This is a genomic window from Roseiconus nitratireducens, from assembly GCF_008629675.1.
Taxonomy (GTDB): Bacteria; Planctomycetota; Planctomycetia; order Pirellulales; family Pirellulaceae; genus Stieleria; species Stieleria nitratireducens.
This window is the reverse complement of record NZ_VWOX01000005.1, coordinates 125001-355686: the sequence shown is the minus strand read 5'-3', so window position 1 is coordinate 355686 and position 230686 is coordinate 125001. Positions and strand designations below refer to the sequence as shown.

Genomic DNA, 230686 nt, shown 5'->3' with positions numbered 1-230686 from the left:
GACTGCTGGGTGCGGAACGCTTCGCGGATCAAACGCTTCCAGCGGTTGCGCACCACCGCGTTGCCGGTCTTTTTGGGGATCGTCACGCCCAAGCGACGCTGCGGGCCGGACGACGACGCGGCGGGACGCGGCATCACGAACACGACCAGGCAGTCGTCGGCGGCGCAACCGCCGCCGCGAAGGACCCGCGTGATGGTCTGTCCGCTGGTGATTCGTTTCTGTTTCGAGAAGCCGTGGTCGCTGCGTGGCATGACGGTCGATCGCAAGGTCGGGAACCAAGTGGAACTGGGACCAGATAGAACTGAGACCAAGGGGGAATCCGACACGGGCGACACGGCGGTGTCAAAACACCAAGCCGGTGCGGAGCGTCTGCGGATTCTTCTCCGCGAACTCTTTCAAGAGTTCACGCGACGCTTCGTCGATCGCCTTTGGGACTTCGATCTGAAGTTGAACGATCAGGTCGCCGGCCGGGCCAGATTTGGATGGCACTCCCTGGCCTTTGAGACGCAACTTCTTTCCGCCGCTGCTGCCCGCGGGGATGGTCAGCGTGACGGTCCCGTTGGGCGTGGGGATGTCGACGGAGGCTCCCAGGGCAGCTTCCGAGATGGAGACGGGAAGGGTCAGTTCCAGGTTCTGTCCGTTTCGACGGAAAAAGGGATGGGGCGAGGTTTTGATAACCAGGATCAGATCGCCGCGTTCCCCGCCCGTCGGTGACGGGGCGCCCTGGTTCCGCAACCGCATTTTGGTGCCGTCGCTGACCCCGGGCGGAATGGTCACCGCCAACTTTTCCTGGTTGACATAAAATTCGGTCTTGCCGCCGCGGATGGCAAGCTCGAATGGCAATTCCAACTCGTGACGGATGTTGCCACCTTTTTGGGGGCCACGCGGGGCGGCGCGTCCGCCAGCGTGTCCACCCGTGTGGGAGCGCGTTCGCGCAGAGCCCGGGCGGGGGCCGCCGCGACCGCCGCCGCCCATCAACTGTTCAAAGAACTCTCCAAAGCCGCCTTCAAATTGGTAGCCGCCGCCGCCTCCCGCGCCGCGAGCACCAAAAATCTGTTCCAGGTCCAGCCCGTCGAATCCTTCCGGCGGCGCTCCGTGGAATCCACCCCCACGGATCTTTTCGAAATCAGCACCGTAGCGGTCGTAAGCGGCACGCTTCTCGTCATCGCTTAAGACGTCGTAAGCTTCCTGGATCCGTTTGAAGCGTTCCTGAGAATCTTTCCCGGGGTTTTTGTCCGGGTGATACTTCAAGGCCAGCTTTCGGTGCGCTTTCTTGATTTCGTCCTTGGTCGCGGTTTTCGCCACTCCCAACGTTTGGTACAGGTCTTCGGCCACAGCAGCAATGGTCTGGAGGGATCGTTCGTCTATCCCGGGTGTCTCCCGGTGAAGTGATAAACCTTGAAGTGGTAAACTTGGCAGAGTGAAAGCGAATTGGCCAGACGTAGCAAACGTCGGACCAGAACCGTGTACGACCAAAAGATCCTATGCCCAGCCCGAATTATCGACTGCTTTGGTCCGCGGCGCTCCTGTGCCTGCCCGGAGGCGGAGCGTCGGCTTGGGCTGCGGGAGGTTCCCTGACGCTGAAGTTGCAGGAGGAATCCGACGGCAAACCGGCGATCTCGCGGGTGGAGATCTTTCGCGGCGCCGCTGCCCCCGCTGGCGCGGACTCCGGCCCGGCCCGCAGCGAGAAATCGATGCCGATTCGGCAGACCGTTCCGGCGGGGATGGGCATTGTCGTCGATCGACAGGTCGTTTTGGAACTGCCCGATGGGCCCTACCGATTTCGGATCGTTCGGGGGCCGGAATATCGGATCATCGGCGGCAACTTCCTGTTGGAGAGGACCAGCCTGGATGAGAAAACGATCGACCTTCCCAGGATGGTGGACATGGCGGCCGAAGGCTGGCTAGCCGGCGACTGTTTCGTCCTGCCCTCCGACAGCAGTCTGCCGTTGCGGATGGCCGCGGAAGACTTGCACGTCGCCGCCGTCGCAGGCAAGCAGGTGGCCAAACCGATTCCGCATCGCGACGACGATGAACCGATCCAACACTCGCCGCTTTGGGTCCGCACGGACGTTTCCCACGTCGATGGGCTGGCGGTGTACGGCACCGGCGGCGAATCCGCGCCCGCGGTGTCGAACGCTGGGACCACGTCGAGTGGGGCAATCACCACGTCATTGCAACAGCTGGCTCGGGTTGCCCGCTCGGAGACCGATCAGCTTCGGGTCGCGATCGAGAATCCTTTCGCCTGGGAGCTTCCGGTGTGGTTGGCCAGCGGCAGGATTGACGGCATGTTTGTGCTGGGCGACTGGCTGCGTCTGGACAAGTCCGTTCTTTCGGTGCCCGGCGGAAGAATTGGGGAATCTTTCACTCTTGGCGAATCGACTCAGGTCGGTCGTTACGCCGAAACGGTGTACCGACACGCGATCAACGCCGGGTTGGAGCTCGCGCCGCTGGCAGGCGGTGGAAACCAGTCGGGTCGGACGCCGGTGGGCTACAACCGGTTGTACGTCACCGCGGCGGAGTCGACGTCGTCGGATGATTCATTGGAAACGCCCCACTGCCCCACCGATGCCGACGCCTGGTGGGAAGCGGTCTGGCGTGGCAGCAGCGTCGCCACCAACGGTCCACTGCTGCGGCCATTGCTCGGTGGAAAGCTTCCCGGACACGTGTTCCGAGGAAAAACGGGTCAGTCCCTGCAGTTGCAGCCGGAGTTGAATTTGACCGTTCGAGATCCGGTGGACTACCTGGAGGTCCTTCACAACAACCAGATTCACTACAGCGCGCGGCTAGACGAATTTGCTCGCCAAGGTGGGAAGATTCCTCCGATCACGGCAGAAGGCAGTGGTTGGGTGATGATCCGCGTGTTGACGCTGTACGAGGGACACTATCGGGCCGCCGTCTCGGCGCCGTGGTGGATCGAGTGGGACGGGCGTCGCCACGTCGATCCCGACAGCGTTCAATTCTTTCAGCAATGGTTGGCCGACTACGAAGATCGATTGAAACGGCTTCCCGCCGACCAACTGCAAGCCTATGTCCCGTTCGTCCAGGCGGCGCGCCGGTTCTGGGAGCACCGCGCGTCGCTGGCTCGGTCTGGCGACCAGACGTCCGGCAACGCGACCGGCACCGGACAGCCGTAGCGATCTGACGCAAGGTTCTTTTTTTTTCGAGTTGGTTCGGGGCAGCGAACACCGTCAATTCGATGCCGCTACCGTTGTCCGATCATCGCGAGCGAGACTGCGGCGACACGCTCTCCACGCTCTGGCGAGTGTGGCTACGAGCGAAGCTGGTCGCTTCGGGAATCTGGCGAGCGTGGCTACTGTTGAAAGTGGTCGCTTCGGGAACGCTTGTGCGTCCGCACGGCAACTTTTGCGACGTTACAGCGTCACGATCTTGCCGGTGCGGGCACTTTCGTAGATCCCGCAGATCACTTCGACGCTGCGGCGACCTTCGTGACCGTCCAAGATCGAAGGTCGTCCTTCATTGATTGCCGAAACGGCTTCTTCGAATAGCAAGGTGTGCCCATGATGGCCAATTGCCGAAGGGTCGGCGGCGCCGCCCCCGGTTTCGGTCTTGCCGGCCATTTCCGCGCGGACCTTCGCGTCGTCGGGATGTTCCTCGGAAAACTGCCAAGCCTTGATGTCTTCCTCTTCCAAGACCGCGCTGCCTTGGTTGCCGCTGATCTCGATGCGTTTCAGGGCGCCCGGATACGCCGTGGTCGTAGCTTCGATGACACCGAGGGCGCCGTTCTTGAATTTCAACGTTGCTACGGCGACGTCCTCCACTTCGATTCGTTCGTGAGTCATGGTGGCGGTCATCGCGCTGATCTGCTGGACGTCTCCCATCAGCCACAGCAGCAGGTCGACACTGTGGATTGCCTGGTTCATCAGGGCACCGCCGCCGTCCAGTTCCCACGTTCCCCGCCAGGCACCGCTGTCATAGTATTCCTGGCTGCGATACCACTTCACGTACGCGTCGCCCAAAGTGATCTTGCCGAAGCGTCCTTCGTCGACGGCTTTTTTCATCAGTCGGCTGGACTCGTGAAATCGACTTTGGAAGGTGACCGTCAATCGGACGCCGGCTTGATCGCATGCATCGATAATCTTGTCGCACCGTTCGGTGGTGATCTCGAGTGGCTTTTCGACGATCACATGCTTGCCGGCTTTGGCCGCGGCAACGGCCGGATCCAAGTGCGCGCCGCTGGGCGTGCAGATGGAAACCGCTCCGATGGAATCGTCCGCCAACATGGCCTCCAGCGTTGGGAACGCGGTGCATCCATGTTCGGCGGCAAACTTTTCGGTCCCCTCCATGCGGCGGCTGGTCGCCCCGACCAGGTGGGCGCCCTTGGCGTCTGCGATTGCCCGAGCGTGAAAGTTCGCAATCATTCCGCAGCCGACGATTCCAATTCCGATGCTCATGGCAGATGCACAACCAGGGGTAAAAGTAGGGGAAGAAACCGGCTCGAATTGTGGGGGGATTTTCTCCGCCTGTGAACCGCCCCGACTCGATCTTTCCGGTCTCGTACGGTCAACTATCAACTCCAAGCACTGCCCCACGCCTCCGTCCGATCCTTGAACGTGTCCGCAGCCGTCCCCCTCCAATCGGAACGCCTCCACGGAATCGTCGAGTTGCTGGACGAGCATGCTGGGGTTTCTCAGGTGATCGCCGACCAGGTCCCGGGCCAGCCGCTGGCTTTCTCCGGCGTCTGGGGGTCCCTGCGCGGGGCGTTAGCCGCGGCTGCAGCCAGGCGTTGCTCGAACATTCTGATGCTGTTGCCCCAGGCGGCCGATGCGGACATTGTCGCCGGCGATGCGGCGGCATTCGGGCTGGCCGAATCGATCGCACTACCGCTGAGCATCGGTCGATCACGCCAGACTTCGGCGGCCGATCCCGATTTGGCAGAGCGGCTGCAAGTTCTGCAGACCTTGCGCAACCGACGGGTCGACGCGGAAGAGCCGCTGTTGGTCACGGCCTACATCGGCGGGGCGTTGCAACTGGTGCCGACGCCGGAGCAGATGGCGGCGGCCACCAAGAAGCTGGCGGTCGGTGATCAAGTCGACATGGATGGCGTCCGGCAATGGCTATTGGACAGCGGATTCGCCGCAACCACGGCGGTGCAGTTCCCCGGCGAAATCGCGACCCGCGGCGGCTTGTTGGATGTGTATTCCGTCGACCAGACGGACCCCATCCGGATCGAATGGTTCGGCGACGAAATTGAATCGATCCGCAAGTTCGATCTGGGAAGCCAACGGAGCATCGAGTCGGTCCGCGAGATCGAGATCACAGCGATCGGCGCCGAACAGGAACAGGGCGAGGCGGACGACGGGGCTTCGTTGGGACCGATCACCGATTACCTGCCCGAGGATACGCTGGTCGTCGTCTGCGAGCCGCACGACTGCAAACTTTCCGCCGAATCGTTGCTGGAGCGAACCGAAGACCAATCGGGGTTCACCGACTTTCCCTCCCTGATGGCATCCATGGGCGACCTTCGTGTCGTCACGGCTGCTCTGCTGAACGAGGGCGCCGCGGTCACCGTGGACTTGCAATCGACCAGCGCCGAAGGCTTCGCGCTGGCGTTGGAAGAAACACAGCGGCGGATCGACACCGTTGCATCGGACCATCAAATCCTGGTCGTCGGAGACACGCCATCGGACAGCGAACGGCTGATGGAGTTGCTGGCCGATACCGATGCGGCGCGGCAGGGACGGGTCAAATCGGCGGTCGCTCAGATCAGCGGCGGGTTTCGGTTGACGGCGGCGAAGTCGCTGGTCTTGACCGGTGCCGAACTTTTTCACCGCAGCCCGGTTCGCCGGGGGAAGAGTCGGGCGAAGGGAAAGCCGATCACCAGTTCGTTGCAGTTGGAGCCCGGCGATCTGGTGGTGCATCTTTCTCACGGTATTGGTCTGTACCGGGGATTGGACCACATCGAGAAGAACGGCCAACACATCGAACACCTGGTGCTCGAGTACGACGGCGGTTCCAAGATCTACGTGCCCGCGTCCCGAATCGGGCTGATCCAGCGTTACGTGGGCGGGACCAAGAATCGACCCAAGCTGGCCAAAATCGGTGGCCAGTCCTGGGTTCGCCAGAAGAAAGCTGCGGAGTCCGCGGTAACCGACATGGCGTCGGAACTGTTGGAGTTGCAGGCCAAGCGGACCAGCCGCAAGGGGATCGCGTTCGACCCCGATCACGTCTGGCAACAACAGTTTGACGCCAGCTTTCCCTACCAGGAAACGCCGGATCAGGCGACGGCGATCGTGGCCTGCAAGAATGACATGGAATTGATCAAACCGATGGACCGCCTGATTTGCGGCGACGTCGGATTTGGCAAAACGGAGGTCGCCATGCGGGCGGCCTTCAAAGCGGTTACCAGCGGTTATCAGGTCGCCGTCCTGGTGCCGACGACGGTGTTGGCGGAGCAACACTACCACAACTTCTGCGATCGGATGGCCGAGTTTCCTGTCCGCATCGAGAAGCTCAGCCGTTTCTGCACAGCCGCCCAGCAACGACAAACCGTGAAGGACTTGAAAGCGGGGAAGGTGGACATCGTCGTCGGCACTCACCGCATTGCCGGTAAGGAAATCGCGTTTCCCAATCTGGGACTTGTGATTATCGACGAAGAACAGCGGTTCGGCGTCGGGATCAAGGAACGACTGAAGAACCGCTATCCGAACATCGACGTGCTGACGCTTTCGGCGACTCCGATTCCCCGCACGTTGCACATGGCCTTGGTCGGTGTCCGTGACATCAGCAACTTGGAAACGCCGCCGGCGGAGCGACGAAGTATCGAAACGGTCGTCACCCGTTGGGATGACAAACTGATTCGGTCGGCTATTGTTCGCGAACTCAACCGCGGCGGCCAGATCTTCATGGTGCACAACCGGATCGGCGACATGGAAGCCATCGCTGAAAAGGTCCGTCGGATCGCGCCGGAACTTCGCATCGCCATCGGTCACGGCCAGATGGAGGAGGGGCGGTTGGAGCAGGTCATGGTCGATTTCATCGAACACAAGTACGACATGTTGCTGGCGACCACCATCATTGAAAGCGGATTGGATATTCCCAATGCCAACACCATCTTTGTCGATGACGCCGACCATTACGGTTTGAGCGATCTGCACCAGTTGCGAGGACGCGTGGGACGCTACAAGCACCAAGCGTTCTGCTACCTGATGGTGGCGCCGCACAAACATCTGTCACCGGAGGCGAGCAAACGGTTGCGAGCGATCGAAGAGTTCAGCCAAATGGGAGCCGGATTTGCGATCTCCATGCGGGATTTGGAAATCCGGGGCGCCGGCAACTTGCTGGGAAGCCAACAAAGCGGACACATCGCTGCGGTCGGATACGAGATGTATTGTCACCTGTTGGAAGAGGCGGTTCGGCAGATCCAAAACCTGCCCCCGGCGTTGACCGCCGAGGTCGACATCGATCTTCCGGTAGAGGCCTACCTGGCACCGGAATACGTTCCGGACTTGCGGCACAAAATCGATCTGTATCGGCGGATCGCCAAGATCGAGAGCCCGGCGGAAATCGAGGCGATCCGCGAAGAGCTGGTCGATCGTTTCGGCCCACCGCCTCCGGCGGCCCTGCGGATGTTGGAATTGGCCGAACTGCGGTTGGATGCAGCCGCCTGGCAAATTGGCTCGATTACCAGTGATGCTCGATTCCTCGTTCTGAATTACACCCAGCGACGGCGGATTGAGCTATTGGCCCGCCAGGCCAAGTACCCGGTTCGGATTGTTGACCAACGTCGGGCCTACGTTCCTTTGCGGCCCCAACGAAAACCGGGAACGAAAGAACAACCGCCGAAAAACCATCCGGGCGTGGACATGGATGATCCGACCGGGGCCGGTTATTTGGCGTTGGCCCGCGGGGTGCTGGAATGACCGGCGGAGCGAGTCTGTCGACATCGCCTACAGGTACATGCCGACGAACCCCTCGCTGAGTTCATTCTGTTCGGCCAGCTTCTTCATCCGTTCTTCCGTCTTGGACAGATCGCCGGCTTCGATGTAGCGATCAAATTCGACCAGGATCGCATGCTGCACCGATTCGGCAAAGAATTGGACGATCGGTTCGGACAGCCAGCCGCAGGTTTCGCGTCGCAGAGTGACGGAAAGATCGACCGACCGCGTGCGACGATCGTTGGATCCCGTCAGCGCCGTTCCTTCGAATGCGAAGGCAATCTCGCCACGGTCCGGGGCGTTGGTCAGATGGTAAGTACAGCTGCCACGGTGGAGATAGTAGCTGTTGTGAGAACCGTGTTTGGTCATCGCCGCTTTGACACGCTGGACGAATTGCTCGTACTTGGGCGAAGCATCCAACGGCACGTCCAAGCGTGAGACGCTCCGCAGTGGCAAGCAATCAAATTCGATTTCGACCCATTGCCCTTTCATGATCTTCCCCTTGGGTTGTGAAAACAATCACATGGAACGCCACGCCGCCGATCGTTGCGACGATTCATAGCAAATCTTTGGGGAAAACCTAGCGATGCAGCGAGAATTATGCGAGCCAGCCGGCTTGGGCGGCCCTGCGCCGCATGGCGAGCACCCCCGTGAACAGGGTTCCGGCGGAACGAATTTTCTTGACTTGTCATGCGGATTCGCAAACAACGGGGACCGGCCGTGACGGGTTCCCGTCGCGGCAGACTTATCGTCATTGCTCATCCCGGCATTGCTTTTCCCGGCCTTGCTAACTTGTTCCCACGATTCTGGAGGTGCGTCCTCGATGATGCCCAACATCGCTGCACGTGACATGATGGTTTCCAACTTGACGACGCTTTCACCAGAAATGGATGTGCTGGACGCGTTGGATGTTCTGCTCCGCCACCGCATTTCCGGAGCTCCAGTGGTCGACCGCAACGACCGGTTTCTGGGGATCTTTTCGGAGAAGTCGTGCATCCGGTTTGTGGTCGACGCGGCCTACGAACAGATGCCCAGCACGAATCTGATGTCCTTCGTCGACTCCGATCCGCCCACGATCGATGTCAACACGGACTTGCTGACCATCGCCCAAACGTTCTTGGATGCCGCCTGTCGTCGCTTGCCCGTGTTGGACTCCGGCGGCCGACTGCTCGGTCAGATTTCGCGGCGGGATGTGATGCGAGAGGTACGGGAGCATCTTCGCAAGAACGACCGCGTCCCGACGGGAGCGGGGTTGTACCTCAGCGCGGTGTTCCAGGGACCGGCGCGGCCGTTTTAGCCGGTCGAGCGTTGTCGGCGATCGATTGACTGTACCGCCGAACTCTGAAGCGGAAAGCTCGATATTCGCGAAACGGATTTCGCCAGACGATAGCGAGCTGTCTGGCCTCCGTCGCTGCGGTCGCCAGACGGCGGAAGGCCAGGCCTGGGCGAGCGACGCGGTTCAGGTGTCGGTCAGCTGCGTTTCACCGAGCGACAGCTGTTGGATTTGCCGTAGCAGTTCAAAGTTGCTGCGGTACAGGCTGGATGCGGCTTCATTCATCTGCCGCAGCTGTTCTCGGATATCCGAGTGGTAACTTTGCAGGGCCGAGTTTTCCACTTGGTACTGCGCCAGATCCTGTTCCAGTTTCAGCTTTTCGATCTGGCGTTTTTCCAGCATCGCGACCGTTGCGGCCGTCGCCGTCTCCAATACTTTCTTCTCGTACTCCATTTCCGCGATGCGGATATCCAGCTCCTTGATTTGCAGCCGGATTCGACGCAGGGCGTATCGATAGTCGTTCAGCGGACGCAGGTAGTAGGTGTCCACCAGCGAAGCCACTTTCTCCTGGTCGACCAGTTGTTTGGCCGCCTCTTCCTTGACGACCAGGACGTCACCGGGCGAGAAGGAGATCGAACCGCCGTCGGCGCGTTGCAAACGGCTATCGACGGCCCGTCCGTTGTTGTCGAAGAAACCGCCTTCCAGGGCGCCCAATTCGTCGGGGCTGTCGACGTCAATCGTGTACTTCTTGGTGAATTCGATTTTGACCCAGCGGGCGGCCGGATCTTCGGGAGATCCACGTTTGCCGTCGTTCAGGTAACTCTGCAACGTCTGCGGTGAGGCGTTTTTCAGCAGGTTTTTGACCAGTTGATCGTCGACGCGTCCGAGCACGTTGTCGTCGTCGGCTTTGCTGCCCTCGGCGATGAACGCTTCGTGGCCGTCCAGCGGCAGCAGTTCGTAAAGCGACCACATCTTTGCGCGTCCGCTGGCAATGGCGTCGGCCTGATTGCGCTCCAACTGGATGGTCGGAACGACGGTGACCGATTCGGGGGCACTGGCGGTGACGCGAAACTCGCCCAGGTAGACCGTGGGAACGGGGCGGTCGGCACCGGGAAAATTGGTTTCGGCAAAGCCGTAGACGACCAGCCCGACGGGCACCAACGGCGTTTCCACTTCGGGGGCATTTGCTTCGGGGTCGACGCCGGGAACCGTGCCTTCGGCGGCTTGCGTTACCTTTCGCAAGGTGACTTGTCCGTTGGCGTCCACATTGACGACGCCCAGGTTTCGCCACCGGCGGCCGGCTTCCGTCCCGATCTTGGACAACTCCAGCGACAGGTCTTTGACGCCCTGGTTCCCTTCGGCGTCGTCCGCATCGCCGTACTGCAGGGTTTGCCGCTCCTGCTTGACCCGTTCAAGTTGTACTTCCAGGTCTTCTTTCAGCTTGTGCCAGGCCTGACGGCTCTTCAGGACTCCGGCGGTCGGAAACAGCAGAATCATTGCCATCAACATGGCGATGACGGCACTGGTGATGTGGTACCAGCGCCACTCCTTTGCTGCCTTGACCACCATCACAACGAAGGCAATGAAGACAACGATCAGGAGAGCGAGGATGGCAAATTTCATGATCGTTGGGTGGTGACGGCTTGTCAGACGGCGAGCGCTTCACGATCGGCGAGCGGGCGGAGCAGCGATCGGAGCGAGAAAAGGGGCGAAATTTCGACCAGTGGATACTAAGTTGGGCAAGATAGAGCGTCAAGCATTTCTGCTCTATCGGCATCTCTTGCCTGACAGGATTACCTGTCCCCCCCGGGCTTAGACGAAATATCCGACCGCACGGGCGGTTTTGACGGCGATGGCGGCCCTCCCACCCGGCCTGGGAGCGGTTCGCCAAGCCGATCGCGGCTCGCAGCCCGGCTCCCCCGTGTCCGCAGCGGTCCGGGAAATGTGCCGCCGGCGGGGAAACGCGACGGCTGACTCCGTCAATCGGCAACGCCAGCATTCGGTGCTGCCCGGACGGCCAGGCCCTGCCAAATCCCGACAGACAGCCCCTGCCGGTGGCAGGATCGTCACAGCCGGAATAACCGGACCCCCGGCAACCCCAAAACCTGCCCGCAACGGCGGCAAGGTGTCATGGCGCGGGACGTAGTGATCCGAATCGATGGTTGGGTTGTTCCGGCATTACGCATTGAACGCCTTTTGTTGTTCGCAGCGAATTGCTCATTCGCAGCGATTCCCACCGTCGTGACCAATCGTTCGGAAACGCAATCACCGTGACACGTCCAGCCATGAACAGCAGCACGCGGACCACCACCGAAAAACGCAATCGTTTGAAGACGGCCGTCCTCGGGTTGGTGCTGCCGGCCCTGGCAGGCTTCTCCACGCTCGGCTGCCATCGCCAGTTCTACCGCCGCCAGGCGGACCAGGAAGTCAATTGCTTGCTGCAGGAAAAGTCTGCCCACGTTGCGCGTCCCCCCAACACCGACTTGGGAATCGCCGTCGATCCCCGCAGCCGGATGTACAACCCGTTCGATTTGGACTTTCAACCGATGCCGGTCGACGATCCGGCATCGCAGCGCTACATGCAATGCGTCGACGGACGACGCGGCTACCCGATGTGGGGCGCCGCCGGGTACACCAACGCGGTCGAGAATCCCGGCTGGTGGGATTTCCTACCCTTGGACGAGAACGGGGTGCTGGTGCTCAATGCCGACACGGCCGTCCAGATCGCGTTGCTGCACTCGCCCGACTACCAGCGACAATTGGAGCAGTTGTACCTGTCGGCGTTGGACGTCAGCAGCGAACGGTTCCGGTTTGACACACAGTTCTTTGGCGGTCTGGGAACTTCGTTCGCCGTCGACGGGCCGGCCGGCGGCCAGAGCTCGCGTTACGCGCTGGACAACAATTTCCTGACGATGCGCCGTGCGTTTGCGACCGGCGGTGACCTGGTCGTGAACTTGGCCAACCAGATCGTTTGGGAACTCAGTGGTCCCAATTCGCAAAGCGCCAGCACGGTGCTCGATTTCACCCTGGTGCAACCGCTGCTTCGCAACGCCGGTCGCGACAAGGTGTTGGAACGGCTGACGCTGTCTGAACGCCGCTTGCTGGCCAACGTGCGGGCGTTCGAACGCTATCGCCGCAGCTTCTACCTGAACATCACCGTGGGACGCGGGACCGAGAGCCAGGTGTCGCGTAGCGGGGGTGTGTTCGGTGTCGGTCTGCAGGGGTTCACCGGTCTGGGCGGCGGTTTTGCCGGCTTGGGCGGTGGCGGCGGATTCGGCGGCGGCGGCGGCGGTGTGGCCCAGGCGGGAGGATTCGTCGGTTTGCTGCAGGACAAGTTGCAGATCCAGAACTTGGAGGAGAACATCGCGCGGCTGAGCGAAAACCTGTTGCTGTTGGAAGACACGTTGATCGAGCTGTTGACCACCATTCCGGACGATCCGCAAGAGATCGTGAGTCAGCGATTGCAGGTGGCCCAGGCACGCAGCGCCCTGCTGAACGCACAAAGTCAGCTGGTCAATCGCCAGGCCTCCTTCCAGGCGTCGTTAGACAACTTCCTGGGTGATCTGGGCTTGCCGCCGTACATTTGTGTCCGCTTGGATGACCCGCTGCTGGAGCGGTTTGAGCTGATCGACCGGGATCTGCGGTCGCGGCGTGAGGAACTGAGCGCAGTGCGGAGTGCGGTTGGCGAATTGAACGTCACCCTGCTGGGTGAATCGCGATTGGAGACGGATGCCAACACCGGACTGCCGGTTTCCAGCGTGACCTGGTCGCCCAAGGTCGAGGAGATCCTGCAGCGATTGCAAGCGGAACTGGAACCGTTGGAAGAGTTCTTGGATCAGCTCCGCACCGAAGATGCACCGCGGGTGAAGGAAGACATCGAAAACCTGGTGGAGATGCTGCCCGAGCGAATCAACCAAAACGACAACTTGATCGAACTGTATGAGGAAGAACGGGAGAATATTTGCACCCTGTTGGAAGTCGACAAGATCGACGAATCCGTGTTCGACGTCAGCGAGCTGTCGACGCTCCGCGAAGAACTGGGCGAATCCTACGACAAGTTGACCGACAACCTGCAAACGTTCTCGCAGCGGTTGAAAACGATCACCGATGAATTGGATCGCTACCTGACCGAAGGGCCGACCGAATCCACGCCGCAGGAGTTGGCCGCCGGGCTGCGAGACAACCTGGTTCTGGCCACCCAGGATTTGTTGACCGATCTCGGCGACAACGTCCTGACGCTGCAGCTGATCCAGGCGCGGGCACGCACCGAAAGCGCGTTGTTGCCCGAAGTGGACATCGATCCGGCGACGGCCTTTGAGATCGCGCGTCGAAACCGCCGAGACTGGGCCAACGCTCGGGCGTCGTTGGTCGACTCGTGGCGACTGATCGAGTTCAATGCCGACGACCTGGAGAGCTCGTTGGACGTGGTGGTCAGCGGCGGCGTCAACAACGACGGGAACAACCCGTTTGACCTTCGCGGAGATACGGCACGACTGCGTGTCGGTCTGGCCTGGGACGCGCCGATCACGCGGTTGCAGGAACGCAATACGTACCGCCAATCGTTGATCGAATATGAGCAAGCCAAACGGAGCTACTACGCTTACGAGGATGGCATCTGGCGTCTGATGCGGGGGCAGATTCGACAGTTGCAGGCTAACCGGGTGACCTTTGAATTTGGTCGCCAGGCCGTGCGGATTGCGGCCCAGCAGATCGAGTTGAACGAAGACATCCGCGAACTCCGCGACGCCCGCGGATTGAGCAGCGGTCCGACCGCCGCGCGGGATGCGATTTCCGCTCTGAGCGATCTGTTGGACGCACAGAACGCGTTGTTGAACATCTTTGTCAACTACGAGGTCATCCGCCGCGGGCTGAATTTCGATCTGGGAGTCATGGAATTGTCGCCAGAGGGATTGTGGATCGATCCGGGTGCGATCACGCCTGAGTACCTGCTGACGCTGCCCGGGACCACGGCCGCCGGCCTGCGAGGCGGGACCTGCACCGATTGTGGATTCCATTATCGTCTGCCGCCGCAGGAACCCACGTTCGATTCGATGATGATCTGTGAACCGTGTGGCGCCGTGCCGTATGTGGGAGGTGACCTGGAACTCGTACCGGGGACCGAGCTGATGATGGCGGAGCCGGAAATGGTCGAGCCGGGAACCGAGTTGGAGATTGACGCCTCCGAAGAGATGAACGGCGACGCAGTACTGCAACCCGCCGGCGTCCCGCAGGAACCGGGCGTGCAGCAGTTGGAGCCGGTCGTGATCGAACCGGAACCGATTTGATCGATCGGTGTCGGTGACGATCCCGCAGCGGAGCAACTCGCCACTGGTTCCAAGGCCGCCTTTCGCCACTGGTTCCAAGGCTCCCGCCTTGGAACCGGCTGTTCTTCAGGCTCTGCCTGGCAACCTCGATGACAGCGACGGGGCCGATCGATGCTGCGAAAATGCCGGGATCACATCACCTTCCTCCGGCGCGCTCTCGCAGCGGGGCAACTTGCCCCTGGTTCCAAGGCTCCCGCCTTGGAACCGGCTGCCAATCAGGTGCAACCCGGCGGACCTCGACGATCCCGTCAGATGTCAAATGCTTCCGCGATCAAGCCGGCCGCACGTTCCACCTGTTCCCTGCTGGTCGTCCAGCCCAAGGACACACGCATTGTTCGACCGATTTGTGATTCGCTGCAGCCAATCGCTCTCAACGAGCGGGTGAATTCGTCGGGAGGACAGGCCGATTGAGCGGTCGCGACGGCCAGTTCCCGTGCCGTCTCGTGAATGCGACGGGCTTCGCCGGGCAGTTCCAACGCGACGGTGTTGGGCAACCGCGGAGACTCTTCACAGAGCACCCGGGGCGGACGTTTCATTTGGCATCGCAGGTGTTCGACGAACCGGTCGCGCAATTCGGAAAGCTGGTTGTTCGCCTCGACACAGTAGCGTTCGGCAAGGCTGGCCGCCGTGCCCAGGCCGATGCAGCCCGGAATGTTTTCCGCTCCCGGACGCAGCCCCATTTCGCGCGGTTCTCCGAAGGTGATCGGGTCCAGCTTCAGACCACGCCGGACGTAGATGGCTCCCGAGCCCTTGGGGCCATAGAACTTGTGGCCGCTGATAGCCACGGTGTCGGCCCGCAGGTGTTTGACGTTGACCGGGACCTTTCCGAACATCTGCGTGGCGTCGCAGTGCAACACGACGCCACGGTTGTGGCAACGGTCGGCGACTTCGCGCACCGGTTGCAGCGTTCCCAGGATGGGGTTGGCCCCCTGCAGACAGACCAGCCGAGTTTGGGGCCGCAACATGGCTTCGACCTTGGCGGGATCGATCATCCCGGTCGGCTCGCAGGGGACGGTTTCAATTTGCCAACGCGAATCCTTGGCCGGCAGGTCGCTCAGGGGGCCAAGGACTGATTCGTGTTCCAGTTCGCTGACCAGCACGTGCCCCGGCTCGGCCGCCGCCAACAATCCCAGGATTCCCAAATTGTTTGCTTCGGTCCCGCCGCTGGTGAACACGACTTCGAACGATTCGCACCCGGCCATCGCCGCAATGTTCTCCCGCGCATTTTCTAACGCTTCGCCAACGGCGTGCGCGTGAGCGTGCTCCTGGCCCGGCAACATGTAGTGCGTCGCCCAATACGGCTGCATCGCTTCCAGCACGGAGGGTGCCAGCGGCGTGGTTCGGTTGTAGTCGAGGTAGAGAAGAGACACGCGGAGCGGGCGGAGGATGAAGGAGAGGCTACGAGGGGTGAAACGTCAAACGAAGCCTGAGGGGCGAAAATCCGTAACCGCGACACAATAGTTGGAGCGGGGCGGCAATGCATCCAAAGCGTGTGTCATTGGTCGAAACGGCCGTTGACGCGGCTCGGTGGCTTCGACCTGCCCCGACGAGTCAAACGAGCCAACTTGGCCCGACGGACGTGACGGCCATTGACTTCGTACTGGACCGATTGCTTCGAAGTGGACCGACTGCAAATTCGATCTTTCCGGCTACCAGGGCAAGCCAAAACCGAACACTCGTGGTGTCGGGATTCCGCCGATATCTGCCACACGAGGTGCATCGCAGCGATGGCCACGGCATCTCAGCGGTCGTTGCCCGTTCAGCGGTCATTGGCCGTCGGGCACCGCGGCCGCCAGACGCGCAGATTGGAAAGGCGGGCACTTCGTCCCCGTCGTCACCCTCCATCGCTGGGCAATTGGAATCGTCCGCGACCGTCCGAGGCGGGGCTAAAGTAATTCTGCGGGCCCGATCGCGGGAAGGGGACATGTCGGATTCTTTTCGCCCTGGCACCGGGCGTTGGCACTGACACCATTGCAAAAACTCGAGAACAGCTTTCACCCTCGCGCTGGGAGGTCGTGCAGCTTTCCGAGCCAGGAAAAGACGTGCTTTTCTGACTTTTCTGAAATTCACCCTTCCTCCGGGAGGGTCAAAGACGAGGCACGAGCCTTTGGGGAGGGTGTCTTCAAGAACCCGCTAAATTCAATCGCGCCGGACCTGCCCTCCCCGCGTCGTCGCAAACTCCTCCGCGACCCTCCCGGAGGGAGGGTGAAGCAAGGCTGCACGACCTTCTCGCGGAATGTTGCGAATTGGCAGCCCCGACGTTGGGTTCCAAACCGGCACTTTTGCCACCCGTCGGTGGGGAATCGGTAAAACTTCGCCGTGACCGCATTTGCACTATCGGGCATTTACGGCGATAATAGTGAACGGTATCGAGCGCGTGCCGATATCAAACTACTGGCCGACCAGACGTGTTTTTGAACGCCACATTCCGGCATTGGATCACTGGTCTCTTCTCTTCTTTTCGTCGGGAGCGCGAATCAATGAAACGTCAAAGAGTCGGTTTTACGCTGGTGGAACTGTTGGTGGTCATCGCCATCATCGGAATCTTGGTCGGATTGCTGCTGCCCGCGGTCAACGCGGCACGGGAAGCGATGCGAAACGCTTCCTGCAAGAACAACCTGCGACAGCTCGGGTTGGCCGTCCACAATTTTCACAGCCAGAAGAGTCGTCTGCCGACCTACACGACCAAGTATGGGGTGTACGCAGGCGGCGGCAGTCCCGAGGATCCCTCGATCCCCGGCAACACGTCGGTGCCTCGCCACGTGAAAATTGGTGGTTACGGCGTTCCGTTGCTTCCCCATTTGGACCAGCAACCGGTCTTCGATCATTGGTCCACCAACCGCTACCCGGTCTATGAAGCGAACTCGGGATCGTTCGGCGGTTCCGGCCAACAATGGCATTCAATTGCCGGGGCGACTTTGCCAGTCTTCCAGTGCCCCAGCAACATTGTCTTCAACGGCAATCAAGGCTTGAACAATTACGTTCCCAACACAGGGCGGGCCGCACTGCAGATCGACAACAGCGACCTGTCGGTTGCTTCGACCGACTTCAACAATTCTGAAAGTGAAGCCAACGGGCTTTTCAAAATCGGTTACGTGGGAACGCCGCCAAACGGCTTTGACCCCGGATCGAAGATGACGATGGAAGACATCGAGGACGGTGCCAGTCAGACCGCGATGTTTGGCGAAAACGTGCAAGCGTTTTCCTGGTATCGGCCCGGCTTCTTGAACGGCGACGATCTGGTGCTCGGCGCCACCGACACGGACCTGCAATGGGACAACCCCTATTCGGCCAATGCCTCGGTGTCGATCCGGCAAGCCTTCTTGCGAGCCAAGTACACCACGGGGATGGTGTGGCACTTCGAAGACCCTGAAGCGTTCAATTCCGCACCGGGGGTGAATCCCGAACACACGATCAACGGTGCTGGAACCGAAGACCTGAGCGTTCAAAACCGCAAGATGGCTTTTGGCGACTGTGCTGACCTGGCACGTCCTTCGTCGTCGCATCCGGGGACGGTCAACATGTGTTTTGCGGACGGTTCGGTGCAGTCGATTACCGATACCATCAACTATCGCGTCTATCAGGCAGTGCTGACGCCGCATGGCAAAAAGAGCCAAGTTCCGTTCAGCGAATTCGTTCTGACCGACCAACTGCAACAGTAGTCACCGACGAGACGATTGCGGTTTGAATGTCCAGGACGGGCTGCCACCATCGTAGCGTGGAAAAACGGTTCGGCTCACGTCCATTAGCTGTCGTCACGCTCTGGCGAGCGTGTCTACAAATGTTTGGACTGAGTCCCAAAGGGGCATCGCGGTGGCCGGTGCCATGCCTCGGTTTCAAGTTGCAGAATCGACAGCCATCATCGTAGCCACGCTCGCCAGAGCGTGGAGGATCGGCTTGGCAAGCACGTGTTGATGGATCGGGGCGGTTCAAACGCTGTCCGTCACGCCCGGATCGGCCGCCAGCAGCGTGGAGTCGCCGTCTTGCAGCGTGACGTTGCAGGACGGCATCGCGGCAGGAAGCAACACCGACTCTCCCCGACGCAGCGATAGCGTTTGAGACGGCCAACGCAGCGTGGCGCCGCCGCGAGGGCACGTCAGCAAGTGGAATTGGTCGTCCCCGGCGATTTCCGCTTCGCCCCGCTCAAGCGACCGAAGAACGAATTTGTCGCAGCGAACCAGGGATTGCCATCCAGTCTTGGAACGGTCGGCGTGTCGGGGCGCGATCGGGCCGGCGACGTAATCCGAAACGTCCAGGGAGCGTTCGATGTGCAGCGGGCGGGGTTGGCCGTCGTCCCCAACGCGGTTCCAATCGAACAGGCGGAAGGTGGTGTCGCTGGATTGTTGGATTTCCGCGATCACCAAGCCCTCACCCAGGGCGTGCACGGTCCCGGCGGGGATGAACACGCAGTCGCCTGCAGCGGGGTGAAACGAGTGCAAGACGGAATCGGTCTGACCCTCGGCAACGGCTTTGGCCAGCTCCTGACGTCCGACGCCGCGTTTCAGTCCCGCGTAGATCAAGCTGTCCGGTTCGGCGGCGACCACATACCAGGCTTCCGTTTTGCCAAGATCGGGCGGATCCATTCGGGCGGCGTAGGTGTCGTCCGGGTGCACCTGAACGGAAAGCACGCGGTTGCAGTCCAAATACTTCAAAAGCAAAGGAAACGCCGCACCGGTCGCCTCTTTTCCAAGCAGCCACGTGGCGTGCTGACGCACCAGATCGGCCAATGCCTTGCCTGCCAGCGGCCCATTCTGGACAATGCTCTGGTCGTCGCCGTGATCGACCACCTCCCAGCTTTCGGCGTCGCTGTTCTGCTCCGTTGCCGGTTTTCCCAGCAGCGTCCTCAGCCGGTTTCCTCCCCAGATTCGCTGTTTGATCAGCGGACGAAAACGAAGCGGATACGGTGGCAAGGTCGTCATGATGGTGGGGTCTCACGGACGGGAACAGGTCTCACGGACGAAACCGAGGTGGTCGGCTTCAGTCCATTGTGCCGATCTTGAAAGCGCTTGCGTCGCCGATCGCGGTGAAACGGTGAGTGCTCCCGGAGGGCCGAATGACCGCACGCTGCCTTTTGCTTAAACTGTAGGTGATGATCTGGAATCTTTCACCGGGTGACGCCCGGGGCGGACCGGATTGCCCAGCCGCGCGACGGAGTGCTCGCTGTGTCGGAATTCTCACCTTCACAGCACTCGCCTTTCCCAATCTCCCCTCAAAGATAGACCTTCACCGTGGACGCATTGGCTCGCTCCAAACCGCTCTCTCGCCCCAAGGACGATCTGTTCGACAATTCGACGATGACGTTCGGCGAACACCTGGACGAACTTCGTCAGTGTTTGATCAAAGCAATCATCTGGCTGGGCATCGGCTTGGCGGTGGGGCTGACCGTCGCCAACGAGGTCGTGCGGTACGTGGCCGAGCCGCTGAAGGATGCCATTCAAGACTTCAACGCCCAGCGGGATCTTGCGCTGCTGGGGTACGAAGACTTGGACGATCCGGATGTCCAAGCCCTGCGACCCTTCCTGACCGAACAGTCGTTGAAGTGGCAGGTCGTGTACGAGATTCCGGAGGAACTGCAGAATTTGGATCTGCAATCGGTCCAAGCGAATGACCCGGCGGGGCCGGGCGAGGCCACGCAGCGCGTCGAGCCTCGTAAGATGGCCGAGATCCTGAAAGCGTTGCCCAACCCCGAGTCCTTGCAGCCGAAGGTGCAATTGATTCGGGACAACAAAGGATTGAGCACCCTGAAGGTCGAAGAGTCCTTCATGATTTGGGTCAAGGCGGGACTGATCGTAGGTGCGGTGTTGTCCTCACCGATGGTGTTCTATCACCTTTGGCAGTTTGTGGCCGCCGGTTTGCATCGGCATGAACGCAAGTACGTTTACATCTACCTTCCGGTCAGCGTGTTACTGTTCGTCTCGGGTGTCGTGTTGGCCTTCTTCCTGGTACTTCACTATGTCCTGAACTTCCTGTTGGCCTTTAACGGCAGCATGGATGTGGCGGTTGAGCCGCGGCTGACGTACTACATCAATTTTGTGTTGTTGCTTCCGTTGGGATTCGGCATAGCGTTTCAGTTGCCGCTGGTGATGTTGTTCCTGCAACGCATCGGATTGATCGAAACGGAGATGTACATCGGAAGCTGGCGGGTTGCCGTGTTGGTGATCTTCTTTCTGTCGATGATTTTGACACCGGCCGACGTAACCAGCATGATCGCCTTGGCGGTTCCGCTGATGATCCTGTATTTCCTGGGTATCTTGATGTGCCACTTCATCCCTCGCGGACCGGGATTGGGGAGCGGCGCCTATGATCCGGCGTAACAGGCATCCCTGCCCGCGCCGTTGCGGATCACCGCCTGCTTCAGCCCAAGCGACCGCGAAGCAGGTCCGATAGCAGGTTCGCGTCCAGCGGCGAATCGCCACCGAACACCAAGTCGTCGCCGCTTTCGCCGAAGATCCAGTCGTCACCCGAGCCGCCAAAGATCACGTCGTTGTCGGACTCCGGCTCGGTTTCCTCGGCGGAGTCCGCGACCGGCTGCGAATCCGTGGCGTCGGTGGGCATGTTCTCGTCCGCCTGCGAGCCGTCGATTGTATCGGCGTCATCGTTGATCACCTCGCCGGAAGTCGAATCAGCGACCGGATCGGAATCCGTCGCCGCGACGGGAGTTTCCAGCGAATCGGAGGTGACTTCCTGGACAACCTCGGAACCCTGGCCGGTGGTCTCCAGCGGCGATTCGATGTCCAATTCCGATGCGGTCGATTGATCGTCGGCGGATTCGCCTGTTGCTTCCTCGCTGACTTCGGATTCCATCACTTCGGTCGGGACGTCGGTCGGGACGTCGGTCGGGACGTCGGTCGGGACATCGGTCGGGACATCGGTCGGGACATCGGTCGGTTGCATGTCGGCGGGAGCGTCCTCACCGGTCGCTTCCGGCAAGGATGTGTCAACGGTCTGCTCCGGCACCTCTTCGCTGCTCGAACCCTCGTCGGACGCTGCGTCGACATTCGTTTCGCTGATTGGGTCGATCAAGTCGTCGCCAGCCGGAGCCGTTCCTTCCTCCAGTCCCTCTTGCGAGTTCGTCGCGTCGGCATCACCCGCTGCGTCGAGTTCGTCGCTCGGCTCAACAACCGCATCGGTGGGCTCGGTTTCGCTGACGGGTTGCGTTTCAGCATCAGCCTGGAGCGCAGGATCGGCATCACTTTCTGATGCTTCCGGACTGTCCACGGCGTCTTCCGAAGCGGTGTCGCTGCCTTCGCCGCTGCTGTCGATCATCGCATCGGTCGGCTCGCCCGCATCGATATCGCTGTCGTCCTGGATGGGTTCGGTCACCTCCGTCATCTCAGGAGCATCGTCGTCGGTGGCGTCAGCGGTGTCGGCCGGCTGAGTCGTGTCGGTTTCATCCTCCGCGTTCAGCAGACCGCCACAGTGGTCGGGGGCATCATGATCGTCGTCGGCCGAATCCGTCGAATCGCCCGCGGAGACCACGGCCGAGTCTTCAGCGTTCTCGCCGGCGGATTGATCTTCAGCCGCCGCATCCGATTGATCGGCGGCGTCGGTTACGTCACCGTCGCCGGATTCGCTGTCGCCTTCCTGATCGAGGTTTACTTCGTCCGCAGCAGACGGAGATTCGGTCTCGTCGTCAGTTGGTTGTTCAGCGGACGTGTCAGGACCGCTATCGCTTGGCGATTCGATGATCACGTTGTCGCCCGGGCCACCCAGGATCACGTCGTTTCCGCCACCGCCCAGAACCACATCGGCGCCGGGGCCGGCGACCAGAATGTCATTTCCCGCTCCGCCCATCACGACGTCATTGCCGCCGCCGGCACGCATGATGGAATCCAGCGAGGTTTCATTGACCAGCAAGTCGTCGCCGGCGAACGCTTCGAAAATGATGCCGTCGACCAGGTCGGCGTCAAAACGCTTTTCCATGGTGTCGACGACCTGGTTGTCGCTGTCACGTGACTCCAGCTTGACGACGACTTCGTTTTCGACCGTGTAAACCTCGGCAATGTCGTTGCCGGTGGTGCCCTCGATGTGCACGGTGGATTCGACCATGCCGATGTCCCCGGCCAACAGTCGACGACTTTCCAGCGCTTGAAGCTTCAGACGTTTCATACCCTTGTTCCTTCGTATCAGGTGTGATTCCCCGGATCGTTGCCCGCCGTTGCGAGCACCACGAGTACCGAGACGATTCACGTCGCATTCGGGAAGGATTCCGCGAACAACCGACGCGAAAGCGATCAGGAAGCATCGACCGGACCAATGATGGTTTTCTCACGGACGATGTTTCGCCGACCGCAGAAAACACGGTGTGAAATCAATTGGAAGGCGTCCGTTGCGGGAACGGCGAGCGCAAACGGGACGGAAAAGTTTTCCATCGACGTTGTAAAAACGTCCGAATCAAACGTTTTGATTCAAGTCCGTCGCGATCAAGTAACGCGGATGTCGTGAAACACCTCGAAAGAATTGCGGTGTCCGGAAAAGTTCTGAAAAGAATTGCGTCGATTCCGGACGCCGCATTGAGAAACGGGGCTTTGGCATGCCCCGACAAGAGTTCGCTTGGTGCGGCAACGGGTGGCGTTGCCGCTGGGGGCAGGACCTACCGAGCGTCGGCGTCGGCACGGCGGTAAGCTTCGATCACTTTCTTCTCGCCCTCGACGCCCTTCTGGCTGTTGCCGTGTTCCATTCCGATCACTCCCTGGAATCCTTTTTGACGCAGGTGATCGAACACATTTCGATAGTTGATCTCGCCCGTGTAGGGTTCTTTCCGTCCGGGGTTATCGCCGGTCTGGAAATACCCGATCTCGCTCCAGCAGGCATCGATATTTTCGATCAGATTGCCTTCGGTGATCTGCTGGTGATAGATGTCAAACAGGATCTTGCAGGCGGGGCTGTCGACGGCTCGACAAATGGCGTAGGCCTGGTCGCTTTGCTGCAGAAACACGCCACCGTGATTGGCGTACCAATTCAACGGCTCCAGAACCATGACCAGATCGTGTGGTTCGATGACATCGACGCAGCGGCGGAGCATGTCGATCACATTGGCGGTTTGATAACCGCTGGCCAATCGTCGGCCGCCGTACCGGTTCCACTGGCCGTCGGCATGCTGCTGGTCGACGCTGCCAGGAACGACGGTGAACCATTTCGCACCCACACGCTGTGCGACGGTGACGGCCTCCTTCATGGCCGCCAGGATCTCGGCGGTGGTGTCGTCGCTCGGACGGGCAAAAACCGGCTTGTCGAAGCTGGCGTAGGCGACGAAGACGCCCATTTGCATTCCCAGATCGCTGAGAAGTTTTCCGATCTTTTCCTGCATCTCCGGCGATTCTCCGGGCAGCCCGTTGTATTCAAACGCCGTGAATCCCTGGTCGGCGCAGAACCGGATTTGATCCAGGATGTCATCCCCGGCGGAATGTTTGAACATGCCCGGATGAGGTGCGTAGCCGAGTGAAAACCGGTTTTCAATTGGATTTTGGGCTCGGGATTGGCGCGGGAGCAGAGACGTTGCACCTGTCAGCAGGGCGGTCGCCAGAAGGGTTCTGCGGTCATGCATGGGGCGATTCTGGGGGTTGGGGAAGCGATGCGGTGTCAAGGCAAGAGGATAGCCGACCCGACGTTGATCCACTACGATTCGGCCGGCGCAAGCCACCGGAAAATGATCCGTGCCTTTTGAACCACCAGGTTGCAACCCGACAGACCATGACCCACCGTTTTTCCGTCGTTCAAACCGCCCCGCCGGACTCGATTTTGGGGCTGACCGAAGCTTTCAATGCCGACCCGAATCCGGACAAAATGAACCTTTCGGTTGGCGTCTACAAAGACGAATCCGGGAAGACTCCGGTGCTGAAATCGGTCAAGGAGGCGGAAAAACGCCTGATCGATAGCGAAACGAGCAAGGGATATCTGTCGATCGATGGGATGGTGGAATACCGTGAGGACGTGCGCCGGATGGTGTTTGGCGATGCGATCGCGGGTGAACGGGTGGCCGTGCTGCAGGCGCCCGGGGGGACCGGCGCGCTCCGCGTGGCTGCCGACTTCATGCGCACCCAACTACCCGACTTGCGGATTTGGATTCCAACACCGACTTGGGCCAACCATCCGGCGATCTTTTCCGCCGCGGAACTTCCCACGTCGACTTATCGCTACCTGGGCGCCGATCGGACTTCGCTGGATCTGCCGGGCATGTTGGAAGATCTGCGTGAGAACGCGGCGACAGGGGATGCGGTGCTGCTGCACGGGTGCTGCCACAATCCGACGGGGATCGATCCCAGCGAGGATGATTGGAAGCAGATCGCCAAGGTGATCGCGGACAAGCAACTGCTGCCATTGATTGATTTCGCCTACCAGGGTTTTGGGGACGGCTTGGAGCAGGACGCCGTGGGACTGCGAACGGTGCTTGAACAAGTCGACGAAGCCATCGTGTGCACTTCGTTCTCCAAAAACTTCGGTCTGTACAGCGAACGTGTCGGCGCGATTTCACTGGTCGCGGCGGATGCGGGCGAGTGTGAGGCGGCGCGCAGCCAACTCAAACGCATCGTTCGGACCAACTACAGCAATCCGCCGCGACATGGCGGCGCGATCGTCGCCACGATTCTGGCCGACGAATCATTGACCGCCTTGTGGAAAGAAGAATTGGAGGCGATGCGGACCCGGATCACCGCATTGCGGGAAAGCTTCGTCCAGACCATGGAATCAACCGGCAAGGGTTACGACTTTTCGTTCCTATTGCGGCAAAAGGGCATGTTCTCCTTCAGCGGGCTCACCCCAATGCAGGTTGACGAGTTGAAGAGTCGGCACAGCATCTATATCGTCGGCAGTGGCCGGATCAACGTTGCCGGCATGAGTGAATCCCGAATGCAAACGCTTTGTGACGCCGTCGCGTCAGTCATGTCATGAGTCAGAATGTTCAACCATCGGTGTGCATCGATGCGGTTTTTGAAGGAGTTCCCGTGGTGGAGGCGATCGATCGGGTCGCCCGTTGTGGGATCGGTGCGTTTGAGTTCTGGGGATGGTGGGACAAGGACCTTGCCGAACTGGAGGATGCGGCGGCGCGAAACTCCATGCGCATCGCGGCCTGTTGCACGCGTTTTGTCAGCCTGACTGATCCCTCTCTGCGAAATGCGTACCTGGAAGGCCTGGGGGAATCCATCGAAGCGGCAAAACGATTGAAGTGCCCGACATTGATTTCACAGGTCGGGGACTTCCGGCCGGGGATCGACCGCCAAGAGCAGCATGACTGTCTTGTCGAGGGACTGCGGCAGGCAGCGCCGCTGCTGGAGCAGGCCGGCGTGACGCTGGTGATCGAACCGCTGAACGAGTTAATCGACCATGTCGGCTATTATCTCGTTCGCAGCCAGGAAGCGTTCGAGATCATCGACCAGGTCGGTAGCGAACGGGTCAAGGTGGTCTTCGATATTTATCACCAGCAGATCAGTGAAGGCAACGTGGTCCGCAACGCGACGGAGAACATTGCCCGGATTGGGCATTTTCATGCGGCCGGAAATCCGGGACGAAACGAATTGACGCGCGGCGAACTTCATTACCCCCAGATCATCGATGCGATCCGCCAGACGGACTACCGGGGGTATGTCGGTTTGGAATACTGGCCTTTGGGCGAGATCGAAGACGGTTTGAAGGAAGCGGCCGCGATGTTCGCCTGATAGGTGGTCACCGCCGGGTGATTTTTCGCCGCTCTTTTGCCAACGGGTCAGTTGTCTCCCGTTGATTCGCCCGCGTCGGAGGCGATGTCCAACAGCGCCGGATCACGAAAGGCGTCAATCGGTAGGCGGCAGTCCTCACGTTTGACGGCAATGTATTTGGGGTCGCGTTCCCTGGTGATCAAGACCAGGATTTCATCGACCGACCCATAGAAATTGGCCACGCTCCAGCGGCTGTATTTTGGGTAGCAAATCAATTGCTGTCGCTGCAGCGGCTGGTCGGGTGCGATGCGGTCGCCGGTCAGCGAAATGTCAAAGCTGCTTCTGTACTTTTCCAGCACCGTGACACTTTTTTCCAGGTCCGGGTCAAGCTGTTTGACCAGCTGGACACCGGTGTAGGAAGGATTGTAGGTCTGCAGCAGCGATTCATAGATGGCCCAGGCGAGTTCGGGATCGGGATCCCCGTCGTCGTTTCGCAATTTCGTTGCCAGCAGGTCCTGTTGTTCGCGGGTGCCATTCCGGAAGGTTTCCAAAATGGCTTCTCGCTCATCCAAGTCGGGCAATTGATTCTCCATCGCCTGACGTTCTTTCTTCAGCTTGTTGGCTCGGTCGATGGCCGCCTGGCGGGACTCTTGGTAGGCGGTCAGATCATCACCGGTCAATCGTTCCAGGCTGAACCGGATCGGAACCGTCATCGTTCGGTTGGGTTTGCTGACCGTGATCCGAAAAGAATAGGAAAGTGAGTCGACGGATCGCTCCCGCGGCGAATAAGTGATCTTTCCTTCGCCCTGCACGTCCACCGAAGGATCGAACTGGTGGGCGTCGATCGACCAATCGGATTCAAATATCCAGGTGCGGTCATTGGACTCCACCCTGCGATAATCGACGTTTGCCATGACGACCGATTCGGGCGATTGTTCGGCGCCGGGCCGGCCGTACGGATTCCGATTGGGTTGTTCCGTCGTGGACACCGGGATGATCTGAAGAAAGTTCGCGTACTGAATTCGGTATCCAACGGTCACCGGCATCTGCACTTTCCAGCGCGTCTGGGTGCGGAGTTCGGGAAACGGGATCCGACCGAGATCAATCGGCAGCCCGCACAGCCAGGAGGAATAAGGTGCCTTGATCGTCTTGCCATTTGCCGTGATGGTCGAGCGCGCCATTCGTCTGATCGGCAACTGCAGGGGACCGATCCGGAAGAACTCGTCGCGGTGCAGGTAACCCAGGGATCGGGAATTCTTATTCGGCAGCGTCGAACCTTCGCAGCTGATTTGCAGCGTTTCCGGATCGGTCTGTTCAACCTGATAGGCGAACACCCGGGATTGGTCGACGTTCTGCTGGGGATCTCCCAGATCGACTTTCAGGTTTGCGCGATACAGAAGCGGCGACTTTGACGCTTCGTAAAGATTTGAGTCGGATTCTGAAGAGGGAACCGTTGCGGAGCCCGCATCCGGCGATTGGCACCATCCGGACGATGCCAACAAACCCACCGACAAGGCGAGGCAGAGTGCGCTGACAAGTGAAGGCTTCATGGTTCTGCGGAGGCTGGTGTCGATTGGGGTGAATCGGACTTCGGGGAATCGTCCGGTTCAGAGGTTCCGGCCAATTGTAAACGGATGGTTGACCACCGTTGGGCGGTTGGAAGGAACGCGAGATGAAACGTCAGACGACTGGAACCGTGCCCAGTTCTCTGGCGTTATGATAATGTCGCTCGCTGGGGCGTCGGTGTTGATGGAAGTCGCGTCCTGTGGTGGACGTGAACTGTCCATCGCGATGGCGGTTGCCGTCGTGCGCCAGAGCACGTCTGGTGTTCAGCAACCCGGCAACCCATCGTCCCGGCGATCCCGCGAACGACGGAGCGCAGTTGCTTCGACTGACACGATACGGAGGCCCGAATATGCCCTGCGACCATTTGAAAGAACTGTATCAGCTTTGCGAAGAGCACGACTTGAAAATCGCCAGCACGGACATGGTTCGAATTGTTTGCCGCCAATGCGGCGAACAAGACGTCTGCCCGACGGCGCTCACCGATGGAGACAAAGTCTTGGAGCTGGGAGAGACGTCGGAGCAAGACCGTCCGCCGAGCGGCGACGCGGCGGGAGAGAATCCTTCGGACCCGTAATCGCCGCCCGCGTGCGGATCCTTCGCCGACGTTTCGCTTCCCGCCATTGTCCCCCGCCTGCCCGTCCCCCGCCTCCCGCACCACGGTCTTCAACATGCAGTGGATCGACTACGCCGTTCTGGTCACTTACTTCATCGTCATGATCGGGATCGGCCTGTGGGCCATGCGTCGCGTCAAAGACCAGGAAGATTACTTTCTGGGCGGGCGAGGCTTCGGGAAGTTGTTGCAGACGTTCGCCGCGTTTGGGGCCGGTACCGGGTCGCAGGAGCCGATCCAGGTCGGGCGCACGGTTTGGACCAGCGGTCTGAGTGGCGCCTGGTCGGCATTGATGTGGCTGTTTGTGACTCCGATTTATTGGATCACGGCGGTTTGGTATCGCCGCATGCGGCACATGACGCTGGGAGACTGGTTTGTGGAGCGGTATGAGTCCCCGGCACTGGGGGCGGCGTACACGTTGTTCGCGATCTCGTTTTACATGGCCTACCTGTCGACCATGTTTTCCGCCGTCGCAAAGTTTGCGGTCCCACTGATGGGCGTCGATTCCCTGTTCGGTTGGGAGCTGCAATACGTGTTGGTGCCGCTGATCGGCGGGGTCGTCATCCTGTACGGCGTCTTGGGCGGACTGACGGCTGCCTACTGGACCGACCTGATCCAGGGTTTCTTCATCATGTTGCTTTCGCTGCTGTTGATTCCCTTCGGCTTGTGGGCGTTGGTGGAGCAATTCGGCACCGCCGACCAGCAGAGTTGGATGGACGGGTTTCGCATCATGCATCAGAGGATTCCGGACGACTACTTCTTTTTGTTCTCCGGGCCCAGCAGCGGTGAGTTCCCGATCCACTACATCCTCTCTCTGTCTCTGTTGGGGATGGTCGGAATCGTCGTCCAACCCCACTTCATTGCCACCGGGGGTGGATCGGCCAAGACGGAGGACGAGGCGCGGATCGGATTGGTGACCGGCAACTTTCTGAAACGGTTGTGCACCGTGGGTTGGGCGCTGACCGGTTTGATTGCTTTGGCGCTACTGGCCGGCAGCCCCGAGATTGCGGCGGACCCGGATCGTGTCTGGGGCGCTGCCTCGCGAGAAATCTTGGGTCCGTTGAACCTGGGCCTGGTGGGGCTGATGCTGGCCTGTCTGTTGGCCGCGCTGATGAGTTCGGCCGACACGTACATGATCGTCACGTCGGCTCTGGTCGTTCGCAACCTGTACGCTCCCTACATCAATCCGGCAGCCGACGAAAAGACCTACGTGCGCGTCGGGCGGATGACGGGGCTGGTGATCATCGTGGGAGCCACTGTCATTGCGTTGCGGTATGCTGACGTGTTCGGCCAGTTCAAGATGGCGCTCGAACTGCCGATCCTGTTTGCGGCCCCGTTCTGGGTTGGGATGTATTGGCGGCGTGCGAACCGCACCGCGGTTTGGGGCACCATGCTGTTCTCGTTAGTTGTTTTCTTCATTCTGCCGCCGCTGTTGCCGGCCGTGATTCCCTCGCTGCGGACCAACCCGGCACTTTCGGCGACCACCCAACTGGTGACCACGCAGATTCGTCGGGAGGCGACGGAATCCGACGTCGCACGCCGCCAAGCCTGGCTGGATGCGGTCGCGGAGGCGGAGGAGTCGGGCGCCGAAGATGCTCAAACTCGTTTCGGGCCGTCACCTCCGGAAGCCGTTGTCGGCGAGCCGATCGTGATCACCCGAACCACCGGGGGTGAATCCATCTTCTGGCGCGGTGGCGTTGCGACCGAGGGAGAGCCCCGGCGGGCATTGGTGCGGACGGAGGCGAAGGGCAACACCGAAACACGCTATGAACGTTTGCTTGGAGCAAAAGTCGGGCAGGGATCATTGAACATCGATTTCGTCCTCTACTCGGCCCTTGGCTTCGACCTGTCCTGGGCGACCAAGGCTTCGTTGGAAACGCTCCGCCTGCCTGCCAGACTGTTCACGCCGTTCCTGGTGTTCATCCTGCTCAGCTGGATCACACCGCGAGGCAGTGAGGAGACGTTGAAACGGTACTATGCCAAGATGCGAACGCCCGTGCTGGCAGATCCGGAGCAGGATCGTCAGGCCGTGCGGCATGCCTATGAAAAGCCGGTCGCAACGTTCCAACGCAAAATCTTTCCCGGGTCAGATTTGGAATTCTATTGGCCATCCGCCAAAGACGTGATTGGGTTTGTCGTGTCGGTTGTCATCTGCGTCGTCATCATCGGTCTGCTCGTCTGGATCACCAGCATTGGTGCCTAACTGGACAGCATTTGCAGTGCCATGAGCGCCACGCAGCTCACCCGAAGTGCCGCTGTCCAGCTGATCTTTCGACATCTCCAGTCCGCATTGTCGGCTTTCGCTCCGCGAAAGTTGCCGTGAGCTTTGCGGATACCCGCCCCCATATTGCCGCCGCCGCGAGACGGTGGCTGAGAGGCATCTTTCACGCACTGGCGAGCATGACTACTCCAAAGCAACACGGTCCCGCTAATTCTTCTGGGACTCTTTGGCCTTCTGATTCAAATACTCATACATGTTGAAACGCTCGGGGAACTTGACGCCGGTTTCGGTTGCCCAAGTTCGCCAGAGGTGATCGAGCTGTTTGACTTTTTCGGGGTGTTGCTGCGCGAGGTCATTTAGCTCGCTGCGGTCGGTTTGGATGTCGTAGAGTTCCCAGGGCTGTTGGTATTCTCGGACCAGCTTCCACTTGCCCCAGCGGACCGCGGCGTTGCCCTCGTGTTCCCAGAACACAGGATCGGTGTGAATCGGCTCGGAGCTGCCCTGCAGGAGCGGCAACAGCGAACGGCCGGCAGGGTCCGGAAGGTCTTGCGGATATTTGCCGCCGGAAAGCTCAATGCAGGTGGCCATGAAATCGGGGAGGTAGGCGAGTTGTCGCACAAAACTGCCACGTCGCTCGGGTGCGATCCCGGCCGGCCAATGAGCAATCATCGGCGTGCACATGCCACCTTCGTGGACGAAGTGTTTGTATTTGCGGAAGGGCACGTTGCAGGCATTGGCCCAGCACAAACCGAGCCGAACGCCGGCGGTCCCGCCGGGAGGATTGCGAACCATTGCTTCGCTGCCGCGGCCAAAGTTTCCGCCTTCCTGGCAGGCTCCGTTGTCGCTGAGAAAGAACATCAGCGTGTTGTCCAATTGGCCGTTGGCTTGCAGGTGGTTGGTCAGCTTGCCGATATTCTGGTCGATGGAATCGATGCAGCCGGCGTAGGCGGCCATGATGGCATCCAGATCGTCGCGGCGTTTCTCGGGAAGTGAATCCCATTTCGGCCCCACATGCGGGGCGTATTCGACCGGTTGTTCGAACAACCCGATCTTGTCCTGTTTCTCTTTGCGAGTCTGCATCAGGGCTTCCCAGCCGTCGCGGTATTGGCCGCGGTATTTCTCGAACTCTTTGATCTTCGAATTCAATGGCCAGTGCGGTGCATTGTAGGCCAGGTACAAAAAGAACGGCTCGTCGTCCGCGGCGGTTGCCTGATCGATGTAGCGAATGGCGTAATCGGTCAATGTGTCGGTGGCGTAAAAGTCCTCGTCCGGTTCGACCGGTTGGTTGCCTTCGGTCAGTCCGCGATCGCCTTCGGGGTGGAAATAATTGAAGGCGCCGCTGAGCCCTCCGAAGTAGCGATCGAATCCGCGTTGCAATGGCCAGCATTCTTTGCGGTCCGCACCCAGGTGCCATTTGCCGGTCATTAAGGTGTGGTATCCCGCCGAGCCGAGCACCTGGGCCAGGGTCGCGCACCGGTCGTTCAGATAACCCTGGTACGGACCCTCAAATCCGAGCGGCTTTCCGGGGGGCGCCGTCATGTGTCCGATTCCGACTTGATGAGGGTGCAAACCTGTCATCAAGCTGGCACGCGTCGGGCAACATCGACCGGAATTACAAAACTGCGTGAAACGCAGACCGCCGGCAGCCAATTGATCCAAGTTGGGCGTGTCGATCTCGCCTCCATAGCACCCGATATCCGAAAAGCCCATGTCGTCGACCAGGACGATCACAATGTTGGGGCGGTCAGCCGCCGTGCCGCCGGGCGGTGTCGGCTGGTTCGTCGGCGATGCGGGCGGCTGGGCAAACGCCGTTCCGGTGAACAGCAACAGGAAACAAATCGAAAATCGACTCATGATGCCTTGGTGGGGAAGGAGGAAATCGGCACGATCGGCGGGGGCAAGTCGCGGTGAGCAGGCAGGGGAGAGGCGGGCCGTTTGGCGTCGAGGGACCACTGCGGGACACTTCAATTTAGTCGACGCCGGTTGGTGCGCGATGGCGGCCCGGGAAAGAATCGCAGTCGTTTCACGTCGAATCTAAGGGCAGCACCACGTAGCCACGCTCGCCAGAGCGTGGACGGCGCCGGCCAGGGTGCCTTGCCACCGTCTGGCGACGGTAGCTACCTCGAAGTTTGCGCCAATTGCTTGTCTTCGATTTTTCGGGCGGAGCTTTCACGTAGCCACGCTCGCCAGAGCGTGGACGGCGCAAGCCGGCCAGGGTGCTTTGCCACCGTCTGGCGACGGTAGCTACGTCGAAGCGAGCTTCAATTGCTTGTGATCGGGTTTTTGGGCGGAGCTTTCAGGTAGCCACGCTCGCCAGAGCGTGGTCGGCGCAAGCCGGCCACAGTGCTTTGCCAACGCCTAGCGACGGTAGCTACCTCGAAGCGAGACAACGTTGCCCCGATGACCCCGGCTAGTTCCAGGTTGGGTCGTCCTTTCCGGCCAGGTGATGCTGCAGGAAGCTGGCTCGCCGGGCGTGGCGTTCGGCGGTTCCCAGGACCCGTCCTTGCAGCTTCTGCAGGTGCGCCGACTGCGATTGCAGGAACAATTGGTTGACGACCTTGACGTCCAATTCGCTGATCAAACCCAGGCTGATTCCGAGACGGATTTTGGAGAGATGGTGCATGGTTTCTTCGCTGCTGATCTTGCGAGCAGTGCTCAAGATGCCCATCGCACGGCTGACTTCGTCGTGCAAGTCGTCTCGATTGTTTTTCAGCAACGCCGCGCGAGCTTTGCGTTCGTACTCAATGATCCGCGGCGCCACTTCTTCGCCCACCAGCGCCAGCAGTTCGGCTTCCGTGTATCCGAGGGTGACCTGATTGCTGACCTGATAGAAATCGCCGGTGTATTGTGAGCCTTCCCCGTACAGTCCGCGGACGGTGACGTTGATGCGTTGCATGCTGCGAAACACGCGGTCCATCTGTTCGGTGATCACCAGAGCGGGAAGGTGCAGCATCACGCTGACGCGAAGGCCGGTGCCGACGTTGGTCGGGCATGCCGTCAGGTAGCCGTAGCGGGGATGGAAAGCGTAAAGGATGACCTCCTCCAGCATGTCATCGATTCGATTGACCTGCTCCCAAGCGTTTTGGACGTCCAATCCGCTCTTCATGACCTGGATCCGCAGGTGGTCCTCTTCGTTGATCATCACGCTGTAGCCCTCGGTGACGTCGAAGGCGACGGCGCGTGAGCCATCCGATTCGGCGATTTCGCGGCTGATCAACTGGCGTTCGACCAGCAATTGGCGGTCGATTTCCGAGAGCGGTTCCAGGTCGACGTAGTGGGCGGACTTCCAGCGTTGGTCGGTCAGGCTGTCCATCCTGGCGCGAACGGTGCGTTCGATGCTCAAACGATCTTCATCGCTGCATCGCCGGATGAACGGGAAATCGGCCAGGTTACGAGCCAACCGGATCCGCGTGCTGATGACGATGTCCGATTCGGGACCTTCGCCACGCATCCACTCGCCGGGGTATCGTGCCAGTTCGTCAAAGTCAGCGTCGCGTTTCACGTGGTTTCATCCGGATCACTGGGGGGCGTTCTGATCGGATCTTCCATCGCCTTCAGTTCGTCACGAATCTCCGAGGCCCGCTCGTAATCTTCGCGTTCGATCGCTTCCTCCATTTCCCGCCGCAATCCGATCATCCGTGCGAACGAGTCAGCGGTGCCGGCTGAGCGGGTCGGTCGTTTGCCGACGTGCTTGGTTTTGTCGTGAACGTTGACCAGCAGGGGCCGCAAATCGGATTCAAAGTGCGTGTAGTCGTACGGGCAACCCAGTCGGCCGCTGTTGCGAAATTCGAAGAAACTGATCCCGCAGACCGGACACTCCTTTTGATCAAGTTCTTCCAGATCGTCGCCCACCTGTCCGATCTGTTTGGCCAGGGCCCCGGCGATCGCCGAAACCGGCGGTGTGGCGCCCTTCTGCAGGAATCCTTTCGCGTGTTCTTCACACAGGTGCATGACCTGCGGGCCGGCCGGTTCGGTCAGCTCGGTGATGTGAAAGGTGGCCGGTTTCTCGCAGAATTGGCACTTCATAAACGATCCGGTTGGCGATGGGGCAAGCCATCCTGGGCGCGGAAAATGGGGACTCGGTGGGGCGGTTAAGACGGGGAAGAATCGCCATCGCCGGTGCACCTGAATTCTATCGCCGGCCTAACCTAAAACCAACCCGGTCCCCTACACGGCGAACGTCCTGGCGGGGACACTGACGCAACCGGGGGACTGACACCGCGTGGGGAGGGCGCGGGCGTGTCCGCGAGCTTCGCCCACCCGATCAGCTCGATCAGCCCCATCAATCCGATCAGCCCCATCAATCTGATCAGCCCGACCAGGCAGGGGGCCGCTCGGTTTTCCCATGCTCCGGGCCCCCGGTGCCGGTTCTCGAACGCCGGCGGACCTGCGGCAAATGATTTCCGGCAACTTTGCTCCACCCCCTCTATTGATTGCTTCTTTGGCGATGCACCATCCGACTTCCGACGAATTCGAATCACTGGCCGTCGACCACGATTTTGTTCCGGTTTATCGACGCTTGTTGAGCGATGCGCTGACACCGGTGACCGCGTTTCGGTTGCTGGACCGCCAAGCTCCCGTCGACCCATCGGATGGTGGTCCGCAGGACGGCACCGCCGGTGGGCGCTCAGCCGGTGGGGCCTGTCTGTTTGAAAGCGTGATTGGGGGCGAAAAGGTCGGCCGCTACAGCTTCCTGGCCGCCGGGCCGTCGCTCCGATTTTGCGCCACCGGGAATGACGTGACGGTCACGGATCTGAATGGTCGAAAACCGACCGAACGATTTCAGGATCCCGATCCTTTAAACGCCTTTCGCAAGTACTTTCAATATTCGGTGGCGCAATTGGATGAGTTGCCGCCGTTCATCGGCGGCGCGATCGGCTACGCCGCGTACGATGTGGTGCGGTACGTCGAAAACCTGCCCGACGCGCCAGAAGATGATCGTCAGCTGCCCGATTTGGATTTTGCCTTTTACCACACCCTGTGTGTTTTCGATCACGTCGACAAAACCATTTCGGTGGTTTCCCTGGCCGATTGTCGCAAGGTCAGCAACGCGGACGAAGCTGCGGCGGCGTATGAGCAAGCGACCGGGAACGTCGAGGCGACGATCGAAAAGCTTTCCCACACCGCTCCCACCGACGCGGGAATCACGCCGGACGTGTGGGACGAAGCGGTTTGGCGAGAGTCGTCGAAGGAACACCCGTTGGAGATCACATCCAACTTCACCCGCGAATCGTTTTGCCAAGCGGTGCGCGATTGCGTGGAATACATCCGCGCCGGCGATATTTTCCAAGTCGTCCCCAGTCAACGGCTGGCGGTCAAGACCGATGTCGATCCGCTGGAGATTTATCGATCGCTCCGCGTCGTCAATCCCAGCCCGTTCATGTTTTATCTGCGCACGCCCGACTGCGTCTTGGTGGGTTGCTCGCCAGAGATCATGTGCCGCGTGCAGGACAACGTTGTGACGGTACGTCCGTTGGCGGGCACACGGCGTCGAGGCCAAACGGCCAAGGAGGACAAGGCCCTCGAAAAGGAGCTGTTGGCCGATCCCAAGGAACGCGCCGAACACGTGATGCTGGTTGATTTGGGACGCAACGACGTCGGCCGCGTGGCCCGATTCGGAAGCATCGAATTGACGGAGGTCATGGTGGTGGAACGTTACAGCCACGTGATGCACATCAGCAGCGAGGTTCAGGGCACCCTGCGAGAGGGGCTCGACGCTTTTGATGCTCTCAAGGCGGTGCTGCCGGCGGGAACGGTCTCCGGAGCCCCGAAAGTTCGCGCGATGGAGGTCATCGATTCGATCGAACCCCATCGGCGAGGACCCTATGCCGGTGCGGTGGGTTGGATCGACTACCGCGGCAACATGGACACCTGCATCGCGCTGCGGACCATGGTCATCAAGGACTCCACCGTTTACGTTCAGGCCGGTTGCGGCGTGGTCGCCGACAGCGATCCCGACGCGGAGTACGAAGAAACGTTGAATAAGGCCAGGGCACTGATCTCCGCGATCGAATTGACCGTTCAGCGGCTCGGCGGCTGAACTCGCCCCTTCTGATTCGCCGAGTGCCCGCCAATAACCTTCAACCGTTGCAGGGCGGCCGACAGCGGATCGGGAGTTGCTTTGCTGGACGCCTCCGATTTAAGCCGCCGCGGCGGGTGTGCGACGATTTTCACGCTGCGGCGGGGATCGCGACCGCAATGCGGATCGAACCGTGCGAAGGTCATCCGGTATCATGGGAGTTGTCCCTGTTTCACCGCTCACCTCGTTGTCTCTGATCGCCCCTCAGATCGCCCGCCCCTCAGATCGCCCGCCCATCGATGCAGATCGAATGTCCCCACTGTTCGGCAAAGCTCCAGCTGGGGGCGGTCAAGCCCGGTCGATTTCGGCTGACTTGCAAACGCTGTGGCAAGCGGTTCGTGATCGACTTGTCGGATCAATCGAAACCGCGATTGCACATTGAATCGCCGAAGCAGCCGACCGTGACCGGACGCAGCGAAGATGCCGCGATGAAAACCCGTGCGGCAACGGTCGGCGATCCGTCCGGTGTGGCCGCGTCACGACCGTCCGAAGTGGATGGGGCGCCGGACGGGCAGCTGCGACCGCGATCGGTGTCCGATCGCGACGGCGAAGAGGACGGTTCGTCTGACCTGGCACCGATTCCGGCGAAGTTGGGAGGTTACCGCATCATTCGAATGCTCGGCCGCGGCGCGATGGGCGCCGTGTACCAGGCCAAGCAGATTTCGTTGGATCGCGATGTTGCGCTGAAGACCATCCGGGGGCGGTTGGCCGAGAACCCGGCGTCGTTGGCTCGCTTCACCCGGGAGGCCTATGCGGCGGCGCAACTTTCGCACCACAACGTGGTTCAGATCTACGACTTTGGAGAAGACAGCGGTCAACACTACTTCAGCATGGAGTGGGTGCGGGGCGGTTCTCTGGCCGATCTGGTGCGTGACAAAGGGCGGCTGGATCCGAAGCTGGCGGCAACGTACATCCTGCAGGCCGCTCGGGGGTTGCAGTTTGCCCATCGCAACGGGATGGTTCATCGTGACATCAAGCCGGGGAACCTGCTGCTAAGCGAAGATGGCGTCGTCAAAGTCGCGGACTTGGGATTGGTCAAGGTCCCAGACATGGCGGACCCGCAATTCGTCGTCGGACCGGATCCACGCCACGGGATCGAGAGCGGAACGCAGGTCACCATTCAGGGAACCGCGGTCGGCACGCCGGCCTACATGGCGCCCGAGCAGACCGCCGACGCATCGACCGTCGATCATCGCGCCGACATCTATTCGCTGGGTTGCAGTTTGTTTTTCCTGCTGACCGGACGCCCACCCTACGAAGGCAGTGATCTTTCCCAGGTCGCTCGCCAGCACGCCAAGGCTCCGTTGCCGAAATTGTCGCAAGCCGACGCAAAGATTCCGGAGGAGCTTAGCGCGATCGTCGCGCGGGCCATGGAAAAACGACCGGCCGATCGATACGCGGCGCTGGCGGAGATGATCGATGACCTGCAAGACTACCTGGGCGTGGAAGCGCTCACCGGGTTCACTCCCACGCGGGAGCAGGCCGATCGATGGGAGAAACTTTCGTCCGCCTACGCCAAGACGCAGCAGGCCAAACGGGCCACGGACGTGTTGGTGTACGCGTTAGCGTCCGCCGCCGTGGTGCTGATGGTGCTATGTCCTCTGTTTTCAGTGCGCTGGATTCTGTTCGGACCGTCCATCTTCGTCGCGGCTTGCACAACGGCTTTGGTCTGGACGCTTGCTGCGCATGCCAGCCCAACGGTCGAGCACTTGCGTCGATGGATCGGATTGCTGGGGTGGTTCGAGTTGGCGGTCGGTGCGTTCGGATTGATCGTCGCAGTGGCGGTCATACTGGTCAGCGGTTTGACGCTGGGGACTTTGGCCGGTGTGGTGATCGGCTTCGTGCTCGGTACCGCCTACCACTTCGGCATTTCGGTTGCTTCCGAGCAGGCCGGCCGAGCGGATCTGGAGGGAGTCAAGAAGTTTGTTCGAGACCTTCGCATCGATGGGGCCGAGGAGAGCGGGTTGAGAGATTTTCTGGCACGCTACGCCGGCGGCGATTGGCGGCCCACGTACGAGGCGCTGTTCGGGTATTCGGCCATGGCGGAAATGCGGCGTCGACTGACGCTGGACAACACGTTCACCGGGCCGACCCAGGCGAGCACCTTGCGAGATCGCATTTGCCGAAAGTTGGCCACCAAGATCGAACGAAAGCGAAAGGCAAAGACACAGCGCGAATTGGCAAAGATTGAGCAACGTTCGTTGGTCAGCCAGGGGATCAGTCAAGCCGAAGCACGCCAGCAGGCATGGCAGATGGCTTCGGCGTTGATGGAATCGGCTCGCTACGTGACCGACACGTCCGGTCGAGACGATCGCGTTGCAGCCGACGCCAAACGACAGCGGATCAAGGCGATGCTGGCCGACGCTCGGAGCGGCAAATACGTGCGACCTCGCGACCGCTACGCTGCGGTCAAGTTTGCGTTCTCCGGCTACACGCGGATGCTGGTCGGTTCGCTGCTTCTGCTGACGTTTTCGCTGGCCGCCCAGTCGACCGGATTGCTCAGCCAGGAAGTCGTGTCACGGGTGCATCAGGGCGACTTGGATTTGCAAACGCTTTCCACCGATGCCCAGGCCGATGCCTTCGGCGGAACAACCAATGTCTGGTCGATTGGAATTGCGGGCGTGTTGTTGTGTTTTTCCGCCTTCGTTTCCGGATGGCGGATGACTCCCTTTGCGGTGGTCGCCACGCTGGTGATTTTGTTTGGACCGGCTTTGGGAGTTCCCGCAGTGGGACCCGTCGCTGCCTGGATGGTTGCGGCGCTGATCGGACTGGTGATCTACTTGCCGGGCGTCATTTTTGGTGAAGAACGCGAGTTCCGCTGACCGGCGTGATGGGATTGACGCGGTCGCCTGGTTGATCGCAGTGCACCCGATCTAGCAGTGCATCAGATCCAATGACCATGACAGAGAGAGTTCGACTGAGTGGATGAAGGGATCGATCGGACGGTTTGTTCCCAAGCACCGCTGCTGGCGCTGCCCTCCGGCTGGCAGTTTTTGCGAGCGGTGGTTTCAGCGATCGGCTTGCTGGCGTTGTTCCTGGTCGTGTACGGAGGCGCCGATTACTTGACGTCGCTGCACCGCAGACGGGTTCGTGTCGACCTGCCGTGCGAACAGTCACTCCCCTTCATTCCCGAGCTCACCCTGGGATACTCCTCCATCTATGTCATGTTTGCCGTGATTCCGTTCCTGCTGCGCAGCAAGCGCTCGCTGGATCGGTTCGTGGTCCAAATGATCTGGACCACGGTGGTGGCGGGCTTGTGCTTTTTGGCGGTGCCCAGCCAATTGGCGTTTGAAGTCCCAAACGTCTCTGGCTGGTATGCCGGGGCATTTCAGTGGGCGGATCACGTCAACTTGACCTACAACCTGTTGCCTTCGCTGCACGTGGCGTACGCGGTGCTTTGCGCCACGGCGGTGTATCGCTGCGATCGCAAAGTCGGCGTGTTTTTCCACCTGTGGGCGGCCGGAATCGCCCTTTCCGCCTGGCTGACTTATCAGCACCACCTGGCCGATTTGATCGCCGGTTACACTCTAGCGTTTGCGGTTTCGCGGTACGTCAAGCTGGCGCCAAAGCAGCACGCCGCGGACGGTAGTGGAAATGGACCGCCATTTGCATCGCGGGGCGGCTGAAGGGGTGCGGTTGGGACCGGCCCGAGCGACCTTGAAATCGACGCAGGACGCGGGGGTGGAGATGGCAAGTGTCTCTGCCGGTTTGAATCCGCCGCGGTTGGTGCGCCCCGGTCCTTTGGCCCTCCCGACGCACCGCTTCGTTGCCTCGCTTTGTTTCTCGCCGAAATCAACTCCATGAGCCACGTCCCCGAGCCCGCACCGACGATTGACAGTTCGCACGGTCGCGGGGCGGCAAATCCAGTGTCGGCGAACTCGCGCGGGGATGGGGCGGTTCAGGCATCGCCGCAGATCGGATTCGAATTGTCCGGCGTCAGTGGCTTCACCACTGAAACGGCACGGCTGTTGCGACGACGCCTGACGGCCTACACCGCAATCAGTTTGGTGTTGGTAGTGTTGGGGCTGTTGTCAACGATCCACGGCGGATTGTCGATGACGCCCATGCGGGTTTCCGTCTTGGCGGTCCTGTTGACGGCGTTTCTCTTGCTGCGCAGCGGTCGCAAGCTTTCAATCCGCCCGCTGCGATGGATCGAACTGACTTGCTTCCTGGCAATCATCGTGCAGATTTCGATCCTGTCGTGGATCCGAATCGAAAGTTCCGCCGCGGCGGGCGATGTCGGAGAGTCCCTGATCGCTTCCCAGTTCTCATTGACTCTGTTTTGTCTGGCGATCCTGACGTACGGGTTGTTCATTCCCAACACTTGGCGGCGGGCCTGCATCGTCCTGCTGCCCGTTTCTCTAGTGCCCCTCGCGTTGCGTCTGGTTTTGCAGTCGTTCAATCCAGATGTGGCAGCGATCAGCCAATCGGTCCAGTGGAACAAGCCAATCCCAGAGACCCTGGTCGCAGCCGGCATTGCGATCTACGGAAGCCACGTGATCCATGGTGTGCGTCAAGAAGCATTCCAGGCAAAGCAATTGGGGCAGTACGTGTTGAAAGAATTGTTGGGCACGGGCGGAATGGGCGCCGTGTACCTTGCCGAGCACCGGATGCTCAAACGCCCGTGCGCCATCAAATTGGTGCAAGCGGGTTCTGGTGTCAGCGAATCGGTGATCGAACGGTTTGAGCAAGAGGTGCAATCGACGGCGCTGCTGTCCCATTGGAACTCGATCGAGGTTTACGACTACGGGCGAACCGAAGACGGCACCTTTTTTTACGTGATGGAGCTGTTGCCCGGTGCGGATCTGCAAAAGATCGTGCAGCGTTTCGGCACGCTTCCCCCGTCACGCTGCGTGCATTTTCTGATGCAAATGTGCGATGCGTTGCAGGAGGCTCACGGCCGGGGATTGGTTCACCGCGACATCAAGCCCGGAAACATCTTCGCCGCCGAGCGGGGCGGCGTGTTTGACGTGGGAAAGCTGCTGGATTTTGGACTGGTTCGCCAAACCGCCTCGGGCAGCGGCTCCGGCAACGGGTTTGCAGGAACACCGGCCTACATGTCACCCGAGCAGGCGCTGTCCTATGATGGCGTTGATTGTCGGGTGGACATCTATTCGTTGGGCGCGGTGGGCTTCTTTTTATTGACTGGTCGACCGCCGTTTGTCGACGATTCGATTTCCAAGGTCTTGTTGCAGCATCGGACCGCGCCGGTGCCGGCAATGAAGGATTGGAATGATGATGTTCCCAGCGACTTGGAGGCGGTGCTCCGACGGTGCTTGGAAAAAAAGCCGGAGTCACGTTATTCCGACGTGACGCAACTGCGGGATGCTCTGGCCAACTGTGCGGATGCGGGACGGTGGACGCCGGAAGACGCGCGGCAATGGTGGCTGCAACACAATCCCCAGTCGCTGACCTTTGACAGTGAAATCACGCGTGGCGAGTCTCAGAAGCAGCAGCCGACGATTGCGAAAACCATGGATTTGCCGGCCCCGGATGCCGACCTGACGGCGACCCGGCCGTGACGGACCGGTGGCGTCCCAATCAGCGGCTGCGCTCTCCAAATCCGCCAGATTCTTCACCGCGTTGCAGCGGACTCCCTCGGGGTGTCAAAAATCTGTCAAAATCAAGAGAAAGGTAGATAAGTTCGGGCGTCAGCGGGCTCCCTAGCAAATGGGGCGGCACAAGAAGTGGCCGAAGTCAGCCAGAACGTCCGATTTTTTGGTTCATTGGCCGGGATGCAATCGTGAATCATTCTGAACCAACGTCCGTTTCGCACGGAATCCAAATCCAGACGGCATTGCTGGAACAATTGCAGACGCACACCAACCAGTCTGCGACGCGCGCGACCGTCTTTGTCGTGACGTACGTTCTCAGCGGCGCCGCCATCCTGTGGATCCAGCAGGCGGTTGCATGGCTCCCGGGGCGAATGGTGGCCGCGTTGCCCTTCTACGTGTTGGCGGCCGCATCGCTGCACGGAATCAGCCTGTTGACACACGAAGCGGTGCATGGGGTGCTGTCACCGAATCGGAGCCTGAACCGCTGGCTGGGAATTCTGTGTGCGATTCCGGTACTACAGAATTATTCCGCTTACAAGGTGTTGCACCTGCAGCATCACAAGCACCTGGGGGACGCGGGCGATCCGGATCACTACGAAAACTACAGCCGATGGTCGTGGTTGGTATTCGCGATGCACTGGCTACGTCTGCTGATCGGATACCCGATTTATGTGACGATGATCCCCATTTTGGGATATCGGCAGGGAAACCCAAGTGATCGGCGTTGGATTGTCTTCGAGGTGTTTCTGGTGCTGGCGGTGGCGGTCGCTGCGGTCCTGTTGATCGCGCCGACGGCGCTATTGCACGTCTGGCTGATTCCCATGCTGTTTATCAACACGATGGTCAATATTCGCGGGATGAGTCAGCACACGTTTTTGGAGCAACCGGACGACCCGGTCCGCGGGACGCGTTCCATTTTGACGAACCGCCTGACAGAGTTTTTCATGTGCAACGAGAATTACCACTTGGAGCACCACCTGTTCCCGCGTGTGCCTTGGTACAACCTGCGACGACTGCACTTGGCGGTCGAGGATCAGCTGGTCGACCGCCACGCGCCGATGATCGATTCCTACTTTCAATTCGTTGTCGAATTCACTCGCAAGAGCTTGCAACGCAGTCCCTTCGGAAGTCGTGATTGAGGATATTCAACATTGAGAATGCCTGACGCGACAAGGTGCAAAGGTGAAGCTGTGCTTTGGAAACCGAATCAAAAAACCGATGGGGGCACCTGGGTTGAGGACACGTCGAAGCTGAAACTGGCGTTCGCGCAAGTCCGCGAAGATCCGCTGGTCGATCAATCCTTGTTGGAGATGGTGCTGTCACACCGTCGCCGACGGCCCAGCGGACGCGTTCTGATGATCGCATCCGGCGGAGAGACCGCCGCCCTGTTGTCAAAGTTTCCACTGGAGGAATTGCATCTGGTGGATCTGAATCCGGCTCAGTTGGATCTGTGCAAGCTGAAATTGCATTTGCTCAACGTGGCAACGCCCGCCGGTCGGCTTGCGCTGCTGGGACATCGGCCGATGCCGGTCCGTCAACGGGCGGAACGTTTGAAAAGCTGTTTTCAGTCACTGGGCCTGGCACCGGATGCCTTGGGCCCGTTTGACTTGATGGCAGAATGGGGGCCCGACTTTTGCGGCCGCTACGAGTGGCTGTTTGCCAGATTGCGATACCTGTTGGCCGAACACGCCGACGAGCTGGAGTTGCTGATGTCCCTGGGGGATGTCGATCGCCAGACGGCGATGGTGGCGCCGGAAACGCCGCTGGGGACCGCGCTGGACCGCGCGATGCGTTCGGTGATGGATCTGGAGACGTTGGTCAAGCTGTTCGGGGCGGAAGCAACCTCCAACCGTCGTCAGCCGTTCGCCGAACATTTTTTGGAGCAAACGCGAGCGGCACTTGCCAGCGGACCTGCCTGCGAGAACCCGTATCTGCACCAAATTTTCCTGGGCCGCTTTCGCGTCGTCCGCTGGCCCTGGCTGGAACAGCCGCGAACCCGGTCGATTTGTCCGATTCGCTACAGTTGCGGTGCAATGAACGACGTGTTGTGGGGACAGCCGGATTCTTATTTCGATCTCATCCACCTGTCGAACATTCTCGATTGGATTTCGCCATCGCAAGCCGAAGCCTTGTTGCTGGACGCGGCACGTTGTCTGATGCCGGGCGGTCGAATTGTGATCCGTCAATTGAATTCCTGCCTGGACATTCCTTCGCTTCCCACCGACATCCGCTGGGATCGCAGGTTATCGGCTGATCTACATCAACTGGATCGAAGTTTCTTCTACCGTTCGCTACACGTGGGCACGTTGGCGTGAACGTTCAAATCTTGGCGGGGCATCCCGATCCGGCGTTGGGCATCGCGTTGGAAAACTTCGAGTCCGAGTTCCGCTACCCGTTGGGCGGTGCGGCCTGGTTTCGCATCTCTCACGGTAGCGACTACACCCGCTTCTTTCGGGCGATCGGTGACGCGCGGTGCTTCGTGGCAACGACCGATGAACGAATCGCCGGAGTCCTCAGCGTTTCTCTGAGCCCGTTGCATGTGCCCGGGCAGGGAGTCGTTCTGGCCGCGTATCTGTCCGACTTGAAGATCCGTGCGACCGGATTGCGCCCGGGGCGCGTCCTGCTGTCGCTTTTCCGCGCCGCAGAACAGTGGGTCGGGGGACGGGCGGCGGTCGCGTTTTCGGTGGTCATGGAGGGAACCTCTCGATTGCCATCGGACTACACCGGTCGGCAAAACATTGTTCCCTTTCGCCGCGTCGCCGAGCTGATGGTGATGAGGATTGCCTATGACCAAACGTCCGTCGCGCATCGATGTGGGACCACGGTGACCATTGATTCCGTCGAAGCGGCGCGAGCATCGATGGCTTCGAACCAACACTATCTCCGCGGCGGTGAATCGAACTTGCGCAGCCAGATGCGTCCCGTTGGCCTGACGAACGCAGAGGGTTCGGCCGTTGCGGTCTTGGAAGACACCCGCAAAGCCAAACGGCTGTTTCGCGAGGACGGCAGCGAAATGGTGTCGGCGCACCTGACATCGTTCGGGTATCGGAACATCGCGGCAGCAAGCGAATTGATCCGCGTCGCTTGTGGTCGCTGCTCGGATGCGGCGGTGCCGGCTTTGTTCGTAGCGGTTCCGCGAGACCAGACGGCGGAATTCATGGACGCTTTGCCACCGCTGAAGATTACCCAGGCCCCCGCCACGGTTTTCGCAGCAGACCTTTCCGGAACGACGCCCTTGCTTGACGCCTGGTCGATCGATACTGCCCAGATTTAATGAGAACCCAGACGTATGCATCCACCCACCCGCCGCCGTACCCTGCCGATCGTTCAGACGGCCGACCAAGTAATTCAGGACGTGGGATTGTTGGAGAACGCCTACTTCCAAGATTTGGCTTCCGGAGAACTATCGCGGTCCGAGTTTTTGATGTCTCAGCGGCAATTCTATTTCGCCGTAGCATACTTCTCGCGCCCGATGATGGCGCTGGCGGCGCGCTTGGAGTTGCCCGAGCAGCGGCTGGGGCTGCTGGAAAACATCGTCGAGGAACACGGGGGATTTCATCCGGACGCATTTCACGAAGCCACCTTCCGTCAGTTTCTTGGCACCATTGGCGGCAGCGGTGAACGACCAGCGGCCGAGGAAGCGGGACCGTCCGTGCTGGCGTTCAATGCAACCTTGATGGGGGTGTGTCAAACGCGAAGCGTGGCGACGGCCGCCTGCTGCCTGGGAATCATCGAATACGCATTTGCCGACCTTTCGGCGTTGATCGGTCGTTGCGTGGTGCAGCACGGTTGGGTCGCCGAGGATGATTTGGTGCATTACAAGCTGCACGCGGAGATCGACAAACAGCACGCCGCCGACCTGTTTGAGATTGCGGTCGGCCAGTGGGAAGACCCGCGGCAGCGACCGTTGCTCGTGCAGGGGTTGCGATTAGGTGCGGATGCGTTCGATCGGCTGTACCGTGGTTTGCGGGCACACCCACCCAATCATTGATCGACGAAGTCGACGGAGCTGCCGTCGCCAGGCGGTGGCAAGTCGGCACGCTGTGCTGTTGTTGTCCAGTTAAGAGACCGTTTCCGATCGTTGAGCGGTCTGGGGAATGGCGTCGGAGAAGATCTCAATTCCTTCCGGCGCTGGATGCTCCCAGGGCTTTCCACAGTGCTCACAGTTTTCCAGGTCCACCCGTCGCGGTTGATTGCAACGCGGGCAGGCGACTCGAACCGGCTTGGGAAACGTGGCGATCATGGCGAGCAACGTTCCAAAACCCAACAGCAAGGCCAGCAGGGTCCATCCGACGCGTCCCGTCCGTCCCAGCCCCCGCGACGATGCCAACCAGTATGCCACCAAGGCCGCCAGGATCGCGTGAAGCGAGATGTAGAGGATCAACTTGGTGGAGTCCAAATCAGACGTTTGGTCCCATCGACGGAAGTGGGCCAATGCTGCCGTCACGGAGGACAGTGCCGGTGGAATGCCCCAGGCGACGGCAGCGTCTTCTGGATTTCCGTATTCGTTCGCGGGCAGTTGAACCGCGTCAAGTTCCGTCACGGCACTTGGTTCCAGCGTCCGGTATCGCACCGCATTGGTGCGCAGGTTCAGCCTCGCCACGGCGTGAGTGCCGTCGGGCGATTGCATCACCTGGATCTGTTCCTCGGGAAGCACCGGGGAAATGGGGTAGGACGCCACCAGGTCGAGCGTCATGACCGGCAGCTGATACAAACTGGGGTCGTCAAGCATGGGCGGTTGCGGCTCTCCGGAAAGTGCGGAGACCCGATATTGGTTCAGGGTGTCGCCCGTCCGCGTCCACAAAGAGACCGACGCAGAATCTTTGGAAAACAGCAAGCCGAGTCCGTCGATCGGTGTGTCCAGGATCTGTCGGATGCTCCAGCCGTTGACGTCTAGTTGATAGACCCCATCGGCGTCAGCGATCAACGGGTTCGTTCGCTGGGCATACTGTTCCACCAGATCGCCACCGAAACTGGTCGGGAAAACCACCTTGCGGAATCGGCCCGTCGCATCCGCTGCAGTATCAAAGACCCCATCGGGAGTCACGACCTTGCTTAACCCCATTCCGGACACATAGGCAAGCACTCGGTCGTGATGGATCACCATTGCATTGGCAGAGCCGTCGCTACCTGACGCAAAGGTGCCCGCGTAAACGAATGGTGAGACGGCGATCCCCTCGGGCAACGTGACGTCCGCGAGCGCGGTCATTGGAGCGCCCCGCCAGTCGTCGTCGAGGGGTTCAAATTCGGTGCTGCCCTGTGGTGACCGCAGCGCATAGTCGACCGAATTCCAATTCGAACGCGATCGGTCCAGTTGCAATTGCTGCCAGTTTCCCTCGCGATCCATCGCGAATCGATATTGGCGGAAATCCTGGACGGGAACCGGAAAAGATTGCACGACGGTTACGACCACCACGCCGACCAACACGAGCGACGAGAGCAGGAGTAGGGAGGTCAGCGAAAAACGATATCGGCGTCGTGCGGAGGCTGGCGGCAAGAAAGATTCCACCGCGAACGTGTGGCGGCTGGCGTCCAATACCAACCAGATCAAACCGACGTAAACAAGCAGCAGCACGCCCACATCGTTCCAACGAAATCGCGACTGGATCGCCACCGCGACCGAGAAGAGTGCGGCAACCAACAACACCATCGGCAGAACCCGGGTGCCCAGCCAGCGGGCGTCTCGATTGGCGATGCAAATGGCCATCGGGTGGAGCAAGAACACTAGCAGGCTGTAGCACAGGAAGGGGACCAGCTGTTCGGCGCTGGTCGGCAGCGTCTCCAGACCTTTGGATTCCAGATAAACCGCCGCCAGGGCAACCGGGATGATCAACGAAGCTGCATAGGCGACCAGTCCGGCGCCCACCTTCGCCCAGAAGATGTTGGCCGGAGTCAGTGTTCGATGCAGCAGATAACCCCGCGATTCGGTTCTGGTGTCGGGCAGGGACTGAAGAAGTCCCAGAGCAAACGCGATCAATGCCGCCGCCAACCCCAGTTGGGTCACGAAGGTTTGGTCCGCACCGGCCGCCGTGTACAACTGTGTCGGCAGATTGATCCACACCAGCACCGCGGCCGCGATGGCACCCAGGGGAACCCAACGCAACGCGTCAAAGAATTCTTTTCGGAAAAGAGTCATCATGGTCAGACACCTCAGTCCGCGTGGTTCGCAGCAAGCGGAGTGGAAAAGAAAGAGCCGTCGGCACGTTCCCGGGTCAGGTAGGAAAGCACCGCATCGGAGAAATTCAGGTCAACCGGTTCGATTTCCTCGGCACCCAATCTTGCCAGGGCGGCGTCGGATTCCGAGTCTCGGTCGGCAAGTGTCAAAGTCATGCGATCGCCCCAGCGACGGGCCTCCACCAGGCCCGGGACCGCGGCGATGCGTGCCGGATCGAATGAGTCCGCCCGCACCACGAAGGCGCTGACGCGCGATCGGAATTCGTCCATCGACGCATCGACCTTCAATCGGCCGCCGACCATCACTGCGACCCGATCCGCGATCCGCTCCACGTCGTCCAACAGATGGCTGCTGAGCAAGACCGTGCGGCCGCCGGAACCGGCGAACTCGATCAACGTTTCGTTGAGAGCCCGTCGGCTGACCGGATCCAGTCCCAGGGCCGGGTCGTCCAAGACGAGCAGGTCGGGGTTGGGCGCCAGTACCAAAGCCAGGGAAACCCCGGCACGCTGGCCCCGGGAAAGCGTGGCGACGCGGGCCGACGGATCGATCGCAAAGTGCTGGACAATGTCGTTGAACAGCCGATCGTCCCAGGAGGCGTGGCCGGACCGTTGAAAGTCGCGGCACTGTTGGACCCGCATCGACGGGTACAAGAAATGGCCTTCGACCGCGTACCCGATTCTGGCCCGCGTTTCGATGGGCAAGTTCATCGCCGGCTCGCCAAGCGTGATCGCCTGGCCACGCGTCGGCGCCAGCAGTCCCATGAGAATGCGAATCGTCGTGGTCTTGCCGGCACCGTTGAGTCCCAGCAGTGCAGTGACACGGCCGGTTGGCACCACAAAGTCGAGGTCGCGGATGACCGCTCGACCAGAAAAGTAACGCGTCAGACGGCGAAGTTCGATGGCGTTGTCGCTCATGCCTTGGTCAGCCTATGAAAGTGTTTGCTGGTTTGCGCCAACAGTTCCTGTTCGTCGAAACCCAATGAAAGGGCTTCCGCAATCGCCGGTCGCAGCGCTTCTTCCAACCGTCGAAGTCGTTCCGCCTTGGTGTAGATGTTCCGTTGCTCGGCGACGAAGAACCCACGGCCCTGATGACTTTCGACCGCGCCCTCACTCACCAGGATCGAATAGGCCTTGGCGATCGTGTTGGGGTTGACGACCAGCTCCGCAGCCAGGCCGCGGACCGAGGGCAACGGATCGCCCACGGTCAGTTTGCCCGCGGCGATCCCCGAGCGGACCTGATCGACCACCTGGCGGTAGATGGGCGACTTGCCTCCGGTGACGATCTGAATGCGAAACACGCGACAACCTCACAACTGTACTAGGTGATGTAGTACAGTAAGCGGTTGGCGAAGAGGTGTCAAGCTTTTTTTTCGGGGCCGGTTTGGGCAGGCGGAGCCTGCGTGGCATCCGGTTCCAAGGCGGGAGCCTTGGAACCAGGAGTTGCGCGTTCTCGTTCCCAGGCTCCCGCCTGGGAACGCACTGCGGGCCGGCTCCGCCGGCGCCGCGGACTCGGCAGGCGGAGCCTGCGATGCAGCCGGTACCAAGGCCGGAGCCTTGGCACCAGGAGTTGGGAGTTCTCGTTCCAGGCTCCCGCCTGGGAACGCACTGTGAGCCGGCTCCGCCGGTGCCGCGGACTCGGCAGGCAGAGCCTGCGATGCATCCGGTTCCAGGGCGGGAGCCCTGGAACCAGGGGCGCAAAAGAAAACGGCACGCAGTCGATGACCGCGTGCCGTTGTTTGGTTCAGGCGTGTTCTGGGCGCGTCGGCGCTCAGATCATTTCCTTCAGTCCCTTCAGGGGACGGATGACGACCTTCTTGCTGGCCGGCTTCGGCTTCAACCAGATCTCGCTGCCGTCGGACGGGTTTCGGCCTTTCCGCTTGGGTTTGGCTTCAACATCCTTGCGTTGGATCTTGCAGAGCCCCGGGATGGTGAATTGACCCGAGCCGGTGCGGCCCATCTCGCTGGCGATTTCATCGGTCAGAGCGTCGAAGACGGCGGCGACGTCCTTTTTCGACAATTCGGTCGACTCAGCGATGTTGGCGATGATCTGAGTCTTGGTGGGAGCTTTCGGCGGAGCTTTAGCCATTTGCGGGAACCTTTTCTGATTACTTCTGCAGGAAGAGTTAGACGGGAATGCGTGATTCCCCATGTATCTGACGGGGCCAAGTGTTATGCGGCGCCTCGCGTTGTTGCAACCCGGCTAGGGCAAAAAACCCGGTAATTTGCGGGCTCAAAGGCGACTTGCCGGCATTCCGGCGGGGATTCGGCAGCTCGGCCGTGGGAGCACAGATCACGAAAAAACCGCCAAAACAGGGGCTTTTTGCCTGTTTTGGCGGTCTCATGCTCGGTCAGCGGCGATGCCGGTCCCGCCAACAGCCAACTCGCCATCGGCAATTCAGCCGGCAAATGACGGGAGTTTTTCCCAGAAAACTTGTCTCAGCGGCCCCTACAGCCCACGTCGGAACACCCGATCGACCACGTCGGCGGACAAGGCCGACGGCGTGGAGGAGTCGTCAGAATCCGCCCCAGCGGCCTCTCCGGAAGCCTGGTCACTCTGGGACCAGCGACCGCTGCCGGGGGCGGACGAAGCGGCGCGGCCTGAAGCGAGCAGGCGGCGTCGTCCCAATCGGGGCGTGGATTCGGCGTCGGACGCCGATTCAGCCGCTTTATCCGTGTCGGAGGAAAACTCTCCTTCGCCGCTGCCGGCGGCGGCCAACAGCGAGCTGGACAGGAGCGGCGCGGAGACATCGGTGGAGGTCGACGCCCGCGAGGCAGCTTCGCTCTCGCCATCTCCCGCGGCGGCCAATCCTGAAGTCGGTTGGACGTAAGCTTCGGTGACAGCGGCCTCAGCGACGGCATCTGACGGCTCGGCGGACGCTGCCGACCCGGTCGTCCTCTCGCCCTCGGCCGATGACGCCGGCGGAAGCTGATCGGACGCGGCGTCGTTCGCGGTTTCGGATTCGGACGAGCCTGCCAATTGCGTGGCCGCCGATTGCGTGCTGCTTGAGGAAACTGGGTTGTACGTCAGCGCGTCCGAGGCGACGTTGATTCGAAACAAACGCAGGTCACCGACCTGGCCGCGGTCGCTGACGACGTCACCGTCGTTACTGAGCACGGTCGCCGTGACGTCGGCATCGGAATCGTCTTTGCCGTTAATGGTCAGGGACGTCCCCGCGTCATTCATCGACACCACCGGATCGGAGATGGAATCGGAGGCGGTCGAAGTCGGTACCGCATAGGTAGCTGATTGTCCGGGGGCAACGGCAGCCAGCACCGCCTGGGCGGGTGTGGATCCGAGCCAATCCTGGATCGACAAGAATTCAGGTCGCAGCCGTCCCATGGCAGCGTCGATGACCGCGTCTCCGGAATCGGCGGTGCTATTGATCGCGTAGGTTTGTGCTTGCTCCGCTCCGCTGAAGAATGGAATCGCAGGAATTTCCACCTGGTACTGTCCCGGCAGCAGGTCGGCAAACACGATCGACAGGTCGTCGTTCAGCTCGCCGGTCATATCGATCGGATTGCCGACCGCATTGGTACCGGTCAGCCGGACGGCGTTCGAAATCGATGCCGCCTGGTTGCTGCTGAATCGGACGGTCACGTCTCGTTCGGTGAACTCCTGGATCTCAATGGTCAGGGTTCCGTTGCTGTTGGTGCCGGATCCATCCGAGACCTCAAAGGTCACGGTGTCGGTGCCGGTGAACGTGGCGCTGGGGGGGGTGTAACGGATGTCACCGTTGGAATCGACGGAGACCGTTCCGCCAGCGGACGGGGTGCCCAGATTGACGAAGGACAAGGATTCCGAATCGCCGTCAACGTTCTCGGGCAAGTCATCCAACGCGAGCACGACGGTTTCACCGCTTCCCCGCACCAGCGGGATGGTGGGGCTGGAAACCGGAGGCGCGTCATTGACCGCCGCAACGGTGAAGGTGACCGTGCCGACCGACAGGCCGCCACCGGTATCGCGGATCGTGTAGGTGACCGTTTCGGTGCCGAAGAAGTTCTCGGCCGGTTCGTAGAAGAACGTCGTGCCGTCGCTGCTGATTCGCACCGCACCGTTGGCCGACGGCGTCCCGACACTGTCGATCACGAACGCCTGGTTGTCGGTATCGCGTTGATCATTTTGCAGGATGTCGTAATCGTCTTCGGCGGCGTCTTCGTTGATGGCGAACGCGTCATCGACCGCCGTGGGCGGCGCGTCGGCGGGTGCCACCGTGACCGTCACGGAAACCACGCTGGTTGCCTGGCCGTCGCTCACGGTGTAGGTGAAGGTGTCGGTCCCCGAGAACCCGGTCGGCGGCGTGTAGTCGACCGCCCCGTCGTCGGAGCTGACCACGACGGTGGCACCGGCGGTGGAACTGCTGACGGCGGTGACCGACAACGTTTCGCCACTGTCGGGATCGATCGAATCGTTGGCAAGAACGTCCAGCCGGTTGGCACCGGAATCTTCCACGACGTTGAAGGTGTCGTCGGTTCCGGTGGGCGGGTCGTTCACGGGGGTGACCGTCACGGTCACACTGGCCGAATCCTGGGCACCGCTGCCATCACCGGCTCGATAGCTGAACGTCGCGGTGCCGTTGAAGTCGGCATCCGGCGTGAACCGGACGACGCCCGAATTGACCGTGACCGTTCCGCCGCTGGCCGGTTGGGTGACCGAAATCACCGACAGTGACGACGAACCGCTGGTCGTGTCGTTGCCCAGGACATCAATCGTGGTGGCGCCGGAATCTTCGGCAACGGTGATCGTGTCGTCGTTGAGCGTGAAGTTCAGTCCGACGGTCAGGCTGAGCGTGCCGAAGAATATTTCGTCGCTGGGCACCTGGTCGTCCTCACCAAACAGCAACACTTCGCTGGCACTGTTGTCGGCCGGTTCGCTGCGAATGTTCACGCTGCCGCTGGCAATCGCTTCCATCGGGACGCGAGCGATCACGGATTCCGCCTCGTTGGACGCGGTGGTGCGAGTCGAGGCCGCGCCCAGTTCGTCGATCAATCCGGTGGCAAACGTGCCCGAGGGGGCCAGACCAAAATCGCCGACGTACTCGATCGACGCGTCGCTTTGGGGACGGACGATGGACGAATTGAACAGGATGTCCGCGTACAAGGAGTAGACGCCGTCGCGTGTGAAGCCGCTGCGTGCGTCAACCCCGACGAACTCCAGGAAGAAGTCGTCGCCGACGTTCAGGCTGGTGATCTCATTTCCGTCGCTGTCGCGGGCAACCAGCTTGACCTCGATCTTTGGTTCGTCGGCCACGCTCACCGTGAACGATTCGGTTCGCGTATTGCCGGCGATGTCGGTGGTCGAAACCGTGAACACGTTGTCGCCCAGATCGCTCGCCTGGGGCGACCATTGGATCAATCCGGAACCGCTGTTGATCGTGGCACCCGACGGCGCACTGTCGAACGCGTAGACGATCGTGCCTTCTTCGCTGCTGATCAGGTCGGTTTCGTAGTCACGTCCGACGTTGGCGCGCCGGTTGGCACCGCCGATGACCGAGGCGGGAGCGGTTGAATCGTAGGTGATGACGATCGAACCCGATTGGGCACTGACTTCACCACCCAGGGTTTGCCGCGCCGCGACGCGGTAGTTGCCATTTCCCAGGCCGGCGATGTTGTTGGTCGTCACCGTGACGCTGCTGCCGGTCGCGGTGGCTTCTCCCAGCACGGCGGAGGTGGCAACGTTGATCAATTGGACCTTGGCCCCGCTGGTCACCCCGTCGACGGTGAACGCCAACGTGCCGGCGTTGGTGATGTTGTCGGTGCTGCTGGCACCGGTGTCGCTGCCGGCTTGCAAGTCCAGGTTGCTGGGCGCCGGCAGGGCTTGTTCGCCTTCGAAGTTGAACTGCAATCGTTGGGAATCGAAGTCGTTGTCGCCGTTGCCGGTCACTCCCGGCCCAGGACGAACGCTCACGAAGACATCGACCACCCCGGTGAAACCGGCGGCCGGCGTGACCGTCACCAAACCGCTCTGGCTGACCGTTGCCGTCGCCCCGGTACCGCTGCTGGCGACCTGGGCGGCATAGGTCACCGCATCCCCCTCGATGTCCGTGTGAGACAATTGCAACGTGGCCGGCGACCCGGGGGCGAACTTGTCGGGCACCGTGATCTCGTTCAAGTACGGCTGGCTATTGGCAGTGTCGTTGTTGACGTCCACCTGAAAGGTCTCGTCGTACGAGTTCCCATCGCTGTCGGTCACGGTGATGGTGACGTTGGTGGTGCCGACGCCGCTGCCGGTCGCCTTCAGCATCACCAATGAGTTCTCGGTGTCGTTGAAGACTTCGATCGTGTTGATTGCGATATCGGTGGTCGGGCGATCGTCGTCGTCCACGGCATGTTCGCTGATTGCCTCGCGAACGTCGTCACCCTCGATCAACTGGCCAAACACGCTATGGTTGAAATCCAAGAAACGCGTGGGCACTTCGGTGACAAAGAATTGTGAGTCGTTGGTGTCGTCGGACGATTTGGCAAACGACAACACGCCGCTGCGGTTGTGCTGCAGCTCGGGATGGAAATCGTCGTCAAAGTCTCCCAGCGTGGATCCGCCGGCGCCCGTTCCGGTGGGGTCGCCGCCTTGAATCACAAAGTTGTCGATGACTCGGTGAAAGATGATGCCGTCGTAGAAGTCGTCCTCGGCCAGCTCGATGATCCGTCCGGTCGCGGTCGGAGCCCGCTGTTCGAACAGTTCAAAGATCATGTCGCCGTAGGTTTCCATGTCGATGCGGATCGAACGGTTGCCCGTGACCACGCTGGCTTCCAGCAGCGACGGGTTGTCCACGCTGACCGTCACGGTCAGCGGCCCGCCGTTGGGGTCGTAAGCGTCGACCGGGATGTGCAGTGGTGATCCGATCAAGACGGTTTGGTCCCCAATCGCTTCGAAGGTCGGGTCTTCGCTCTGCGGGATCGCCACGCCGCTAAGCGTGCTCAATTCCTGCAACGTCAGCAGTCCGGTTTGACGGGAGTCGTCAGGAAAGACCCAGGTCGGGTATTGCTGAATGTTGTTGTCGATCCCGGTCTGATTGGGAGTACGGTCCGGTCCGGTCACCTCGACGAAGGGCAAGTCGTCGCCGCCGTCACCAAACAACTGCTTTTGCTGGGTGCAGACGGGGCACCAGTTGGCACCGTAGAAAATCACGCCGGCTTCGTCCAAATCTTTGGCGAATTGGACCAAGTCGGGCGCCGCTTCCCCTTCGGCGGCCGTTTGGGTCGTCAATCCGGTGGAAGCGGCGGAGCTGGTTGCCACCAGTTCGGCGCGGGCGTCAATCGGTCCCATCGCGAGCGCCGCGGTGCCCGTGAAGTCGCCCGCCAACAGCTGTCTGGTTTCCAAGCATTGCAGCCGCAATCGCTCGCCCGCCGCGCGTCCGGGCCGTGTGGGGGTCGATCCTGCGGAGGTCAAGCGGCGAAGAAGCTCGCTCAACCGACGGCGGCGGGAATGGCACGGACGACCTACTGACATCGACTTACTCAATATTCGACGGATGGAAAGACTGGAGTTCCGATGGGAAATCGGGGTTTCCCGTCACTCTTCAGCCCAATCGGACAGGCCGCCACCGCGGGATCGGAGGGGCCATTACGGGAAGTTCGGCATCACGACCGGCAGGACTGAGAAAATTCGTCACGACCGGCACGTTTTCACATTGCGTTTGAGACGCCGCGGGGGCGGGTTTGGTTCCCGCAGTGACGAACGCTCGGAAAGCCAAAACCAGCACCGCCGAGGGACCTGCGCGGCCGAGAGCAACTGAAACGCGGAAAGCGGTCAAGGGAACCGCACATCAACACCGGACTGCCGCCTCTGTCCCGGCCTGTCTGTGTCCTGGCCTCAGCCTGCCCGAAGCGTTGAAATTCACCCTCCCTCCGGGAGGGTCGCGAAGGAGCTTGCGACGACGCGGGGAGGGCTGTCCAGCGTCATTGACTACAGTAGGTGCTTTAAGTCACCCTCCCCAAAGGCTCGTGCCTCGCCTTTGACCCTCCCGGAGGGAGGGTGGATTTCAGAAAAGCACGTCTTTTTCAGGCTCGGAAAGCTGCACGACCTCGGAGCGGGAGGGGGCAGCCTGCCGTCGCTATCCTGGCGGGCAGATCAGCGCGCCGGAGGGGGCGGATCATCGCCACCGGGGTGAAACGGGTGGCATTTCAGCAGACGGATCACCGCCCGAAACAGCCCTTCCACGGGGCCGCGATTGCGGATCACCTCCACCGCGTATTGGCTGCAGCTGGGGGTGAAACGGCAGCGCGGTGGGAACAGAGGGCTGATCCGCGTCTGGTACTGGCGGATCAGCCAGATCATTGAACGAGAGACGATTCCCAAAGTGGGGGGTTACGCCTGGAAGGAGCTTCCACAGCCGCAGGTTTTCACGGCGTTGGGATTTTCGAACGTGAACCCCTGTTTTTCCAGACTTTCGTACCAGTCAACGGTGGTGCCATCGAGGTACAGGGCGCTTTTCTTGTCGACAACGACTTCGACTCCGTGGCATTCGTACTTCGAATCCACCTTTTCGTCAAAACTGTCGTCGAAATTCAGCGTGTAGTTGAATCCGCTGCAACCACCACCGGCGACGCCGATCCGCAGGACCATGTTGTCGCCAAAGTTGTGTTCGGTACGAAACCGCTGGACTTCTTGAGCCGCACGTTCGCTTAATTTGACTGCCATTTTCAGCTTCACCTCGAGGTGCAGTTGAGTTGTTTTGGAAGGAGAGAGAGCGGCCGGAGACGCCGTCATTGCGATTCCGGTGTCCAATGCTCCGCCGACCGACAAGGTGCTCGGAAGAATCGATTTCGGTCGTCCGGACGCCCCGGTCGCCGCGTAGCGGCGATTTGGAGTACTCGTCATAGTATTCAACAGGGACCCCCGGCGGCAAGTCTTGCCGTCCCGAGGGCGGCGTCAAACGACCCCGCGTGCTCGGTATCGGTCGCTTTCTCCCCACAAACCAACGAATTTTGGAATGCGCCGCATTGGCACGTTGAACGACCCCAGCCTGGCCAAACGTTTCTCGGACTACCTGACCACCCGGTCGATCGAGTGCACCACGGATATCGAATCCCACCCGGAAGACAACGGCACGGTTCGGCACGAGTGCAACTTGTGGATCCGCGACGAAGCCCAGGTGGATTCGGCCCGAACGGAGTTGGAGGCATTCTTGCAATCGCCGGACGACGCCAAGTACCAGGTCGGCTCTGACGCCGATCGGATCCGTCGGGAGAAACACGAGGAAGAAAAACGGTTGCGAAATTTGCGGCGGAAAGCTCCCATGCGGAGTGGGCCCGCTGGCGGCCCGCTGATGGGCGTGCCCGTTCGCCAGCAGTCCATCCCGGTGGTCATCGGCACCATCATTCTGTCGGTGATCGCCAGCTTTGCCACCAATTTCGGGCGTCCCAACCCGTCCCCCGTTCCCGGCGAACCTTCCACCGAAGAAACGGTCTTCTTTGCATTGTCGTTTGTGGATGCTCGCGAATACATCGTTCACGAAGATCCCTTTGAGTCGATCAAGCAGGGGCAGGTGTGGCGTCTGATCACGCCGATGTTTTTGCACGGGGACACGTTTCATTTGGCGTTCAACATGATCGCCCTGTTCATCCTGGGGTCGGCGATCGAACGGTTGCACGGATCCATGTTCATGTTAGCGCTCCTATTGATCTCGCAAGTCGCCGGCGGTTTCTTTCAAGTCTTTCTGCCGCCGGCGGACACCCTGCCGCCGTTCCTGTCGGGGCTGGCGGGCACGCCGTTTTCGATCGGTGCCTCCGGAGCGGTCTACGGATTGTTCGGCTATCTGTGGGTGCGGCCGATCATGACACCGACGTATCCGATTCGGATGGTTCCGGCCAACGTGACGATCATGTTGGGCTGGTTGGTGTTCTGCATCTTTTTCGTCCGCGGCATCGCCAACGGGGCGCACATCGGTGGCCTGATTGCGGGCGTGGTGATTGCCGCCATCGTGGCGCGGACCCCGTTGGGACGTGACTGGTGACCGGAGCGACGCGAAGGCTGGTCGGTGCACCGTATCCGGTTCCGAGGGGGCTGAGCGCTGCGGCCTGGGAAGTGATGCGTGTCGCGCTGCCGCTGATGGTCAGCGCCGGAATGTTGTCGATCGTCCTGTTCGCCGATCGGACCCTGTTGATGCTGTACGACGGGACGTCGATGAGCGCTTCGATGGCCGGCGGAAACCTCTTCTGGGTGATCGTCTGCGTCCCGATCGGAACGGCGTCCATGACCGGGGCAACGATCGGTCAATTGATCGGCAACGGAGAACCGCACAAGGTGGGCAGGTTGTTGTGGCAGTCGGTCTGGCTGTCGCTGATGACCATCCCCTTTTTTGTGGCGGCGGCCTGGGGGGCCGAGTCCTTGTTTCGGCTGACCGGCCAACCGCCGGCACTGGTTCCCGTCGAGGCGACGTATGTTCGTTGGTTGATGCTGGGCGGTGTCGGCTTGGTGATCGAATCGGCGCTCAGTGGATTTTTCAGCGGCACCGAGCGGACGTCGGTGATCATGTGGGTGTCGGTCGCCAGCGGGACGTTGAATGTCGTCTTGGACTTGGTTTTGATTTTCGGTTGGCTGGGGCTGCCCGAGTTGGGGATCGCCGGGGCTGCGATCGGCAGCGTGATCGCATTCTGGTTCAAGGGAGTCTGCTACGCCTGGCTGTTGGCCCGGCCGGCTTTGGAGCCGGTGTACCGTTTTCGCGCTGGCATCGGAGTCGACGTGAAAATGATGCGCAATTTTTTGTACTTCAGCATTCCCAGCGGTCTGATGTACCTGACCGAAGCCGGTGCGTTCACGGTGATCATTTTGAAAATCGGCCAATTGGGCGACGTGCCGTTGCGGGCGACCACGATGGCGATCAATTTCAACATGGTCGCTTTCATTCCGTTGGTCGGGATCGCCATCGCGGCGTCGGTGTTGGTGGGCCGGCATCTGTTGCAGAACGGGCCCGACTTTGCCGTCCGCACGACGATCGCCTCGTTGGTTCTGGCGCTGGCGTACTCGGGCGTTTGGGCCATCGCGTACCTGGTTGCCGGCGACTGGATGTTGTCGCTGTATCGTTTGGGCTCGCCGGACGCCGATTCGCTGTCCGCCGTGGATCAGGCCAGCGGACTGCTGGGGTTTGTGGCCTTGTACGTCCTGTTGGACGCGACGCAGTTGATTCTGGGGGCCGCATTGAAAGGTGCCGGCGATACCTGGTTCGTACTCGCCGCCGGTGCCGTCACCAGCGCGGTTGCGGTGGGGACCGGAATATTATTTGACCCCGGGAGCGGCGCACTGAATTGGTGGTGGTGGGTGGTGACAGGTTGGATTTGGGCGTTGGCTCTGGTGATGTCCGTCCGCTTTCTCGGTGGACGATGGAAAACGATGCGGATGGTGTGATGCAGCAAACAATACGCGTCGACCTGGTGCCGGACTTTCGATCCGCTCGGAACGTCGAAGCCGGCTGCGCGGTGGTGATCGATGTGTTGCGGGCGACGTCGGTCATGGTCACGGCTTGCCATCATGGCGCCACGCGAATCTGGACCTGTGGCGAAGTCGATGCCGCGCGCCATCTTGCCGCTGCTGCGCAGCCGACCCGGTTGCTATGTGGTGAGCGGCATTGTCGTCCGATCGAAGGCTTCACCTTGGGCAATTCGCCGTCGGAGTACGGTCCGTCTGTCGTGGGCGGACGGGAACTGGTGCTGACGACCACCAACGGCACGCGGGCGATCGAATCGGTCGCAAGCGCCCGACGGTTGGTGGTCGCGTCCTTCCTGAACCTGTCAGCCACGGTCCAGACTTTGATCGCCGAGCCCAATGTCCATGTCGTCTGCGCCGGCACCGACGGTGAAGTCAGTTATGAAGATGTGTTGCTGGCCGGTGCAATCACGGCGCGATTGCGCCAGCATCGGGCGGACGCAAGAATCGACGATTCGGCCAGGATCGCCCAGTCCGCGTGGCAGGCTGTGTTGGATCACGGGGTGTCGTCCGCAGGGGGCCTGCACTCGACCGAGGCGTTGGCCGGGGCGCTGCAACAATCGCTGGGAGGCCGCAACCTGATCCGCGCCGGTTACCAGCAAGACATTCTGCGCTGCGCCCAACTAGACGCATTCGGGCAGGTGGTCGAGCGCGGACCGGATCCCGTGGGAGGGTTTGTGTTGTCGGCCGACAGTGCCAGGTAGGCCCGGACGCGTTGGGTCGGCGGCCGGGAGCCGACGGGGCTCAATCGGCGGGATACTTTTCAGCGTTGCGTCGCATTTTGGCGGCGAGTGTGGAACTCAGGTCAAAGTCCATCACGTTGGCGATGGCCAGAATGTAGGCCAGGCAATCCGCCAACTCTTCACCGACCTCGTGCTTGCGTTCGGGATCGTTTTGAACCGCGGCGGCTTCCTCCAGCGTCAGCCATTGGAAATGTTCCATCAGCTCGCCGGTTTCGATCCCCAGCGACATGGCCAGATTCTTGGGGTTGTGAAACGAGTGCCAATTCCGCTCGGCGACAAACTGTTCCACCATCTCGCGTAGCGCGCGGACGGGCGTCACATCGTCGCCGTGGTCGGAGGACGTCATGTTCGGTTCACGCGGCGACGAGGAAACGTTGCTGTTGTTCCAGCGCATCGACGGCTTCGCAGACGTGTTCGACGCCGATGGCGCACATCGCGGCGTTGGAAGCATTGCGGCGCTGTCGCGACGAACCCGATTCGTAGGCCATCTGGATCGCGGTCTGCCCGTAAGGGCCGCTGTCGCCCGGGCGTGTCGCGCCATAGAGCCCGATCGTCGGCGTGCCCACGGCGACCGCCATGTGCAACGGTCCGGTGTCATTGCTGAGGAACAGGTCCGCCGTGCCGATCAAGGCGGCCAGATGGTGCAGGTCGGTGTCGGGCGCCAAGATCGCCGCGCCGTTGCTGGTTGCCACGATGTCCGATGCCATCGCCCGGTCCAGCGACGTTCCCCAGACGGCCACGGTCGTGTAGCCGTAGCGATCCCGGAGGTAGCGGGCGGTCGCACCGAACCGCTCCGGCAACCAACGTTTGCTGTGCCAGGTCGCTCCGGGGTTCATGATCGCCACGCGTGAGGCGGGAATGGTGTTGCGGTAGCGTTCCGCCCAGGCCTTGGCCGGGCCCGGGATTGGCAAATCCCAGCGGACCGCCGGTGAATGAATGCCCAGCGGGGTCAGCAATTCCAACGAGCGGTCGGTCAAGTGATGAAAAACCGGTTCGACGCGGACGTTTGAAAACCAGCGGCTCAGTTCACGTGCCTGCTTGCCCAGGTAGCCGATGCGGTGTTTGGCACCGGAGAGCAGGCAAGCCAATCCCGATTTGGTCATTCCCTGGCAGTCGATGGCGACGTCGCAGCGGAGCGACCGCAATTGTTGACGCGCCGACCGCAGCCGACTTGGTGACGTGAACCAGCCACGGTCCAGGATCACCACTTCATCAACGGCATCGTGGCGATGCACCACGGGAGAAGACTTCTCTTCGACCACCCAGAAGATCTTGGACTCCGGGAATTGGTCTCGCAACGCACAGGCGACCGGCAGCGTCAGGATCGTATCCCCGATGGCACTCATGCGGCTGATCAGGAACCGGGGGGAATCTCCCTCCAGCATGATCTCTTGCGGCGGCACCGCGCGGGAAGCTGGCGGATCGGTGATGGGCTTGTAGAAGCCTGACTTTCGCGTTTTTTCGCCGGCGGACATGGTCACGATCCTTCGTGGGTACCGAGAGAAGAGAAGCTGTTGCGATCCCCCCACCGCGAATGCCGGTCGCATCTGGTTGACGCACCGCCACCCGTCTACCGCCGATGGTAGACGTTTGGCACAAAACGCCGCCAGACCGGCTGGGGCCGTTTCCTCCCCGCGACCAGTGGTCGCGGGCGTGAATCGGACGCGCCGGAGGGATCCCGCCTTGTCTGCCCAGGATCTGGAAGATCGAACTTCTGAGGCCCGCGCACGAAGCTTTCTTTCTTGCTACCCTCAATACGCGAAACAGTCACATCCGCTTCGACCGTGCTCTCCCTTCGATATTGTCCAATCATGACCGCTCCCGATACCGACGCCCTGGTCGCCCGTAAGTGCGTTCCCTGTGAGGGTGGTGTCCCTAAGATGGATGCCGTTCAGGTCGGAGAATTTGCCCAGGCGATCCCGCAATGGCGGGTCAACGAAGCCGCCACCATGATTTCTCGCAAACTGAATGCGGGAAATTTTTCGCGGGCGATCCGGTGGATCAACGAAATCGGCGAAATTGCCGAACAGCAGCAGCATCACCCCGACTTGCACTTGACCGGTTACCGGCACCTGCAAGTCGATCTGACCACCCATGCGATCGGCGGGCTGAGCGAGAATGACTTCATCGTCGCTGCTCAGATCGATCGTTTGATTGACAGCAATTCGTCGGATTCGGCCTGAAACACCCCTCGGTGACGATCATGAACACTCTGCCTCGGCACCGCGTGTTGGCGTTGCTCGCCGAATGCACCGGGGATGAGATCTGGAGCGTTGCTCACTGTCGGTCGCGGCGGATTCCTGAACCCTGGATCGAAGAATTGGCCGATGCCTATGAGTCGGGGTTTCAGTCCGATCGCGAGACGATCTACACCGATGTCGGCATGACCAACCAGTACCACGGCATCCGCGATGTGGACCTGGCCGTTCAGCTTGCCCGATCGATGGGGATCCAGGTCGACGACCACGCGTTGGCGCGGCTGGGGCGAAACCGATTGGTGCAGGCGATCAAGGAAGCGGTGATGAACGGAGACGACGCGCTGTGATCACTCGGCGCGGCTTTCGGTGATTCCCCCCGGCATGGCAGCTTTCATGGAGACTGTGGAATTGAACGACCAACTGCCTCCCCCTTTGGACGTGATCGCCGTGGGGGCGCATCCCGACGACGCGGAAGTCGCGTGCGGCGGAACCTTGGCAAAACTTTCGGCTGCCGGTCACCGGGTCGGGATCGTTGATCTGACCGATGGCGAGCCGACGCCGTTTTCGGACGGGCCCGAAGCTCGGGCCGTCGAAGCCGCCCGCGCCGCGGAGATTCTGGGCGTCGATGAGCGGATCCAGTTGAATTTTCCGAATCGTCGATTGTTTGACTGTTTCGAGCATCGTGTGGCGCTGGCGGCCGTCTTTCGAAGGTTTCGTCCGAAGATCGTGATGGGGTTCGGCGAGAAAACGCCGATGGCTTCGCCGGACCACTTTCAAGCCATGCTGATCACCGACGCGGCGGTTTTTTACAGCCGATTGACGAAATGGGATCACCACTTCGAGGGACTGCCGCCACACAAAATTGATCGTCAACTGTATTTTCGGCTGGCGATCGAATCGGCGACGTTGTCCGGCAACGTGCATCACTTGCTGGTGGACATCAGCGACACGATCGACCAGAAGGTGGCCGCGATGGAGTGTTACGTCAGCCAGTTTGCCCACAAGCAGTCGATGGATCTGCGGATCCGTGCCGCCGCGACCATGACCGGTTCGATCGCCGGCATCATGGCCGCGGAATCGTTTGCCGCCGCCCGGCCGTTCGCCGTGGAGGACGTGTTCGCGGCCGTGGGGCTGGGGTGAAGGCGGTACTGGTTCGCGCCACGACCAGGTAGCCACGCTCGCCAGAGCGTGGACGATGCGGGCTTGCCGCCGTCTGACGACGGCAGCTACGGCGCGTCGGAAGTTCCGCTTAGCTCGGCAGCGTCAGGTAGCCACGCTCGCCAGAGCGTGGGCGATGCAGATTTGCCGCCGTCTGGCGACCGCAGCTACGGCGCGTCGGAAGTTCAGCTAAGCGCGTTGGCTGTCGTCCATCGCCTGGATGTATTGTTGCAGCCGCTGCAATTCGTCTTCGATGCCTTGCAACCGCAGCATGTTCTCGACCCGCTTGAGCAACTCCACCTTCTTGATCGGCTTGCTCAAGAAATCGTCCGTCCCCGCGGCAACGGCACGTTCGATGTCACCGAGCTCGTTGAGGGCGGTGACCATCAGGACCATCGCCCGCGAGCTTTGCGGGTTTTCCTTGATCTGCTTGCAGACCTCGAAGCCGCTCAGTTTCGGCATCATCACGTCCAGCAGGACCAGGTCCGGTTGGAAGCTGCCGACCTTGTCCAGCGTGTCCTGGCCGTCGACCGAGGTTTCGATTTCGCAATCGACATCCACCAAATAAGCTTCCAGCAATTCGCGATTGGCCACGTTGTCGTCGGCAATCAGGATGCGATGGGGAGAACGGTCGGTCATGCGATCAAGAATCGGAGGGTGAGAGATGGCCGAAAGGCAGCGGGAATCGCATTATGCGATCGTGGCGAACGATTCCCGGTCAGCGGGGACCGGGAAGCTTTCACACATTTCGCGGATTTCATTTCGGATTCGACCGTGCAACGTCTCGTCTTCCGGGTTGGACAGGGCGCTGTGGATCCAACTTCCGATGCGTTGCATTTCCGCCGCGCCCATCCCACGCGTGGTCAGCGCCGGGGTTCCGATGCGGATTCCGGAGGGATCCATCGGCTTTCGCTGGTCGAACGGGATCATGTTCATGTTGACGGTGATGCCGCAGGTATCCAACACGCTTTCGGCGACTTTCCCGCCCAATCCGACGGCGGTCACATCGACCAGCATCAGGTGGTTGTCGGTACCGCCGCTGACCAGCGGCAGACCGGCTGCGGACAGCGATTCGGCAAGTGCTTTTGCATTGTCAACGACCGATTGGGCGTACGTGCGGTAGTCCTCGGTCAGGGCTTCCCCGAAACAGACGGCCTTGCCGGCGATCACGTGCATCAGCGGGCCGCCTTGCGTGCCGGGGAACACGTTGCGATTGATCAGCTTGGCGTGTTCTTCCTTGCACAGGATCATGCCGCCACGGGGACCACGCAGCGTCTTGTGGGTCGTGGTGGTGACGTAGTCGGCGTAGGGAACCGGGCTGTTGTGGATCTTCGCCGCGACCAGGCCCGCGTAGTGGGCCATGTCGACCATCAGTTTGGCACCCACTTCCTCCGCGATTTCCGCGAACTTGTCGTGTGGAATTTCCCGCGGGTAGGCGCTCGCACCGGCCACGATCAACTTCGGCTTGTGCTCGCGAGCCAGCGAGGCGATCTGGTCGAAATCCAGCCGGTGGGTGTCCCGCGTGACACCGTAAGAGTGGAAGTCGTACAGCTGGCCGCTGATGTTCAGCTTCATTCCGTGCGTCAGGTGCCCCCCCTGGGCGAGGTCCAGTCCCAGCACCTTGTCGCCGGGTTTCAGGCAGGACAGGTAGACCGCGGTGTTGGCCTGGGACCCGCTGTGGGGTTGAACGTTCGCGATTTCCGCACCGAACAATTCCTTCGCTCGATCGATAGCAAGAGTCTCGACCACGTCGACATACTCGCAACCGCCGTAGTAGCGGCGCCCGGGGTATCCCTCGGCGTACTTGTTGGTCAGGACGCTTCCGGCAGCCTGCATGACTGCGTAGCTCGTGTAGTTTTCGCTGGCAATCATCTCCAAGCCATCGCGTTGGCGGCGGGCTTCGTCTTGGATGGCATCCCAGACTTGGGGGTCTTGTTGTTGCAGCGGATTCATAGGGGCTCTGCGGTCGGAGGAACGGGCTCGGTGGTCCGGAATCGTGGCTGTCGAGAGGATTCGTCGAACGCGAACAAGTGCAAATCAGAGGAACAGCGTGTTCCCGATTCAGTCCCGATTGTTGATGGCAGAGGAAACCCCGTCAATGCGCGACAAACTGGCTGACACCGGTTCTGGGGGGATTGGCCCGCGACGGCCCGCCTTGGCGGACGACCGGCAGCGTCGGCGGGGTCTTGCCGCTGTGGGGCCTGCTCCCGCGATGGCGGCTGCCCCCGACCGGATGCCGGAGCGAATCCCCGGCCGGATCCAGAATCGGACGCATCGGAATCTTCACAAATCACCAGTCGTCGGGGTACAATCAACCAATGCGATTAGGCAGGATTTAATGATTGGTCGAACCGACATCGGTCGCGGCACGACGGCCGGCGCACCGATTGATGATCGCTTCCGGGATCCGGGCTTGCTTCCGGCTGCCGGAGCTCACATTGCCGGAAAATTCGCTTCCGGACGCTGAGGACGCGTCCGGCTTCGCCCTCCAAAGCGTGGCCTCTCTGCCCAAAGCGTGACCTACGCTTCTACCGACCCATTCTTCATCCGTTTCGAGTGTCTTGGAATGAAATACGCACTAGCTGGTTTCGCGTTTGTTGTCGGCTTGCTTGCGAGCGCCCCGGCGGTCCGGGCCGACGATCTGCCCCCTTTCGACAAAGTGTCCGAGTCGTATGAGGAGGTGCCGGTTTCGGACCAGCAGAACCGCAAGGGGTTCTTCAACGTCTGGCAGCGGAGCAAGGACGCGCAACTGATTGGCGAACTGCCCAAGAATTTTGAGCAGAAGAGTTACTTCATCGCGCTGACGCTCAGCAGCGGCGATCGCTACGCCGGGTTGCAGTCCGGTGAACTGGTCGTCAAGTGGCGGCGTTACGACGACCGGTTGGCGCTGATCGTGCCGAACCTTTCCATTCGTGCAACCGGAGACGCCGAATCCAAGGCGTCGGTCAAACGGTTGTTCACCGATCAAGTGCTTGTCGACATTCCGATCCTGGCGATGGGGCCGCATGGCGGACCGGTCATCGATTTGGATGCGCTGCTGATCGGCAACGCCAGCAGTTTCTTCGGCCGCTCGGTACGGATCTCCAATTCGCGAATCAGCAAGATCGAATCGATCAAGGTGTTTCCGACCAACGTCGAAGTTGCCTTGGAAATTGTCGGCACCGGCGGACGCTTCCAGACGTTGCACTACTCGTTCAGCGAAGTGCCCAGCCCCAGCAGCGGCTTCAAGCCCCGCGAGGCTGACCAACGCGTTGGCTATTTCACCACCGCCTTCTCGGATCTGAGCAAGTACACCGACGACGAAACACGCGTCCGCTACGTCAACCGCTGGAACCTGCAAAAACGCGATCCGAAACTGAAACTCAGCCCGCCCAAGGAACCGATCCGGTTCTTTGTCGAGCACACCGCTCCGGTCCGTTACCGCCGGTTCATCAAGGCCGGGATCGACTACTGGAACAAAGCGTTCGAGAAAGTCGGTCTGGTCGATGCAATCGTGATCGAATACCAGGACGCCGAGAGCGGCGCGCACATGGAAAAGGATCCGGAAGATGTCCGGTACAATTTCATCCGCTGGTTGAACAATGACGTCGGGACCGCGATCGGCCCCAGTCGTGTGCATCCGATGACCGGTGAAATCTTGGACGCGGACATCATTTTGACCGACGGCTGGATCCGCCACTTCAACTTCAACTACGACGACCTGATGCCGAAGTTGGCGATGGAGGGCGTCAGCCCCGAAACGCTGGCGTTTCTGAGCCAGCATCCTCGTTGGGATCCTCGGTTGCGGATGACCTCGCCCTCGCGTGGCTACGAGATCCGCGAATCGATCGCCCGCTCCGCTCGTCAGCCCTACGCCGGATACTCCTTGGCGTCGACCGATCCGTCGCTGTTGGGCGACGAAGAGTACGACGGACTGTTGGGACATCTGAGCCAAAAGAACGGGATGTGCATGGCCGCCGACGCTCGCAGTTTGGATCTGGCGCTGGCTCGCATGGACTGGGCCCTGGCGCTGATGGATGACAAACCCGAACAGGCGAAGAAAGAAGCCGCCAAGAAGGGCGACAAACAGGACGACGAAGAAGCGTCGAAAGACGGGGAAGCGAAGTCCGATTCCGAACAGGATGCGCCGGCTGCGGATGACGCGAAGGAGGAACCCAAGGACGAAGCCGACTCGGACAAGGATGACGAAGATTCTGACGACGAAGACGACGCCTCGAAGAGCACCGCCGACATGCTCGACGGCATGCCCGATTGGTTTGTCGGTCCGTTGTTGGCCGACCTGGTGGCTCACGAAGTCGGTCACACGCTCGGACTGCGGCACAACTTCAAGGGGTCCGCGCTGTACTCGTTGGACAAGATCAACAGCGAGGAACTGAAAGGGGAAAAGACCTTTACCGCCTCGGTGATGGACTACAACCCGATCAACTTCCGTTTCGAAAGCGGTGACGTCCAGGGCGACTACGCGATGATCGACATCGGCCCCTACGATTACTGGGCGATCGAGTACGGCTACACGCTGGACGACAAAAAGCTGCCCGAAATCTTGAAACGCTGTGTCGAACCCGAGTTGCAGTTTGCGACCGATGAGGACACCAGCGGGCCGGATCCGCTGGCACGCCGCTACGACTTTTCTGCTGATCCGCTGGATTACGCGAAAGAGCAAATGAAGCTGGTCGATCTGTACCGCGGTCGCATCCTGGAAAAGTTCGTCAAGGACGGAGATACCTGGGCCAAGGCTCGACGCGGTTATGAACTGACGCTGTCGCTGCAAACTCGCGCGGCCAACATGATGGCCAACTGGGTCGGCGGCGCGTTCGTCAATCGCGACAAGAAAGGGGATCCGGAAGATCGTGCCCCGGTCGAAGTCGTTCCGGCCCAACAGCAGCGCGACGCATTGCAATTCGTGATCGACCAAACGTTCTATGACAAGGCGTATGGTCTGACCCCCGAGTTGCTTTCACGCATGACCAATGAGCAGTGGTTGGACGGCGGGTCCAGCTTCGGCGTTTCCGGCGAAGCAACCTGGCCCATCCACGACCGCGTGTTGGGTCTGCAGGCGTCCGCTCTGACCTGGTTGATGAATCCGACGACGCTGCGACGTGTCTACGACAACGAATTGCGGTTGCCCGCGGACGAAGACACTTTGACCCTGCCGGAACTGCTGCAAACGGTCAGCGATGCCGCCTGGGGCGAACTGGAAAATGAATGTCCCGATGGTCGCAACAATCGTCAGCCGATGATCAGCTCCCTGCGTCGCAACCTGCAACGCGAGCACATGCAGCGGCTGATCGACTTGATCTTGGAGAACAATGAACAGACCGCGGCATTCCGGCCGATCAGCGATTTGGCTCGAATGCACCTGCGTGATCTGTCCGACAAGATCAGTGATCGATTGAAGACCTGTGCCGGGAAAATGGATGCTTACTCGCGTTCACACCTGATCGAAACGCGTGAGCGGATCGAGCAAGCTTTGAAAGCCGGGTACACCTACAACGGCCAACAGGCTGGTTCGCCGGTGATGTTGATTCTGGGCGAAACGACCGGTGAGCAACCGGCATCAGGCAAGTAACCCGCTGAGCACCACGGGCGTGATTGCCCGTCCAATCTTCGAACGCCGAAGGCGGCCCGCTGCGGGCCCTTCGGCGTTTTTTTTCTGTCACACGTGTCCGGCGGCGTTCAGAGTGCGAAAAAGACGTGCTTTTTTGAAAACCACCCTCCCTCCGGGAGGGTCAAAGGCGAGGCACGAGCCTTTGGGGAGGGTGACTTGAAGAGACAGCTGAAATCAGCGCCGGACGTACCCTCCCCGCGTCGTCGCGGGGCTCCTCCGCGACCCTCCCGGAGGGAGGGTGAAGCAAAGCTACACGACCTCTTTGCGAGAGGGTGAAGTGAAGCTCCGGCTGGCAGCGAAGGGTTCCATCAACCGGCCATCGATCGGATTTCATCCAGCCCTTGTTCGGCGCGGGTGATGCCCTGGCGCCGGACTTGTTGTCGGATGGCGCGATTGCGTTGCCAGTCTTCGTCGGTGACGTAGCCGCGGTCGTGGTCCAGGTGAAAACAGATCGCTCGGTGGCGGATCTGCACGCCCGCGATGCCCGCGTTTTCCAAACGCTCTCCCAATTCCCGGTCCAGACCGCCATAGCGCATCTGGTGATTGAAGCCGTTCGCTTCAATCACATCCTGACGCCAGGCCGACGCGTTGTGTCCATTGAACGTGGGTCGGGTCGTGGTGGCTAAATCAAACAGCCTGGCCAACGACGGCTTCCGCTCCGTCCAAATCCACTTGGCCGGTACTTGCACGTTGTGCTGTTGCAGCCAGGAGGCCCGCGTGAATTCGTCGGCCGCAACCGTGTCGGCCAGAATCTGATTGGTCACGTCGCGCGGCAGCCGAAACGTGCCGCCCGACAGAAAACGTCCGGGCAGGGCCAGACGCAAATGCGCGGCGACAAAATCATGTCGGGGGACGCAATCGCCGTCGGTGAAGATCAGGTAGTCGCCCGTTGCCGCATCGATCGCACGATTCAAGATGCGCGTCTTTCCGAAACCCTGGTGGGGTTGCCAGACGTATCGGATCGAAATCCCGGACGCTGCGGTTTCCTGCGCGAACGCATCTATCACTTCCCGCGTCTCGTCGGTCTGCCCGTCTTCACCCACCACCACTTGGAATTCACGGTGCGTCTGTCTTGCGAATCCCTTCAGGACCTGTCGCAGGTAATGAGGCGAACGGTACGTCGTCATGATGACGGACGTTCGCGGGCTGCTGGGAAGTCGCTGCGAATCCATGCGTCGACACCTTGATCATTGGAGGACGGAAGGCGGTACCGGCGTCCGGCCGGGTCACGGGGCCAGGTCGCCCGGATGGCAAGTAGACTCGAAGACCCGAGCGAAGGTAAAGGTCGATTCGAGAGTGCCATCGACCTGTCCGCATTCCGCTTGGTAAAGGTCGGCTGAATCGTCACGCTTCCAGACCAGCCAGGCAGGTACGGTCATGCCCTTCCCGAGTCGACTCATAGTTTCCACCAAATCCTCGAGGGCCTGCTTTTTGTTGCTAGCATCGGTCGCTTTGGCCGGATGCGGCGGTGAGCGGTCGGAATCGGCCGCCGATCGGACGGCGCGACGTTCGGAAACCGGTTCGCCGACCGAGTCGGATTTCACCTCTGTTCCGCCCGGCTCGGTGCAGAGCCCCGTCGACGACGCGGTCTCTGGGACGGGAGCGGCGGTCCCGATGGCCGCCGAGGTTGCGAGGGAGGAACGCGTGACGGTCGATGCCTCCATGGCAACCCGACGCGTGCCGCTTGATCGGGAGGTCGCGACAGGCGACCGGCGCCGGGGGCCCACCGCGGCTATGCGGAGCGAGCGAGTGGAAACGTTCAATGCCTTACCGGCGGACCAGACACCGATGGCCGCAGCGCCCATGGCCATTGAAGAACCGAGTGCCTCGAGCGCCCAGAGCGAGTCGTTGGAACGGACGGATGCGATCGATGGAGGTCCGCTGGCAAGTTTGCCGGCCGGTTCTGTTCGAAATGACGAGTCTGAATATGCGACGGTGCGTGTCTTTTACGCGACGGATCGACAGCGCGATTCGCTTTCTTTGGCCGACTACGACCTGGTCGGTAATCGCGACGCGGTCGTATTGCTGGGCAGCTTTGCCCTTCTGTTCACCACGTTTGCCCTGATGTGTCTGGTCCGTTCACGAGCTCAATCGGGATTGATCTGGGGAGCGCTCGGCGGGGCGTCTGCCTTGGGCGTTGTCGCTGTGCTGGCATCTGGACGGGCGGTGATCGAAAAGCGGGGCGTGACTTACAACGCCCAACGTGGCGAGTTGGTCCGGGGTGTTTGTGACGTGACGGTGCCATACGCCCACCGGCGTGGCGTGGTGGAGCGACCGAGTGTGCTGCGGTTGGAGTTTCGTGAAGACCAGCGCGAGCACATCGTGATGACTTCTGCGGTCGAACTGTCGGTCGATGATTTTCGCGACCAGCTTGCCAGCACCGTCTCGGGAGCGCCGGAACAGGACGTCTTGGTGTTCGTCCACGGATACAACGTGGACTTTCAATCCGCTGTGCGGAGGACCGCCCAATTAGCCGTCGACTTGCCGTTTCAGGGTGCCGCGGTTTGCTACAGTTGGCCCAGCCAGGGGACACTGTTGGGCTACACCGTCGACGAGACCAACGCCGCCTGGACGCAAACCCACCTGAAACAGTTCTTGCGAGAGTTGGTTCAAAAAAGCGGCGCGCGCCGAATCAATGTGATTGCGCACAGCATGGGCAACCGGCCGACCACCCAAGCTTTGGTGGAACTCGGCCGCGAAGCCGCCGCTGGCCAGCCGGTTCCGTTTGACCACGTCGTGCTGGCCGCGCCCGACATCGATGCGGACCGCTTTCGCCGGGATCTCGCCCCCGAATTGGTCACGGTTGCCGACCATGTGACCCTGTACGCGTCGTCCAGCGACCAGGCTTTGATCGCATCCAAACAGGTTCACGGGCACCCGCGTGCTGGTGAAAGCGGCGAGCACATTGTCGTCACGCCGGGAATCGAGACGGTCGATGTCAGCGGGATCGACCTCAGCCTGCTCGGCCACAGCTACTATGGCGATAGCGCGTCCATCCTGCAGGACCTGTACGAACTGGTCCGCGCCGGATTGGCGGCGCCGCAGCGTCGGCTGCTGACCGAACGACCGTATGGTCAATTGAGCTATTGGCAATTGGTCAGCCAGCAGCGTTTGTCCAGCGAGCCGGCCGGCGGAAGCACCCGCTAGGCTTTGTCTGAAACGAGTAGCGACGCTCGCCAGGGCGTGGCTTCCCGCCGCGACCGCGACGGCCGCCACTTTCAATCAAAACACGGCGATTTGCAGTGCAATGGTCGGCGTAGCGCTAGCCGCCGGTTGAGGCGAGAAGACCCGCGGCAAACGCCACGCGGCTCATCCAAAGTGGCGCTGTCCAGGTCGTGCCGCGCGGCGATCACGCAAGGTAACGCTGTCCAGTCACGCTCGGTCGGGATCGTCGGCTGCCGAGCCGCTTTGAGTGGGGCGGCGGTTGGAAGCCAGCGATCCTACCGACCCGTCAGCCATCGCTGCTTCGGGCATCGTGTCGGTGGCATTCAGGCCCCGGTTGAGGGCGGCCACGAGGACTTGTTGACGAAGCCCGTGGACGGTTTCAATGCAAATGTGGCTTGGGAACGTAATGATCATGGAACGTTTCGACGAATCGAGTGACGAAGGCAAAGACATTCACGGCAAGACGTGGCTGACGCGAGCGTCGACCGCGGAACTGCAAGCGTTATGCCGCCGAAACGATCCTGGCGGCACTCCGAAAAAAATTGAGGTTCCGCACCAATCTCTGATGACGATTGTGTCGTCTGTAAGGGCCCCCTGGTACCAAACTTCTTCTGGCCATGGCAACGGATTTTCGGAAAAACCACTGGTCTTGTTGGCCTCCGCCGCGATCAGCCGCGGGCGGCTCACCGACGTGCTGGAATTGCAAGTTTTCTTGAATCCTGATGCCGTGGCGCCACCGCCACGCACGCGAATTTGGCACGGTGCCTGTGATCTGCTCGTTCGCTGAGCGTTTGACGAAGCCGCCCACTACCGGCGAGCACTCTGTGCCGGAACGCACGTCGAATCCACAGCCGCGCGCGGTCTTGTCGCAGGATTCCAGTGCGTCGGGCATTCGGAGGGTTGGTACAGCATGTGCCTTTGCAAGCGAATGAGGTCGCCACCGGAAAGGAGCGGGCGTTCTGGCGTGCCACCTTGCTGCATCCCGAGCCTGCGTCGCGGAAAATCGTATGGACGGCGTTGCCGAAAACGGTTGACCCGGCACCCGAGCCTCGGATGGGCTTTCCTCACTGAGTACGGACCACTGAGCTACGGATTGAATTGCCATGATGACCGAACACGACATTTACAAACGCTCCATCAAAAACATCATGAATCGGGACGTCGTGACCGTCGGAGCCGGGGACACGATTCACGAAGCCCTCACTGCGATGGGGGAGAACCGCGTTTCGACCCTTCCGGTGGTCGACAGCAAGAACCATTGCATCGGGATTCTTTCGACCGCCGATCTGATCGACATGACGCGCGACGTCGATGACGACATCTACCAGTTGGATCTGGTGGATCCGTCCAGTCGGCGGTTCCTGATGGACAAACTGATGCACAGCATGGGGAGTGAATCGGTTCAATCATTCATGAGCGAGACGGTTGCGACGGTCACGCCGGAGACGTCGATCGCGGAGGCGACTCGCAAGATGGTTCGAAACCAGGTGCACCATTTGCCAGTGGTCGATGATCAGGGCGTGTTGGTCGGAATCCTGTCGACGATGGACGTGCTGGCGGAGTTCGCCGATTCGGCACCGCGCTAAAGCGAAGCACGTCGCTGTAGCAAAGCACTTTGCCAAGGCGAAGCACGTCGCTGTCGAGCAACGCAGTGCACCCGTTGTCGGCCCGTCGCCCGCTTGCCCTGCAGTCGGCGGTGTGGCATTTTGGTCGCTGTTCCACGCCGATCGCTCCGATGCGTTCGGCCCCAAGCGGAGGGCGCCGCCGGTCGATCGCCGGTTGGATGTCCTGACGCTGCACGCAACCATTGTTTTGGCGGACCCCCTGATGCGCGAACGATTGGAAGATACCATTGAACAGCTCCGCCGGCAGTTGGAGTCGGCCGAGACGATTGATCCGGTCGAAATGGCGGAGTTGCGCAAAGCGTTGGACGAAATCTCTTCCACGTTGGACAGCCAAGAGGTCAATTCGGCATCGTTGGCCGAACGTCTGCGCGAGCAATCGCAATCGTTCCAGGAATCTCACCCGGTATTCACCCAAACCGTCGGACGCCTTGCCGACATGTTGGCTCAGATGGGGATCTGACCACGGCCGGCACGGAGAGCATGCGTGTTCGCTGGGCAGCGGCCTTGTGCGGGCGGGCTACTGAGGGTAGCCACGCTCGCCAGAGCGTGGTGGCTGAAACAGCCCGGCCAACGTCTTGGCGACGGCAGCGACCTCCACGGCATGATTTCTGGCGTCCAGCTATTGGCGACCTCGCGAGATCCAGACGCTGCAGTGGGAGTGTCGCATCAGGTAGCGGGTGGTGCTACCGAGCATGGGGCGACCCTGCGTGATCGCGGCGACCTTCTCGGAGTCTTGCGGTTGTTTGAAATCCGATTGAGCTGCTTCCAATCGATGGCCGGAGTCGCCGACCACGACCAGGTCCACCTGCTCCCGATCGGCTTCGCTGACAATTGCTTCACCGGCATGCCGCGCCTGCAGAACCTGCGTGGTGGTGTTGGGGGCGGTTCCCGCGATTCGGGTTGCGAGCCGTTCAGCGGCGCAGCGCACGTGTTGCAATTCTTTTGATTCTCCGTCGGCGGGATCCTCCGATTCCGATTCCTCGAAGGGAAAGGGCCACTCGGCAACGCTGACCACGTTGAACTCGATCGGGTCCGGCCATCGGTATTTCAACACCTCGTCAACGGATTCGCGTGAGCCTTTGGATTGGTCGTAGGCCACCATGATGCGCCGCATCGGTCGTGTCGTCGCGTTGTCCTGCTGTGGTTCCTCGCGACGACGCACGATGACGACGGAGCAATCAGCGTAGGTTGCCAAGCTCTCCGAGGTGCTTCCCAGCAGCACCCGGCGAATCATGGAGTGTCCTCGGGCTCCGACGACGATCAGGTCCGCCTGCGTTTCATCAATTTCGTCCAGCAGCGAGTCCACGATCGGGCCGTGCCGCCGAGACATGCTGACGTTGGAACAGACCCCCGAGAGCACCGTCATCAGTTCGCCGTGCAAGCGGTCGACGCGTTTGTTCTCCTTGGACGCCCACTCGGACATCCAGTGCTGCGAAACGGAATCGCTGAATCCCGGATGGGGCTCCGAGACGGTCACGACGTGGATGTCCAACTCGTTGACGGCAGCCAGTTCTGCGACGAATCGAGCCGCCTCCATCGAATCCTGGGAGCCGTCGCTGGGGAGAAGGACTTTCATCATGGATTGGCGTCTCGTGCAAGTGGAACTCATGCGCCGGCCAATCGGGCCGACGCGACGTCGGGGGTGCACGGCTCATGCCGCCGCATTCAGGCGCTGCGCGACTGACCGCTGATACATACGGGCACATTCCTACCGTGCGGAAAAGCGCAGGTGGGCCGCTTTGAGCCGAATTGATTGTAGCGGCGTGGCGGGATGCGGATGGAAACGCGACGGCATCGCGTTTGCATACCCAGGCCAGGACGTCCCGTCCCGACCGCTGCACCTCGGGTCCGGTTTTCTACTTGTGAGGAACGCAAACGTGACTGACCATGACGCCTTCCGCAAACGCGGACAAGCTCTCGAAAACGAGTATTTCCAAAGAGTCGACGAAGCGCTGCTGAAGAACCTTCGTGAAGCGAGTGAGCGCGAGGAGCAGGTGGAAGCCTTGACCAAGGCGGCGGGTTTGCATGACCAGGAGTTAGCGTCGGAGCTGTTGGAAATGGGAATCGATGCGGGGAACTTCGCGGCGTTCGCATTGACGCCCTTGGTGTTCGTCGCGTGGGCCGATGGCAACGTTTCCAACAGCGAGCGTCAGGCGGTGATCAGTTCTGCGCTGCGTCGTGGTGTGAATTCCGATCCTTTGGCGTTCAAATTGCTCGAACAATGGATGCAGGTGCGGCCGTCGCGAGAACTGTGGACGCTGTGGCAAAAGTACGCCCGCGATCTCCACCAATCGCTACCGCCGACGACCGCGGACAAGCTATCGCGTCGGTTGATTGCCCAAGCCGAAGAGGTGGCGAAGGCGTCCGGAGGCGTGTTGGGAATCGGCAAAGTGTGCGCTGCCGAACAACGGCTGTTGGACGAGATCGCGTTGGTGCTGCCGGAGCGGAGCCTTTCCTGAATGTGCCGGTCGTCCACGCTCTGGCGAGTGTGGCTGCGCGAAATCGGTTGCCCGACCACAAATCATTGTTGAGATCGCCGGCCAAAGGTCGGTCGGCAGATTCGCTTATCCACCGTTCAATCAATGAGATTCTTCCATGAATGCTTTTCGCTGGTTCGTGTTGTTGGCCGTGGTGTCGACTGGCGCGATGGTTTCCGCCCAAGACCCCATCGATGGTGTCGTGATCCGGGAAAATGTCGTGCCGCTGATGCACCGCAAACTTGACCGGGCGAAGGACATTCTGGAAGGGTTGACGTTGGAGCAGTACGAGAAAATCGCCAGCAACGCCCGATCGTTGCGGCTGCTGAGCATGGAGAGCGATTGGAACGTGGTGCAGACGCAAGAGTACCAAAAGCAAAGCAACGACTTTCGTCGCGCGTGTGACTCCATCGAAAAGGCTGCCGAGGCAAAAGACGCGAGCCGCGCCGCACTCGCCTACGTCACGTTGACCGTACGATGCATCGAATGCCACCGATACATGCGGGACAACAAGATCGATCTGACCAGCTATCGGAAATAGCCCACGGCCTTCCGCTGCTGCCGATGTCAGTTTTCAGCGGACGTCAGTTTTCATTCGCGAGGCGAAAGAACCGCCTCGCATTCCTTGGGCATCAAGATCTGCATGCTTTCCGATTCTTGGGTGGCGTGTTGCTCGAGGACGTCAAAGAATAGATCGACTTCATGCATCGCCGCGGTCCACGAGGCGAACGGAGGATCGGTCTCTTTCAGTCGGCTGATCAAGTCGTCGACTCGACGCAGCAGCAATCGGTGGTCGTTTGCCGACCGACGTCGAATCGCCATCACCTCCGGCGATGCGGACGGATACCGTCGGGCCAAATTGCCGACCATCGAGTCCTCTTTGTGAAAGTGCGCGACCAGATGGTCGCGAAGCACTCGCAGACGCGAGGCGGTTTCGCCAAACCGGGGGCGTCCAAATTGATTGACCTCGCGCATCCAGTCGCGGACGACGCTGACCTTCTGCTCCAACGCGTGATTCTCAATGTGCCAATCTCTGAAGATCTGGCAAAGTGCGGCGTCGACGGTGGCAGACATACAAACCCTCGTGCAATCGGGTGCCGAACGGACTGTCTGGGAGTTCATTCTTCCGCAATCCGCGCGCCAAAGCAAGAATCTGCACCAAAATGAAGGCTGGGATCGCTTCGGCTCGTCCAAGGGAAGCCGTGGCCGATGCGCAGGATCTGATGGCATTCGGGCCGGTGTTTGCGGCCTGATTCGAGCGGCCTGCTGAGCGGAAAAGGCGTGACGCCGGCCGCGTGAGCCGCCGCCTCCGACTCGCCGATCGCAACAAGCGTGTCGAATGGTCCCGCGCCGACGTGCCACGTCCGGGCGCCCGCGCGAACGCAAGGTTTCGCCGAAGCTGCAAAAGTGGACTGATGCGCAGATCGTTGCCCGCTGGCGAAGGCACGATGGGGCATTAAAAGTCGTCAGTCAGGGCCTCGTTGCGGTGCAATGAGCGGCAAGCGTTGGCCGCCGGTTGAGGCGAGAAAACCGACAGCTAGCGCCACGCGGCTGAACCAAAATGTCACTGTCCCGCTAGCGGCGGCCGGTTGGCAATTGGATGCGGAATTCTGTGCCCTGGTTGACTTGGCTGTCGACCTCCAGCGCCCCGCCGTTCTTTGCCAGGATGGACTTGGAGATCGACAGTCCCAAGCCCATTCCTCGGGTTTTGGTGGAGTACAACGGTTCCAGGATTTTGCCCAGGTGCTCGGCGGAGATCCCGGTGCCGGTATCACAAACCTGAAGTTGCAAGAACGGCCCGGCCGGTACTGCTCGGAAAGTCAGTGATCCACCGTCGGGCATCGCTTCGATCGCGTTGCGGACAAGATTATTCAGCACGATCTGGATTTGGTTGGGATCGGCGAAGATCCGCGGGGCATCCTCGGGGACGTCGTTGCAGACGTGGATTGCGGGATCGACGCGGACGCTCCGCAAAGCGTCACAGATCAGCCGGCGCAGGTCGCAGAATTCCGTCTTGGGATCGGGCAGTCGCGCGACGTCCGTCAAAGCGGTGACGACGTTGTCAATGATCAAGACTTGATGTTCGATTCGACGCAAGTGTTCCCGGATCTTCTCTTGGGTTGGTGAAGGCACATTGCGCAAGTAGTAGGCCGATGTCCTCAGTGCGTTCAGCGGGTTACGAATCTCGTGGGCAATTCCGCCGGAGACTTCCCCGAGGGTCGCCATCTTTTCCGCCCGCACCAAATCGGCCTGGGCTTCGCGTAACTGCTCGGTTCGCTCACGGACCCGTTGTTCCAAGTCTTCGTTGAGTTCTCGCAGTTCCCACTCGGCACGTTTCAGATCGGTGATGTCGCGGACGATTCCGGCGAATCGAATCAATCCTTCGGTTTGCACTTTGCTGACGGCTAAGTGCATCGGAAAGGTCGAACCGTCTTTGCGCCGACCGACGACTTCGCGACCGATGCCGATGATCTTGGCGATTCCGGTTTGCCGATAGTTCTCCAGGTACTGATCATGCTCCTGGGAGTACGGCGGAGGCATCAGCATGCTGACGTTTTGTCCGATCACTTCCTCGGGCGAAAACCCGAACAGTCGTTCGGTCGCCGGATTGACCTGCAACACCACGCCCTGCTCGCTGATCACGATGATCGCGTCGACCGCCGACTCCATGATCGCTGCGAGCAACGCCTGCTGTTGTTTTCTTTCCATGCTACAAGCGTTCTCCGTTCGGCTTGTTCCCGTTGGTGATCCGTCGAATTAGCGTTCGTAACATTGGTCGCGGAGTTCCGTCGGCAAATGGATCACGAACTTGGCGCCGCTGTGCTGATCGGATGCTTCGGCAACCATGATGTTGCCTCGGTGGGCATGGATGACTCGCTGCGTGATGGACATTCCCAGGCCGGTTCCGCCGCTCTTGGTGGTGTAGAACGGCTCGAAGATTTGGTTCCGCTGTTCCGGCGTCAGCCCGGGGCCGTTGTCGGCGACCGTGACTTCGATCATCGAAACACCCTCGATTTCCATGGGGCCAGCCAGTTCGACCTGAATTTGGACCGGATCGTCGCAGGCGGCCAGCGAATTTTCGAACAGGTTGCGGAAGACCTGCTCCAAACGGACCACATCCCCTTGGATGACGCTGGACTCGGCGGACGACGTGACCTCCAGTTGAGCCTGCCGCTCCTGGCGAACGGATTCCAAGTGACGCCAGGAACACTCAGCGATCTCGTGCAATTCTGCCTCTTCCAGGTGCAGTCGGATTGGTGCGGCGAACAACCGGACCTCTTCCATCAGGGCGTTCAGGTCGTGCGCCGCACGCTGTACCGAGTCCAGGTCCCGACGGGTCTCCATCCGGTCGGGCAGGTCCAGTGACAGCAGTTCCAATCCGGCCTGGATCCTCTGCAGGGCGTTGCGGCTTTCGTGTGCCAAGGCCGTCATGGTCTGGCCGATGGCGGCCAGACGTTGGGCTTGGGCGGCCCTCCGCTGCGCGGCCAGGTAGCCCGTCACGTCGACTCCGACGGCCAGCACGGCGGTGGGTTCATGTTCATCGTTTCGTAGCACGGTATTGGACCAGCGTATCTGACGTTCGGTGCCGTTCTTGCAACGGACCGCGTTGATGACCCCCGTGGTGTGGTTGCCTCGCGCGGTGGCCACAAACACGTCGCGAATCCGATCGCGGTCGCTGGCCGGTATGCAAGATTCGAACCAATCTCTCCCAGAAAGTTCCGAGAGTTCCCAACCGGTGATCCGCTCGAAGAACGGATTGAAACGCACAATGTGCCCCTGCAGGTCCAGCACCAGGATCACGGCTTCGGCCGTCTGCAGCACCTGTTCGGCGAATTCCTGTTCTTGCTGCAGGTGGGATTCGGTCTGCCGCTGGCGGATAATCCGCCGCAGGCTGTTGCGAAGAGCTTCCGGGTTGATCGGTTTGAGAATGTAGTCCGAAGCACCGCGGCGAAACGCGGCGATCGTGCTGTCCATGTCGGCGTAGCCGGTCACCACGATCACCATCGCCGCGGGGAGCTGCCGCTTGAGATCCGGGAGCAGCTCCTCGGCGGTGCCGTCCGGCAAATTCCGGTCCAGAATGACGATACAAAAGCGTCGGCTTTCAGTCACTTGCCGGGCTTCGCCGGCCGATGCCACGACCGTGATTCGGTGCCCGTCAAGTTCCAAGATGTCGCAAAGATTGGCCCGGGTGTCGGGATCGTCTTCGACGAGCAAGATGTCCAACTCGTCCTTCATCGGCGGGGTCCGGATAACGTGACGGAACGTGCGCGCTCACGCGAATCGGCAGGTCCACCGTCGGTCCGGACCGACGGGCCAACGACTGATTCACGGAAAAAAACAAAGATAACAACTGACGCGACGACCGTCTGCCCAGCATCCCGTCTCACACGCGTGTCTCGCCGCCCGAACATCTGATACTCCGCGGTACCGAGGGACACGCGTCAAGTGTGCATTTTCGGCGCGCGTGTGCGATAATGCCCATGCGTGGGGCCGATCGGACGGCTGCTGCCTTCGCGGCGGCGTCGTGATCCGGTGGTGCCCGGGATCGCCGTCGGTTGCGTGTGGGCGACGAATCGGGGGGCGGGAGGCGTCCGCCCGCGGCAATCGGTTGCCCGCAAGCCCGCTTGCGGCACCGCTGTCCGCTTGCGACGACGCAAAGGGAACGAGGTTTGCAAAATTCTCCCAGCGTCATTGCTTGGGATTCAGCTACCGCGACGAGATCGGACCACGAACCCGGCGTCACTTCAAATCACCATTCACGGTTCATCCGCATGTCTCAACCGCCCATCAAACTACTTTTGGTCGAGGACGAAAACGATTTTCGCAACACCTGTGCGCGGTGGATGGAGCGCAAAGGGCACGAGGTCACGGCGGTTGCCGGTGGTGCCGAAGCGTTGGAGGTGTGTCGCAACCAGAGCTTCGACGTGGCGGTGTTTGACATCAACATGCCGGGCATGTCGGGGATGGAACTGCTGCAACGCGTCCAGCAAGAAAAACTGGAAATGGAGATCATCATCCTGACTGGGCAGGGGACGATCGAATCGGCGGTCACCGCGATGCAGATGGGCGCTTGCGACTACCTGACCAAGCCCTGCTCGCTGGGCGACTTGGAACACCACTGCATCTTGGCTCGCGACCGGGGGCAACTGCGCCGCGAAAACCAGCAGCTCAAGGCGATCATTTCTCGCAGCCGCCCGGCCGTCGAGTTGATCGGCAGTTCTCCGTCGATGACGCAGGTGGTCAAGATGATCCACAAGGTGGCACCGACGGACAAACCCGTTTTGATTCAAGGTGAGAGTGGGACCGGCAAGGAGGTGGCCGCGCGGGCGATTCAGCAGTGCAGTCTGTTGGCCGATCGTCCGTTCGTCACGATCAACTGCGCCGCATTGCCGGAGCAGTTGGTCGAAAGCGAGTTGTTCGGCCATCAGAAGGGATCTTTCACCGGCGCCACGTCCGACAAGCCGGGGTTGTTTGAAATCGCTGACGGCGGCACGTTGTTCATTGACGAAATCGGCGAGTTGCCGTTGTCGTTGCAGCCCAAGCTGCTGCGGGTGTTGGAAGACGGGTCGATGCGGCGGATCGGGTCGCATAAGGAACGCTTCGTGAACGTTCGGATCATCGCGGCGACCAATCGCCAGTTGGCCCGGGAGGTCGAAGCGGGAAACTTCCGCGAAGATCTCTTTTATCGGATCAACGTGCTGTCGCTGGAGTTGCCGCCGCTGCGTGAACGGGAAGGGGACGTCGATCGTCTGATCGATCATTTTTTGCCGGTGCCCTGGCACGTCGAACCGCAGGTGCGGGAGGCTTTGAATCGCTATCCCTGGCCTGGAAACGTCCGCCAGTTGATCAATGTCATTCAGAGGGCGACCATTCTGGCCGACGGCAACGACGTGACGTTGGACGACCTACCGTCGGAAATCGCGGACTACGCCGAGGGTTCGACGGGGACGACTGCTGCGGTCCCGGTTGCCAATGTCGACGCGGGAGACAGCACCGCGGCCGCGCCGTCGTGTGAGACCGTGCCGTCCTCCTTGAAACTTGACGACGTCGCCAAGTCGCACGTGCTGCACGTCTTGGAAATGCAAAAAGGCAACAAGGCCAAGGCGGCACGCGTGCTGGGCATCCACCGCCGAAAACTCTACCGGCTCCTGGATCGCTTTCAGCAAAACGCGTGCGAGAATCAAGAGGCGTCAGTCGGCGCGGCAGAATAAGTCGGCATGGCAGTCTTTGGTCCCGGTCGGTGATGCGTCCGCAGATCGCCGCGGCATTCCGTTCTCTGCCGTCGACGCTTTTTCAGCCGTCGACGTTGGCGTCGCCGGTGATTTTGTCCTTGTACATCGCCAGCCGGCCCAATGCGTCATCCACATCGCGACTGCTGATTCCGCGGTCCTCCAGCACGTCGGCAAAATGTCCGCAAAAACGAGCGAAGTGCCATCCGGTGATGCCGCGGCCGGCGTGGATTCTGGTCAATTCCGCACCGGTGTATTCGGCGGGGCCATCAAACGCCGACGCCAGGAAGTGGAACTGCATTTGGCGCACGCGTTCCATCGATGATTCGGCAAAGAAATGATTCAACTCAGGATCATCCAAGACGCGGCGGTACATTTCATCGACGATCTCTTTGATCGCCGCGGTGCCGCCGAGCCGATCGAACAACGGGTTGGTTTCTTCGGTCATGTTCCAGCTCGGAGAGTGTTCACGCGATTGCCATCTGAATTGTATGGCAAAGATTGGCGGAAACGAAGCAGGGCCCGAGCTGGAGGGCATCGCTTGCCAGGCGTCTTTCTTGGCAGGCGGATTGATTGTCCGATGGCAGAAGCTGCCTTGGCCGCCTCGCTTCCGAAGTCGACGACCGATATTCTTGGGGCACCCCGGATACCCCATGACCGGACGCCATGATCGGACGCCGCGACCGGTTGCGCCCGGCGACGGGCCAAGCGCGAGATTGGCTCTTCGATCGAGCGGTCACGCTGGCGTGTGTGCCGCTTGTCTTGTTTTCCCCCCTCTCCCGGTTCCCATTCCTCAGGTTTCGCCATGCAATGCTTCAACAACATCCTGGTGTATGTCGGGACGGAAGACCCACGTAATGCACTCAAGCGGGCTTTCGCGCTGGCCAAGGATAGCGACGCGCGCGTGACGTTGATGGACGTCATCAAGCCGCTTCCGCGTGCGGTCGGAATGCTGACCAAGATCGCCAGTGCCGAAGAGCTGGGCGGATTGCTGGTCAAGGAGCGTGAGGAAAAACTGCGACAGACGGCGGAGCAATACGCCGATCAAACGGTCAAGTGCGATGTGATCGTTGCGGTCGGCGACCCCGCCCGAAAGATCGTCTCCAGAGTTTTGCAGGCGGATCACGACCTGGTGTTGAAATCCGCGGACGGTTCGGCGGGTTCCGGACGTTCGTTCAGCAGTGTGGCCCGGTCGCTGCTTCGAATCTGTCCCTGCCCGGTTTGGATTCTGAAACCAGAAATTCACGACGGATTTGATCAGGTCCTTGCGGCAATCGATGTGGACGCCGAAGACGCCACGCACCGCCAGTTGAACGATCGGATTCTGGAATTGGCAAAAGCGGTGTCGGAGCGCGACAAGGCGACGTTGCACATCGTTTGCGCGTGGGAACTGTGGATGGAGCACGCGTTGCGCCGCAGGGCCGGTGACGCGGAGGTCGATCAAGCGGTGCAACAGCACGAGGCGGTCGTGCGGCGCGACTTGGACAAACTGCTGGCGCCGCTGCAGGCCGACGGCGATTCGGTCCAGATCCACCTGCACCGCGGCCTGGCTTCGCAGGTCATCCGCGGGGTCGCCGAACAAGTGCAGGCGGACTTGCTGGTGATGGGAACCGTGTGCCGCACCGGCGTCGCCGGGTTCTTGATCGGAAACACCGCCGAAAACCTGCTGGGCGATGTCACCTGTTCGGTGCTGGCGATCAAGCCCGAGGGTTTTGTGTCGCCTGTCGCCGATTCAGGCTGAGAATGCTCGCTAGGGGCGGATTCGATCTGAGCGACCCTCTCCCGAGGGCGGCAATCCCGCCGATCCGACGCTCGGGTGAACGTGGCTGCCTCAAAGCAGCGCTGGCCAACAAAGGGAATTCGATAGCGAAGGGAATTGCACAGCTAAGAGAACAGGAACACGATGGCCTGCGCGGCGATGATCCGCAGGATCATGGTCAGCGGGTACACCGCGGCGTAGGAAGTTGCGGGGGCTTGGGACTCGGCGAGGGAATTGGCGAACGCCAAGGCCGGCGGGTCGGTCATGCTGCCCGCGATCACTCCGCAGATCGTCAAATAGTTTTGTTTCCAGACCAACCTCGCGAGTGCCGCGGTCGTCAGCAACGGCACCATCGTGACGACCAGCCCGGCGATCATCCATTTCAAGCCGTCCAGGCTGGTCACGGCCGCAAAATAGGTGCTGCCGGCACCCAACCCGGCACAGGCCAGGAACAGGATGATGCCCAATTCGCGGAGGGCCAGATTGGCGGAGTACGGGATGTACCAGACGAACTTCCCGATGTTTCCCACCAGGCTCAGCACGATCGCGGCGATCAGCGGCCCGCCGGCCAGCCCCAATTTGATCGGGAACGGAACTCCGGGGATGGAGAAAGGGATTTCGCCCAACAACACGCCGGCAGCGATTCCCAGGAACAGCGGTGAAAAGGGGGTCTCTTTGAGCGACTTGCCCGAGTTTCCCAGGAACGCGGTGGCGCGATCCAAAGAGTTCCTATCGCCAACGATGTGGGCGACATCGCCGTAGTGGAACTTGCTTGACCCGCTGGCAGTCATCTCCAGCCCCGCACGATAGATGCGGGTGACCGATGTGTTGAAGTACTTGTCCAGAGAGAGTTCACGTAGCGTGTGATTCAACACCCGCGGATCGGTGACAAACACACGCCGGAACTCAGCGTCGCCGGACGTGGTCATCAGGTCCCAATCGCTTTTGCGGCCGATCAGGGGGGCGAACCGTCGCAGTCCGCTTTGTGGACCCACAATTTGAATCACGTCCCCGCTGTGAATCAGCGTTTCTTCGGTCGCCGCGTGAACGTCTTGTTCCCCGGAGCGTTTGATGCGTGAAATCCGCACGGCGGTTTCTTCGATGCCCGGAATCTGACCAAAGACGCTGCCGTCCAAGTTGGCGTTGTCCACCTGCACCGACATCCGTTCGATCTTTTCATGGTGGTTGACCTCGCTGGCGCGCAGCGACTCGGCTTCCTGCTGAACGTTGACTGCAAACAGTCGGCGAATCAGCAACATCGACACGATGATCCCGACAATTGCCCCGGGGTAGGCGACCGCATAGGCCGATGCCAGGTTCTCCAGCGGTCCGACCCGTTCGCTGCCAAGCGCCGTGGCGGTTTGCTCGGCGGCTCCCAGCGAGGGTGTGTTGGTGGTCGCGCCGCTGAATAGCCCGGCGGCGGTGACCGCCGGTAGATCCAGCAGATACAGAAAGCCGATGACCAACAGCAGGCCCTGCAGCACGATCAGCAGCGCCAGCCCGTTCAGCAGCAGGCCCTGTTGCTTCCACAATTGGACGATCCCGGGGCCCAACTGCAAGCCGATCGTGAAGACGAACAGGATCAGGCCAAATTCTTTGGCGAAATGAGCAATCTCGGGATCAATGGATGCGCCGAAATGACCGAACAGGATCCCGGCGAACAGCACACCGGCGGGGCCCAGTCCGATCCCGCGAACGCGGACACTTCCCAACAGCAGTCCCGTCAACGCAACCAGCGCGATGACCAATATCGCAAGCGTGATGGGAGGCAATCAACTCTCCTGCTGATGGATTCTTTCCGTGATCAGATTCTTTTTCTTTCCGTGGTCATACGCCGCGGTCGCGTGCACACCGATCGGAGTTTGCACAGCGAACATGCAGCCCCGCGGGCGGATCCACACACCGGTCAGTCGCCATCATGTCCAGAAATCGGAATCCCCAACAGGCAGCGGATCGATTCCATGTTCATGCGGCTGAATCGCCTCCGTTATCCGCAGCTTAGGGAAAAGCGGTTCCGGCACGCGTCACGCCCGATCGGACTTGGTCCGTGCGGTGCACGCGTGGTGGGAACGTTGGCTCCGGGTTGCCTGTTCTCATCGTCACTAGCGGTGGTCCCGCGTTCCTATTCCGATGGGCGTGGGGGCGCCCGGTGGTGCCGCGGAGGCTTGGGCGGGTGATGAAACCTGGGCAGTCTGTGGAGCCGGTTCAGGATTGGCTTTTGACTTCGGAGGAATCAGCCATGGGCTTTCGAGAGGATCTTTGTGATGAATCCCTGGACGCGTTGGCGATCCGCGATGCGATCGCGGTGCGACCGTTAACGTTGGTTCGAGCGGCGATCGCGGCGATGCGAAGTCAGTCACTGGGCTGCGTGGTGATCGTCAATAACGACTATGCGCCGACCGGAATTTTCAGTGAGCAATCGGTCATCCAACTGCTGTTGCGTGGGGCGTCGTTGGATGAAACGTCGGTCAGCGAATTTGCCGACCCCAATTTCTTGTCGCTTCCGATCACGACTCCGATCTCCGTCGCTTGGGATGCCATTCAGAGCGAGGGGGTGCGATTCATCTGCGTGACCGACACGTCCGGTCGGTTGGTCGGGCTGACTGGACAGCGGGGGATCGCGGAGTACGTGTCGGATTGTTTTGCGGGTCAGGTGGCGGTCCAGCGTTTGGGCAGTCAGCCTTGGATGTGTGCACGCGAAGGAGCATGAAAAATGAACGGCAACCAATCTTCCGAACCGGTTTTGTTTGAAGACCCGATGGCGAATTATGAGCCACGCGTCTACTCCAGCGACCTGGAACGGGCCCTGGGTGAAGAAGAGGTGGCATCGATCCCGTCGCAGCCCTTCGTGGTCATTGGTCCAGACGCAACGGTCCGTGACGCATTGCAGGTGCTGGCCGATCACAAGGTTTCCAGTCTGCTGGTGGTCGAAGACGGGCAGCTGCAAGGGATTCTTACCGAAAGAGACGTGTTGGAGCGTGTTGCCGAACGCTACCCGAAGGTTTCGGAGCGACCGGTCCGCGAGGTCATGACCACCAATCCGACGGTGGTGTACGAGACGGACCCGGCTGCCGCGGCCGCGGCAGCGATTGCCGTCGCTGGCCACCGCCACGTCCCGGTACTCCGGCTGGACGGCAGTGTGGCGGGGATCGTTGGTCCCCGCCGAATGATGACGTTCATTCGCAGTCGGGATCTGGGCTGAACCCAGGGCTGCGGTCGCATCGACGGTCCGACTTCACGGTCGACAAAATCGGCTTCCAGGCCGTCCCGGTGGATTGCCAATGTGCGAGGAAAGGATCACGCTAGGTGTCCTCGCTCATTCTCGATCCCCAACAGTTAAGTGAAAGACGCCCTTCACCGGTTTCTTGACGCCTTTGACATGCGTGTCTCGGGGCGGTGGTTTGTTTTTTCCATCTTGGTTGGAATCGCCGTCGGGATCGGCGCCATTGTTTTCTACCTGCTCGGCCAAATGGTCGTCCGGTACTCGTTGGGAGAGTTTGCCGGGTACATGCCGCCGGTAGCGGGGGGCGAGCGCGCGTTTTTCGGGGAACCCGACACGCCGTTTCGACCCTGGATGATCGTGTTGGTGATGACGGTCGGTGGATTGGTTTCCGGCGTGATCGTCTATTGGCTGGCGCCGGAGGCCGACGGAGCCGGCGGAAACACGGTGATTGACGCGTTTCACAATCGCCGGGGCGTGATCCGCCCGCGCGTCCCGGTCATCAAGACGATCGCCTCGGCGATCACCCTGGGCACAGGCGGGTCGGGCGGCCAGGAAGGACCGATCGCTTTGGTGGGGGCGGGCATGGGGTCCTGGCTGGGAACGACACTGGGGCTCTCGCACCGGGACCGTCGCATCCTGCTTGCTGCCGGAATGGGCGCGGGCGTGGGCGCGATCTTTCGAGCGCCGTTGGCCGGAGCCATCTTTGCGGGCGAGATCCTGTACAGCGACGCCGATTTGGAAGCGGATGTGATTGTCCCGGCGGCAACGTCATCGATCGTCGCCTACAGCGTCTTCACCCAAATCCTTCCTCAGGGAACCCGTTTCACCCCACTGTTCGGCCGAGAGCTGCATCACACGTTTTCGTCCCCCATCGAGTTGTTCCCCTATGCCTTCCTGGCGGTGTTGCTGATTCTGGCCGGGATCTTGTACGTCGTCACGTTCGAGAGATTTGGCGTTTGGTTTCGGCAATTGCCGATCATTCCCCATTTGCGTCCCGCAATCGGTGCCGCCCTGGCGGGGCTGCTCGGGATGGCGATGTTGTATTCGTTTGGCGGTGACGTCCGAGCTTTGGCGGTCCTGGGAACGGGCTACGGAACCTTGCAGCAGACGTTGATGGAGTCGGCTGCGGTGGGGGTGCCGCTGTTGCTGTCGATCGCGCTGGTCAAGATCGTCACGACGTCGCTGACGATCGGTTCGGGTGGATCGGGTGGTGTGTTCGGTCCGTCGATGATCATCGGCGGTTGCTTGGGAGCCGCCGTCGGGCTCGCGTTTCACGAGATCTGGCCGAGCGTCGTGGCCGAACCGGAGTCCTTTGCCGTCGTCGGGATGGCCGGCTTCTTCGCCGGCGTCGCCCGAGCGCCGATTTCGACGATCATCATGGTCCGTGCATTGACCGGGGACTTCGGACTGCTTGTACCAACCATGCTCGTGACGTCGCTAACGTTCGTCGCCTGCAGCCGCTGGAAACTGTATCGCCGCCAGGTCCCGACGCGGATGGACTCACGGGCCCACCGAGGAGATTTCATTGTCGATGTGCTGGAGGGGCTGAAGGTCCGCGACGTCTACGAGCAAGGTCGAAAAATCATCCTGATTCCCGAAGGGATGACGTTGGACGCGATCATCCACTGTCTTGCGGAAAACAACCAGCACTACTTTCCGGTCGTCGATGCCCAGGAACGGATGGTCGGAATCTTTACCGATGACGATGTCCGGTCGTACTTGTTTGACGACTCAATCTGGTCATTGGCCGTCGCCAGCGACGTCATGAAAAGCAAGTTTGTCAGTGTCTCTCCCGATGACGACCTGAACACCGCGCTGAAGCGGTTCACGTCGATGAACTTGGACGAACTTCCTGTGATTTCACCCGATGAGCCCGGCCGATTGATGGGCATGCTCCGTCGGAAGGAGACCATCACGGCCTACAATCAGAAATTGATGGAACACAAACAGGCGGCTGCCGAGGGCTGAACGGTGATCGTGCCCGCTGGCAAGAAAACGCCAGACAAGGCCTGCCTGGACACCGCTGCTTGGCGTAGCCACGATCGCCAGAGCGTGGGATTTGCCGCAATGCGACCATCTGGCGACGGTCGCTACGAGGGATCCAACTTTGTAACCAGGGCCTGGCCGTACATCGCCACATTCGATCAAAAACAACGCGATTTGCAGTGCAATGAGCGGCAAGACGCTCGCCGCCGGTTGAGGCGAGAAAACCCGCGGGTAGCGCCACGCGGCTCACCGGAATTCGCGCTGTTCAGCTAGTTGCCGTCCGCCGAGGCGTCGGAGATCAAGGGTCGAAGGTTCCGAAGTTCGGTGACGAAACGGTTTGGGTCGTAGTCGGCTCGGCGTTTCAGGTCCGCCTTCAGCGAATCCGGATAGATGAACTGACTCCGTCCCGATGGCAATGAAGCATCGACGCCCGTTACTGACGCATCACCCAAGCGACGGACCTGTTCCAATAGTGCAGCGGCGTCGGGCTGAAAGTTGGCCAATTCGCCCGCGATGGATTGCATCGCCCATGCAATCTGTCGTGCCGAATCGTAGGTCACCAGCGCTGCCGCCGGGGTGGCTGCCAGGGAGGCCAGCACACGCCGAGCCAAGTTGCCGTCGATGGGACGTGCTTCGGCCGCCGCGATCAGCTGGTCGACTTGATCGCGAAGCGCCGCGGCTTGCTCCCGCACCGCATCCGGATTGCCGAACGGACGATCGGCAAAACAGCGTTCCAACTGGTGTTCGCGATTGATTGCTTGCGAAAAACGTTCCGGCCCGGCAACCTGATAGGCGACGGTTAACAGCGGAAGGGGCCATTCGTGAGGACGCGGCCGTCCGGGCGCGTCGCGGAACCCTGGTGAATCGAGCATCCGGCGCTGCCGGGCACTGTCGGATTTCAGTTCATGGTGACAGGCGGCACAGTCATACAGGGCATAGTCGGCCCACCGGTCGGCAGCGGTGGATTCCAGCAGCAAATCCAATTGCCGTCCCTTCGCCTGGAGTGCACCGATCAAAACTTTTCGCGTCGCCCAGTGGTTTTGCTCGATCGGCAGCGAGTCCGTAAGTTTGGGATAATTCAATGCGAAGTAAGCTGATCGATCCGGGGACGCGGCGAGCGATCGATACAGTTGTGCCGGTGTTTGCCAATGCTGGGGCATCTGATCGCAGAACGTTTGTAGTTCGATGGACGGCAGCGGCGGATGGCCTGCCGCATACATCGAATGAGTCACAAACATGTGCTTGTCGCGGTTGCCGATGTGGCAATCGAAGCACAAAGCGGCCTGGTTGGAGGTGGAAACCAGGTCCTTCATCCCCAACGATTGTTTCTCGGCCGGAGGTTTCAGTCGCCAGTCATCGGGGCGTTGGTGCAACAACGCCCAGGCATCGCGATCACCGTTCTGGTGGCAATGAAGGCAGTCGATTCCCAACTGCGTCTGCTCCGGGGACGCATCACGCTCAAATCCGCCAGCTCCAGGTTGGTGTCCTCCGTGGCACGTCAGGCAATCTTGACGGAATCGGTTGTAGCCCTCCGGCGTGTCAACCTGGTCGACGCCATACAGTTTGTCACAGATGCGGCGGCTGAGCTGATTGCTGGTACCGAACCATTGACGGATCGCGGCTTTGTCAAAGCCCAACTTCGACGGATCCAGTTGTCGGCTTTGGCCGGCAAACGCGCGCACCGCTTGGGCCTGTTTCTCCGACAGCCACTCGGCCAGCTGGATTGCCTCCGCTTCGCGATCTTCCGGCTTCAGCGGCTCGATCCGTCTCCGGGCGATTGCGTGTTTGTCCCGTTCCAGCCAGTACATCATTTCCTGGCGGCGGACAAAACTGGTCAGTTTTCCACCGGCGATTTCTCCCTCGCCCGGCCCGTCGACGTGGCAACGAACACACTCACCGACCAACGGGTAGGAAACCCACGTCATGTAGACGGGGTCGCTCAACCGATCCTCAAGCCTTGACGATGGAATCGCCTGGGCCATTGCCGAGACGCCCCCGATCAGATTGATCAGGCAAACAAACGCGACGATCGGCGTCAACGGGATCGTGTTTCGTTGATTCATGCGTTTGCTGGGTTCACGTGACATCGTTTCACCCCGATCGAAACGTCCAGCGGACGATCGCTTTACGTTCGGACGGACGTTCTGTGGTGTGGCGTGCATTGATGGCGGAGACGCGGCGGCGGAAACAAGGCACATCTGATTCATTCGCCGTTGGGCGCTTCCAGATTCTGGAACAGGTTTTCCAGTTCGCGCCGAATCTCTTCCCGTGATCTTAGCTTCGGTTTCTCCGGCGTGTCATCGTCGGGTGCGGCTTCGGACGGCCGCGACTTCATTTCATCCTGCAGTTTCTGGTTTTGTTCCAACCAACGACGATCCACTTCCTTCAGCAAGGCTTCCAGGCGTGGTGGGTCCGTTTCGTCCGGTCGCCACGGCCGGTCGTCCCATCCCGGCTCCGCCGGCTGCGGTCGCACCGGACCCAGCCAACGCGACAAACTGATCGCGAGCGCACGGGCGTCGTGGCGGGCCAGCACTTCGTCGGATTCGGCTTTCGAAAACTGCGGGCTGTCCAAAGAATCGGGATAGCGGAGTCCGACCCTCAATCGGCGGGCGGTGGCCAAGGCGGCGGGTTGATCGGCCCATGCCAGACGCGCCGCAACGGCGGCCAGGTACCATTGCGCGGTTGATTCCCAAGTCTGAAACGTCTCGGGATCTCCCGCAGCGTTGGCAGCGATCCGTCCCAGATGTTCGCTTTGCATCGGTGCTGTGTTGCCCGAGGGTGCCAAGGCATCAAGCCACCGCGACAGCAAGACCCGGGCGTGGCCGCAGGCCGCCACCATCCGTTCGGGATTCGGACGCGGGGATTCATTCAGCAGTGCGCGGACCTGATCGAGCGCCTCGAGCAATTCGGAATCAAGCTGCATGGCGTGCTGATGGTCCAAGCGGTCTTGGATCACCCACCGCAGCCCGGCGGTGTCCCAATCCGATGCCCTGGCGGTCGCGGAGCGATCCGTCGTCAGGGGCATGCGCCGCGTGTCAAAGCCCAGCGAGTGGTGGCAGGAAGCACAATCCATGGCAGCGAGTTCTGGCCACTGGCTGATCGAAAGAGATTCGGAAGCGCGCGACTGCAGCAATGACAAATGGGCGTCGGCGGCCGCAATTTGTCCGGCCAGCCACTGTTGTGCTTCATTGAGGGGACCATCGGGATCCCCGTCTTCACGCCAGTGTTTGGGCAGTCGCGCGTGGAAGGTGGCGAACTCGTATCGCAGTGGTGGATGTCCCGCTGCGATGATGTCGTGATTCATGTCGCGGTCTTTGTCACCGACGTGGCAGGCGGCGCACATTCGGGCCCGGGCATACAGATTTGCCGCCGGCACGAAGCCCAAGGACGTCGCGTGTTCGGCGTCGAAGTCTTGCCGGGTGTGTGCGCCAATCCAATGTTGTGCCGGTCCGTGGCAGGCGGCGCAGCCGACACCTTCCCGGCGAAACGTCTGAACGACATCGTCCGCCGAGTGAATTTCCGTACCGGTTAGCGACCGATTGAATCGCTGCATGCTGTTGTGACAGGCCAGACAATTGTCGTACCCCGATCGATCCAGGATTTGGCTGTTGACGTCCAGGATTCCCAAACGACGCATCATTTGCACGCTTGGTGGGCTGCAAAGCGTCCGCCAGCTGCGTGCGTGCGGGTCGTTTTCCAGCCACAGCGTGTAGGCTGCGCCACGTCTTGCGTGCGGCTGGGCAACGCCCGGGCGTGGTCCACCGTGGCAGCTGGCGGCGGCGCAGGACTGGGCGCCGCGGACCACAAGATCGTCACGTAGAATGGGGCCGTGCAAGCGGTCCAGTGTCAGAGAATCCGCTACGTTGGGCGTGGCGGAGAACGGAATGCTTGGCGTTGTCAGCGGAGTGGCGCTGCGGGAGGCTGTCAACGTCAGGTTCCGTCGTGGAACGCCGTCTTGTGCGGACGTTGACATGCCGGTGGCTACGATACCGCCGATCACCAAGATACGGATGGCGACGCGGAGTGCGGCGAAACGGTCGGGGTGGGAAAAGAATTTCATGGCGGCGGCTGGCGACAAAGGAGAACGCCTTTCAAAATCGTTATCGTCATCCGTTGCGACTCAATGGCCGCGTTTTTGGATGTGCCGGTCGGCTTTGCGCAGATCTGCAGGAATGAGTCACGTTGCACGGGTGTCCGCGGAACGGATTGGTACGGTCAAATCAATTGCAGCGACTGAATTCGTTGTGTCGTCAGGAAGCTCTCCCGGGAGAAATGAACTTTGATTGTGTCGCGTGGTCAGCTGAAATTGCACCTGGGGTTCGCGATTCCCGTTGCGGTTCTCACGGCCGTCTGCATGACACTTTACTTCCGACAGTCGCTGGCGGCGGGGACGTGGGTGGGTGGAGGCAGTTGGTCAGGCTTGTTGTGCGGCGTGATCGCGGGCGCCATTATTTTGTCGGAGATGCTGCTCTGGCCGCGCAAGGCATTGCGGCGGTTTCGGCTGATTCCCACGAAGTACTGGATGGCGGCTCACCTGTGGATGGGTCTGGCATCGCTACCGCTGGCGATCGTGCACTGCGGGTTTCACCTGGGCGGTTGGCTTCCCGCGACGCTGCTAATCTTGCTGGTGTTGACGGTCCTCAGCGGCGTCTATGGTTTGGCCGTGCAGAACGTTCTGCCGCGATGGATGCTTCGGCATCTGCCCAGAGAAACCATCTACAATCAGATCCAGTTTGTCAGCGACCAGGCGGTGCGGGACGCCCGACAATTGTTGACCCGGGCCTGCGGTCGCAACGTGGCTTCGATCGAGACGGCAGTCGCCGATCCGGAATTGCTGCCGGCCGGGGCCGTCGTGGTGGGGGCCGTGCGTCAGGCCGGGAAGACGCGGGGGAAAACGTTGCAGACGCGGCATGTCGCGGAAGGACGTTTCGATCGAGAAACGCTGTGGTCCGCTTTTGACCAGATCGAACCTTACCTCCGTGAGGGTGATCGCGTGGAATCGCCGGTGCGACAGTCCTACGGCGCGGACCGGTGGTTTCGTCGACTCCGCGAAGCGTGCCACGAAGAAAGCCAGCCCGTCATCGACGTGTTGCAGGATTTGTGCGACCAGCGGCGTGAGTTCGATCTTCAACGTCGGGTGCACCGACTGTTGCACACCTGGTTGCCGGTGCACATCGGATTGTCAGTGGCCGTGACGATTCTGTTGGGGATTCATGTTTGGACCGCACTGAAGTTCTGGTAATCGAGCTCCAACCTCCACCACCTGCCAATGTCTCTGGAAACCGGAAAACAGCGATCCGAACGCATCCAGATCGACTATTACCGGAAGCGGGACGATCTTTCGCGCTGGCGATTTGTGTGCATTGCCGGCGCACTGGTGGCGAGTGGGGTGTACGCGGCGTACCTGTTCGGCTGGTCGGGCAAGGCAACAGAGCAACGGATCACGCAGTTCAGCACCGGACCGCTGTCATCGGTTCATGCCCATTTCGAAGACCGCTGCGAAGCATGCCATCTGTCGGGGACGCCGATCGATTTGCAGGCGACCGCAGGCCCCGCCGACTTTGGGCCCGCCGAAGCGCTGACGCTGCTGGGAATTGATCGCCAATCGTCCTTAAATCATCTGGAGTCGGTTTGCCAGCGATGTCATCAGGTCGCCGCACATCACGACGAACGGATGACCCAAGATGGCCAGGACATCGACCGAAATTGCTCGCTGTGTCACGCCGAACATCGGGGCGCCGAGAAAGATTTGGTGGCCGTCTCGAACGCCAAGTGTGCCATTTGCCATCAACGTTTGTCGCGAGTCTGCGTTTCGTCGCCACGCGTTGATGAGTCCACCGTCGCATTTGATCGATCTGGTCACGGCGATTTCCAATCCCTGAAGGATCCCGATCCGGGGCGAATCCGATTCGATCATGCACAGCATCTTCGCCCTGGGCAGGTGGAACCGGGGCAACGAGGCGGGACGACGTACGCGGCCTTATCGCCACAGTGGCGTCGCCGCTACGACAGAGGGCAAGAAAGTGGCGCCTCCGCGTCCGACGACGCACCGGTGCAATTGAATTGTGATGACTGCCACCAATTGTCCGGCAACCCGGAGGGCCGCAGCACCCAGGGCGCCGACTTGGAACTGGGCCGATACTTCCAAACGATCAGCTTCGAACAACACTGCGTGGGTTGTCACGGAATCTCTCCCGGTGTCGCGACTTCTGATGCCCCCTTGTTGCCCCATGCCGCCCCCTGGGACCAAGTCGACTTGTTGTTGTCGGCGACGATTCTGGGTGCGCGGGCGCGCGGCCAGGCGCGACTTCCCGGCGACAACTCGCGTCGCGAACCGCTGCCGGGCATCGGAGTCGGGGCGGCGCCGGAGACGGTGTCCACGCGGTTACCCGACGGCGTCCTGGATGCGGCGCGTCAACGTGTCCAAGCCCAGTGTCAAACTTGCCACCTTCCGGAGGACTACACTGATCAAGCGATTGCCCGGGTGGGACGACGGAATGCTGATCCGATGATCCCTCCGCGGTGGTTGCGAAAGGGGCTGTACGATCATGCCGCACACCGCAGCATTCAATGCGAATACTGCCATGCCGCGGTCCACCAGGCGGGCGAGACGACCGATCCGGTGGATCAGTCGCAGGTCATGATCGCCGGCATCGAGTCATGCGTCGCTTGCCATCGACCGGCCAAGAATCCGTTGCCGCAATCGGTATCGCCAGAGATCGAAGCGATGTTCGGGACGACGCCGACTTGGGGATCGGACGACTGCACCCTTTGCCATCGCTACCATGGTTTCGACGCGGCGCAGGAAGCACCCGCGGGATCCGTCACGATTCGGCCGGTCGCAGCGGTCCGTCCGCCCGACTCGGAGGCGGCACCATGAGATGGCTGGCGATCGTTGGGTTGGTCGCGGGAACCGCAGGTGCTTGCCTTGGCCAGTCGTCGGCGTTGATCGGAGATGTCACGTGCGCGACGACGACGTGTCACGGCAATCGGATCGGGGCGGGGCCAAAGTGGAATCATTCCCTGTCGACATTCTTGGCGAATGATCCCCACGCCCTCGCCGGACTTGTGCTGACCACGCCGGCTTCGCAGTCCATCGTGGGGCGGTTGGATGCCGATGCCAAATACCCTTCGCGCCGTTATGACGCGGTTCTGCGAGAACGTTGCTTGAGCTGCCACACCACGGCCAGTTCGGCGGATTGTTCTGGTGGCGATCCGATCGCGGCAACGATGCTGGCTGGTGGTGTTTCTTGTGAAGCCTGCCACGGCCCGGCAAAGGATTGGTTGCATCCGCATCAATGGGATGGGTTTGACGCGTCAACAGAGATGGCTCGAGACGCCGGGATGCGCGAGACCCAATCGGTGATCGGCCGGACTGAGACGTGCGTGCGCTGCCACGTCGGATCCCGAAGGGACGACGATTTGATTCGCGACGTCAATCATGATCTGATTGCGGCCGGGCACCCGGCGCTTCGGTTCGACCTGCTGATCTACGATCGTAATCTGCCGGAACACTGGGACCGGACGCGTCCGAATCAAGCGGGGTTTGAGCAATCGGCGTTGCGGACCCGGCAGGTATCACGGGCGATCACCCTCGCCGCTGCAGCGGAACTGGCGGCCGAACGGGCGGAGGATTCCCTTGCGGACGCATCTTTGCCCTGGCCGGAGTTTACCGAATACGATTGTTTCGCCTGCCATCAAACTCTGCGGACTTCATCACCACTGGCATCGCCGGACGGGATCAGTGACGGATTGCCGATCTGGAACGCCTGGTACACGGCAGGGCAAATCGACCTTCGCGGCCGTCGCGAAACCTTGGAACTGCTCTCACCGCGGGAGTCCGATCCCGAGCGAATCTCCCGGATCGGTGCACAGCTGGCGCGGCGGTACCGAGAACATGCCGAACGGTTGGAGGGCGATACCGCCGATCCGGCGGAGGCATTGCAACAAACGGTGGGACGTCTTTCCCGTCATGCTCCGTCCGACTGGCATTCCGCGGCTTCGGATTACCTGTTGTTGAGGGCCGCGGTCATCGATTTCGAACGAACCGTTGATCCTCGAACCGCCCAAGCATTGAAAGACGCGATGACGGCGCTTGAGAAAACATTGCGTTTCACGAATGCGGACGACGACGGCCGGCCGGCTGAACAGCGAAATGTTTGGCATTCGCCGGTTCATTTTCAACCACAGGCCTTTCGCCGCGTGGTACTTCAACAGTTGCAACCTCAACTCCCCGTGAAGCAGGAAGCGGAATGAACGAGTCATACAACACCGACGGGTTCCGAACGGAATCGTTGATCATTCCTGCTTTGCATGAGCGACAGAATGCGCGGGGTGGCTACTTGACGTCCGCGGACATGGCGGCGGTCGCAGCGGAGATCAATCAACCGTTGCATCGGATTCAGGCCGTCGTCAGTTTCTATCCACATTTCCGTACCGAGCCGCCGCCGAAAGCCTGTGTCAAGATCTGCCGCGACATGGCATGTCATCTGAATGGCTCGGTATCGATGACGGAGCGGATGAAGGCGTGGTGCCAACAGGAACACGGCGCCGAGGTCGAGGTCGAAGGGGTGTCTTGCCTGGGACGCTGTGACCGTCCGCCCGCCGCGACCATCAATGATCAGTTGATCACCGCCGGGGATGAGGCTCGAATGAAGGCTGCGATCACGAGCGTGTTGCGAGACGAGGATCCGCAGCCTGACCTGGATTGGGATCTGGCCGAACCGAAAGTCGGCCGTTGGGAGATGGACTGTTACGGAGGAGTCGGACGCTATGATGCGGTGCGTCAATTCCTGGCACAGGGGGCCGATCCCGACGTCGTGCTGGCCGCTTTGGAGAAGGCCAATTTGTTGGGAATGGGCGGTGCGGGTGGTCGGGCGTACAAGAAGTGGCGGGACGTGCTGGACGCCACCAGTTCGCACGGCGAAAAGTTCATCGTTTGCAACGCCGACGAAAGCGAACCGGGCACGTTCAAGGACCGCGAAATCCTGTTGGCCGCTCCACATTTGACCATCGAGGGCGTGATCCTGGCCGGATTGGTGGTGGGGGCGAAGCGAGGCTGGATTTATGTCCGCCACGAGTATCCCGAGCAAATCGAACGCTGCGAGAAGGAGATTCGACGAGCGACGGAAATGGGGGCGTGCGGTCGAAACCTGTTCGCCAGCGGACGGGATTTTCACCTGAACGTCTTTCCCAGCCCCGGAGGCTACATCTGTGGGGAACAGACCGCGTTGATCGAAGCGATGGAAGGTAAGCGTGCCGAGCCGAGAATTCGGCCTCCCGAATTGCAAACCAACGGGTTGTACCAACAGCCGACGTTGCTTTCGAACGTGGAAACGTTTGCCTGGGTCCCGGCCATCTTGCGAGACGGCGGGGAATGGTTCGCGGGTCGAGGTTTGAAGTCCGGACCGCTTGCGGGGACGGCCGGGCGGCTGGTGAAGGGCAAACGTCTGTTCTCTGTCAGCGGGGACGTTGCCAGGCCGGGCGTTTACGAAGTGGAGAATGGCACGACGCTAGGCGAATTGATCGATGTTCACTGCGGCGGAATGAAGGACGGCAAACAGATCGCCGCAGTGGCACTCAGCGGTCCGTCCGGCGGTCTGCTTTCGCCACGTGTTCCGATCAGCCAATTGAACCGACGGTTTGTCGAATCGGCTTTGTCGGAGGAACTGAGCGACATGGATGTGCGGGATTTGCCGCTGGATATCAACCTCGCCCGGGCGATCGGCTTCATGCTGGGCGCCGGGATCGTGGTCTATGGAACCGGCTGCGACGTCCTGGCGGAGGCCGTGGCGAACAGTCGTTTTTATCGAAACGAGTCGTGCGGGAAGTGCGTTCCTTGCCGCATCGGTTCACAGAAAATCACCGAGATGGGCGAGGCGTTGTTGGCCGGACGCGTGTCGGAGGAACAGCTGCAATCGTTTCAGCCGACGGCGACCCAATTGGGCGACGTGATGACGGCGACCAGTATTTGTGGGTTGGGACAGGTGGCGGCGGCCCCGATGCAAAGCATCCTGAAGTCGTTTCCCGAGTTAGCGCGTCAGGCTTGCCGCAACGATTCAAGGGAGGCAGAACAATGAGCTCGGACGCCGTACCGAATGACCGACCAATGTTTGACCTGGGTGCCCTGGCCGAAGAGGTACTTCCAGATGACGAGGGGTTGTTTGCCCGAGACGTCGATGGCCAACTGATCCGCGTGGAGAAGGCGACGGCCCGGGAATTGGATGAAAGTTTGTCGCTGACGATCAACGGAGAAACGTTGACGGTCAGAAAGGCGGTTCCGACGCGGGACAGCCAGGGCAACGTCATCAACGACCCGGACGGGGCGCCGGTGCCCCGCTTGACAACCATTTTCGACGCCGCCAGCCGGGCATTCGTCAAGCGTCCCGGTGATCCAAATCCGATTCCGACGCTTTGCCACAAGGAACATCTGCCTCCGATCGGTGTGTGCCGTGTCTGTTTGGTGGAGGCAACCGAGGAGACGCCGCGGGGGCGACGCAGTCGATTGGTCCCTTCCTGCGTGCAGAGGGTCAGCGAAGGGATGATCGTGCACACGATCGACAGCCCGGATCGACAAGCGGCCGCTCGCGTGCGTGCGGCGACCTCCATCGTCGTCGAATTATTGATGGCCGATCATCTTCCCGCCGACGGTGAGGTCGCGCCCGGCAACGAATTGTCGGCCGTCGCCCATCGATTAGGGATCGACCAGTCTCGATTCTGGGCATCCAACGCGCACCGCGGCTGCGACGACAGCAGCAAGATGATTTCTGTCGATCACGAGCAATGTATCCTGTGCGGTCGCTGTCAGCGGGGGTGCAATTGGGTCAAGCACAACGAAGTGATCGGGCGGAGCGGGAAAGGCTATCAGACGCGAATTGCTTTCGACCTTGATGATCCGATGGGCCACAGCAGCTGTGTTTCCTGTGGCGAATGTGCGGTCAGTTGCCCGACGGGCGCTCTGGAGTTCAAACCGACGTTTATCGAGACGCAAATCGCGAGATTGCGCGACGAGCTGCGAAAAGACGGTCAAGACGGCGACATCGTGACGGCGGACGAGCTGATTGGTTACCCGTTGTTCTCCGGCATCCCGTACAAATTCTTGCAGTTCAATGGTGCTGCGGTTGTCCGTCGTCGGCTGGAAGCTGGCGATGTGCTTTGCAGAGAAGGCGATTACGGATCGACGGCCTTTGTGATCATGGACGGCGAATTCGAAGTTTTTTTGTCGGGAACGCGGGGAGCGGTGCGCAATCGACCCGCCGGAGGGTTTTTCGGCTGGCTGGGCGGATTGAAGACGGTCGCTGAGAAAGTCGGTGGGAAGGCGAAACTGGCCGATGTTGGCGCAGCGGCGTTGGGTGAAAATGAACGGATCATTCGAAATCAGGATGACGTGATCCTGGGTGAAATGACGTGCATGAATCGCTATCCCCGCAGCGCGACCGTGGTTGCCACGCGACCCGGCGAGGTCCTGGAGATCAAACGCAATGTGCTGTACATGTTGCAGCGCAATTCCGTCAGCCGACAAATCCTGGATCGCGTTTACCGGGAACGATCGCTCCGCGGACAACTGAGCGGGTTGCCCATCTTTCGATCGTTGAGCGACGAGGACAAATTGAAAGCGGCCTCGTTTCTTCGCGACAAAGCCGATTTGGTCTCCGTCGACCCCGGGCAAACGATTTTTCGACAAGGCGATTTGGCGGATCATTATTACGTGATCCGCTTGGGCTTCGTGAAGATCAGCCAGGAAGATGGCCTTGCCCAACGCGTGCTGAATTACCTGGGGCCCGGAAACGGATTTGGCGAAATCGGTTTGCTCAGCACTCTCGGGGATCGTTGGTCAGAAGAGTTCGAAGATCTTCGCGCGGGGACGCGCACCGCCACCTGTGCCGCACTCGATCACGTGGAACTGATCCGAATCGATGGCGACGACTTTCGGGAATTGTTGGAACGGTTTCCCGAATTGCGCGATCCGTTGATCAGGGAGGCAAAGGAGATCCTGCGGCGCGACGCCGCCGATCGTCACCGATTGCAATCACTCAAGTCCGATGACTTCCTGGACCAAGGGTTGTACTTGGCGCAAAGCCTGCTTGTTTTGGACTTGGAACGCTGCACCCGTTGTGACGAATGCACCAAAGCGTGCGCAGACACGCACCAGGGGGTCACAAGATTGGTCCGCGAAGGGTTGCGGTTCGATAAGTACCTGGTGGCGAGCAGTTGTCGCTCCTGTCTGGACCCCTACTGTCTGGTCGGCTGTCCGGTGGATGCCATTCATCGCAACGGCGATTCGTTGGAAATCGAGATTGAAGACTACTGCATCGGTTGCGGGCTGTGCTCGGACAATTGTCCGTACGGCAACATCAACATGCACGGATTCCCCAAACAGGAAGTGGACGCCAAAGGAAAACTGCGCACGGTCTACCAGGAGATTGATGGGCGAAAACTGCCCGTGGTCCAGCAACGAGCGACGACGTGTGACTTGTGCAAAAGCATCGACGGGAAACCCAGTTGCGTCTATGCCTGCCCACACGACGCTGCTTTTCGGATGACCGGCGAAGAGCTTCTGCGTCGAACGCAAACACAGTGACGCCACGCTGCGTGCTGGTGATTTTCCAACGCCGATTATTTGGTGTCGAAGCGGACCACCGGATCAATGTTTTCGTCGCGATGGGTCAATGCGTCGACGACGCGGCCCAGCAATTGCACGCTGGGGGCGTCCTGAGGATGTGAATGCACCAGGGATGCCAGTTCACGTGCTGCTCCGGTCAGATCGCTGTGGTGGAAGTGCGTCAGCGCCGATTCGTACGCTTCACGGACGGACTGCCAGTCGGCATCGCGGCCGTCACCGATTTCAAACACCGTGACGATCTCTTGCACGCCGAATGGGCGAACATCGGCAAGCCGCCGAAACCCGATCTCCGAGTCGGCATCGGAGGCCGCCGCCGCTGCGGCACGCTCGGTAGCCCCGCTGACGATTGCCGAAACGCCGAACCGTTTGGTCATACCCTGGATCCGGCTGGCAACGTTGACGACGTTGCCAAGCGGCCCGTACTTAAACTTCACCTTGGAACCGGTGTTGCCGACGCGGGCGACGCCAGTATTGATTCCGATGCCAAATCCGAAGCGGTCGGGTGTGATTTCGTGCCAACGGTCTTTCAATGTCTCGCGTTTGCCCAGCATTTTTCTCGCGGCTCGGCAAGCCCGCAGGGCATGGTCGGGTTGCTCGGCCGGTGCACCCCACATGGCCATCAACTCGTCTCCGATGTAGTCGACCAGCACGCCGTCGGTTTCCAGCACGCATTGACTCAATTCGGTCAGCACATCGTTAATCCATTCGATGGTCCGTTCGGCTCCGACGCGTTCGGCGATGGTGCTGAACCCGCGGATGTCGCAAAACAGCACGGTGACTTCCGCGTCGCGTCCGGCAAGCAAGTTGTCATCGCCTTGCAAACGTTCGGTCACCGATGGCGAAAAGAACTGGCCCATGGAGGCCCGCAGCGATTCCTCGCGTTGACGTGCCAGGCCCGTGGCGACGGCCCCGGCGATGACTTCCAACAGGGTCGCTTCCAATTCACCGATCGGTTTGTTGCTGCGTGTCGAATCGAAGCGACGATCGCCGTACAGCACGCCCATGACGTCGCCGGATTCATCCAGCATCGGTGCCGCCACGGCACGGTCGAGCGCCATCATCGAAGATCCGGTCGAGTGCATGTAGGTGCTGGGTTCGTAGATCACCGTTTTCTTGGTGTTCAGTACCCGTCGGCGGAGCAGTCCGCTGCCGCGGGGCATCGTATCGGCCGCCGAATCTTCCGACGTATCGACCGTCATGTCGGTTTCGTAGGAGTACATCGCCCGGACACGCCATTGGCCGTCGTGATACAGCAGCACGAAGGCGCGGTCCAATTCGATCATCGTCGCGGCACTGCGGACCGCCGCCTGAAAGTATTCATCGGAGCCGGCGGATTTCTGGACGACATTCAGCGCCTGGCGAACCAGGCTGACCGCACCCTGGATTCGCGTCGCTTCGGATTGGCCGTCCAGCAGATCGGCCAAACGGCCGCCCTCCTGGGTTTCGGGGACGAACTGCTGACTTCCCTCCAGCGTCCGGAGGGCTTGATCCGCACCGGAAGTCTCCCCGGCTTCGGTCGATTCCAGATCGACAATGATGTCCTCGGCCAGCGAGATCGATGAAGCCGCACGGCCCGTGATCTGCTGGCCCGGTTTGACTTCGTGGGAATCGGGCCGGAGGAAGAAACTGGATCGGCCGTGGATGTTGATCAGCCGCAAGCCATCGGCGTCCTCTTCGATTCGAACCGCTTCACGGGGAACGGCGATCGAACGCAGCGGGGCGATCGCGATGCGGTGGTGGCTGCCCAGATTCTGAAGCCGCATCCAGTCCAGATCGTCCTGCCGCTGGCGGCCGAGTTCCAGCGGCAATGGAACACCGTGAAATTCTTCGACGGTCCCGCCGGATCGGACGGTAACATTGACGTTTCGCATCGAGGCTGACCTGAGGCAATGGAGGGCAAAGATCGACGAAGCGTTGCGTCTCACCCTCAGCGGTAACTGGCTGGACAGCGCCGGTTTGAAGCTGAAATTCGAGCAATTGCGGACTAATGTAGCTTTCGGTCGCCAAACGGTGGCAGTGCCGCAATTTCCACGATACCGCAGATCGACGCTGTCCAGCTAGGATCGCAGAATCAAACGAAGACCCGCAAGTAGCCTAACGAGTCGCCGGAGCATCCGATGCGCCCCCTGATGCCAAATCGCAAGCGGCGTAACGCCCGCAAGTTGCCGCGCCGGTTGCGCGCCGAAGCATTGGAATCGCGACGTGTCTTGGCGACCTACGTGGTCGGAACCACTGACGACTTCTCGGGAGGTGCGTGCGCGGCGGATCCTCCGGCACCCGTCCTGGATTGCTCCCTGCGGTCGGCGATTGAAACGGCTGCAACGAATCCCGGAGCGGACCGCGTGGAAATCCCGGCAGGAACGTACTTGCTGGATCCACAGCTGGGGCCGCTGGTCGTACGGAATGCCGAAGACCTTTCGCTGGTCGGACAGGGAAATTCTGCGGTGGAGGTCATCATCGACGCGCAGCGGCAAAGTCGAGTGCTTGACCTGGTTGCGAGCGGCCCGACCTACACCTTCCTGCTGGAAAACCTGAGCCTTCAGAATGGCGTCGCCAGTGATGGCGCGGGGGGCGGTGGCGTGCGTAGCAGCGTCGCGACGCAGTTGGTGCTGCAAAATGTCGTGTTGCAGAATCATTCCGCCGACCGGCTGGATGTCCAGGTGACCGATGGCGGTGCGATCCTGGCGTTTGGGGATTTGGACGTTTCGGATTCGCGGTTGATCGGGAACAACGCGTCGGGAAACGGCGGTGCGATTTCGGCACTGGGCGCAGGAGCGACGGTCACCATCCGCAACAGCCAGCTGGAGTCCAACCAGGCAGGGGATCCCAACGGAACGACCGGTGACGGTGGCGCGGTGCACGTCAACAACTCCGTCAACTTGGTGCTGGATGCCGTCAACATGTCCGACAACACGGCGGTGGGGTCCGGAGGAGCCATTTCCCTCCTGGGCACTACCGGCATCGCAACACTCAGTGCGTCTGCGTCAAGCTTTTACCGCAATCAGAGCGGAGGCAACGGAGGCGCGCTGTTGGTCAATCGTGGCAGTTTCTCAATGACCAATGTCACGGTCACGGAGAACCAGTCCGCTGGCAACGGTGGCGGTTTGTTCTTCTCCAGCCTTGACCCGCCGGTTTTGCCTTCGATCCTCGCCTCGACGTTCGCCGACAACGTGGCCGTCGCGGGCAGCAACCTCGCGGCCGCCGGCGGTCCGATCCAAGTTCAGTCCAGCATCTTTTCCGGCGGCAATGCCCTATTGTCCAGCGGTGCAATCGTGTCGCAAGGATTCAATCTGGACAGCGGGAACTCCATGGGATTCGATCAGGCGGGCGACCAGGTCAATACGGATCCGAGGCTGGGAGTTTTGGGAGGCTACGGGGGACCGGTTCAGACGCTGCCCCTGCTTCCGGGAAGCTTGGCGATCGATGCCGTGGCCGCAGGCATCAGTCCGGTCGCAGTTGACGCCCGCGGCATCCCGCGTCCACAAGATGGGGACGCTGATGGCAGTGCCCTGTCGGACGTGGGCGCCTTCGAAGTCATCCGTGTCATTCCCCCGACCATTCGGATCAGCGACGTGACCGTCAATGAATCCGACGGGAATGCGTCGGTTGATTTGACGCTGGACTCGGCGACGCCATCACCGTTCACCGTTGGTGTGTTCACACAAGATTTGACGGCGTCCGCCGGAACGGACTACACGGCAACCGACATCGCGGTGAACTTCAACGGATTCACCGGCGAGGTTCAATCCATCAGTGTCCCGATTCTGGACGATCTGCAGGGCGAATCGGCAGAACAGTTCCAAATCGCATTGAGAACGGCCAGCGATCCGACGATCGACACGTCGGCGGTGGGCGTGGTGACGATCCAGGATGATGACGTTTCCGATTTGGTTTCGGAAACGCAATTGATCAGCGCCTCGGATCCGAAAGTCGGTGACACGATCACCTTTCAGACAACCGTCTTCAATGCGGGGCCGAGTCGTGCGACGTCGGTGTCCTTGATCAATTCGCTGCCGTCCGGTCTGAATGCGACGGCGAACCATGGCGCCGTGACGGCTGGCAGCTACGACGTTTCAACGGGGCGTTGGAACCTGGACACGATCGAATCGGGGCAAACGGTGACGTTGACGATCGAGGGGATCGCCGATGTGTCGGCGGGAGCCACGACGGTCGTCAACCAGATCTCCGCGGCTTCCGGCGACCAGTCCGATCCGAGCACCGTCGGCGATCAATTGTCCGACAGCGTTGCCGTCAGGATTGCGGTCAACGCTTCCGCGGATTCGTTTACGATTGCCGAAGATGAATCGGATGCGGCGCTTTTGCGATTGGATGTGCTTGCCAATGACACGCCGAGCGGATTGACAATCATTGACTCCGGTTTCGCGAGTTTGGGGACGGTGACGATCGAGCCGGGCGGGACCGCTTTGCGTTACGCGCCCGATCCGGATCTTTTTGGTCAGGACGTGTTCTCCTACACCGTGGTCGCCGCCGATGGGCAGACAGCAACAGCGAATGTGACCGTCAATCTGACACCGGTGAACGACGATCCGGTCGTGGGCGATGACCAGCTGGATGTTCGGTCGGTGGGGACTTTCGCGATCAATCTTGGTGACTTGTTGGCCAACGACGTTCCGGGGCCCGCCAACGAATCCGGACAGGCTTTGGTGATTGATTCCGTCGCATCGTTCTCCGCGGCGGGCGCGGCCGTGACTCTCCAGGGGAACCAGATTCTGGTGACGCCGGCGGACGATTTCGTCGGGCGAACCGACTCGTTCGATTACAGCGTCCGCGATGAACAGGGGGCAGTCGGTACGGGACGCGTTTCGATCACCTTCATTCCAAATCTGAGCGGGCATGCCTATTGCGACCAAAATTCCAACGGTACCGAGGATGCCGGAGAATCAATTGTTGGGACACGGATCTTCGTCGATGCCAATGGCAACCAAAGTTTCGATGACGGTGAATTCAATACACGAACCGACAGCAACGGAGACTACCGATTCATCGGCGCACCGGCGGGTGATTTCGCCGTGATTGCAGAACGTCCGGCGGCTTGTCCATCCATTCCTGCCAGCCCGGGGGTGTTCCGCACCACGTTTGACGTCGGGAACCTGGCGCGGTCAATGACGGCCGCCGATCGGGATGGCGACGGCGACCAGGACCTGCTGGTGGCAGTGGACTATGACAATGCGTTGGTGGTCGTGCGGAACGACTCCGGCGAACTGTCGCTGGCAGACGAAATCATCATCGGAACGCGTCCGCAGTCGGTGGTGGCCGGTCCTTCTGATATCGGTCAACGTCCCGCGATCGCGGTCGCGACCATCGGTCAATCGGAAGATGGTGGAGCAATCTACGTGGGCAACACCACGTTCACGGAGGTTCGCGCCGCCAATGGCCCGATCGACCTGGTACTGGAAGATCTGGACAACGATGGCACCTTGGAACTGGTCAGCACGTCATTTCGTTCGTCAACGCTGACCGTCTCGGGTAGCGACGGCAGTGCACCCTTTACTTTGGCAACCGGAACCGAGCAGATTTATACGCTGGATGTCGGCGATGTGGACGGGGACGGTGATGCCGACCTGTTGGTTGCCGGAATCGGCTACGGCGATGGAAGTGAAGTCAATCTTTTGATTCAGGATCAACCGCTGCAGTTTTCGGCGGCGATTTCCGCCGGGCCGGCGTTGGATCTGATGAATGCTTATGTCGATGTTGCCGTCGTGGATATTGACGGGGATGGAACGGGGGAACTCTTGACGTTGGACCAGGAGGGGAACCTGCGCACCTTGGCCTATCGCGGAGGAAGCCTGGAACTGCTGGGCGAAACGGCGGTCGCCGCCGACGCGTCGCAGTTCTCTTTCGGCGATTTGAACTCCGACGGGATCGAGGACGTGGCCGTGGCCAGCCTGCGAGGCAACCTGATCAAGTTGTTCGTTGGTCGCGGGGACGGACAGTTTGACTTGATCCAGACCGTGGATGACTTGCCCACCCCGTCGGACCTGCAAGTCGTCGACCTGCAAAACGACGGCTTTGCCGAGATCGCCGTGTTGAATCTGTACGGGGCGTTGACGCCGGGATCGTCGCTGCCGAGCACCATCACGGTATTGCGACTGGATGTCTCGGTCAGCGAAATCACCATCACCCAAGACGAATCCACGCTCGATTATGTGTTCCCGGGCACCGCTCGCACGAGCCAACTTGACGTGACCGGCGACGGCGTGGTGAGTCCGCGAGACGCATTGCACGTGATCAATCGCGTCGGCTGGTGGCAAGACTCGCAAGCCAGCGGCGAAAACGTCGCCCGCATGCGTCAGTCCGCTGACTTGAATTTGGATGGCCAGGTGACGCCGATGGATGTCCTGTTGATCATCAATCACCTGGATCGGCAACACAACCAAGACGCGCTCTCGCAGCGACTTGGCGATTCGGCAGGCCGATCGCTTCGTGCGGAGATGGACCCCGAAGCAACGGATCTGGTCTTTGGGACGCAACTTTTTTGAGGGCCGGGCGATTGTTACCGCTCGATTGCAACCGCGAGACCAGCTATCGCAGGTAATTGACTTGCACGATGGCTTCGTAGTCGAATTGTTCGTCCAATCCGTCGCGGAGCGGAACCGACATTGCGGGTGTGACGACCAAGTTGTTCGAAAGCACCAAGTGCAGTCCCATCGTCGCGTTCAAGATGTTGAAGTTGCGAGACAGGTTGGTGTAGGTCAGCCCGTTGCTGGAGACGAAATCCGATTCTTGCGCGGTCCCGGTGTAATGCAGTTCCGTATTCAAGAGCACTTCCTGCAATGAAAGTCCACGTCGTCGGTGGCGACAACCGCCGCACGAGCGATACAAGGTCTGGGTCGCGGCAACGTCCAACGCGATCAAAGTGGAGTCGGTGAATTCTCCCAGTTTGGGTAAGCTGCGGCCGGTCAGGTCTCCGTAGATTGGATTCCCATTTGCCGCCACGTCGACCTGTATCAAGGACTGCACGCAGAAGTCGTCGTTGACGCGATAGAACACCGACGAGAAGGGCAGCAAGTTGACCGATTCGTTGTGCACCACCAACAGGTTTCGGCCACCACGCTGCAATCTAGAATCGTCGGCCGTCGGCAATGCAACGCCCATCCCCGCCGCCCAGACCAGGTTTTCGGTCGATAGCAGGATGGATTTCAAGATCAACGCGGTGTTTCCGATTTCAAAATCACTTTGCTGTCCGCGCAACAAATCCTGGTTGCTGGCGTAAGTGCCGGCCAAAGGCAGACGCGCCTCCACCGACAACAGCCCATCGACGAGAATGCGTTCCATGCCGAGCGTGTAGCGGCTGATGTCTCCCAAACCCGCGTAGGCATCGTTGAAAAAGCTGTAGTTGAAGGTGCAACGGTCGCGCACCACCGGGCTGTAGTTCTCGCCAATTTTGATTCGCCGGGTCGCCACGCCGGGACCGGGAACGGGGATCAGTCCGCCGCGTCCATTGACACCGTCGGGAGTCACCGGTGCGATGTAATCGTAGGAAACGAACCACTGTTGGCCGTCGGTGAAGATGCCGTTGGCGGCAGCAGTTCCGCCACCATTGCCGACAAACACGGCTTGGCCTGTCGAAGAATCGAATAGGAAGCCTGCGCCGGGAGACGTCGGAGCATCCGAGGTCGGCAAGGGTTCGGCGAGGGCGAACGTGTCGGGGTTGCCGTCGCCAGACGCATCGATTCCCAGCCCGGTCGTGAACAGATCATCGGGAGGACGCAGGTTGGGAGGCAGATCAAATCCCAGGATAGCGTTGGCTTGCCCGGGACCACCGGAAAGCAGATTGCCCGACAGGATGTAGGAGTTGTTGACGCGCTGCACGCCGCCGAAGGCGGACAAGCCGCCACCGAAGAAGTCACCGATCGCCGTTGGTGCCGCAGAGAACGATTCGCGGGTGGCTCCCAACGCTGCGCTGTCCGTGGCAAAGCCGTCATTGATGCCTGTGAAAGCATCGGGTTGGCCCAGTTGCGAAAGCGTTTGCGGCGTGGTCAACGGCTGGGGGGCCGCGGTCGTCGGCGGCTGCAACGTTGGTGCGGCGCCCGGAGGCGGTTGCACGGGAGCCGGAGACGGTGTCGGAGCGACGGTTCCCGGCGGCTGCAACGTCGTGGCCGAATTGGCGGTTTGAGCCGACGTCACCGTGCAGGCCATCAGCGACGTGAGCACGGCGACAACCCAGGCTGTTGCCCGGAACCTGAACGCCGGTCCGTGGCCGAAAATGCGATCGTCAAGATTCGAACCGCTGCTGCTCATGGCCATCGGAATCATCGGAAGAATCGAAACAACCCCATCGGGAGTCAGCATCGACCGGACGGGCGTGAGCAATTGATTCGATCAGAACAATCACCCACGTTTCACAAGCCGGTTGTTCCGGATCGGTAAAATAGGTGGCCTGGGAGATTGGCTTGTGCGGGGTGGGCAGGCGGAGGGAGGTGCTCTCGTTCCCGGGCCCCCGCCCGGGAACGCAGTGCAGGCTGGCTCTGCCAGCCGTTGATGACATGGCTGCGAGGGGTGGGCAGGCGGAGCCTGCGTGACATTGGGTTCCAAGGCGGGAGCCTTGGAACCAGGGGCGGTGTTGATCAACGTTCCGTGGACGTTAGGGGCAACTCCAGGTGTCGCAGCAAGTCATCGGGACTGGCGGTGGGGTGTTGAGAGCGCCCTTCCCGCTCGCTGTCCTCTGCGACGGTGCGGGTCACGAAGGCGACGGCTTCAGAGAGCGAGACAACCTGATCATCGTTTTGATCAGCGGCCCCTTCGAGCGCTTCGACCAGGCGCTGCGTGAACCGCCCCAATCCGGCTTCGCGAACCTCCGCCGCTTCCTCGTCTCCTTCGCTGGCGGTCAACGTCAGGACCAGGTCCTGTTGCAGCAGTCGGAGGACACTCTTCAGGTCATCGTCGCGCATCAACGGCTGAATCGCTCCGCTGTGACAGGAGTCGATGATGGCCAGCTTGCGACAGGGAAGCGATGCCAGCAAAGACAGATCGTCAAAAGACAGGCAGTCGCGGTACTGGTCGTTCATCAAATCACGAAAGTCTGCGTCGGCGGCGACGAAGTACCATTGATTGGTCCGGCGGTCGCGCAGCCCGTGGCCGCAGAGGTACATCACGACCAGGTCGTCCGGAGAAATCTCTTCGGACAGACGCTCCACCGCGGCGCGGGCAAAGATCCGCCACAGGGAACGCGTTGCATCTTGTTCGGACAACTGCTCGGTCGACACCTGATACAGGTCGCCGGAGTGGTGCCGGAAAGCTTCCGTGACCGCGGTGGTCGAATCGGTGGCAAAATCCAACGACTGAATTCGCGGATCGCGGTAGTTGCCGATGCCCAGGGCCAGCACATGCAGACGCGGCTGCCGCGGGGGCGCCGTTGGGGCTTCACGCGGAAAGGCGAACGAGACGCGATCGACCGCTTCGGCATCGGTGGCCGCGACGATTTCCAATCGCAATTGCGGGTCGCTTGGCAGATCAAATCGCCAACGGTAGGTGTGTTTGACCGCGCCGCTGGCCGCGTCGGTGACCCTCTCGATCGGTTGCCTTTTGATGGCGGGGACGCCACTCAGAAATGCTTTCGGTGCAACGAGACGGGTTCCCAGGGGCGCGGAGATCGCTGCCGTCACGGTCACGGTTTCACCCCGCAACGTCGTCCCGGATTCGGGGCTGATCAATTCAATTCGTGGTTTGGTCAGATACTGTTGGACAATCCTGCGATCGCCCGGCGGTGGCTTGGTCCCAGCAAGCGACTCGCGCATCGCGGCCGGCAGGCTACCCGCTCGCAACAGACGCCGCATCACGTCCGGACGCTCCAACGCTTTGCGAAATTGTGCGGCACGGAAGAAGTCCGGCAACAGTTCGACACCGCGGTTGATTTGCCACCCGAAACGTTGGTGTCCGTTGAACGAGGCGTCGTAGTAACCGGCCGGGGTCCAGAAGGCCCATTCGCGATCACGATCGATCAACAACGTTGCCAGGGGACGCCACGCCGGAAAACTTTGAAAGCTCGGTCGCGGGCGGCCAAATCTCGAAAAGCGAAACGTCACTAGCGTGTCGAACGGTAGCGTGCGCAGCCGTTCCAGAACTAGCTCGGGGCCGGAAGCTTCACGCAATTGATTCTGGGAATCGCTCCAACTGATTCCGACCAATTGGTCGCCCTGACGCACCCCACGGAAATACAGAGGCCCGTCTTCACGAACGCTGCTTGCGACCAGTGACTGCTGGTCGACATCCAGTTCCAGCCCCCAACGATTCACCAACGGGGATGCCGTCAGAAATCCCTGCAGATTCCACAAGCAAACGGTTGCGTCGCTGGATCCGGAAACGAGGTAGCGTCGATCGCTTGAAGCCTGCAAGGACCGCACGTCCGCCGTGTGCCCGCGATACTGACGCAGCAACTGTGGCGGATCCTGGTCGTCGGCCGCGAACACGTACAGGTTGTTTCGGCCGTTGGTTCCGATCACAACGGCGGCTCCGTCTTCACCCCCATCGATGGTGGCGATCGCGGTGGGGGCCCCGTGCGTGTCGATTGACAGCGGCAGAACACCGCGCGGTTGATCGTCACAGAACAAGCGGTAGCGCGGAACGCCGTCGATCCACTCGCGTTTGATCGTCCACGATTCCGGCAAGCGTTGCGCAGGCAGCCAGCGGTCTTGATCCTCCCGAGTTGACCGAAGCGAGATTTCGGCCAGGTCGAAGATGTCTGTGGGGGCGGCTGCATCGTCGGGACTCTGGTTCAGGGAGGGCTCACGAGTGACAGCAATCCGGTACGGTTCACCGTCGGCGAAGGCCACTTTCGCGATTCGGCTGGCGGGGGCGTCTAGGTGCTGGACGGGCGTCGAAGCAATCTGACCGGCATCGTCGACGGCGAAAGATTCAACTCCCTGTCCGACCGCGACGGTGACAAGGTTTTGCTGGGGCCGAAAGACGCACGACGCGATCGCATGATTCAGCAATCGTTCGCTGCGGAACGTGGGAACGTCGCCCTGGAGGTCCCAACACTGAAGACGCGCCACGCGGCGACCGTTGACGACGCCCGCCAACGCGGTGCCAAGGAAAACACGGCCTCCGTCCGGGGCGATCGCGGCGCACAGCGGCGTCCCGCCAGGCTGCAAGCGTTGGGCAGACACGACGGTTCCCCTGTCGTCGAATTTCCAGACCGAAACCAAACCCGAACGATCGCCGGCAATCAAGCATCGCCCATCCTCGGTCGCTTGAATCAAATTGACCGTCCCCGAGAATTCGCTTTCCGGAAGCAGCCGGGTTTTGCCGGAAATCAAGTCGACGCGCTGCAATTTCCATTTTGCGACGTCTTGGTCTTGTTCTCGGTCAATCCGATCCAGCGAGGCGCGGATCAATTCATCCGGGCCGCGGTAGGACAGGGGGACGAACCCGCGGAAGGGTTTCAGCCGGTCGGCCGTGTCTGCACCGTACGTTTGCGCGTCGACAGCGAACAGCGTGCGCCCCGCCCACAGTCCCGATGCCGGGTCTTCCTCCCACAACATGACCTGTCCATCTAAATCCTGGGAAGCCAATTGGTTGCGATCCCCCGGAGCCCAAACCAAAGACTGCACGACCTGACGGTGACCGTTTTCAAAATCCACCAGAGGGCGGAGCAGTTTTCCGGAGGCGACATCGACGACCCAGATTTCGCCCGTGGCACCCATCGCGCCGTGTCCGGCGAAGGCCAGTGTTTGGTCTTTGCAGGCCAGCGCATAGATTCGTCCTCGCGGGCCGCGCGCGACTTGCCACCGAATGGTCCGCTCATGGACTCGGCGGTTCGCATCGCGAGGGTCGGAGCGCCAAACGTGAACGTCTTTGTCGTCGCCGGCCGACACCAGGTACTGGCCGTCGGCTGACAAAGTCAGGGCTCGAATCAGCGCGGTGTGGCCCTCGTAATCCAGACGCAGGATTGGACGCAATGGACCGGTTGATCCGGGCGCAGCCCGGTCGACACCGCTTGGGTCGGTGTCCGTGAGCACGTCGTCCTGATGACGAGGCAATTCGGTCTCGGCCGGAAGCTCCACCGGAGCGACTTGATCGGTGCCGCTTGGTGGATCGGTGTCGGGAAGCGTTGATTCGGCGGGCAGGTCCGGTGGCTGGTCCGTGGGCAACTGGGATTCCGGCGGCAATTGCGCGACGGCCAGGGGTCCCACGCAGGAAGCCATCACGAACATCAGACAGGCGGTGGTGCACCATCCAACCCCGGCAATCCGGCGAACCGCGGACAGGAACCTGTCGGCCCCTCGGCGCACCGCGCATCTTGAGCGTTGGCAGTTTTCCAGACGTTCGTGCGTGTTCAGGCAAAGCATCAATGCGTGGCGGGTTCGGTGCGTGGATTTCGGGTTGTCGTTACCATGATAGACGTCCCCCGTCGCAACGACGCACTCCTTTCGGTCCACCAATCGTGAATTCAAACGTTCGTTCCCGTCGGAATTGCTTGGTCATCCTGGTGATGCTCGTGTGGTTGAACACGCCGGTGTCGCCGCTGGACGCTCAGGCGCCCGAAAAAGATGCGGGCGACCCGCCAAGTCCGGTTTCTTTGGCGCTTTCAACGATGTTTTCGCCCTTGGAAGCACCGGACCGAAAGACCATGGGGTTGCTGCAACGCAATTTTCTGGACATGGCCGGTGGAAGCGAGACCGAGTTGGAAGTCGCTTTGGTGATCGACGGGACCGATTCGATGTCGGCCGAATTGGGGGGCGTTCGACAATCCGTGGACCGCATGCTGCAGGATCTGCGGCGATTTCGCTCCAAGGAGATTCGAGTCGCCGTGGTGGTGTATCGAGACCATGGCGCTGTATCCGGTGAATTTAGCATTCCCTTGCGAAACTTCACGTCCGATGCGGAAACCATCGATCAGGCGATCGGAACGTTGCAGCCTGAATCGGGGGCGCCGTTCTTTCAGGAACTTCCCGACGTCGGACTGCACGTCGCGTTGACGCAGTTGCCATGGACCGACGATCCGAGCGTCACCAAGTGGATCCTGCTGTTCGGGGATGCTCCGCCGTACGATGTCGCTCAAAAGTATCCCGACTATCCCACGGCCCGACGGCGGTACACCGACGCGCTGCTGGGTTCGTTGGCTCGCAATCGCAATATCCGAATCAATTGTGTCTTGTGCACCAGCAGCGAAGAGAACAGCCAGTCGTACGAACAGGTCATCGACCAAACGCGTGGGTTCATGAGCCAATTGGCCAGCGATACCGACGGGGTCATGTTGGACCTTTCCTATCCGGCGATTCAGAAGGCGCTAGTCCAGGCAGCGAAAACTCCGGATGTGAATTATCAGCAGATCGCATCGATCACCGAGGCGGATTTGGCCGCCGTTCGGCAGGTTGATGCCGCTCGGGCCCCCGCCGAAATCGTGATTGCCGTCGTGCCTCACGAGCCGCTCGATTCGGTTCGATTCGATCCCCAACTGGATTCGGTGCAGGTCGCGACGGCGATTCGTTACCAGTTTGCTCAGTTGCCCGGTGTGCGAACGGTCAGCCCCGTCGACGTTCAGCGACAACTTCGCCGGTTGCGTGCCGAGGGACTCTCCGACAATCAAACCGTTCGCGGTCTGGCTGGACGGTTGGGCGTCGACTATGTGTTGTGGGGCCAAGTATCCGCTGGTGATGCGACGGTTCAAACGGCGGCGTATCGACGCCGCGACGGGCAGGCCGTGGTACGAGTTTCCTTCGACGGTGATCGCGGACGATTGACCGACGTGATTCTGACGGCCGCTGCCAAAGAGGGGCAGCCCGACGAAGCCATCACCCGCTTGGCACGGGCGGTCCAGAAGAATGCTTCCGAGGCGCGGCTGCTGGGACCGATCGCGGAAAGTGGAGCCACGACAGCCGAATTGTTGAGCGCCATTGAATCGCTGGGGCAGGCCTTGGCGTACCCGGCCGGATCGGAGGAGTCGGTCCAACGTTTGGGCCAGGCGCGACGGAGCTCGCAAGCGGCAGCCGCGGCTGAACCACGCAATCCGATCGCCCAATGGTTATCGGCTAACGCGTTGTTCAATCTGGCTGCGCACCAGTTTCGGGCTGGCGATGACGATGCCGCGCGAGCCCTCATGAGCGAATCCAAATCGGCGCTCCGGCGGGCCGCCCGATCGGTCGACCGCGTCGCGTCGGAAGCGTTGGCACTTGAGATTCGGGCCGACGAAGCGTTGCTGATTCGTGGCGACGCGGAACAGGCCGTCGCAACCTACCAGACGTTGACGGAAACCCAAATGCCTCGCGCGTCGCAGCTTCGCGGACACTGGATGCTAGCCGGGATTTACGCCGGCGATTGGGGTGTCTCTCGGTCGGTGGTCGACAGGCAGAAATCGCGTCAACACGTGATCCAAATTCTTGCCAATTGGCCGGACAGTCCTGAAGCGAGCCAATTGAAGCACTGGTTGATGTGGGACGATGCGGCAGGCGAAACACGTCACAACTACTTGCCGTTGATCAACGCCGAAATGAGCGAGGTCGACGGGGTGTGATCCCGAATCGGTTTGGCAATGGTATGCCTTTAGCCGGAGGGGTGAATTTCAACAAGCAATCCTTCTGGTTCGGAAAACTACACGAACTCCAAGCGGGAGCGGCTGTGTTGTTTTTCGAGCTTGTCAGCGATTTGCGATGCGATGCGACGCCGCAGGAGATGGAACGGACACTGCTGAATTGATGTCTTCCCGCGGCGGATCGCGTTCACCAGCGGGGCTTCTCGCATCGGGGGCATCGACAGCGATCGGTAACGGATAGGTGGATGCCACCAGTTGGCACCAATCCAGATCCCATCGACAGATCGCTCCGCCGGCGGTGCCTGCGATCAATCGGTTTCGCTTCGCATCGATTCGGACGCTCTCGACGCTGGGGAATCCGGTTGGCAAGACGGCCGCCGTTTTGAACGGCGCGGAGGTCTTCAGCAGCCAGACTTGACCGTCGTAGGTTCCGGCGGCGAGCCATCGCCCGTCGGCGGTGGCATCCAGGCAACTGACCGGTCGGTTGCCCAGTTTCAGGTCGTTGGCGGGCGGTTGAAGGTTTTTGTTTTGGACCGTCAGCCAACCGTCACTGTCACCGGCGGCGACGATCGGGCCGGCCGCGCAGATCGCCTCGATCGTTCCTCGGTGCGGCTGCGCTCGCGCGATCAAGTTTGGCGGAGTGGTGATCTGCCATGCCGATATCGATCCGGTTGCGTCGCCCAGAAACACGGTGGTCGAGGTGGCGGTCGGGTCAAAAGCCAAGCCGCGGTTCCGGGCGCCGTCGGCGCTGATCGACAATGCCTCGGGGGCGGAGTTCGCTTGAATCGATTCGGTCACCTCGTCCCAACGGTAGGCAGACACGTTGCCGGTTTCGGACAAGCCGACCAGCCAGGTTCCGGTCGGATCAAAGAACCACTGCTTCATGACATCGATCGACGAGAAGCGGCCGACAACCGACAGCTTTCCGTCACCGCACTGGACCACGGTTGCGGTCTGGTCGGCGGATCCGACCAGCACCTGGTGGCCGGACGGGTGCGCCGCCACCGCCAGGACTTCGTCTTCAAAGTCGCCCAGGACGGTCGCTTCGGAGACGCCGGCGTCAATGTTTGGCCAGTAGTGAAGCACGCTGGATGCTGCCGCCAGGACCGATGCGCCGGAATCGACCAGCGTCATTGCTTCACGGTAAATGGGGGTGGGCAGTGGAGGTTGCAAGGGAATGCGGGTAGACGGCCGTTGGCTGGTCGCTGGCCAAAGGAAAGGCGTCTGGTCGTAACCGATACTCACCAAGGACCCGTTGCTGGTGATGAGCACGGATTCGACCGCGTCGCTGTGTCCGACCCAGGTCGTTTTTTCAGGCTCGGCCCACGCCGCGTCCTTGCTGCAAGCTTTCAGGAAAAGCGTTTCGGCGGCTTCCGGATCCTGACCAAACTTGTTGCGAGCGGACTCGGCCAATTCGCGCGCGCTTGCTTCGGCGGGCGGACCTTCGCCCTGACGTGTCTCTAGCGTTTCCTGTTGTCCCGAACCGTCGCTTTGGCGTCCGATTTCGGGGGCGAAAAGGATCACCGTCGCCAATACAAGCAGTGCGGCGACCGCCAGTCCGCCGATCCAAAATGGGAGACGTCGGTCCGGCTTGCTTGGCAACTCCTTCGCGGCGATAGCGCTGGCTGCAGCCACGGCGGCGGTTCCGGACGCTTCCGAACGCGTTTCGCCCGGGCGGGTTTCCAGCGAGACGCCTTCGGTGTCCAGTTGACCCGATTGGGCCGGCGCTGGATGCCGGGTTGCCACCAGCGGACCGGTTTGATCAGGCGCGTTGGTTTGATCAGACTGGCCGGAAGGTTGCGATGGCTGACCGGCGTGTGGGAAGCCTTCCGCGCGTAAGGCATCTCGAAGCGCGCTCACGAAATCCCCGTTCGACAGAAACCGCTCCTGCCAGTCCAGTTGCGTTGCCCGTTTAAGAACCGCCTGTTCTTGTGGGCCCAGTCCGGAGAAAGACAGGTCGCCACGGCGGTGGGCTTCCAGGACTTCGTACAACGTCCCATCGGCGACCGGCAACGATCCGGTCCGCAGATGGTAGTAGGTGACGGCCAGCGAGTATTGATCGCTGGTTTGGCTGGGGTGCCCCGAGATCGCTTCGGGAGCCATGTAGGCGGGAGTTCCGGAAGCGCTGGTGGCGGTGATCTGATTGCGAGTCAAAATCCGAGCCAGGCCGAAGTCGCAGATCACGGCGCTGTTGCCCAACACCACGATATTGGCCGGTTTGACATCGCAGTGCTGGATCGCGACCGGACCGCTACCCAGATCATGTCGGGCATCGTTTAGAAAGTCCAAACCCTTGGCCGCATCTTCCATGAAGGAAAGCAATTCGCGGGGGGGAATCCCCGGCTGTCCGTCCTGGACGCACTGCTTCATTCGGTCATACAAACTTTCGCCGCCAAGCAACATGGCGACGACCAAGGTCGCCGCATCACGTTGGGGCGTCATCGAGATGTCCGAACGGTCGAATTGCGCCGTGGCCGTGATGTCGATCGTTTCGATCGCTTCATCGGGCGCGTCTTCAATGACCCTGCCCTGCTCATCGAGCAACCAGATGGCAACGATCGGCATCAAGTTGGCTTGGCGAATCTGCTTGATCCGTTTGACCGCTTCAAACTCTTTCTGCCCCTGACCGCCGGTCAGGTCGATGAATTTGACGGCCGCAGCGGTTCCACCCGGCGCCGAGGCGCGCCAGACCTGGCCAAATTGTCCCCGTCCCAAGAATTCCTGGAGCCGGTAACCGGGAGCAAATTCGTATCCTCGCCGCAACATGTTGGCCAAACAGATGGTGAACGATGCGTCCAATGACCGACGCGGGAATCAACGGAATTCAGCAGGCGATCTGTTCGCTTGATCTCGACGGGACCGGCGACCGTCGCTTCCTGGATTCCAGAATTATAGCTGATCGGCGGCAGGATCGTTCTTCACCAGAACCCGACGTAGCCACGCTCGCCAGAGCGTGGAAGATGACTTCAAGAAGCTCGCAGAGCGTGGAGCATGCGGCGCCACCGTCTGGCGACGGTAGCTACCGGGCTTTTGACTCTTGCCCTAGTGATGGAAGACCTCCTTCAGTCGGCCAATGAATTCCGGTTCGCCGTCGGTTGCGTAGGCACCTTCGCCACCCTGCCGCCTCCCGCACGTGTAATTCAGCCAGACATTGGTCTTTCCGAACAGGCCGTTGTAGTCCATGCCCCAGGTGCCTTCACCGAAACCGTCGGCCGCGTTGGAATGTCGGGCCCGTCCGCGGTCGCTTGACGGTGGCCAAAGCCGGGGCAAATGGGCGGACGGCTCGCCCCCGCCGACGAACCACACGCTGTATTTCGCCGATGTCGAGCATTTCGCCCAGGGGGCCACCGAGTGCGGCGATCCGGCTCGCTCGCAATCATCCATCTGGTAGCGTTGGGGAGGACAACCACTGAGGTCCCGATCACCAGGCATTTCACGCTCGGGTTTTTTCGGGTGCCCCGGATCGCGATCCACCCCGTGGCAGCATGTCGTGCCGGCGTTTGCCGGGCCTTGATTTGTCGAGCCAGTGGCCAGGCAATGTCGGCAAGCATTCTGCGCCCGTGCGGACGCTCCAGCGATCAGGATCAGCAGGCAGGCGGTCGATGCGGCGGTCAAGAAAAGACGCATGGGCAACACCGCGGTCGGATGTAACGGAGGGGGTCGGTCAAAGACTCTTCTCCGTGGGTATCGTCCAATGAATGTCCGCGTCGGCAGCACGACCGGTCCAATCGCTACAAATTGCCAGGCCCGCAAACTGACGTTCCCGGGTTCCGGCCTTCGCAAACGAGTTGGCGCCGCTTAGTTTCACCCTCGTCGTTTCCGTGGGCTCATGCCGACGGGCAGAAGCTGTCGGCGCTTCGCGACTGGAGTCAAGAAGGACCCTCGGCAGAATCAGGTGCCGAACGGGTTGCGATTGAATTTTTGGAACGGCACCCGAACACCGCCGATGGTGAATCGATCGACGCGGGTCGATTGCAGGGGGCTGAATCCGATTTGTCCGGCGGATGTCACGACATCGTCCTGGTCCACGCCATCGCCACTGACACCCAGGCCACCGGCAAGTCGGCTTCGCTGGTCGACGTAGATCGCGGTGCTGCCTGGAAAGAAGACCACGCCGTTCTGATTTGCCAACGGTTGGTTTCCGCCACCGCCGGCGATCTGAACGTTGGCATCACCGGGATCGCGGAAATTCCGGCTGGCGATGAATGCGTCAAACATCACGGTGCTGGGATGACCGGCGGAGGCGTAGACCTGGAAGTCCAGCGGCTGTTGCGAGTCCAAGTTTTCCGCGGTCAGCGGGTCGATCCCCGGCAGGCGAAGTCCGCTTTGCGGGCCGACTTCGACGCACAGTGTGGGCTTCGCATCGCACAGCGAAACCAGCGGATCGTTGGTCAGGCCATCATTGATACCGCCGCTCAGTTTGATGCCTGTCGGAAAACGCGGTTCGACCAAGAAGCGAAATGAACGGCTGGTCAAAGCGGTTCCCAACGGAAACGTGTCGCCGGAATCGTCTTTCAGACTCATGCTGATCGCCGAATCGTCGCGCAGTCCGTCTCCGTTGAAATCGACGCGATCGGCTTCGACCAAATCATCGGGGTCGGCATAGTAAGCGGTATTGCGGCTCTTGGCGACCGAGACATCGATCGAGAACACGGTGGCATCGGGCATGCGGTACAGCCCCAACAATTCGCCATCGGTATCGGAAACCGCCAGCACCATGCGTGTGGTTGCGCCGGGGCGGAATCCGTTGTCGATGTCCAGCCGGATGGCGGCTCGGGTCCGTTCGGCTTCGGCGATGCCCGTTTCGATCATCTGCTGCACCTCGGCAGCGGTCAATTCTCCGTTGGGCGAATCATGCGGCGCGACCAGCCAGCCTTCGGGAACCGGGTTTCCGTCCAGCAGCGTTGTCGCGTCGGGAAGCACCGCCACGTTGACGCCGGAGTCGATCCCGGTGCCAACCTTTCGCGCTTCGTGAATCACGCGATCGATCCCGGGCTGACGAAAGGACCGGTCGGGGGTTGGGCCATAAATCTCCAGCGTGATGCCGACCAGATCGATCCGGCCAGTAGGCAGGACGAACTGTTCCAGTTCCGGCAACTGGCGGTTGAACTCATTCAGGTTACGGACAAACGCGTTGGGGCCGACCATGCCGCCGCCGGCCGCCGCGATGACCGCCGCCGCTTCCGCTTCCAAAACTTTGGCCGCATTGGTCCGTTGTTTTTCCGACTGCGTGACTCCGCCGTTGTCATCGGTGTGCTGGAATCCCTGTTCAAACGTGGCGAATCCGTCGTCACCCGGAAAGAAGACGCCGATCCCGCCAACCAGGTTGATCGATTCGCTAGGTTTGCTGGCGCCGGGAACCGCCTTGTACAACGGGACGCCGCCCGGCAGGGTGCCGATGCCGCGGGCGACGCTGGTGGTCGAGGTCCCCGACTGTTCGCCGTAGCTTTCCGGCCAGGTCGTGAAGAACGTTTCGGCGGCTTCGGGAATGAATGCGGGGTCCGCGTTGAAACGCGTGTTCAGGAAAAAATCGTCCGCGGTCCCCTTGGTCCCGTCGGCTCCGGCATGGCGACGACTGTCGCGACTTTGGTGCTCGATCGCGAACAGGTCGACTTGCGGCGTGTAGTCGACTTCGGGCGGAAAGTGTCCGCCCACGCCGATCGGGGCGACGAACCCCGGTCCCCGGTACGCCGGATCGGCATCGGTCGGGGACGATTCGACTTCACGCTGCGTCACCGTGGATTGGCTGATGAACCGAACCGTGCGGCTGGTCAACGGTGCCGCGTTGCTGCTGAAGAATGCTGCGGTCCGGGCCTTGGCAACGGCACCGTCGATGGCAAAAGCCAGGGTCTCGGCGTCCGACGTCACAGCCGGTGAAACTCCGTCCTCGACGCGGACCCCCAAGATTCGGCCGGAGCGGTCCACGATGGCAATGATGGCATCGTCGCTGGCAGTCGCCATGGATGCTCGCGACAACAGCGTTTCCACTTCGTTGGCGGCAAGCAGGTTTTCGCTTCCACCCGATTCGTTCAGATTGAATCCGGCGGTGAAGGTCGTTCCCACACCGGGGGCTTTGGCAATCGCGTCGAAGTCGATCGGGGGCGGCGGTGGCAATTCAGCTTCCAAGTCGCGGGCCAAGTGATTGATCACCATCAGCGCATCAATCGCCGACACGTTCAAATCTCCATTGACGTCCGGGGCGGCCGCGACCGGCGGCGCGGCGCCTGATCCCTCCAGCGACGCACCTTCCGCGGCCAGCCCGCTTTTCCCATGGGTCGATTGGCGCGACAGATAGTTGACGACCCACAGCGCATCGATTTGGGTCACGCTACCATCCCGGTTGACGTCCGCTGGGGCCTCCGCGTTGTGCAGCGAAGCCGCCAGCAGGCGACGCCCCTCCAGGGCTTGAAATCGGGGCGATCGGAAACGTCGTCTCATGGCCGTGCGTTCGAAGGCGATCGGGGCAAGCGGGGGCAACCCATCCTGCTCAGCTTAACTGGTTTAGTGTCGGTCGAGATCAAACTCGAAAAATAGCAAAGTCAACGCATCTGGAATGATCGGAATAATCGTCAAAGCCGATACCGAGAGAGACGGGATCGTTCTGTCATCGTCCTTTCCACGGATTCACCCATCCGACATGGGGTTGCCACGTTTTGTCGTCAAGATTGCCGCCGCGGTCGGAGTTCTGTTCGCGGCGGCTGGGGCATGCGCGCAAGATGGTAATTCACTGGGCAAGTTGCTGGACGAAGCTCCTTATCGCGACGATGTGACGGCGTCGACATCGGGGCTGCCCGAACCGGTGATCTTGGATTTGCCGCCGCCGGTTTCGGCAGGGGGGCAGGAAGTTCTTGGGTCTGGAGGCACCGAACCGTTGCGGCCCGGGGTGTTGCGCGATCCGCAAGAAGCAACGGAATCACTGCCACCGATCCTCGTCGGCCGGGACGACACACAGGAACTGTTCCGATGGCCGGGTGGAGCACCGTATGGATTCACCGGTCCCAGCGGCATCCTGCCTTCCGAACGACAGACCAGCAATCACTTCATCCCCGTCGATGATCGCTGGCGGCTGGGCCAGCAAGCTTCTGACCGCTACGGCAAGGCACATCCGCCGTTGGACGATTACCCCGGGATCGAAGGCGCGTGGTGGGACCCGTACAACCAGAATGTGCTCAAAGGCGACTACCCGATCATCGGGCAGCACACGTTCTTGAAATTGACCGCCAAGAGTTTCAACCTGTTTGAAGGCCGGCAGCTTCCGACACCGACGACGCCTTTCGAAGCGACTCGCAATCCGGGCGCCGCCGCCTTTTTCGGCGATCCCGATTCATTCTTTTTTCAGTCGTACGACTCGATCGCCGTTGATCTGTTCCACGGCAATGCCGCATTCAAACCAAATGATTGGCGGGTGCGTGTGGACCTGGTTTACAACATGAACAACTTGACCGCGGACGAATTGGGGGTCGTCAATCCGGACGTTCGCAAAGGTACCAGCCGGTTCCGTCAGGACTTTGCGCTGCAAGAATGGTTTTTCGAAACCAAGCTTTCTGATCTCAGCCCTTACTACGATTTTGCGTCGCTTCGTCTGGGCAGCCAATTGTTCGTCAGCGACTTTCGCGGGTTCATCTTCGCCGATATCAACCGGGGCGTGCGGCTGTTTGGAACGCGTTACAGCAATCGTGACCAGTTCAACGTGATGTGGTTGGATCAAACCGAAAAGGAAACTAACTCGCTGCTGAATCGGTTCAATGAGGATCGCCACCAGAACACGTGGATCGCGAACTACTACCGCCAGGACTTTCTGTTTCCCGGGTGGAACGTCAATGCATCGTTTCACGCCAACCACGATCAACCCAGCACCGAATTCGATCGCAACAACTTCTTGGTGCGCCCCGACCCCGTCGGCGTGTTCGCTCCCCATGACGTCCGGGCGTACTACTTTGGCTGTGCCAGCAACGGACACATCGAACGGGTGAATGTCAGCAGCGCGTTCTACTACGCCTTCGGCCGAGATGATCTGAACCCGCTGGCCGGTCGGGAAATCGACATCAGTGCCTCCATGGCTGCGTTGGAGTTGTCGTACGACCGGGACTGGGTGCGATTCCGCAGTTCCTACTTTTACAGCAGCGGTGACAGCGATCCCAATGACTCCAAGGGCACGGGTTTTGACGCTATTCTGCCAAATCCCAATTTCGCCGGCACGGAGTTCAGTTACTGGGGGCGTCAGGGCGTGCGGTTGTTCGGCGTCGAGCTGACGAACCGGTTGAGTCTGACGCCCAGTTTGCGGAGCAGCAAGTTTCAAGGGCAGACAAACTTTGTGAACCCCGGACTGCACCTGTTGAACTTTGGTGTGGACGCTGATTTGACGCCCCGGCTGAAAACGATCAACAACGCCAATCTGCTGTGGTTTGACGACACCGCCTCCTTGGAAACGTATCTGTTCACCGGGCGTGTTCGGGAGTTCATCGGAACGGACCTGAGCACCGGCTTGGAGTACCGTCCGCTGTTGAACAACAACATTCTGTTGCTGGGCGGTCTGTCCACGTTGATCCGTGGAGATGGATTCCGGGATCTGTTTCAGAACGTCAACGGAAAAACCCGCAACCACGTGGCAGGGTTTCTGGAAGTCGCGTTCGAGTATTGACTCCGCCGCGTCGCGGCTTTTGGTCGTTGTTTTGCAAGCATCACAAAATCGACGTTTCCACGCTACACGCTTTTGTGGATACTTCTTGCGGCGGTGACCGGCCCAGCCCGCCGCGAAGCCTCGTTTTGCCGCATTCCGTCTGGGCGGCCAGCCCCACACCACGAGGAAGCCACTGACCTTCCGGGAGCGGGCAGCTGCCGCGGGTCGCCCGGGCCGCTGGGGTTGCTCCGGCGGCGCTGCAGGATGAAAGCGAATGCCGATGAACGGATTCTGGAACAGATCACGCCCCTGGCTTGCCTGGGCCCTCTTCACGCTCACCGCGTCCGGTGCGGCGGCGCAGACACCGGCGCCCTCCCCCACGCAGTTGCCTGCTAAAACACCCGCGCAGACGCCTGCTAGTAGACCCGAGCAGCGGATCGATTGGTGGCGTCAGGCGTTGAGACAGTCGCCGACGGCGGGCCGCGAATCCTTGCCGAATTCAGGAGCCCTGCCGGCCACGGAGTCGGGGCCGGTCGAGTTTTCGTTGTCGGATGAAATCCCGAACGCCGTCGAGGATCCGCATCCGAAACAACCTTCACATGCGATGCCGAAGGCGACGGGCGATCGGCCGACAGAGAACTCGGCCGGAAACCGGCATCCGACGTTCCACGGTCAACCGATCCGATCCGCCGTCGCCGGGGCAGAGGAGCCGGACATCGGTTTTCGCAACGATGATCCTTGGGATTTGGCCCGGCGACTGGGGGTGGCCGACAATGCGTCCTATCCGATCCCGGAGGATTTGCGACACGTCAATCTGGCCACGCAATCCGAATCGGCGGCCAATGCGAAGAGCAGCGGATGCATCCATTGTCACACCGATGTTGGCAACATGCATTCGGGCGACACCGTGCAGATCGGCTGCACCGATTGTCATGGCGGGGACGCCACGAGAACGGATTTGGAAGCTGCCCACGTGATGCCGCGGTACGCCGCGGCTTGGAAAAGCAGCGCCAATCCGGTGCGGAGCTACACGCTGTTGAATCACGAATCACCGGAATTCATCCGCTTCGTCAACCCGGGTGACCTGCGCGTCGCGCACATCGCCTGTGGGCAGTGTCACGCCAACGAAGTGTTGCAGCTTCGCAAGAGCATGATGACGCACGGATGCATGCTGTGGGGAGCGGCGTTGTACAACAACGGATCCACCGACGAAAAGTATTCACGTTTTGGTGAATCCTACAGCATGATCGGCACGCCCCAGATCATGCAGACGGTTCCCGCCCCCACACCACAGGAAACGAGGGACAAGGGAGTCCTGCCGCGTTTGCAACCGCTGATTCCCTATCAGATCAGCCAACCGGGAAACGTGTTAAGGATCTTTGAGCGCGGCGGACGGTTCCGTCCCGAAGTCGGAATCCCTGAGCGACTGGAGGAACCGGGACGGCCCCGCGAGCGACTTTCCCTGCGAGGTCTGGGGACGGAGAACCGCACCGACCCGGTGTTCATCGGTTTGGCCAAGACACGGCTGCTCGATCCGACGCTGAACTTTTTGGGAACCAACGATCATCCGGGCGACTATCGCAGCAGTGGATGCAGTGCCTGCCACGTGTTGTACGCAAACGACCGCAGCCACACCGCCAGCGGATTCATCGCCAAGTACGGAAACCGCGGCCGCGCCGCATCCCAGCCGGATCAGTGGGTTCGCCACGTCGATCCGATGATCGACAAGAGTGAAAGCGGGCATCCCATCCAACACAAGTTTGAACTGCGGATGCCGACCAGCCAGTGCATCGTCTGTCATGTCCACCCGGGGACCAACGTGCTGAACAGCTACTTGGGGTACATGTGGTGGGACAACGAGACCGATGGCCAGCTGATGTACCCGCGTCATCAGAAGGAACTCACCGCGGAGGACTACATCCGGGCCACGGAATCCAATCCCAATGAAGCCGCGGCGCGGGGGCATTGGAGCGACCCGGAATTCTTGGCGAATGTCAGCGACCTGAATCCCCACCTGCGCCACACGCAGTTCGCCGACTTTCACGGACACGGATGGGTCTACCGCGCCGTATTCAAAAAGGATCGGCACGGGCGATTGCTGGACTGGAAAAACGATCCGGTCCCCGAGGTGACGACCGAAAAGCTACAGCAGGCAGTGGCTCCGACCCAAGACAGCGAACAGCGATTGGGACGGTGTCGCAGTGAAACCCCAACGCACATGTTGGACATTCACATGGAGAAGGGGATGCACTGCACCGACTGTCATTACTACCAGGACGGTCACGGCAACACGAAGCTGTATGGGGAAGTCCGCGCCGCCATCGAGATTCAGTGCGTCGACTGCCACGGCACCGCCGGTCAGTCGTTGGTGGAGCTGGTCGAATCGCAGCTGGACGCCGGCCAGCCGCCCCGGTTGCCGACCAGTGGCCCGGCGGCACCCCAGGGAGGAACGAACCTGCTGGCCATGCGAACCACCTTCGACCAGCCCCGGTTCGAGATCGTTCGCGAAATCGGCCAGCCGCCAAAACTGATCCAGCGGAGTACGGTCGATCCCGATCGGTTCTGGGTAGTCACCCAGACCGCCGACACGTTGCGGCCCGGTCACCCCGATTACAACCCAAGGTCGCACGCGGCGAAGACCGTGCGGAGGGACACCGATGGCGAGTTGACTTGGGGGGGCACCGACGACCAGGCGGTGCTGCGATGCGCCCATTCGAACGACAACATGTCCTGCATCGCCTGCCACAGTTCATGGAACCCCAGTTGCTTCGGATGCCACCTGCCGCAACGCGCCAACATCAAGTCACCCGAACTGCACAACTTGGGCGACGTGACACGCAACCGGACCAGCTACAACTTTCAAACGCTACGAGACGACGTGTTCATGTTGGCGCGCGACGGCAACGTCACCGGCAATCGAATCGGACCGGCACGGAGCAGCTGCGCCATCCATGTCAGCAGCTACAACGCCAACCGCGAAGCAATCTACACACAACAACAGACGATCAGCGGCGACGGGCTGAGTGGGATCGCATTCAGCACCAACGTACCCCACACGGTCCGCGGAGGCCCGGGATGGGAAAACGAATCGGGGCACGCCCATGCCGGCATCTATGAGACAAAAAGCTGTACCGACTGTCACGTGTCCATCAGCGAGGACAACAACGCCATCATGTCCCAGCTATTGATGCAGGGGACCGGATTTACCAACTTCATCGGCAAGTACTGTTATGTCGCCGCGGGTGAGCATGGGTTCGAGGCGGTGGTTGTGACTGAGAATACCGAACCGCAAGCCGTGATCGGCAGTTCGCTGCACCAGCTGGCTTACCCGGACAATTTTCGTGAGCACGTTCACCGTCAGCGCCAGCTGGAACACAGCCACGAACACCCGGGGCGGGACGTCCTGGAATCGCTTGCCTTGCCTTTCCGAAAGCCGGAGGTGCTGGACCTGCAGCACCGTGGCGAGTACCTGTACGCGGCCTGCGGCGAGGGCGGATTCCGCGTGTTTGACATTGCGTTCATCGACGACAAAGCGTTTAGCGAACGGATCACCACGGCGCCGGTGTCGCCGGCGGGACAACGTTTCTACGTGCGGACCAAATACGCCACCGGCGTGGCTTCGCCGGCGACCATTGCCCCGGATCCGACCCGCAAACAGGATCCGGAAAACGAAGAGTCGGCGGTGCATCCGATGTACGCCTACATCTACGTCAGCGACCGGGAGGAAGGGTTGATTCTGGTTGGAGCTGGCACCCTCCTGGACGGCAATCCGCTAAACAACTTTCTGGAACGGGCGTTGACGTTCAATCCAGACGGCCTGCTGAACGGGGCACGGTCCGTTCAGATCGTCGGGACGTACGCCTACATTTGCTGTGATGCCGGGTTGGTCGTCGTTGATTTGGACGATCCGACTTGTCCGACCGTCACGCACGTGCTCGGAGGCGACGTTTTGGATCATCCTCACCAGGTGGCATTTCAATTCCGCTACGCGTTCGCGACGGATCGCCAAGGGGTCAAGGTTTTGGACATCACGGATCCGGCGCACCCCACGCTGGTCCGGTTGGTGCCTATGGACGACGCGCACGGGATTTACGTGGCCCGGACGTACGCCTATGTGGCTGCCGGACGCAACGGGTTGGTGATCTTGGACGTGGAGCGACCTCGGGAAGCAACCATCGACCAGGTCTACAATGCGAACGGCTGTATCAACGATGCGCACGACGTGCAGTTGGGAATTACCAACGTGAGCCAGTTTGCTTACTTGGCCGACGGCAAGAATGGTTTGCGCGTGATTCAATTGACCAGCCCGGAGATCCCCGGCAACGACGGGTTCAGTCCGCGCCCGGCGCCGTTCCTGGTCGCCACCTACAAGTTGCCGAAGGATGGGCACGCGTTGGCGATCAGTCGCGGGATGGATCGGGATCGTGCCGTGGATGAAAGCGGCAATCAGATTGCGGTGTTCGGTCGCGTCGGTGCGCGTCCGCTGAATCGCGCGGAGTCCTGGAGAATGTATCGGCGACCGGACGGAAGCGTCTGGCACACCAGCGACGACCCGTTTGATCCGAGCGTGTTTCGAATCGAAGGCGAAGCGGCCATCCGGCGGGCACTCGGCCGCTGACTCCAGACGCCCGCTGCGAGGCAAGGACCAAGAAAAGGGGACGGACCCGGGACGGACCCCTTTTTTGTTAGACGATTTCGACCAGCTCGATGTCGAAGTTGAGCGGTTCCCCGGCGAGGGGATGATTTCCGTCGACCGTGATCGAATCGTCATCCACCGCGGTCACCGAGAGTCTGATTACCTGGCCGCTCTCGTTCTGTGTCTGCAGTTGCATGCCGACAGCGGGCGTCATGTCATCGGGCAGCTGGTTTCTGGGCACCTTTTGAACCAGCTGGTCGTGCCTTGGGCCGTAGGCTGCTTCCGGCTGGATCTTCACGGACTTCTTATCGCCCACGGCCATGCCTTCAACGGCGTTGTCGAAACCGGGAATGACCTGGCCGCCCCCGAGTGCGAACTCCAGCGGATCCCGCCCCTGGGAACTGTCGAACTGCGTTCCGTCGTCAAGTTTACCGGTGTAGTGAATCCGAACGGTATCGCCCGATTTTGCTGCGGTCATGTGCTGGCTCCGTAGTTTCTGTCGCATCCACGTCGAACGTGCCTGGTAATCAAGGGCGGGTGCCGGCAGCAGCCCGTTGATAGGACGACACGTCCGAGACTGAAAAACGTTCGCTGACGCTCAGTGTATCAGATAGGAACGTGTATCAGGGGCAAGAAAAGTGGACGGACCCCTTTGGAGACCGCGGCCGTGCTCGATCTTGATCGGCGTCTGCTGGCTCCACTTGTTTTTTGAGGGAAATCGGAATCGCGTTGCCGTTGGGGTATGCTTACTGAATCGGGGCGAACAATCGGCAGACCCGCACGGCGAATCGGAATGGCAGCGAACCATCTCGGTATTCCGCTGCGGATGCCAGACGGCTGTGTTGAAAGTCGGTTTCCAGCATCTGTTCGACACTCGCCGCGAATTCGGCATCTTCCAACAACATGGTCACTTCAAAATTCAATCGCATCGACCGGTTGTCAAAGTTTGCAGTCCCGATGGCGGCGGTCTTGCCATCGACCAGAATCACCTTCTGGTGCATGAACCCGCGTTCGTACCAGTGAAATTTGATACTCGTTTCTTCGAGTTCTTCCAGGTACGAATAGACGGTCATTCCCACCACGAAGTTGTCGTATTGCTCGGGAACCAGAATTCGCACGTCCACGCCCCGCAGCGACGCCAATTGAAGGGCAGAGACAAATTGCTGGTCGGGGGCGAAATACGGTGTGGCAATCCAAATGCTTTCCGTGGATGAATTGATCAAATCCAGCAACATCAGCGTGCCGGTTTCAAGGTTGTCGGCCGGTCCGGTCGGCAGGCACAACGCCCTCACGTCTCCCTGAGGAGCGCGATGCGGTTCCCAATTCAATTCGGGGATGTTCCCTGTCGCCCAACTCCAGTCTTCGACGAAAGTGACTTGGGCTTCCAACGCGGTGGGGCCTCGCACGGCAACGTGCGTGTCCCGCCAAGGGGTGAGCGTATCGTCTTTTCCCAAGTACTCATCGCCCACATTGTGGCCCCCCACAAAGGCTTCTTTGCCATCGATCACCACGATCTTTCGATGGTTGCGAAAGTTGACGCGGAAACGGTTCTGCCATCCGCGGGTCGTTCGAAATGCAGCCGTTTGAACGCCGGCGTCGCGAAGTTGTGAAAGGTACGCGTCCGGAAGACTGTAGCTGCCCAACGCATCGTAAAGAAAGAAAACCGACACGCCCTCTTTGGCTTTAGCGATCAACGCGTCCTTCAGTCGGTTCCCCAGATCATCATCATGAATGATGTAGAATTGAAACAGTACATAGTCGGTCGCTTCGGTGATACCTTCGACAATCGCGTCAAACGTCGCTTCGCCGTCGATCAGCAGGTCCGCGTCGTTAAATCGTGTGACCGGCATTTGTGCCAGGTTTTCCAACAACGTCTTGCGACGCAGATCGATCGCATTTTTGGGGTCGATCAGCATGCCGCCCTCTGCGAGCAGGCCGATCACATTCCGCTCCGTTTCGCTTTCAGCCAACATGGTTGCGTGGCGTTTCATGTGGTAGCCGTCAAACTTTGATCGGCCAAACACCCAGTAAGCCGGTACGGCCACGTAGGGAAAGGTATTGAGCGAAATCGCCCATGCGATGGCGCCTTGCGCGGTACGGGTCGACATGATCGCTTGCACCGAAGAGATGGCGCCCAACAGATGCGCCACCAGGAAAACGAGCACGCGCAGTTTTCGTCGTCGCTTCGACCGACTTTTCCGTTTGCCGGAAGCATCCCCTTCCTGCTCTGGCTGCGGCACATTCTCAGTTGATTCGTCGACAGTCATCGGAGCGTTCTTTGTTGAGCTGACTTTGCTGGACACCGCCTCTTTCAATCAAAAATACCCTGAATTGCGATGCAATGAGCGGCAAGGCGGTCGCGGCCGGTGGTGGTGCGAAAAAAACGCGGTTTGCGCAGCGCGGCTCACGCAAAGTGTCGCTGTCCAGTTAGAACGTCTCAAAATAACGGGACAACGCTTGCTTTTTTCGATGCTCGGACCAGACGGATGCTTGGTCAGGTTGCTGCCTGCGAATGTCGCGACCGGACCAACGCAGCAGCAACCCGATCGGCGTCAACACCACGTAGAAGATCAGGGATAGAATCACGGTCAAGACCAACCACTGGATCGGGAAGGTCAACGCGCGAAACCCGTTGTAGATCGGACGCCTCGATTTCGGGACTGCGTAATAGACCAGCGTGAGCGCGACCGCTAACACCAACAAGGCCGTGGCGATCCCGTCGGCGCCGAACCGCCACTGCGCGAGCGCGGCAAACATCACCAGCATCAACGCCAGCGATCCGCCGAAGTACCGCAATTGCTGGTCGGTCAAAGGAGGGGAGTGGATCATTGTTGGTCGGCCATTCGCATCGAACCCGTTTCGCAAAACGTCTTCTCAGATCATGAATCGACACGGTGCCGGTGTAAAGAGCCGGTCGAACCATGGGGCTTGGTCTAATTGGCAACCATTGATGCGGAGGACCCACGATGCGCAATTTCAAGCGATGAGCGGCAGATCCGGCAAGATTTGCCGGCGTGGTTGCTGCAAAATGCGCGAGTGGGGCTGTTTGCCCGCCTTGCAGGGGCCGTGCGGACCGGGAACGATCCCGTGTCCAGGTTGCCAAGCTTCGAATCGGGAGGTCGGTTTGAATATCCAGGATAAAAGCGTGCTTCAATGGTCGTCGGTCGGCGGCGCTAACTTGTTGGCGTCCGCCATGCGGATGGGTGTCGTTGTGTGGGCCGGATGGTTCGCCGTTGCTGCCAGAACGGCCGTTGCCGTTGACCCGCCAAAACGTCCGGACGTGTTGCTGATCTGTATCGATGACTTGCGACCGGAACTCGGTTGCTACGGCGCGGCTCACATGGAAACGCCCCAGATCGATCGTTTGGCGTCCAGCGGTGTCGCCTTCGATCGTTGCTACGTTCAGGTGGCAGTATGCAATCCGTCGCGAGCGAGCACGTGGACGGGTTTGCGGCCGGCACGGCTGAACGTCTACGACCTGCGCGTTCATTTTCGCGAGACCATGCCGGATGCCGTGACGGTGTTTCAACACCTTCGGAACAACGGTTACCACTGCGAAAGTCTGGGAAAGATCTTTCACAACCCCTGGCCGGATCCGCAGTCCTGGGACCGGCCACACGAATGGGGCGAGGGTAGCTACACGCACTACACGCCCGAACAACAAGCCTTTCGAAAGAAAGTCGAAGCCAGCCTTCCCACCGACGCTTGGCAAAAAGGCAACCTGCGCGGTGTGATCACCAACGATCCCGACATCGATGATGCGGAGCACCGTGATGGTTCGCTGACACTGAAGTCGATCGAGCGGATGAAGGCTTTGCAAAACGCCGGGAATCCGTATCTGCTGGCGGTCGGGCTGACTCTGCCGCACCTCCCCTGGGCCTCGCCGAAGTCATGGTGGGACCGATACGATCGGCAAACATTACCGCTACCAACCATTGTCACTCCGCCGGATGGAGCGCCGGAGATTGCGGTGGGAACCAATTACGAGCTTTCGCACTACGCCGACATGGTCGAGATGCCGACGCCGTATTCAGGAACCCTTTCGGAATCGCAAACAAGACGTTTGCGTCATGCCTATTTCGCGTCCGTCTCTTTCGTTGATGCCCAGGTCGGAAAGCTGCTCGATGCACTGGACGAATCCGGGCGACGTGATGACACGGTGGTGATTCTCTGGAGCGACCACGGATACAAACTGGGAGAGCTCAACGGTTGGGGCAAGATGACCAACTACGAGATTGACACGCGAATCCCCCTGATCATTCGTGACCCGCGCGCCGCCGCGAACGGCCTACGCTGCAATCAATTGGTCGAGTCGCTGGACGTCTTTCCCACCATTTGCGAATTGACCGGTGCACCCGTTCCCGACGAAATCGATGGTCGCAGCGTCGTCCCTTTGCTGAAGAATCCGGACGGACATCATCACGAGGCCGCGTTCAGCCAGTACGTTCGGAAGTCAATGATCGGCAATGCGATGCGAACGGACCGCTGGCGTTACGTCGAATGGCGGCGGATGGACGACGCCAGCCTGCAGTTCCGGGAGTTGTATGACCATCAGCTCGATCCTGGAGAAACGCGAAACGTCGTGGCGGATCACCCCGAACAGGCCGAGCGATTGAGCGAACGGATGGGCCGGACTCTGATTGCCGAGCCGATCGATTTGCGGGGGACGATCCGTTCTCGTCAGGGCGGAACTCAAAAGCAATGTCGATGGATCAACGGGTACCCCGGCCCGGTCCGCATCACCTGGATCAATCCTCGCGGGCAGCGAAAGAAGGTTTGGAAACTGGAAGCGGGCGAGGATCGTGATTTGCGAACGTTTGAAGGACATGTGTTCGCAGTCGAAAGCCTGGACGGACGCTATCACCAGCACGTGCGAATCGGCAATGATCGCGAGCTTCGGCTGGGAAGCTGAGGCCGGACGGAGGGATTGCTCGGTCGGAGCAAGCCATGGACGCCGCCCGACCGGGCCCGCCGGTCTGTCGATCGATCCGTCTGTCGATCGATCGGCGTGTCCCCAGACCATTCGCGAGTCCCGGTCCATGGCTTGTTCTACTAAAAACCTAAAAGTTCGGGTTGTGTCGAGACGCGGGCAATCCATAGGATTCGCTGGTCTACTAATTCATTCGTAATTCAACCACAGGGGTGCAAGGATGCACTCAGACGATTCAAGGATCGGAGATCCGCCTGCCGGAGAAAATTTTCCCGACGGCCGTCGGCCGTCTGACGCTCCATCGATCTCCCTGGTCTTGCCGGCCTGGAACGAAGCCGAGGTCATTCAGACGGCGATCGCGGAGGCCGATGCCGCGCTACGCCAAGTCACGGGAAGCTACGAAATCATCGTGGTCGATGACGGCAGCACCGACGAAACCGCCGCAAAGGTCCGCGAAGCAGCGGCGACGAACTCCGCCATCAAGTTGATCCAACATTCTCCGAACCGGGGTTACGGTGCGGCGCTGCGGACCGGCTTTGCCGCGGCAGAAATGGAACGGGTAGTTTTTACCGATGCGGATTGCCAATTCGATTTGAACGAACTGGACCGATTTGTCCTGCTCTCTCGCGACTATGAAGTCGTTTGTGGGTATCGAATCGACCGCAAGGACACGCCGCTCCGCTGCCTCTATTCCAAGGTCTACAACTTGCTGGTCCGGTGCTTGCTCGGCACCGGCGTGCGAGACGTGGATTGTGCGTTGAAAATGTTCCATCGCGACGTTGTCAGGGACTTGCCAATCACGGGCAACGGATTCCTGGTAAACTCCGAGATCCTGGTCCAGACCCATCGGAAAGGCCGTCGGCTGGTCGAAGTGGGAGTGTCCCATCGGCCCCGAACGCTGGGAGCGAGCACGGTTTCGGTGAAGCACATTCCGAAGGTGCTTTCGGAGCTGACGCGGTACTGGTGGAATGAGTCGAAGTTTCCGTGCGACCCGAAGAAAGATCGATTGGGAAGCGAGCAGCTCACGGGCCGGCAGGTCACACGATTCAGGTCGGCTCAGGCGTTGATTCGGACCATCTGTATTGTGGGGTTCCTGTTCGCCGCCGTCGTCCATCTGAGATCCGGTGGCGGGTGGGCATGGACGATCGTCTGGTGCAGCTCGTGGATGGTGCTGCAATTCGCCGCGCTGCTGCTGTGGCGGATTCGCAAGGGCGCCCAGTACTCGTGGGCAATGGCAACCGGCGTCTCGCTGCTTTTTGCGGCGATGGTGACGCAAACGCTTGACGCACGACGTTCGCTACCTCATTTGCGCGAGTCATCCATCCAGACGGTCGAGCTGGCATCCAGTCGGTCGATTGACGTGTCGGACCGGGAAGTGCCCGACCCGCCGTCAAACGTTCAAACACTCGCGATGGCCGATTCGACGGCTGCCGGTGAACCCGACTGGTCAGCGACGTCTCCCGGAGCGGGACACTGTCTGCTGGTCGTCAAAGATCCGGAAACGGCTCGGCGACTATCCGATCAATTGCCCGGCGGACTTCGGATGACTCGGGTCGCAGAGCGGGGGGCGTTGATCATCTACGACTTGCTTGCCACACCGGAAACTCCGCGAATCGCCGAGCGTCCGGAGGTGAATCGATGAACCCGATCATGCGGCCATTCCGAATGGCCCTGATCTGGTGCAGACGCTACCGGCAGGCCCGCCAACGGCGCGCGGAATATTGGCGGTTGCTGGAGATTGACCACGTGTTTGATCTGGCCAGGGAGCTTGAGTCGGTGAAAGACGAGGGGCGAAAAGGATCATGACGAGAATTCAACTGCGAATCGCTCGCGACATTTCGGTCATCTTCGTCGTGTCGCTGTTCGCCATCACGACGATGGTGATGTTCATTGGCGTTTTTCGGGAATCATTGAATCAGGGGTTGGGCCTGGTCGGCGTTGTCCGGATGTTGCCCTTCGCGCTTCCCAATGCATTGTCGGTCGCTGTTCCGGGGACGGCCCTGTTCAGTGTCTGTTGCGTCTACGGACGCATGTCTGCGGACAATGAATTCACGGCGATGCAATCGGTCGGAATCTCACTGATGCCGGCGGTCTGGCCGGCGATCGTGATCACAAGTTGCTTGAGTCTGGCAACCGTGGGGCTGATCAACGTCGCGTTCACCTGGGGATTCAATGGCATTCAAGATGTCGTGATTTCGTCGGTCGAGCGGATCGCCTACGACGTGTTGGAGCGAGAACACAGCTTCAAACACGACAAGATTTCCATGGTCGTTCGTGACGTTCAAGGCAGGAAGCTGGTCGAACCCGTCATCAACATTCAGCGGCCCGATGGTGAGATGATCACGATCAATGCGCGAACGGCGGAACTGCGATACGACCCCGAATCCGAGGGCATCGAGCTGAGTATCACCAACGGGATGGCAAAACTTGGTGACAAGGCCGCATTCCATTTTCCCAACACGTTGAAGCAGGTGATCCCGGTCGGCACCACACCGGATGACGATCTGTTGACGGCCCACCCGTCTCACATGCCGATGCACGATTTGCCGAAAGCTTCGATCCGGCAACAACAAGATATTCGCCGACGGGAATGCGAAGCGACGGTGCATGTCGCATTCGATCTCTTGAGGTCTCGACCGGAAGCAATCAGCAACGCCGACGCGCAGAATCGACAGCGTGCGTTGTCATCCAGCCGCAAACGGTTGCATCGATTGGATACCGAAATGCACCGGCGGTGGGCCAGCGGATTCACCTGCCTGGCGATCGCAATGATCGGAATTCCATTGGCCATTCGGATGAAGGCATCCGACATGATGGCGACGTTCGGAACCGTCTTCTTGCCCACCGTTCTCGTCTACTACCCGGTGTTTGCATTGACGTTGGACATGGCAAAGGACGGCCGGTTGGCAGCTCACGACGTTTGGATCGCCAATCTTCTTTGCATCGGCATCAGCGTGATCATGATGCGGAAACTTGTTTATCAACCGGCATAAGGAAGCATGCTGAATCCGTACAAGAACAGAATGAGAACGGTTTGGAATACCGAGCTCTTTCCGGCGCAGTCGCAACGAAGCGTTTCAGAGGGCGGGTGTTGGAGGCGGGGTCGCTTGGGAGCCGCATGGATTGTGCTGCTGGGACTCGCGTCGGTCGTGCTGTTTCCAAATCTGTCGTATCCGTTGATCGAACCCGACGAAACGCGATACGCGCAGATTGCACTGGAAATGGTGCAGTCGCGTGACTGGGTCACTCCGACCCTGGGAGGGCAAGCGTACCTGGACAAGCCGCCCTTAATGTACTGGTTGACCGCGACCTCCTTCTCCATTTTCGGCCCGAACGTCGCCGCGGCGCGGTTGCCATCAATTCTTTCAGCCATGGCAACGGTCGTGCTGTGGTTTGCTTGGGGGCGGCGGGTTCTGGGCGATCGAGCGGCCTGGCTGGGTGCGGTTTCGCTGACACTCTGTGGCGGATTCGTGGTGGCCGGGCGATTCTTGATTCTGGATTCGCTATTGACCCTGTTCACAACCGCCTGCCTGTTGGCCGGGTACATTGCCCTTCGCGAAGACAGGACGTGTTGGAGGTGGTGGATGACGTCAGCGACGTTGTGCGCGCTGGGAATCCTGGCCAAAGGACCCGTCGCCCTGGTGTTGTGCGTTCCGATTCTGATCGCTAACGGATGGCTTTGCGACAATCAGACGCGCCCCCGCTGGTCACATTGGGTGATGTTTTCGATCCCGGTTTTGGTCATTTGTGTTCCGTGGTACTTCGCCGTGGCGACGTTCAATCCGGAGTTCGTCGACTACTTTTTCTGGGAGCACAATTTCAAACGGTTCACCGAAGGATCCAACCACCGAGAACCGTTCTGGTTTTACATCCCGGTGGTGTTTGCCGCGATGTTTCCCTCGTCGCTGTTGCTACCTTCAGCCATTGTTTTCTTGTTCCGTCGCCGTGAGCGAAGTCGCCTGTTGCGATCGAAAGATTTGGGGTTCTTGGCGTGCGGCTCCGCTTGGATTCTGTTTTTCTTTTCGGTATCCAGTTGCAAATTGCCGCCGTACATCTTGCCGTCGCTTCCGCTGCTGGCGGGGATGCTGGGCGTGATGCTTGATCAGACCGTCCTGGAACACCAGACGCCCTGTCGCCTTGCCAAGTTCCTGCGTCCATTTCCACAGCGAGCGACGATGATACTCGCGCTGGCGTGTTTTGCCGTGATCGCCGTCGACACTTGGATCGGGCAGACAATCGCGACGCGTTGTCAAGTGGCGGCCGTGCTGTGCGTGGCGGCGTTCGTCGTGGCGATCGTTCTTCGAAACCGTCCCGTCGCGTTCGGTCGGTCGGCCTGGTGGGGAACGACCTGCGTGGCGACAGTGGTGCTCTGGTTGACGGTCGCTCAGCTTGTGCCCACGATCGCCCGCGATCGGTCTGCGTTGGTCGAGACGCGAAAGATGGCGTCCTCGCATCCTGATGCGACGATCGTTTTCTTCGGCGAAAAGCCGTATGGGGCTCGGTTTCATTTGTCGGAATCAGCAACCGTCTACTTTCCCGTTGAAATGAAATCCGAGTTCGTCGGGTTCTTGAGACAGCAAGGTGACGTGGTCCTGGTAACGGACGATTTCTGGATCAATCGAACGCAGGCTGCGGTGTGTGGCACGCATCGGCTGGTTGCCAGCACCGGCCACAAGCATGTTTATTTTGGTCAATGCGTGAGCCGACCGGTCGCGTCGGTCGTCGATGTTCAGGCCGGGGTCAAACGCTGAATGGCCGGTTCAGATCAGCCCGAGTGGGCTGGCCCAACGGGGGCGTTCGATAGCAGGTGGGGCGTGGCGACGGTTCGACTGGTGCTGATTGGCTGGATCACTGTTCGGGCTTCACTGTCGCTGACGGCCAGCGAATTGCCAACGCTGTTCGCCGAGAGTCGAATGCTGATCGATCAGGTCGATGCGGATTGCGATTCGATTTGTCAAGCACTTCGGTCAGCTCCCGCCGCGGAGCTTCCCTACGACTGGCAACTGTTGCCGGACGGATTGCTCTGGCATTCCTACCTAGCCGCACCCCATGAACCTCGCATCTCGTCCTTGCTGTTTCACACAAACGACGGGGGATCTTATTGGGACGCGACCTTGGGGGGCCGCGTCGGACTGTTGCGATATGGGACCCGCGGCGCGAATCGGCCTCGCGGTTTGCAGTGGGATCTGGAAGGCGCCGTGATCACTCGCTTGGATCTGCTGCATGCTGAAGACGTGGAGTCAATGGATTATCGCTTCGGAACGGAGATCACGGCTGCCGAAGGGGCCTGGGCGATGAAATTTGGCTATTTCCATGTCAGCTCCCACGTCGGCGACGAATACCTGGTTCGGAATCACTCGTTCGAACGAATCAACTACGTGACGGAGTCTTGGATCATCGGCGGCAGCTACCGGCCGATCGAATCGGTGCGTTTGTATGGCGAGTTTGCGAACGCCTTTTCTGTCTCCGGTGGGGCGCAGCGCTATCAATATCAGACCGGGGCCGAGTTCACGCCCGATCCCGGTTCCACTTGTCGCGCGATGCCGTTTGCAGCAATCAATCTGAATTTTCGCGAAGCCGTCGACTACGATGTCTCAACGACCGTGCAACTGGGCTGGTGTTTTCAGAGTTCACTGTCCGGGCGTCGGTTGCGGTTCGGTGCTCAATACGGCGACGGACCGACCAGCCAATACGCCTTCTTCACCCGTCGGGAGGCCTCTCTGGGGTTGGGCGTCTGGTTTGACTATTGAATGATCCCGGCGATCTCGAAGCTTGTTCGAAACGATACCTCGGACAACCTTTCATGGAAGCGGAGAACCTGTTGACTCTCGACTCGTTATAGCGGCCGGGCCCAGACGCTGGTCGACACGCGGTGGTCGGCACGCGTCTTTCACGCGGTGGCGGGTGCGGCTACCCTGAAGTGGCAGCGTCCAGTTGGCGGTTGTCCGCGGGGACCGTGAGCTGCTGGATTGGGGTGGCAACATGGCCGCTGTGCCCAGGTGAGACCATTGATGACACGTGACGCGCCCGAGCCAAGCCGGCAGACACAAACGCCCAACGTTCGTGCCGAAAGCGGTCCTTCGGGGGCTCGACAGCGACTTGCGATCACGGTCACGGGCGTGGTCCAAGGGGTCGGGTTTCGTCCGTTCATTCACACGCTCGCTTTGCGTTTCGGACTTTCCGGATCCGTCAAGAATCATTCCGGCGAGGTTCGGATCCAGGTCCAGGGCGAACCGACGATGTTGACCGGTTTCCTGGACGGTTTGCGGTCACAAGCCCCCGGGCTGTCCAGCATCGACCGGCTGGATTGGACGGAGATTCCCGTTCGCCCGGAGACCGGATTTGCCATCCTTCCCAGCGACGAAGAAGGGACAGCAGGGCAGATATTCGTTTCACCGGATCTGGCGACCTGCCCGGCATGCCGCCGAGAGCTCTTTGACCCCTCGGACCGCCGCTATCGCTACGCGTTCTTGAATTGCACCGATTGCGGCCCGCGACTGACAATCATCCGGCGGGCCCCGTACGATCGCGGCAACACAACGATGGCGGGTTTTGAGATGTGCGATTGTTGTCGCGCCGAATACAGCGACCCGGCGAATCGGCGGTTTCATGCCCAGCCGGTCGCCTGCCCAGAGTGCGGACCCCAATTGACGTTGCTGGATGATCAGGGAGTTGCTTTGGACAGCTCCGATCCGATCGATGCGTTCGTCGACAAATTGCGGTGTGGTGGAATCGGCGCCCTGAAGGGTTTGGGGGGGTACCATCTGGTCGCCGCGGCCACGAACGCCATGGCAATTGACAGGTTGCGTCAACGCAAACAACGGGATGAAAAGCCCTTCGCCGTGATGGTTCGGGACGCCGCCGTCGCCGCAGCGTATTGTCATCTGAGTTCCGCGGAGCGGGAGCGCTTGGTTTGTCGCCAACGTCCGATCGTGTTGTTGACGGCACGCTCCGAGGGATTAGGCGTTCGGGCACCGCGACCGATCAGCGATCTTGTTGCACCCGACAATCCCAATCTGGGTGTCATGTTGCCCTACACGCCACTGCACGAATTGCTGTTTCAGGCTTGGGGCGACGAACCCTTGGTGATGACCAGTGGCAATCGCAGCGACGAACCAATCGCCTTTGAAGATGCCGACGCCATTGACCGATTGCGCGGGATCGCCGATCTGTTCTTAGTTCACAATCGACCCATCCGTGTTCGCTGTGACGATTCCGTCACACGCGTCGTCGGCGACAGTGAGAGACCGGTGCGACGTTCTCGCGGATACGCGCCCCTGCCGATCACGCTGCCGTTTGATTGTCCGGTGCCCATGCTCGCAGTGGGGGGGCAATTGAAAAACGTGTTCGCACTCGCCCGTGGGGACAAGGCGTTTCTCAGTCACCACATCGGAGACCTGGATCATTTGGAAGCCTATCGGGCATTTGTTTCAGACGTGCGCTTGTACGAACAGCTGTTCGACATCAAACCGAACCTGATTGCCCACGATTTGCATCCGGATTATCAATCGACGATCTACGCCGAACAACGTCATCGCGATGAAGCCATGCGGTTACTCCCCGTCCAGCACCACCACGCACATTTGGCGAGCTGTCTTGCCGAGCACGGACTGGTGGGAAACGCGATTGGCGTTGTGTTCGATGGCAGCGGGTACGGGATGGACGGCTCGGTGTGGGGCGGTGAGTTCCTGGTCGGTGGGTATGCGACGGCCGATCGGGTCGCGTTCCTGCGTCCGGTGCGACTGCCGGGAGGAGATCGCGCCGCGCGAGAGCCTTGGCGGATGGCACTCAGCTATCTGCATGACGCCGGGTGTCAAAGTGAGTGGTGGGTGACGGAGCATCTGGCGAGATTCCATCCCACGCCCGGGGATGAGTCACTTCGCTTGACCCGGCAGATGATCCAGCGCGGTCTGAATTCACCCTGGACCTCCAGCGCGGGACGCTTGTTCGACGCGGTTGCCGCGTTGCTGGGGATCCGACAAACGATCAGTTTTGAAGGCCAGGCGGCAATGCAATTGGAAGCTCTGGCCTGGCAATGCAGTTCCGATCGCAGTTACTCGTCCGGAACCATTTCGAATGCGAGTTTGGGCAGCAAGCATGCGATGTCCGGGCGCGAACCGCCGGTGTCGGAATCAGCGGAACGATGGTCGCCGGGGAGCTGCCCGGAGGTCATCGACACCCGGCCGTTGATTCGAGCGGTCGTTGCCGATATTCGTCGCGGAACCCCCGCGGTGACCGTTGCCCGACAGTTCCACAACACGTTGGCAATCATGATCAGCGACAAGTGTGCGGAAATAGCACGCTGTGTCGAATTGGACCGAGTGGTCTTGAGCGGTGGCGTATTCATGAACGCGTTGTTGAGCCAGCTGGTGGAAGAGAAGCTGATTTCAAAGAACTTGCGTGTCTACCAACACCATCGTGTCCCAGCGAACGATGGAGGGTTGGCGCTGGGGCAAGTCGCGGTCGCGGCGCACCGTTTGCTCGATTCTTAGACGTTCCCGTTTGGAGCGCGCGATACGTCGCGCTCCGGTGACTTGGCTTGGTGAGACAGAGGGAACGGCGGACTTAGGGAAACAACGATTTTTTTCAGGCTCGAAACTTTGTACGGCCATGTGTCTTGGGATCCCGGGGAAAATCGTTCAGACCTATCGAGAGCACGACGTCCTGATGGGGAAAGTCGACTTTGGCGGGATCTTCAAGCTCGTCTGCTTAAGTTTGACGCCGGAGGCCGAGGTCGGTCGGTACGTCGTCGTGCACGTCGGTTTTGCGCTGCAGGTGATTGACGAAACGGAGGCAAACAAGGTGTTTGAATTCCTCCAGTACATGGACGATCTCGGGGAGCTGGACGATGGCGGGCCGGACGAAGAGATGGAGATCCAGCCGTGAGGTACCAGCAGGAGTATCGTGACCCGGCCGCGGCCAGGAAGTTGCAACACGCGATCGCGGAAATCACGACGCGGCCATGGAGCATCATGGAAGTCTGCGGAGGTCAAACGCACACGATTGTGCGATACGGCATCGACGAGCTGTTGCCCGAGAAAATTCAGCTGGTGCACGGACCGGGGTGTCCGGTGTGCGTGACACCATTGGAATTGATCGACAAAGCGATCGAGATCGCGTCTCGTGACGACGTCATCTTTTGCTCCTTCGGCGACATGCTGCGTGTCCCCGGCAGCCATCGCGATTTGTTTGACGTCAAGGCAGCTGGTGGGGACGTGCGCGTCGTCTATTCTCCGTTGGACGCGTTGAAGATCGCGGATCAGAATCCGAATCGCACCGTGGTGTTCTTTGCCGTCGGATTTGAGACGACGGCGCCGGCCAACGCGATGGCGGTCTGGCAAGCCAAACGTCGACACATCGACAATTTTGCCGTGCTGGTTTCACACGTCTTGGTGCCGCCGGCGATGGAGGCGATCCTGTCGTCGCCAACGAACCGCGTACAGGGTTTCTTGGGCGCCGGTCATGTCTGTTCGGTGATGGGCTACGAAGAGTACGAGCCGCTGGCGGAAAAGTACCACTTGCCGATTGTCGTGACCGGTTTTGAGCCGATCGATTTACTCGAAGGCATCTACCGTTGCGTGCGAATGTTGGAACAGGGTCGTGTCGGCGTGGACAACCAGTACGCGCGTGCGGTGCGACGTGGTGGAAGTCCGTCGGCACGTGGTTTGATGGACGACGTGTTCCAGGTCAGCGATCGCAAGTGGCGTGGCATCGGCGTGATCCCCCGGAGCGGATATCGTCTGCGGGAGGAGTATCAGCGATTCGATGCCGAACATCGGTTCTCCGTTGAGCAGCTGCAAGTCAGGGAATCCGAAACCTGCCTCAGCGGCATGATCCTGCAGGGAACTCGAAAGCCCAGCGAATGTCCTGCATTCGGCAGGGAGTGCACGCCGGAACATCCGTTGGGGGCCACGATGGTTTCGTCCGAAGGCGCTTGTGCGGCCTACTATCATCACGGACGTTTTCGTGAAGCAACCGCGATGGAATCGTAGAAGCAAAATGACAAACGCGGCTGATTTCGACCGATCGGTTTGCCCGACGCCCCGGCAGGATCATGAACGGGTTTTGTTGGGGCACGGAAGCGGTGGCCGATTGAGCGCGGATCTAGTCGGTCGCGTTTTTTTACCCGAGTTCGGCAACGAGGTGCTCTCGGCGTTGGAGGATGCTGCGACGCTGACGATCGATCCGCGCGGAGAAGCAACGCGCGATCAGGCCAATCGAATCGCGTTCACCACGGATTCGTTTGTCGTCAAGCCGCTGTTCTTTCCCGGCGGTGACATCGGCAAGCTGGCGGTTCATGGAACGGTCAACGATCTGGCCGTCTCGGGGGCGCAGCCGTTGTACCTGTCGGCGGCGTTCATTCTGGAAGAAGGTTTCCAGATTGATCCGTTGCGCCGCATTGTCCGTTCGATGCGTCAGGCATGCGCCGCCGCCGGCGTCGCGCTGGTCACCGGGGACACCAAGGTCGTTGATCGAGGGAAAGGGGATCAGATTTTCATCACGACGACCGGCATCGGGGTTCACCGCGTCGATCGCGATCTTTCGATTCACAACGCACGCCCCGGCGACGCGGTGATCGTTTCAGGAACGATCGGTGATCACGGCATCACGATCATGTCGACCCGCGAGGGCATCGAGTTTGAGACCGCGTTGGAAAGTGACACGGCCCCCTTGAACGGCCTGGTCGAAGCAATGTTGGAAGCCTGTCCGACGATTCGAGCGATGCGCGATCCGACGCGGGGCGGTGTTTCCAGCACGCTGAACGAGCTGGCGGTCGCTTCTCATGTGGGCATCGTCTTGGACGAAGCCTCGCTGCCGGTCAAGCCGGCGGTGCATTCGGCATGCGAAATGCTCGGGTTGGACCCACTGTATGTTGCCAACGAAGGAAAGCTGATCGCGGTGGTTCCTGGGGACCGGGCGGAGCCGCTGGTTGAAGTGATGCGGCGGCATCCACTGGGGCGAGACGCGGCGGTGATCGGTCGCGTCGTCTCGGAGCATCCCGCGATGGTGGTTTTGCGAAACGCGATCGGCGGACAGCGTGTCGTCAGTCTGCTGGCCGGTGAACAGTTGCCGAGGATCTGCTGATGGACGTGATCATGGGGAACACGTTACCTGACGCTTGGCAGCAATGTTTCTTGATCCGACCGTGAATGTTGCACCCGACGGCAAATCCCGATGAACAACCAGAGCGACGAACCTTCGGCATCGGACGTGTTCACCGAGGGCATCTCCGGGGGAGAAGTATCCCATTCCGACGAACCAAAGAAGCCGTCTCAGGAGATCATGCGGCAGGAACTGAAGGAGGCTTTGGCGGCCTTCGACCGTTCAACGTCGCGGTTGTTCTTCTCCGGGCTGGCTGCGGGGCTGGAGATCGGTTTCAGCCTGTTTCTGATCGCGGTGATGCGGACCCTGTCCGGGGAAGGCCTGCCACCGGCGATTCACGCATTGCTGATCGCGACGATGTACTCTTTCGGCTTCATCCTCGTGATTCTGGGCCGATCGGAACTGTTCACCGAACAAACCAGTTTGGCCGTGTTGCCGGTCTTGAGCCGTCGGGCGTCGTTCAAGGGGTTGCTTCGGTTGTGGACGGTTGTGTACGTCGCCAACTTGATCGGTGCTGCGGCGTCGGCGGGGCTGATCACCTACATCGGGCCCGCTCTGGGCGTGATCGACAGGCAAGTGTTTGGCGAAATCGCCTCCGATGTCGTCCACTACCCGCCACAGGTGATCTTGGTCAGTGGGGTGCTGGCCGGTTGGCTGATGGGGTTGTTGTCCTGGTTGGTCGCCGCCGGACGCGAAACGGTCAGCCAAATCTTGATCATCTGGCTGGTGACGGCGACCATCGGTTTGGGACATTTGCACCACAGCATCGTCGGCAGCGTGGAACTGTTCGCGGGAATCTTCAGTGGCGGAGGGACGACGCTTGCCGATTTCGCTTACTTTCTCGTTTGGACCACGCTGGGAAACGCGATCGGTGGTCCGTTCTTTCTGGCGCTGTTGAAGTACACGCACGCGCGGCCACTGGACAGACACGAATCGCACGGACGGCGCAACCAATGAGTTTTCGGGGCCGGCGTCGGCGTGATTCCGTCGTTGTTCAATTTCAATCTGCAGCACCATGCATGAACTATCGATCGCACTGAGTATTCTCGATATCGCCAACGAACAGTTGCATGATCACGGCGATGCCGAAGTGCTTGCCATCCACTTGAAATTGGGACGGATGTCCGGTGTGGTCAAGGAGGCGCTGGTTTCCGCGTTCGAATTGGCTCGAGAGGGTACGAAGTTGGAACAGGCGCAGCTTGTGATCGAGGACATTCCGGTGATGCTTCATTGCCGGACTTGCCAGTGCGAGCGACCGGCGGAATCGATGCAGAGCCTGCGATGTGCCGTTTGCGGCGGTTTGTCAGCCGAAATCACGCGGGGTCACGAGCTGGAAGTCTTTGCCATGGAATTGGAACCTATGGAGGCAACACCATGAAACGTCAGACCAGGTTGGTCGAAGTCCGCACCAGGATCTTGAAAGAGAATGATGTCACGGCCAGAAGACTGAGGCAACGCTTTCAAGACGACAAGGTGTTCGTTGTCAGTTTGGTGTCCAGTCCGGGATCCGGCAAAACCATGTTCCTGGAAAAGACGCTGGAGCGACTGCGCGAAGGGGGCTGGCGCGTGGCAGCCCTTGTCGGCGATTTGGCGACCGAGAACGACGCCGCGCGGCTCGGGCGCGCCCGAGTTCCGGTTCGCCAGATCACCACGGGAACCGTCTGTCATCTGGAAGCGACGATGGTCGAAACGGCTCTCGAGGGTTGGTCAATTCCGGACCTGGATTTTCTGTTCATCGAAAACGTCGGCAACCTGGTTTGTCCGGCAACCTACGACCTTGGCGAAGACCTACGTCTGGTGTTGTTCTCGACCACCGAAGGCGAGGACAAACCGCTGAAATACCCCACCATCTTCAACACGGCGGATCTGGCGGTGATCACGAAGATGGACCTGGCGACCGCGGTCGAGTTCGATGCCGAAGCGGCACGAAAGAACATTGGGGAGGTTCGCCCCGGCATGGAGATTCTGGAAGTCTCCGCCAAGAGCGGTGCGATGATGGATGCATGGTTGGACTCCCTCCGGCAGCGGAAGCACGATCGCGAAGAAGACCGCTCAACCCCCAAAGGAGCGAATTCGAGTGAGCTGGCCGATCCGCTGGGACGCCCCGCCGGTTGATGGGGCGCGACACCGTTTCCCCCTTTTTGATCTTCTCGAAGGACGCGTCACCAGATTTGCCAGAGTGTGGTCGTCCGCCGTCTGGCGATCGCGACGACGGGAAGCGTGGGGGCGTGGTCGAGATCAATCCAACGCGAACGAAGCCAAATGCTGTTCGGTGTTGATCCGATTCGCGTGCGGTTGTTTGGCTTTTAATAGCACCAGTTTTTCAACGACCAACACGTCGATGTCGGTGGCCATGAAGCATCGATAGGCGTCTTCCGGTGTAGCGACGATCGGCTCGCCGCGGACGTTGAAGCTGGTGTTGATCAGGACCGGGCAACCGGTCCGCTGATGAAACTTGCGCAGCAGCATTTCTAACGGTGGATTCCTGACCGAATCGACGGTTTGGACCCGTGCCGAATAGTCGACGTGGGTCACGGCGGGAATGTCACTGCGTTGCCGGTTCACGCGTTCCAGGAGCGCCTCGGGTGCGGGGGCGCCTGCGTTTGCACCGTTTTCTTCGTCGGGAGCCACGCAGCGGTGGGAATCGGCGACCGGGAAGACCAGCAACATGTAGGGGCTTTCGGCGTCGCCAGGGACATCAAAGAATTCCTGCGCGTATTCACGCAACACGATCGGAGCGAAGGGACGAAAGCTTTCTCGCATTTTGATCTTCAGGTTCATCACCGACTGCATTTTCGGCGAACGGGGGTCACCCAGAATGCTTCGGTTTCCAAGCGCCCTCGGACCGAACTCCATGCGGCCCTGGAACCGTCCCACGACGTTTCCGTCGGCAAGTTTCTCGGCGACGGTCGCTGCAAGTTGTTGCTCGGAGTCAAACGTCTCGAAGACCGCACCCAGCGTTTGCAACCGCGAGGCGGCGTCGGATGGTGAAAAGCCGGGGCCCAGCAGGCTTCCCGCCTGAGCATCCGGAAAAGTGACCCGCCGGGGTTCTTGCATCAGTTCGTGCCAGATCAACAACGCCACCCCCAGCGCCCCACCGGCATCGCCCGCCGCGGGCTGGATCCACAGTTCGTCAAACGGGCCGTCGCGCAACAGCTTTCCGTTGGCGACGCAGTTGAGCGCGACGCCGCCGGCAAGGCACAACCGCGACATCCCGGTTTTGTGATGCAAGTGAGCCGCGGTTTTCAGCACGACCTCCTCGGTCACCTCCTGAATCGATGCGGCAAGATCCATGTCCAACGTTTCGATTCGCGATTCCATTGGTCGGGGTCCGCGTCCGAACAACTGGTGGAACCGTCGGGACGTCATCGTCAATCCCTGGCAGTAATTGAAGTAGCTCAGGTCCAGGGTGAAGGAGCCATCGTCGCGGATCCGAATCAGTTTGTCGCGAATCAGTTGGGCGTAACGAGGCTGGCCGTAGGGCGCCAAACCCATCAGCTTGTACTCACCCGAATTGACGCGGAACCCGGTGTAATACGTGAATGCGCTGTAGAGCAGTCCCAACGAATGGGGAAACCGCAATTCCTGCATCAGTTCGATGGAACGCCCCCGTCCGACGCCCAGGCTGCTGGTGGCCCATTCGCCCACGCCGTCCATGGTCATGATGGCGGCTTCTTCAAACGGGCTGGGGAAGAAGGCGCTGGCCGCGTGCGACTCGTGATGTTCACAAAAGATCAATCGTCGACGGAATCGGTCGTCCAGTGAACGCCGGATCTCGCGGCGCAGGCGGAGTTTCTGTCCGATCCACTGCGGCATCGCCGTCAGGTAGGAACGAATCCCCGACGGCGCGAAACTGAGATACGTTTCCAGCAACCGATCAAATTTCAGCAGCGGCTTCTCGTAGAAGCCGACGTAGTCCAATTGTTCGATCGTCAGCCCTGCCTGTTGCAGGCAAGCGTCGACGGCTTGCTTTGGAAACGAGGCGTCGTGTTTGATCCGCGAGAACCGTTCTTCTTGGGCCGCGGCGACGATCTGTCCGTCGATTACCAGGGCGGCCGCCGAATCGTGATAGAAGGCCGAAATTCCTAGGATCGATGTCATGGACGCACGCGGAGGGATACCGAAGGTCAGCAGATTCACTATTATCGGGCGACGTCGAAAATGGCGAAAGGGAACTGACGAAATTTCCGCCACGCTGGCCCCGCGTTGGTCGCCGATCCTGAACCCGCGGCACCCACCGAGATGACTTTCGAGAGCGAATCGCAAGCCGGCTCGGTCGCCGTCGTCGCCTGGCAGGCGATGCCCGCCGTGTTTCCTCAGTCGGGCCGTGGCGTGGGTGGGCTGGAGACGGCCGCCTGGACTTTCGCAAAAGGTTTGGCCCAGCGGACCGACTGGTCGCCCGCGATGGTCTTCCGCTCGCGGCAACCGCTTCCGGCCGATCGCGTTGGGGGATTTGCCATTGGGTGAACCCACCAAGCACGAACGTGAAGGTTCGGGATCCGCTCTCGCCCGCTGGGTGGCGTTGTTTCAGTTGGACCGGACGTTGCTCTTTGCGCTGTCGTCCCGCGTCTGGCAGGCGGCATCCGGTCCGATCACGATTGCGCTTGTCATTCATTTTCTTTCGGGCGCCGAGCAGGGTGTGTATTACAGCCTGGTCAGCATTGTCGGCGTGCAAGCGTTTTTTGAATTGGGCTTGCTGAACGTGTTGATCAGTCAGGCCGGTCACGCGCAGGCAGCCGTGCAGGCGGACGGCCCAACAGACAGTGCCGCGGAGCGTCTGCGGCAGTTGGTGCGATCGTCCCGGCGGTGGTTTGCGGTGGCGGCGGTTCTGTACGCGGTTGCGGCGTGGGTGTTTGGGACGGGGGTCTTCGGTCACAGCGATGCTCCCTCGGGTTGGGAGCCAGCGCTCGCGCTGGTTGTTCCAATGTCAGCCGCCTCGTTGGCCTTGTCTCCGGTGCTCGCACTGTTGGAGGGCATCGGGCAACGACAGTACGTGTATGGATTGCGGCTGTTGCAAATGATGGCCGGAAGCGTTGCCGTGTGGTTGGCGCTGTGGATGGGGCTGGGGCTGTACGCGTTGGTTGCGGCAACCGCGGTGCAGGCGATCTGCTTGTTGATCGCGTCCGCCAGGTTAAAGCGAGAGTTGCCGCGGACCGATGCGGTTCATGTCGGCGCGATCGCAACGGACGAGAATCTCGACGACCCGGAGGTATTCCGCTGGACACGGGACGTGTTGCCGCTGCAGTGGCGGGTGGCGGTGATCAGCGCCGCGTACCATTTCGCGACGCAATTGTTTCCGCTGATTCTGATGACTTACCACGGCAGTGTTGCGTCGGGCCGTTTAGGAATGACATTGACGGTCACCACCGCGATTCAAATGTTGGCACTCAGTTGGGTGCAGACAAAGTACAGCGTCGCGGCGCGGCATCACGGGGCCGGGGCGCGTGAGGTTGCCGGAGAGATGTGGCGACGCACGGCCGTGATTTCCGGCATCGTGCTGGCGGCGGGTTTTCTGGTTTTGGCCGCGATCATCCCCGCGCTCGGTTGGATTCGGCCCAGCTTGCCGCAGCGATTCATCGAGCCCGGCCAGGTGTTGTGGTTGGGGCTGGGGGCGCTCGCCAATCACGGCGTCGCCTTGCAATCGTTCTACGTCCTGTCCCGTGGCGGGCGGCCCTTTCTGGTCGCTTCGCTGATCGGGTTGTTGACCTGTGGATTCGGGGTCTGGGCCGCCGGATACGCCTTCGGCACGACCGGAATTGTCGTCGCTTACGCCGCGGCCATGACCCTGGTCTTCCTGCCGCTGCACACCTGGGTGTATTTCCAGTTTCGGCGCTGAGCCACCCGGCGATTCGCGACCCGGCGACACCGTTCGCTGGGATCGTGACGCGTTTCCGCTACATCCAACGGTTGACCACGGTCCACGTGCCCGTGACCAGCATCGCCAACGCCGAAAGCCACAAGAAAACATCCCAGGTACGGTTCGGCTTCAGGCCGTCGACGCAACGGCGGTATCGAAAGAAAAGTGCCGCCCCGGCAAGCATTGGCAGCATGATTCCTTGCGCGACGCCGCTGATCAGCACCAGTTGAGCCGGCGAGGGGAACAGGACAAAGATCACCAGGCACAAGATCGGAAAGACGCCGCTGAGGATCCGGACCCAGCGGACGCGGGTGGCTTCGTCGGAATCGATCAGCCCGATCACACGCAGCGCATCGGAAAAGACCCGCGCGTGCGACGCGTTGGCCACAAAGAACGTCGAGTACAACACGGCGAAGGCGCCGAACAGAAAGATGATGGCGGCTTGTTCTGAAAAGACGGGGCGGAACATCACGGCCAGGATTCTGACCATGTCGTTCTTTTCAGGGTTCAGTCCGACCCGATGGAGGACCGAGGCGCCCAGGAGGTAAAACGCGACGGTCGCAAAGGTGTAGATCACCATCGCGCCCCAGGCATCGAAATGCATCACTCGCATCCAGCCACGGGCACGCTCCTTCCATTGTGGCGTGTCTTCCCAGGGACCGGTGAACTTGCCGTATCCCTTCTCCAGGCACCAATAGGGATACGTGATCAATTCCGCCGCCCCGACACCAATGATTCCGAACGTTGCCAACGCGGTGCCGACGGGGTTGAAGGCGCCGTTGCTTTGCGGGAGCGAAAAGACGAGGCCGGAAAACAGTTCGCGGCCTGACACCGCGAACTCGGCTTCATTCTGCAGCCAAAAAACGTTGACGACGACCAGCGCGGTGAAGGATGCCACCAGCGCGGTCGAGAAAGATTGAATCAGGTTGTAGCGGCCGATGACCAGGATCACGCTGGTGATCACCGCGATCAACGCCGACCAGATCACGGTGTCGGGGGGCAGGGCGTGGCCGTCATCCGACGCAGGGTATTGTTCGTCGTAGCTTTGCCAATGATTGATGTGTTCGGCCCGGTCCAGTTCCGCGTCAAACTCGGCTGGCGGGACGGCGATCCTCTGGTCCGGGTCTTCGGGAAGCTTGGGTTCGCCGGCGGGCTCGGGGCTCGAAGGCTCGGGGCTCGAAGGCTCGGGGCTCGAAGGCTCGGGGCTCGAAGGCTCGGGGCTGGACGGATCAGACGCTTCGGTGGATGCCTGGCGGTAACTTTCAAAGCGGTGCAGTTGTTCCGAATCGGCGGCCCGGTTGTAGCTGATCCCCTGCTGCGTCAAAGGAGCGCTGATGGCCAGCGCCTGGCCCACGCCGCCAACGATGCCGCCCAGTTGCGAGATGCTGGCCAACCACATCAGCAACCAGTACCAAACCAGCCAGTTGCCGCGGCCGCGGATCCGAGGTCCGGGCACTTCATCAAGCGCCTGCAGCGTCGTCTTCCCGCTGATGATCGCGTAGCGGCCGAACTCGATTTGCGCAAAGACTTTGATCACGCATCCCAGGATGATCAGCCACAGCAGGCTGAATCCGGCTTCGGCACCGGTCTTGGTGGTTGCGATCAATTCGCCGCTGCCGACGATCGATCCCGCGACGATCAGTCCGGGGCCGACGCACAGCAGAATCCGCAGCAGGGTGTTGGGGGGCTGGATTGGTTCTTGATTCATGCGGCAGAGTGTAGCATACCGGCTGGCGACGGATGGTCCGCTTGAAGGCGGGGAATCGGCCCCTTTGGCGACCCATTCGCGGACCGTTTCGAGGGGCAAATCGAGGTGCCGATCTGTCCGCCGGCGGTGAACGGTCAGGGTGCTCTTCAGACCGTTTTTCCCGCGGTGGGGGCTGCGACGGTTGCGTCGGTCGGTCGGCGCTGACGATAATCAACGGAACCGTGTTTTTTCCTTTGCTCGTCTTTCTATTGCATGGCTGCAGCCCAACCGCTCGATACGACCATTGGCGTTGTCACGCCCGAGAACATCGCCTTTGAGTATCAACTCGCGGGGCCGTTCCGGCGTCTGCCTGCCTACCTGATCGACCTGGCCGTTCGCTGGGGCGTGATCCTGTTGATCGGGGCGATCATTTTGATGATCGCCGGGACGTTGAGCTTTCTTTCAACGTTTTATGGCCCCTTGGCTCAGGCCTTCATCCTGGTCGCGATCTTTTTGATCAACTGGTTCTACGGAACGATTTGCGAGGCTTACTTCAACGGGCGGACCATTGGGAAATGGATGTGTGGCATTCGCGTGATTGAGGTCGACGGCCGACCGGTGTCTCCGCGGAGTGCGTTGCTGCGCAACCTGTTGCGGATCGCCGACATGGCGCCGGTCGCGGCGATCAACACCTGGGATCCCGATGTGCCACCGATCTATTTGATCCCGACCGGAATCATCGGGTTGGTGTCGATGATGATGACCGAACGGATGCAGCGACTGGGTGATTTGGCTGCCGGCACGATGGTCGTCGTTGACGAGAGGAAATGGCAGTTGCCGATTGCCAAGGTGGATGACGCCCGCGTTGCCGCGTTGGCATCCTACGTCCCGGGTGACTATCGGGTTAGCCGCAAGATGGCGAGAACGTTGGCGACCTACGTCGAGCGGCGACACTTCCTGACGCCGCAGCGGAGACGCGAGGTCGCGCGGCACTTGACCGATCCGCTGATCGAACGATTCGAGTTTCGTCACGACATCGATCCCGATCTGCTGATGTATGCCTTGTACTACCGCACCTTTCTGACGGATTCGTCTGCAGAGCCCGCGGATCTTGGCCCCTTGGCGGGGTACAGCCCCCTGGCGAAGGACGCGAACAAGCCCGGCGGGTTGGCCGATGCCGGGGTCAACGACGCCAGCGAAGCCTTTGGCGAACAACCGGCCAGCCAGGCAACGCCCACCTCGGACATTCTTTCCGAAAGTCGGCCGGGAACGGAAAACCGATCGCCCCTCTCGTCGTCCGCTGCGGCGGTGGTGGAACCGGCGGCAGCGCCGAATGTTGCTCCCAATGTGGATGGAGGGTCTGGCGGATGAACGTTGCCAAGCTTTTGGAGGATCGTCGCAAACAGTGGAACGAACTGGAGCGACTGTGCGACGCGATGGAGCTGCGCGGCCGCGCGGATTCGGCCGGCGCCGGGCACCGGGGACCGGCCGGGATCGTTCGCTTCGCGTCGCTTTATCGATCGGCTTGTGCCGACCTGGCGCTCGCGGACGCCTACCAGTTGCCGCCCAACACGGTGGCCTACCTGCACCGCCTGGTGGCCCGCGCCCACCATCAGCTGTATCGCACCCGCAGCGCCCAACCGGGGCGTTGGATCCGGATCTTGCTGGAGGAGGCACCACAGCGAATCTTTGAAGACGCCTGCGTGCGGGTCGCCGCGCTGGTTTTCTTCGGGCTCTTTGCACTGGCCATGGTGATGGGAGCCGCCGAAGACCAGTTTCCGGAATTTGCCGAGCGTGTTTGTGGGTCCAAAATGCTGGAAGCGACGTCGGAGTCGTTTGAACAACCCTTGGCGGTCAACCCGGATGAGTATTCGGCGCGGGCGGCGTTTTACATCAAGCACAACACCGGCATCGGGCTGCAGTGTTTTGCCTACGGCATCTTGCTGATTCCCTGCCTGTTCACGCTGGCTTACAACGCCGTGGTGTTGGGGGCGACGTTCGGCTACATGTCGCGCGACGGGATCGAGGGCGCCGACAACTTCTTTCAGTTCGTGACCGCCCATGGCCCCTTTGAATTGACGGCGATTGCGTTGTCGGCGGGCGCGGGTTTGCGATTGGGGATGGGGCTGTTCTACACCCGCGGGATGTCACGCGTCGATTCGATGCGCGAAGCGGGGCATCGGGCCGTGCCGATCATGGCCGCCGCCGCGGTGATGTTCGTGCTGGCCGCCTTCACCGAAGGCTTCCTGTCACCCAGTGGGGCACCCTACATTTTTAAAGTTGGCTGGGCGATCGTCTCCAGCGGACTGATCACGCTGTATTTCGTGATTCTGGGTTTTCCCCGCAGCGAATCGACCGATCACTCGGTCATCCGCACGGTGCGTTACGCAGACTTGGCGCCGTTGCCTGGAGCGCGGGGCGGAGCAGAGTCGCCGCAAAAGGTTTCCGCCACGGAGCGGGATCCAGGAAAGCGGACTTCCATGCCGGTCGGGGGCGGGTCGCGTGCAACTTGATCAAACACACGTCGCGGTTCGCGTGCGGACGTTGTCGGAGATCGGCGATTTGGCGCTCGTTTTGCTGCACCGCTATCCGACCACGCTGTTGGTCGGGTTCACATTGGGGGCCTTGCCGTGGATTGTTGCCGACGGGCTGTTGCTGTACTGGATCCCGATCACCGAGGCGCAATTCGGGTTGGACGATAGCGAAGCTTTCACGGAATTGTGTCGCTACGCCGCCTGGATGGCGTTGCTGGTTTTCTTGCAAACACCGGCGGCCGGCGTGATCACGACCATTTATCTTGGCGAAGCGGTGTTCGAGCACAAGCCGACATGGCGGAGCGCCTACCAGGTTGCCCGCAAGCAGTTCTGGCGTTGGTTTTACTGCTTAGGAGTGCGACGATTGGCGATACCCGCAATGTTGTTGGTTGCCGTGCGGATGTTCGAACCCTTCCACTCCGGTTTTGATGTCGCGGCCCCAATCGCGATCTTCTTTGCCGCGTTGCTGATCCGAGCGGGGCGACCTTTTTTACCGGAGATGATTCTGTTGGAACGCTGTCCGTTGCGCAGCAAGGATCCCCAGGAAATCACTTTGCGACGACGCGCCCGGGCATTGCACCGGCCGGTCGGAAACGACGTCGGCAGCCGCTGGTTGACGATCTCGGGAACGTTGGTGGTCATCTTTGCCGGGCTGTTCTACAGTCTGGTTTGGGCGCGGGGCGTCACGACCGGGTACTGGAATTTCGGTCTGTTCACGTGGCTGGTCTTGTACCCGCTGGCGTTGTGGACCGTCGGCGGTCTGAGCGTGATCGTCCGGATGTTGGCGTACCTGGATACCCGAATCCGGCTGGAAGGATGGGATGTGGAATTGGCGGTCCGAGCCGAAGCGATTCGGCAGTTCGGGGCGGAGTCGGAGCCAACGGGCAGAACGTCCGCCGCTGAGCCAACGTCCACCGGGGACAATCGGCTGGGCGAAACGCTGGTTGCCGGAGCGGGGGGGACGCGATGACACAGGGGCGTATTCGACATCGCTTGCACCGCACCGCGGTGCTGGTGACCGTCACGCTGTTGCTGACCGCGGCGCCGGTTCAGTCCCGGGCGCAAGATCAACCGGCGGAGGCTGGCGTTGATCTGCGTCAGTCGCTCAGCAGCGCACCCTGGTACGACGCTCAGTCGGAAACGTTGCGTCCGGTCGAAGTTCCGATCCGCCGCGACGATTCGGTGAACCGCGACAGCCGCTGGCTTCCGAAACCAAAGAAACTGGCCAAGCCGGATTCCACCAACAACACCACCACGGGGACGACGACCGGAACCGGAACGTCAGGCGGATTGTTCGGAACGACGCTGACGCTTGGGAACGTCTTCGGTTGGGTCCTCCTGCTGACAATTGTTTTGGGGACCGTCGGGGCCATCGTATTCGCGATCTCGCGTGCCGAACTGAATTGGAATGAATCGGAAAGCGGCAAGGACGCCAAGTCCGGCGGCAAAGGGTTGCCCGACGAACAAACATTGGAGCGGATCAAGCACCTGCCGCCGGAACTGCGACGCACCGATGTCAATTTGCGCACCGAGTGTGAACGATTGATGGGGCAGGGGCGATTTGACCAGGCGATCATCCTGTTGCTCGGGCACCAGTTGTTGTTGCTGGATAAACACGGCATGTTGCGTTTGAGTCGGGGGAAAACCAATGGCCGGTACGTTCGCGAAACGCGGTCGCACCACGAACAGTGTTCCGTCTGGTTGCGCCAGACCGCCGACGCGTTCGAGCAGTCGTATTTTGGAAGGCACGAGATTCCCAGCGACGTGTTTGACGAACTCTGGCACCAAAACACCCAATTGGAATCCGCGGTGCAGACGGCCGGAGGGGCGATATGATCCGGCCTGGAGAAACAGCTTCGCCCGGTGCGCCCGGCGGCGGTTCAATTTCGCGCCATGTGCTGCGGCGCGAGTGGCGATCAGTCCGCTGGATGATTTGCCTGGCGTTGTTGCTGGCGACGGGATGCAGTCGCGGCCTACCGACAACTTACGGTCCCAGTCGTGGTTACACGGCCTCGCGAAGCATCAACGGATTCGCGGCCCTGCGTGAAGGATTCATCGGGGCGGGATTCGAAGATCGCGATTTGAACCGCTTGACCACGCGTGCCCGACGCAGCTCCGTCGTCGTTTGGACGCCGTCACATCCCAGCGGCATTGGCGTGAAAACCACACGCTGGTTCGATCAATGGCTGCGGATGGGAAACAAGACGTTGATCTACGTGATTCCGGACAGCGGAAGTGAGGCGGAGTTTTATCGTCAGGCGCGCCCCGCGGCGACTCCCGCGCAACGGCTGGAGTATCGACGCAAGTATGCCGAACAACTGATCGTCGAACACCAATGGCATCTTCGCCGCACCGCACTGCCTTCCAACGGATGGTTTGATGCGGTCCCCAAAGTGCAACGTTCGGAGCTTTCCGCCGACCCGTCCGCCACGACATCCTGGACGGGAATGGAAGACGAGAACACCGGCAACGACTCGGACCTGCGGCGATTTGAATGGGTCGTGTCGGAACACGACCCGAAGAACAACCAGCCAACCGGTACCGTGATCGTTCAGCAGGCTGGTCCGGGCAGCCCGTCGTGGGATGTCGGGGCCACCTCGTCGGTCGTCCGCAGTGACGTCGCGTTCGAGCCACTGCTGAAGACCGACAGCGGGGACACGGTTGTGGCGCGGATCTCCAGTGATCAATGGCGTGATTCCCAGATTCTGGTGGTTGCCGGCGGATCGCTGCTGACCAATTTCGGCTTGGTCCGGCCGGCCAATCGGCAGCTTGCGGCGCGGCTGATTGAGGCTTCCAAACAGCCACTGATCGATGGGAACGTGATTGATCCGAACACCGGTCTGCTTGCCGATGGGAATGAACCACAGGTCGCGTTTTCTTCCGCCGTTGGTGAGATGCCGATTAGCGAGCGGCAGGATGCCATCCCCCGCGCCAGCGGCGCGGAATTATTGACCGTGTTCCCGATCAGTCTGGTGACCATTCACATCGCGATTCTGGGATTCGTGATCTGTCTGATGTTGCTGCCGATTTTCGGCCGCCCACGTCACGTGTCTCGCGGCGATCTGACTCATTTTGGTGACCACCTGGATGCCGTCGCCACGTTGATGCGGCGCAGCGGTGGGGAAAACTATGCGCGGCGGCGGGTGAGCGAATACATGCGAAGGGTTCGAGGTGAAACCAGTGGGCCCTGGGTGTTGCCGGAACCCAAGCACGTTTCGCCTGTCGCCCTCACGCGGCCCCGGCACGAGTCCGCCGAACCGTCGAAAGCGGCAGAGCCAGGACCGGAGACGTCGGTCCAGCCCGGGCCGGAACCCCGTTCCCCTGCCGTCGCCCAGTCCGACTCGGCCGTTGCGAGCGAACGCCCAGCGGAAGTACCATCCAACCCCAAGCCGAACGACCCACCCTTCCAATCCACCGAGGTTGAACGTTGACCGATCCAACACCAGCAAGCCAGCCCGCGGGACCCGCCTCGGCGGATTCCCAAGCCGTTGATGGATCGGCGCCGACGTCGTCGCCGGGGTCGGCCGCGCCGCCATCGATCTCCGAGTCGTTTCCCGCTGACGTGGTGCAGCATCGTGGAAAGAGTCCGAAATTCGAACCGGTCGAACAGCTGTACCAACGGTTGTCATCCGAAGTGGCAAAACTGTTTGTCGGCCAGGATGAACTGGTGCTGGGGACGTTGACGGCGTTGTTCTCTGGCGGCCACGTGTTGATCGAATCGGTGCCCGGGCTCGGCAAGACACTGTTCGTGCGGACCCTGGGACGGGCGCTCGGCTGTCACTTTGGTCGGATTCAGTTCACGGCCGACCTGATGCCGTCGGACATCACCGGTGCTCCCGTGTTCGACATGCAGAAAAGCGAATTTCGATTCCGCCCCGGTCCGGTGTTCACCCAGCTGCTGTTGGCCGACGAGATCAACCGGTCGCCGGCCAAAACGCACGCGGCCTTGTTGGAAATCATGCAGGAGTACCGCGTCACCATCGACGGGACCAGCCACGTCGTGCCTCAGCCGTTCTTGGTGATGGCGACGCAAAACCCGCTGGAGAGCGAAGGGACGTACAACCTTCCTGAAGCGCAGTTGGACCGTTTCATGTTCATGTTGAAAGTGGACTATCCCAGTGAGAACCAGGAGGCGGAAATCCTGCGGCTGCACAGCAAGCGGGTCGATCTGAATGAGCGTTTGCAGACGGAAGTGAAAACGATCACGGATCCGGAAACGGTCTTGAACATGATTCAGTTGTGCGGGACCGTTAACGTCGAAGACGCCTTGGTGGACTACATCAACAAGATGGTCCGCGCCACACGCAACTGGCCGGCGTTCCACATCGGTGCTTCGCCACGGGCCGGGTTGGCGCTGATGCAGTGCGCTCGGACGCTGGCCGGATTCAGCGGCCGCGACTTTGCGATCCCCGACGACGTCGTCGAAGTCGCGATTCCGGCGCTGCGGCATCGTGTGCAGTTGAGCGCCGAAGCAGAGATTGAAGGTCGCACCGTGGACGAAGAGCTGCAAGCGATGATTCGCGGCATCGAGGTACCGCGAGACTGAGCTCGCTGCCGGTGTCCCCGCGTTGGTCAAGACGCCCGCCTGTCGCGAGTCGATCGAGAAATCTTGATCAAGAAATCCTGTGCGGATGCGGCGCAAACCCCGCGGTGTGTCGAGCGGAAATGCACTGCTGTCAGGTGTTTCACGCGTTTGCCGCCGGAGCCGATCGATCCCTGATCGGTTCACGGAAACGATGCTCATTATGCCGAGCGTTGTTGCCGGGGTTTCCCTATACTTCGATTGGCTGCAGGGCGTATTGGATGCCGACCATCGCGTTGGCCCCCATGACGTCCCGCATTGGCAATTCAACTCCGGTGACCAAGCAGGGATACGACCATGAGCAATCTGATCGCGATCGTCTTTGATGATGAGCATACCGCTTTCGAAATGCGGACCGCGTTGGTGAAGATGCAGAAGGAGTATCTGATCGAAATGGAGGATGCGGTGGTGGTGACCAAGAACCAGGATGGAAAGGTCCAACTGCATCAGGCAGTCAACTTGACCGCTGCCGGTGCAATCGGAGGCGGATTTTGGGGCACGCTGATCGGGATGATCTTTCTGAATCCGCTGGTCGGAATGGCGGTCGGCGCCGGTGCCGGAGCACTGTCCGGTCTGTTCTCGGATATCGGGATCGACGACAAGGAAATGAAGTCGATGGCGGAATCGTTTGAACCGGGGAAATCAGCCCTCTTCATCCTGGTCCGCAAGGCCACCGCTGACAAAGTGCTGGACGGTCTGAAGGAGTTTGCCGGCAAAGGCAAGGTGTTCAAGACCTCGTTGTCCAAGGATGATGAGGCCAGTTTGCGCGAGGCGCTGGAGAAGGTTTCCTAACGGGAATCCGTCTTCAGGGCTCGGCCAACCGACGTTCCAATTTTCAAACCAGAGCCGAGGGCAACGCGGTGCCTTCGGCGTTTGGAACACGGGATCGCTTGGTCAGGTTGGCGATCAGATTATTTTCGGTCCAGCATCATCAGGCCGTTGTCGGCGACGTCCAGCAGCGGACGGTTGTAGCGGGATTGGGCTCCCAGGCCGCCGGGGCGGTACGTGAAACCGATGGCCAGGTTCCAGCCTTCTTCGCGGAAGCCGCCGCTGGTCGAGCCTTCGTTGGGGATCAGGTAGGTGGCCGACGTGTTCCACAACAGATTACCGTGGATCGGCAGGTCCAGATCGACACCCAGCAGGCCGTCATCGTTGTCGGTCCAGCCGATGAACGCTTCACACGAACCGCAACGGGCAAGTTGCTGCCGATAGAACAAGCGATATTGATTCATCGCTTCGATCGCAAGCGTCTCCGAAAACGTGTCGCCGTCGGCATCCACCACGTTGGTGCGCGACGTGTCATCATTGACTCCGGCGGCAAACTGCAGACCGAACACGTGGCGGTTTCGCGTCACCCAGCTGAGCTCGCCACGAAGCTGGTTCAAGTCGGCCTGGTAGTACCAGTCGTCATACAGGTAGTCGACCGCCAGGGCGTATTGCAGTCCGTAGTCGACGCGGCGGAAGAATCCGCTGGTGACAAACACTTGTTGGCGAGTGTCGTCGGTGAAGCTGGTTCCGGAGAGGTTGGCTTGGCTGAACCGAGCCCCGTATTGAAACGCCAGGTCAGTGCCGAAGAAGGCCAGCGAGCGTCCTTTGTTGAATCCCTCGTAGAATCCAAAACTGCCCGCGCCCACGCGGTTGGTTTCGTCGGTGCTGGTACTGGCATAGTTCAGCGGGCCGGTGAATCCGGCGACGCCGGCAAAGAAATCGTAGCGATTCCAGTGCACCCGCAATCGGGGGAACAGGCAATCGATCGCGCGGGCCGCCGGGCGGGCACATTGATCGCATCCACAGCTGGGGTCCATGCCGTCGCAGCCGATCGGTCCGGCGGTCAAACAGCCGATACCGTCGCAGCCCGCGGTGCCGCAAGAATCGCAGGTTGCCGCGGTCGGCCAGGAATCGATCCCGCAGGTCGCTTCGATGCCGCAAGATGCTTCGATGCCGCAACCTGGTTCCGCAAAGCCCCCGATCGGGCAGTCGCAAGCGCCTTCGCAACCGCAGGCCGGTTCCAACTGGATCGGTCCAAGCATGCTGGTCTGACGCACGCGATTTCGGACCGGGCGTTGCGAAGTGGCAAGTGATCGGACGCCCGTCAAATCAATCTGGTCTTGGGCGTAGCGCTGCGGCGCCCCGGTTGCGGGTTGGGCCCAGGCATCCGCGGACAGCAGCATGGCGGTCGCGGCAAGTGCCACCGTCAGCAACGATCCCGTCCACCGGCGCGGGACCGTTTGGTTTAGAATGCGCTGCATCCCGGTGGACCGGCGAGTCAATTCCCGCGTGGTTTGATTTCGCGACGTGCTCATGGTCCGGTTCATTCCAGTGTGAAAAATCGATTCATGTCGAGCGTCGGTCGTTCCCCCCGCGTGCGGTCGGACGCTTCCAACGGGCTTGTCTCGACGACAGCCCGCACCTCTTTCTTCGGCACCTCCAATCCTGATGATTAGAAAATCTTGCGCAATCGCTACAGCCTTCCTGATCCGTCACGTGGCAACGTTGGCTTTGTTGGGCGCATGCGGGATCTTGTCGGCCAAACCGTTGGTTGGGCAGGAACCCGCAGTTGAACAGCCGGCGGCGGAAGCTGAACCTGCCGGCGAGGCGCAGCAGGCCGCAGATGCATCCGGCGAAACGGATTCCGAATCGCCAAAGCCGGTGCAGGATCAAGCCGATCCTTCGGCGGAGCCGGTCGTGGCGGAGGTCGAGGTCCCCAGCCCGATTGACGCGGAGCAGGCCAAGGTGACGTATCCCCGAGCGGTCGCCGTGGCCGGCGAAAAGCTGTACATCGTGGACCTGGATTTGCCCGGGATCTGGTTGCGCACCCCCGACGAGTTGAAGGTCTACACCCCGGGCACCAAATTGCTTCGCAAGCCCGTCAATCGTCCCTGGGCGGTTGCCGTCCATCCCGACGATGGGATTTTGATCGGCGACTCCGCCAGTCGTGAGATCTACGCGGCCGCTGGTCCGGGCACGACGTTGAAGGCGCTGAACAATGGTTACCTGGGGATCCCGATGGCACTCGCGGTCGGCCCGGAGGGAAAAACGGTGTACGTCGGTGACGCCGAGCGGCGGGCGGTATTTCGGCTGCCGATCGACGGCGGGAAGCCTGAATTGGTGGCCCGCGTGAACGCTCGTGGGTTGTCGTTTGACGCCGATGGCAAGCTGTGGGCCATCACGCCGGATGCCGACGCGGTTCAACGAATCGACGTGGATGCGAAGACCGCCGAAGCGATCATCGTGGAACGTCCCTACCAATTTCCCAACGGCATCGTGTGGGTCGGTGACCACGGATTCGTGACTGACGGTTATGGGAAATCCATCTGGAAATTCACCGCCGATGGCCAAACGGAGAAGTGGTTTGAAGGCGAGCCGTTGGTCAATCCTGTCGGAATCACCGCCGATGACAAATTTCTGTACGTGGCCGATCCGCGAAAGGAACAGGTGTTCCGGTTTGACCGGCAGAGCAAGCAGGTCGAACCGCTGCTGTAACAAAAAACGCCCCCGTCACGGTGACGAGGGCGTTTTTTGAAAGGGCCTGATCCGGCGTGGATTCGCAAGGCATCGTGTCCGCTTGAAAGCGGGCAAGGCTCGCCTCCAATCAGTCGCGAACGATGACGCGACCGAACTTGGTGATCACCACGTCGACGCATTCGTCGCAGCACTCGAACTTGTAGGTCAGCACCTTGCGACCCAGGAATCCGGGGCGGCAGCCGACGTAGCAGGGCACCTGGCCTTCGCATTCGGCCGGGACGCAGACGGTCACCGGGTACTTGCAGCAGGTTTCCGGATCCGTCACGCAGAAGCTGACTTCGACCGGCGGCGGCGGGCACACCGGTGCAGCCGGTTCGCAGCAAGCCGCCGGCTGACAGCAAGGTTCACAGCTGGGAGCGGGCTCGCAGCAGGCAGCCGGTTGGCAGGCAGGCGCTGGCTCGCAGCAGCCCTTGGATTTTGCATGCAAACATCCTGCATCGGCCGGTGCAGCCAGGCTCAACGCGAAGACCGCGACGGCGGCCGCTTTCATGACACGTACTCCGTTCATCTCTTGTCCTTATTTTAGAAAGATGGGTGGGACGACGCCGATCCGCAACGACCGGTCAATCGTCGGAAAAGTTTTGCTGACCCTCCCAGTCGACGCAACCCGCCACCGCTGTCGGCCGGGCGGATTCCTGGCACGGTCCGCCTGGCAAGCCTTGCGGCGATCTTGAGGTCGCGACACGGGCCAGAGCCTGATGAATCTCCGTCTGGAAACGCGCGGAGCAACACCCCGTCGCCGCCGTCGCCAGACGGCTGAGCACGACCTGGTAGCTGCCGCCGCCAGCCGGCGGAGCAAAACCCCCGTCGCCGCCACTGCCAGACGGCGGTCCGTGACTCCGTGATCCGCTCACACACTCCCCGCGTCGTCGCAAGCTCCTCCGCGACCCTCCCGGAGGCAGGGTGATCGGGAACTGCACAACCTCCCGGATCGTGGGGCGTCCCGGAGTAGGGGGCGGAGATTGGGGTGGAAGTGCGGCGGCACGAAGTGCTACGACCGGGTTCGGTGAGTGATCTTTCCGTCGATCCGAGAGTCCCCGTGCCTTTCCTGTCCCGTCATCGGTTGCCCGGCCATCGGTGCAACCCCGCCGCCGGATCCGCTGGTCGGGGGTTTCGCGGTGCTTTCCCCGCCGCCGTGCCTGCGGTGTGCGTCCGCGGATCGCTCTGGCTGGCTGTGGCCGGAACGTTGGTCCTGTCCCAGGGTTGCGTGCGGCGTCGCATGACCGTGCGGACCAATCCGCCCGGCGCGCTGGTCTCGGTCGACAATCAGGTCATCGGGACGTCACCCGCCGCGTCTTCCTTCACCTACTACGGGACGCGAGAGTTTCGTATCGAGGCGGACGGCTACCGGACGGAAACGATTCGTCGGCGATTTGATCCGCCTTGGTACCAATGGCCGGGGATCGACTTCATTGCCGAAACGCTGTGGCCGGGGGAGGTCCGGGATGAGCGGATCATCGATGTTCAGCTGGTTCCGCGCACGGTGCCCGCCGCGGAGGAGGTGCTTTCTCGGGCCGACAGCCTGCGCAATCAGGCCAACGCCGGTGTGATCACCGCGCCGCGGCAGTGATGGTGGCTGCGGGACGAAGGAGTCAAACCGGGTGAGGGGGCAGCGGGCTGAATGAGCGACCCGCTCAGCTGTTCTGGCCGTGTGTCGTCTGGCCGTTGCCGGTCGTTCGCGACCAGGTCGTCGCGTGAGCTTCTCTGGTTTGCCGAGCTCCGCCGCTGGCGTCCTGCCGAGGGCGGGTACCTTGCGGTCCCGGGCGACGTCCGCGACGACGCCCCTGTTGCTCGGGAATGAATCGGGGGTCGACCGGTTGCAGCAATTTGGTGATGCAAAGCTTGTTGATGCTCAATTCGCAACCCTCGGATTCCTCCCGCAGCAAATCATGCAGCGAGCGTGGAATGCGAATGGTGATCATGCGTTCGGGTTCCGCCGAATCTGATTTCGATTGATCCTGGCTGCGGATGGCCGCCAGCATCTCGCGCAGCGTCGCGTGCTCGGGCCCGTCGATAAACTCGGCCCGTTCCTGATCGTCGGGAAACAGCTGCCGCACGACGCCTTCGACACCCAGGATCTCGCGAAAGAAGATCACCCAGCTGCCCGTCTTCGCGAACGCCTCTTCCGCCAACAGGAGGGCCTGCTTGCAGCGGTCGGCATAGTCTCCGCTGGGGTCGGGTCGGGAGAGTTCCAGGGTGGGCAGGTTGGCGGCCTGTTCCGGGCTGGGGTCGCTGGCGTATCGCAGCGGCGGATCCGCATTCGGGGCCGCCGTGTCGGTGGGCGGTTGATTTTTTTCCTTGTGCAGCGATTCGGGCATCGATTCAGAATCCTTCGCGAGCGATCGGTGAAAACGCCGTGGGACGTGCGAATGACGCCCACCGCGGGTGAATGTGCCGATCGTCGGCCCCGGTCAAACGCTGGTTCGTAAGTGTTGCTTTCAAAACGGCTTACGCTTGCATTGGCCAGCTGCATCCTTTTTGTGCAGCCCGCCCGGCAGCCGGGGGCGGCCGATCTGCACAGAAACCGGGCAGGCGATAGCTGTGCATTGCCCAGGTGTCCAGTTATTTCTTTTGCTAGAAAAACTTGTCTCGGGTGGAGTCAAAGCAGCGAATTTGCCGTCGCTGTGGCGTTGGGTGTGTCCCGGGGCGGTCGTTGGGGTCGGCCGGTCTGGCAAGCGGCATTCGATCGCCCCTTGGTTTCCGATTCGTCTCGGCGAAACCCTCCATGGATGGCGGAAAATCGTGGCCGGTTTTCCCGTGCGGGGGGTGTCGGTTTCGTGGCGGATTTGTGGCTTTCGCTCTCCCAAGGTCAAGGGTTTGCGTGGCGAAGAATTCGGGAAAAGAGTGGTCCCTGGTCCGGGGTCGGGGGACGCCCGCGGATCGCTTCCGGTGGGGGCCGCGGCCCGCGCCGGCTCGGCTTGCTCCCGGTGGGGCGGATCGGCTATAGGCAACTGGCATGATGCCCTTCGAACCGGACTCGAGATGGAATCTTCCATGGCTGGCAGGACGCCCGCGACCGCGACGACCCCTTTGACATCTTCACGCCGCCCCGCCCGGACCCGTTGGTGGGTCTCGGCCGCGGCACTCCTGGCGCTCAGCGCTGCGCCGGGGTGCTCATTGCTGACCGGGCGCAAAGGCGCGGACCCGGACGGCCAGGCGGGCGTCGCCGATCTGCTGCAGCCGCCGGAGGTGCCGGATCTGATCCGCGAAGCTGCCGCGCCGCGGGGCTTGAATCCCATCCACGTCACCGGAGTCGGGCTGGTGAACTCGCTGCCGGGAACCGGGGGGCCGGCCGATCCGTCGCCCTATCGCGACCAGCTGATCGAGGAAATGCGTCGCAACGACGTGAAGAAGCCCGAAGAAATCTTGGAAGCCAGCAGCAATTCCATCGTCCGCGTGCGGGCCACCGTCCCGCCGGGGGCCAAGCGTGGTGATCCCATTGATTTGCAAATTGACGCTCCGCCGGGAAGCAATGCCACCAATCTGCAGGGCGGTTGGTTGCTGGACACCCGGATGCGGCTGCAGCAAGTCATTCAGGGACGCGTGCGAAAAGGTGACGTTTTGGCGCTGGGGACCGGATCCGTGTTGACGCGGGCCGCCTTTCAGGGTGACGACGATCCGCGGCACAACGGCCAAGCTTTGGTGCTTGGCGGAGGCCGGGTGCAGTCGACGCGCAAACTGGGGTTTGTGATTCGACCGGAATACCAGCACGTGAAAGTTTCCAGCGACATTGCCGCGGCGATCAATCGCCGGTTTTTCTTCTTTGACGGCACCACGCGGCGCGGCGTCGCCAAAGCCGTGGAGGATGACTACGTGGAATTGGAGTTGCACCCTCGATACGAGGGCGCGTTGGGCCGCTACGTCGCCGTCGTGCGTGCCATCGGCATCAGCGAACGCAAGGCGAATGATCAAGCCCGGCTGCAAGACTTGTCCGACCGGCTGAAGGACCCGGCGTCCGCATCGGACGCGGCGTTGCAATTGGAGGCGCTCGGCGAGAGTGCCGTTCCGACCCTGGTCGCGGCGGTCCAGTCCGAGAATCCGGAGCTGCGCTTCTACGCTGCCGAGGCACTGGGCTTTTTGGGCCGACGCGAAGCCATCGCGCCGCTGGAGGATGCCATCGCCAACGAGTCCGCCTTCCGCTATCCCGCACTGACGGTGTTGGAGGGACTGGATCACCCCGGCGTGGTCGATGCTCTGACGCGGCTGTTCGATCAGCCCAGCATCGAAACCCGCTACGGGGCATTCACCACCTTGCGGCGTCGTAGCGATGCCTCCCGAGTCCTATCGCCCACCGAAATCGGGACCGCCACGCGGCTCTACCGGATCGAATCTCAGGCGCCGCCGGCCGTCGTGGTTTCCACCCGTGAGGTTCCCGAGGTGGTCATCTTTGGTGAGCCTGCTCCGGTCAAGATTGAGAAATTCCTGTTCGGTCCCGGCGGCATGATCATCAAACCGGAACAGCCCGGGAAGGTTCGGATTAGCCGCTTCCAGGTAGGCGAGAAAGACCGACGCGCCGTGGTGGATTCGACCATCCAAGGTCTGATCGAGGGAATTGTCGCAGTCGGAGGCGGATACGGCGACGTGATTGCCGTGCTTCGCAATGCGAAGTCGGAGGGGTTCATCGTCGACCAGTTCGCGATCGACCCGTTGCCCAAAGCGTTGCGAACCTACCACCGCGAAGAAGGCTCCCTGCAAGAAGACGACGACTCGGTCAGCGAATCGGAAACGGACCCCAGCGAAGAGCCTGAGTTCTTTGACAGGTTCATCGGCAGCGGCGTCTGAGCCGCATGGGCAGCGTGCCCGTCGGGGCACGGTGCCAGACGCTCGATGACCAAGCAGATTCTTTCGGGTGGCCGCGCTGTGCCAGTCCGCGAGGCGCATCGTCAAACGCCCGACCGGATCGTGAAGGGCGCGACCAGACCCGCCGGGGCTCGCCATGATCCCGGCGGTCCAATAGAGTGTCTCGCCTGTTTGGGCCCGTTTGATCCATCCCCGCCGTGGCCGTTGTTACCCTGGTCGCTGCTTCCGTGATCGCTGCTTCCGTCGGCCGGAGGCGTCGTCATGTTGCAGGTGCGGGCAACCGTTCGGCCCCGCGGAGTCGCGCCGACCGTGCTGCTTCGCCGTTCACCATCTGTTTCGCTGCAAAGTCATGATCGAATTAGGCGTCAACGTCGACCATGTGGCCACCGTCCGTCAGGCACGTCGCACCTACGAGCCCGATCCGGTGGTCGCCGCGGCATTGGCTGAGCAGGGTGGCGCCGACGGGATCACCTTTCACCTTCGCGAAGACCGCAGGCACATCCAGCAACGCGACGTGGAAGTGTTGATGCAAACGGTCACGGTGAAGACCAATCTGGAAATCGCCTGTGCACCTGAGGTGCTGCAGATTGCCTGTCGTGTCCGGCCGACGTGGGCCCTCTTGGTGCCCGAAAGCCGCCAAGAAGTCACCACCGAGGGCGGCTTGAATGTGTTGGGCGATGACGGTCGGGTCGGCGACGCGATTGATCAGTTGAAGCAACACGGGATCCTGGTCAGCCTGTTCGTGGATCCAGACGTCGACCAGGTGAAAGCGGCGGTCGACTTGGGCGCCCAGGCGGTCGAGCTGCACACCGGGCCCTATGCCTTGGCCGGACCTTCCGAGACCGACCGGGAACTGGACCGGCTGCGTGCTGCCGGGGAAGTCGCTTCGGGGGCCGGGATCCGTCTGCACGCCGGCCACGGATTGAACTACGTCAACGTGCGACCCGTGGCCAAGCTGCCCGACATGGTTGAGTTGAACATCGGCCACGCCATCGTCAGCCGAGCGGTGATGGTCGGGATGCGGGACGCCGTCGCTGAAATGCGGCGGATTCTGGACGTCTGCTGTCCCTGATTTGCCGCCACCGCTGCGGTATCACCGTCGTTTGCGGTCTTTCGGTCGTTACTGGCATAGAAAGTGCACCCTCCGACGCGGCCTGCTGGCTGCGCCAAACGAGACCCTTTGCAACCGAAGATTCGCCAGAATGACGAATCTTGATGTGAAATTCTTGATTTCCCGCGGCAAAATGTCCCGATTGCAGTTGTAGGCGGATGATAATTCATTGTTTCTTAATACAGGCAGAGGTTGCCTGGGCAGCAATGCCGGAGTGGGGAGCTCCGGAAGAAGCGACCGGATCAATCAAGTTGGGGACGGCACATGGACCTTTGGATTGCGATCGGATTCATCGTCGCAGTCTCCGGTCTCGCCTTCATTGCGGGACGGCGGTTGTCGCTGTCCGTCTATCGTGACCGACCGTTGTTGTTCGCCGAGTGCTTGATTTTCAGCTTGGTTTTCGCGTTCGGCTGGTTCGGCCGGTTGCAGTGGGCATCCGCCTTGCCCGTCTCGGCCGCGCTATGTTGGTCCAACTGGATGCCAGTCTTTCTGGCGTTCACCGCGGGTCTGGCCTGCGAAGTCCGCGCGGTCCGTGCGGTTTGGCGCTCGGCAGTCAGCGGCGTGTTGATGATCATCGGCATCGGATTTTTGGTGTTGCCGGTGATCCGCCCGGTGTTGGCCCCGATCCAGATCAGCGAAATCGCGCTGTGGAAGGATGGTGTTTGTTTGCAAAGCAACGAGGCCAGTTGTGGGCCGGCTGCCGCGGCGACGCTGCTGCGTCAGGCCGGGGTGATCGCTCCTCCGCGACACTTCGAAGCCCTGGCATCCCCGTCACCGATTTCGAAACGTCAGATGGCGGCGTCCAGCGAAGCCGCGATGGCCCGCGTGTGTTTGACCAGTGAGAAAGGGACTTCGCCGCTCGGTCTGTTCCGCGGACTTCAAATCACCTTGGCCGGTACCGGGCGGGACGCCCGGGTGGCGTCTTCCGAACCGAGTTTGTGGCAGTCGCTGGGGCAATTGCCGAACGTGGCGGTGATTCGATTCCACAACGACCAGTCCGCCGGCCCCGTTCAGCGTCTGCTGGGAACCAGCGGCGAGGGGCATGCCGTGGTGGTGCACAGCCGAACGGCCGATGGAAAGTGGAAAGTCGCCGACCCGGCGGTCGGCTGGCTGACCTGGGATGATCAGGAGTTTCGCCGGCTGTTCAGCGGCGATGCGATCTATCTGTCCCCGCGTCGACCCTGATATCCAGAGTCGACCTTGATACCCTGGGTCGACGCTCGGTCCGAATTCCGGATCGCGTTCCGACACGCGCCCGGTCGCCGATGGCGACTCGCGGTCACACCCATTCCTGTTTGGTCGGCTTGATAACGACCTCTGGCACGTTGGCCCGCGGCGGCAGATTGCAGATCGTCAGCACCACCGATGCGATGTCTTCGGGCTGCAAGATCGAGTCCTTGTGTTCCTGCGAAACCGGGGCAGGACGATTGTCCAAGATCGGTGTGTTGACTTCACCGGGGTAAACGTTGGTGATTCGCACGCCTTCATCGCGCACCTCGTTGCTGACTGCGGTACCGAGTGCCGTCATCGCGAACTTGCTGGCACAATAGACCACGCCACCCAGGGCGATCGCTCGCTTTCCCGCGACCGATGAGATGTTCACCACCAGTCCGTCGCGTCGTTTGCGCATCGCCGGCAGCACCGCATGCATGCAGCGATAGGCACCGGTCGCGTTGATTTCCAAGACGCGCTCCCAGTCTTCCGGAGCCATCTCGGCCATCGAACGCTTTTGAATGTTGATGCCGGCACTGTTGACCAGGATATCCACTTCGCCAAATTGGGTGTTCACCGCGTCAAAGAATGCGGCCACGCTCTGCTTGTCGGCGACGTCCAAGGCTTGGCAATGGATCGGAGTCTCGCTGTCGATCGACGCGGCAAACTGCTCCAGTTTCTCAAGCCGTCGACCGCCGATGGTCACCCGACAACCGGCTTCGGCCAGTGCTTTGGCAATTCCCGCACCGATGCCGGTTCCGCCTCCGGTGATGGCGACGATTTTTCCAGACAGATTGCTCACGGTGACAAAACCTCAGGTTGTTGGAGGGAAGTCAGATTGACGGGGTGGGGGAATGCGAGGTGGACGGCCGCCGATCGATGGAGTGCCACCGGTCGGTTCCGCGCCACCGGTCGGGACGCCAGGCACGACGCGGGCCAGAGACTAACACATGCGGTCGCGGTACCGAAGCGGGAGCCCCGTGTTGACTAACCCCTGTGCTGGCTGAGCAAGCACCACGTTTGGTCACCAACGCTCGACAGAGCATCGGCGCGGCGGCACCGCGACCGTTTGGCGAGTCCGCTGCATTGGGCCAGCGATCAACGACGTTTGCGATTCGACGTGACGCCGTCTGGCTAGCCGTCAGTTTCCGGTTGGCCGATGCTGGTTGCAATGATGGCCAGCGTCACCGCGTAGAGAATGTTTGCCGACAAGAATGCGACCACCGTGGCCCAAACCGCGATTAGACCCAACGCCAGTCGGCGCGTGTTCGGACGCCAGGCAAGCCAGAACCCCAGCGGCAGTACCAGCACCAACAGCAGGGTCAGCGATTCGTAGACGATCGAGTTCTCAAAAAACGTCTCACGAACGTCGATCAGTCGGTCTTGAACCGGGGCGACCAGCGCGTAGGCCCCCATCCCGTTCCACCAGATTGGGCTGGCAAGCATGGTGGCCGTGGTCATCAACGCAATCAAAGTGGCTTGGACCGCGATCAGCCGTCGCGACAACGTGGTCCGCCAACTGAGTCGTTTGCTCACCGGCAGGCGGTCCAGGGCGGGAACGCCGCTGGGGGCAATGGCCAACGCAGCCAGGGACACGCTCAGTACCGGTTCGGTGATGCCGGCCAGCAAGACGGCACGGTTGGCCCATCCGACGAACCAGATCCATAGCAACACGCATGGCAGCGAACCGGCCAGCAATGAAGACACGACGCGGGGAAGTCTTTCAAACCGGTACAGCGGATTCGCGACGGCCACCAGCACGGCCAACGCAATGCCGATCAAAAGGTAGGCTTGGTACACCCAAGCCGCCTCACTGAGTGGTGACATCGCGAACGCGGAATCCCACAGGTACAGCGGCGAGAACATCCACCGTGCCTGGTCGGTCAGTTCGGCCGTCCGGAAGAAAGTGGCCAGGTTGGAACTGGATGCCGGGGCGCCCGAGACGTACCACGTGGAGACGTCGGGCAGTGCGGAAGCGAAATAGCCTGCGGTGACCAGACACAGCGCCCGCCGCACCCAGGTCAAGTGCCAGATCGGTGAGGGGCGGAACCAGAAATCGGTCCACGGTGATGGGATGACGGTACTACTCATCAGTCGTCCGTTTCCGTTGTCGTGGTCGAGCTTGCTTTCTCGTCGCGAGGAAACGTGGTTAGGCGATCCGCTTGCACCGCGACCAGTCGGATCTCTTGATCTTCGCGGACCACGCGCGCCAGGTAAGGTGGTGCCGCCGCATCTTCCACCGCCGACGTCAACTCGGTCGGCAAGCGAACGATTCGCACGGCGTCGATCGATTCATCGGAGCGTACCAATGGCAGCAGCAAAGCCGCCGCCAGGCTGGGTTGTTCGGATCCGTTCAGCGTCGCGGCCAATGCCATCCATCGATGATATCGATCCGATGATGCGAACCCCGCGGGCCCATCCGGTTCAATCGTGCGCCACGGTGTCGTCGCATCCAGTCGGTTTGAGGTGCCGCTGAGAGTCGCGACCTGCAACCGATGCGGTTGCTCGTCGGGAGTTGCGTGAGCCAGATAAAACGGGCGTCCGTCGGCGGCAAAATGGGTCGTTCGCAGGTACGGCGAAAGCAGATCCAGCAGTTGCGAATGGGTCGAGGAGGGACCGATCAGGGCGGCGTACGAAACGAACAGGGCCGCCAAGTGAAGGACCAGCAGCGAGCCGATGACGACCCGCTTGCCCGGCCCGGGAACGTACCGGGCGTACATCCCACGCTGTCGGGAGGTACCCGACAGTGCGTCGGCGGAAAGGGCTTCGGCGTAGCGAGTTTCCGCCGAAGCCGCTTCGGAGGGGGTTGGCCGCTTGGCGGTCAGCGTTGCGACCCGTTCGCCAGACTCGACCGGTTCGCTGGACGAGTCCTTGGGTACCGAATCGTTTGCCGGGGACGCATCGCGTTTGGACGATGAACGGCGTTGCTTTCGTCGTGCCATGGGCGATCGTGTGGGGGGAGGGAGGTGCTTGCGCGCAGCGCGGGAGGTTCTCGATAGGATACCTGGGAAGATGGCGTCGCCAAGAACGCGAGGCGGATCCGGCCCAGATCCGGGCGTTTGCCGCACCGGCGACGGACCCGACGGGTCCCCGAGAGCGACTGGGGCGATTCTCCCGGGGGTCTCCGGCGATCAGTTCGACCCGGTGACGGCGAAATGGGAAAAACTTTGAAGTCGGGTCGGCCGTTGACCGAACTTTCTCAGATGGATAAAGTCATTCTCAGGTAGCAGCACCGACTTCGCCGCTGGCGATGCCTCGCAGATCGCTGCCCCTGTCACGGTGAGTGTAGCTCAGTTGGTTAGAGCACTGGATTGTGGTTCCAGATGTCGCCGGTTCGAACCCGGTCACTCACCCTTCTCGGAAAACACCGTGATTTACCGGCCGGAACGCCTCTTTGCGTTACCACCCTTTTGCCGTGCGGGCCCGTTTCAAAGTCTTGCCGACCCACGGCGGTTCCCTAGCGGAGCAAGGCCACTTCGAATCAACAACACCGTGATTTGCCGTGCAATGAGCGGCAAGGCGAGAGCGGCCGGTTGATGTGAAAAAAACGCGGCTCAGGCAACGTGGCTCTGTCCCACCAGGCTCCATCGCGACGTCGACAACGGGATGTTTGGGTCTCGCTCTCATCCAACACGCTGCCAGTTGGACCCGAAGTGCTTGTCCTATTTCTAGCTCCACCACGGCAAGTGGGTTCACCCGTTTGGAATCGTACCGTCGATTTGGATGGAGCAATTCGGCGCCAGATTTGACCGTCGGACCGAGGGGCGTGTGATTAGCGTTTGGGATCGTTGACTTGAAGTCCCAGGATCGAGACGTCATCGATCGGGCCGGTGGGCTGGCACCATTGATCGACTGCTTGGTCGAGTGATGCAATGCTGTCGTGGAGCGATTTCGTGCGGTCGCGGGTGAATACCTCTAGCATCCGTTCTTTGGAAAACGGGACCAGATCGGCGTTCATCGCCTCCGGGACGCCGTCGGAATACATCAAAAGACGGTCGCCCGGCTGCAGGGACACGACCTGTTCACTGAACTCGGCGTCCTCCATCCAGCCGATCGTCATTCCGTCGGCCTCGATCAAAACGGGTGGGCCGTCCGTGGGAAGATGCACGACCGGATCGTGCCCCGCCGAGACGAAGCGGAACTTCGTGGTTTCCAGATCGAATACGCCGTACAGCATGGTGAACGACAAGCCGTTCTGCTCTTCGATCGGAAATCGGCGATTCAGTTCTTTTGCCACCTCGGCGGGCATGATCACACGCGGTGATGCTTCACCTTTGCGTTGCCGCACCAACAGCGAGGAGGTCGAAACACGCGAAGTGAGTAGCCGACCGATCGTCACCGCGAGCAGGGATGCGGCGACGCCGTGACCGCTCACATCGACGACGTAGAAGGCAATGTGGCGACGATCCAGCTGAAGCACATTTAGAAAATCGCCCGCCAATTCGTCACACGGTCGGAACGCCCAGGCGATGCTCAGTCGATCCGTCTCGGGTAGCTCCGTTGGCAGCAGCGAACGCTGAACGCGGGCTGCCACTTCCAAGTCATTGCGCATCCTCTCGCTGGCTTCGTGAAGCCGTGCGTTGGTACGACGTAGCGCTTGTTCAGCTTCCACCCGCGCCGTCACATCCGATTGCACGCCGATGAAATGAGTTGTCTTGCCCTCGGCATTGCGGACCGGTGTGATCGAAAGGCGGTTCCAAAATTTGGATTTGTCCTTGCGGTAATTCAACAAGTCGACCGTCACCGCGCGTTCGTCTCGAATCGCTTCGCGAAGCTCAGCCACGGTCGCTTGATCCGTCTCGGCACCCTGCAAGAATCGGCAATTCTTTCCCAGCACATCGGTACGTTTGTAGCCGGTCAGCCGCTCGAAACCTTCGTTGGCGTAGATGATGGGATTGTCCGGCTGGCTGGGATCGCTGATCGTGATGCCTTCGGTGGAAGAGGCGAGCGCGCGGTTCTTCAATCCCAGTTGGTACGCGTCGCTCTCGTCATCCAGCAGTCGCGGGTGCTCAGAAAGACTTCGATCCGGGTCTTCGTATGAGTTCATCCGTTGTGGCCGGGGAGGGGGATCCAGTCGACAGGTTCCCGGAAGGCAGGACCGAAAGTCGGCTCGCGAGCACTGTCTGAAAACGGTGGCGGAGGCTGAAAACGGTGGCGGAGGACGTCGCCGTTTCGAATGTGGTGGGTCGAACGATTCGAAGCTCGTCAGTCTAGCCCATTCCGCGACGTCCGATTCGGATAAAAGCCGGTCAGGCTTTCAGGCGGAAGACGTCTCGCTGCAGACGGCGGAGCGGGATTTCCGACGGCAGCACCGCCGCCGAATGGTCGCGATCGGAAACCGGATCCGTTGCCAATTCGTCGGGGTGCAGCGCGACGCGTGTCATCAGGTCCGCCAGTCGGTTTGCGATCGATCTGGCGAATTGCGGCGGTGCCTTGGTCCTCGCTGCGACCAAGGCAGTCTCACCCCACGAAAGTCGGACGGCCGGTAACAGGTTGCGGCTTTCGCAGCGGAGGGCTTCGCGTTTGGCATTCGCTGCCTCCGGGTCGGCGTCCCAGGCAATGACCCAGTGGCGGCATCCGGCTCGGTAAGCCAACTCGGTGATCCGCAAGCTCCGCTGCAGCAGGCGATCGAACTGATCGGCCAGTCCCGGCGGGACCGCAGCGCCCACCGAAACCGTGGTCAGGACGACTTGCCCCGCGAAGGCAGGCTGATGGTCCTGCAATCCCAATTCGATGGTTGTCGGGGGCACATCGATGCGCAACCGCCGAGGGTTGTGCGGTTGAGAGCGTTGCCGGCCGGACGCCTGGTCGCGAATCGTGACCGCATTGGAATTGACCTGTTCCTTGCCACCTTCCGATCGGTCGATCAGGGCACAGCGCCAGTTTGCGAACTGTTGGGCGACTTGCCGGGCTCCGCCACCGGGCGTTTCAAAGCTGACGGCCGTTCCGGTACCGACGCGCGACTCCAGATGCAGACTGGAAAAGTGTGCCGCGGCGAGCTGGCGACTGATTCTCAATCCCAATCCGCCGACCGAGCGGGCCGGCGTCTTGCCGAGGGAGATTCGTTGCAGGTCGCTTGCCGAGATCCCCGGACCCTGATCGACCACGGACCAGCGAACAGTCGGCCGCCCCGGTTGTTGTTCGCCGCGGATCAGAATCGGTTGGCCGTCACGCGTGGCCCGGATCGCGTTACCCGCCAGATTGACCAGCAACCGCCGCAGCAGCACGGGATCGCCGAACAGTCGGAACCCACGATCGGTGGGCGCATCCCACAGCAGTTCGATTCCTCTGGGAACCATCCAGGGACGTAACGTCTGGTGAACCAGTTGCCGAATTTCTTCGACCGTGGTCCAGCGTCGACAGACGCGGGGGAATCCGCAGTCGAACTGTTCCAGCTGAACCAGTTCGTCAACCAGTTGATGGACGCAGTCGCATTGGTTGATGGCCGCGGACAAAAACTCTTTCTGCGAAGCCGACACCGGGCCAACCTGTTCGTCGCGCACCAGTCGGATGGATTCCCGGACCGTGGTCAGCGGAGAGCGGAGGTCGTGCGCGATTTCACTGATCAGTCGATCGACGGTCGCGGGCGTACCAGAACCCGTCGCCGAAGAAGGGGATGATGCTGGGGGCGAAAGCCGCTTGGATTCCGGAGAGAACGTTGCGACGTGATCTGTCCGACCATGCCGGCGCCGCTGGTCGCCCGATCCGGCAGACGGACCGAGATTGCTGTTGGGGAAAGTGGAACTCACGGCGAGGGTCTCCGAAAAAAGTCGAAACCACGCGCCGCCGCATGCCGGAGAAGGAGACGCCGATGGCGACGTATTTGCGGGGAAGCGTGTACAGGATTCTTGGATCGGAAGTCGACCGCCGCGTCACCATCCTGGCGATCAAAGCCGTCGCGGAATCCTGGTTCCTCTATCTGACCCTGCGTGCTGTGACGGTCATGATGGGTGAAAGCTTGCGAGGGCTCCGAAGCGTACCTACACTCGCTGGGTGCGGAGCAGCAGGCCCGGTATGATACGGGGCCTCTTGCCGACCCGACCTTTTCCCGCCCCGTCCCTCCTTCTTTTTCTGTGCGGTTCCCCATGCAACTCCTGAACCTCTTCCGTCCCAACGTCCTGGCGTTGATCTTGATGTCGATCGGAATCGTCTTGACCGGTTGCAAAATCGAGAAGGTCGATTCGGACGCGTCGGCGTCCGCGGATGCGGCGGCGGAAGCAACCGGTGGATCCGTACCGGAACAGGTGAAACGTTCCCAGGAAGACAACCTGAAAGTCGCCTATGTCACCAACGGGATCGCTTCGTTTTGGGTGATCGCCGAAGCCGGTTGCAAGGCGGCGGAAAAAGATTTGGGGGTGGAGTGCCTGGTTCGGATGCCCGACGGCGCTGCCGATCAAAAGCGGATGTTGGAAGAACTGATCACCGACGACGTCGCGGGCGTCGCCGTCAGCCCGATCGATCCCGCCAATCAGACCGGCATCCTGAACACGGTGGCCGAAAACACCAACCTGATCACGCAAGATTCCGACGCGCCGGATTCGAATCGTCTGGCGTACATCGGGATGAACAACTACCAGGCCGGGCGGATGTGTGGCCAGTTGGTCAAAGAAGCGATGCCCGACGGCGGCGACGTCATCATCTTCGTCGGGCGACTGGGACAGTTGAATGCCGACCAAAGACGCCAGGGCGTGATCGACGAATTGCTGAACCGCGACAACGATCCGGAGCGTGCCTTCGATCCCGCTGACAAGGTGCTCAAAGGTGACAAGTACACGATTCTGGATACGCGGACCGATAACTTTGATTTCGCGTTGGCCAAGAGTCGCGCCGAGGATGCGATCGCAAAGTATCCCGACGTGGGCTGCATGGTCGGCCTGTTCGCTTACAACCCGCCGAACATTTTGGAAGCGATCCGGGGTGCCGACAAAGTCGGTGAGATCAAAGTGGTGGCTTTCGACGAGGATGACCGGACGTTGCAAGCGATCAAAGACGGCGAATGCTATGGAACGATCGTGCAGAACCCCTTTCAGTACGGCTACAAGTCAGTCGAATTGCTGACGAAACTGGCACGTGGCGACAAGTCAGCGTTGCCCGAGGGTGGGTTTCTGGACATTCCCGCCCGGGCGATTCGTCAGGACAACGTCCAAGCGTACTGGGACGAGCTGAAGGCGTTGACCGGCCAGGCGGAACAGGAATCGGTAGCTCCGTGATCGCGACCTCCGGATCGAACACGGTGCCCCTGCTGGAAGTCCGGTCGCTGTGCAAGCGGTTCCCGGGGGTGCGTGCGCTGCATCAAGTCGATCTGCGGTTGGGTGCGGGGGAGGTCTTGGCACTGGTCGGAGAGAACGGCGCCGGCAAGAGTACGCTGATGAAGATCCTGGCCGGCGTCCAACCGCCCGACGAGGGCGAGATCTTGATCGACGGCCGTCGGGAGGAGATTGACGGCGTGTCGCGGGCAATGGAGCTGGGGATTTCACTGATTCACCAGGAACTCAATCTGTCCGACAACCTGTCCGTCGCCGCAAACATCTTCCTGGGACGCGAGCCGACTCGCTGGGGATTGATCGATCATGCGACGATTCGTCGCGAATCCATGCGGCATTTATCGGCCGTCGGGCTGGACGTCTCGCCGGACACGCTGGTTCGAGATTTGACCATCGGGCGCCAACAGATGGTGGAGATTGCCAAAGCCCTCTCGGCCGATGCCCGCGTGCTGATCATGGATGAGCCGACCAGCAGCCTGTCCCACAAAGAATCCGAAGCGCTCTTTCGCGTCGTTCGCGATTTGCGTCGGCGCGGCGTCAGCGTGATTTATATCTCGCATCGATTGGGAGAGGTCGAAGCGTTGGCCGATCGGGTGATGGTGATGCGCGACGGGGAGAACGCCGGCGAATTGGTTGGCGAACAGATCGACCATGACGCGATGGTCAGCCGCATGGTGGGTCGAGACGTTTCGCGGTTCTACGAACGCAGCCAAAAGGCATCGCCAGAAGTATCGTCGCGACCGCCCGCGCTGGAGGTGCAAGGGTTGGTCGTCCCGGAGCACCCGCGGCACGCGATTTCCCTAGCGGTCCGACCCGGCGAAATTGTCGGTCTGGCCGGACTGGTGGGCGCCGGCCGGACAGAGTTGCTGCGTTGCGTGTTTGGTGTCACGCAACCTCTCGGCGGCAGCGTCCGCGTCCAAGGCAAGACGATCGATCTGCGATCACCCGCCGGACCGATTGCCAACGGGATGGGGTTGGTGCCCGAAGACCGCAAGGAACAGGGGCTGGTGATCGACTTTCCCGTTCAAACCAACGTGTCGTTGGCCGGATTGGCCAGCCAGGCTCGCAACCGGCTGTGGATCAATTTTGACGCCGAAGCCCAGGACACGCGGCGCAGCATTGAAAGGTTGCGGATCAAAACCCCCACGCCTCAACAAATCGTTCGCTACCTCTCCGGTGGCAACCAGCAAAAAGTGGTCTTGGGCAAATGGTTGTCGATGAACCCCGGCGTCCTGTTGCTGGACGAGCCGACCCGCGGGATCGACATCGGGGCCAAGGAAGAGATTTATTCGTTGATGGAGACGCTGGCCGCCGAAGGCATGGCGATCTTATTCGTCTCCAGCGAAATGGAAGAAGTGATCGCACTGAGTGACCGCGTCCTGGTGATGCACGAAGGGCAGATCAGCGGTGAATTGGCGGGGGCATCCATCACCGAGGAGCAAATCATGAACTTGGCGACGGGATCGACATGAATAAGGTTTTGGGCATCTTCGGGCTGTTGTTGTTCGTGTGTTTGTTCACAACGGTGATGAGCGACAGCTTTGTCAGTGAATACAACCTGTACAACATCACGCGTTGGAGTGCGTTGTTTGGGATCCTGTCGATCGGCGTCGCGTTCGTGATCATCACCGGTGGGATCGATCTGTCGATCGGATCGGTGGTGGGGCTGGTGGCATGCTTGTTGCCGATGCTGGTTACCGAATACGACGTGGCGCCTTGGGCTGCGCTGTTGATCGTGATGGTGATTGCCGGTGCGTTGGGGTTACTGCACGGGATTCTGATCACGCGTCTGGATTTGCAGCCGTTTGTGGTGACGCTTTGCGGTCTGCTGTTCTACCGTGGGTTTGCCCGCTGGATGACCGATGACGGGACGCTGGGATTCGGACAAGAGTACGACGACGGATTGCGACTGCTGGCGATCGGAAAACCGTGCAGCTGGGCCACCATGCTGTTGATCGGTGGCCTGGGACTGGTGATCTGGGGGATCTGGAAGGCGATCCGGCCATCGTCCACGCACGTCGATCCGGCATCGACTGAGGCGCGTGCGGCGAGGTTGCGTTCCTGGTCGCTGCCGGTCATCGGAGCATTTCTGGCGCTGGTCGGTGCCTCGCGTTTTTTTCTGGGATGGGAACTTGGCGAGGGAACGGTCTTACTGCAGGCCGGCGGGTACCAGATTCGATCTTTGGGAATCCAGGTTCCGGCCGACGCCGTCGACGTGCCTTCACGAGTGATGCGGGTGGCGGGCACGATTCTTTTCATTCCGCTGGTGCTGTGGTTCTTGATCGCGGCAGGCCGCGGCAATCTCAAACGCGTCCGCTGGCCGGTCGCGGCGGTGTGCGTGTCCCTGGTGCTGCTGGCATTGTGCGTCTGGAATCTGGTTCCGCTGTATGACCGGGCCGCGGCGGATGACTTGTGGCAGGTGGGGGTGCTGCGGGTTTCGGGAAACGCACTGAAATCCGGTTTGATGGCGGTCGTTTTCCTGGTGGTGGGAGCATCCATCGGTGCAATCGGGTGGCTGCTCTCCGCCGCCGCCTCGGCCAGCCCCATTTGCAAGGCGCTGATTCCCGCGCTGATCGCTTCGGGCGTCTTGATGCTGTTGGGACAGACGAACTTTGCTGCCACGATGGTGCCGATGCCGGTCCTGTTTCTGATTTTGATCGCGATCGCCGCATCCATTTTCCTGAACCAAACGATTTACGGGCGATACCTGTTCGCGCTGGGACGCAACGAAGAAGCGGCCCGGTACAGCGGGATCGACACCAAGCGGATGATCGTGGTGGCGTATGTGCTGTGTGCCCTGGCGGCGGGGTTGGGCGGCATTCTGTTTTCGCTGGACGTGAATTCGGTGCAGCCGTCGGGCTTTGGTAATTTTTACGAGCTTTACGCGATTGCGGCGGCCGTCTTGGGCGGATGCAGCCTTCGCGGGGGCGAAGGCAATGTCTTGGGGGTCGTGATCGGGGCCGCGGTCATGCGGGTGCTGTACAACGCCATCAACATTCTGGGGATCAGCACCAAGCTGGAATTCGCAATCATCGGGCTGGTGATCCTGGCGGGCGCGATGGTCGATGTGGTGGTCAAGCGGGTGATCGCCAGCCGGGCGGCCAAAGCGGATGCTGCCCAGGTCGCGAACCGTTAGAACCCCACGCCCCCGGGTCATTCGTCGGGGATCGATTGGCGGAAACGTGCGGTGGTCGTAGTGAGAAACGCGATTGACCGTTATGCTTTACCCATGAACCAAACGAAAATGGAAACCCAGGCCCCTCCCGTGGCCAAATTTGACGACTTGGACCTCTCGCCGGTGATGCGTCGGGCCTTGAAGAAAGCGGGATTTGAGAAACCGTCCCCGATTCAGGCCGAGTTGATTCCTCCCGCATTGGAGGGTTTGGACGTGATCGGGCAGGCTCGCACCGGAACGGGAAAAACCGCCGCATTCGCGATCCCGATCCTGGAGCAGCTCGATTCGCTGGAAGACTGTCGCGATCCTCAGGCGATCGTCGTCGTTCCGACTCGCGAGCTGGCCGATCAGGTGGGCCGCGAGGTCGAACGTTTGGCCTATGGCGTGCCGACGGAAATCGCCGTCCTGGCCGGAGGCAAGAACATTCGATCTCAGCTGCGACAATTGGAGAACGGGGTGCAGATTGTGGTCGGGACACCGGGACGTCTGCACGATCACCTGCAGCGACGATCCCTCCGCACCAAGGACGTTTGGTGCGTGGTCCTGGATGAGGCCGACCGGATGTTGGATATCGGATTTCGGCCGCAAATCGAACGGATCCTGCGTCGCTGTCCGCGGGATCGACAGACACTGCTGTTGTCGGCCACGCTGCCACCAAGTGTGCAGTTGCTGGCCGAGTCGTACATGGTGGATCCGCTGGTCATCGACTGTTGTCAGAACGAGATGTCGGTCGAAACCATCGAGCAGCACTACTTTACGATTCCGCAGGATCGGAAACAGGACCTGCTGATTGCGCTCTTGGAACGGGAAAAACCGGAGCAGGCGATCGTGTTTTGCCGGACCCGCCGCGGCACCGATCGGTTGTACCGCGCACTCAGCAAGCACTATCCCTCTTGCGCGGCAATGCATGGTGACATGGCACAGCGTGAACGTGATCGCGTGTTGCAGTCGTTGCGGGATCGCAAATTGAAGATCCTGGTCGCGACCGATGTGGTCGGGCGCGGGATCGACATCAGCACCATTTCACACATCATCAACTATGACGTGCCCGAGGATAGTGATGATTACGTCCACCGCGTCGGCCGAACGGGGCGGATGGGACGCGACGGGGTCGCTTTCACGTTCATTGTTCCGGGACAGGGTGACTTTCTGACCAGTATCGAACAGCGGATCAACAAGCTGCTGATCCGCGACAAGATCGAAGGATTTGAAGCACCGGTGAAGACGGAGGCACCGCTAAACGCCCCAGCCGAGCCGACTCAGAAACTGCTCAATCCGATGCGTCGCAAAGTTCGCCGTCGCCGCTAGTGGTTCAACTGCCCTGCATTTGTTGGGCAATTCTGCAGAGGTCTATCCAGCGATCAATGTCAGGTGTTCTCTGCTTCACCCTCCCGCGAGCGGGAGGATGCAGTGGCGAAACACGTCGTCGCTGGTCACAAATCCAAACTGGAAGAACCGCTAGACGGACGGCTGGAGTTCATCGGCCGGATCCTGCAGGAACGCCGACGCCACCAGCAAACGATCGGCGCCTGCGTCGAGTAGTCGGCGGCCGTCCTTGGTGGACCGGATGCCGCCGCCGGTGATCAGTTGTAGATCAGGGAGTTGATTGCGCAGGGATCGAGTGACGTCCAGGGCGCGGCGAATCGAACCGCCGCCGACGGCGCCCACGTCCAAAGCCACCACCGAGCGGACACGACCTGCCGCGCACGCATTGATCCATTGCGCCAGCGTCGTGGATTGTGACATCCAGCTCCCGTCATGAAAATCAAAACTGACTGCGAAACGGATGCTTGGGAACCGTGTTTGCAATTGCGCCAGCACGTTCGGTGATGTGGCAGATTCACCGGCGACCAGCACCGTCAACGGTGGGTGATATCGCGCGAAGCTTGCCAGCCATTCTAATTCCACGTCCGATTCGTCGCCGCGGATGCCGACATCCAGGAACAGTTCCGTTCGATGGCCGGCGGACGCCGCCAATCCCCAGAGCGTCTCTTTCTGCCATCGCCGGTGAACGATTGCGTCCAGGTCTGCCACGTAGCATGCCGTCAGTCCGGCGGCGCGGTAGCAGTCGATCAGACGTGTCGGAGAACCGTCCAGCGGGATTGAAACGGCGGAACTGGCGAATGCTGTACTGGCTGCCTCTGTTGGCTGTTGCAGAGGATTGCCTGCCGGTTGGAAAAGATTGACAGGGTGTGAGCCATCAACTGATGTTCCGATTGCAGGAACAGGAGGTTGAGCAAGAAGTGTCCCCAGTTGACCGCGAGCGAAAAATTGGTCCACGGGAGCGTAGTCGCGACGCAGTCCGCCGCGGGCGTGCACCGCATGTCCAGCTTTCAAGTCGATCACGCCAATCAAGGACTGGCGGGAAAGCACGCTGGCGTTCACTCGGGAAGCGAAAACAGCGATTCGACTTTCACGATCGCGTAGTCGTCCGGGAAGGTGTGGATGGCTTGCACCAGCATCGAGTTCTGTCGGGTCTCGACGTTGACGTAGCTGAGAGCACCTAGCGCCATGCGGCCGCTGGCGTCGAACGTTTGCAACAATCCTTCGGTGGGCTGTTTGCAAAGTTGCTGTTGGACCATGAAGAACAGATCTGGTTCGACGGGTTCCAACTGAAAGTGGGTGCGGTAGCTGACACCGGAACGGCAGTTCGCCTTTTCGGTGCGGCTGCCCTTGAGCGACTGACTGATCAGACAGCGTTTGCTGGGCAGCGGTTGGTGAGCGCTGGTGGCGACTTCGCAGACGGTGACCGGCGACGGTCCCGTGGAATTCCAGGTGATCACGTGACCGCAATTGGTGATTTCCACCAGGGCGTGGTAGCCACTTCGTTCGATGCGACGCGCCCGATGCACCCGATACAGCTCCGGGTGAAGCGAACGGCTGAACACGTGAAATGCAAGTTCGGCGACTTTGGGACGGACCGACAGCACGGGAAAATTCCAGGATCGACGGAAACAGGTCCGCGGGCGGTCGAAACAGCGAACGCCGGCCACAGACATCGGAATAACAATGATAACGCGCGACGGGACGTCACGGTGCCGATCGATCCGTCTGTTTTCCAAGCAGGAGCGACGCGTCAGGCTCTCGGCAAACCGCCTGATGTCGGTCATTATAGGCGGTGGTGCGAACTCGACTAAAGAGCGTTTGTGGACCCATCCGCAAAGAATCGCTTTTTCGCGTTTTGCCGATTGTTTCCCATTGACAGAAACCCCATTGCAAACCCACGGCGACCGATGGTCATCGTCATCGATAACTACGATTCATTCACCTACAATCTGGTCCAGCGATTGGGCGAAATCGATCCGGCGATCGACGTTCGCGTCTTTCGAAATGACGAAGTGTCGATTGCGGACATCGAGCGTTGGTCACCCGATCGCCTGCTCGTATCACCCGGTCCCTGCACTCCCAACGAAGCCGGTGTGAGTGTCGAGTGTATTCGACACTTTGCCGGGCGGGTGCCAATCCTGGGGGTGTGTTTGGGGCACCAGTCGATCGGCCAAGCGTTCGGTGCGTCGATCATTCGCGCACCGCAATTGATGCACGGCAAGACCGACGCGATCGTGCACGACAACGAAGGTCTGTTCGCCGGGTTGGACAATCCGTTCACGGCGACGCGCTATCACAGTCTGGTGATCGATCCCGAAACAGTCCCCGAGTGCTTGCACGTCGGCGCATGGACGGACACCGGGGGGCAGCGGCAGATCATGGGTGTCCGGCACAAGGAATTTCAACTCGAAGGTTGGCAGTTTCATCCGGAGAGCTTCTTGACGGAGCCCGGGATTGAAATGCTGACGAGATTCTTGAAGTGGTAGCACGCGAGCGCACGCGTCGTCGGTTTGCATGGCTCGCCTGCGGGTTGGCACAACTCGTCTTGGCGTCACCGCTGCAGTTGTTCGCGCAGACGAATGGCGAGCCGGCCGAGAGCGCGCGACAGGATTCGGCCCCGGCAATCGTATCGCCAATAGGCACGCCACCATTGCAAGCGACACGGGTGGAGGCCGTCCAACCAATCCCGTCAACGGAGCTGCCCGATCCGCCGCCGGACCTGCAGCAGATCATTGAACGGGGGAACGTGCGTTGGTTGACGGGCGGTCCGCCGCGCGAGACTCCAGACTCGTTTCCCGCATCGCTCTCATTGGCCGGAGAGACGCGGTTCAAATTCCGTTATCGGTACGACAGTCATGCGCGCTGGAGCTACGAACGCCCGTCCGCCGGGCAGCCGCCAACGGTCCTGCTTCGCATCCGATTTCGATCCGTCAAGCTGCACGTTTCACACGAAGTGTGGCTGAAGCATGTTCCTGCGGCGGAGAAGTTTTGGGAGGATCCGCTGGTGCGACATGAGTGCGACCACGTCAGGATCTCGTCCATGCCGGCGATTGAGCAACAGTTTCTTGATTCCGTGAAGGCGATGAAAACGGTGCACGTTCCGCTTGCCGATGTCGCCGGGACAGATGGACGGGTCAGCGATCGAGAAGTACAGCGATGGATCGATCGCCGGATGGATGAAGCGTTGGAGCGGACGACGGACTACGTGCGGATCCGCTACCGCGAGCTGGATCGTTTGACTCAGCACGGTCGCTTGCCGATACCCGAGGATCGCGGATTGATAGAGATCTCGCCAGGGGCGCCGCTGAATCGGTGACGAACCGGCGGGTTGCCAAAGAATTGATCTGCCGGAGAGGCGATTCAGGACAGATCGGGCGGCAACGATTGCCCCGGGATCACGTCGATGTCTTGCTCGTCGTCTGCCGCTGCACGCTGCTGTCGTCGGAACTCCTCCAGCCGTTCCTGGAACTCGGCGTCATCCTGTTCCTGATTGTCTGAATCGGCGGCTTCCGGCGACTCGGTTGATTCCATTTCGTTCGAAGACTCGCCCTCCAAAGCCTCCAGGTCTCCGGGTTCGAACATCCGCGGTTGCGATCCGTCGGTCCGCGGCGAAAGATCGGCGACGCGAGCACCGCCGGGATCGAAGATGCTGCCGACGCGTCCGGAATCACGGTTGGTTCGTTCCCAAGCACCGCCATAGGCGGGATAGGCCAAATCCTCGCCGTCACAGCACAAACGACATCCGGGTCCGCTGGCCAGCAGCACCAGCGCGGCCGCCGTGACCGTCCATCGGCAAAGAATGCGCGGTGAACGACTGGGGCGAACGGATGCTTGGACGGTGGCGTTGCTATCAGATTTGTTCACCGATTCGACTCCCTCTGCCCGCGGCACCCTGCCAATTCGGAAGGATGTTGGGGCGCATGACCAAAAGGTCCCGGTGATCCGGGCTGTTATTTGGTATCGGTCGTGCCGAACGGAGGCTTTAGAGAAGATGTGCCAATTGTGCCGGCTGAGTCCGCTGCGGACAGGATTGAGCGTCTGGCAGCACCCGGTCGGATGCGATGAAATGAGACGGCAGAACGTTTTTGAATTTCGTCGCAACCCGCCTCGGACGGTCGCGACTTCCCCAGTTCCCTCGCTCCTGCGAGCGTCATGGCCGCAAAGCGACGCCGGTCAATCAGTTGCGGATTTCGTGGACCACTTCGGCCAGGTTCTTGCCGACGATCTTGATCGCCTTGTGGATGCGGGGAGCGGTGCCCAGATCTTCGCCGATTCCCGGTAGGGCCATCGTGCAGAACAGCACCAACACGAAACCTCCGTAGGCGATCGTCTTGTTGGTGGAGCTGTCGTGTGTCGCGATGCGGCGGCCGCGGGTAAACGGCAGGCGGAACGCCCAGCGCTCTTTGGGTTCGTATTCAAAATGCGTGGTGACTTCCAATCGATGTTCGCCGTCGACCGGTTCCAGGAACTGTTCGGCGATCACTTCCATGCGACGATCATCAAAGGACAGTTCGTACTGCTTGCCTTCTCTCAGCTTCTTGGCGACGCGGCGCGGCATTCCCAGCGTGAAACCGGTTCCCGATGTTTCACGGACGTCCACATTCAGGGGTCGCCCGCCGGCGCGGAGGATCGCCCTGGACGGTCCCAGCACGCGACAGCGGAACCGATTGTCCTTGTGTTCGTTGGGCGTCGGGACAGTGTTGTAAGAGTACTCGGCCATCGTTCGTTCAGCGTTGAATTGACTCAGATGCAGTTCAGGCAGGCTTCGCTTGGAATCCTTCCGTTGTTAGCTTTCTGCGCATTTCTTGAGTGTGATGTCAGGAAACCAGCAACAGCGGATAAAAGGTCGGCAAGATCTGCGGGTCGGAACGGTTGCACGCATTGAGACGCTTGCAGGGGTCACGGCGGTGGCACTGGGCGTAGCAGAGAAAGCGAATGCAGGGGTCGCGACGGGTCGACAGAAAAGGCACCGGGCACCATCCCCCCGGACCCGGCATGACGAACCGACGGGGATCGACTCCGCCAAAACTGTGTCTGAATCGAATGCACTTGAGAGCCGCCTGGATCGCGATCATCTTCGGGGCGGCCGTGTCATCTCCGGAGATTTGCCGCGGACAATCCTGGCAATCACCGGCACCTCGCCAGACCTGGGACCGGATGGATCCGACCGGCGATGAACTGAATCAAGAAACGACTCAACGCAGTTGGCGCTTGCCGGCCGCAGCCTGGCGGCTGGAACCGTTTGCCGCCCGCGCAGCACAGCGTCAATCGCGGCCCGTGACGGCCGAACAACTGCGAGCCCAGCTGCGTTTGGCCACCACACCACAACACGTCTCCGTCGCCAAAAATTTCCAGCCAGCCATCGGCCACCAGAATGTCGCATCCCCGCATCACGTCGGCGAAACGAGTCGGCCGACGGATGATGTTCTGGAAGCCGACCTGCTAGGCGGTTCGAGCCTGGGCGGTGAAGACGACTTGCTGGGAGGTGAAGTGTCGGATCCGTTGACGGATCCGCTGATGAATCTGGGACCCTCGTCGGAGGCGTCCGATCACGGAGTCGAACTGGCGGACGATCCCCACGCGAATCTGTGGACGGAGAATTGCTATCCGTCAGCCGAATCCTGCCGAGCCTGTCACCCGGTTCAATATGAACAATGGCGGGCCAGCGGGCACGCCTACGCCTCGGTATCGCCGATGTTTCAGCGGTTCGACCAGGCGATGACGGAGTACACCGAGGGGACCGTGGGCAGCTTTTGTGTTCGCTGTCATTCTCCGGTTCAGACTCAACTGAAGATTCCACGCAGCACCAGTATCCTGGATGCACCGCCGGTGGTCCGCGAAGGCGTGACCTGCATCGCCTGTCACCGCATCAACGAGCACTACTGGCGTAGCAATGGGGATCGACGCATCGTTCCCGGCGATCTTCACGCGCCGGTGTACGGCGGCAGCGGCGGAGCCGGCGTGGCCCGGGCGGTCGCGAACGCCGACTCATTGAAGCTGAAGCTGAATTCCGATGACACGTCGCCCGGCCAGGCGATCCATCGCGAGGGTCGCTTCTTTCTTCCGCTGACCAACAGCGACGTCTGCGTGTCTTGTCACCAAGTCGCGGTGCATCCGGGAATCTGGTTGGAAGTTGTCCACGCGCAGTACCGCAGCGGACCGGCAGCCGAACGCGGGATTACCTGCCAGCAATGTCACATGGGGGCCGTGCCCGGCAAACCGCTCGGATACGAACTCAATCACGTCGCATCGCTGAACGACAAACCGTGGGGCGAAAAACGCAAACAATCCAATCACCAGTTTTGGGGACCGGGTTTTTCGATCGCCCACCCCGGTTTGTTCCCGCATCATCCCAAAGCCGATCGCTACACGCCCCGCGAATGGTTGAAGTTCGACTACAGGGCCGGCTGGGGAACCGAAGCATTTGAGCGGACGGTCGATGCGACGATGGTCTTCCCGGCGCCCTGGGATACGCCCGACGACCGACGGGATGCGAGAAAGATTATTGATGCCAACCTGGCGAAGCTTCAGCAGAAGCGGTCCGCAGCGACCCAGACCATGGAAGCGGCGCTGAAGATCGAAGGGCCATTGATGCGTCACGCGCCGCAAGTTGGGCAACCGTTCCGATTCAGTTACCGGATTCATAACGTCAGTGAAGGTCACAACCTGCCCACCGGATCATTGGGGGCGCAGCCCCAGTTGTGGTTGAATGTGGCTCTGATCGATCCGGATGGTCGGCGGGTCTGGGAAAGTGGCTACTTGGATCGCCACGGAGATCTGGCCGACATGAATTCGGTGGATGTCGCCACGGGTTGTGTCCCGCGCGATGCCGACCTTTTCAATTTGCAAACCAAGTTCCTGATCAACAACGTTCGTGGCACCGATCGCGAGGCAGCCCTGCCGCTTAATTTCTCTCTGGACCAGTTGGTGTTTTTGCGTCCCGGTGCGATCCCGGTTTCGGTGTTGAACCATCCGCCGCTGATTCGCATGGAAGCACATTCGATTCCGCCGTGTGATTCTCGGACCGCACACTACACCGTCCCGGCCTCGGTGATCCGCAAGCGAGGGACGTACCGGTTGAGTGTGCGAATGCGGAGCAGGACCGAGCCGATCTACTTCATGCGTCAGATCGAAAGCACGCCGGACATGATCCAACGGATGTTGGGCAACACGCTGGACCTGCATCCGCAAAGCCATTCGATCCGGGTGCGGTGATGGGACGATCGCAATCATGGCGAACGATCGTTGTTGTGGCGCTGATGACGGCGGACGTGTGCGCGCAGGGGCCGCGTCGTTTGCCGCCGGTGGTTCGTGCCGATGCCGACCGGCGTGGTTTGTCCGAACGTCCGGTCACGCCGTTCGAGCAACCGGTCTTTGCCGAGTTGCCGACGGCACGCCTGCCCCTTCCGCCCGAGTTTATCGCCCAACCAGTCGCGGCCGATCCGAGTGATTTCCGTTCCGTCGAGCCGGTTGTAGAACACCCACCGACAGGAAGCGATGCGGGCGGATTCCCGTGTGATGGGGTGCCCGACGTCTGCTTCTCAGATTTCTCCGTGACACCCCTATTAGATCGGTGCCACATCGGTGGCTGTGCGGAATCTTGGGTGTATGACGCGAAATCCGCGGTGCCCACGCAGTCTCCCTGGGTGCAATGGGGACGTGTGTGGTACGGCGACGGGATCACGCCCAGAGGAATCGATTGGTTCGGACCCTACGATCTGGTTCGTCCAAAGATGTACGTCTATGGGGATTTTCGCAGCGGGATCCAAGCAGGGCGGAATGCGCTGGGGCGGGCAGACAACTGGGCCAACCGCTTGAACCTGGATATGGATTTGCAGGTCACCGATACCGAGCGGTTTCACGCCTTTGTCGGACCGCTGGATAAACAGAATCGCTTCACGCGCTACGAACTTGTTGACGGCGACTTGCGGTACCGCAACGAGATGAACCTGACTCCTGCCACCGCGTTTATTGAGGGAGACCTGGGAGTCATTTTAGGTGCCGCAGCGAACCAGTCGTCCCCGTTCGAATTGCCGGTCACGCTGGGCTTGGTGCCGCTGTTGTTCCAGAACGGGATCTGGATGGAAGACGCGGTCAGCGGAATTGCATTCGCGCTGCCCGCCAAACACAGCCGAACGCTGAATTGGTCCAATGTGGACCTCAGCTTCTTTGCCGTGTTCGATCAACTCAACAGTCCCGCCTTTGCCGGCAAGCATGATGCCCAGGCGTTCGGAACGGCCTGGTTCATCGACGCCTACGGCGGCTACATCGAATCCGGATATGCCTATCTGAACGATCGGCGTGACCGATCATTGAGTTATCACAACGTGACGGCCAGCTTCACGCGTCGCTATCTTGATCGAATCAGCAACAGTGTTCGTGTGATCGTGAATGCCGGACAGAACCGCGACCGCCAGGACCGCACCGCGGACGGCGGATTGTTGCTGGTCGAGAACAGCTGGATCACGACCCGGCCGCTGACCTTTGTCCCCTACGCGAACCTGTTTTACGGTTGGGGCCGGCCGCAGTCGGTTGCCAGGGCCGCGATATCCGGTGGAATTCTCCGCAACACGGGAATCAATTTTGACACCGACGGATTGAACGGATTTCCCACGTTGGACACGTCCGGTGCGGACACCGCCGGCGGAAGCGTCGGGGTGGATTTGATCGGCGCGGACCTGGACCGTCAGTTGCTGTTGGAATTCAGTTACCTTTCACCGCACGGCGGTCGCGCCATCGCCCAGGGGGATCAGTACGCGGTCGGGGCACGCTACCAATTCCCAATCAGTCACGCGACGCTGCTGCGATTCGACGTGATGCACGGTTGGCGGGATGGTCAACCAGACGTTTATGGAACGCGGATGGAGTACCGTTGGAAATTCTGAACCGGCCAACGATGCTTGCGGCGTTTGCGGAAACGCCCGTCCGCTGGCTTCAGACGTCGACTTCCGCGTCGGCTGCCCGTTCCATGATGAACCGGAAACGCGCCGACGCATCGCGTCCCATCAGGTCGCTGATCACTCGGTCAGTTTCCAACTGGTCGTCCACTTCCACCCGCAGCAACTGACGCGTGGCAGGGTTCAGCGTGGTTTCCCAAAGAACCTTGGGCATCATTTCACCCAGGCCTTTGAAGCGGGTGATTTCCGGTCTGGAACGTTCATTGGCATGTTCTTCCAGAATCTCCGACCGGTGCGCGTCATCTTTTGCCCAGTACGTTTCCTTGCCGATGTCGATTCGGTACAGGGGCGGGACGGCGATGAACAATCGACCGTCGGAGATCAGCTGGGGCATGTGCCGGTAGAAGAAGGTCAGCAGCAGCGTCGTGATGTGGTGCCCGTCGGAATCGGCGTCGGCCAACAGGATGATCCGGCCGTAACGCAACCCGGCGATGTCCATCTTGGGGCCGATCCCACATCCGAGTGATGCGACCACGTCCTGGATTTCCTTGTTGTCGACAATCTTCTTCAGCGTCGCACTTTCGGTATTCAGTACCTTGCCACGCAACGGCAGGATCGCTTGGAAGTTTCGGTCGCGCCCCTGTTTGGCGCTGCCGCCGGCCGAATCGCCTTCGACGATGAACAGTTCCGATTCCATTTTTCCGGCCGACACGCAATCACTGAGCTTGCCCGGCAACAACGTCCGTTTGGAACCTCCTTTGCGCGAGACGGCTTCGGATGCCGCCCGCGAGGCGGCGCGGGCCCGCGCCGCGGCGATGATCCGTGCGACAATGGCGTCGGCGACCGATCGGTTGCTGTTCATCCACTGTTCGATCTCGCTGCGGACGGCCGTTTCGACGGTGGCCTGGACCTCGGGGTTGTTCAACCGGTCCTTCGTTTGCCCTTGGAACTGTGGATCGCTGATGAAGATGGAGACGATGGCGACGATTCCTTCGCGGATGTCTTCGTGAGTGATTTTTACGCCGCGCGGTGTCAGGTTGTGCGTGTCGATGTAGTTTCGCACCGCCTTGTTCAAGCCGCTGCGAAAACCGTTCTCGTGCGTTCCGCCGCTGCCGGTCGGAATGCCGTTGACATAACTGCGAAGGTGCTCGTCGGTGGACTCGGTCCATTGCAGGGCGACTTCCAACCGCACATCGTCATCGACCGAATGGGTGAACGGTGTGTCATGGATCGGACGTGCTTTGCGTTCCTTCAGGACTTTGGCCAGGTAGTCGACGATACCCTGTTCATGCAGGAATGTTTCCTTCGTCTTGGCAACTTCGTCGATGTAAGTGACTTTGACGCCGCGGTGCAGAAAGCTAGCCGTCTCCAGGCGGGCGCGGATGATCGACGAATCGAATTCCGTTTTGGGGAAGATGGTCGGGTCGGGACTGAAGGTGATCGACGTGCCGCTCCCGCGGACGCGGCCCTTCAGCTTTTGCAACTTGGACGTCGGCAGGCCGCGCTGGAAGGACATCTTGAACTGGGAACCGTCGCGACGCACAACGGCTGTCAGTTCCTTGCTGAGCGCGTTGACGACGGAGGCGCCGACGCCGTGCAGGCCGCCGGCCGTCTTGTAGTTCTGGCCCTCGAACTTCCCGCCGGCGTGGAGAATCGTGAGCACCATTTCCAGAGCGGACTTCTTGGTCTTGGCGTGCTTGTCGACGGGGATGCCGCGGCCGTTGTCCGCCACGGTGATCGTGTGTCCGTCTTGGTGCAGGGTCACGGTGATCTCACTGGCGTGCCCGTTCATCGCTTCGTCGACCGAGTTGTCGACGATTTCCCAGATCAGGTGATGCAGTCCGGTGGATCCGACGCCGCCGATGTACATGCCGGGGCGCTTCCGAACCGGCTCCAAGCCTTCCAGGGCAACAATCGCGTCGGCGTTGTAGGTAGTCATTGGCAACGGCAGCAGGTGAGCAGAAAACAGGAGACGGGAAAGACAAAGGCGGCGAAGAGACGTGTCGCGGGGGACTTGGCCGCCAAGGGGGCAGAACCGACAGGCCGATCGCGTGGCGGTCAGCGATCAGGCGTCTTCGAACGGTTCCGGGGCGGAAGGCGGCGGTGCGACGATCTTGGCAATCCGGCCGTTCTTTTGAATCTCGACGCCCTTGCCGCCACGACTGGTCACGCGGTACTTGGCGGTGGAAATGGTCTTCTTCGCCCCACGGTTGGTTTCCACGGTCAGCAGATCGCGATCCCCGGTACTGGCCTTGAAGCCCAGCAACTCGTCGTCCTTTCCCAAACGGATGAGCGTGACTCCCTTGCCCGGCCCGGAAAGGTAATTGATCTCTTCAGCTTCGCACACGATCGCGCGGCAATTGCGGGACACCGCCAAAATGATCTCGGTCCCGCTGACCGGAATCACGTCGACGATCGACGCGCCAGTGGCGACGCGGGCGTAGCGACGGCCGGACCGTGTCGACGGTTCAGCGTAGGGGGCCAAGCCGAACCGCAGCGCGAAACCGTTGTTGGACGCGGCGAATCCGTGGACCTCCGGGCAGTAGTCGGGATGTTTCGGGTCTTCGTTGATTTCACCGACCACCCGTGGATCGAACGAGATGACGGCAATGATTTTCTCGCCGTCTTTCATCTTGAACAGCTTCTGGATCGGTTCGCCAAATCCGGTCGATGCCGGAATGTCGATCATCCGCGCGGTGTAGCACACGCCGAGCGACGAGAACAGCCCGAGGGTCGCGCGAGTGTTGCCCCCGACGCAGGCCAACACCGAGTCGCCCTGGCGGAGCCGACTTTTGGCCGGATCGGCGATCTGTTTCTGGCGTTTCACCCAGCCGTCGACCGTGACCAACACGTGGCAATCTTCGGCGACGATAAAATCCTCTTCGGAGTACTCGATCTCTACTTCCATCGGATCGATCGCGGTGCGACGTCGCCCGACCACGTCTTTGCCGTAACGCTCGATCAAGCCCTCGATCTCTTCCCGCACGATTTTCCAACGGCCCGAGGCGTTGGTGTCCTTGGTGTCTTCCTTCAGCAGTTTTCGGATTTCGCGGGCTCGCTTCTTTTTGTCCTTCAGCTCATCGAGCACGACATTGATTTCCAGTCGTGCCAGGCGGTACAGCTTCAACTCCAGGATCGCGTCGGTCTGCTCGGCATCCAATCCGCCCTTGGCGGCCGGGAATCGTTTCATGATCTTCTCGGCCGCGTCCGCTTTGCCTTCGGAAGCACGGATGATTTTGATGATCTCATCCAAGGCATCAAAGATCAGGGCGAAACCTTCCAGGATGTGAATCCGCTTCTCCAGGGAGGCCAGCTCGTTTTCCAGTCGGCGGGTCACCACGTCCAATCGGAAGTGCAGGAAGTGCCACAGCATTTCCTTCAGCGAAAGCCGTTCGGGCGTTCCCAGTTCCGGGTTCTCCGTCGGCACCAGACACGTCAGGTTGACGTTGAAGTTCTTTTGAAAGTCGGTGTGCTTGAACAGGTACGCCAGGACCTTGTTCTCATCGGCGTCCTTTTTCAGCAGCAGATCGACCCGGATCTCGTCGGTCGAAAGGTCGCGAACTTCGTTGACCAGCGGCAGCTTGCCTTCGAAGACCAATTCGCTGATCCGCTCGACAAGTTGCGCCTTGTTGACTCCGAACGGAATCGAGTTGATTTGCAGCACCTTGCCGGTGCGAGACTTTTCGCCTTCGACCGTGGTGCCGCGCAGTTTGACGGTCCCCTGGCCGGTCTGGTAGATCTCACGCAATTCTTCCTTGGTGTTGATGATTTGCCCGCCGGTGGGAAAGTCCGGGCCCTGGATCGCATCGTTGGCAACCAGCTGGTAATCCTTGATCTCCGGATCACGCAACAGCTTCAACAGCGCATTGCAAATCTCGCGAAGGTTATGCGGTGGGATGTTGGTGGCCATTCCCACGGCGATCCCGGTGGCACCGTTGAGCAGCAGATTGGGCAACCGGCTCGGCAGCACCACCGGTTCTTCGCGGCTGCCGTCGTAGTTGGGTTTGTACGCGACGGTCCGCGTTCCCAGGTCGGCCAGCACCTCGCTGGCGATCGCGGTCATCCGGCATTCGGTGTACCGCATCGCCGCGGCGTTGTCGCCGTCGACGCTGCCGAAATTGCCGCTGCCGTCGACCAGGGGCATCCGCATCGAAAACGGTTGGGCCATCCGGACCAACGCTTCGTAGATCGAGCTGTCGCCGTGGGGGTGATAGTTCCCCATCACGTCGCCGACGACTTTGGCGCACTTGCGGTGCTTGGCGGAGCTGGCCAGCCCCTGTTGGTGCATCGTGTACAGGATGCGGCGCTGCACCGGTTTGAGTCCGTCCCGAACGTCCGGCAGCGCGCGGCTGGTGATGACCGAAAGCGAATAATTCAGGTAGCGTTCTTGCGCGGCTTGCCGCAGCGGGACTCCGGTCAACAGGGTTTCTTCAATGGCGTCAAACAGCGACTTGCCGTTCTTATCCGAAGGCGTGCGAGAACGTCGTTTTGCCACGCGAAATCAGTCCTGGGTGGAGAAGGGAGAATGCGTCCAACATCCATCGGCCGATCAACCGGACGGCTTCAGCAATCGGGGACGGATCAAGTTAGGGCAGAAACGCCGATAATTCCAGCCAGGCAACGTCGGCAATTTCTGCCGACTGTCCGGAATTTTCCGCCCCCGCCGGACCGTGCGGCGATCGCTCTGGGAGGAATGTGGCGACCGTAGCGGTGATAGCGAAGTTGCGAGATGCTCCGAAACCGCCAGCTGGAAAATGCCGAGTGAGCTTTGCCGCTTGAATCGGTCGAAACCACTGATCGTACAGTTTCGCCGGCCCCCGCCCCCGCGTTGCACGGATTTCCGAGGGCGACCACTCGGCGACTGAACGATCAACACCGCGCGGAATCGATTTCGGCGGCGACAAGAACGGATTCAATGGCTGAACACCGGTTCGGAGGAACCACCGGATGAAACTTCGATTTGCAAAACACCTTTTCGGCGGCGCACTGGCATTGGCCGCCATGACTTCGTCTTCGGCGGTAGGTGCCGCCGAGCCCGGGGTGCCGTACATCGTTTCCAGCGAGGTGGTCAGCGACACCGTGGTTGGCAATTCCAACTACGTCGGAGACCTGGATTCTGGAACCGTGATCGGCGACTATCAGGAGAGCGGTTGCCAGGACGGAAGTTGCCAGGACGGTAGCTGTCAGGGAGGCGCTTGTGCGGGCGGAAACTGTGCTGGCGGAATTTGCGGAGCGGGCGGTCTAAGACATGGTCGTCTAGGACACGGGCACGCCGCCCTGTTCGGGAACGGGCTGGATGGCGCCGTCGCCGGCATTCACGGCATCGGCGGAGCGAACGCCGGTTGCCAGCCGCGCAAGTACGACCACTCCGACCTGTTCTACAACTACTACACCCAGGGCAACTGCAACCGCGCGAACGCCCAAATGTATATTTCCCCGCTTCCCGTTCCGCACTTTGTCGGGCACACGTACTTCACTTACCAGCCGTTCTATCCGGAAGAGTACCTGTACTGGCACAAAAACCGCTTTCACAACAGCTACGACAACGGCCGCGGGATGAACCGCACCCGGGCAGTCTACTACGCTCCGCCGGTGAAGACGTTCGTCAGCAACCTGTACTGGAACAAGCTGCGGATCCCCCGCTAGCTCGCCGCCCTCCGGACCGCATCGGTTCAAGCCATTTCCAACCCGTTGAGCACAGAAACATGCGAAAACTTCTTCTCCTTGTCGCCTGCGTCGCGACCATCGGTGTTGCATCCGAACACAAAGCGTCGGCCGGCGATCCGCTGGCGATGACTCAGGTTTGGGCGCACAACTTTGCCATGGACCGCCCGTGGCACGGAGCCTACTACCACCAGTCCTACGGGCAGCCGACTGCGGTGGTCGTCCCCCCCACCGCGCACATGCGTCAGACGTACTCCTGGGGCGTGAGCCAAAACCTGATGTACCCGATTCATCATCAGTTTGGCCGCAACGCCAGCCGTCCGGGAGCCGCCGCTCGGGGATCGTTCCTGCCGACCCCGCACTGGCCCAGCCATACCGACCAGTTTGGCTACTACTACGTCCGCGGACCGTGGTGAGATTCGGCTCCATCGGTTGACGGTCGGTCGCGATACCGACCGAGGAAAGTCTTAGGCGGCGCCGTGTTTGACGACGGCGTCGCTTCCAGTGACGCGTTGCCAGTTGACAGTCCGCCCACGGTGGTCCGCCGTTGTCACCTCCGTTCTCGTCGGCGCGACCATTCGACGGGCGCCACGAAGATGCTCCCACGCGGCAAACTGATACGCGGACCCAACTGTGATACAATTTGGGGCGTGTCGGCGGGCAACGCAGCGCCGACCGTGACTCCGCTTCCAGGCGTCTCTTCCTTGTCCAACGCCGATCATGTCGCATTCTGATTCCCAACCTGACGACGCGGATGTCGCACGCGATCCCCAGGCGGCTTCCGACTCCGATGCGGTCACGGAGGATCTTTCGCGGAAATCGGCGATCGAGAACGAGGAGACGGAGCTGTTGTCGCAATCGGGCAATCCCGATCTGGGACCGCTGGAAGGCGGACGGTGGCGTCCGGTGCGCCCCGATGAACTGCTGAAGAAGCCGCGGGCCGGCGTGGATGAAGAGACGATCGACAGCCCGGCGGATTCCAAGCAAGCGGTTCAGCTGGAGAGGCGTCAAGAGCTTGAGCACAAGCTGCGAGAGAACCCGACCGATCTGGACGGGTTCCTGGAACTGGCGTCCATCTATCGCGAAGAGGAACGGCCGCTGGAAGCCAAACGGCTGTTGACTCAGGCGGCTCAGATTTTCCCGGAGGAAGAACGTGTCCGGTATCAACTGGAAGAAGCGATTCTGGCCAGATCGCTGCAACAGTTTCGCGAAGTCAGCGAACTTGCGCACCGTTTGAAGACCGCCGAGGCGCAGCGTGAGTTGGAACGCAGTCGCAGCGACTGGGCATGTCGGCGGATCGATGTCTGTCGGGCCCGCCTGGAACGTGACCCGACCCAGACGACCCTTCGCATGGCGCTGGCCGAAGCCAAGTTCGATGCCGAGCTGTTTGAAGATTCCTTCGCCGAAGCCGGGCGGTTGTTGGAGCTGGACGAGTTCGCACCGGCGGCGCATTTTCTGCGGGCGCGGTGTCTGATCGCCATCGGAAAGGATCTGGCGGCGATGAAGGAGTTGCGGGCCGTCGCACTCCGCAAAGCCGTGATTGCCCCCACGCGGTTGAAACGGCCGGCGCTGAAAATGCTGAACGAGCTGTCAGAAAAACTGGGGTTGGATGCCACGGGGCAGCAATACCGGGAACACCTGGAACGAATGGAATCGTCCGGATCGGATCACGCCTGACACCCGCACCGACACCATTCTCTCTCACCACCGGAGACCGCCGTGAGCCAAGCCGTCGTCGATCCCGAGCAACTTCGCCAATTCGCCGCGCACCTGAACCGATTTGTCGAGCAGTTGAAAGAACAGTCCACGGCGTTAGGGACGCAGATGAATCAGCTGGAGCAGACCTGGCGTGATGAACAACAGCGAAAGTTTGCCGCTGAATTCGGCGATCAATTGCGTCAAGTCTCGCGGCTGGTCAAAACGACGGAACAGCACATCCCGTATTTGCTCCGCAAGGCCGAGCAGATCGACGCGTATCTGGGCCGCTGACTTCAAGCTGGGCCGCTGACTTCAAGCTGGGCCGCTGACTTCAAGCTGGGCCGCTGACTTCAAGCTGGGCCGCTGACTTCAAGCTGGGCCGCTGACTAAAAGCGCGAAGCTGACATCAAGCTGCGAAGCCGGGTCGAAGTCGCGGATGCGGGAGGTCCCAACGGGAAGCGGATCGCCGGGAACGGCTGCATCAAGGTGCCGCGGAAGCGTCTGAAGCGGCTGGGGTGGAGGCGGCGTTCAGGAACTGCAGCGTGTAACAATCTTCGGCTGCGACCTGGTCCGGCTGCACCAGTTCCAACTGGACCAGCTGCTCGTGCAGCGTGTCCCAGCGCTGGGGCGACATGGTGCCCACCGATTCCAGATCATCGCCGTCCGGCATTGCCAGGTCCTTCATCACCTTGGCGCCAAAGTCCAACGCTTCTTTGGTCATCCCGTGCTCATTCGCCTTCAGGATGGCGTCGTTCCCCGCTTGTCCATCCGTCAGGTAGTTACGCCAACCCTGACGCGTCGCATCCACGACGCTTTGGACCAGCTCCGGGTCGTCGCGAATCAGACGGCCGGTCGTCACCAGGACGCTGGAATAGGGATTGAAACCGAGGTCGCTGAGCATCAGGGTCCGGACTTTGATTCCCTGTTGTTGAGCCAACAGGGGTTCGGCGCAGCTGTAGGCCTGGATCACGATCTGCGGGTCGGCTACCAGCGAAGCGATGCTGCCGTGGTAGGGAACCTCCTTGACGTCTTTCAGGTAGCCGCCGGCACGGAGAAACTCGACAAACGCGCGACCCGCTTGCCGCTGAAACGTTTTTCCGGCCAAGTCATCGAAGCCTTGCACGCCGCTGTCCTCACGCGCCAGGATGCAACGCGGATGGTTTTGCATGGCCGCCATCACTGCGACCACGTCGATGCCTTGCTGGCGAAAGATCACCACATCGTCCGCATTGGCGATCGCAAACTGGCAGCGTTGCAATTCCAGCTCGGGTCCGATTGGCGTGGCGCGCCCGCCGGGGCGAAGGTCCATCGCTAGTCCGGCGGCGGCGTAGGTGCCGTCGGCCAGCGCCTGATACAACCCGCCGTGTTCCGTTTCCGGATACCAGTTCAATTGGACGGCCACCGGCCGGGATGTCTCGTCCCCTGGATCCGGACTTCGTTGGGACCGACAACCAGCGCACAGCGGCAATCCTGCGGCGAGGACGGACAGGACCACGGTTGGAAAAAAACGATGCATCGATCGGATCTCGTGAAAGTGGACGGGCTGATCAATGATGGCAGCGAAGCAATCCACGGTACAGGTGGGAGCCTTCTGCGGCGTGTCGGGGGGGAGAACGGCTGCGTCGGGGCGTCGCGCGGCGGGCGCAACGGCACATGGTCCGGCAGTTGCCCAGTTTGCCAGGGCTGTGTGCTTTCTAAGTTTGACCGGTGTCACGCCGGTGGCCGGCGCGGCTGTCGGTTCATGTGCCGTCTGGTAACCAATGCCTGGTGGACCGGATTGGGTCCATTGCCCGAAAAACTCTCTTTACCCAGACCCCCGGCCCGCGTTAATCTCTGCCATGAAACACGCGCCCGGGGTGTGCCAACTCCGTCCGCTAACTCCTCTCCCGGCGTGGTACGAAGCACGTTGGAGCGGAATCGGCGTGAAACGGAATTGATGTCCAATTGCTTGTTCAGGGAAGAATGTCATGGGCGAACCCATTCGAATTCTGGCGGTCGCCGCGCTGTGGATGGCGACGATCGGCGGAGACGCTGCGGCTCAATCATCCGCGTTCTTTCCTGCGCGGGACGGTTGCGACGATTCACGCGCGACCGCGTCGGTGATCCACTCTTCAGCTGGCGGCACGCGGGACTTCGTTTCGGCCGAAGCTGCTGTTGACGATTATTCACCGGTCGAGCAACCGACCTTGCCGGCCTCGCCGCCCAAGTCCGAGTCTGAGCCGGAAGAAGCGGAGCCGACGACAGCGAAGGCCTCTTCCTTGCGGTTGTTCAAGCCTCAGGGACCTGGCGGATTCACGATTCCCGATTCCCTTTCGACGGTTGCCGACGAAGTCCGTGACAAAGTTGATGGGGCCGCCGGCGCGATGAATTTCGCCGATTTCAGTGGCGGCGTTGATCCGCGGCGGGCCACGACGACGACCAACGGTCCCAGCACCGCGCCGACCAGCGTCCGCGACAGTTCCTGGATGACCAACTCGCCGCAGTCGACCAACTACTTTCCGTCCACCGCACCCGTCTCCACCAGTGGTGCGGCAAGTCCGCCCGGCATGGGGACCGGTGTGAGCCCGGTCGGGGCGACGCAGGAGATTCCTGGCAACGGACAGTCGGCAGGCGGACAATCTGGAGCGGGATTGGGCAGCAGTTCGAACTTTGGTTCGCCGCCATCGGGTGTCTTCTTGCCGCCGGCGATGGGTGCGGGACGAACCGACAAAACGTACGGTGCCGAATTCGGTCGCACCGCGGCAACCAACGGAAGCCCGTCGGCAGGGGATCGCCCTGTCTATGGCCCACCGACGGCAGCCGAAGCCGGGTTTGATCCGTCGCTGTACGACCCGGCTCGCTACAACGCCGGGGGATCATCGTCCGGAACGTCGGCCCGGTCCGCCAGTTCAAGTGGCGCGATGGGGTCCGGGACGCTGGGAATGCCGGGGGCCTCGCTGCCGCCCAGCAATGCCGCGTCCGCTTATTCGCAAAACCAACTGCGCGGCGGCTACGGCAGCTCGACAACCTCGGGGACGCAAAACATCGGTGCCAATGCGGGTGCCACGCAGGCGAGCACCCTGCCGACGACATGGACCGCCAACGACATTGTCCGGCTGGGAGCGTACTTCCAGATCCCAGCCAACGATCCACGGTTGCAGAACCAAGCGTACGTGAACCAGTTGTACGCCGAATACCGCAAGCGAGAATCGCAATCGGCGACGGCCGGAGCAAACGTCCCGCCGCCTGCCGTCAACGGCATCAATCCTCCGGGCTCCCCGTTTGCCGGTCGGCCGGATCAGGGGTCGCCGTTTGCACGTCGCGATTCGGAGTTTGGCAGCGGTTCGGGCAGTGATCGGGTCGCCTCGGCTTCGGACTTGCTGGCTCCCAGCAGCCGCGGGCGGGAAGACGTGGATCCCCGGTTGTCCGAGAAGGACATTGCAGGATTGCCGATCAACGGATGGTCCTACGACAAGTACGGCAACCCGATCGACAAGGAGCGAAACATTTTGGATCGTTTCGGCAACCGCGTCGATGATGAAACCGCCTACGAACTGACCATCGGTCGCAAACACCGTGAAGCGGCTCGTGAAACCGCCGTCGCCAAGGGCCAGTCTGGCGGTCAACGCGACGATGCCCGCTCGCAAGTGCCGGCTTCGGTTCCGCCGGGGATCGTCAATTCGGCCGGCCAGCCGCAAGGGATCGACCCGCGCATCGCGATGGCCGGTGGCACGGCAGGTTTGAGCGGGCGGACGAACGTGAATCGGCCGCCCTCTTCCGGATCGGATCTCGGCGGCGGTTCGTCGTCGAGCGATTCAGGATCCGGGCCCGCTGCGAACGACTCGGCGCCGGAAAGACACCGATCCAATCCGTATGTCAACGTGTTTCTTCTCTGCTCGCTGGTCGCCAACGGTTTCTTGTTCTTATGGCTGCATCGATTGTGGTACCACCACCGGGACCTGATCGCTTCCAGTCGGATGGCTGCGAGCGGGTTGTCGTCGGCGGACTGACCGACCGGCGGGCTGCCGCATGCGGACGTTCGGACTTGGCGACCTTGACCCGTGATTCACGACCATGCTGCTTTGAAAGGGCACCGGCCAACCGGAAGGTCCCCTTGGTGCAATCGATCCTCCAATCGTTTTTTTCAGCGAGCTTTGACCGCGAGATGACTGTCGATCTAAAAAGTCTGGTCCGTGACATCCCGGATTTCCCCAAACCCGGAATCATTTTCCGCGACATCGCGCCCCTGCTGCTCAGCCCCGAGGCGTTGCATGTGGCAACCGAAGCGATGGCCGCGCCGTTCGAGAATGAGTCGGTGGACCTGGTGGCGGCCGTCGAAGCGCGGGGGTTTCTGTTCGCCGCCCCATTGGCCATGCGGCTGGGTGCCGGGGTCGTTCCGATCCGGAAACCTGGAAAACTACCGTTCGAAACACATGCCCATTCCTACGATTTGGAATACGGCAGTGACGAGCTTCACATCCACATTGATGGAGTGTTGCCTGGACAACGCGTCATTGTGGCCGATGACTTGCTGGCGACCGGGGGCACCATGCAGGCTTGTTGCAAGCTGCTTGAAAAGTGCCAAGCCGAGATCGTCGCCTGCAGCTTCTTGATCCACCTTTCGGATCTGCAAGGCGAGAAACGCCTGGCACCCCATCGAGTCGAGTCGGTGTTGGTGTATTGAAGGTCCGGACTGTCCAACAGGCGCGAAGCCTCGTTTAGACGCCGCGTCGAAAACGTGAGAATGTCCTGCCCGACGGCAGCGACAGGGTTTCGCGACGTTCCAGACAGGGCCTGCCAGACAGGGCCTGACGATTCCCCCCGCACGCTTTGGGTGGTGACGTCCGGCCCGCGGGCGTTTTACGCCGCTGCACGGCGGCGCTATACTTGCAACAGGCAAAGGGGGGAGCGAGTTGTGCTCCGCCCGTGTCCTCCCGGTCGGTCGTGGGCATCTGCGTCTCCCGAAAGCTGGCGTTCCGGTCATTCACCTTTCAACTCGTAAGCACCAACTTGACTTCTCAACCACTCCCTTCGGTAACTGTCTCGCCTGGTTCGGTCGAACAAGACAACTGCCAGGCCAAGCATCCGTTGTCCTTGTACAAGACGCTGGAAACGGGGGAGCTTGTCGGGCGAATCGAGGCGGTGCGAAAGCAGTTGGGGGATTCACTGTTGATCCTGGGCCACCACTATCAGCAGGACGAAGTCATCGCGCACACCGACTTGCGGGGCGACAGCTACCAACTGTCACAGATGGCCGCGGCCAGTGACGCTTGTCGGACGATCGTCTTTTGCGGCGTGCACTTCATGGCCGAAACGGCTGACATTCTCGCCAACCGGCCGGAGAAACTGGAAAGCCGCGGCGGGCAGCGGGTTCGCGTGATCTTGCCCGACATGGCGGCCGGATGTTCGATGGCGGACATGGCGGCCATCGCCCAAGTGGAGGACGCCTGGGAAGACATGTCCGAGGTGATCGACACCGATCGCGTGATCCCGGTGACGTACATCAACAGCGCCGCAAGCTTGAAAGCGTTCTGCGGCAAGCACGGCGGGATCGTTTGCACCAGCAGCAACGCCAAGGCCGTCCTGGAATGGGCCTTTGAGCGTGGGGACCGAGTGTTCTTCTTCCCGGATCAGCACCTGGGACGCAACACGGCACTGAAGATGGGGATTACCGAAGATCAGATGCCCGTTTGGGATCCCTACGAAATGGAATTGGGCGGCAATGACGACCAGGCTCTGGAACGCAGCCGCGTGATTCTGTGGAAAGGGCATTGCAGCGTGCACCAGATGTTCCGCCCGGAACACGTCCATCAATTCCGCAAGCAACATCCCGGCATCAAGATCCTGGTGCACCCGGAGTGTCCGCGCGAAGTCAATGACCTGGCCGACGTCTCCGGAAGTACGGGGTTGATCATCAAGACCGTGCAGGAGAGTCCGGCCGGTACGAAGTGGGCGATTGGGACGGAGTTGCACTTGGTGAATCGATTGAAGGCCGAGCACCCGGAGCAGGAAATCCATTTCCTCAGTCCCGTCGTGTGCATGTGCGCGACGATGTATCGCATCGATCTTCCGCACCTTTGCTGGTCGCTGGAGAACCTCCGGGACGGAACGCCCGTAAACACCATTGAGGTTCCCGAAGAGGTGACCCGCTGGAGTCTGGTGGCGTTGGAACGGATGCTGTCGGTGAAATGACGCGTGCCCGTCCGCTGGGTGGTGTCAGGCCGTCGGCAGTGGACCGCTGATCAAGGCAGGCGGGCGAAGTTCAATGAATACCCCTCTGGACGTCTGACCCCTTCGGCAGCGGTCACGGGTTCGACGAACTGACTTCGACGACTGACTTCGACGAACAGACACGGGGCACGGACGCTGCGTGGTCACTTAGGATTCGACGTTGCCGATTAAAACGGTTTGGAGTTTTCCGGAGTTTGTGCCGATTGGTAACGGAGGTGGGTGGTTGTGGTCCCACGCAGCGACCGGCGTCCGTGGCGACGTGGTGGTCTGCTGTTACGACCCGCAAACCCCTCTCAGGTTCATCCGATGGACCTGAAAACCAGGGTTCCGTTAAGGCAAACTGGGTGATTGACGCTTTTCATGCCGATTTCGTTGACACCTGATTTTTGCGGTAACTATACTTCCGGGAACGCGCTCGACTGGCTAGCAAAGCAGCCCCAGCGGCCTGAGTGTGCGAAACGTCCTGGGCAATCGGCTTATCGTGGCCCATGAATCCGGCATGCTGTCGCTTCCCCGTTCATTCAACCGACACACCGACCGGACCGCTTCTGTCAAAGGAAAGCCCTTAAAATGACCTTACTTGGGAAGTCGTTTACCGTTGTCATTTTCCTGCTCAGCCTGACCTTCATGGTCCTGGCTTTGGCGGTCAATGCGTCGCACCGAAACTGGCGAAATGTGGTCCTGGGACCGGCCGGTTACAAAGAGCAAATCGAAGCGATCTCGCGGCAGAACGAGCAACTGGAAGATGCCAAACAGCGCGCCCTGGCCGACCTGAGTCGCGAGCAAGTGGCTCGTCGGACCGCCTTGGCCGCACTGCAAACGCAACTGGATCAATTGCAAGAAGAACTGCAGCTGCGGATCAGCTCGGTGCAGACTCTGGAAGGTGAGCTTTCGAACTTGGCGCAGCTGGACAGAATTCGGGCCACCGAGTTGCAGACTTTGACCGAGACGGCCGAAAAGCTTCGTGAGCAAGTTCGCAACGAGCAACAGAACCGCGACGAGCTGTTCGCCCAGACGTTGGTGCTGCAGGACCGGCTGAATGAACTGCGTGGCGTTCGCCAGGAATTGGAAGTTCGCAACACCTCGTTGCAAAAAGAGCTGACCCGTTTCCGGGAAGTCGCCGACCACATGGGAATCGATCCCGACGCTCCGTTGGACGGCGCGCCGCCGGCTCGCAACGGGAACGTGCTGGTCGTCAACCGTCCCAAGTCGCTGGTCGAGGTTTCGATCGGCTCGGATGATGGGCTCCGCAGCGGTCACGAATTGGAAGTAACGCGTGATGATCGTTACATCGGCCGCTTGAAAGTGCTTGATACCGAGCCGAACCGTGCGGTGGCGGAGATCATGCGAGACTACAGCGAAGGATTTATTCTGGAGGGTGACCGTGTCGACACTTCCATCGAGTGAGAATCGCAAGCAGCCACCGAGCATTTACACCGTGATGCTGATTCTGAGCATGGTGTTCCTGCTGATCGCGGTCATCGCGATGTGGATCGAATTGCGACGTTGGGCACCGGATTATTTCCGGACCCGCAGCGCCCAACCGGTCGTCCAGCTGATCGAGTCGGCGGACTGGCAACAGCTGGCTTGACCCCTCCGGGGCGGCAAACTTGGGGGCTCATGGTTTGTTAGGCCGCTTCTTCAGCAGCCAGTTCATCAGCGGCGGACAGCAGCGGTCGGCGTAGACCAACAGCTTTCCTGGGACGCTCAAGATCACTTCGTCACGCCGACGACGGATCGCTGTGACCGTAGCCTTCGCGACGCGTTCCGGAGTCCAGCTTCCCAAGCTTTTTGAGCTTGTCCCGGCGTCGGTTTCCACCAGGGAATCAAAGAATTCGCTCTTGGTCGTACTGGGGCTTACCAGCGTGACCTGGACGCCCGAACCGGCCAATTCTGCACGCAGCGAATCGCTCCACCCGTGCATCGCAAATTTGCTGGCACAATACTCCGACTTGTCGGGGACCGCCCGATGCCCGAGCACGCTGCCGACGTTGCAGATGACGGCGTCGCCACTGCGAAGAAGTGACGGAAGCAGATGCCGAGTCAGTTCGGCGGGCGCCAGGAAGTTGACTTGCATCACCCGCTGAAGCCGTGACGGCGAGGCGTCAAGGAACGGTCCGATCGCTCCAATCCCGGCATTGTTGACCAGCAGGTCCAGTCGGTCTCCCTGGCTTTGAATCGCCCCCCGGATTCGCTCGCGTGTCGACCCCTCGGTGATGTCTCCGGTCAGCAGCAACAGCCGTTCTGAGGCCTCGGGGGACGCTTGGGCGATCTCTTGTTGCAGCTCTTCCAGTTTGTCTTGCCGTCGCGCTACAGCGATCACGCGGCATCCGAGTCCCACCAGTTGGCGACACAAGCAGCGACCGATGCCGCTGCTGGCGCCGGTGACCACCGCCAGCTTGTCTTGGGGGTTCCAGCGAGGCACGGCGAGATCTTATTCCGGTAACGTGAAAGGTCCCGCCTTGGCGGCGATCGGGTGAGTCGCGATCTGCACTGTGGCGAGTTCGTCGACGGCTGGGCGTGCGATCTGCGGGAGCCTGTGACCGTCTCCGTCGTGAATGATGGAGGCACTCACGACGGGACAGTCGTCGGGTTTTAAGCAACGTCGGTCGCGGGAGCCGCCGAGGACTTGTCGGCGGCTTCGGTTGTCGTGCCGGTGCTGCGATCGACCTCCCGGACCGACTTTGCGGACCGATGCACCGGCCCCATCATGGCCGCGGGCATCTTGACTCGCACGTGCACCACGTCCGGAGAGAACTGCTGCGACATCACCTCGCCTTTGGCGGCCAGGTAGGCCAACAGTTTGCCGTCGCCCGGATCGACTTCGACGACCACGTCCAGGAATTCACGCCCCAGCGCTTCGCCGACCGCATCGGCCAGCATTTCCAGTCCCTTGTTGCTGCGGGCGCTGACCGGAATCGCGTTGGGGTATCGATCGAGCACACGATTGAGCATTGCCGGCGAGCGAATCGCGTCGATCTTGTTCAAGACCAGCAGAGTGTCCTTTTCTTCGATTTCCAGCTCGCTGAGCACCTTGTACACGGCGCTGATCTGTTCGAAGACGTTGGGGTTGCTCGCATCGGCGACGTGCAGCAGCAAGTCGGCCTGACGCGTTTCCTCCAGCGTGGATTTAAAACTGGCCACCAGGGAGTGCGGCAGGTCGCGAATGAATCCCACCGTATCGCTCAGCAGGACGGTCCCCCAATCCGGCAAGTGCCAGCGGCGGGTTCGCGTGTCCAATGTGGCAAACAGCTTGTCGGCGGATTGAACGCCGGCCTCGGTCAACGCGTTCATCAACGTGCTCTTGCCGGCGTTGGTGTAGCCGACCAGCGATACCGTGGGGGCTTCGACCCGGGAAGCGACCTGACGCTGTCGACGCGATTCGACCTTGGACAGTTCCTGCTTCAGGTCGTGAATCCGCTTTTGGGCCAGCCGCCGGTCGACTTCCAGCTGTTTCTCCCCCGGACCACGCATCCCGACGCCCATGGCTTGCCGCGACAGGTGGGTCCACATCCGTTTGAGTCGGGGCAGGGAGTATTCCAGCTGCGCCAATTCGACTGCCAGGCGGGATTCGTGCGTCCTCGCCCCGGCCGCGAAGATGTCCAGAATCAACTCCGTGCGATCAATCACCTTCGCGTTGGTGGATTTCTCCAAGTTCCGCGTCTGTGCCGGAGTCAGATCATTGTCGAAGACCACCACGTCGGCCTGAGTTTTTTCAACCAGCAGCCGCAGTTCTTCGACTTTACCGCTGCCGAGATATGTTCCATGTTCGGCCGCGGCCCGTCGCTGAATCAATTCGCCAACGACTTGCGTGCCGGCGGTCGTCGCCAGCCCATGAAGTTCTTCCAGCGGGTCAGCCGGAACGTCCATGTCTGGCAGGATCAATCGAGCCAGAACACTGCGTTCGGGCGCGTCATCAATGACTTGGTATGGTTCTCGCACTTAGAAAAACGTTCTCCGGGATGGGGGCGGAAAGACTAACTGCATTATAGCTGACCGCCCTGCGGGGGCCAATCAATCGCCCGGTCGGGACAAACGAGCCGGGGCGGAGGACGGATTGGTCAACCAATCCGGATTTTGCCGGCCAAATCATTCTGTTTTCGTCCCCGGGCGGATCGGAAAACGCAATTTTGACCGCTGGCCCCGAGCAACGACACTGTTGTTGACGGACGCTCGCCACGAAAGGTTCGCCGATCTCGGATCCGACTGGGCCGGTTGCCCGTCGTTGTACTCGCCATCACGTGATTTTCCGCCGTCGGGGGAGGGGCGGAGCAGCGGCGGTGTGAGAGACTCGTGTGACCGAAGCTAGCGAGGCTTGGAGCTGACGATACGTGACCGAGATCCAACCAGCGTGATAAAGTGTCCTTGCTGGACGACCCGCCCCTGGTCATTGATCAGCTGTCGGAGCCAGCGTACGCGGACCGCTCGGCGGCCGTGGGGTTGGACGTCGACGACTTCGTTTCGCACTTGCACCGAATCGCCAAAAAACACCGGTGCGATGAATTCCCAGTCCTCGATGCCCACCAGTGCCAGTGTCGACGCGTTCGGGTATCGGGTTCCCAGCCCTGCCAGGATGCTCAGGCCGAGCAAGCCGTGGGCGATCGGGCGTCCGAACGGGGACGATTCCGAGGCGTCGCGGTGCAACGGATCGTTGTCACCGGTCAAACGGGCAAAATCGGCAACGTCCGCCGCAGTAACGCGTCGGAACTCACTGGTCCAGCAAAGCCCGGTCGACAGGTCCTCCGCGTAGACCAGTTCGTCGACCTTCGCAATCACGCTTCGTTGATGATCGACCCGTTTTCCGTTCGCCGAAGTGGCAGCAGGAGCGGGCGAATGTGCGACGTCGGAGCTGGGCCCGCGTTCCGTGCTGGAGGAATCGATAAATAAACTCACGTCTACCTTGATTGGATCCGGGAATCGCTGATATGAGCGTCACCATCATGCCGCACCCCGTGCATGTTTGACACCGCCGAAGCCTCGTAAAAGCTGGAATTTCGTGCTTTTTCTCGGTATTTTTAGGTTGCGAGATCCATGCCGGTGAATCGGATTGGGGCAAATCGGCTAACTCAGTAAGATAGTTCGGCTTGCTCCGGTCCACCGCCTCCGGCCCACTTTCGGTGCCGTTCCCCGCCCCCTTCCTCCGTTTCGGCTCCCCACCATGTTGAGATCTTCGATTGCTTGTATCGGTTTGACGGCACTGTCGTTATTTGGGGGCGGTCCGTCGAAGGCCGTTGCCAAAGATCCCGTCGAGTTTTCCATTCGCATGCTGGCACTGGATGCCAACGAGGGAATCACCGCAGGAGATGTCGATGGCGATGGTCAAACCGACCTCGTCGCCGGCCGCCAATGGTTTCGCGGCGGCGATTGGGCCGCACGCCCGCTGCGAAACATCGACGACTGGAACGGTTACGTCGAAAGCAACGGCGATTATCTGTTTGACGTCAATGCGGATGGGCTGCCGGATGTGGTGGCTGGATCTTTCTTGCCGACGGAAGTCCACTGGTATGAGAACCCCGGCCCCGAGGCGTTGCGTCTTGGCAAGCAATGGCCGAAACACTTGTTAAAAGACACGCGGAAATCGCAAAACGAAGGACAGCTCTTCGAGGACTTGGACGGCGACGGCCGCCCCGAGTGGATCGTCAACAGTTGGAAGAAGGATTGCCCGATGATGGTCTATCGGTTGGTGGATCGTCCGACGACCGGCGGCGAAAAGGCGGCCGGTGAAAAGAAGTCGGGCGATGGAGCCAAGTACGCGCTGGCCGCCCACGCTCTGGGGCAAACGGCCAACGGTCACGGCGTGGCCGTCGGAGACCTGAACGGTGACCAGCGGAAGGATGTTTTGGTCGGCCAAGGCTGGTACGAACAACCGGAATCCGATCCCTGGGGCCAGGAGTGGACGTTCCACGCCGATTGGGATTTGCACAGTTCGCTCCCCATGATCGTCACCGATCTGGACGGCGACGGTGACAGCGATCTCATCCTGGGCAACGGCCATGACTATGGGCTGTACTGGTGGGAGCAAACGGCCCCGGACAAAGAAACCGGCAAGCTCTCGTTCACCCAGCACGAAATCGATTCCAGCTACAGCCAACCGCACACATTGGCCTGGGCCGATCTGAACGGTGACGGCAACAAAGAATTAATCACCGGCAAACGCTATTACGCCCACAACAGCAAGGATCCGGGCGGCAACGAACCGCCGTGTTTGTACTACTACACCTGGGATCCGACGAACAAGTCGTTCCAGCGGTACACGATCGACGAAGGACATGTCGGGTGCGGACTTCAGATCGTCGCGGAAGATCTGAACGGCGATCAGAAAGTCGATCTGGCGGTTGCCGGAAAGAGCGGAACGTATTTGTTGTTGGCGAAATGAGCGACGGCCAATCGGAAACGGTTTCGGAGGACATCACCCTTCGCCAGGCGCAGCGGCAAATCGATGACTGGATTCAGACGATCGGTGTCCGCTACTTCGACGAGATGACCAACTTGGCTCAATTGGTCGAGGAGGTCGGCGAAGTCGCCAGGATCCTGTCTCGCACCTGTGGCGAGCAAACCTACAAGTCGTCCGACGTCCCCGGAGATCTGGGCGACGAACTGGCCGACGTGTTGTTCGTCACGATCTGCTTGGCCAACCAGTCGGGCGTGGATTTGACGGATGCCTTGCGGCGAAACCTGGACAAGAAAACCAATCGGGATCGCGACCGGCACCGGAACAACCAAAAGCTGTCCTGAATGCGTGTCGGTGCACGACATCAAGGTTGCGACATGTTCTTTGACAAAACCGATCGCCGACTCGCATCATTTGCGTCGCAGCACCACCAGGGCTTCGATCAATTCTTTGTCCAGCGGCAACGGGTCGTCGATGTCGTAGGAGAAGTCGAACGACCGGACGATTTCGAATCGATCGTCCACCTTCTTTAGCAGCCGTTTCAATTGCGTCGGCGTGTAAAGTCGCAGCGGAAACTCGCTGCGGATACGAATCGTTTCCCCGCTGGCACGCACGGCTTTCAGGACGACCCGCAGCGTTTCCAATCGTTTCTTCGGATCGGTTTCAGGGACGCTGATCGTGGTCCACAGCGTGGTGCCCCCCTGGCGCATCTTGAAACGCTCAACGACCGCTTCGTACTCCTCCTCCGGGATCAAATGCATCCCCAGGATGTACAAGCCGCCAGGCCGAATCGCATCGCCCATCGATCGCAAGTGCGCCAGGGCGTCTTGCTCGGTCAGCAGGTGGCGAAACGTGTTGTAGGTGCAAAACGCGGCGTCGTAGGGCTGAGACGTTTCGATCCGCGTCATGTCGCCCTTGATGCAGGTGGCGTCCAGCTTGCGCCGCCGCAGTTTTCGACGCATGTAGTCCAGCATCGCATCGCTAAGGTCCAAACCGGTCACGTCGTAGCCTTTGGCGGCCATGGCAACCACCAAACGCCCGCTACCGCACCCCGGTTCGAACACTCGATTGACAGGGCCTTTAGCAAATCGCTCAAAGGCTTGCTGAAAAAACTCCACTTCGACGGGTGTTTCGTCGCGAAACAGCATGTCGAAGTATTGCGGGTAGTTGTACCAGTCAGCCACTACTCGCTTTCACCACTTGCGGGAGAGTCTTTCGGCTGTGCCGGTTCATCGGCACCCTTGATGGGAACGATTTTTCCAAACAGGTGCCCGCCCTTATCTCCGTGTTGCCAGGTTCCCGCGTAACGTCCCGACCGGATCATCACTCTGGCATCAAAAGTCCCCATCCCGGGAATCCACATGGCGTCCAGCGTGATCACGGGCGTGTGGCCCGACCACAGGATCTTTAGGTCCAGGGGGACTTCCTGGTCGATGTCGCCATACTTGATCCGCGCCTTCAATCGATACAGGTCGGGCGTGGGCAACTTTTCACACGAACTGATGGTGTAGGTTTCTGTCTTGGGGGGCGATTCCTGGCCGTCGATCGTGAACTTACCGACGAACTCGGTTTGACTGAGGTACTCAGCCAGTCGAGTTTCGCGATCGTTCGATTCTTGGGCGCCGACCCGATCGGTCGGCAGGAGAATCGCGAGTGGCAAGATGAAGGCGATGGCGAGACGCTGCACAACCATGGGTCGACCTCTTTGTGGGAACGCGACGGACGGCGCGGGATGGGACGCTGAACCGTCCAGTTTACCCGACGGACACGCTGGTGCAGATCCGGGGCAGGCAACGATTGCAAACGCCCGTTCAACCGCGAAAGTTTGCCGTGGCGTCGTATCACATTAGGGAGCTTGCAGGCGGAGCCTGCAAAGCAGTTTGTTCCAAGGCGAGAGCCTTGGAACAAGGGCACCAGGGAGAATCAATCCAAGGCACGCGCGTGTCGCCCGCCTCGTTCCCGGGCTCCCGGCCGGGAACGCACTGCACGCGCCGGCACTGCCGGCCTTGCCCCGCGGAACGTTCAAATCGCCCGGGGCACTTGCCCCTCAAGCGGCGACGCCGAAGACCGGATGGGGCCTTCGGCGTCGCGGTAAAGAAAGCAGAGCGGCAGCGGGTGTTTCACCACCGGCGGGAATCACCAAGCACCGGCTACGGGCGGACGATTTCGTTGTTCCGCTGCATGTTGTCGCGCTGTTCGAGGAACTCTTTGGGCAGATCCACCGGTCGACGACGTGAGGGTCCCGGGACCGCTTCCGGCGGGAAGTCCTCGCCGCGGACGGCGGAACCGAGCGGCGTCGTCAGCGAATCGTCCAGGGTTCTCAGGAACTCTTGCAGTTTCCAAGCCGGGATGACGGTGACGCCCAACTCGGTCGCTTTCTGCTTGGCGACGCCGATCGCGGCGATTTCCGAAGCGGCTTGTTCTTCGTTTTGGCCGCCCAGGTCCGGCGTTTCACCGACCACCATGAAGCGGACACCCGCATCCAAGTTTCCTTCGATTTCGCCGGAGGGAAGCACCCGCGCGGCCACTTCGGCGCCGGCGGCTTGAATCATGCCTTCCAACGCTTCGTTGTCAGGACGATCGTCACCGTCAATGTCGATATCACCTGCCAAAGCGATGCGAACCGTCCGTCCCGGTGCCCAGAAGGGAGAGTAAACGCCGTCGCCTTCGATGATCGGGTTGCCGATCGCGGGTTGCGCCACGACGCGGGCTTCGGCCAGGTGGGGGCCGCGGATCTTGGTCACTTGGATCGACGCCTTCACGTTCGCATCCTGCAACCGCGAGGTTTCGTCGCGATCGATCACGCCGAAGGTGATGCCGGGACGCAGAGCGTCAGCCGAACCCAGGTTGATCGACACGATGTTGCCGCCACGCAGCACGTAACGGATTTCGCCTTGGACGTTTTCGAACCGATCGGAGCGGAGACGGTTGAGCTCCAACTTCTGCGTCTCGATCGTGTTCTCCAGCAACTGTGCTTTCTGGGTCAATTGATTGCGTTCCGATCCGGCTTGACGTTGCAATTCCTGCAGCCGACGTTCGCTCTTTGTCTTGCTGTCCTTGGCCTGCTCCATCTTTTGCAGCATGTCGTTCCGGTAGGTCGCAAACTGGGACTGCTCGTCAGCCAGTTCTTTGGCCAGGTTCTCCCGTTCCGTTTCGGCTTTTTGCTGGGCGGTGCGGGCGGCATCGATGTCAGTTTCCGCTTGCGTCCGGATCTGAGCTGCTTCGTCACGCGCCTGGCTGTACGACTGGTTTCGCAACCGAATCGTGTTGGTGAAGTACTCCGGAAGCCGGGCATAGTTGCGGTCTTGCATGCCGACGTCGGAGCCAAACACCTGCATGTCGCGGTAGAACTGCGTCGAAATCTGATCCAGGTCAGCGTCGCCGCTGCTGCTGGTGGCCAACGCTTCGTATTGGTCTTCTGACAATTGGCCGATCCCCAGCATCGCCTTGTACAGGATCGCGTTCTCCTCCAACGAGCGGATCTCGTTCTGAGCGTTGGCCAACTGATCGCTCTTGGACTGCTCCTGAGTGGCCTGTGTGTCACCCCAACGCCAGAGGATGAAGTTGAGCGCCAGGGAGAGAACCAGCAGAATCAAACAGGTGATCAAACTGCCGCGAATCACTGAGTCGTCGCGTGCCGCCATGGCAAAAGTTCCGAGCGAATAGTGGAGGGGAAGCGAGAGAATCTGAGATTGGACGAGCGGATCACCGATGACCTCGCCAACAGTTAACAGCGGCGGGGAAGCGGGGACCGATCCACAGAATATTCAGAAGTCTACGTCATTCTAGCATTTCTGCCCCAGAATACCTGACCGGCCGAATCGGGTCGCAGTGGAAAAAACGGTCGGTCGGCCGGCATCAATTGTTACGACGCCCTGGTAGACGTGGTTCTGGCGGTCGGGCGAACAGCAAAAATCAGCGGTCCAATCCGCTTGACCGATGCGGTTCGATGCGAAACCTTTTGATCGACCAACGGTTACACTACTGAGAACATCGCCCAATCCGTGCCCCCCGGTTGGCAGGTTTCGCGTCACTTCGGCGACCCACGTGGTCCAACGGCACGCGAGGTTGACCGGCATTCGATACCGGGCAACCAGGGTGAAACTGACGGTCGCGGCACTTCGGACGGGCATTCCCGCCCGCGCCGCATTCCTTCCTGAAAACCTCCTTCCCGATTGCCAGGCCCATGATTTCTGCATCTTCCCACGTCTCCACGCGACCGTGTCGCCGATCTCAAGCCCGGCGTCGCGCGGCGGCTCGTCACGCTTTCACCCTGTTGGAGCTGTTGCTCGTGCTGGCCATCCTGGTGGTCCTGGGGGGCATCGTCGCGGTCAACGTGGTCGGAACGGGCCAGGCGGCCAACGTGGATGCGACCACGACGCAGTTGAAAATGCTGCAGCAGAACATTGACATGTACCAGATCCGTATGAATGGTCTGCCGGAAACGTTGGAGCAGCTGCGTGACGGACCGTCCGATGCCGCCAAGAAAGCCAAGTGGGTCGCGCCGATCATCACGGAAATTCCCAAGGATGCTTGGGGCAATGAGCTAAATTACACGGTCAACGGCAACAGCTACGAGCTTCGCAGTGCCGGGATCGATGGCCAGATGAGCACCGAGGACGACATCACCGTCACTCCCTGATCTTGCTGAGCGGGTCGCATGGGCAGGCCGGTAAAATCTGCCGGCCGGTAGAACCTGCCTGTCGAGCCCGTCGGTAGAGTTCGTCGGCCGCCACGCCGGGGCCTTTCCGATCTTCGGCATCGATCCTCTGGTCAGCATCGTCTCGCTTGAGTCCCTTGTGGTTCGCAAGAGGCCGACGTCGAACGACTGGCCCGAGACAATGGACCGATGATGCGGTCGGGTCCGAAATGCTGGCGGCCCCGAGATGCTGGCTGCCCCGAAAGGTCTGGCCCCACCCAGCCAAGCGAGGCCGGCGAGGGAGGTCGACCGACGCCGGCACAAGACAACCCGCCCGAGACGATGGACCTTCACGGAGGGTCAACGCTTTTTCACAGGTTTTCACGGTGTCCCTGCCAACCGCACTTCGCCCGAATTCACGCACCCGCGAGTTGCCGACTGGCGAGATGCGCCGCAGCGAAACTTTGCGCCGCAGGGAAACGGTGCGCCGCAGGGAAACGGTGCGCCGCAGGGAAACTGCATGGGGACAGCCTGCTTCGGGACGCCCGATGGCGAGTCCCCGCGTCGAGCGCGGCTTCACGCTCTTGGAGCTGTTGCTCGTCTTGGTGATCATGACGGTCCTGGCATCGATCGCAATTCCGCAAGTCGCGTGGCTGCTGGGAGACAGACGAATCGTCCGTGGCGCCAGCCAGATCCGCGAAGAGTTCATGTTGGCGCGCGTCGATGCCATGCGGCAGGGGCGGATTCTGATGATCGATGCGATGTTGGAATCGGACACCATTCGCGTGCGCCCATACTTCTCGATGACCGACGCGGTCAACGCGGTGGACCAGACCGGTTCGCAATCGGCGCTGCTCTCCGGAGCCGAGCAAGCGCAGATCACTCCGGTGATTCAAAACGAGGAGCAGATCCGAGAGGTCAAATTGCCGGAAGAGATCGTCGTGCGCAGTGTCTCGGTCGTTTCGGCGGCGCGTGCGGCCGAGATCCAACAGGCGATGCTGAGCGATCAGGTCAGCGGATACAGCCAACCGATCCTGTTCTACCCCGATGGCACAACCAGCACGGCTTCGGTGGTGCTGTCGCATCCGGTTCACGGGCAGATCACCGTCAAGATGCGTGGCATCACGGGCGACGTCACCGTCAGCGACGTGGGGCCGAATCCGTGAAGCGAAACGCGTTTTCATTGTTGGAGATGATCCTGGCGCTCTCGATCCTGGGGATGTCCCTGGCGATCCTGGCCCAGCTGGCTCGGACCGGCGTCAGCGCCGCCCGCGAGGCCCGCGCGCTGGCGACGGCGCGAGTGCTGTGCCAAAGCAAATTGAATGAGCAGTTGTTGAATATCCAGGCCGGCCAATCGCCGGCGACAATCATTGACGCACCGATCGAATCGTTCGACAGCCAATCGGCCGGCAGTTTTGTGTACTCCGTCGAAGTCATGCCGGGGCGTTTGGATGGATTGCTGTCGCTGCGCGTCGCCGTCAAGGCTTTAGGGAACAACGGCGAGGAAACGCTGGCCAATTACGCGCTCGACCGCTGGGTCATCGATCCGCTGTTGGGTTTGGAAACGGCCGAGGCCGAAGAGTTGGCGGCCCGAGAGGAAATTGCCAGCGGCGGTGCGGAGGCCGGGATATGAGAAACGATCGTCAAAACTCTTCCGCGCCGGTTCGCAGCGGCTTCACGCTGTTGGAACTCTTTCTGACGTTGTCCCTGGCCGTGGTCCTGATGACGTTGATCAACTCCGCGTTCCGTTTCTACGCGCGAGACATGGATAGCAGCGACGTTGAAATGCGCAAAACCATGTTGGCCGCCGCGGTCATTCAAATGATTGAGGACGATCTGCGGGCCTCACTGCATTCCGAACCGATCGATACCTCGGCCCTGGCAACGCTGCTGTCCAACAGCGCGTCCGCTGGCGGTGGTGGAGCAGGCGGCGGCGGTGGTGGTGGCGGCGGTTCGACTGACCAGGAGAGCCAGGAAGACATGGAGGCCGCCGGCATGGACGATCCCGCCCTGGCCGAAGAAGAACCGGCAACGGTCGAAACGTTGACCGCCGGGACAGCGGTTCTGCAATCTCCGGGATTGATCGGCAACCAGTACCAGATCCAGATGGATACCAGCCGTCTGCCGCGTTTGGAGGAGTACAACGTCCTGCTGGATGCCGATCCAGGCAACCTGGCGGATCTTCCCAGCGACGTGAAGACCGTGACCTATTACGTGCAGGGAGCGGGAAATCTTGGAGTGGATGATTCGCTGACGGGCAGCTCTCAGGCGGTCGGTGACCCCTCCGAGTCCGGCGAGAGCGGAGGGCTGGTGCGGAGGGTGTTGGATCGTGCCGCAACCGCATTCGCGATTACCTCCGGGAACGTTGCTTCATTGGGCCAGACCGGCGAAGTGATCGCCCCGGAGATCACGTCGATCGAGTTTTCTTATTGGGACGGCGTGACCTGGCAGATCCAATGGAACAGCGACGAACTGGGCGAACTGCCGTTGGCCGTCCAGATCGAAATGACCATGGCCGGAGACTCTGCGTTGGACGCCGCCGAGCAAGAGCCGCGGGTGTTTCGGCATGTCGTTCAACTGCCCTTGGCCCAGCCGATCACGTTGGAAGAAACCGACACGGGCGTTCCGGAGGCGGGAATCTGATGAAGCGTTCAGTGAGTACGACGCGAAATGCGCGAAATGCGCGCCGCGGTTTTTTCCTGGTCTTGGTGCTGCTGGTGGTCGTTGTCGCGACCATGTCGGTGTATTCCTTCACCGGAATGATGGTGGCCTACGATGATGCGGCGTACCTGTCCGGAGACATGGTGCGCGCCCGCGTGGCCGGCGAGTCGGGCGTGCAGGCGATCCGATTGATACTCTCTGAACCGCCCACCGTTCGTGACGAGAGCGGCGGTGTGTTCAACAATCCGAATCTGTTCCAGGCGATTGCGGTGTCGAATCAGGACTCCGCCAACGTTTGCAATTTCTCCGTCGTTGCTCCCAACCTGAATGAGATGGGGGCGCTTTCAGGAATCCGGTTCGGGTTGCAGGATGAATCGGCACGCCTGAATGTCAACACGCTCACCATTCTGGATGAAAACTCACAGGGGCTGATGGCGGCGGTCAGTCTGATGGGCGACGCCTCGGGTGGCGAGGAGGATGCCGACGCCAGCCTGGAAAGCGATTCGCTGGCGACGTCGCTGCTGCTGGGGTTGCCCGGGATGACGCCCGATTTGGCCGATTGCATCATGGATTGGCTGGACGAAGACGACGAGCCACGTCCCTACGGAGCCGAGTTGGAGTACTACACGACGCTGCCAACGCCCTACGAACCGGCCAACGGTCCGATCAATAGCGTGGAAGAATTGTTGCTGGTCCGGGGGATGACGCCGACGTTGTTGTTCGGCGCCGACGCCAATCGGAACGGCGTGCTGGATCCCGATGAACAACAGCGGTTCAGCGTGACCGTCGACACGCCGGGCGCGCTGGGCCTGGCTGCCTACCTGACCGTGCACGGAAGGGAAGCCAATAAACGTCGTGACGGTTCGTTTCGGATCAACGTCAACGCCGACGATCTGGAGGTGCTTTACGAAGATTTGAACGCGGCGTTGGAGGACGAAACGTTCGCGAGCTTCATCTGTGCCTATCGCATCGCCGGTGCTCCCGCCGCGTCGTTGAACGCGTTGGCCTCCGGGGGCGAAGAGGAGCCCAACCAGGGACAACAGCAAGGCGGAGGCAACGGCGGTAACAACGACTCCGCCCGCGATGGCGGCGTCTGGACAAGCGATTTGCTGGAAGAGTTGGACCTGTCCGGTGGCGGCGGAACCGACTTGAATCAGGTGTTGGACTTGATCGACGCGACCGTGACGATCGGTCAAGGCGACAACGCGGTGCGGTACAGCAGCCCGTTCAGTCTGTTGACCGCACCGTCGTATCTGCCGCTGATCATGGACGCGCTGTCCACCAGCGACGAACCGACGATGCCCGGACGAATCAACTTGAATGAGTGCCCGGCTGAAATGTTGTATGGCATTCCGCTGTTGGATGCGGAACAGGTGGAGCTGATTTTGGAGGCTCGTGCGTCGTCCGAGGACGATGCAAATCGCAACTTCGAAACGTGGCCGTTGGTCGAGGGGATTGTGACCTTGGATCAAATGCGATCTCTGCTGCCGTTGTTGACCGGGGGCGGTGATGTGTACCGCGCCCAGGTGGTGGGATACTTCGAATCGTCCGGTCTGGCCCATCGTCAGGAAGTGATCATCGACGCCACCACGGTGAACCCAAAGATTGTGATGTACAGGGATCTGAGCCATCTCGGGCGGTCGTTCGATCTTTCCGTCCTGGGGATCCGTAATGCCATGGTGGAAACCGGTGCCGTGCCGTGATCCCGTTGCAGCGTGTGCAGCGTGCCAGAGCCTTCGCACGTGGCCGTCGGTGCTCCGGTGAGCGGTGACGGCGTCCGGTTCCGTCCCCCGCGCTCCCGGAACCAACAACGACCTGCCTTTTTTCGTCAAGCCCCGCTGAACCGGGCGCTGGGATCGAATCCTTCGAGCTAAACTAGCGGTATGCCAAAAAAAATTGCCCTTGATTACGACGCCTCCGAACTGCGGTTGGTCGTCGCCAACTGCTCCGGATCGCGGGTTCAGGTGACCAATGCCAAATTGGTTCGCCTGGCCGAAGGCGACTCCGTGTCCGAAAAGCTCCGCTCGCTGGTGAACGAGCTCGGCCTGCAGAAGACCGACGTGTTGGTTGCCATCGGGCGCGGAAAGGCGGAACTGCGAGAGTTGCAGTTGCCGCCCGTTCCGGAAGACGAGCTCCCGGACATGGTCCGCTACCAGGCCATCCGTAGCTTCGCGTCGGCCAGCGACCGAGCGATTGTGGATTACCTGGTGACCGGTCGCACGCCCGAGGCCAACACGTTGATTGCCGCCGCGGTCGGTCCGCCAGACCTGGAAAAGATCAAAGAGCTTTGCCAGACCGCGGACCTGGATCTGAAGCGGGTCGCTTTGCGTCCCCTGGCCGCCGCGTCGCTGTACTTGGAGCGGACGCGGACACCGGAAGTGTGCGTGATGATTGATTTGCTGGCCGACGATGCCGAACTGGTCGTCGCCCGGCAAGGCAAAGTGATTTTTGTGCGGACGGTGAAACTTCCTTCAAGCGAGCCGCAACGTCGCCGGGCGCTGTCCAGCGAATTGCGACGCACCATGGTGGCTTGCGCCCAAGGCGCCACGCCCGACCGGATCGTTGTCTGGGGGACCCAGGCGGTTCACGCCGGCGACGTCGAGGTCATCAAGGAAACGGTCGATTGTGACGACGTGATCGCCGTCGACCCGTTCAGCCTGGTGGATTGTCAGGTCAGTTCAAATGAAATGCCCGAACACGTTGGGCGTTTGGCTCCGCTGGTGGGCCTGCTTGCCAGCGATGAAGCGGCGCCGGAAACGCTGATCGATTTTCTTAACCCACGGGAACGGGTCGAAGCGGAGCCGGATCGGCTGCGTCGGGCACTGCTGATCGCCGCGCCGTTGGTGGCCGTCTTTCTGATCGGCTTCTTTATCTACAAGCGGCTTGCCGACTGGGACCGAAGAATCGCCAACGCGACCAACGAGGTCAATCTGCTGATGCCGTTCTCCGAGGCTGCCGACACGAGCATCGCCCGCACGGAGCGCATCGACGCGTTTTTGGACAGCGACGTCAACTGGCTGGATGAAATCCGGCGGTTTGCGGAAAAGGCTCCGCCGAGTGACAAGCTGATCGTCGAAACCCTTTCGGCGACCGCCGATACACGCGGCGGCGGTGGAAAACTGCAGATTTCCGGCGCTGTGTCCGAACCGGACGTGATCAACGCGATGGAAGCCGCACTCCGCGATGCCAATCACAGCGTGGTCGGCAAGGGATCGCAGGAGCAGAAGGGAAGCGGCGAATACCGCTGGGACTTTACCGAGACCATCATGGTGACGGGCAGCGATCTGAGAAACACCCGCTACGAACGCATGGCGGAGATGTTTGCCGCCGCGGAAGCGACTCCGGCGACAACCGACGACGCGGGCGATTCGGAGACGACCGACACCGAGTCGGCATCGGCGTCGGATGCTTCGCAAGCCGATTCGGAGAGTGAAGCACAAGACTCTGAAGCCGGCAGCGATGCACCCCAAAGCGATTCCGCCGAGGCTCCGACCACCGACGAAGGTCAAACGGAGGTGACGTCATGAACCAGCGAGAACGTATTTTGGCGATCCTGGTTGGCGGGCTGTTCGTGCTGGGAATCGGACAGTGGGGATTCAACAAGTATCGAACGGCCATCGACACGCGTCAGAACCGCCTGCAATCGCTGGAGGACCAGCGGATGCGGTTGATGGAAAAGCAAAACCAGGGCGCGCTTGCCGACCGCCAGATGGGCGAATACCTGGTGCGGTCGGTTTCCAGCGACACCGAACAGGCGCGAAGCACCTACCAGCGTTGGTTGTTTGACATCGTTGAAAAGCACAATATTCGCGCCGCCAAGGTCAGCGCCGACCGAATCACGCCTGTTTCTGATTTGTATCACCAGATGTCGTTTCAGCTGACCGGCGTCGCGCAGATGCCGCAGATCATTGCTCTGATACACGATGTCCAGGCAAAGGATTACTTGCATCGAATTCGCGAGCTGAACATCAAGCCGATCAAGTCCGGTGAAGGGCTGTCCGTGGACCTGATGATCGATGTGATGTCATTGAACGACGCTCCGGTTGACGCGGTCGAACCCACCACGGACTCCTGGCGTGTGGACCCCAAATCGGTGGCGTACTCCGAACCGATCTTGAACCGAAACCTGTTTGAACCGCCCAACAAGGCTCCGTCGTACAGCGGTGACCGGACGCTTCAAGCGACCGTCGGACGCAACGAAGCTTTTCCGCTGGCCTTCAAAGATCCCGAGGGCCAGACCGTGACGTACGAGTTGGTCGACGCGCCGGATTCGGTTTCGTTGGATCCCCGCAGCGGAACGCTCCGAGTGCAATCCGATGAATTGAAGCAGTTCGATGTGGTCGTCAAAGCGATCGATAGCGGCTACCCCACGCGAACGGTGGAACAGTCGCTGGTGGTGAAGATTGTGGAGCCCCCTCCGAAGGAAGAAGAGCCGGAGGTGGAACCGGAGTTCGACGACGCCAAGCAGACCTACCTGACCGGGCTGGTGCAAGGAGCCAACGACTGGACGGCGTGGATGAATGTTCGCACGCGGGGTAAGACCTTGAAGCTGCGCGTGGGTGACGAATTCGAAATCGGCAGCGTTCGCGGGGTGGTTCGAGAAATCAATTCCGATCATGTCAAGATCGACATCGGTGATCGAACCGTCACGTTGACCAGCGGCGGCACCTTGAAGTCGGCTGTGGAATCCGGGTCGTAGTCGAGCGTTCAAGGTCACGCGGTCGCTGCTTAACTTCGCCAGCGGAGCGATGGGAGGATTGCCGCTCTTCTCGCGGATTAGGCGATGCTGTCGCCGCTTCGCGGCTGGAGGCGATTGGGGGAACCGTTACCGTCGGCTTGCGCCGTCGGCAGGGGGCTGTCGTCGCTTTGCGACTCCGGTGCGAACCTAGGTCAGGGATTCCAAATACCTGCGGCCGCGGTTGATTTCTTCCGTCACGGCCGCCGTGCTGTCCAGGATCGGAACGCCTCGGGGAACCGGGTGCATGAAGATCTCAGTCCAACCGGCAAAGGAAATCCGGGCCAGTGATCGAACCAGGGGCGCGAAGTCCAAGTCGCCGCGGCCGGGCATCTGCAACAGCTCTTGTTCTTTGGGCAGCTTCTTGGTGCTCCCCCTGCCGTGTTGCCACGCATAGAACACCGACAGGGAGTCCCCGACGTCTTCGATCAGTGACGCAATCTGCTCCGGGTTTTGGGGCAGATGATAGGGAGCCAGGGCGACCCCGATCGCGTCGCGCGGGCCCAGGTCGGCTAGATAGCGGAGTGAATCGGCATCGTGAATCAGGTTGTTGCCGTGGTTCTCGATGGCAAGGCGGACGCCGTGATCTCGCGCCAGATTCAGCGTCGGTTCCAGGCGGCGGAGGAAATCCGCGATCGCCGTTTTCAGTTCCGCGCCTTTCAGGTTCTTGGGACCTTGACCGCCGGTCACCACCGTGTGGCAACCCAGGCGTCCCGCCAGCCGGATTTCATCGTCAATCCCGAACGGGCCCAGCTTGTACTGCGTGATGATCGAAAGCTTCAATTCATGCTGGTTGAGCAGTTCAGTGAAATGTTCTTCGCCCATCTCATCCAACTGCTCCCGCTGATTGCCGTGAACTTTGGGCCACAAGTCGATTCCCGTCGCACCACATTTCTTCGCCTCGGGGAGGATTTGTTCGATCGGAGTGTAGCCGTACATGCAGGATGCCAGGCTGTAGCGAAACTGGAAACCGTCGGCATCGGCGTGAGCGGACGGGAGGCAACGGCACGCTGTCGCGGCGGCGGTCGCGGTGAGAAGGGTTCTGCGTTGGAACATCCGAGGGTGTCGTCTTGGGCGGTGGGAGCGAAGCGAATTGGTCGATTTTAGCGTCGTGACCTCGCGGATGTTTCCGAACGGGGGAGCGGTTCGGCTATACTGCGGCCGAAACTGCCACCCCCCCTTGTCCGTCAACGATTGGTCGTCCGGCACCGATTGGCTGGCCGGCACCGATTTGTGACGGTGCACCTGCCTCGCGGCCGGGGGGACCCACCACGGCAAACGGCCCGGCGCATCGCAACTCGCGATTGCCGGTTCGTCTTTCCTTCGCCAACTCGCTTTGAACCGCCCATGCGTCGATTCATCTTTGTTCTCGCCCTGACTGTCTTCGCCGCACCTCGGGTCTGCACGGCCGACACGCCCTGGCCCCAGTTTCGAGGGCCCCAGGGCGATGGCATCGTTTCCGGGCGAAGCGTGCCGCTGGAATTTGGTGAGCAATCGGGAGTGACTTGGAAAACCGAGGTTCCCGGAAAAGCATGGTCCTCTCCGGTGATCGCCGATGGCGAGATTTGGGCCACCACCGCGGTCGAGGTTTTCCCCAGTGAAACGGAGCGATTGGAACTGCTCAAATCGGCCGGGATCGAAGAGAAGAAATTCAAACAGCTGGCTGTCGCGAAGTCGATTCAATTGAAGCTGCTGGTGTTGGATCTGAAGACCGGTTCGCTTCGGGAAACGATCGAACTGACCCAGATTGATCGTCCCGATCCGATTCATTCTCTGAACAGTTATGCGTCGCCGACTCCCGTCATCGACGGGGGACAGATTTATTGTCACTTCGGGACGTACGGCACGTTCTGTATCGATCGCCAGAGCCGCGACATTCTGTGGCATCGGCGTCTGCCACTGGACCACGCCGTCGGCCCGGGTAGCTCGCCGCTGATCGACCAGAACCGGCTGATCTTGATCCAGGACGGGATGGAACGGCAATACGTTGCGGCGCTGGACAAGAAGTCAGGAGAAACCCTTTGGGAGACGGATCGACCACAAATGGATGCACCGTCCGGGGATCAGAAAAAGTCCTACTGTACGCCGATCAAGATCACCGACCCGAAGGGCCGCGAGCAGCTGATCTGCATGGGGTCGCAGTGGATCGTGGCCTATCAGAGCGAAACCGGTGAGGAGATCTGGAAGGTCCGACACGGCAAGGGGTTCTCGGTTGTTCCGCGGCCGGTCTATTCGGACGGCGTCGTGTATTTCTGCACCGGTTTCGGCAAGCCGCAATTGTGGGCCGTTCGGGTTGATGGCACGGGCGACGTCACGGATTCCCACGTGATGTGGACCGTACGCAGCGGGATTCCGGCCAAACCCTCTCCGATCCTGCACGACGGACTGCTGTACGTGATCGAAGACAACGGGATCGCAAGTTGTTTCGGTGCGGCGACCGGCGAAACCGTGTGGAAGGAACGGATCGGAGGCAAGTACAGCGCGTCACCGTTGTTGGTGGGCGACCGCATCTACCTCGGTTCCCACGAGGGCGACATCACGGTGATCGCGACGGGGCGCGAGTTCCAGGTGCTGGCAGAAAACCACTTGGAAGGACAGATCATGGCCAGCCCGGCGGTCGTCGACGGTGCGATGATTTGGCGAACCGCCGAAGCGTTCTATCGGATCGACGGTTGAGACGGATCAGCGAGCGGAGCTTCGGATGACCCGCCGGTATTACAGTCCTTCACTTCCCGCTGCCGGCGGGCTGGTCGAATTGATGGACCAGGAGGCGCAACACGCGTCACGCGTGATGCGTGCGCAGGTCGGCGACGGCGTGATCCTGTTTGACGGTCAGGGGCACGAGGCGGAGGCGACGATTCAGGCGATCGACAAACGGACCTGCGTTTGCCAATGCGATCCGCCCGCCGCGGTCGACCGAGAGCTTGCCGGACCGCTGCATCTGGCGGTCGCATTGCCCAAACCGGATCGTGCTAAAGAAATGGTCGAACGGCTTTGTGAACTGGGCGTTCGCAGCCTGACACCGTTGGTTTGTGAGCGGACGCAGCGACCGCCGACGGATGCCCTATTGGAAAAACTCCGGCGCATCGTGGTGGAGTCGTGCAAACAGTCCGGACGGAACGTCTTGATGGAGATCCGTCCCGTCCGGGATTTTCAGGCCTACGTCGACCAGCCGTTTGAAGGTCGTCAATGGATGGCCCATCCGAGTGGCGGATCGGGGCCGATCGCGGAGGATTTCGCTCACGGCACGCCCGTCGCTGCGATGGTTGGTCCGGAGGGCGGATTCAGCGACGAAGAAGTAGCACGGGCCGAAGCGGCGGCGATCGAAAAGATCAGTTTGGGCCCGAGGATCTATCGAATCGAGACGGCCGCCACCGTGCTGGCCGTGTGGCTTGCCGGACACCGCGAAGCGGAGAACGCGTAGACCGCGCGATCAAGGCACCGGCGTACCGGTGGCCTGTGGCGTACCGGTGGCCTGTGGCGTGCCGGCGGCCTGCGGGGTTCCGGTGGCCTGCGGGACAGCATCGGGAGGCGTCAACGGTGGTGGCGTCTCGCCGGGGTTGGCCTCGTACCGTTCCAGGTCTTCGACGGGGATGCGACTGGCGCCGAAATCTTCGATCTCGCGAACGGGAACTCGGTTCTTGTTGAAGTCGATGACTTCTTGTGAAGGGCTCAGGAGGAACGCGGAAGCGGCCACGCCGACCATCAGGAACGTCCCCAGCACGGCCATCGCTATCCATCGAGAGCGTTTCGCCGGCATGGCGATGGAGGCGTCGGTTTCGGTCGGGGTGCGATACGGCTGAACGCTCTCCAGTTCGTTTTGTTCCTGGTCGTTGGTTGGGTTCGGTGGTCCGGACATGATCGTCTCCATGGCCTCGAGGTCGGTGGCTCCCTGTGATCATCGTGATCGTTCCGATCGGCGTCCCTGATCGAGTGCTCAGGATCGTCGACCGGGTCTTCGCTTTGCCCGGCAGGGAGGGGCTTGGTCAGGGGAAGGCAATAGGCATCAAGCTACCCTGAACGGCCACGACCGCGGGCCTCTGTCTTGTAAAAACACTGTCAAAGATCTGGCGGAAACCGTTTGCAAGCTGGCAGTTGCGGAGAATCCAGGGCAATCTGGAGTCTTCTCCCGGCCCTTTCACGGTTCCGGATTGCTCTGGTACCGGCAATGTCCCTTGGCACGCGCTCATGAATCGATCGATGCGACCCTTTCGATGGTTGACCTGGCGCGACGGCGTGCTGGCCGGCGTGGGATGCGCGGTCGCTTACCTGGCCTGGCTGATCGTCACGCCGTATCCACGCTACCTGGTCCCCGATTTCCAAGAAGGGTTCCTGAGCAACAAGCAGGAGTTCTTTTTTTCCAGCGGCTACTTCTTGGGGTTTTACTCGCACATTTTCGCTGCACCGGTGGCGTTGCTATGTGGCGTGTTGCAGTTTCTACCCGGCCTGCGGCGACGGTTTCCAGGCATGCATCGGCGCTTGGGGCAGCTGTACGCGGCGCTGGTGCTGTTGTGGGTGGCACCGGGCGGGTTGGTCATGTCGACCCGCGCCTATGGCGGCTGGAGCAGCGTGATCTGTTTTGCCCTGATCAGCTTATTGACATGGGCCAGCACGTTTTCGGGCTGGCGTGCGGCGGGGCGGGGGTGCTGGAAAGAGCACGGCCGCTGGATGGCGCGCAGCTACGTCCTCATGACATCGGCGCTGTTCTTACGCCTGATTCACATGGTGTTGATTCGGACACCGTTGGGTCACGAAACCGCCTACCAATGCTCGGCGTGGCTGAGCTGGTTGCTGCCACTGGCGATACTCGAGTGCTGCCTGACACTGGGCGCCGGGCAGCATTCGGCCGGGAACAAGGTCGGCCGGACGACGCCGGTTTACATCACCGAGAAGTAGTTCTCGCAGGCGAAGTCAAAGTACTCGTTCTTCAGTTCCACCTTCAGGTTGTTGTACAGGCAATAGTTGCGAACCTGTAGCAGCAAGTCACGTGGCTGGCAGTTTCTGAACGGCCTCTGAACCGGGTAGTAGTGCGTCTTGATCAGGTAGTCGATGGCCTCTTGGTTGTAAGGCATCTTGGTGACCCGGCACATGATTTCGAACAACTTTCGGAAGTCCTGCTCCGGCGGATCTTCGACTTCGATCTTGTAAGGAATCCGTCGCAGGAACGCGTCGTCGACCAGGTCTTTCGGTTCCAGGTTGGTGCTGAAGATGACCAACTGGTCAAACGGCACCTGGATTTTTTTCCCGCTGGCCATGTTCAGAAAGTCATAGCGCTTTTCCAACGGGATGATCCAGCGGTTGAGCAGTTCGTCGATTCGCATTTTTTGACGGCCAAAGTCGTCGATGACCAGCGTGCCGCAATTGCTTTTCAATTGCAGGGGGGCTT

At 60.8% G+C, this 230686-nt stretch carries 170 protein-coding genes and 1 tRNA gene (2 of these 171 only partly in view); 102 read left to right on the top strand and 69 right to left on the bottom strand.

Going from position 1 to position 230686, the window contains the following annotated elements:
* Positions 1-251, bottom strand: partial view of a ribonuclease P protein component gene (rnpA, locus tag FYK55_RS11485; RefSeq protein WP_150076536.1) — the 5' portion only. 124 nt of this gene lie to the left of the window's left edge; the window shows 251 of its 375 coding nt (coding positions 1-251); it begins with the start codon at positions 249-251; its stop codon lies off the left edge, out of view.
* Positions 252-342: 91 nt separating this feature from the next.
* Positions 343-1335, bottom strand: a complete 993-nt coding sequence (locus tag FYK55_RS11480; RefSeq protein WP_150076535.1) for a DnaJ C-terminal domain-containing protein — start codon at positions 1333-1335, stop codon at positions 343-345.
* A 149-nt stretch (positions 1336-1484) separates the two neighbouring features.
* Between FYK55_RS11480 and FYK55_RS11475 the strand changes: the two genes are divergently transcribed.
* Positions 1485-3137 (top strand): hypothetical protein, encoded by a 1653-nt coding sequence (locus tag FYK55_RS11475; protein WP_150076534.1) that lies wholly within the window; start codon positions 1485-1487, stop codon positions 3135-3137.
* A 237-nt stretch (positions 3138-3374) separates the two neighbouring features.
* Here FYK55_RS11475 and FYK55_RS11470 read toward each other — a convergent pair whose 3' ends face one another.
* Positions 3375-4415, bottom strand: coding sequence for a Gfo/Idh/MocA family protein (locus FYK55_RS11470; protein ID WP_150076533.1), 1041 nt, complete (start codon positions 4413-4415; stop codon positions 3375-3377).
* 159 nt (positions 4416-4574) lie between these two features.
* Between FYK55_RS11470 and mfd the strand changes: the two genes are divergently transcribed.
* The gene (mfd, locus tag FYK55_RS11465) at positions 4575-7883 is read left to right on the top strand and encodes a transcription-repair coupling factor (RefSeq protein WP_235908619.1); all 3309 of its coding nucleotides are present in this window, start codon (positions 4575-4577) and stop codon (positions 7881-7883) included.
* A gap of 27 nt (positions 7884-7910) precedes the next feature.
* Here mfd and FYK55_RS11460 read toward each other — a convergent pair whose 3' ends face one another.
* Positions 7911-8390: a hypothetical protein gene (locus FYK55_RS11460; RefSeq protein ID WP_150076532.1), complete on the bottom strand. Its 480-nt coding sequence runs from the start codon at positions 8388-8390 to the stop codon at positions 7911-7913.
* 331 nt (positions 8391-8721) lie between these two features.
* On the opposite strand from FYK55_RS11460, the gene FYK55_RS11455 reads away from it, so the two are divergent.
* The gene (locus tag FYK55_RS11455; RefSeq protein ID WP_235908618.1) at positions 8722-9195 is read left to right on the top strand and encodes a CBS domain-containing protein; all 474 of its coding nucleotides are present in this window, start codon (positions 8722-8724) and stop codon (positions 9193-9195) included.
* Between the two features lie 162 nt (positions 9196-9357).
* Here FYK55_RS11455 and FYK55_RS11450 read toward each other — a convergent pair whose 3' ends face one another.
* Positions 9358-10794 carry a hypothetical protein gene (locus tag FYK55_RS11450; protein WP_150076531.1) on the bottom strand — a complete coding sequence of 479 codons (1437 nt, stop codon included), beginning with the start codon at positions 10792-10794 and terminating at the stop codon, positions 9358-9360.
* Positions 10795-11441: 647 nt separating this feature from the next.
* Between FYK55_RS11450 and FYK55_RS11445 the strand changes: the two genes are divergently transcribed.
* On the top strand, positions 11442-14456 hold the full coding sequence (locus FYK55_RS11445) for a hypothetical protein (protein ID WP_150076530.1): 3015 nt from the start codon (positions 11442-11444) through the stop codon (positions 14454-14456).
* Between the two features lie 287 nt (positions 14457-14743).
* Here the strand turns inward: FYK55_RS11445 and FYK55_RS11440 are convergent, their stop codons facing one another.
* Positions 14744-15865: a cysteine desulfurase family protein gene (locus FYK55_RS11440; protein ID WP_150076529.1), complete on the bottom strand. Its 1122-nt coding sequence runs from the start codon at positions 15863-15865 to the stop codon at positions 14744-14746.
* A gap of 1110 nt (positions 15866-16975) precedes the next feature.
* Here FYK55_RS11440 and FYK55_RS11435 point away from each other — a divergent pair.
* Positions 16976-18157: a DUF1559 domain-containing protein gene (locus FYK55_RS11435; protein ID WP_150076528.1), complete on the top strand. Its 1182-nt coding sequence runs from the start codon at positions 16976-16978 to the stop codon at positions 18155-18157.
* 267 nt (positions 18158-18424) lie between these two features.
* On the opposite strand, the gene FYK55_RS11430 is transcribed toward FYK55_RS11435, so the two are convergent.
* Positions 18425-19414 carry a type I phosphomannose isomerase catalytic subunit gene (locus FYK55_RS11430; protein WP_235908617.1) on the bottom strand — a complete coding sequence of 330 codons (990 nt, stop codon included), beginning with the start codon at positions 19412-19414 and terminating at the stop codon, positions 18425-18427.
* A 375-nt stretch (positions 19415-19789) separates the two neighbouring features.
* Here FYK55_RS11430 and tatC point away from each other — a divergent pair, with 375 nt between their 5' ends.
* Complete coding sequence (gene tatC / locus FYK55_RS11425) at positions 19790-20809, top strand: twin-arginine translocase subunit TatC (RefSeq protein ID WP_150076663.1); 1020 nt, start codon at positions 19790-19792, stop codon at positions 20807-20809.
* 40 nt (positions 20810-20849) lie between these two features.
* Here the strand turns inward: tatC and FYK55_RS11420 are convergent, their stop codons facing one another.
* Positions 20850-22604 (bottom strand): hypothetical protein, encoded by a 1755-nt coding sequence (locus tag FYK55_RS11420; protein WP_150076527.1) that lies wholly within the window; start codon positions 22602-22604, stop codon positions 20850-20852.
* Between the two features lie 484 nt (positions 22605-23088).
* Entirely contained in the window at positions 23089-23913 is an 825-nt protein-coding gene (locus FYK55_RS11415; protein ID WP_201743688.1) for a hydroxypyruvate isomerase family protein, read from the bottom strand.
* A gap of 275 nt (positions 23914-24188) precedes the next feature.
* Here FYK55_RS11415 and FYK55_RS11410 point away from each other — a divergent pair, with 275 nt between their 5' ends.
* Both FYK55_RS11410 and FYK55_RS11405 read left to right on the top strand, forming a co-directional pair.
* Entirely contained in the window at positions 24189-25385 is a 1197-nt protein-coding gene (locus FYK55_RS11410) for an amino acid aminotransferase (protein WP_150076525.1), read from the top strand.
* Positions 25382-26149, top strand: a complete 768-nt coding sequence (locus tag FYK55_RS11405) for a hydroxypyruvate isomerase family protein (RefSeq protein WP_150076524.1) — start codon at positions 25382-25384, stop codon at positions 26147-26149. The genes FYK55_RS11410 and FYK55_RS11405 overlap by 4 nt, the downstream gene beginning before the upstream one ends.
* A 47-nt stretch (positions 26150-26196) precedes the next feature.
* Here FYK55_RS11405 and FYK55_RS11400 read toward each other — a convergent pair whose 3' ends face one another.
* Complete coding sequence (locus tag FYK55_RS11400; protein ID WP_150076523.1) at positions 26197-27678, bottom strand: hypothetical protein; 1482 nt, start codon at positions 27676-27678, stop codon at positions 26197-26199.
* Between the two features lie 332 nt (positions 27679-28010).
* On the opposite strand from FYK55_RS11400, the gene FYK55_RS28995 reads away from it, so the two are divergent.
* Together FYK55_RS28995 and FYK55_RS11395 are read left to right on the top strand one after the other, a co-directional pair.
* Positions 28011-28268 carry a hypothetical protein gene (locus tag FYK55_RS28995; RefSeq protein ID WP_161604444.1) on the top strand — a complete coding sequence of 86 codons (258 nt, stop codon included), beginning with the start codon at positions 28011-28013 and terminating at the stop codon, positions 28266-28268.
* Positions 28269-28362: 94 nt separating this feature from the next.
* Positions 28363-30507: a sodium:solute symporter family protein gene (locus FYK55_RS11395; protein ID WP_161604443.1), complete on the top strand. Its 2145-nt coding sequence runs from the start codon at positions 28363-28365 to the stop codon at positions 30505-30507.
* 225 nt (positions 30508-30732) lie between these two features.
* On the opposite strand, the gene FYK55_RS11390 is transcribed toward FYK55_RS11395, so the two are convergent.
* The 3 genes from FYK55_RS11390 to FYK55_RS11380 all read right to left on the bottom strand — a co-directional run bounded on the left by FYK55_RS11390 (position 30733) and on the right by FYK55_RS11380 (position 34551).
* A complete protein-coding gene (locus FYK55_RS11390) occupies positions 30733-32379 on the bottom strand; it encodes an arylsulfatase (protein ID WP_150076521.1) in 1647 nt (548 codons plus the stop codon).
* A 556-nt stretch (positions 32380-32935) separates the two neighbouring features.
* Positions 32936-34027 carry a protein arginine kinase gene (locus FYK55_RS11385; protein WP_235908616.1) on the bottom strand — a complete coding sequence of 364 codons (1092 nt, stop codon included), beginning with the start codon at positions 34025-34027 and terminating at the stop codon, positions 32936-32938.
* Positions 34024-34551, bottom strand: coding sequence for a UvrB/UvrC motif-containing protein (locus FYK55_RS11380; protein ID WP_150076520.1), 528 nt, complete (start codon positions 34549-34551; stop codon positions 34024-34026). Before FYK55_RS11380 ends, FYK55_RS11385 begins: the two co-directional genes overlap by 4 nt.
* A gap of 421 nt (positions 34552-34972) precedes the next feature.
* On the opposite strand from FYK55_RS11380, the gene trpE reads away from it, so the two are divergent.
* The 8 genes from trpE to FYK55_RS11340 all read left to right on the top strand — a co-directional run bounded on the left by trpE (position 34973) and on the right by FYK55_RS11340 (position 46150).
* Positions 34973-36565, top strand: coding sequence for an anthranilate synthase component I (gene trpE / locus FYK55_RS11375; RefSeq protein ID WP_150076519.1), 1593 nt, complete (start codon positions 34973-34975; stop codon positions 36563-36565).
* A 278-nt stretch (positions 36566-36843) separates the two neighbouring features.
* Entirely contained in the window at positions 36844-39426 is a 2583-nt protein-coding gene (locus FYK55_RS11370; protein WP_150076518.1) for a protein kinase domain-containing protein, read from the top strand.
* 99 nt (positions 39427-39525) lie between these two features.
* Positions 39526-40230 (top strand): phosphatase PAP2 family protein, encoded by a 705-nt coding sequence (locus FYK55_RS11365; RefSeq protein WP_150076517.1) that lies wholly within the window; start codon positions 39526-39528, stop codon positions 40228-40230.
* Positions 40231-40404: 174 nt separating this feature from the next.
* On the top strand, positions 40405-42126 hold the full coding sequence (locus FYK55_RS11360; protein WP_150076516.1) for a serine/threonine-protein kinase: 1722 nt from the start codon (positions 40405-40407) through the stop codon (positions 42124-42126).
* A gap of 221 nt (positions 42127-42347) precedes the next feature.
* Positions 42348-43298: a fatty acid desaturase family protein gene (locus FYK55_RS11355; RefSeq protein ID WP_201743687.1), complete on the top strand. Its 951-nt coding sequence runs from the start codon at positions 42348-42350 to the stop codon at positions 43296-43298.
* Positions 43299-43316: 18 nt separating this feature from the next.
* Complete coding sequence (locus FYK55_RS11350) at positions 43317-44474, top strand: DUF3419 family protein (protein WP_150076515.1); 1158 nt, start codon at positions 43317-43319, stop codon at positions 44472-44474.
* Positions 44471-45433 carry a hypothetical protein gene (locus FYK55_RS11345; protein WP_150076514.1) on the top strand — a complete coding sequence of 321 codons (963 nt, stop codon included), beginning with the start codon at positions 44471-44473 and terminating at the stop codon, positions 45431-45433. Before FYK55_RS11350 ends, FYK55_RS11345 begins: the two co-directional genes overlap by 4 nt.
* 15 nt (positions 45434-45448) lie before the next feature.
* Positions 45449-46150, top strand: coding sequence for a TenA family transcriptional regulator (locus tag FYK55_RS11340; protein ID WP_150076513.1), 702 nt, complete (start codon positions 45449-45451; stop codon positions 46148-46150).
* A 69-nt stretch (positions 46151-46219) separates the two neighbouring features.
* Here the strand turns inward: FYK55_RS11340 and FYK55_RS11335 are convergent, their stop codons facing one another.
* From FYK55_RS11335 to FYK55_RS11305, 7 genes are all read right to left on the bottom strand, one after another.
* Positions 46220-48298: a hypothetical protein gene (locus FYK55_RS11335; protein ID WP_150076512.1), complete on the bottom strand. Its 2079-nt coding sequence runs from the start codon at positions 48296-48298 to the stop codon at positions 46220-46222.
* A gap of 11 nt (positions 48299-48309) precedes the next feature.
* On the bottom strand, positions 48310-49248 hold the full coding sequence (locus FYK55_RS11330) for an ABC transporter ATP-binding protein (protein ID WP_150076511.1): 939 nt from the start codon (positions 49246-49248) through the stop codon (positions 48310-48312).
* Entirely contained in the window at positions 49245-49631 is a 387-nt protein-coding gene (locus FYK55_RS11325) for a GntR family transcriptional regulator (RefSeq protein ID WP_201743686.1), read from the bottom strand. Before FYK55_RS11325 ends, FYK55_RS11330 begins: the two co-directional genes overlap by 4 nt.
* 470 nt (positions 49632-50101) lie before the next feature.
* Positions 50102-50419 carry an HU family DNA-binding protein gene (locus tag FYK55_RS11320; protein WP_150076510.1) on the bottom strand — a complete coding sequence of 106 codons (318 nt, stop codon included), beginning with the start codon at positions 50417-50419 and terminating at the stop codon, positions 50102-50104.
* Positions 50420-50779: 360 nt separating this feature from the next.
* Entirely contained in the window at positions 50780-55651 is a 4872-nt protein-coding gene (locus tag FYK55_RS11315) for an Ig-like domain-containing protein (RefSeq protein WP_161604442.1), read from the bottom strand.
* A gap of 750 nt (positions 55652-56401) precedes the next feature.
* Positions 56402-56608, bottom strand: coding sequence for a membrane protein insertion efficiency factor YidD (gene yidD / locus FYK55_RS11310; protein ID WP_201743685.1), 207 nt, complete (start codon positions 56606-56608; stop codon positions 56402-56404).
* Between the two features lie 30 nt (positions 56609-56638).
* Positions 56639-56971 carry a HesB/IscA family protein gene (locus FYK55_RS11305; RefSeq protein WP_150076508.1) on the bottom strand — a complete coding sequence of 111 codons (333 nt, stop codon included), beginning with the start codon at positions 56969-56971 and terminating at the stop codon, positions 56639-56641.
* 292 nt (positions 56972-57263) lie between these two features.
* On the opposite strand from FYK55_RS11305, the gene FYK55_RS11300 reads away from it, so the two are divergent.
* The 3 genes from FYK55_RS11300 to FYK55_RS11290 all read left to right on the top strand — a co-directional run bounded on the left by FYK55_RS11300 (position 57264) and on the right by FYK55_RS11290 (position 60459).
* A complete protein-coding gene (locus FYK55_RS11300) occupies positions 57264-58286 on the top strand; it encodes a rhomboid family intramembrane serine protease (protein WP_150076507.1) in 1023 nt (340 codons plus the stop codon).
* A 74-nt stretch (positions 58287-58360) separates the two neighbouring features.
* Positions 58361-59677 (top strand): MATE family efflux transporter, encoded by a 1317-nt coding sequence (locus FYK55_RS11295; RefSeq protein WP_235908615.1) that lies wholly within the window; start codon positions 58361-58363, stop codon positions 59675-59677.
* A complete protein-coding gene (locus tag FYK55_RS11290; protein WP_161604441.1) occupies positions 59677-60459 on the top strand; it encodes a 2-phosphosulfolactate phosphatase in 783 nt (260 codons plus the stop codon). The genes FYK55_RS11295 and FYK55_RS11290 overlap by 1 nt, the downstream gene beginning before the upstream one ends.
* Positions 60460-60499: 40 nt before the next feature.
* On the opposite strand, the gene FYK55_RS11285 is transcribed toward FYK55_RS11290, so the two are convergent.
* Positions 60500-60844, bottom strand: coding sequence for a nucleotide pyrophosphohydrolase (locus tag FYK55_RS11285; RefSeq protein ID WP_150076505.1), 345 nt, complete (start codon positions 60842-60844; stop codon positions 60500-60502).
* Between the two features lie 7 nt (positions 60845-60851).
* Positions 60852-61973, bottom strand: a complete 1122-nt coding sequence (locus tag FYK55_RS11280; protein WP_235908614.1) for a glycosyltransferase family 9 protein — start codon at positions 61971-61973, stop codon at positions 60852-60854.
* Between the two features lie 336 nt (positions 61974-62309).
* Between FYK55_RS11280 and FYK55_RS11275 the strand changes: the two genes are divergently transcribed.
* Genes FYK55_RS11275 through FYK55_RS11265 form a run of 3 tightly spaced genes read left to right on the top strand, consistent with a single transcriptional unit; the run spans position 62310 to position 63836 of the window.
* Positions 62310-62681 (top strand): 4a-hydroxytetrahydrobiopterin dehydratase, encoded by a 372-nt coding sequence (locus FYK55_RS11275; RefSeq protein ID WP_235908613.1) that lies wholly within the window; start codon positions 62310-62312, stop codon positions 62679-62681.
* A 20-nt stretch (positions 62682-62701) separates the two neighbouring features.
* Complete coding sequence (locus FYK55_RS11270) at positions 62702-63043, top strand: hypothetical protein (protein WP_150076504.1); 342 nt, start codon at positions 62702-62704, stop codon at positions 63041-63043.
* Between the two features lie 46 nt (positions 63044-63089).
* Positions 63090-63836 carry a PIG-L family deacetylase gene (locus FYK55_RS11265; RefSeq protein WP_150076503.1) on the top strand — a complete coding sequence of 249 codons (747 nt, stop codon included), beginning with the start codon at positions 63090-63092 and terminating at the stop codon, positions 63834-63836.
* Between the two features lie 207 nt (positions 63837-64043).
* Here FYK55_RS11265 and FYK55_RS11260 read toward each other — a convergent pair whose 3' ends face one another.
* Positions 64044-64493: a response regulator gene (locus FYK55_RS11260; protein ID WP_150076502.1), complete on the bottom strand. Its 450-nt coding sequence runs from the start codon at positions 64491-64493 to the stop codon at positions 64044-64046.
* A 51-nt stretch (positions 64494-64544) separates the two neighbouring features.
* Positions 64545-65807: a serine hydroxymethyltransferase gene (locus tag FYK55_RS11255; RefSeq protein ID WP_150076501.1), complete on the bottom strand. Its 1263-nt coding sequence runs from the start codon at positions 65805-65807 to the stop codon at positions 64545-64547.
* A gap of 613 nt (positions 65808-66420) precedes the next feature.
* Between FYK55_RS11255 and FYK55_RS11250 the strand changes: the two genes are divergently transcribed.
* Positions 66421-69423 carry a zinc-dependent metalloprotease gene (locus FYK55_RS11250; protein ID WP_150076500.1) on the top strand — a complete coding sequence of 1001 codons (3003 nt, stop codon included), beginning with the start codon at positions 66421-66423 and terminating at the stop codon, positions 69421-69423.
* 347 nt (positions 69424-69770) lie between these two features.
* On the opposite strand, the gene FYK55_RS11245 is transcribed toward FYK55_RS11250, so the two are convergent.
* Positions 69771-70634 (bottom strand): glycosyltransferase, encoded by an 864-nt coding sequence (locus FYK55_RS11245; protein WP_150076499.1) that lies wholly within the window; start codon positions 70632-70634, stop codon positions 69771-69773.
* Positions 70635-70893: 259 nt separating this feature from the next.
* Here FYK55_RS11245 and FYK55_RS11240 point away from each other — a divergent pair, with 259 nt between their 5' ends.
* Positions 70894-72609: an alpha/beta hydrolase gene (locus tag FYK55_RS11240; RefSeq protein WP_161604439.1), complete on the top strand. Its 1716-nt coding sequence runs from the start codon at positions 70894-70896 to the stop codon at positions 72607-72609.
* 225 nt (positions 72610-72834) lie between these two features.
* Here the strand turns inward: FYK55_RS11240 and FYK55_RS11235 are convergent, their stop codons facing one another.
* Complete coding sequence (locus FYK55_RS11235; RefSeq protein WP_150076497.1) at positions 72835-73041, bottom strand: hypothetical protein; 207 nt, start codon at positions 73039-73041, stop codon at positions 72835-72837.
* On the opposite strand from FYK55_RS11235, the gene FYK55_RS11230 reads away from it, so the two are divergent.
* The 3 genes from FYK55_RS11230 (at position 73040) to FYK55_RS11220 (ending at position 74712) form a co-directional block, all read left to right on the top strand.
* Entirely contained in the window at positions 73040-73414 is a 375-nt protein-coding gene (locus FYK55_RS11230; RefSeq protein WP_150076496.1) for a hypothetical protein, read from the top strand. The two genes, FYK55_RS11235 and FYK55_RS11230, sit on opposite strands and share 2 nt — an antisense overlap.
* 316 nt (positions 73415-73730) lie before the next feature.
* Entirely contained in the window at positions 73731-74213 is a 483-nt protein-coding gene (locus FYK55_RS11225) for a CBS domain-containing protein (protein ID WP_150076495.1), read from the top strand.
* A gap of 112 nt (positions 74214-74325) precedes the next feature.
* Complete coding sequence (locus tag FYK55_RS11220; protein WP_235908612.1) at positions 74326-74712, top strand: DUF4404 family protein; 387 nt, start codon at positions 74326-74328, stop codon at positions 74710-74712.
* A 159-nt stretch (positions 74713-74871) separates the two neighbouring features.
* Here the strand turns inward: FYK55_RS11220 and FYK55_RS11215 are convergent, their stop codons facing one another.
* Positions 74872-75831: a universal stress protein gene (locus tag FYK55_RS11215; RefSeq protein ID WP_161604438.1), complete on the bottom strand. Its 960-nt coding sequence runs from the start codon at positions 75829-75831 to the stop codon at positions 74872-74874.
* Between the two features lie 298 nt (positions 75832-76129).
* Between FYK55_RS11215 and FYK55_RS11210 the strand changes: the two genes are divergently transcribed.
* Entirely contained in the window at positions 76130-76711 is a 582-nt protein-coding gene (locus tag FYK55_RS11210) for a hypothetical protein (protein WP_150076493.1), read from the top strand.
* Positions 76712-76847: 136 nt separating this feature from the next.
* Entirely contained in the window at positions 76848-77270 is a 423-nt protein-coding gene (locus FYK55_RS11205) for a hypothetical protein (protein WP_150076492.1), read from the top strand.
* Between the two features lie 50 nt (positions 77271-77320).
* Here FYK55_RS11205 and FYK55_RS11200 read toward each other — a convergent pair whose 3' ends face one another.
* From FYK55_RS11200 to FYK55_RS11190, 3 genes are all read right to left on the bottom strand, one after another.
* The gene (locus FYK55_RS11200) at positions 77321-77803 is read right to left on the bottom strand and encodes a hemerythrin domain-containing protein (protein ID WP_161604437.1); all 483 of its coding nucleotides are present in this window, start codon (positions 77801-77803) and stop codon (positions 77321-77323) included.
* A 501-nt stretch (positions 77804-78304) separates the two neighbouring features.
* Positions 78305-79438, bottom strand: a complete 1134-nt coding sequence (locus FYK55_RS11195) for a two-component system sensor histidine kinase NtrB (RefSeq protein WP_150076490.1) — start codon at positions 79436-79438, stop codon at positions 78305-78307.
* A gap of 48 nt (positions 79439-79486) precedes the next feature.
* Positions 79487-80965, bottom strand: coding sequence for an ATP-binding protein (locus FYK55_RS11190; protein ID WP_150076489.1), 1479 nt, complete (start codon positions 80963-80965; stop codon positions 79487-79489).
* A 536-nt stretch (positions 80966-81501) separates the two neighbouring features.
* On the opposite strand from FYK55_RS11190, the gene FYK55_RS11185 reads away from it, so the two are divergent.
* Positions 81502-82941: a sigma-54-dependent transcriptional regulator gene (locus tag FYK55_RS11185; RefSeq protein ID WP_150076488.1), complete on the top strand. Its 1440-nt coding sequence runs from the start codon at positions 81502-81504 to the stop codon at positions 82939-82941.
* An 82-nt stretch (positions 82942-83023) separates the two neighbouring features.
* Here the strand turns inward: FYK55_RS11185 and FYK55_RS11180 are convergent, their stop codons facing one another.
* Positions 83024-83407 (bottom strand): group I truncated hemoglobin, encoded by a 384-nt coding sequence (locus FYK55_RS11180; RefSeq protein WP_150076487.1) that lies wholly within the window; start codon positions 83405-83407, stop codon positions 83024-83026.
* 357 nt (positions 83408-83764) lie between these two features.
* Between FYK55_RS11180 and FYK55_RS11175 the strand changes: the two genes are divergently transcribed.
* Entirely contained in the window at positions 83765-84700 is a 936-nt protein-coding gene (locus tag FYK55_RS11175) for a universal stress protein (protein ID WP_150076486.1), read from the top strand.
* Positions 84701-84843: 143 nt separating this feature from the next.
* On the opposite strand, the gene FYK55_RS11170 is transcribed toward FYK55_RS11175, so the two are convergent.
* Positions 84844-86490 carry a putative transporter gene (locus FYK55_RS11170; RefSeq protein ID WP_150076485.1) on the bottom strand — a complete coding sequence of 549 codons (1647 nt, stop codon included), beginning with the start codon at positions 86488-86490 and terminating at the stop codon, positions 84844-84846.
* A 467-nt stretch (positions 86491-86957) separates the two neighbouring features.
* Here FYK55_RS11170 and FYK55_RS11165 point away from each other — a divergent pair, with 467 nt between their 5' ends.
* The 3 genes from FYK55_RS11165 (at position 86958) to FYK55_RS11155 (ending at position 89909) form a co-directional block, all read left to right on the top strand.
* Complete coding sequence (locus FYK55_RS11165) at positions 86958-87428, top strand: CBS domain-containing protein (RefSeq protein ID WP_161604436.1); 471 nt, start codon at positions 86958-86960, stop codon at positions 87426-87428.
* A 3-nt stretch (positions 87429-87431) separates the two neighbouring features.
* Positions 87432-87920: a CBS domain-containing protein gene (locus FYK55_RS11160; RefSeq protein WP_150076483.1), complete on the top strand. Its 489-nt coding sequence runs from the start codon at positions 87432-87434 to the stop codon at positions 87918-87920.
* A gap of 138 nt (positions 87921-88058) precedes the next feature.
* Entirely contained in the window at positions 88059-89909 is a 1851-nt protein-coding gene (locus FYK55_RS11155) for a chloride channel protein (protein WP_235908611.1), read from the top strand.
* Between the two features lie 287 nt (positions 89910-90196).
* On the opposite strand, the gene FYK55_RS11150 is transcribed toward FYK55_RS11155, so the two are convergent.
* The gene (locus FYK55_RS11150; RefSeq protein ID WP_161604435.1) at positions 90197-91990 is read right to left on the bottom strand and encodes a hypothetical protein; all 1794 of its coding nucleotides are present in this window, start codon (positions 91988-91990) and stop codon (positions 90197-90199) included.
* A gap of 140 nt (positions 91991-92130) precedes the next feature.
* Positions 92131-93987, bottom strand: coding sequence for a multiheme c-type cytochrome (locus tag FYK55_RS11145; protein ID WP_150076481.1), 1857 nt, complete (start codon positions 93985-93987; stop codon positions 92131-92133).
* Between the two features lie 225 nt (positions 93988-94212).
* On the opposite strand from FYK55_RS11145, the gene FYK55_RS11140 reads away from it, so the two are divergent.
* The 5 genes from FYK55_RS11140 to FYK55_RS11125 are packed head-to-tail and all read left to right on the top strand — an operon-like array spanning position 94213 to position 102507.
* Positions 94213-95169 (top strand): hypothetical protein, encoded by a 957-nt coding sequence (locus FYK55_RS11140; protein ID WP_235908610.1) that lies wholly within the window; start codon positions 94213-94215, stop codon positions 95167-95169.
* Positions 95170-95196: 27 nt separating this feature from the next.
* Positions 95197-96807, top strand: coding sequence for a cytochrome c3 family protein (locus tag FYK55_RS28990; protein ID WP_161604434.1), 1611 nt, complete (start codon positions 95197-95199; stop codon positions 96805-96807).
* Entirely contained in the window at positions 96804-98183 is a 1380-nt protein-coding gene (locus FYK55_RS11135) for a multiheme c-type cytochrome (RefSeq protein WP_161604433.1), read from the top strand. Before FYK55_RS28990 ends, FYK55_RS11135 begins: the two co-directional genes overlap by 4 nt.
* Positions 98180-100006 carry an NAD(P)H-dependent oxidoreductase subunit E gene (locus FYK55_RS11130; RefSeq protein ID WP_235908609.1) on the top strand — a complete coding sequence of 609 codons (1827 nt, stop codon included), beginning with the start codon at positions 98180-98182 and terminating at the stop codon, positions 100004-100006. The genes FYK55_RS11135 and FYK55_RS11130 overlap by 4 nt, the downstream gene beginning before the upstream one ends.
* Positions 100007-100035: 29 nt before the next feature.
* Positions 100036-102507 (top strand): cyclic nucleotide-binding domain-containing protein, encoded by a 2472-nt coding sequence (locus FYK55_RS11125; protein ID WP_235908608.1) that lies wholly within the window; start codon positions 100036-100038, stop codon positions 102505-102507.
* Positions 102508-102542: 35 nt separating this feature from the next.
* Here the strand turns inward: FYK55_RS11125 and FYK55_RS11120 are convergent, their stop codons facing one another.
* Positions 102543-104420 carry an adenylate/guanylate cyclase domain-containing protein gene (locus FYK55_RS11120; RefSeq protein WP_150076477.1) on the bottom strand — a complete coding sequence of 626 codons (1878 nt, stop codon included), beginning with the start codon at positions 104418-104420 and terminating at the stop codon, positions 102543-102545.
* 258 nt (positions 104421-104678) lie between these two features.
* On the opposite strand from FYK55_RS11120, the gene FYK55_RS11115 reads away from it, so the two are divergent.
* Positions 104679-109049: an FG-GAP-like repeat-containing protein gene (locus tag FYK55_RS11115; RefSeq protein WP_161604432.1), complete on the top strand. Its 4371-nt coding sequence runs from the start codon at positions 104679-104681 to the stop codon at positions 109047-109049.
* A 43-nt stretch (positions 109050-109092) separates the two neighbouring features.
* On the opposite strand, the gene FYK55_RS11110 is transcribed toward FYK55_RS11115, so the two are convergent.
* Together FYK55_RS11110 and FYK55_RS11105 are read right to left on the bottom strand one after the other, a co-directional pair.
* A complete protein-coding gene (locus tag FYK55_RS11110) occupies positions 109093-110826 on the bottom strand; it encodes a hypothetical protein (protein ID WP_235908606.1) in 1734 nt (577 codons plus the stop codon).
* A gap of 311 nt (positions 110827-111137) precedes the next feature.
* Positions 111138-114965 carry a caspase family protein gene (locus FYK55_RS11105; RefSeq protein ID WP_150076475.1) on the bottom strand — a complete coding sequence of 1276 codons (3828 nt, stop codon included), beginning with the start codon at positions 114963-114965 and terminating at the stop codon, positions 111138-111140.
* On the opposite strand from FYK55_RS11105, the gene FYK55_RS11100 reads away from it, so the two are divergent.
* Positions 114956-117025, top strand: a complete 2070-nt coding sequence (locus FYK55_RS11100; RefSeq protein WP_150076474.1) for a vWA domain-containing protein — start codon at positions 114956-114958, stop codon at positions 117023-117025. The two genes, FYK55_RS11105 and FYK55_RS11100, sit on opposite strands and share 10 nt — an antisense overlap.
* 123 nt (positions 117026-117148) lie before the next feature.
* On the opposite strand, the gene FYK55_RS11095 is transcribed toward FYK55_RS11100, so the two are convergent.
* The 3 genes from FYK55_RS11095 to FYK55_RS11085 all read right to left on the bottom strand — a co-directional run bounded on the left by FYK55_RS11095 (position 117149) and on the right by FYK55_RS11085 (position 123481).
* The gene (locus FYK55_RS11095; protein ID WP_235908605.1) at positions 117149-119842 is read right to left on the bottom strand and encodes a protein kinase family protein; all 2694 of its coding nucleotides are present in this window, start codon (positions 119840-119842) and stop codon (positions 117149-117151) included.
* A gap of 243 nt (positions 119843-120085) precedes the next feature.
* Positions 120086-120670, bottom strand: coding sequence for a hypothetical protein (locus FYK55_RS11090; RefSeq protein ID WP_150076473.1), 585 nt, complete (start codon positions 120668-120670; stop codon positions 120086-120088).
* 264 nt (positions 120671-120934) lie between these two features.
* Entirely contained in the window at positions 120935-123481 is a 2547-nt protein-coding gene (locus FYK55_RS11085; RefSeq protein WP_150076472.1) for a dockerin type I domain-containing protein, read from the bottom strand.
* Positions 123482-123596: 115 nt separating this feature from the next.
* Between FYK55_RS11085 and FYK55_RS11080 the strand changes: the two genes are divergently transcribed.
* Together FYK55_RS11080 and FYK55_RS11075 are read left to right on the top strand one after the other, a co-directional pair.
* Positions 123597-125684: a hypothetical protein gene (locus tag FYK55_RS11080; protein ID WP_235908604.1), complete on the top strand. Its 2088-nt coding sequence runs from the start codon at positions 123597-123599 to the stop codon at positions 125682-125684.
* A gap of 259 nt (positions 125685-125943) precedes the next feature.
* A complete protein-coding gene (locus tag FYK55_RS11075) occupies positions 125944-130281 on the top strand; it encodes a hypothetical protein (protein WP_235908603.1) in 4338 nt (1445 codons plus the stop codon).
* Positions 130282-130348: 67 nt separating this feature from the next.
* Here the strand turns inward: FYK55_RS11075 and FYK55_RS11070 are convergent, their stop codons facing one another.
* The 3 genes from FYK55_RS11070 to FYK55_RS11060 form a co-directional block, all read right to left on the bottom strand.
* The gene (locus FYK55_RS11070) at positions 130349-130777 is read right to left on the bottom strand and encodes an FKBP-type peptidyl-prolyl cis-trans isomerase (RefSeq protein ID WP_150076471.1); all 429 of its coding nucleotides are present in this window, start codon (positions 130775-130777) and stop codon (positions 130349-130351) included.
* Between the two features lie 268 nt (positions 130778-131045).
* Entirely contained in the window at positions 131046-132566 is a 1521-nt protein-coding gene (gene cls / locus FYK55_RS11065) for a cardiolipin synthase (protein WP_201743683.1), read from the bottom strand.
* A gap of 160 nt (positions 132567-132726) precedes the next feature.
* Positions 132727-133128, bottom strand: a complete 402-nt coding sequence (locus tag FYK55_RS11060) for an SxtJ family membrane protein (RefSeq protein WP_150076470.1) — start codon at positions 133126-133128, stop codon at positions 132727-132729.
* Positions 133129-133444: 316 nt separating this feature from the next.
* On the opposite strand from FYK55_RS11060, the gene FYK55_RS11055 reads away from it, so the two are divergent.
* The 12 genes from FYK55_RS11055 to hypB all read left to right on the top strand — a co-directional run bounded on the left by FYK55_RS11055 (position 133445) and on the right by hypB (position 148447).
* Positions 133445-135211: a sulfatase-like hydrolase/transferase gene (locus FYK55_RS11055; RefSeq protein ID WP_161604431.1), complete on the top strand. Its 1767-nt coding sequence runs from the start codon at positions 133445-133447 to the stop codon at positions 135209-135211.
* 238 nt (positions 135212-135449) lie between these two features.
* Complete coding sequence (locus FYK55_RS11050; protein WP_150076468.1) at positions 135450-136871, top strand: glycosyltransferase family 2 protein; 1422 nt, start codon at positions 135450-135452, stop codon at positions 136869-136871.
* A gap of 160 nt (positions 136872-137031) precedes the next feature.
* Positions 137032-138222: an LptF/LptG family permease gene (locus FYK55_RS11045; RefSeq protein ID WP_150076467.1), complete on the top strand. Its 1191-nt coding sequence runs from the start codon at positions 137032-137034 to the stop codon at positions 138220-138222.
* Positions 138223-138336: 114 nt separating this feature from the next.
* Positions 138337-139980, top strand: a complete 1644-nt coding sequence (locus FYK55_RS11040) for an ArnT family glycosyltransferase (RefSeq protein ID WP_161604429.1) — start codon at positions 138337-138339, stop codon at positions 139978-139980.
* Positions 139981-140043: 63 nt separating this feature from the next.
* On the top strand, positions 140044-140979 hold the full coding sequence (locus FYK55_RS11035) for a DUF1207 domain-containing protein (protein ID WP_235908601.1): 936 nt from the start codon (positions 140044-140046) through the stop codon (positions 140977-140979).
* Positions 140980-141240: 261 nt separating this feature from the next.
* Positions 141241-143721 (top strand): carbamoyltransferase HypF, encoded by a 2481-nt coding sequence (gene hypF, locus FYK55_RS11030; protein WP_150076464.1) that lies wholly within the window; start codon positions 141241-141243, stop codon positions 143719-143721.
* 118 nt (positions 143722-143839) lie between these two features.
* On the top strand, positions 143840-144115 hold the full coding sequence (locus FYK55_RS11025) for a HypC/HybG/HupF family hydrogenase formation chaperone (RefSeq protein WP_150076463.1): 276 nt from the start codon (positions 143840-143842) through the stop codon (positions 144113-144115).
* Positions 144112-145221 (top strand): hydrogenase formation protein HypD, encoded by a 1110-nt coding sequence (gene hypD / locus FYK55_RS11020; RefSeq protein ID WP_150076462.1) that lies wholly within the window; start codon positions 144112-144114, stop codon positions 145219-145221. Before FYK55_RS11025 ends, hypD begins: the two co-directional genes overlap by 4 nt.
* A gap of 7 nt (positions 145222-145228) precedes the next feature.
* Positions 145229-146314, top strand: coding sequence for a hydrogenase expression/formation protein HypE (hypE, locus tag FYK55_RS11015; protein ID WP_150076461.1), 1086 nt, complete (start codon positions 145229-145231; stop codon positions 146312-146314).
* 90 nt (positions 146315-146404) lie between these two features.
* Positions 146405-147289 carry a formate/nitrite transporter family protein gene (locus FYK55_RS11010; RefSeq protein WP_150076460.1) on the top strand — a complete coding sequence of 295 codons (885 nt, stop codon included), beginning with the start codon at positions 146405-146407 and terminating at the stop codon, positions 147287-147289.
* A gap of 58 nt (positions 147290-147347) precedes the next feature.
* Positions 147348-147710 (top strand): hydrogenase maturation nickel metallochaperone HypA, encoded by a 363-nt coding sequence (gene hypA, locus FYK55_RS11005; RefSeq protein ID WP_150076459.1) that lies wholly within the window; start codon positions 147348-147350, stop codon positions 147708-147710.
* Positions 147707-148447, top strand: coding sequence for a hydrogenase nickel incorporation protein HypB (hypB, locus tag FYK55_RS11000; protein ID WP_150076458.1), 741 nt, complete (start codon positions 147707-147709; stop codon positions 148445-148447). Before hypA ends, hypB begins: the two co-directional genes overlap by 4 nt.
* A 123-nt stretch (positions 148448-148570) precedes the next feature.
* Here hypB and FYK55_RS10995 read toward each other — a convergent pair whose 3' ends face one another.
* A complete protein-coding gene (locus FYK55_RS10995) occupies positions 148571-150433 on the bottom strand; it encodes a carbamoyltransferase family protein (protein WP_150076457.1) in 1863 nt (620 codons plus the stop codon).
* Positions 150434-150574: 141 nt separating this feature from the next.
* Here FYK55_RS10995 and FYK55_RS10990 point away from each other — a divergent pair, with 141 nt between their 5' ends.
* The gene (locus FYK55_RS10990; protein WP_150076456.1) at positions 150575-150799 is read left to right on the top strand and encodes a hypothetical protein; all 225 of its coding nucleotides are present in this window, start codon (positions 150575-150577) and stop codon (positions 150797-150799) included.
* Positions 150792-152168 carry a hypothetical protein gene (locus FYK55_RS10985; protein WP_150076455.1) on the top strand — a complete coding sequence of 459 codons (1377 nt, stop codon included), beginning with the start codon at positions 150792-150794 and terminating at the stop codon, positions 152166-152168. The genes FYK55_RS10990 and FYK55_RS10985 overlap by 8 nt, the downstream gene beginning before the upstream one ends.
* Before the next feature lie 58 nt (positions 152169-152226).
* On the opposite strand, the gene FYK55_RS10980 is transcribed toward FYK55_RS10985, so the two are convergent.
* Positions 152227-153897, bottom strand: a complete 1671-nt coding sequence (locus FYK55_RS10980; protein WP_201743682.1) for an Nramp family divalent metal transporter — start codon at positions 153895-153897, stop codon at positions 152227-152229.
* A gap of 252 nt (positions 153898-154149) precedes the next feature.
* Between FYK55_RS10980 and FYK55_RS10975 the strand changes: the two genes are divergently transcribed.
* From FYK55_RS10975 to FYK55_RS10945, 7 genes are all read left to right on the top strand, one after another.
* Positions 154150-155247, top strand: a complete 1098-nt coding sequence (locus FYK55_RS10975; RefSeq protein ID WP_150076454.1) for an RDD family protein — start codon at positions 154150-154152, stop codon at positions 155245-155247.
* Positions 155244-156389 carry a stage II sporulation protein M gene (locus FYK55_RS10970; RefSeq protein ID WP_150076453.1) on the top strand — a complete coding sequence of 382 codons (1146 nt, stop codon included), beginning with the start codon at positions 155244-155246 and terminating at the stop codon, positions 156387-156389. The genes FYK55_RS10975 and FYK55_RS10970 overlap by 4 nt, the downstream gene beginning before the upstream one ends.
* On the top strand, positions 156379-157380 hold the full coding sequence (locus FYK55_RS10965) for a hypothetical protein (protein WP_150076452.1): 1002 nt from the start codon (positions 156379-156381) through the stop codon (positions 157378-157380). Before FYK55_RS10970 ends, FYK55_RS10965 begins: the two co-directional genes overlap by 11 nt.
* Positions 157377-158246, top strand: a complete 870-nt coding sequence (locus FYK55_RS10960; protein ID WP_150076451.1) for a hypothetical protein — start codon at positions 157377-157379, stop codon at positions 158244-158246. Before FYK55_RS10965 ends, FYK55_RS10960 begins: the two co-directional genes overlap by 4 nt.
* A gap of 92 nt (positions 158247-158338) precedes the next feature.
* Complete coding sequence (locus FYK55_RS10955; RefSeq protein WP_150076450.1) at positions 158339-159841, top strand: hypothetical protein; 1503 nt, start codon at positions 158339-158341, stop codon at positions 159839-159841.
* 134 nt (positions 159842-159975) lie between these two features.
* Positions 159976-160956 (top strand): AAA family ATPase, encoded by a 981-nt coding sequence (locus FYK55_RS10950; protein WP_390621725.1) that lies wholly within the window; start codon positions 159976-159978, stop codon positions 160954-160956.
* Between the two features lie 333 nt (positions 160957-161289).
* Entirely contained in the window at positions 161290-161784 is a 495-nt protein-coding gene (locus FYK55_RS10945) for a DUF1269 domain-containing protein (protein ID WP_150076449.1), read from the top strand.
* 119 nt (positions 161785-161903) lie between these two features.
* Here FYK55_RS10945 and FYK55_RS10940 read toward each other — a convergent pair whose 3' ends face one another.
* Entirely contained in the window at positions 161904-163295 is a 1392-nt protein-coding gene (locus tag FYK55_RS10940; protein ID WP_150076448.1) for a DUF6666 family protein, read from the bottom strand.
* Between the two features lie 181 nt (positions 163296-163476).
* Between FYK55_RS10940 and FYK55_RS10935 the strand changes: the two genes are divergently transcribed.
* Positions 163477-164475: a hypothetical protein gene (locus FYK55_RS10935; protein WP_235908600.1), complete on the top strand. Its 999-nt coding sequence runs from the start codon at positions 163477-163479 to the stop codon at positions 164473-164475.
* Between the two features lie 109 nt (positions 164476-164584).
* On the opposite strand, the gene FYK55_RS10930 is transcribed toward FYK55_RS10935, so the two are convergent.
* Positions 164585-165025: a hypothetical protein gene (locus FYK55_RS10930; RefSeq protein WP_150076447.1), complete on the bottom strand. Its 441-nt coding sequence runs from the start codon at positions 165023-165025 to the stop codon at positions 164585-164587.
* A 498-nt stretch (positions 165026-165523) separates the two neighbouring features.
* On the opposite strand from FYK55_RS10930, the gene FYK55_RS29675 reads away from it, so the two are divergent.
* Positions 165524-166087, top strand: coding sequence for a PEGA domain-containing protein (locus FYK55_RS29675; protein ID WP_235908598.1), 564 nt, complete (start codon positions 165524-165526; stop codon positions 166085-166087).
* Positions 166088-166151: 64 nt separating this feature from the next.
* Here the strand turns inward: FYK55_RS29675 and FYK55_RS10920 are convergent, their stop codons facing one another.
* Complete coding sequence (locus FYK55_RS10920; RefSeq protein WP_150076446.1) at positions 166152-166835, bottom strand: hypothetical protein; 684 nt, start codon at positions 166833-166835, stop codon at positions 166152-166154.
* A 676-nt stretch (positions 166836-167511) separates the two neighbouring features.
* Here FYK55_RS10920 and FYK55_RS10915 point away from each other — a divergent pair.
* The 3 genes from FYK55_RS10915 (at position 167512) to FYK55_RS10905 (ending at position 171613) form a co-directional block, all read left to right on the top strand.
* Positions 167512-169299: a flagellar basal body P-ring protein FlgI gene (locus tag FYK55_RS10915; protein WP_161604428.1), complete on the top strand. Its 1788-nt coding sequence runs from the start codon at positions 167512-167514 to the stop codon at positions 169297-169299.
* A gap of 367 nt (positions 169300-169666) precedes the next feature.
* Positions 169667-170389 carry a pyridoxine 5'-phosphate synthase gene (locus tag FYK55_RS10910; protein ID WP_150076444.1) on the top strand — a complete coding sequence of 241 codons (723 nt, stop codon included), beginning with the start codon at positions 169667-169669 and terminating at the stop codon, positions 170387-170389.
* A gap of 303 nt (positions 170390-170692) precedes the next feature.
* Positions 170693-171613, top strand: coding sequence for a hypothetical protein (locus FYK55_RS10905; protein ID WP_150076443.1), 921 nt, complete (start codon positions 170693-170695; stop codon positions 171611-171613).
* A gap of 94 nt (positions 171614-171707) precedes the next feature.
* On the opposite strand, the gene FYK55_RS10900 is transcribed toward FYK55_RS10905, so the two are convergent.
* The 3 genes from FYK55_RS10900 to FYK55_RS10890 form a co-directional block, all read right to left on the bottom strand.
* Entirely contained in the window at positions 171708-172442 is a 735-nt protein-coding gene (locus FYK55_RS10900; protein WP_150076442.1) for an SDR family oxidoreductase, read from the bottom strand.
* 332 nt (positions 172443-172774) lie between these two features.
* Complete coding sequence (locus FYK55_RS10895; RefSeq protein ID WP_150076441.1) at positions 172775-173731, bottom strand: hypothetical protein; 957 nt, start codon at positions 173729-173731, stop codon at positions 172775-172777.
* The gene (locus FYK55_RS10890; RefSeq protein ID WP_150076440.1) at positions 173731-174582 is read right to left on the bottom strand and encodes a hypothetical protein; all 852 of its coding nucleotides are present in this window, start codon (positions 174580-174582) and stop codon (positions 173731-173733) included. The genes FYK55_RS10895 and FYK55_RS10890 overlap by 1 nt, the downstream gene beginning before the upstream one ends.
* Positions 174583-174919: 337 nt before the next feature.
* Between FYK55_RS10890 and FYK55_RS10885 the strand changes: the two genes are divergently transcribed.
* Positions 174920-174993 (top strand) — tRNA-His (locus FYK55_RS10885).
* A 419-nt stretch (positions 174994-175412) separates the two neighbouring features.
* On the opposite strand, the gene FYK55_RS10880 is transcribed toward FYK55_RS10885, so the two are convergent.
* Together FYK55_RS10880 and FYK55_RS10875 are read right to left on the bottom strand one after the other, a co-directional pair.
* Positions 175413-176687, bottom strand: coding sequence for a SpoIIE family protein phosphatase (locus FYK55_RS10880; RefSeq protein ID WP_150076439.1), 1275 nt, complete (start codon positions 176685-176687; stop codon positions 175413-175415).
* A 202-nt stretch (positions 176688-176889) separates the two neighbouring features.
* Positions 176890-178389 carry a sensor histidine kinase gene (locus FYK55_RS10875; RefSeq protein ID WP_150076438.1) on the bottom strand — a complete coding sequence of 500 codons (1500 nt, stop codon included), beginning with the start codon at positions 178387-178389 and terminating at the stop codon, positions 176890-176892.
* Between the two features lie 62 nt (positions 178390-178451).
* On the opposite strand from FYK55_RS10875, the gene FYK55_RS10870 reads away from it, so the two are divergent.
* From FYK55_RS10870 to FYK55_RS10845, 5 genes are all read left to right on the top strand, one after another.
* Positions 178452-178658: a hypothetical protein gene (locus tag FYK55_RS10870; protein ID WP_150076437.1), complete on the top strand. Its 207-nt coding sequence runs from the start codon at positions 178452-178454 to the stop codon at positions 178656-178658.
* Between the two features lie 67 nt (positions 178659-178725).
* Entirely contained in the window at positions 178726-179850 is a 1125-nt protein-coding gene (locus FYK55_RS29670; RefSeq protein ID WP_235908597.1) for a sugar-binding protein, read from the top strand.
* Entirely contained in the window at positions 179847-181376 is a 1530-nt protein-coding gene (locus FYK55_RS10860) for a sugar ABC transporter ATP-binding protein (RefSeq protein WP_150076436.1), read from the top strand. The genes FYK55_RS29670 and FYK55_RS10860 overlap by 4 nt, the downstream gene beginning before the upstream one ends.
* A complete protein-coding gene (locus tag FYK55_RS29455; protein WP_201743679.1) occupies positions 181373-183040 on the top strand; it encodes an ABC transporter permease subunit in 1668 nt (555 codons plus the stop codon). The genes FYK55_RS10860 and FYK55_RS29455 overlap by 4 nt, the downstream gene beginning before the upstream one ends.
* Positions 183041-183133: 93 nt before the next feature.
* Complete coding sequence (locus FYK55_RS10845) at positions 183134-184387, top strand: DEAD/DEAH box helicase (protein WP_235908596.1); 1254 nt, start codon at positions 183134-183136, stop codon at positions 184385-184387.
* 150 nt (positions 184388-184537) lie between these two features.
* Here FYK55_RS10845 and FYK55_RS10840 read toward each other — a convergent pair whose 3' ends face one another.
* Complete coding sequence (locus tag FYK55_RS10840) at positions 184538-185452, bottom strand: HisA/HisF-related TIM barrel protein (RefSeq protein WP_161604427.1); 915 nt, start codon at positions 185450-185452, stop codon at positions 184538-184540.
* 8 nt (positions 185453-185460) lie between these two features.
* Positions 185461-186009 carry a DUF2617 family protein gene (locus FYK55_RS10835; protein WP_235908595.1) on the bottom strand — a complete coding sequence of 183 codons (549 nt, stop codon included), beginning with the start codon at positions 186007-186009 and terminating at the stop codon, positions 185461-185463.
* 303 nt (positions 186010-186312) lie between these two features.
* Here FYK55_RS10835 and FYK55_RS10830 point away from each other — a divergent pair, with 303 nt between their 5' ends.
* Both FYK55_RS10830 and FYK55_RS10825 read left to right on the top strand, forming a co-directional pair.
* Positions 186313-186891 carry an anthranilate synthase component II gene (locus FYK55_RS10830; protein WP_150076433.1) on the top strand — a complete coding sequence of 193 codons (579 nt, stop codon included), beginning with the start codon at positions 186313-186315 and terminating at the stop codon, positions 186889-186891.
* Positions 186892-187055: 164 nt separating this feature from the next.
* On the top strand, positions 187056-187721 hold the full coding sequence (locus FYK55_RS10825) for a hypothetical protein (RefSeq protein WP_150076432.1): 666 nt from the start codon (positions 187056-187058) through the stop codon (positions 187719-187721).
* Between the two features lie 44 nt (positions 187722-187765).
* Here the strand turns inward: FYK55_RS10825 and FYK55_RS10820 are convergent, their stop codons facing one another.
* Positions 187766-188269 carry a hypothetical protein gene (locus FYK55_RS10820; RefSeq protein WP_150076431.1) on the bottom strand — a complete coding sequence of 168 codons (504 nt, stop codon included), beginning with the start codon at positions 188267-188269 and terminating at the stop codon, positions 187766-187768.
* Positions 188270-188582: 313 nt separating this feature from the next.
* On the bottom strand, positions 188583-189125 hold the full coding sequence (locus FYK55_RS10815; protein ID WP_150076430.1) for a hypothetical protein: 543 nt from the start codon (positions 189123-189125) through the stop codon (positions 188583-188585).
* Positions 189126-189400: 275 nt separating this feature from the next.
* Here FYK55_RS10815 and FYK55_RS10810 point away from each other — a divergent pair, with 275 nt between their 5' ends.
* Complete coding sequence (locus FYK55_RS10810) at positions 189401-191620, top strand: cytochrome c family protein (protein ID WP_235908594.1); 2220 nt, start codon at positions 189401-189403, stop codon at positions 191618-191620.
* Positions 191620-193290 carry a hypothetical protein gene (locus FYK55_RS10805; protein ID WP_201743678.1) on the top strand — a complete coding sequence of 557 codons (1671 nt, stop codon included), beginning with the start codon at positions 191620-191622 and terminating at the stop codon, positions 193288-193290. The genes FYK55_RS10810 and FYK55_RS10805 overlap by 1 nt, the downstream gene beginning before the upstream one ends.
* Before the next feature lie 49 nt (positions 193291-193339).
* Here FYK55_RS10805 and FYK55_RS10800 read toward each other — a convergent pair whose 3' ends face one another.
* Both FYK55_RS10800 and FYK55_RS10795 read right to left on the bottom strand, forming a co-directional pair.
* Positions 193340-195241: a DNA gyrase/topoisomerase IV subunit B gene (locus FYK55_RS10800; RefSeq protein WP_150076429.1), complete on the bottom strand. Its 1902-nt coding sequence runs from the start codon at positions 195239-195241 to the stop codon at positions 193340-193342.
* Between the two features lie 126 nt (positions 195242-195367).
* The gene (locus tag FYK55_RS10795) at positions 195368-197797 is read right to left on the bottom strand and encodes a DNA gyrase/topoisomerase IV subunit A (RefSeq protein WP_150076428.1); all 2430 of its coding nucleotides are present in this window, start codon (positions 197795-197797) and stop codon (positions 195368-195370) included.
* Between the two features lie 452 nt (positions 197798-198249).
* On the opposite strand from FYK55_RS10795, the gene FYK55_RS29665 reads away from it, so the two are divergent.
* From FYK55_RS29665 to FYK55_RS10775, 4 genes are all read left to right on the top strand, one after another.
* A complete protein-coding gene (locus tag FYK55_RS29665; protein ID WP_235908593.1) occupies positions 198250-198948 on the top strand; it encodes a hypothetical protein in 699 nt (232 codons plus the stop codon).
* Between the two features lie 59 nt (positions 198949-199007).
* On the top strand, positions 199008-199382 hold the full coding sequence (locus tag FYK55_RS10785; RefSeq protein ID WP_150076427.1) for a hypothetical protein: 375 nt from the start codon (positions 199008-199010) through the stop codon (positions 199380-199382).
* Positions 199383-199686: 304 nt separating this feature from the next.
* Complete coding sequence (locus tag FYK55_RS10780) at positions 199687-200643, top strand: tetratricopeptide repeat protein (protein ID WP_150076426.1); 957 nt, start codon at positions 199687-199689, stop codon at positions 200641-200643.
* 42 nt (positions 200644-200685) lie between these two features.
* Positions 200686-200955, top strand: a complete 270-nt coding sequence (locus FYK55_RS10775) for a WXG100 family type VII secretion target (protein WP_150076425.1) — start codon at positions 200686-200688, stop codon at positions 200953-200955.
* A 190-nt stretch (positions 200956-201145) separates the two neighbouring features.
* Here the strand turns inward: FYK55_RS10775 and FYK55_RS10770 are convergent, their stop codons facing one another.
* Positions 201146-202180, bottom strand: a complete 1035-nt coding sequence (locus tag FYK55_RS10770) for an ABC transporter substrate-binding protein (protein WP_150076424.1) — start codon at positions 202178-202180, stop codon at positions 201146-201148.
* A gap of 451 nt (positions 202181-202631) precedes the next feature.
* On the opposite strand from FYK55_RS10770, the gene FYK55_RS10765 reads away from it, so the two are divergent.
* The 5 genes from FYK55_RS10765 (at position 202632) to FYK55_RS10745 (ending at position 208465) form a co-directional block, all read left to right on the top strand.
* On the top strand, positions 202632-204653 hold the full coding sequence (locus tag FYK55_RS10765; protein ID WP_150076423.1) for a hypothetical protein: 2022 nt from the start codon (positions 202632-202634) through the stop codon (positions 204651-204653).
* 155 nt (positions 204654-204808) lie between these two features.
* Complete coding sequence (locus FYK55_RS10760; RefSeq protein ID WP_150076640.1) at positions 204809-205327, top strand: adenine phosphoribosyltransferase; 519 nt, start codon at positions 204809-204811, stop codon at positions 205325-205327.
* Positions 205328-205731: 404 nt separating this feature from the next.
* Positions 205732-206835, top strand: a complete 1104-nt coding sequence (nadA, locus tag FYK55_RS10755) for a quinolinate synthase NadA (protein ID WP_235908634.1) — start codon at positions 205732-205734, stop codon at positions 206833-206835.
* 609 nt (positions 206836-207444) lie between these two features.
* Positions 207445-208281 carry a hypothetical protein gene (locus tag FYK55_RS10750; RefSeq protein ID WP_150076421.1) on the top strand — a complete coding sequence of 279 codons (837 nt, stop codon included), beginning with the start codon at positions 207445-207447 and terminating at the stop codon, positions 208279-208281.
* Positions 208259-208465, top strand: coding sequence for a hypothetical protein (locus FYK55_RS10745; protein WP_150076420.1), 207 nt, complete (start codon positions 208259-208261; stop codon positions 208463-208465). Before FYK55_RS10750 ends, FYK55_RS10745 begins: the two co-directional genes overlap by 23 nt.
* Positions 208466-208492: 27 nt before the next feature.
* Here FYK55_RS10745 and FYK55_RS10740 read toward each other — a convergent pair whose 3' ends face one another.
* The 3 genes from FYK55_RS10740 to FYK55_RS10730 form a co-directional block, all read right to left on the bottom strand.
* Entirely contained in the window at positions 208493-209299 is an 807-nt protein-coding gene (locus tag FYK55_RS10740; RefSeq protein ID WP_150076419.1) for an SDR family NAD(P)-dependent oxidoreductase, read from the bottom strand.
* Between the two features lie 170 nt (positions 209300-209469).
* Entirely contained in the window at positions 209470-210816 is a 1347-nt protein-coding gene (gene hflX / locus FYK55_RS10735; RefSeq protein WP_150076418.1) for a GTPase HflX, read from the bottom strand.
* Between the two features lie 363 nt (positions 210817-211179).
* The gene (locus FYK55_RS10730) at positions 211180-211767 is read right to left on the bottom strand and encodes a MaoC family dehydratase (RefSeq protein ID WP_235908592.1); all 588 of its coding nucleotides are present in this window, start codon (positions 211765-211767) and stop codon (positions 211180-211182) included.
* 265 nt (positions 211768-212032) lie between these two features.
* Here FYK55_RS10730 and FYK55_RS10725 point away from each other — a divergent pair, with 265 nt between their 5' ends.
* A complete protein-coding gene (locus tag FYK55_RS10725) occupies positions 212033-213250 on the top strand; it encodes an FG-GAP repeat domain-containing protein (RefSeq protein ID WP_150076417.1) in 1218 nt (405 codons plus the stop codon).
* Entirely contained in the window at positions 213247-213609 is a 363-nt protein-coding gene (locus FYK55_RS10720) for a nucleotide pyrophosphohydrolase (protein ID WP_150076416.1), read from the top strand. Before FYK55_RS10725 ends, FYK55_RS10720 begins: the two co-directional genes overlap by 4 nt.
* A gap of 66 nt (positions 213610-213675) precedes the next feature.
* On the opposite strand, the gene FYK55_RS10715 is transcribed toward FYK55_RS10720, so the two are convergent.
* From FYK55_RS10715 to FYK55_RS10705, 3 genes are all read right to left on the bottom strand, one after another.
* Positions 213676-214449 (bottom strand): class I SAM-dependent methyltransferase, encoded by a 774-nt coding sequence (locus FYK55_RS10715; RefSeq protein ID WP_150076415.1) that lies wholly within the window; start codon positions 214447-214449, stop codon positions 213676-213678.
* Positions 214449-214958 carry a hypothetical protein gene (locus FYK55_RS10710; protein WP_150076414.1) on the bottom strand — a complete coding sequence of 170 codons (510 nt, stop codon included), beginning with the start codon at positions 214956-214958 and terminating at the stop codon, positions 214449-214451. The genes FYK55_RS10715 and FYK55_RS10710 overlap by 1 nt, the downstream gene beginning before the upstream one ends.
* Positions 214959-215415: 457 nt before the next feature.
* Complete coding sequence (locus FYK55_RS10705) at positions 215416-216909, bottom strand: hypothetical protein (RefSeq protein WP_150076413.1); 1494 nt, start codon at positions 216907-216909, stop codon at positions 215416-215418.
* Positions 216910-217451: 542 nt separating this feature from the next.
* Between FYK55_RS10705 and FYK55_RS10700 the strand changes: the two genes are divergently transcribed.
* From FYK55_RS10700 to FYK55_RS10670, 7 genes are all read left to right on the top strand, one after another.
* Positions 217452-217907, top strand: a complete 456-nt coding sequence (locus tag FYK55_RS10700) for a type II secretion system protein GspG (RefSeq protein WP_150076412.1) — start codon at positions 217452-217454, stop codon at positions 217905-217907.
* A gap of 545 nt (positions 217908-218452) precedes the next feature.
* Positions 218453-219070 carry a pilus assembly FimT family protein gene (locus FYK55_RS29660; protein WP_235908591.1) on the top strand — a complete coding sequence of 206 codons (618 nt, stop codon included), beginning with the start codon at positions 218453-218455 and terminating at the stop codon, positions 219068-219070.
* Positions 219067-219537, top strand: coding sequence for a type II secretion system protein (locus FYK55_RS29655; protein ID WP_235908590.1), 471 nt, complete (start codon positions 219067-219069; stop codon positions 219535-219537). Before FYK55_RS29660 ends, FYK55_RS29655 begins: the two co-directional genes overlap by 4 nt.
* Positions 219534-220547, top strand: a complete 1014-nt coding sequence (locus tag FYK55_RS10685; protein ID WP_150076410.1) for a prepilin-type cleavage/methylation domain-containing protein — start codon at positions 219534-219536, stop codon at positions 220545-220547. Before FYK55_RS29655 ends, FYK55_RS10685 begins: the two co-directional genes overlap by 4 nt.
* A gap of 11 nt (positions 220548-220558) precedes the next feature.
* Positions 220559-222268, top strand: coding sequence for a type II secretion system minor pseudopilin (locus FYK55_RS10680; protein WP_235908589.1), 1710 nt, complete (start codon positions 220559-220561; stop codon positions 222266-222268).
* A 180-nt stretch (positions 222269-222448) separates the two neighbouring features.
* Entirely contained in the window at positions 222449-224092 is a 1644-nt protein-coding gene (pilM, locus tag FYK55_RS10675; protein WP_150076408.1) for a type IV pilus biogenesis protein PilM, read from the top strand.
* A complete protein-coding gene (locus FYK55_RS10670; RefSeq protein ID WP_150076407.1) occupies positions 224089-225264 on the top strand; it encodes a cadherin repeat domain-containing protein in 1176 nt (391 codons plus the stop codon). The genes pilM and FYK55_RS10670 overlap by 4 nt, the downstream gene beginning before the upstream one ends.
* Before the next feature lie 186 nt (positions 225265-225450).
* On the opposite strand, the gene FYK55_RS10665 is transcribed toward FYK55_RS10670, so the two are convergent.
* Complete coding sequence (locus tag FYK55_RS10665) at positions 225451-226356, bottom strand: sugar phosphate isomerase/epimerase family protein (RefSeq protein ID WP_150076406.1); 906 nt, start codon at positions 226354-226356, stop codon at positions 225451-225453.
* Between the two features lie 291 nt (positions 226357-226647).
* On the opposite strand from FYK55_RS10665, the gene FYK55_RS10660 reads away from it, so the two are divergent.
* Together FYK55_RS10660 and FYK55_RS10655 are read left to right on the top strand one after the other, a co-directional pair.
* Positions 226648-227976, top strand: coding sequence for an outer membrane protein assembly factor BamB family protein (locus FYK55_RS10660; RefSeq protein ID WP_150076405.1), 1329 nt, complete (start codon positions 226648-226650; stop codon positions 227974-227976).
* 25 nt (positions 227977-228001) lie between these two features.
* Complete coding sequence (locus FYK55_RS10655) at positions 228002-228724, top strand: RsmE family RNA methyltransferase (protein ID WP_150076404.1); 723 nt, start codon at positions 228002-228004, stop codon at positions 228722-228724.
* Positions 228725-228733: 9 nt separating this feature from the next.
* Here the strand turns inward: FYK55_RS10655 and FYK55_RS10650 are convergent, their stop codons facing one another.
* On the bottom strand, positions 228734-229159 hold the full coding sequence (locus FYK55_RS10650) for a hypothetical protein (RefSeq protein WP_150076403.1): 426 nt from the start codon (positions 229157-229159) through the stop codon (positions 228734-228736).
* A gap of 341 nt (positions 229160-229500) precedes the next feature.
* On the opposite strand from FYK55_RS10650, the gene FYK55_RS10645 reads away from it, so the two are divergent.
* Complete coding sequence (locus FYK55_RS10645; protein WP_161604425.1) at positions 229501-230196, top strand: DUF2306 domain-containing protein; 696 nt, start codon at positions 229501-229503, stop codon at positions 230194-230196.
* Here FYK55_RS10645 and FYK55_RS10640 read toward each other — a convergent pair.
* A protein-coding gene (locus FYK55_RS10640) for an ATPase with chaperone activity (protein WP_235908588.1) crosses the window boundary here: on the bottom strand, positions 230178-230686 show its final stretch. It continues 1243 nt past the right edge of the window; only the last 509 of its 1752 coding nucleotides appear in the window; its start codon lies beyond the right edge, outside the window — the gene reads right to left on this strand; it ends in the stop codon at positions 230178-230180. The genes FYK55_RS10645 and FYK55_RS10640 overlap by 19 nt on opposite strands.

What these genes read in the sequence shown, in the direction of transcription:
- FYK55_RS10720 (WP_150076416.1), top strand. Translation starts at nt 213,247, where the DNA reads ATGAGCGACGGCCAATCGGAAACGGTTTCGGAGGACATCACCCTTCGC.
- FYK55_RS11090 (WP_150076473.1), bottom strand. Translation starts at nt 120,670, where the DNA reads ATGCGTCTTTTCTTGACCGCCGCATCGACCGCCTGCCTGCTGATCCTG.
- FYK55_RS11305 (WP_150076508.1), bottom strand. Translation starts at nt 56,971, where the DNA reads ATGGCAGTCAAATTAAGCGAACGTGCGGCTCAAGAAGTCCAGCGGTTT.
- FYK55_RS10780 (WP_150076426.1), top strand. Translation starts at nt 199,687, where the DNA reads ATGTCGCATTCTGATTCCCAACCTGACGACGCGGATGTCGCACGCGAT.
- FYK55_RS10770 (WP_150076424.1), bottom strand. Translation starts at nt 202,180, where the DNA reads ATGCATCGTTTTTTTCCAACCGTGGTCCTGTCCGTCCTCGCCGCAGGA.
- FYK55_RS11245 (WP_150076499.1), bottom strand. Translation starts at nt 70,634, where the DNA reads ATGGATTCGCAGCGACTTCCCAGCAGCCCGCGAACGTCCGTCATCATG.
- FYK55_RS10995 (WP_150076457.1), bottom strand. Translation starts at nt 150,433, where the DNA reads ATGACATCGATCCTAGGAATTTCGGCCTTCTATCACGATTCGGCGGCC.
- FYK55_RS10645 (WP_161604425.1), top strand. Translation starts at nt 229,501, where the DNA reads ATGCGACCCTTTCGATGGTTGACCTGGCGCGACGGCGTGCTGGCCGGC.
- FYK55_RS10845 (WP_235908596.1), top strand. Translation starts at nt 183,134, where the DNA reads ATGAACCAAACGAAAATGGAAACCCAGGCCCCTCCCGTGGCCAAATTT.
- FYK55_RS11165 (WP_161604436.1), top strand. Translation starts at nt 86,958, where the DNA reads ATGGGCTTTCGAGAGGATCTTTGTGATGAATCCCTGGACGCGTTGGCG.
- FYK55_RS11430 (WP_235908617.1), bottom strand. Translation starts at nt 19,414, where the DNA reads ATGACGACCTTGCCACCGTATCCGCTTCGTTTTCGTCCGCTGATCAAA.
- FYK55_RS11455 (WP_235908618.1), top strand. Translation starts at nt 8,722, where the DNA reads ATGATGCCCAACATCGCTGCACGTGACATGATGGTTTCCAACTTGACG.
- FYK55_RS11110 (WP_235908606.1), bottom strand. Translation starts at nt 110,826, where the DNA reads ATGATTCCGATGGCCATGAGCAGCAGCGGTTCGAATCTTGACGATCGC.
- FYK55_RS11225 (WP_150076495.1), top strand. Translation starts at nt 73,731, where the DNA reads ATGATGACCGAACACGACATTTACAAACGCTCCATCAAAAACATCATG.
- FYK55_RS11400 (WP_150076523.1), bottom strand. Translation starts at nt 27,678, where the DNA reads ATGAAGCCTTCACTTGTCAGCGCACTCTGCCTCGCCTTGTCGGTGGGT.
- FYK55_RS11410 (WP_150076525.1), top strand. Translation starts at nt 24,189, where the DNA reads ATGACCCACCGTTTTTCCGTCGTTCAAACCGCCCCGCCGGACTCGATT.
- FYK55_RS11475 (WP_150076534.1), top strand. Translation starts at nt 1,485, where the DNA reads ATGCCCAGCCCGAATTATCGACTGCTTTGGTCCGCGGCGCTCCTGTGC.
- FYK55_RS10810 (WP_235908594.1), top strand. Translation starts at nt 189,401, where the DNA reads ATGACGAACCGACGGGGATCGACTCCGCCAAAACTGTGTCTGAATCGA.
- FYK55_RS11290 (WP_161604441.1), top strand. Translation starts at nt 59,677, where the DNA reads ATGCAGCAAACAATACGCGTCGACCTGGTGCCGGACTTTCGATCCGCT.
- FYK55_RS10975 (WP_150076454.1), top strand. Translation starts at nt 154,150, where the DNA reads ATGGCTGCAGCCCAACCGCTCGATACGACCATTGGCGTTGTCACGCCC.
- FYK55_RS11380 (WP_150076520.1), bottom strand. Translation starts at nt 34,551, where the DNA reads ATGAAGTGCCAATTCTGCGAGAAACCGGCCACCTTTCACATCACCGAG.
- tatC (WP_150076663.1), top strand. Translation starts at nt 19,790, where the DNA reads ATGACGTTCGGCGAACACCTGGACGAACTTCGTCAGTGTTTGATCAAA.
- FYK55_RS11175 (WP_150076486.1), top strand. Translation starts at nt 83,765, where the DNA reads ATGCAATGCTTCAACAACATCCTGGTGTATGTCGGGACGGAAGACCCA.
- FYK55_RS11070 (WP_150076471.1), bottom strand. Translation starts at nt 130,777, where the DNA reads ATGACCGCAGCAAAATCGGGCGATACCGTTCGGATTCACTACACCGGT.
- FYK55_RS11215 (WP_161604438.1), bottom strand. Translation starts at nt 75,831, where the DNA reads ATGATGAAAGTCCTTCTCCCCAGCGACGGCTCCCAGGATTCGATGGAG.
- FYK55_RS11085 (WP_150076472.1), bottom strand. Translation starts at nt 123,481, where the DNA reads ATGAGACGACGTTTCCGATCGCCCCGATTTCAAGCCCTGGAGGGGCGT.
- FYK55_RS11120 (WP_150076477.1), bottom strand. Translation starts at nt 104,420, where the DNA reads ATGCGAAACGTCAATGTTACCGTCCGATCCGGCGGGACCGTCGAAGAA.
- FYK55_RS11080 (WP_235908604.1), top strand. Translation starts at nt 123,597, where the DNA reads ATGATCGGAATAATCGTCAAAGCCGATACCGAGAGAGACGGGATCGTT.
- FYK55_RS11295 (WP_235908615.1), top strand. Translation starts at nt 58,361, where the DNA reads ATGCGTGTCGCGCTGCCGCTGATGGTCAGCGCCGGAATGTTGTCGATC.
- FYK55_RS10940 (WP_150076448.1), bottom strand. Translation starts at nt 163,295, where the DNA reads ATGAGCACGTCGCGAAATCAAACCACGCGGGAATTGACTCGCCGGTCC.
- FYK55_RS11330 (WP_150076511.1), bottom strand. Translation starts at nt 49,248, where the DNA reads ATGAGCGACAACGCCATCGAACTTCGCCGTCTGACGCGTTACTTTTCT.
- FYK55_RS11350 (WP_150076515.1), top strand. Translation starts at nt 43,317, where the DNA reads ATGCCTGACGCGACAAGGTGCAAAGGTGAAGCTGTGCTTTGGAAACCG.
- yidD (WP_201743685.1), bottom strand. Translation starts at nt 56,608, where the DNA reads ATGATCTGGCTGATCCGCCAGTACCAGACGCGGATCAGCCCTCTGTTC.
- FYK55_RS29455 (WP_201743679.1), top strand. Translation starts at nt 181,373, where the DNA reads ATGAATAAGGTTTTGGGCATCTTCGGGCTGTTGTTGTTCGTGTGTTTG.
- FYK55_RS10700 (WP_150076412.1), top strand. Translation starts at nt 217,452, where the DNA reads ATGATTTCTGCATCTTCCCACGTCTCCACGCGACCGTGTCGCCGATCT.
- FYK55_RS10910 (WP_150076444.1), top strand. Translation starts at nt 169,667, where the DNA reads ATGATCGAATTAGGCGTCAACGTCGACCATGTGGCCACCGTCCGTCAG.
- FYK55_RS10685 (WP_150076410.1), top strand. Translation starts at nt 219,534, where the DNA reads ATGAGAAACGATCGTCAAAACTCTTCCGCGCCGGTTCGCAGCGGCTTC.
- hypB (WP_150076458.1), top strand. Translation starts at nt 147,707, where the DNA reads ATGAAACGTCAGACCAGGTTGGTCGAAGTCCGCACCAGGATCTTGAAA.
- FYK55_RS10800 (WP_150076429.1), bottom strand. Translation starts at nt 195,241, where the DNA reads ATGACTACCTACAACGCCGACGCGATTGTTGCCCTGGAAGGCTTGGAG.
- FYK55_RS10895 (WP_150076441.1), bottom strand. Translation starts at nt 173,731, where the DNA reads ATGAGTAGTACCGTCATCCCATCACCGTGGACCGATTTCTGGTTCCGC.
- FYK55_RS11200 (WP_161604437.1), bottom strand. Translation starts at nt 77,803, where the DNA reads ATGTCTGCCACCGTCGACGCCGCACTTTGCCAGATCTTCAGAGATTGG.
- FYK55_RS28990 (WP_161604434.1), top strand. Translation starts at nt 95,197, where the DNA reads ATGTCTCTGGAAACCGGAAAACAGCGATCCGAACGCATCCAGATCGAC.
- FYK55_RS10920 (WP_150076446.1), bottom strand. Translation starts at nt 166,835, where the DNA reads ATGCCCGAATCGCTGCACAAGGAAAAAAATCAACCGCCCACCGACACG.
- FYK55_RS10650 (WP_150076403.1), bottom strand. Translation starts at nt 229,159, where the DNA reads ATGTCCGGACCACCGAACCCAACCAACGACCAGGAACAAAACGAACTG.
- FYK55_RS10915 (WP_161604428.1), top strand. Translation starts at nt 167,512, where the DNA reads ATGGCTGGCAGGACGCCCGCGACCGCGACGACCCCTTTGACATCTTCA.
- pilM (WP_150076408.1), top strand. Translation starts at nt 222,449, where the DNA reads ATGCCAAAAAAAATTGCCCTTGATTACGACGCCTCCGAACTGCGGTTG.
- FYK55_RS11060 (WP_150076470.1), bottom strand. Translation starts at nt 133,128, where the DNA reads ATGATCCACTCCCCTCCTTTGACCGACCAGCAATTGCGGTACTTCGGC.
- FYK55_RS11230 (WP_150076496.1), top strand. Translation starts at nt 73,040, where the DNA reads ATGGAACGTTTCGACGAATCGAGTGACGAAGGCAAAGACATTCACGGC.
- FYK55_RS11250 (WP_150076500.1), top strand. Translation starts at nt 66,421, where the DNA reads ATGAAATACGCACTAGCTGGTTTCGCGTTTGTTGTCGGCTTGCTTGCG.
- FYK55_RS10765 (WP_150076423.1), top strand. Translation starts at nt 202,632, where the DNA reads ATGGGCGAACCCATTCGAATTCTGGCGGTCGCCGCGCTGTGGATGGCG.
- FYK55_RS29660 (WP_235908591.1), top strand. Translation starts at nt 218,453, where the DNA reads ATGGCGAGTCCCCGCGTCGAGCGCGGCTTCACGCTCTTGGAGCTGTTG.
- FYK55_RS11180 (WP_150076487.1), bottom strand. Translation starts at nt 83,407, where the DNA reads ATGACCGAAGAAACCAACCCGTTGTTCGATCGGCTCGGCGGCACCGCG.
- FYK55_RS10905 (WP_150076443.1), top strand. Translation starts at nt 170,693, where the DNA reads ATGGACCTTTGGATTGCGATCGGATTCATCGTCGCAGTCTCCGGTCTC.
- FYK55_RS11405 (WP_150076524.1), top strand. Translation starts at nt 25,382, where the DNA reads ATGAGTCAGAATGTTCAACCATCGGTGTGCATCGATGCGGTTTTTGAA.
- FYK55_RS29665 (WP_235908593.1), top strand. Translation starts at nt 198,250, where the DNA reads ATGAAACTTCGATTTGCAAAACACCTTTTCGGCGGCGCACTGGCATTG.
- FYK55_RS11270 (WP_150076504.1), top strand. Translation starts at nt 62,702, where the DNA reads ATGAACACTCTGCCTCGGCACCGCGTGTTGGCGTTGCTCGCCGAATGC.
- FYK55_RS10665 (WP_150076406.1), bottom strand. Translation starts at nt 226,356, where the DNA reads ATGTTCCAACGCAGAACCCTTCTCACCGCGACCGCCGCCGCGACAGCG.
- FYK55_RS11285 (WP_150076505.1), bottom strand. Translation starts at nt 60,844, where the DNA reads ATGACGTCCTCCGACCACGGCGACGATGTGACGCCCGTCCGCGCGCTA.
- FYK55_RS29670 (WP_235908597.1), top strand. Translation starts at nt 178,726, where the DNA reads ATGCAACTCCTGAACCTCTTCCGTCCCAACGTCCTGGCGTTGATCTTG.
- FYK55_RS11300 (WP_150076507.1), top strand. Translation starts at nt 57,264, where the DNA reads ATGCGCCGCATTGGCACGTTGAACGACCCCAGCCTGGCCAAACGTTTC.
- FYK55_RS11150 (WP_161604435.1), bottom strand. Translation starts at nt 91,990, where the DNA reads ATGAATCAACGAAACACGATCCCGTTGACGCCGATCGTCGCGTTTGTT.
- FYK55_RS11160 (WP_150076483.1), top strand. Translation starts at nt 87,432, where the DNA reads ATGAACGGCAACCAATCTTCCGAACCGGTTTTGTTTGAAGACCCGATG.
- hypE (WP_150076461.1), top strand. Translation starts at nt 145,229, where the DNA reads ATGACAAACGCGGCTGATTTCGACCGATCGGTTTGCCCGACGCCCCGG.
- FYK55_RS11420 (WP_150076527.1), bottom strand. Translation starts at nt 22,604, where the DNA reads ATGAAACGTCTGAAGCTTCAAGCGCTGGAAAGTCGTCGACTGTTGGCC.
- FYK55_RS10955 (WP_150076450.1), top strand. Translation starts at nt 158,339, where the DNA reads ATGATTTGCCTGGCGTTGTTGCTGGCGACGGGATGCAGTCGCGGCCTA.
- FYK55_RS11010 (WP_150076460.1), top strand. Translation starts at nt 146,405, where the DNA reads ATGAACAACCAGAGCGACGAACCTTCGGCATCGGACGTGTTCACCGAG.
- FYK55_RS10705 (WP_150076413.1), bottom strand. Translation starts at nt 216,909, where the DNA reads ATGGCGGCACGCGACGACTCAGTGATTCGCGGCAGTTTGATCACCTGT.
- FYK55_RS11320 (WP_150076510.1), bottom strand. Translation starts at nt 50,419, where the DNA reads ATGGCTAAAGCTCCGCCGAAAGCTCCCACCAAGACTCAGATCATCGCC.
- FYK55_RS11130 (WP_235908609.1), top strand. Translation starts at nt 98,180, where the DNA reads ATGAACGAGTCATACAACACCGACGGGTTCCGAACGGAATCGTTGATC.
- FYK55_RS10960 (WP_150076451.1), top strand. Translation starts at nt 157,377, where the DNA reads ATGACACAGGGGCGTATTCGACATCGCTTGCACCGCACCGCGGTGCTG.
- FYK55_RS10725 (WP_150076417.1), top strand. Translation starts at nt 212,033, where the DNA reads ATGTTGAGATCTTCGATTGCTTGTATCGGTTTGACGGCACTGTCGTTA.
- FYK55_RS10655 (WP_150076404.1), top strand. Translation starts at nt 228,002, where the DNA reads ATGACCCGCCGGTATTACAGTCCTTCACTTCCCGCTGCCGGCGGGCTG.
- FYK55_RS11450 (WP_150076531.1), bottom strand. Translation starts at nt 10,794, where the DNA reads ATGAAATTTGCCATCCTCGCTCTCCTGATCGTTGTCTTCATTGCCTTC.
- FYK55_RS11050 (WP_150076468.1), top strand. Translation starts at nt 135,450, where the DNA reads ATGCACTCAGACGATTCAAGGATCGGAGATCCGCCTGCCGGAGAAAAT.
- FYK55_RS11460 (WP_150076532.1), bottom strand. Translation starts at nt 8,390, where the DNA reads ATGAAAGGGCAATGGGTCGAAATCGAATTTGATTGCTTGCCACTGCGG.
- FYK55_RS10870 (WP_150076437.1), top strand. Translation starts at nt 178,452, where the DNA reads ATGGCGACGTATTTGCGGGGAAGCGTGTACAGGATTCTTGGATCGGAA.
- FYK55_RS10660 (WP_150076405.1), top strand. Translation starts at nt 226,648, where the DNA reads ATGCGTCGATTCATCTTTGTTCTCGCCCTGACTGTCTTCGCCGCACCT.
- hypF (WP_150076464.1), top strand. Translation starts at nt 141,241, where the DNA reads ATGACACGTGACGCGCCCGAGCCAAGCCGGCAGACACAAACGCCCAAC.
- FYK55_RS10890 (WP_150076440.1), bottom strand. Translation starts at nt 174,582, where the DNA reads ATGGCACGACGAAAGCAACGCCGTTCATCGTCCAAACGCGATGCGTCC.
- FYK55_RS11415 (WP_201743688.1), bottom strand. Translation starts at nt 23,913, where the DNA reads ATGTTCAAACATTCCGCCGGGGATGACATCCTGGATCAAATCCGGTTC.
- FYK55_RS10880 (WP_150076439.1), bottom strand. Translation starts at nt 176,687, where the DNA reads ATGAACTCATACGAAGACCCGGATCGAAGTCTTTCTGAGCACCCGCGA.
- FYK55_RS11025 (WP_150076463.1), top strand. Translation starts at nt 143,840, where the DNA reads ATGTGTCTTGGGATCCCGGGGAAAATCGTTCAGACCTATCGAGAGCAC.
- FYK55_RS11435 (WP_150076528.1), top strand. Translation starts at nt 16,976, where the DNA reads ATGAAACGTCAAAGAGTCGGTTTTACGCTGGTGGAACTGTTGGTGGTC.
- FYK55_RS10990 (WP_150076456.1), top strand. Translation starts at nt 150,575, where the DNA reads ATGACTTTCGAGAGCGAATCGCAAGCCGGCTCGGTCGCCGTCGTCGCC.
- cls (WP_201743683.1), bottom strand. Translation starts at nt 132,566, where the DNA reads ATGACTGTCGACGAATCAACTGAGAATGTGCCGCAGCCAGAGCAGGAA.
- FYK55_RS10830 (WP_150076433.1), top strand. Translation starts at nt 186,313, where the DNA reads ATGGTCATCGTCATCGATAACTACGATTCATTCACCTACAATCTGGTC.
- FYK55_RS11115 (WP_161604432.1), top strand. Translation starts at nt 104,679, where the DNA reads ATGCCAAATCGCAAGCGGCGTAACGCCCGCAAGTTGCCGCGCCGGTTG.
- FYK55_RS10945 (WP_150076449.1), top strand. Translation starts at nt 161,290, where the DNA reads ATGAGCAATCTGATCGCGATCGTCTTTGATGATGAGCATACCGCTTTC.
- FYK55_RS11275 (WP_235908613.1), top strand. Translation starts at nt 62,310, where the DNA reads ATGACCGCTCCCGATACCGACGCCCTGGTCGCCCGTAAGTGCGTTCCC.
- FYK55_RS11340 (WP_150076513.1), top strand. Translation starts at nt 45,449, where the DNA reads ATGCATCCACCCACCCGCCGCCGTACCCTGCCGATCGTTCAGACGGCC.
- FYK55_RS11045 (WP_150076467.1), top strand. Translation starts at nt 137,032, where the DNA reads ATGACGAGAATTCAACTGCGAATCGCTCGCGACATTTCGGTCATCTTC.
- FYK55_RS11280 (WP_235908614.1), bottom strand. Translation starts at nt 61,973, where the DNA reads ATGTCCGCCGGCGAAAAAACGCGAAAGTCAGGCTTCTACAAGCCCATC.
- FYK55_RS10930 (WP_150076447.1), bottom strand. Translation starts at nt 165,025, where the DNA reads ATGAACGGAGTACGTGTCATGAAAGCGGCCGCCGTCGCGGTCTTCGCG.
- FYK55_RS11360 (WP_150076516.1), top strand. Translation starts at nt 40,405, where the DNA reads ATGAGCCACGTCCCCGAGCCCGCACCGACGATTGACAGTTCGCACGGT.
- FYK55_RS11395 (WP_161604443.1), top strand. Translation starts at nt 28,363, where the DNA reads ATGCAGTGGATCGACTACGCCGTTCTGGTCACTTACTTCATCGTCATG.
- FYK55_RS10970 (WP_150076453.1), top strand. Translation starts at nt 155,244, where the DNA reads ATGAACGTTGCCAAGCTTTTGGAGGATCGTCGCAAACAGTGGAACGAA.
- FYK55_RS11075 (WP_235908603.1), top strand. Translation starts at nt 125,944, where the DNA reads ATGAACGGATTCTGGAACAGATCACGCCCCTGGCTTGCCTGGGCCCTC.
- FYK55_RS10805 (WP_201743678.1), top strand. Translation starts at nt 191,620, where the DNA reads ATGGGACGATCGCAATCATGGCGAACGATCGTTGTTGTGGCGCTGATG.
- FYK55_RS10750 (WP_150076421.1), top strand. Translation starts at nt 207,445, where the DNA reads ATGACCTTACTTGGGAAGTCGTTTACCGTTGTCATTTTCCTGCTCAGC.
- FYK55_RS11390 (WP_150076521.1), bottom strand. Translation starts at nt 32,379, where the DNA reads ATGAGTCGATTTTCGATTTGTTTCCTGTTGCTGTTCACCGGAACGGCG.
- hypA (WP_150076459.1), top strand. Translation starts at nt 147,348, where the DNA reads ATGCATGAACTATCGATCGCACTGAGTATTCTCGATATCGCCAACGAA.
- FYK55_RS11205 (WP_150076492.1), top strand. Translation starts at nt 76,848, where the DNA reads ATGAATGCTTTTCGCTGGTTCGTGTTGTTGGCCGTGGTGTCGACTGGC.
- FYK55_RS11190 (WP_150076489.1), bottom strand. Translation starts at nt 80,965, where the DNA reads ATGAAGGACGAGTTGGACATCTTGCTCGTCGAAGACGATCCCGACACC.
- FYK55_RS11235 (WP_150076497.1), bottom strand. Translation starts at nt 73,041, where the DNA reads ATGATCATTACGTTCCCAAGCCACATTTGCATTGAAACCGTCCACGGG.
- FYK55_RS11255 (WP_150076501.1), bottom strand. Translation starts at nt 65,807, where the DNA reads ATGAATCCGCTGCAACAACAAGACCCCCAAGTCTGGGATGCCATCCAA.
- FYK55_RS10760 (WP_150076640.1), top strand. Translation starts at nt 204,809, where the DNA reads ATGACTGTCGATCTAAAAAGTCTGGTCCGTGACATCCCGGATTTCCCC.
- FYK55_RS10670 (WP_150076407.1), top strand. Translation starts at nt 224,089, where the DNA reads ATGAACCAGCGAGAACGTATTTTGGCGATCCTGGTTGGCGGGCTGTTC.
- FYK55_RS11260 (WP_150076502.1), bottom strand. Translation starts at nt 64,493, where the DNA reads ATGACCGACCGTTCTCCCCATCGCATCCTGATTGCCGACGACAACGTG.
- FYK55_RS10785 (WP_150076427.1), top strand. Translation starts at nt 199,008, where the DNA reads ATGCGAAAACTTCTTCTCCTTGTCGCCTGCGTCGCGACCATCGGTGTT.
- FYK55_RS11470 (WP_150076533.1), bottom strand. Translation starts at nt 4,415, where the DNA reads ATGAGCATCGGAATTGGAATCGTCGGCTGCGGAATGATTGCGAACTTT.
- FYK55_RS11145 (WP_150076481.1), bottom strand. Translation starts at nt 93,987, where the DNA reads ATGAAATTCTTTTCCCACCCCGACCGTTTCGCCGCACTCCGCGTCGCC.
- FYK55_RS11135 (WP_161604433.1), top strand. Translation starts at nt 96,804, where the DNA reads ATGAGATGGCTGGCGATCGTTGGGTTGGTCGCGGGAACCGCAGGTGCT.
- FYK55_RS11125 (WP_235908608.1), top strand. Translation starts at nt 100,036, where the DNA reads ATGTTTGACCTGGGTGCCCTGGCCGAAGAGGTACTTCCAGATGACGAG.
- FYK55_RS11265 (WP_150076503.1), top strand. Translation starts at nt 63,090, where the DNA reads ATGGAGACTGTGGAATTGAACGACCAACTGCCTCCCCCTTTGGACGTG.
- FYK55_RS11185 (WP_150076488.1), top strand. Translation starts at nt 81,502, where the DNA reads ATGTCTCAACCGCCCATCAAACTACTTTTGGTCGAGGACGAAAACGAT.
- trpE (WP_150076519.1), top strand. Translation starts at nt 34,973, where the DNA reads ATGCACCATCCGACTTCCGACGAATTCGAATCACTGGCCGTCGACCAC.
- FYK55_RS11370 (WP_150076518.1), top strand. Translation starts at nt 36,844, where the DNA reads ATGCAGATCGAATGTCCCCACTGTTCGGCAAAGCTCCAGCTGGGGGCG.
- FYK55_RS11195 (WP_150076490.1), bottom strand. Translation starts at nt 79,438, where the DNA reads ATGGAAAGAAAACAACAGCAGGCGTTGCTCGCAGCGATCATGGAGTCG.
- FYK55_RS10980 (WP_201743682.1), bottom strand. Translation starts at nt 153,897, where the DNA reads ATGAATCAAGAACCAATCCAGCCCCCCAACACCCTGCTGCGGATTCTG.
- FYK55_RS10710 (WP_150076414.1), bottom strand. Translation starts at nt 214,958, where the DNA reads ATGGTTGTGCAGCGTCTCGCCATCGCCTTCATCTTGCCACTCGCGATT.
- FYK55_RS11335 (WP_150076512.1), bottom strand. Translation starts at nt 48,298, where the DNA reads ATGATGACTCTTTTCCGAAAAGAATTCTTTGACGCGTTGCGTTGGGTT.
- FYK55_RS10815 (WP_150076430.1), bottom strand. Translation starts at nt 189,125, where the DNA reads ATGGCCGAGTACTCTTACAACACTGTCCCGACGCCCAACGAACACAAG.